Genomic DNA, 226245 nt, shown 5'->3' with positions numbered 1-226245 from the left:
GGCGAAGAAGGCCGAGGCGTACCTCGCCGCGAGCGGCATCGCCGACACCGCCTACTTCGGCGCCGAGGCGGAGTTCTACATCTTCGACTCGATCCGCCACGAGACCTCGGCGCACCAGTCGTTCTACTACATCGACTCGATCGAGGGCGCCTGGAACTCCGGCCGGGAGGAGCCGGGCGGAAACCGCGGGTACAAGACCCCGTACAAGGGTGGGTACTTCCCGGTGCCGCCGGTCGACCACTACGCCGACCTGCGCGACAGCATGGTCCGCCGCCTGGTCGACGCCGGCTTCACCGTGGAGCGTTCGCACCACGAGGTCGGCACCGCCGGCCAGTCGGAGATCAACTACAGGTTCTCCACCCTGCTGCAGTCGGCCGACCAGCTCCAGCTCTTCAAGTACCTGATCAAGAACGAGGCCTGGGTCAACGGCAAGACCGCCACGTTCATGCCGAAGCCGCTCTTCGGCGACAACGGCTCGGGCATGCACACCCACCAGAGCCTGTGGCTGAACGGCGAGCCGCTGTTCTACGACGAGACCGGCTACGCCGGCCTGTCCGACATGGCCCGCTGGTACATCGGCGGCCTGCTGCACCACGCCCCGTCGCTGCTGGCCTTCACCAACCCGACGATCAACTCGTACCGCCGCCTGGTGCCCGGCTACGAGGCCCCGGTCAACCTGGTCTACTCGCAGCGCAACCGGTCCGCCTGCACCCGCATCCCGGTGACCGGCAGCAACGCGAAGGCCAAGCGCGTCGAGTTCCGGGTGCCGGACCCGTCGAGCAACCCGTACCTCGCCTTCTCGGCGATGATGATGGCCGGCCTGGACGGCATCAAGAGCAAGATCGAGCCGCCGGAGCCGATCGACAAGGACCTGTACGACCTGCCGCCGGAGGAGTGGGGCTCGGTCAAGCAGGTTCCGGGCTCGCTGCCCGAGGTGCTCGACGCGCTGGAGGCCGACCACGACTACCTGCTCGACGGCGGCGTGTTCACGCCAGACCTGATCTCCACCTGGGTGGAGTGGAAGCGGGCCAACGAGGTCGACCCGGTGCGCCTGCGCCCGACCCCGCACGAGTTCGCGATGTACTTCGACTGCTGAGCCCTCGGGTCAGCACGCTCCCTCAGCACCGGCCGGGCCGGCTCCGCACCCGCGGGGCCGGCCCGGCCGGTTGCGTCCGTCGCCTGACGCACCGCCGCCGGACACACCGTCGCACCCGACTCGACGCGCCCCTGCCCCACCCGCGGGCGGTACGCTGCACCGCCGGTCGCCCCGCCGGCCGACGGGGGGCGGGGCGACCGCTCCCCGTTCAGCGGGCGAGCAGGGCGTCCAGCTTGCCGAAGGAGCTGTCCCAGCCCTCCCGGGCGTCGGCCTCGACCTCCCGGGTGTACGGGCCCTGCCGCAGCACCAGGCGGGTCCGGTCCCCACCCTCGTCGTGGAACTCGATCCGCACCTCCAGCCGGGCCCCGTCCGGGAACCCGGGGACGCCCTGGACCTCCTCGTAGCCGACAAGCAGCTCGTTCTCGACCACCTCGGTGAACGTCGCGTCGACCGGGGAGGTGAAGCTCGGGTCGGTGTCGTTGACCATCGTGAAGCGCTGGTAGCCGCCGGCCCGGGCGTCGACGCTGACGGTCTCCCGGGGCACCGAGAAGCCGACCGGCCCGAACCACTGGGCGAGCTGGTCGGGGTCGGTGAAGGCCCGGTAGACCAGCTCGCGCGGGGCGTCGAAGACCCGGGTGATGACCAGCGTCTCGGTGGCTGCGGTCTCGGTCATGGTGTCGTCCTCTCTCACTGCGTGCTCTCGTCGTCGGTGGGCGTCGCCTGCGCCTGCCGCATCCGCCGCAGGTGCGCGTCGAGCCGGTCGAAGTTCGCGTCCCAGAACTGCCGGTACCGCTCCATCCAGGCCGTCGCCTCTCGCAGCGGCTCCGGGTTGAGACTGCTGGAGCGCCATTGGGCGGACCTGCTCCGGGAGATCAGCCCGGCGCTTTCGAGCACCTTCAGGTGCCGGGAGATCGCCGGAAGGCTGATCGCGAACGGCTCGGCCAGCTCCGAGACCGTGGCGTCCCCCTCGGCGAGCCGGGCGAGGATCGCCCGACGGGTCGGGTCCGCCAACGCCGCGAAGATGACGCTGAGTCGATCGGTTGCCACGCTCTTAACCACCTCGTTAATTAACTTACGCGTTAAACGTAGGTCCCGGCACCGGCCCCGTCAAGCACCTCCGTCGTGTTTCGACCGCCCCCGAGGCCCGGACGCCGCACCGGGGACCGAGTGCCTGATCGCCCCAGCCGCCCGCTTCGACCCCGGCCGCCCGACCGCACCGGGCCGGGTCGCTCGGCGGGTTCGGCGGACCGTCCCGCGGCCGGCCGGCACGCGACCCGCGCCGGCCGCCGCGTGCGATGTCGTAAACGATTCAGCTCCCAAGGCGTCAGGAGGAGATGCCCGGCGCCTCCGGGTCGGCACCACCCGCGTCGGGGCGGGCAGCGCGGGCAGCGCGGGCGGCCACGAACGCCCACCCCGCCCACGCCGCCCACGCCGCCAGCACCACCACCAGCACCGTCATCGCGATCGCGCCGGGGGCCTTGGTGAACCGGGCCAGGTTGCTGCCGTCCGGCAGCGTCAGGACGGCGGCGACGGCGCACGGCAGCACGAACCAGGTGGTCCGCGCGGCCCGGATCACCGAGCCGGCCAGCAGCGTCAGGGGCCAGAGGGCGTACCAGGGGTGGAAGACCGGGGAGAGGGCGACCGTGGCGGCCAGCGCCAGGCCCGCCCCGAGCAGGGCCACCCGGGGGCGGGCCGCCGCCACGGCGCGGGCCCGCCGCCGGACGCCGTTGAGCCGGCGCAGCGACCGCCAGGCCCACCACCACAGGGCCACCAGCAGCACCACGAGCAGCAGCAGGCCGGTGGCCCGGGCCACCGGCACGGCGTCCGGCCGCCGGCCGACCAGTCCCCCTGCGTAGTCGACGACGAAGCCGACGGCGGTCGGCGGCGAGGTCCACTGCGCGGAGTCGGCGCTGCGGGCCAGCCCGCCGACCCAGCCCAGGCCCAGCCCGGAGGCCAGCGAGGTCGCCAGCGCCGCGCCCAGCGCGCCGCCGGCCAGCCAGCCGCCGTCGCGCAGCAGCGCCCGCCAGGTGTACCGGCCGAGCACGGCGGCCAGCGCCGCGAACGGCAGCACCACCACGGCGGTCGCCTTCACCGACACGGCCAGCCCGAGCAGCGCCCCGGCCAGCAGCAGCGGTCGCGGCCGGCCGGGCCGGCGGACCAGCACCAGCAGGGCCAGCAGCAGCAGGCCGAGCGCCACCGCGTCGTTGTGCGCGCCGGCCACCAGGTGCACCCCGACCAGCGGCGCGGCCAGCGCCAGCCAGGCGGCCCGCCGGGTCGGCGCGCCGGCCGCCCGGGCCAGCCCCGGCAGGCAGAGCGCGGTCAGCAGCACCCCCGCCACGGCGTACAGCCGCAGCACCGCGATCGTGCCGGCCAACCCGCCGCCCACGGTCGCCGCCAGGGCGGCGAGCAGCACGAAAACCGGCCCGTACGGCGCGGGGGTGTCCCGCCAGATCGGGGCGACCGAGTCCAGCCACGGGCAACCGGCCGCCGCCACCCCCACCTCGTACGGGTCGCGCCCGTGCGCGTACGACCAGCCCTGGCAGGCGTACGAGTAGACGTCGCGGCTGCCCAGCGGCGGCGTCGCCAGCAGCGGCAGCAGCCAGAGCCCGGCGGTGCGGTACGCCCACCGGGCCGACGGGGCACCCCGGCGCAGCGCCCACCACGCCCCGACCATCAGCGCGGTGCCGGCCAGCCAGCAGCCCAGCACCGCCGGCCCGTGCGGGCCCCGCCAGGTGTCGACCGGGCCGCCGTCGGCGATCTCGGGCAGCGCCCCGCCCAGCCAGCCGGCGACGGCGAGCAGCACTGCGCCGAGCAGCCCGGCCCAACGGGCGAGCGCGGCCCGCCGGCGGGAGGGGGCGGGCGGTTCGCCGGGGACGGTCACCGGCGCACCCCTGTTCAGTCGGCTCCTGCGGCGGCTGGGGTCGGCGCGCGGTCGGCCCTGGCCGACCGTACCAACCGGACGGCCGCCCAGATCAGCAACAGCGTCATCAGCGGCGCACCGGGCAGCTTGGTGTACCGGGCCAGCCCGGTGCCGTCGGGCAGTACCAGGAACGATCCTGCCAACGCCACCCCGGCGAACCAGACGCCGTCGCGGGCGGTGGCGGCGAGCACCGTGAGCGGCCAGATCCAGTACCAGGGGTGCACGATCGGGGAGAACGCGACGGTGGCGGCCAGCGCCAGGCCGGCGTGGAAGAGCGGGTCGCGGGTGCGGGCCCGCCACCAGAGCCAGACCAGCACCACGGCCAGCACGACCACGCCGATCGCCCGGGCCACCGGCAGGGCGTCGACGTGCGCCCCGAAGATCACCGCGAGGTAACCGACGGTCTGCCCGACGGCGGTCGACGGCGAGGTCCACGCGATCACGTCGCCCCCGCTCTCCAGGCCGCTGATCCAGCCGAAATCCAGGCCGGCGGCGAAGGTCACCCCGACCACGGTGGCGACCGCGCCGCCGACGACCCATCCGCCGTCGCGGACCAGCGTCCGGATCCGGTACGGCCCGACCGACGCGGCCAGCGCGGCGAACGGGATCACCACCAGACCGGTGATTTTGATCGACACGGCCAGCCCGAGCAGCACCCCGCCGGCCAGCAGCGGGCCGGGCCGCCCGGGCCGGGCGGCCACCACCGCCAGGCCGGCCACCAGCAGGCCGACCATCAGCGCGTCGTTGTGCGCACCGGCCACCAGGTGTACGCCGATGAGCGGGCTGGCCAGGGCCAGCCAGAGCGCCCGCCCGACGGGGACCCCGCAGCGGCGGGCCAGCACCGGCAGGCAGGCGGCGGTCAGCGCCACCCCGGCGACCGCGAGCACCCGGAACGCGACGACGGCGGCGGTCAACGACCCGGTCGCCTTGATCACCGCGCCGGCGAGTACCACGAACAGCGGCCCGTACGGGGCCGGGGTGTCCCGCCAGATGTACGAGATGGAGTCCAGCCACGGACAGGGCAGCGCGGACACACCCTGCTCGTACGGGCTGATCCCGTTCGCGTAGCTGGCGCCCTGGCAGGCGTACGCGTAGACGTCCCGGCTGGCCATCGGCGGGACGACCAGCAGCGGCAGCAGCCAGAGCCCGACGGTGACCAGGGCCCAGCGCGCGGACGGCGGCCCGTCCCGCAGCGACCACCACGCCCAGGCCATCAGGGCGGTGCCGAGCAGCCAGGCCGCGATGATCAGCGGCCCGTTCGGCCCCTGCCAGATACTGACCGGGTTGGGGCGCAGGTCACCCTTCGGGAACGCCCCGCCGAGGTACGCGGACACGGCGAGCAGCAGGGAACCGGTCAGACCCGTCCAGCGCGCGAGGTGGTGAGGCACGCCCGCCATGCTGCCAGTACGGTGGTCGCGGTACGGAGGTGGGCATGCGACGCGGTGCGGTGGTGGCGGTGTCCGCCGGGTTTTCGGCCGTCCTGGGCGTGGGGTACCTGCTCCTGCCGAGGATGGGCTCCGATCTCTCGGCCCAGGTGGCCCGCGCCGACTTCTTCGCCGCGCACGGCCCCGCCCTGGTGGACCTGCGGTGGTACGGCGGCATCCAGCCCCTCGGCTACAGCCTGGTCTCCCCGCCGGTGATGGCTGTCCTCGGCGTCCGGGTGACCGGCGTCCTCGCGCTGGTGGTCGCGACGGCGGCGTTCGCTGCGCTGCTGGTGCGTACCGGGGTGCCCCGCCCGCTGCTCGGCGGCCTGGTCGGGGCGGTCACCATCGTCGGCAACCTCGTTTCCGGCCGGGTCACCTACGGCCTCGGTGTGGCGTTCGGGCTCGCCGCGCTGCTCGCGCTCACCCTGCCCCCGGACGCCGCTGCGGGGCGACGCCGGCTGCGCGTCGGGCTGGTCGCTGCTGCGGCACTGCTGGCCTCGGCGACCAGCCCGGTCGCCGGCCTGTTCGTCGGGCTGGCCGGGGCCGCGCTGCTGCTCACCCGCCGGTTCGGCGACGGCCTGCTGCTCGGGGTCGCCGCGGCGGCCCCGCTGGCCGTGACCGGGGTGCTGTTCGGCGAGGGCGGCTGGATGAACATCAGCCGCACTGACACGCTGCGCGCCGCGCTGACCAGCCTGGTGGTGGCCGCGCTGGTGGCGTACCGGCCGGTGCGGGTGGGCGCGCTGCTGTCGGCGGCGGGGGTGCTCGTCGCCGCGCTGGTGCACACGCCCGTTGGCCTGAACGCGACCCGCCTGGTGGTGATGTTCGCGCTGCCGGTGCTGGCCGCTGCCGCCCGGCTGCCGGAGCGGGCCACCTGTCGGCTGCCGGCCGCGCTGCGTCGGGGCGGGGCGGCCGGCACCGCCCTGGCGGCGCTGCTGGCCGCCGTCTGCTGGTGGCAGCCCCCGGTGGTGCCGGCCGACCTGCGTGGCGTCGGCGGCCCGACGACCGTGCCGGCCTACTTCGCCCCGCTGCGCGCCGAGCTGGCCCGGCGTGGGCTCACCGGGCGGGTCGAGGTGCCGCCGACCCGCGACTACTGGGAGGCCGCCCTCCTCGGCGACGTCCCGCTGGCGCGGGGCTGGTTGCGGCAGGCCGACATCGCCCGCAATCCGCTCTTCTTCACGACCGTGCCGGGAGCCGCCGGCACCGGCGTTCCGCTGACCGCCGACAGCTACCGGGCCTGGCTAACCGACAACGCCGTGCAGTACGTCGCCGTGCCCGACGCCGACCTGTCCTGGGTGGGGCGCGCGGAGGCGGAACTGGTCGACGGCGGCCTGCCGTACCTGACCGAGGTCTGGTCCGAGCGGCACTGGCGGCTCTACACGGTGTCCGACCCGACCCCGCTGGTGGCCGCCCCCGGGGAGTTGGTGGGGCAGGATGCCGCGTCGCTGACCTTGCGCATGTCGGGCCCCGGAACGGTCCGGGTACGGGTACGACACAGCCGTTGGTTGCGGGTGGACGGTCAGGCGGCGCTCGCCCCGGACGGTGCATGGACCGTGGTGACGGTGCCGAGCGCCGGCAACTACCGCGTCACCGGCTGATTTCTCGTCATAACGTCCCCCTTGGGTCGCGTTCGGATCGACGGGTGGCCAACCGTCCTCGGCGCCGGTGCTCAGGCCCCGGCGTCGAGGACCCGTTCCATCGCCGCGCGGGAGCGGCGGCCGGTGCGCAGGTACTCGTCGAGGAACTCGCCCGGGTCGTCCCGGCCGAGCAGCCGGACCACCCCGGCCAGTTCCACGCCGTGCCGGGGCAACTGGTCCCCGGCCCGGCCGCGCACCAGCATCAGCGCGTTGCGGACCTGCGCGGCCAGGGTCCAGCCGGCCGCCATCTCGCCGGCGTCCGCCGGGTCGACCAGGCCGGCGTCGGCCGCCGCCGCGAGCGCGTCGAGGGTACGCGTGCCGCGCAGCGCCGGCAGCCGGCCGGCGTGCCGGAGCTGGAGGAGCTGCACCGCCCACTCGACGTCGGCGAGGCCGCCCCGGCCCAGCTTGGTGTGGGTGGCCGGGTCGGCGCCCCGGGGTAGCCGCTCGGTCTCCACCCGCGCCTTGATCCGGCGGATCTCGACGATCTGCTCCCGGGTCAGCCCGTCGGCCGGGTAGCGGACCGGGTCGACCATCGCCTCGAACTCCGTACCCAGGTCGGCATCGCCGCAGACGAACCGGGCGCGCAGCAGCGCCTGCGCCTCCCACACCTTCGACCAGCGGGCGTAGTACTGGGCGTACGCGGCGAGGCTGCGCACCAGCGGGCCCTGCCGGCCCTCCGGGCGCAGGTCGGCGTCCACCCCGAGCGGCGGGTCGGGGGCCGGGGCGGAGAGCAGCCGGCGCAGTTCCTCGGCGACGGCGTGGGCGGCGGCGCTGGCCGCGCCCTCGTCCGCCCCGGACGGGGGGTCGTAGACGAACAGCACGTCGGCGTCGGAGAGGTAGTTCGACTCGTACCCGCCGAGCCGGCCCACGCCGATCACCGCGAACCGCAGCCCGGGCAGGCCCGGCTGGGCGGCCCGGGCGGCGCGCAGCGCGGCGGCGAGGGTGGCGTCGGTGACGCCGGCCAGGGCCGTGCCGACGGCGGTCACGTCGGCGAGGCCGAGCGCGGCCCGCCCGTCCGGGTCGGGGCGGGTCGGGGTGGGGGCGAGCGACCCGGCCCGGCTGAGCACGTCGGCGCAGGCGATCCGGACCAGTTCCCGGCGGCGCAACGCGCGCACCGCCCGGGTCGCCTCGACCGGGTCGGCGTGCCGGGCCGCGGCGGCGGCGAAGCCCTCGCAGAGCACGCCGCGGGGGCGGGGGGTCAGCTCGTTCTCCTCGGCCAGCAGCCGCAGCGCCTCCGGCTCCCGGGCCAGCAGGTCGGCCGCGTACCGGGAGGAGCTGAGCACCCGGGCCAGTCGGCGGGCCACCGGGCCGGAGTCGCGCAGCAGCCGCAGGTACCAGGGGGTGCTGCCCAGCTTGTCGGAGACCTGCCGGTAGTTGAGAAGCCCCCGGTCCGGCTCGGGCGCGTCGGCGAACTCGCTGAGCAGCACCGGCAGCAGGGTGCGCTGGATGGCGGCGGTACGGCTCACCCCGCCGGTGAGGGCCTGGAGGTGGCGCAGCGCCCCGGCCGGGTCGGCGAAGCCGAGGATCTCCAGCCGGTGCCGGGCCGCCTCCGGGGTGAGCCGCAGCCCGTCAGCGGGGACCCGGGCCACCGACTCCAGCAGCGGCCGGTAGAGCAGCTTGGCGTGCAGCCGGCGTACCTCGGTGGCGTGGGTGACCCACTCGACGCGGAACTCCTCGACGGCGCTGCGGCCCGGGGTGGCCGCGTAGCCGAGCGCGGCGGCGAGCCAGCGCAGCCCGGCCGGGTCGGCCGGCACGGTGTGGGTGCGGCGCAGGCCCTGGAGCTGGAGGCGGTGCTCGACGCCGCGCAGGAAGCGGTACCCGCGCAGCAGCCCCTCGCCGTCGGCCCGGCCCACGTAGCCGCCGGCCACCAGGGCGCGCAGGGCGGGGATGGTGCCGGGTGCCCGCAGCGCCTCGTCGCCCCGGCCGTGCACCAGTTGCAGCAACTGGACGGCGAACTCGATGTCGCGCAGCCCGCCCGGGCCGCGTTTGATCTCGCGGTCCAGCTCCTTCGGCGGGATGTTGTCGATGATCCTGCGGCGCATCGAGCGGACGTCCTCGACGGCCTCCGGCCGCTCGGCGGCCCGCCAGACCAGCGGGGCGAGCCGGTCGATCCACTCCTGCGACAGCGCCAGGTCGCCGGCCGCCGGGCGGGCCTTGAGCAGCGCCTGGAACTCCCAGGTGCGCGCCCAGCGCCGGTAGTACGCCAGGTGGCTGGCCAGGGTGCGGACCAGCGGGCCCCGGTTGCCCTCGGGGCGCAGCGCGGCGTCGACCGGCCAGGCGACCAGCCCGCAGATGTGGATCAGCCGGGTGGCGACCGTGGTGGCCGCCGGCAGCTCGTCGTCCTCGGCGCAGACGAAGATCACGTCGACGTCGGAGACGTAGTTCAGCTCGCCGCCGCCGCACTTGCCCATCGCCACCACGCCCAGCCGGGGCCGTGGCGTGCCCTCGGGCAGCTCGCCCACCGCGATGTCGTGGGCCGCGCCGAGGGTGGCGTCGGCCAGCGCGGAGAGCGCCGCCATGGTCTGCTCCAGGGCGCGCCCGCCGGTCAGGTCGGCCGCCGCGATCCGCAGCAGGGCCAGCCGGTACGCCTGGCGCAGCACCGCGATCGGCTGGGTGGACGCGGTGACCCGGGCCGCCGCCGCCAGGTCCAGCCGGCCCTCGGCGGCGGGGGCGAGCCCGTCCGGGGCGGTGGCGAGCACCGGCCACTGGTCGGGGTTGGCCACCAGGTGGTCGCCGAGCGCCGACGACGCGCCGAGCACGGCGACCAGCCGCCGGCACAGCCCCGGGTCGGCGTGCAGGGCGTGCAGCAGCGCCGAGTCGGCGGGCCTGCCGGCGACGCCGGTGCCCCCCGGGGCCCGGCGCGCGGGGTCCGCCGGCCCGCCGCCTGCTCCGGTGGCACCCGCGGCCCGGCGCGCACCCGTCGACCCGCCGCCGGTGCTGCCGGCCGCGCGGCGCTCGGCCTCGACGAGGCGGTGCAGCTGGCGCAGGGCCAGGTCCGGGTCGGCGGCCCGGGACAGGGCGGCCAGCAGCTCGGCGGCCCGCTCGTCGACCGGCTCCTGTTCCTCCGGCCGCCACAGGCCGAGCCCGGCCGGGCCGAGCAGGTCGGCGGCCCGGGAGCCGTTGTCGCCGTCGGCGGCGCCGAAGCCGTAGCGGGCCAGCCGGCCCCGGGCCGGTCTGCTGATCACGGGTCAGTGCCCGAGCAGGGGCAGGTTGCGCCGGACGTCGTCGTCGCCCAGCTCACCGAGGGCGAGGGCGGCGAACCGGATCGCGAACGGGTGCCACACCTCCTCCACGTCGGCCATCACCCGGTCGCAGGCGGCCACCACCAGTTCCGGGTCGTAGCCCAGCTCGTCGAGCAGGGCGGAGTCGGTCGCCCAGTCGGCGATCATCGCGGTGTCGCACTCGATGTGGAACTGCAACCCCCAGGCCCGGTCGCCGAGGCGGAACGCCTGGTGCGGGTAGCGGGTGGAGGCGGCCAGCAGGGTCGCCCCGTGCGGCAGCTCGGTGATCTCGTCGACGTGCCACTGGAACACGTCGGGGATCAGCGGCACGTACCGGAACAGCGGGTCGGCCTCGGCGGCGTCGCGGCGGCCGACCACGGCGGGGCCGACCTCGGGCCCGGACGGGCTCCGCTCGGCCAGGCCGGCGTGCGAGGTGGCCAGGAGTTGCGCGCCGAGGCAGATGCCGAGGGTGGGCACCCGACGCCGGACCGCCTTGCGCAGCAGCCCCTCCAGCTTCGGGAACCAGGGCGCCCCGGGGGTGCCGTCGGGCAGCGGGTACGGCTGCTGCGGACCGCCGAGCACCACGAGGGCCACGTACCCGTCGAGGTCGGCGGGCAGTTCGTCCCCGGCGTACGGGCGCAGCACCCGCAGTTCCAGGCCCCCTTCCACCAGCCAGTCCCCCAGCCGTCGGGGGTCGTCGGTCGGATCGTTCTCGATCACCAGTGCGGTTGCCACGCCGTCGAGGCTATCGGGTGCCCCGCCCGCGGCCCGGAACGCCTCGGCGCGACGCCTCCCGGGACGGCACCGGCCGGACGCCGGCGGGCCGGCCCGGGGGTCCCGGCCGGCGGCTAGGCTCAGCGGCTGTGATCACCGACGACGCCGTCCTGCGCCCACCGGTCCTGCGGCCCGGGGACACGGTGATGCTGGTGTCCCCGTCGGGGCCGACCCGGCCGGAGCGGGTGGCCCGGGGCGTCGAGCTGCTCACCGGCTGGGGGCTGCGGCCGGTCCTCGCGCCCAACGTGTACGCCCGGCGGGGTTACCTGGCCGGGGCGGACGAGTTGCGCGCCGCCGACCTGAACACGGCGTTCGCCGACCCGGCGGTACGCGGGGTGGTCTGCACCCGGGGCGGCTACGGCGCGCAGCGGGTGGTGGACGCCGTCGACATGGCGGCGGTGCGCCGGGACCCGAAGGTGGTGGCCGGCTTCTCCGACATCACCGCGTTGCAGTTCGCCCTCTGGCGTGGTGCCCGGCTGGCCGGCGTGCACGGCCCGGGCGCGGCCTGGCTGGACGAGCGCACCCCGCTGCGCTCGTCCGAGTCGCTGCACGCCGCGCTGATGACCACCGAGCCGGTCACCGTCGCCGCCGGGCCCGGGGAGGAGACCTTCGCCGTCCGCGTCCCCGGCCGCGCCACCGGGACGCTGCTCGGCGGCAACCTCTGCCTGGTCGTCGCCTCGCTGGGCACCCCGGACATGCCGGACCTGACCGGGGCCGTGCTGCTGGTCGAGGATGTCGGGGAGCCGCCGTACAAGGTGGACCGGATGCTGACCCAGCTCCGCCGGGCCGGCGCGCTGGCCGGCCTGGCCGGGGTGGCCGTCGGGCAGTTCACCGACTGCGCCGACGGCTGGGACACCAGCGTCGCCGACGTGCTGACCGAGCGTCTCGGCGACCTCGGCGTCCCGGTTCTCGGCGGCCTGCCGATCGGCCACGGACATGGCCAGCTCACGGTCGGCGTGGGCGTCCCGGCCACCCTCGACGCCGACGCCGGCACCCTCACGGTCGCGCCCGCCGTCCGCTGACCCCTCCGGGGGTCAGGTGGGCGACCGCGCCGCGTTCCAGGGCGGCGTGGACCGTGCCGTCGGGCAGGACCGCGAGGCCGTGCGGCTCCGAGTCCGGGGTGGGCAGGTCGTACGCGTCGACGCGGCCGTCGGGGGTGACATGGCCGATGCGGTTGGCCGCCCACTCGGTGAACCAGCAGCCGCCGGCCGGGTCCGCGACGATCGCGTGCGGCCGGGCGGCCCGGTCTGGCAGCGGGTACTCCTCGATCCGGCCGTCCGGGGTGATCCGGCCGAGCTGGCCGGCGGCGATCTCGACGAACCAGAGGGCCCCGTCGACGCCCAGCGTGATGCCGACCGGCCCGGCGGCGTCGGTGGGCAGCGGGTGCAGGCGCACCGCGCCGTCCAGCGCGATCCGGCCGACGGCGTTCGCCTGGTTGAGGGTGAACCACAGGGCGTCGTCCGGCCCAGCCGTGATCATCGACGGGAATCCGCCGCTGACCGGCAGCGGGTACGCGGTCACCGTCCCGTCGGTACCGACCCGGCCCACGGTGTCGTTGCTCATCCCCGCGTACCAGAGGGCGCCGTCGGGGCCGGCGGCGATGCCGCACGGTGCGCTGCCGGCCGGCAACGCGACCGACGTGGCCGACCCGTCGGTGGTGACCCGGCCGATCCGGTCGTCCCCGGAGCGGGTGAACCAGAGCGCGTTGTCCGGGCCGGCCGCGATGACCAGCGGGCGGCTCGCCGGGTCGCCGGGGTGGGTCCACACCGCGCCGTCGGCGGTCACCCGGGCGATCCCGCCGGTGCGGACCAGGGTCAGCCACAGCGCGCCGTCCGGCCCGGCGGTGATCCCGTACGGCCCGCAGCCCGCGTCCGGCAGGACGGTCTCTCGGATGGTGGGGGTGGTCAACGGGTGCCCGCCTCTCTGCTCGACTCGATCCCACCCTTTATGCCGGACCATCCCGTGGCAACTGGTTTGTCCCCGATTCGAAACCGGATTTTCAGCTTCCTGACAGGTTCGCCACGGCCCTCACCCAGCTCACTCCATCACTGTCGGTGAGGTCATCGCATCCGAGCGACGAAGTGGAGAACGAATGTCCCGCACGATTTCCAAGAAGCAGTTGCTGGCCGGCCTCGCGGCGGCGGGCGTACTCACCGTGGGGATCGCGGCGCCGGCCGTCGCGTTCGCCGAGGACAGCTCGACCCCGACCCCGAGCGCGAGCAGCAGCGAGGGCACCGACCGGCAGCAGCAGCGGGCCGACCGGCAGTCCGAGTTCGCCGAGGCGCTCGCCAAGGAGCTGGGGGTCTCCACGGACAAGGTGACCGCGGCCCTGGACAAGGTGCGCGAGCAGCACAGGGCCGACCGGCCGGAGCGGGGCGAGCGGGGCGAGCGCCCCGACGCCGCCGACCGGCAGGCCAAGCTGAAGGATCGGCTGGACCAGGCCGTCAAGGACGGCAAGCTCACCCAGGAGCAGGCCGACGCGATCACCAAGGCCGTCGAGGCCGGGGTCTTCCCCGGCGGGGGTGGCCGCGGCCACGGCGGCGGCCCGGCGGGCGGCGAGTCCGCCGGCAGGTGACGCCTCTCACGTGACGCGCCCGTGCCGCGGGCCGCGTGACACCTGACGCGGGCGCGGCCCCGCCCGGGAACGGGTGGGGCCGCGCCCGCGGGCGTGGTCCCCTCCGGGCCGCCGGGCCGACGCTGGAACCGGCCGGGGCGGTGACCCGGGGCCGGTCACGGGGCCGGCGGCTCCGCCGCGCCGCGCCGGTTCACCCGGGTCGGGTGCCGGAGGTCGGCCACCTCCGGCGGGATCCGGTGGCCGTCGAGCAGGTTCCGCTCGTCGAGACGACGGACGGCCTCGGCGACGAGCCGGGCGTGCTCCGGATCGGCCGAGCCCAGCAGTTCGGTCAGGCCGTACACCACCCGAGCGCCGAGCAACCGGTCCGCGGTCGCGTCCCGCCCCAGGAAGGCCAGGCAGCAGCGGACCTGGGCGGCCCGCGCCGGGTACGACCATCTCGGCACGGCGCCGGGGTCGGCGAGCTCGGCCACCAGCGCGGGCGGAACGTGCGGGTCCACGGCCAGCCCGTCGAACAGCAGGACCGACAGGCGGTTGCTCTGCGAAACGCTGTGCGTCGCGCGCAGCAGGACCCGGACCGTGCGGTAGATCCCGGCCCGCACCGCCGGGGCGACGTCGCTCACCGGTAGCAGCAGCAGGTCGATCATGGCCCGCGCCGCCGACCGGTGACCCGAGCCGGTGACCACGACCATCCGGAACGCGTCCGGAAACGCCGCGACGAACGACTCCAGGGCGTGCCGGTTCGCGTCCGCCCGAGGCACGCACTCGAAGTTCGCCTGTTCCGCGGCCGACTGTTCGAGCTGCGGCACGAACCGGACCCGGTTGCGGTCCTCCGGCTCCGGGTCGGGGTACGTCCAGGACAGGTCCACCGGCTCCGGCACCGAGCGCGGGTCGGCCAGCCGCAGCCGGACGTCCGGGTACACCCCGGTCCCGAGTCGTTGCAGGGTGACCGCCTCGACGAGGCCGCGGTACTGCGTCTCGTCGAGCTGCGAGCGCCAGAGCAGGGCCTGACCGCGCCACGCCGACCGGACGTCGGGGTGCCCCGGGTACAGGTCCCGCCCGCGCAGCGCGTCGGCCGCGCAGAGGCCGAGCACCAGCAGGTTGGCGCTGTACGCCGCGTGCCGGGCCGGCACCGGCAGCGGCCGGGGCCGGTACGCCTCGAAGCGCCGGGGCGGGCGGGCCTCGTGCGCCGCCCGGAACAGCCGCACCAGCACGTCGGCCACGGCGGCCCGCCGCTCGGGCGCCAGGGCCCGCAGGGCGTCGGACAGGAAGCCCACGATCGGTACCCGCCCGGTCAGCGTCGCGAACGACAGCAGGGCGTGCAGCGGGTCGTCGTCGAGCTGGTTCGTGCGCAGCAGGCTCGTGGCGGCCTCCCGCGCGGCCAGCTCGGTCAGCACCGCCACGGTCGTGCGGGCCACCAGGTACTCCCCGAAGGTGGCGTGCAGGAACTCGTAGGTCGCCACCCGGTCGTCGGCCCGCAGGGCCTGGGACCGGTGCACGAAGAAGAACCGCCCGAAGACGGTCTCCGCGGGCCGCAGCGGGGCCCGGAACCCGGCCGGCCCCAGGGCCTCGGGCAGGGGCGCGGCGAGGAACGGCAGGGCCGCGAGATCGGCCTCCAGCTCGTCCTCGGTCACCCACTGGGTGCCCCGGTTGAACATGGCGAACGCCACCGCGGCGAGCCGGCCCAGCTCGTCGTCCACGGCCCGGTCGAGCTCCCGGTCCGGCAGGCCGCGCCGGTGCTTGGCCACCTCCCGCCGGGCGAACCGGGTCAGCAACCGCTCGTACAGCTCGCCCTGGCGCAGGCCCCCGGCGGCCCGCAGGTCGTTGCCGTCGGCGTCGTAGAGCGCGAGCATCAGCAGCAGCAGGGGCTGCTCGGCCAGCTCCCGGTGGGCGAGCGCCACGGACGGATCCAGCGGACGCTTCCCGGCGGCCCGCCAGGAACCCGCGTTGGTCTCGTTCCAGATCCGCACCCAGTGCCAGATCCGCGACTCGTCGAACGGCTCCAGCCGCAGGGCCACCGTGCCGGGCGGTGGCTTGGCCCGGTCGGCGACGCTGGTCCGGCTGGTGACCAGCACCGCCAGGGGCCGTCCCTGCTCGGCCTCCCGGCGCTGGAAGGCGGCCACCCGGAACAGGTAGTCCGTCTGCGTCACCCCGGTCGCCTGGAGCAGCTCGTCGAAGCCGTCGAGCACGACCACCGGCAGGGCGTCGCCGGCGGACCGGGCCAGCGCCGGCCAGTCGAGCCGCTCCCCGGTGGCCGCGCGGACGGCCTGCTCGATCTGGTCCTGGACGTCCGCCTCGGCTCGCACCTCGCGCAGCACCACCCGGACGGCGAGGAAGTCGGTGGCCGGCAGTTGGGCGGCGAGCACCCGGGTCAGCACCGACTTGCCCGAGCCGGGCTGCCCGAGCACGAGCAGCGGCGCGTGCGGGGCCCCGGGTGAGGTCAGGTGGCCGGTCAGGAAGGCGGGCAGGTCGGCGCGGACCGGCTGCTGTTCCCACCACGACTCGTCGCTGGGCCGGGCGTCGGCGTCCAGCGCGGCCACCCGGCACAGCGGCGGCACGTACGCCGCGCCGAGGGTCGGCACCCGCAGCCCGTCCGGGACGTCCCCCGACTCGATGACCGGCCGGTCGAGCTGGGCGGCGCACGCGCGGGCCAGCGCCTCCCGTCGCGCGTCGGGCGCCCGGCCGACGGCCAGGTCACGCAGCTCCCGGCGCAGCTCGCCGAGCCCCACGGCCAGGGCTGCCACCTCGCCCCGGGTCGCCTGGTGCTCGTGGATCCCGGCCCAGAAGGCGACCTCCGGGAAGTCCGCCGCCAGCGCGGTGAGCAGGTCCCGGTGCCGGTCCGCGGCCAGGGCCGGCAGCTCACGCATGGCGGCGCTGAAGGCCGCCCGGCGGTGCGCGGGCACCTCCAGCCACCTGGTCAGCCCTTCGAGGAATGCCTCAAGCCGCGCGGCGAGTCCCAGGTAGTAGTCGGCCAGCTCATGCCGCAGCCGCTGGTAGGGCAGCTCCGCCCGGGGCACCGGCGTGGGCAGCGCGAACATGTCGCGGACGACCGTCTCCGGCAGCGTGGCGCCGGAGCCGGCGAGCGTGAGCTGCTCGGCCTTGCTGACCCCCAGCTCGGCGAGGGACAGCGGGAGGTCGCACTCCTGGAGGGCCTCGAAGAAGGCGGTCACCGCGATCACCGCGTGCGCCGCCTCCAGCCGGCGGGTGCGGCCGTACCGGGACAGGCCGGAACGCTGCTCGACGACGGAGCGCACCAGGTCGTGGCCGAGCCGGACGAACTCCGCCTTGGCGTCGAAGATGCCCAGCAGCGCCGGCGTCGACACCGAGGCGGCCAGCAGCACACCCCCGGTCAGCCGGTCGAACCAGTCGACGAGGCGGCTCTTCTCGCCGCCCAGCAGGCGTACGGCATCGGCGTAGCTGAGCACGTCGGGCACGACGGCGACCCCTCCCCAGGCTGGACCGGCCTCAGGCGATGCAGGCGCAGACGATCAGCGCGGCGCCGAAGTGGGTGGCGGCGCTGACCCGGGCCGCCGGGTGCGGCTCGTCGGAGCAGATGATCTGGCCGAGCCGGCCCGGGGTCAGCAGGTCCAGCACGAAGAAGGCCAGCCCCATGACCAGCAGGCCGATCAGCCCGAAGACGACGGTGGAGGCCAGCCCCTTGGCGAAGTCGCTGTAGCTGGTGAGGATCGCGGTGAACACGATCCCGGCGATGCCGAGCTGGTTCGCGGCGAGCAGCAGCCCGGCGTTGGCGTTACGCCGAACCCAGATCAGCTCGCGCAGCTTCCCCGGGGTGAGCAGGTCGACCAGGCCGAAGCCGGCCGCCATCAGCCCCACCCCGACGATCCCGAACACGACGCTCTGCCAGGCTCCGCTGAGCAGATCCTCCAGCACCGACTGCCTCCCGACCACCTACCGCCCGGCGGGGGTGCCGGCGCGGTGATCGAGACGATAGCGGCCCGCCGCAACCCCCCGACAACCCGCGTCGGCGGCGGCCTAAAGCGACAGGTAGCGCTGCCGCTCGTAGGGGGTCACCTCGCGGCGGTACTGCTCCCACTCGGCCCGCTTGTTGCGCAGGAAGAAGTCGAAGACGTGCTCGCCGAGCACCTCGGCGACCAGCTCGGAGCCGGCCATCACGTCGATCGCCTCGGACAGGTTCTCCGGCAGCGACTCGTAGCCCATCGCGCGCCGCTCGGCGCTGCTCAGCGACCAGACGTCGTCCTCGGCGCCCGGGGGCAGCTCGTAGCCCTCCTCGATGCCCTTGAGGCCGGCGCCGAGCAGCACCGCGAAGGCCAGGTAGGGGTTCGTCGCCGAGTCCAGCGAGCGGACCTCCACCCGGGCGGAGTTCGGCTTGCCGTACGCGGGGACGCGGACCAGCGCGGATCGGTTCAGGTGCCCCCAGCAGACGAACGCCGGGCTCTCGGTGATCCGGTCAGGCAGCGCCTGCGGGAACAGCCGCTTGTACGAGTTGACCCACTGGTTGGTGACCGCCGTGTACTCCCGGGCGTGCACGAGCAGCCCGGCGATGAACGACTTCGCCACCTTCGACAGCTTCATCGGGTCGCCGCCGTCGTGGAACGCGTTGCGCTCCCCCTCGAACAGCGACAGGTGGGTGTGCATGCCGCTGCCGGGCTGGTCGGTGAACGGCTTCGGCATGAAGCTGGCCTGCACCCCGGTGGACAGGGCCACCTCCTTGACCACGTGCCGGAAGGTCATGATGTTGTCGGCGGTGGTCAGCGCGTCGGCGTAGCGCAGGTCGATCTCCTGCTGGCCGGGGGCGACCTCGTGGTGGCTGAACTCCACCGAGATGCCGATCCGCTCCAGGGCCAGCACGGCCTGCCGGCGGAAGTCCCGGGCCACCGCGTGGGTGGTGTGCTCGAAGTAGCCGCCGGTGTCGACCGGGATGGGCACCGAGCCGTCCTGCGGGCCGTTCTCCAGCAGGAAGAACTCGATCTCCGGGTGGGTGTAGAAGGTGAAGCCCTTCTCGGCGGCCTTGGACAGCATCCGGCGCAGCACGTGCCGGGGGTCGGCCCAGGACGGGCCGCCGTCGGGGAGCAGGATGTCGCAGAACATCCGGGCGCTCTCGCCGCTCACCCCGCCCTCGAAGGGGAACACCTGGAAGGTGGTCGGGTCGGGCATGGCCACCATGTCGGACTCGAAGACCCGGGCGAAGCCCTCGATCGCCGAGCCGTCGAACCCGATGCCCTCCTCGAAGGCCGCCTCCAGCTCGGCGGGCGCGACCGAGACGCTCTTGAGGGTGCCCAGCACGTCGGTGAACCACAGCCGGACGAACCGGATGTCGCGCTCTTCCAGCGTACGGAGGACGAACTCCTGCTGACGGTCCACTTCCACCCCTCGCGACACTCTGCCCACCACCGGTCGGGCCTGACCGCCCAGTCTCCACCGGGTCCTTTACGAAGACGTTACGCGACCATCCCGGCCCCGTCCTGTCGTGTCCCGCCCCCCTGGCGGGCGGGCCGGGGCCGGGTCCCCACGGCCGTGGACCGGGTCTTCGGAGCGCCCCGGCCCGGTGTCCGCCGTCTCGCGCCGCCGGTCGTGTCGGGCCTGCCCGGCTGGGGCAAGATGAGGGCATGCCCACCCTGCGTCTCGCCCTGTCCCAGGTCAACCCGAGCGTCGGCGACCTCGCCGGCAACGCCGACCTGGTCCGCCGGTGGACCCGGCGGGCCGCCGACGCCGGCGCCCAGCTCGTCCTGTTCCCGGAGATGGTGCTGCCCGGGTACCCGGTCGAGGACCTGGTCTTCCGCCGGTCCTTCGTCGCCGCGTCCCAGGCCGCGCTGCGCCGCCTCGCCGCCGACCTGGCCGCCGACGGCCTCGGCGAGCTGCCGGTGGTGGTCGGCTACCTGGACGCGGACGGCCCGCCCCAGGTCAGCGCCGACGCCCAGCCGGGCCACGGGGCCCGCAACGCCGCCGCGGTGCTGCACCGCGGCGAGGTGGTGGCCACCTACTTCAAGCACCACCTGCCCAACTACGGCGTGTTCGACGAGGACCGCTACTTCGTGCCCGGCGACACGCTGACCGTGGTGCGGGTCGGCGGGGTGGACGTGGCGCTGACCATCTGCGAGGACCTGTGGCAGGCCGGCGGCCCGTTCGCGGTGGCCCGGCGGGCCGGGGTGGGCCTGGTGGTCACGATCAACGGCTCGCCGTACGAGCTGAACAAGGACGACATCCGGCTGCCGCTGGTGCGCCGCCGGGCCGCCGAGGCGGGCGCCGCCGTGGCGTACGTCAACATGGTCGGCGCGCAGGACGAGCTGGTCTTCGAGGGCGACTCGATGATCGTGGGCGCGGACGGGACGCTGCTGACCCGCGCCCCGCAGTTCGTCGAGCACCTGCTGGTGCACGACGTCGAGCTGCCGGCGGCGCCGGCACCGGTCGGCGGCGACGGGGAGCTGGCCGACGGGATGCGGATCGTGCGCGCCGACGTCGGCGACGTGCCGCCGCCCGCCACCGGCGAGGTGGCGGTCGGCGGGATCATCGAGCCGGTGGCCGCCGAGGCCGAGGTGTGGCGGGCGCTGGTGCTGGGCCTGCGCGACTACGTCGACAAGAACCGGTTCCCGTCGGTGGTGCTGGGGCTCTCCGGCGGCATCGACTCGGCGGTGGCGGCGGCCCTCGCGGTCGACGCGCTCGGCCCGGACCGGGTGGTCGGGGTGTCGATGCCCAGCCAGCACTCCTCGGAGCACTCCCGGGAGGACGCGGAGGACCTGGCCAAGCGCACCGGGCTGGACTACCGGGTCCAGCCGATCCAGCCGATGGTGGACACCTACCTGGCGAACCTGTCGCTGTCCGGGGTGGCGGTGGAGAACCTCCAGGCCCGGGTACGCGGGGTGCTGCTGATGGCGCTGTCGAACCAGGAGGGCCATCTCGTCCTCACCACCGGCAACAAGAGCGAGCTGGCGGTCGGCTACTCCACCCTGTACGGCGACTCGGTCGGCGGGTTCAACCCGGTCAAGGACGTGTGGAAGACGCTGGTCTGGCGGCTGGCGAAGTGGCGCAACGCCGACGCCGCCCGCCGGGGCGAGACGCCGCCGATCCCGGAGAACTCGATCGGCAAGCCGCCGAGCGCCGAGCTGAGCCCCGGCCAGCTCGACAGCGACACGCTGCCCGACTACGACGTGCTCGACCCGATCCTGATCGGGTACGTCGACGGCGACCTCGGCCGGACCGGGCTCGTCGAGTCCGGCCACGACCCGGCGGTCGTCGACCGGGTGCTGCGGATGGTGGACACCGCCGAGTACAAGCGCCGGCAGTCGGCGCCCGGCACGAAGATCTCGATGAAGGCGTTCGGGCGGGACCGCCGGCTGCCGATCACCAACCGCTGGCGCGAGGACGGCTGACCCGGCGCCGGTCGCCGGGGCGGCGCGGAGCGTGGTCCGCCGGGTGCCCGGCGGCCGGACCGCGCCGCCGCCGGAGAGTGAGATCCTGCACTGCCTCCTCCCGCCGCCGCCCGCCCGGTGCGACGATCGGCGGAGCCCGGGGACCGCGCAGGCGGCCTCGAGGAAAGGAGACAGTCATGGTGGAGTCCACCCCGACCGAGGTCACGGCGCTGTACGGCGGCCCGGCCACCCGACGGGTCCGCACCCGCGACCTGCTCGCCGCCAAGGAGCGCGGTGAGCGGTGGTCGATGCTGACCTCGTACGACCAGTACACGGCGTCGATCTTCGATGCCGCCGGCATCCCGGCGCTGCTGGTCGGCGACTCGGCGGCGAACAACGTCTTCGGCTACGAGACGACGCTGCCGGTGACCGCCGAGGAGCTGCTGCCGCTGGTCCGCGCGGTGGTGCGGGCCACCCGGCAGGCGCTGGTCGTCGGCGACCTGCCGTTCGGCTCGTACGAGGAGGGGCCGGCGCAGGCACTGCGTACGGCGGTGCGGTTCATGAAGGAGGGCGGCTGCCACGCGGTGAAGCTGGAGGGCGGCCAGCGCTACGCGGCGCAGATCGGCGCGATCGTCGACGCTGGCATCCCGGTGATGGCGCACATCGGCTTCACCCCGCAGCGCGAGCACACCCTCGGCGGGTACCGGGTGCAGGGGCGGGGCGACACGGCCGACGAGGTGCTCGCCGACGCGCGGGCGGTGACCGAGGCGGGCGCGTTCGCGGTGGTGCTGGAGATGGTGCCGGGCGAGGTGGCCAAGCGGATCACCGCGGAGCTGCCGATCCCGACCGTCGGCATCGGGGCCGGCCCGGACACCGACGCGCAGGTGCTGGTCTGGCAGGACATGGCCGGCCTGCGCACCGGGCGGGCCCCGCGCTTCGTGAAGCGCTACGCCGACCTGGCCGGCGCGCTGACCGACGCCACCCGCCGGTTCGCCGACGAGGTCCGCGGCGGCGAGTTCCCGGCCGCCGAGCACACCTTCTGACCGGTACGCGGCTGCGGTGGGCGCCCGCCGGGCGCCCACCGCGTCCACAATCGGGAGATGGTCGACTACGGCGTCCCCGGCTACCGGCCCGCGTGGCTCCAGGGGCGGGCGGCCGTCGAGGCGGCCCACGGTGCCCGGCTCGCGGCGCTGGCCGGGCGCCCGCTGACCCGGGCCTGGCTGGCCTGGGACCTGGACGACGGTTCCTGGTTCGCCGACTGCCCGGTGCTGCTGGACTTCGCCGGCGAGCAGGTCGAGATCAACCACCGCAAGCTCGACGACCTCTCGGTCACCTGGAACTCGGTGTCCCCGGTCGACGGGCCCGACTGGCCCGGCCTCCGGCTGGCCTGGCGCGCGGAGCCACTGCCCGGCCTGGCCGCGCTGCGCGGGCAGAAGCTGCGCGCGGTCACGCTGCTGGAGTGGCGGGGCGGCAAGCGCGACCTGGCCAACGGCGCCGTCGCGCTCGGTTTCACCTTCCCCCGGGGCGACCTGGTCGTCCACAACGCCCTCGACGAGAACGCCCTGGCCTTCGGTCCGCCCGCTCCCCGCTACCGCCGCCATCCGCTGCCCCGGCGCCGGTAGCCCCCGGGCCGCCGCCCGCCCGGGATCTTTCGCCCGGGCCGGCGACGGATCAGACGTCGGTGACGCGGATGCCGGCGTGCGACTTGTAGCGCTTGTTGATGGCGATCAGGTTGGCGGTGAACGCCTCGATCTGGTGGGCGTTGCGCAGCCGGCCGGCGTAGACGCCACGCATGCCGGGGATGCGGGCCGCGAGCGCCCCGACGACGTCCACCAGCTCGCGGTCCTCGGTGCAGATCAGCACGTCGAGGTCGATCCGGTCGATCTCCGGGTCGGCCAGCAGCGGCGCGCTGACGTGGTTGAACGCGGCGCAGACCCGGGAGTCGGGCAGCAGCGCGGCGGCCTGCTGGACGGCGCTGCCCTCCTCGACGGCCAGCGCGTACGGGCCCTGCTTGTCGAAGCCCAGCGGGTTCACGCAGTCCACGACGATCTTGCCGGCGAGCGGTTGCGCGAGGGCGGCGACGGTGGCGGCGTGGCCGTCCCACGGCACCGCGATCACCACCACGTCGCTGCCCCGGGCCACCTCGTCGTTGTCGGCGCCGGTGACGGTCGCGCCGGACGGCACCCCGGGCAGGGCCGCGATCTCCTCGGCGGCCTGCGCGGCCCGTTCGGCGGACCGAGAGCCGATCAGCACGGTCTGCCCGGCCCGGGCGAACCGGTAGGCCAGGCCCCGGCCCTGGTCACCCGTGCCGCCGATGATCCCGACGGTCAGCCCGGACACGTCTGGCAGCCTGCTCGCGTCGTATGCCATCCGCCCATCCTCGCAAACGGCCCGATGCCCCGGCAGCACCCGCCGGTGTGAGAATCTTCGCTGCTACCGGCCCGGCCGCGCTCAGGCCAACGCGAAGAGGACCTTCCGGGTGACCGGGTCGGCGGTGACCAGCCGGACCCGGACCCGCTCCCCCAGCGGCAGCTCGCCGGTGCAGCGGGCCCGCACCGGCGGGGCGTCCAGGGCCACCGTGCCGCCGGGCTGCCGGCCCGGCTTCGGCTGGCCGTTCGGCGGGGTGTCCACGTCGAGCACCGCCGCATCGAACGTCTCGCCGACCCGGTGCTCCAGCAGTACCGCCTCGGCCAGCTCGACCGCGCCCCGGGTGGCCGCGCCGGCGGTCCGGTCGGTCGCGGCCATCACCTCCGGCAGCTTCGGCAGCGCCGCCCGGGCCCAGTCGGGCACCGCCCGGCCCTCGTGCAGGGCCAGGCAGACCTCGGTGGCGTACCGGTCGGCCAGCCGGCGCAGCGGCGCGGTGACGTGGGCGTACGCGGCGGCCACCCCGCCGTGCTCCGGCCGGTCGGGCGGCGCGCCGTCGAACGCCGTGTACGCGGCGCCGCGCATCAGCTCGGCCGCCTGGTCGACGAACGCCGCCGCCCGGGGCTCCGCGGCGTCCAGCCCGGCGAGCACCTCGCCCACGCCCGCGCCGGCCGGCCAGTCGACGCCGAGCGGGGCGGCGGCGGTGCGCAGCCGGGCCACCGCCTCCGGCTTCGGCGCCGGCATGGTGCGCAGCAGCCCGATCCCGCCGGCCAGCATGAGGTCGGCGGCGGCCATCCCGGTGAGCAGGGAGATCTGGGCGTTGTGGTCCTCCATCGGCGCCGGCCCGCGCAGCACCAGCCGCCAGCCGTCGCCGTCCGCCTCGACGTCCTGCTCGGGCAGCGGCAGGTTCACCGCGCCCCGGCGCAGCCCGCGCGCGGTGAGCAGGGCGCCGATCTCGGGCAGCAGGGCGATCGGCTCGGGGAGCCGCCCGGCGTCGGCGTCGGCCTGGACGCCCGCGTAGTCCAGCTTGGCGCGGCTGCGCACCAGGGCGCGTTCCAGCGCGACGGCGACCGTGCCGCCGTCGGGGTCGAGGTCGAGGGTCCACACCACGGCCGCCCGGTCCTCGCCGGGGAGCAGGCTGGCCGCGCCCTCGCTCAGGGTGTGCGGGTGCAGCGGCACGTTGCCGTCGGGCAGGTACACGGTCTGCCCCCGCCGCCAGGTCTCCTCCTCCAGCGCGCCGCCGGGGCGCACGTGCGCGGCGACGTCCGCGATGGCGTACCGGACCCGGTAGCCGCCGCCGGGGCGGCGGGCGAGGTGCATCGCCTGGTCGAGGTCCCGCGAGGCGGCCGGGTCGACGGTGACGAACGGGACGTCGGTGCGGTCGGCGGCGGGCCGGGGCGGCGCGGCGGCCGCCGTCTCGGCCTCGCGCTGCGCCGCGGGCGGGAACTGCTCGGGCAACCCCAGCTCGCGGCGCAGCGCGCCGAAGTCGATGCGGGGCGCCAGTACGCGTCGGATCACCACGGGGTCAATCCTGACAGCGGAACCTGTGATCCGCTCCCCCGGCACCGGCGCGGATCCGCCGCCCGGGCCGCGTACCGGTGCGGGCGGCGTACCGGTGCGGGCCGCGTACCGGTACGGGCGGCGGATCCGCGCCGGGCGGTCAGCGCCGGGCGGCAGCGCTCAGCCGGTGGCCTTGCGGGCCGTCGCCCGGGCGCCGCGCGGCGCGCTCGCGCGGGCCGCCGCCGTCCGGGGCGCCGCCGTCCGGGCGGTCGCCTTCCTCGCCGTGGTCTTCTTCGCCGGGGTCTTCTTCGCCGGGGCCTTCTTCGCCGCCGCCTTGCGGGTGGTGCTCGACGAGGTGGCGGTCGCCTTCTTCGCCGGGGCCTTCGCGGCGGCCTTGCGGGCGCCGCCGGTGGGCCGGGTCGAGGCGTTCTTCGTCGCGGCGGCGGTCTTCTTCGCCGGGGCCTTCCTGGCCACGGCGGTCGTCTTCTTCGCCGCCGCGCCCGTCCTCTTCGCCGCCGTCGCCTTCGCCGCCGTCGCCTTCGTCGCGGTGGCCTTCTTCGGCACGGCCTTCGCTGCGGCCTTCGCCGCAGTCTTGGTCGCTGCGGCCTTCGTCGCCGTGGTCTTCCTCGCCGTGGTCTTCGTCGCGGTGCCCGCGGCGGTGCTCGTCCGCTTCGTCGCGGTGCCCGCGGCGGCCGTCTTCGTCGCCGTGCTCCGGGCGGCCGGGGTCTTCTTCGCCGTGGTCCTGCCGGCCGGGGCCTTCTTCGCGGCGGTCTTCGACACCGGGGCCCTTCGCGCGACGATCTTCGTCGCGGCGGCCTTCTTCGCGACCGCCGCCTTCGCCGGCACCCGTCCCGCCCCGGCGCCGGAGGCGTTCGGGGACGCCTTGGTCACGGTCGCCCCCCGGGCCGCCGCGCCGGCCGTCCCCGAGGGGCGCGCGGCCGTGGCACGGGTCCCGCCCGTGGCCCGCGCGGCCGTGGTGGTCTTCTTCGCGGGCGTACGTTTGGCGGCCGGGCGGGTGGTGGCCTTTTGTGCTTCGGCCATCTCGGTTCCCTCCTTGGGGACATGCTCTCGCGTGCCTCCTCGCGGGGCACGGAGTTCCTCGACGCGGGCGGTCCCGCGCCGCTTATCTGTCCTCCCCGGCCCAGCGGGCGTCCTCGGCGTCCCACGCGTCGTTACGCTCCCGCACCTGGTGCAGGGCGTTCTCCGCGTCGGCGGCCGAGGCGTACGGCCCGAGCACGTGCCGCGCCGCGCAGACGTCGGCATCGGTCTCGACCCGGTGGTGTCGCGTGCACCAGTAGTAGTGCCCACCACTTCCGCTGTCGCTCATGGGATCACTGTGCACCGCGAACCGCCCGGCCGCCACCGGTTCAACCAGAACCGGTGGCGGCTTCCACAGTAGACGTGCAGGTCAGCGGCCGGGACGGAACCGCGAAATCCGCCGGACCGGGTGCGTCGGCGACCCGGCAGGCCCGCCGTGGCGTGCCGGCGGCGGCGGACTGACCACGAGGGCCGGTACGGGATCTGCTGTCCCCTACCGCCCGTCCTGGGGAACTTGATATCAGCTGGACCCGAGCCGGGACGGTCCTCCCCGCCACACCGCCCGACCACCCGAGGGGATGCCGCCGCCCCGCTCGCTCCCGCCGTCGCTGGCGGGGAACCCGGCGCTGCCGTACCCGCGGATCGGTCAGGCGCTGGCCGAGCTGCGCGTGCAGATCCCCGGGGTGCTCGGCTGCGTGCTCGGCGGGGTGGACGGCCTGATGATCACCCACAACATGCAGACCGACGTCGACCCGAGCGACCTGGCGGCACTGGCCGCGACCACGTACGGCCGGGGCCGCCAGGTCGGCCTGCGGCTGGGGCAGGGCGACTTCCAGCAGTCCACGGTCCGCAACGCGCTCGGCTACCTCAGCGTCTACGCGGTCGGCACGCAGGAGCTGCTGGCCGTGGTCGGGGGCGACACCATCAACGTGGCCCGGCTGCACCTGCACGCCCCGGCGGTGGCCGAGCGGCTCGCCGCCCTGCTCCACGGCGTGACGCCGAACCACCGGCAGTGACCCGGCGCCCGCTCGCGGCCGAGCTGACGGGCCGGGAGCAGGCGGACCGGGAGCAGGCGGGCGGGGGCCCACCACCACGCGCGGGCCGCGCCGACGCCGCGACCGGTCGCCCGGCCGCGCGCCGGCCCGGGCCGACCCGCCCCGGGCCGGCGGGCCACAATGCGGCATGGACCCGGACGTACGGCAGTACCTGACGGACCTGGTCGGGGCGGCCCGCGACGTGCTCGGCGCCGACCTGGTGGGGGCGTACGCGGCCGGCTCGGTCGCCCTCGGCGCGTACCAGGCGGGGCGCAGCGACGTCGACGTGGCGCTGGTCTGCGCGCACGCCCTGGCCGACGGGCGCAAGCGGGAGCTGGTGGCCCGGCTGCGGCACGAGGCGCTGCCCTGCCCCGCGCGGGGGTTGGAGCTGGTCGTCTACCGGCGGGCGGTGGCCCGCTCCGGCACCCCGGAGCCGGGCTTCGAGGTCGAGCTGAACACCGGCGCCCGGATGCCGTTCCGGGTGACCTGGTCCGGCGACGGGCGGCCGGCGGCGGATGGCCGGTTCTGGTACGGGCTGGACCGCAGCATCCTGCACTCCGGCGGGCTGGCCCTGGCCGGGCCCCCGGCGGCGGAGGCGTTCGCCGACCTGGCGCCGGCCGACCTGCGCCGGCTGCTGGTGGACGCGCTGACCTGGTGGCTCGCGCTGCCGACGCCGCCCGGCGACGCGCCGGCGGTCGGCGCCGAGGACGCCGTGCTCGGCGCCTGCCGCTCGCTGGTGCGCTGCCGCGACGGGGTGTGGCTGCCCAAGGTCGCGGCCGGGCGGCGGCTGGTGGAGCGGGGGCATCCCGACGCGGCGCCGATCGAGCGGGCGATCGCCGCCCGGCACGGCGGCCCGCCGCCGGGTGGCCAGGCGGCGCGGGCCTTCCAGCGGGCCGTCCTCGACGAGCTGCGCGCGATGCTATGACCCTACTGATATATAGCCAGACATGTATCTGTCGATAACCTGTCACCAAGTTCTCGGACCGCGTACGACCAGTTCGGGCGCGGTCAGATGCAGAGGAGACCGACAGATGACGCTCCCCCGCAAGGTCGCCGCTCTAGGTGTGCTGACCATCTCGGCGATGGCCACGACCCTGATCGGCAGCCCGGTGTCCGCGGCACCGGCGACCGGTGAGATCCGCTACGCCGGCGGCGCCACCGCCGTCCCCTCCAGCTACATCGTCGTCCTGAAGGACACGGCCGTCGGCGGCCGGGCCGGCACCCAGGCCGCCGCCGTCACCAGCTCCGCCGGCACGCTCGCGAAGCGCTACGGCGGCGACGTCGCCCAGGTGTACGGCGAGGCGCTCAACGGCTTCGAGGCGCGGCTGTCCGAGTCCGCCGCCAAGCGGCTCGCCGCCGACCCGGCGGTCGCCTGGGTCGAGCAGAACCACGAGGTCAGCATCCAGACCACCCAGACGAACCCGCCGTGGGGCCTGGACCGGATCGACCAGACCAGCCTGCCGCTGAACAGCGCCTACAGCTACACCAGCACCGGGTCGGGCGTCACCGCGTACATCATCGACACCGGCATCCGGACCACCCACACCACCTTCGGCGGCCGGGCCGTCGACGGCTACGACGCGGTCGACAACGCCCTGCCGGCCGCCGACTGCAACGGCCACGGCACCCACGTCGCCGGCACCGTCGGCGGCTCGACGTACGGCGTCGCCAAGAGCGTCCGGCTGGTGGCCGTGCGGGTGCTCAACTGCGCCGGCAGCGGCACCACCGCCGGTGTCATCGGCGGCGTCAACTGGGTGACCTCGAACCACCAGGCCGGCCAGCCGGCGGTGGCCAACATGAGCCTCGGCGGCGGGCTCAACTCGTCGCTGAACACCGCCGTGGCGAACTCCATCGCCGACGGCGTCAGCTACGCGGTGGCCGCCGGGAACTCCAACGCCAACGCCTGCAACTCCTCGCCGGCCGCCGTCGGCACGGCGATCACCGTCGGCGCGACGCAGAGCAACGACGCCCGGGCCAGCTTCTCCAACTACGGCACCTGCCTGGACATCTTCGCCCCGGGCGTGAGCGTCCTGTCGTCCTGGTACACCAACGACACCGCGACCAACACCATCAGCGGCACCTCGATGGCCGCCCCGCACGTGGCCGGCGCCGCCGCCCGCGTCCTGCAGAACAACCCGACCTGGACCCCGGCCCAGGTGGCCTCGTACCTGGTCTCCACGGCCACCACCGGCGCGGTCGGCAGCCCGGGCACCGGCTCCCCGAACCGCCTGCTGTACCTCTCCCCCGCCAGCTGATCACCCCCCACCCTGGTGCGGCCCCGGAGCGCCCGATCGCTCCGGGGCCGCCCCGTGCCCCGTGTCCGGCAGGCATGCTGTCGGGGTCGAGATCCGCGGCCGGCTGTGCCGGGCCGCGGCGGGGCCGGCCCGGGAGCCGTTCCACCCGCCGACCCCCTGACAACCCCGTTCACCTGCTGGAACGGGCGTAACCGATGCCCTGCGAGGCGGGTTGATCCCCACGTGGACGCGCGGTCGCGCGAGCACGCGTACCGGCCTGGGGGTGAGCGGTGCAGCGCAGACTTGTCGCCCTCGCCCCGCTGCTCGCCTGCGCGCTCCTGCTGCACGTCAGCTTCGCCTGCCGCTCGCCGCTCACCACGACCGCCCAGGGACCCGTCGCGGCGCACGCCGCCGCGACGCCCGAGCCGGAGACGGCGGCGCACCCTGGGCGGGTGACGCTCGAAGCGCGCCCGGCGGTGGCGACGCTCCACGCACGGACCGACCGGTCGCCGGCGGGCACCGTCGTGGCCGGCTTCGACGGCAAGGCGTGCGGGTCGGTCACCCGCTCCGGCCGGGGCGCCCAGTCGACCGACCGCCGCGACAGCGTGGCGCAGGTGACGTCGGCACTGCCCGACACGCACCTGCGCCGGGACAACACCGCCGACGGGCGTCCGCTCACCGTCGACGCCGGCCCCGACCCGGTCCGGCTGAGCATCCTGCGCTGCTGAGCGCCCCTGTGCCGCTGACGCGCCCGCGCCGCTGGGCGCCCCGCGTCGCTGAGCCTGCGCCGCCGAGCATCCTGCGCCGCTGACGGGCCCCGCTGCTGACGGGCCCCGCCCTGGGGGCGCCCATCGCAGCCACCCGCCCGCCGTCCGGTCGACGTGGCGCCGGTCCGGGCGGCGACCTCGCCCGGCCACACCGGAGCGGTCCCCACGCACCGTCGACCGCCGACCACCCGCGCCGTCCGTCTGTGTACCGCCGACCCCGGCGGTCGCCGGGCCGGCGGCGGGCACGGTGGTTCACCCGTTGCCCTCCCCAAGCCTCCCGGACGTGAATCATGCTGGCTCCCGCCCTGCCCTGGCGCACGCTGCGCGCCGACCTGCCCGCCTCCCTCGTCGTCTTCCTCGTCGCGCTGCCGCTCTGCGTGGGCATCGCCGTCGCCTCCGGCGTACCCGCCGAACTGGGTCTGGTCACCGGAGTGGTCGGCGGCCTGGTCGTGGGGTTCATGCCAGGCAGCAGCATGCAGGTCAGCGGCCCGGCGGCCGGGCTGACCGTGCTGGTCGCCGAGGCCGTGGACCGCTACGGACTGGCCGGCCTCGGCACCATCGTGCTGGTCGCCGGGCTGCTCCAGGTCGGCCTCGGGCTGCTGCGGCTCGGCCGCTGGTTCCGGGCCATCTCCGTGGCCGTGGTGCAGGGCATGCTCGCCGGCATCGGCCTGCTGCTCATCGCCGGCCAGCTCCACGTTCTGGCCGGTGGCACCGCGCCGCACTCCGGGCCGGGCAAGTTCACCGCCCTGCCCGGGCTGGCAGGTGACCTCGTCACCTCCACCACGGCCCAGCTCTCGGTCGCCGTCGGCGGGGCCACCCTTGTGACCATGGTGTTCTGGGACGCCCTGCCCGGCCAGCTGCGGACGGTCCCCGGCGCGCTGGTCGCCGTCGTCGGGGCGGCCGGGGTGACCGCCGCGCTCCGGCTACCGGTGGACACGATCAGGGTCGAGGGGCTGATCGAGGCGGTCCGGCCCTCGCTCGGGGACCTGGGCACGCTGGCGGACCTGGGCGTGCTCGCCACCATCGCGACGTTCACCCTGGTCGCGTCGGCGGAGAGCCTGTTCAGCGCGGCGGCGGTCGACCGGCTGCACCAGGGCCCACGCACCGACTTCGACAGGGAACTGGTGGCGCAGGGCGCGGGGAACACCGTCTGCGGCCTGCTCGGCGCGCTGCCGATGACGGCGGTCATCGTGCGCAGCTCCGCCAACGTGCGGGCCGGCGCGCGGACGAAGGCGTCCCGGGTGCTGCACGGGGTGTGGCTGCTGCTGTTCGCCGCCGCCGCGCCCGGCCTGCTCGGGCTGATCCCGCTGCCCGCGCTGGCCGCCGTGCTCGTCCACGCCGGGGTGAAGCTGCTGCCCCTGCGGGCGGTGCCGGAGCTGTGGCGGGGGCACCGGGGCGAGGTGGTGGTGCTGGCGGCGACCGCCGGGGCCATCCTCACCACCGACATGTTCGTCGGCGTGCTCGTCGGCCTCGGCCTGGCCATCGTGAAGACGGCGTGGGAGACGTCCCACGTGCGGGTCACCGTACGAGACGGCAGGGCCGGGCCGATCGACGTCGCGATCTCCGGGAACGCGACGTTCCTGCGGCTGCCCACCATCCTCACCACGCTCAACGGGCTGCCGGTCGACCGGGCCGTACGGCTGGACCTGCGCGGGCTGCGGCACGTGGACCTCGCCTGCCGGTCGGCGCTGGACTCGTGGATCGAGACGCACAACCGCAACGCGGGGGTGTCCGTGCAGATCGTCGCGCCGCGCCCGGCCGAGGACGGCCGGCCCCGGACGGTGGACGCCAGCGAGTGACCCCGTCCCGTGGCCCGGGCCGCGCTCAGGCCGGGCTGATGTGGGCCGCCACGATCCGCCAGCCGTGCTCGCCGTACGTCCACGTCCGGGTGTACCGGAGCCTCGCCGTGACCGGGGCCCCGCCGAAGGTCCCCGTCACCCGCCCCAGGAAGAACGTCACCCCGGTCGCCCCCTCGACGATCAGGTCCAGCTCCTCCTCCACCAGCTCGTCGACGACGGAGGTCCGGTCGCGGTGGGCGGCCAGGTCGTCCTGCTTGGTGAACCTGTTCCCGTCCGGGCCGAAGGCGATCAGGCGCTCGTCGAGCAGCCCGTCGAGGGCGGCCACGTCTCCCGCCCGTTGGGCGGCCTGAAGCCGGCGTTCGGCGTCGAGCAGCTCGGCCTCACGCTCGCTGTCCGGCATCGTGCCCTCCTCCTCGGGACAGAGCTCGTGGGCGGTCCGGCCGCTGCCCGACGCGCTGTCGCTCGTCCGCCGGGCGCGGCCCGTCCCGGGCTCACCGATGCCTCGGGACGACGTCACGACCCTATGCGAGTCACCCGGCCGGCACCGGACAACCGGCGGGCGGGGAGAAACGGTCGGTGGGGTCTGGTTCAATCCCGGTCGGATTCGAGTGCGGAGAGGGTGCGGAGAGCATGGGAACCTGGGGCAGCGGGAACTTCGACGACGACACGGCGGCCGACCACCTGTCGGACCTGACCAAACGACTGATCGCCGAGGTCACCGAGGCGATGTCTGGCGACCCGTCCTGGATCGAGCCGGACGACTACTGGGGCGTCGTGGTGCCGTGCAACCTGGAGCTGCTCCACCTCGTCGCGCGGCAGAACTACGCCGGCGCCATCCTGCCCGATCCGGCCACCATCGCCGCCTGGAAGACCCGGTACCTGGAGGTCTGGGACGGGGCGATCGACGACCTGGAGCCCGGCCCGGAGTACCGGGCACAGCGGCGCGAGGTCCTCGTGCGGACCTTCGACCAACTGGCCGAGCTGGCGATCAGCGAGGGCTGACGAACCGCACCGGCCCTGGGATCGGCGATGATCGCGACCTGCTGAGTACCCCCCGCCGGACACTGGCCGCGCTACCGGGGCGTCAACACACAGAACTCGTTGCCATCGGGGTCGGCCATCACCACCCGACTGACCTCGCCCTGGCCGATGTCGACTCGGGTCGCCCCGAGGGAGAGCAGACGGTCGACCTCCGCCTGCTGATCACCGTGCACAGACGGAGCGAGGTCGAAGTGCAGTCGGTCCTTGCCTGTCCTCGGCATCAGCGGTGGACCACCCCACGTGATCTTCGGACCGCCGAGCGGTGAGCGGATCGCGGTCTCCTGGTCCTGATCCCAGACCAGCGGCCAGCCCAGCGCCTCGCTCCAGAAGTACCCGACCTCCTGCGAACCGTCGCAGGCCAGCGCTCCGACGAATCCGCAGTCGGCAAGGAAGTTGTTGCCCGGCCCGACGACGCAGAACTCGTTGCCGTCGGGGTCGGCGAGCACCACGTGCCCCTCCTCCGGGCGTTGGCCGATGTCGATGTGCCGTGCGCCAAGTCCCAGCGCCCTGGCCACCGTCTGCTGCTGGTCCTCCAGGGAAGTACTCGTCAGATCGAAGTGCATCCGGTTCTGGCCGACCTTCGGCCGCCGGGTCGGAAGAAAGCGGATTCGGAACCCGGTGTCATCACTGGGCAGGAGCGCGACACCGTCGTGTGGATCATCGGCCGCCTCCCAACCCAGGACCCCGGACCAGAACCGTGCGAGACGCAGAGGTTGGCTCGCGTCGAAACTGATCGCGAACAGTTGACAAGTCATCCCTCTGCCCATCTCCGATCCACTGACTGACCGCTGTCGACAGGGCCGCCTACCAGCTCGTCGAACGGGAGCCTAAGGGTGAGCCGGCGTCCCCCGCACCCAGGTTTTCGACGGCAGCCCCGGCAGCACCCGCGGCATCAGGTATCGGCTACCTGTCGACCGGTGCTACGCGCCAGCAGCCGCCCACGGGAGTCGACCTGATCGGCGGCCCGGAGTGCGACCATCCCGTCCGGATCGGTGAGCACGACCAGGGTGCCACGTCGACGATCGCCACCTGCTGACGGATCAGCTCGCCGGTCGTCGCGCCCAGAACAGCGTGTGCCCGCTGGCGCCCTCGGGGACGAACTCCTCGGCGGTGATCGTCAGCCCGGCCCGCCGTAGCCAGGACCGGTAGGTGGGGGCGTCTGCGTGGCTCCACCACATGGCGGCGGGACCGTCGAGCCAGGCGTTCTCGGTGCCGGTCCAGGCGGTGTGGCCGACGGTGGTCAGCAGCCAGCCGCCGGGGCGTAGCCACGTCGCGATCCGTTCGACCAGACCCGGCTGGTCGGGCAGGGGCATGTGGATGAGGGCGTAGAGGCAGACCACGGCGTCGAACGACTCCGGTGCCAGGTCGAGCCGGGTGGCGTCCGCACGCAGGAAGGTGGCGGTGGGCACCAGGCGGCGGGCCCGTTCGACCTGCACGTCGCTGATGTCGACGCCGGTGACCTGGTGTCCGGCGTGGGCGAGGAAGCGGGCGACCGGCACGCCGCAGCCGCAGCCGAGGTCGAGGACCGCGGCCGAGGCCGGCAGGCGCTGGTGCAGGTCGGCGAGCCAGGGCGCGTACTGGCCGTCGTCGGCATCGTCCGGGCGGTAGTGGTAGGAGAGCGCGTCATACCCTCGTCGGACCAGGTCCCGCTCGTCGTTGCCGCCCATCCCGGTGAGTCTACGATTCCCGGGGTCGGTTGCCGGTCCCTCGCGCCAGCCGGGCCTTCAGTCGCCGCCTGACCAAGGGACGTCTCGTAACCCGGTGGCCGAAGAAATGAGACTCAGCAGTTGGTAGCCACCGGCGCCGCGTGATCCTGATCAATTTAATCGGTGTTGTCGCGACGATTGTTGTGCTGGCCTGTCAGACAGGGGCATCGGTGTGGCCGGTCGCCACGAGCTGGTCGCCATCGAGCCGGTAGGCGGCGGTACGTCGGATGACGTCGACCGGCGACGACGGGTCGTCCGGACGCATCAGGAACGTCACCATCACCTGCCGTCCACTGATGGACACCTGCTCGACCGGCGTCCGGTCACCGATCTCGGTCATGGTCAGATACGCCGGCCCGGCGTTGGCATTGCGGAAGACCGCGAGCTGCCAGAACTTGCCCGTACCGCCGCCGTCCATCAGCACCGGCACCACCGCGTCGGCGGCATCGTCCCCGGTCAGCTCGCCGACCGCGCACGGCCACTGCAATTGGACGACCACACCGTCCTCGCCGGACCAGAGCCCGTCGGTCAGTCGGATCGGGCTGTGATAGCCGTTGTACGGCTGTCCCGCGCTGCCCAGCCACGCGGTCTCCAACTGCTTGCAGGTCAGCGGCTTGGTTCTCACCGGCGCGGTGCTGTGGTTGGTGGGCGCCGCAGTTCTCCTGTCGGCGGGGGCGTCATCCGCGTCGGCGGCCCGGCTGCCCGGGCCCGAGGTGGCGCCCGCAACCCGCTCGTTCTCGGCCGGACTCTCGTCGCCGGCACCACAGGCCAACCCGGTGACCAGGGCAATCGTCAGCAGCGGCAGCAGGGTCCTGCGCATCGGAGGTCCTTTCTCGGAGCGGGCCGCAGCGTAGTACGGCTCCGCCAACGTCGGTCCACATGCGGGCCGACGTCGCTCCTCGCCACTCAGGTGGCAGGCTGCTCAGAGCCCTGGTCGCGACCCTGGATCGGTGGGCGACGGACGAGTCGACCGGTACGCCGGTGCGCTAGGTGGCACGGTCTGGCGTCGGTCCCGGTGCCTGCGTCACCGAGGCCAGGTGTGCGCGGTGCAGCCGATCGGCCAGCACCTTCAGCTCCTTGACCAGTTCGGCGGGTTCGAGTGCGGTGAAGTCGTGGCCGAGCAGGGCGAGGTGCACCGCGATGAGCGTCACCGAGTCCGCGCCGGTGGTGAGCAGGCAGTTCCTCTCGTCCACCGTCTCGACGATGCCGGTCGTGGGTGGAAAGCGCTCCGCGACCACGTCGGCCGGGGCGTGGATCAGGATGCGGGCACGGAAACGGTACGGCCCGGCTGCGACGGACTCCGAGACGAAAGCCGCAGCGTCGGGTGGGTCGCGGGGAGTGAAGCGAGCCCCGGTCGACCGGGGGTCGTCGATCCGGTCCACCCGGAACGTACGCCAGTCGTCGCGCGTTTCGTCGCGCGCCACCAGGTACCACCGGCGGCCGGTGTGCACCAACCGGTGCGGCTGCACCGTGCGGACGCTGGCGGCGCCGTCGCGGCTGCGGTACCCGAAGGTGAGGCACCGCTGGTCCTGGCACGCCTCGGCGATCACGGTGAGCGTGTCCGGGTCAACGGTGGGCGCCTGGCCGACCAGCGGCACGGTGGCCAACCGCAGGGCGGCCGTGCGCTGGCGCAGCCGGGCCGGGAGTACGCGTTCCAGCTTGGCCAGCGCGCGTAGCGAGCTCTCGGCGATGCCGGTCACGGTGTGGCTGGTCGCGGTCCGCAGGCTCAGCACCACCGCGACCGCCTCCTCGTCGTCGAGCAGCAACGGCGGCAACGCCAACCCTGCGGCGAGCTGGTAGCCGCCGGCCACGCCGGGCGTTGCCCGGACCGGGTAACCCAGGTCGCGCAGCCGGGCCACGTCACGGCGCAGTGTCCGCACGGTGACGTCGAGCCGCTCGGCCAGCTCGGGACCGGCCCACTCCCGCCGTGACTGCAGCAACGAGAGCAGCCGCAGCAGGCGGGCCGACGTGTCGAGCATGAATCAAGCTTGCCAGACAACGAGGACCGAATCTGTCCGCAATTGCCCGTAGCGTAGGGGCATGAACATCGACTGGAACGAGCAGCTTGCCGACCAGTTGGACTGGCACTGGCACAACCAGCTACGGCGCCGGCTCGACGGGTTGACCGACGACGAGTACGGATGGGAGCCCGTCGCGGGATCCTGGAGTGTACGACCGCGCGCGGAGTGCCGCACCGAGGCCGCGCACGGCTCCGGCGAGTACGTCATCGAGTACGAGTGGCCGGAGCCGAAGCCGCCACCCGTCACGACGATCGCCTGGCGGCTGGGCCACGTCATCGTCGGCGTCCTCGGCCAGCGCAGCGCCGCCCACTTCGGCGGCCCACCGTGCGACTACGACAGCTTCGGGTACGCCGGCACGGCAGACGACGCACTCCGACAGCTCGACGAGGCGTACGCCACCTGGATCAGGGGCGTACGAGAGTTGGGCGACGACGGGCTGGTTCGCCCCTGCGGGCCGGCCGAGGGGCCGTACGCCGACTCTCCGCTGGCGATGCTCGTGCTCCACATCAACCGGGAGATGATCCATCACGGAGCCGAGGTCTGTCTCCTCCGGGACCTCTACCGAGACCGGAGGTAACCGCAGCGGCATACCAGTTCCAGGTGACGCAGGACGGCGCCGACCCGCACCCGCTCGCCGACTGGTGGGCCGAAACGCTCGGGTGGATTCACAATGGATCGCTCGCCTGGAGGGAAGGTGCCGCGATCCCCGGGCTGCCTTGAGCGCCACATCGTCTACACCACCCTGGTCGCCGACTTCGCTGCCCTGACCACCTGACCTCCATGAGGGCATCGGGATGGCAACGAGTGGGGGTGCCGGTTGCGGCATTCAAGGTGATCCGCCGGCCACACCCAAGAAGGGTCCTGCCCGCCATCGCGGTCAGGGACGCGTTGGCCGCTCTGACCAGAGGCTTCCGGTCAGAGCGGCCTCGCGCAGTTCCTTACGCTGTCCGCCGGCGAGGATGGCCTCCGTAATGACCATGCCGACACAGATGGTCGCCAGCAGGCCGAGCGCTGCCACCGCCGGGAACTGGTTGGCGATCGGGATGATCCCCGCCAGCAGCGCCGCGGTGGTCAGTCGTGACCAGATGATCCTTCTGACCAAGCGCGTCATCCGCAGTTGGAAGCCGACGTGGGAGAGCAGGAACAGGGACACCCCACCGTAGAGGGCGTAGAGGCCGAGACCTGCCAGCGGCACGGACGCACGGTGCAGTTCGTTGTGTTCGATGATCGCCACCACCTTCTCCAGACCAAGGGCGAGCAGCATGATGCCCGCGATCATCGGCAGATGCAGATAGGTGTAGGCGTCACGGGCGGCGGCAAGCCGGCGCTGGACAGGTTTGACGATCAGCGTGCGTTCCGCAGCGATAGCCACGACGTCGAAGTATGTCCAGCCCAGTGCGGCTGCGATGACGACGGCGAAGGCGGAGGCCGCGACGAGCCCCCCAGTCATCGGCACACGGCTGCTGATAAGGCCAACCGCTATGAGCGACTCGCCGAACGCGACGAGCACGATGAGGCCATGCCGCTCCGCCCAGTGCCGGACCGAGACGACCTGCCACCCCCACGACCGCATCAGCAGGCTGCAGCCATAGTCGATGGCGATGGCGAGCATCCAGAGACCGGTCTGGCTGCCCTTGACCATCCCTGGGTCGTGAAACAGTCGCTGCGGCACGACGGCGGCGGCGGACAGCAGGACCGAGGCGACGAACAGTGGCACGGCGACCCGCAGGACGATGCGTGGCCCCGTGCCGGGAACGGCGTGCCAGCGCAGCGCCAGATGCACCAGCCGGACGACCACGAAGCACGCGACGAACACCAGCGGCCCGGAGATGGCCGCACCCGGGAGATCGGTGAACGCCTGCCGAGCCGCCACCGCCATCACGAAGGTGATCATTGCCACGGCCAGCAACGCGATCCGGATCAGCCCGGTCCGGGCCTGGAGGGTGTTTCCCAACCAGGTGTAGACGGACCATGTCCACCACAGCAGGGCCAGCACAAGCATCGCGTTCAGCATGCCGTGGCCGGTGAAGTCGTCGCCCATCAAGGAGGTGACCTGGATGAACGCGAAGACGAACGCCAGGTCGAAGAAGACTTCCACGGTGGACACGCCGGTGCCCTCACGCAGCCAGCGCGTACCGAGCGGTGCCCGCGCCGAACTGCGATCGGATGCTTCATCCCCACCCACCACCCGATACATCTTGGCAGCCGGCCACACCGGCGGTGGTCGAATCGGCGTAGAGGCTGTGTGCTCCAGTGGAGGTCGACAGAACATGACGCGGTAGCCACGCCCGACTGGTGCGTCGTGGTGAGTTGACCGATGAGGCGTGGGTGGTGATCGCCCCGCTGCTACCGGAGCCTGGCGGTGCGCGGGTCCGTGGACCTTTTGCGGACTGTCCCCACTACGCGGCCGGGGACGGGGCCTCCGGTGGGCGGCCAGCGGCGTGTCGAGCGTCCGAGACGGCTACGCCGAGCAGCACCACGGCAGCGGCTATGGCGGCGAGCAGTGGCGCCCCGGAGACCAGCCACAGCGCCAGCATCAGCACAGCCAGAGCGGCGATGCCGACGACCCGGCGCAGGGCGAGCCGGTCAAAGACGATCCGTTCCAGCCGAATGCGGCCGATCAGGAAGACCGCCGGCCCACCGAGGATGACCGCCAGCCATGCCAACTCGGACCGCCCGCCAGGATGCGCGAGCACGATCTCCGAGCCCGCCGCGACGGCGAGGATGCCAAGCACCATGAGCACATGGGCCACGCCAATCGTCCCGCCGGCAACTGCCCGGTTCGACGACATCGCGACAGCCTCGGCCAGCACCTGGCCAGCGCGATAGAAGTAGATCCGCCACATCAGCACGGACGAGAAGAATGTGATCACCAGGGCAACCGTTGCGGCGAGCGTGGCGGGGTGGTTGGCGTAGGTGAGGCCTATTGACACCACCGTCTCGCCGAGCGCGATCAGCAACAGTTGCTGGTAGCGCTCGGGGAGGTGGCTGCTGTTGGCCATCGCCCACCCGCTGGCCGGTGGTCGGCGCATGCCGGGTATCGGCCAGTTGAACCGCGCCGCGACCAGGTCGACGGTGATGGCGATCAACCACAGGGCGACCCGGCTGGATCCCTGTATCACCGCTCCGGCGAGCCAGACTACGCCGGAGACGCTGGACCAGATGGCCAGGCGGGTGTAGAGCGCCCGTATCGCCTCGTGCTCTCGCAACAGCGGCCGGAGCAGCAAGGGGCGTCCGATGTGCAGCAACACGTACACGACGGCGAAGGATTCGCCGCGTGCCTCGAACTCGTAAGGCAGGGACGTCGCCATGATCAGCAGGCCGAACGCGCTGACCAGGACCAGCAGCTGAATCCAGTGGTTGCGGCAGTCGAACCGGCTGGTGATGTACGTGGTGGTCGTCCACAGCCGGAGCAGCGGCAGGGCCAGGACGACCGTGTTCGGCAGCGACAGCCAGTGCAGGCGGACGTTGTTGGAGAGCAGGTCCGGCACTATCCGGCTGACGACCCCGAGCAGCGCGAAGACCAGCACCAGGTCGAAGAACAGCTCCAGGAAGCTGGACTGCCGGGCGTCCTCCTCGCTGCGCAGGATGCCCCCGGCCCGCGCCGGCTCCGACGTTCGTCCCATCCGACCATGGTCGCGTGATGACTGCCTTGTGCGCGCCGATTCCGCCGTTTCATCGACCTGGTTGATGACAGCGATGAAGCTGGCGCGAGCCAGGTACCGGAGCACACCTGTGCCGATCCGTCTGCGTTCGTGAGCACCCAGCTGCGCAACGTCGTAGAGCGCTGCTTCAACCGGCTCAAACAGTGGCGTGAGCCCGACGACCCGATACGCCAAACGCGCATCCCTCTACCGGGCCAGCCTCGTCGTGATCGCCGCCGTCAGCTGGCTTCCATGATCGACAGGACAGGGCTAGTTGCCACCGAGTAACCGGGTCGCGGCACCAGTTCCACCGCCAGGACATACCCGGCCCTCTCCCGCAGCCCCCACGCACCAGTTCCGGAGAGGCCTCACGACGGCGCGGCCCGCCCGGCCGGAAGCAAGGCCACTGAGTCCACTCCCAGTGCGTTCTCAGGCGTCAAACGCCGGCCAAGCTTGACCAAGAACGACCATCGACACCCGAACATAGAGCCAGCTCAGAGCCTTGATCGCGGCTCTGAGCTGGTAGGCGACGGACGAGTCGACCTGTACGCCGGATTCTGTGCCCGGCGCGTACCCCTCGCGGGGTTCGCGCCAGCGGCGGCCATCCATCTAGGCCTGCCGTCGCCGACAGGCTCGTGCGGCCTACCCGCAGACATCGGGCGGGCAGCCCTCAAGCGTCTGCGCTGGGTCGTCATCTTGCGGTGACGGCCCGTTTTGGCCTTGCTCCGGGTGGGGTTTACCGAGCCATCCCGGTCACCCGGGATGCTGGTGGGCTCTTACCCCACCGTTTCACCCTTACCGTCCCCGTTTGGGGCCGGCGGTCTGTTTTCTGTGGCACTGTCCCGCGGGTCGCCCCGGGTTGCCGTTAGCAACCACCCTGCCCTGTGGAGTCCGGACGTTCCTCGGCGACGGGCCGGAGCCCGTCGACGCGACCGCCCGGTCGACTCGTCCGTCGCGTCATCATCCTAACGACGCGGCGGCCTCGACTATTGCCGACCCTCACCCGCCATTGATCCACACGATGTCAGGGATGTTGGGGGTTGGCGGGGCTGGGACGCCGCCGTGTGCGTGACATGAAGTGGATCAAGGCCAGGGTACGGGGGCGGGGGCGCCTCGCGGGTACTAGCCTCGGGGATCATGGACGTCTCCCACGCCGCGCTCCTGGTCACCGCCGGCCTCGCCGCGGGCACGGTGAACGCGGTGGCCGGGGGCGGTTCGCTGATCACCTTTCCGGCCCTGATCGCGGTCGGCCTGCCGCCGGTGCCGGCGAACGTGAGCAACTCCGTGTCGGTCTTTCCCGGGTACGTGGCCAGCGTGGCGGGCAGCCGGACGGACCTGCCGCGCGGGCGGGCGCTGTGGCTGCTGCTGCCGACCACCGTCGCCGGCACGATCGTCGGGTGCCTGCTGCTGCTGGCCACCCCGGCGCGGGCGTTCGAGCTGGTGGTGCCGTTCCTGGTGCTCGGGGCCACCGCCGTGCTCGCCTTCCAGGATCCGCTGCGCCGGCTCGTCGGGCACCCGGCCGACCTGGCGCCGCGCCGCCGTACGGTCACCGTGCAGGCCATGGTCGCCGTCGGCGCGGTGTACGGCGGCTACTTCGGCGCGGCGCTCGGGGTGATGCTGGTGGCCGGCCTGGCCCTGGTGCTGGACGCGACGCTGGCCCGGGTGACGGCGGTCAAGAACCTGCTCTCCGCCACGGTCGGGCTGACCACGCTGGTGATCTTCGCGCTGTTCGGGCCGGTGAACTGGGCCGCCGTGGCGGTGGTCGCCCCGGCGGCGCTGGTCGGCGGGTACGTGGGCGCGCGGCTGGTCCGCCGGCTGCCGCCGGTGGTGTTGAAGACGCTGATCGTGGTCTTCGGCACCGGCATCGGCCTCTACCTGCTCTGGCGCGCGCTGCGCTGAGCCCGCGACCGGTGCCGACCGGGGGCGGGCCCGGGCACGGGCTCAGCGGCGGCTCAGTACGCCTCGCCGACCGGTTCCTCCGGGGTGTGCTCGGCGCCGGCGGCGGCCCGGTTCCACCGGGACCAGAGGACCCGCTCGCCGTAGCCCGCGGCCATCACGTGGGCGAAGGCGAGGTAGACCAGCACGCCGACGGCGAGGACGCCGAAGCCGACCCAGAACGGCAGGGCGAGGCTGTGCTCGGCGAGTTTGCCGGCGATGATCGGGGCGGGCGCGGCGGCGCCCCAGCGGACCAGGTTGAACGCGCCGGTGGTCACCCGGCGGTCGCCGGAGCCGAGGCCGAGCGCCAGGTCGGTGAGGTTGGCGTTGGCCAGGCCCATGAACAGGCCGGAGATCACGAGCACCACCAGCGACATGGCGGTGCCGGTCGAGGTGGCGAACAGGACCATGCAGACCAGCAGCCCGGCGATGGCCACGCCGACGGTCTGCACGGCGCCGATGCGGTGGGCGAGCCGGTGGCCGATCACCAGGATGCCGGCGGCCAGGCCGAGGCCCCAGCCGGTGAACGCCAGCCCCAGCGGGACGACGTCCAGGCCGAGGAAGAGCGGCGTGTAGCCGAGCACCACGAAGAAGACGAAGTTGTACGCGGCGGTGACCACGCACAGCGTGACGAACGCGGGCTTGCGGTAGGTCGAGAAGATCTGCCCGACGCGTACGGGCGCCTGCCGGTTGGCCGGCTCACGGAGCTTGCGGGACGCGATGGCCAGGGCAAGCACCATGAACACGCCGCAGACGAAGAACGGCAGCCGCCAGCTCACCTGGCCGAGCAGGCCGCCGATCAGCGGGCCGACGGCGAAGCCGAGGCCGAGCGCGGCCTCGAAGAGGCCGACCACCCACTCGCGGTCGTTGGCGAGGTTGACCAGCACCACCATGGCGGTGGCGAAGAACATCGCGTTGCCCAGCCCCCACACGCCGCGCAGCACGGAGAGCTGGACGATGTCGTTGCTGAACGAGGCGAGTATGGCGGCCAGGCCGACCACCGAGACACCGGTGATCAGCACCAGCTTGAAGCCGAACCTCCCGCTGGCCAGGGTCGCGGGGATCATCCCGACGGCCATCACCGCGATGTACGCCGTGAACAGCAGCTCGACCTGCCAGGCGGTGACCCCGATGGCCTCGCCGATGGCGGGCAGGATCGGGTCGACCACGGCGATGCCGGCGATGGCGAGGAAGGCCACCAGTGTGGTGGCGTAGATGGCACTGCGGTTGGGCTCGGTACGCCGATCCACTCCGCCTCCCAGATAGCTGTATTCTACAGTTAATTCCGTTGTATCATACAGGCATGAGCGACGACCACACCACGGGAAGCGGGCCGGACGAGACCGTCCTCGGGCGGATCGAGACCGAGGTGGCGATGCTGATGCGCCTCGGCGAGGCGACCCGACGGGCCACCGGCAGCGCCGAGCACCGGGTGCTGGACCGCGCGGCGTACGTGATCCTGCGGCACCTGGCCGCGGCCGGGCCGCAGAACGTCTCGGCGCTGGCCGCCCGGCTCAACCTGGACGGCTCCACCGTCACCCGGCAGGTCGCGGCGATGCAGCGGGACGGCCTGATCGACCGGGCCCCCGACCCGACCGACGGCCGGGGCACGATGATCTCCCCCACCCCGGCCGGGCTGCACCGGATGGCCGCCGTGCGGACGGCCCGCACCCGGCTCTACGGCGACATCCTCGCCGACTGGACGCCCAGGGACCGGGACACCCTCGCCGACCTGCTCGCCCGGCTCAACCGGGCGCTGGAGAACCGCACCCGCCGCTGAGCCGGCCACCCCCCTCCCTGCCCGCCGAGCAGGACGAACCCGCAGACCAGGACGAATCCGCGGAGCAGGACGAACCCGCGGAAGGACCCCCGGACCGACCAGGGGCCCTTCCGCGCCCGCCCCGCATCCGCACCCGCTCAGGCGACGGGTTCGGGGGCGGCGTCGGCGTCCCGGGTGGGCCCGGGGGTGACGCGCGGATCGCCCTCGTCGGCGAAGTAGTCGTCCGGCGTGGTGCCGTCGGTGCCCGCGGCCACCCGCGCGGCCCGCAGGGCCAGGGTGACCAGGGCGGCGACCGCCAGGTTCATCAGCACGGCCACGATGCCGACGTAGATCGTCTTCGTGGTGTCGAGGCCGAATTCGCCCAGCGGGAACGCCGAGCCGCCGAAGTGCGCCCGCTTCGTCGCCGGGTTGGGGATCTGGTAGAGCATCCACATGCCCAGGCCCATGCCGGCCGCCCAGCCGGCGACCAGCGCGCCCCGGTGGAACCAGCGGGTGTAGAGGCCCAGCGCCACCGCCGGCAGCGTCTGGAGGATGATCACGCCGCCGATGAGCTGGAGGTCGATGGAGAACTGCGGGTCGAGGAAGACGATGCAGGCCACCGCGCCGACCTTCACCACCAGCGAGGTGATCTTCGAGACGCTCGCCTCCTGCGCCGGGGTGGCGTCCCGCCTCAGGTACTCCTTGTAGATGTTGCGGGTGAACAGGTTCGCCGCCGCGATCGACATGATCGCCGCCGGCACCAGCGCCCCGATGCCGATGGCCGCGTACGCGACCCCGGCGAACCAGTCCGGGAACTGCTGGTCGAACAGCACCGGCACCACCGTGTTGCTGTCCACGGTGCCGGCGCTCGCCCCGGGCAGCGGTTTCACCCCCGCCGCGATGGCCATGAAGCCGAGCAGCGCGATCAGCCCCAGCACCAGGCTGTACGCCGGCAGCGCCGACATGTTCCGCTTGATCACGCCCCGGTTCCGGCTGGCCAGCACGCCGGTGATGCTGTGCGGGTAGAGGAACAGCGCCAGCGCCGAGCCGAACGCCAGGGTGACGTACTGGAGCTGGTTGTTGGCGTTGAGCAGGACCCCGTCGTTCGGGTTCGGCGACGCGGCGAACTTCGCCTCGGCGGCGTCGAAGATGCCGCCCCAGCCGCCCAGCTTCTGCGGCAGCCAGAGCACCGCCACCAGGATCACGATGTAGATCAGCGAGTCCTTGACGAACGCGATCAGCGCCGGCGCGCGCAGCCCCGACTGGTACGTGTAGGCGGCCAGGATCGCGAACGCAATGATGATCGGCAGGTGCCGGGCCACCGCGCCGTCGCCGGTCACCCCCATGGTCTTGAGCACCGCCTCGATGCCGACGAGCTGCAACGCGATGTACGGCATGGTGGCGACGATGCCGGTGATCGCGACGACCAGCGCCAGCACCGGCGAGTCGAACCGGCTGCGGACGAAGTCTGCCGGGGTGACGAAACCGTGCCGGTGCGAGACCGACCAGAGCCGGCACAGCACCAGGAACACCAGCGGGTAGACGACGATGGTGTACGGCACGGCGAAGAACCCGGCCGCGCCCGCGCCGAACATCAGCGCCGGCACCGCCACGAAGGTGTACGCCGTGTACAGGTCGCCGCCGACCAGGAACCAGGTGATCCAGCCGCCGAAGCTGCGCCCGCCCAGCCCCCACTCGTCGAGGTGGGCCATGTCCTTCGGGGCCCGCCACCGGGCCGCGACGAAGCCCATGGCGCTGACCAGCAGGAACAGCACCGTGAAGACGATGATCTCGGTCAGGTGGTCGCGCCACATCACTGCACCACCTTCGTTCGCGACTGCGGGGCTCGCAGGCCCGGCTCACTCCTCGCGCTCACCGGCCACCCCGCTTCTTCGTGAGCTGGTAGACCAGCGTGGTGGTGGCCACCCCGAGCAGGATGTAGCTCAGTTGCAGCCAGTAGAAGCGCGGGAACCCGAGCAGGCGCGGCGAGTCGGCGTTGAAGAACACCGGAACCAGCGGCACCACGATCGGGATGAACAGCAACCAGTTCCAGGGGCTGTGGTCCTTCGCCCTGGACGACGCCGAGCCGGGCGTCTCCGGTTCGGGTGCAGCCATCCGACACACCTCCGGGAGGTCGTAACTCGCCAGTGACGGCCGCACGCTACGACCACGTGACCCCCGCCACGTCCGATCGACGGCCCCCGATGCGCCGAACGGCTCCCCGCCTGCGCCGAACGGCCGCAAACCGCCCGGAAAACCCCGCGCAAATACCCGGAAAGAGTGGCCATTCGCCGAGGAATGGCCACTCTTTCCGGGAAAGTGCGCCGGAGTGGGAGGGGTGGGGGGTTAGGGGGTGGGGAGGTGGGCGGTGTCGTTGATCGAGCGGACCGCTATGCCGCCGTCGGGCCAGCGGTCCAGGACGGAGATGCCGGCCGCGTCGAGGTAGAGCCGGTGCAGGAACGTGTCGTCGGCCGCGAGGGCGTCGCGCAGCACCAGCTTGATCGGCGAGACGTGCGAGACCACCACCACGGTCTCCCCGGGGTACGCCGCAAGCAGCGCGTCCGTGGCCCGGGCCGCCCGGGCGGCGACCTCGGTGAACGACTCACCGTCCGGCGGGGCGACCCGGGTGGAGGCGAGCCAGGCGTCCAACTCCCCCGGCCAGCCGGAGCGCACCTCGGCGAAGGTACGCCCCTCCCAGGCGCCGAAGTCGCACTCGATCAGGTCGCCGACCGTGCGTACCGGGACGTCGCCGAGTGCCCCGGCGATCGCCTCGGCGGTCGCCGTACACCGGGACAGGGGCGAGCTGACCACGGCCGCGACGGACGGGGCGAGGGCGGCCACCCGGGCGGCCGTGGCCCGCACCTGGGCCCGGCCCCGCGCGGACAGCGGGACGTCGCCCCGGCCGGAGTAGCGGCGCTGCTCGGTGAACTCGGTCTCGCCGTGCCGGACCAGGATCAGCCGGGTGGCGGTGTCGCTGGGGCGCGGCTCCCAGGACGGGGGGACGGTGGCCGGGTCGGAGCCGGCCCCCCGGGTGGCGGCGCGGGCGGCGGCCTCGCGGGCGCGGGCCCGGGCGGGCGAGTCCGGGGCGGCCACCTCGCGCGGCGGCTCGGCGGCCGGGGCCGGTGCGGCGGCCCGGGCCGGCCGGCCGGCGGCGACGTCCATCGCCGCGTTGGCGAGGGCATCGGCGTGCCGGTTGCGCTCCCGCGGGATCCACTGGAAGCGGACCGCGGTGAACCGGCCGACCAGGGCCGCCGCCTGCGCGGCGAGCGGACGCAGCCCCGGGTGCTTGATCTGCCAGCGCCCGCACATCTGCTCGACCACCAGCTTGGAGTCCATCCGGGCGTCGACCTCGGCCGCGCCCAGCTCGGCGGCGGCCTCCAGCCCGGCGATCAGCCCCCGGTACTCGGCGACGTTGTTGGTGGCGGTGCCGATCGCCTCGGACCGCTCGGCCAGCACCTCGCCGCTGTCCGGGTCCCGGACCACCGCCCCGTAGCCGGCCGGGCCGGGGTTGCCCCGGGATCCGCCGTCGGCCTCGATGACGACCGCGCGCACCGTCATCGCGCCTACAGCCCGGACTCGTTGGTGCGGACCATGATCCGACGGCACTCCTCGCAGCGGACCACCTCGTCCGGGGCGGCCTTGCGGATGCGGGCCATGTCGGCGCCGGAGAGTTCCAGCCGGCAGCCGCCGCAGCGGGCGCCGGTGAGCAGGGCAGCGCCGAGCCCGCTGTCCTCGCGGATCTTGTCGTAGAGGGCGACCAGGTCGCCCGGCAGGTCGCCGGCGAGGGGCTGGCGGGCGGTCCGCTTGAACTCCTCCTCCTTGGCGATCTCGGCGAGGGCCTCGTCGCGGCGCTGCTCGGCCGCGGCGCGCCGCTCCCGCGCCTCGGCCGCCCGCCGCTCGATGCCGTCGAGCACCCCCTGGGCGGTCTCCCGCTGCTCCATCAGCTCCAGCTCGGCGTCCTCCAGGTCGCTCTGCCGGCGGTTCAGCGAGACCAGCTCGTGCTGGAGCGCCTCCAGCTCCCGGGCCGGTCCGGTGCCGACGGCGAGCCGCGCCTCGTCCTTGTTCTTGCGGGCCCGGACCTGGTCGACGTCCTTCTCCAGCCGGGCGATGTCCCGGTCCAGGTCGTCGACGGCCACCTGGGCGCGGACCCGTTCGTCCTCCAGCGCGGAGAGTTCCCGCGCGAGGGCCTCCAGTTCGGCCCGCTCGGGCAGGGACCGGCGGCGGTGGGCGAGCTGGGCGAGGGAGGTGTCGATCGCCTGGAGGTCGAGCAGGCGGCGCTGGACCTTGGGGTCAGCCTTCACGGTCGGGGCTCCTTGTCGTCCGCGCGGAGGCGGGGTCGGGGTCGGCGGCGGAGGCCGGGGCGGCGCCGCCGGGCGCGGGGTCGGCGGTGGGGTCGGCGGTGGGGTCGGCGGGTGCCGGGCCGGCGCCGGGCGCGGTGGCGTGCACCGTCCACGGGTCGGTGTCCAGGTCGGACACCATGGTCTCGACGCCCAGCTCGGCCCGGAGCAGGGCGGCCAGGTCGTCCAGCCAGGGTCGTTCGGTCGCCCAGTGGGCGGCGTCGAGCAGGGCCGGTCCCCCGGCGGCGAGGTGCTCGCCGGCGGGGTGGTGGCGCAGGTCGGCGGTGAGGTAGGCGTCGACGCCGGCCGCGGTGGCCGCGCCGAGGAACGCGTCCCCCGATCCGCCGCTGACCGCAAGGGTACGCACCGTCCGCGCCGGGTCGCCGGCGGCGCGGACGCCCCAGGCGGTGGCGGGCAGCACGACGGCGGCGTGCCGGGTCAGCTCGGCGAGGGTCATCGGCCGGGGCAGCTCACCGATCCGGCCGATCCCCCGGCCCGGGCCGGCCGCCGGGGTGCCCGGGGCCGGGGGGTGCAGCGGGCGCATCCCGGTCAGCCCGAAGCGGGCCGCCAGCGCGTCGGAGACGCCGGGGTCGGCCACGTCGGCGTTGGTGTGCGCGACGAGGAGCGCCACGTCGGCCTTGATCAGTTGGTGGACGATCCGCCCCTTGTACGTCGTCGGGGCGACCGAGGAGACCCCGCGCAGCAGCAGCGGGTGGTGGGCGACGATCATGTCCGCCCCGGCGGCGAGGGCCTCGGCGACGGTCTCAGGGACGACGTCGACCACGCAGGCCACCCGGCGGACCTCGGCGGTCGGCTCGCCGAGCACCAGCCCGACCCGGTCCCAGTCCTCAGCCCAGGCCGGCGGGAAGTGCCGGTGCAGCGTCGCCACCACGTCGGCCACCGTCGGCGGTGTCGGGGTTGTGCTCACGGCGGGCCACTCTACCGGCGCGCGCCGTAGGTCAGGGCCGCGGCTGTGGACAGGGGCCCCCGGTGCAACGGAATCCGTCGGCAAGGGGCCCCTGCTTCTCGATCAGGCGGCTGGGGTGACCGGGCGGCACCGGTCGCGCAGCGCCGCCAGGCCGGCGCCCCACGGGAACGCGTGCAGGTGACGCTCGCCGGCGCCGGGTGGGTGCAGGGGCACGACGTGGTCGCCGAAGACCACGTCCACCCCCCACTCGGCGAGCCGGGCCAGGCTGGTCCGGAAGGCCGGGTGCCCGGCCATCGCGGCGTTGGTGAACGGCACCGCCACGATCGGCACCCCCTTGCCCTGGGCCTCGACCAGCAGGCCGAGGGCGAGGGTGTCGGTGATCCCGGCCGCCCACTTGTTGACCGTGTTGACCGTGGCCGGGCAGACGATCATCGCGTCGGCCGGCGGCAGCACGTCCGGGTCGCCCGGGTCCTTGTACCGGCTGCGGACCGGGTGGCCGGTCTGCCGGGCCAGTGCCGGCCGGTCGACGAACTTCGCGCCGTCCGGCGTGGCGACCACGCAGACCTCCCACCCGTCCTGCTGGGCCAGCTCGACCAGGCGGCCGACGTGACCGGCGAGGGGTGACCCGCAGGCGATGACGTAGAGCACCCCACGGCGCTCGCTGCTGCGGTGCGGGCCGTTCATGCCGACCCCCGACGCGCTCATACTCCCACTCCCATGTGCTCAGCCAACTCCGCAATCGGCGGCGGCGGCGCACCCCGTGTGCGACGCAGGACGTCCGACATCACCTCGTGGGCGATCGGGCGGCAGCGGATCTCCGAGGGCGCGAGCCGGTCGCCGCGCAGCAGCATCTCCCCGGCGCCGGCCACGTCGCCGATCTGGGCCATGCCCCGGGCGATGTCGAGCAGGTGGTGGGCCCGCCGCTCGGGCAGCAGGCCGTTGAAGGACGGCTCGGGGATGCGCTGGTGGTGCACCTCCACCGCCCGCCCCCCGTCGCCCAGCTCCACGGCGGCGGCGGCCCGGTGCAGCTCGACGTTCGTCGGTCCGAAGGAGGTCCAGTAGTGGTTGTGGTCGCCGCCGAGCAGGACGGCCGCCTCCTGGGCGCCGTTGATCAGGTCGTCCACCGTCGCCGAGTCGCCGAGCCGGGAGGCGGCCATCGCGCCCTGGAGCAGCAGCATCCCGTAGACGGAGAGCCGGTCCGGGGTGGCCTCGTTGGCGCCGCCGGGGGCCAGCCGGTTGGCGATGTTGACGTTGAGCTCCAGCGCGGGCCGGGCCCGGCCCATGGCGACCATCGCGTTGCAGACCCGGGTGGTGGCGATCCCGGCCAGGAGCTGGTCGTCGGCCCGCTGGGCGACCGCCATCGACCGGTCGGCGGCCAGCCAGGCCAGGTCGCACTCGCCGAGTTTGCGCAGCACCGAGGAGGCGATCTGGTACACCTGGCCGAGCAGGTGGGCGGCGTCGCGGGCCTGGTCGCCGCCGTGGCCGGCGTCCGCCGCCTGGGCGTCGCGCAGCAGCTTCGGCAGCGCCCGGGTGAGCATCCCGTAGCGGCCGTACTGGTAGGTCAGCCAGGCGTGGTTGACCGCCTTGCGCATGTCCACCAGCGGCGGCGGGAACGGGGCCGCGTCGAAGTAGGCGCTCATCGAGTCGTACCGCTCCAGGGCGGCCCGGATCTCCTGGACCTCGACCTGGTCGATGCAGTTGAGCGCGTCGGTGCGCCGCTCCGGGTCCTTGCCGAGCAGCAACTGCACGTCGACCTGGAGGATGTCGGCGATCTCGTAGAGGACGGAGAACTTGTCCAGCCGGCGCACCCCGCGCTCGACCTTGTCCACCCAGCTCTTGGACTTGCCGAGCCGGTCGGCGAAGACCTGCTGGGACATCTTGCGCCGCCCGCGCCAGTACGCCACCCGCCGGCCTATGGGTAACTCGTCCATGTCCCATCCCTCCCCTGGCCGGGCCGGCTGGCCTCGGCGGCGACCGTGCGGACGGTACGGTGGTCCGTTCGTCCCCAGGTTTTCGCTGGTCGCACAGCCAGTACGTCGGCCGTGCGGGCAGTACTCGTAGCTTTCGTGCAAATTGCACCAGCCGTTCCGTCAAGTCAACGAACGCGGGATACGGCAGTGACGGCGCTCGACAAGCGACCTGGCACCTACCGGTCCGGGCGAGAGGAGTTCGAAGGCATGTGGGGGAACGTCGGGCCGCGGGTCGCGCAGTTGTCGCCGCTGGAACGGGTCCGGCTGCGCCGGGTCGCCGTCCGCTACGCCGTCCACGGCTGGGAGGTGACCCCGGGCGCGTGCCTGGCCCGCAGCCGCTTCGTGTGCGGCCGGGCCGGCTGTCCCACCGTCGGCTGTCATCCCGCCCTGGAGGACTGGGAGCGGGCGGCCAGCACCGACGCGGCGCGGGTGGCGACCTGGTGGCGCAGCCGCCCGCACGGCGTGCTGCTGCCCACCGGACGGGCGTTCGACGTGCTGGAGGTGCCGGCCCATCTCGGGCGGGGGGTTCTCGACGCGGTGGGGACCCATCCGGCCGGCTTCGGGGTCCGCGGCCCGGTGGTGGTGACGCCGACCGGACGGTGGATGTTCCTGGTCCGCCCCGGCGACCCGCTGCGCCCGGAGCTGGAGCACTGCTTCCACGTGGTCCGGCACGGCGCCGGCTCGTGGATCCCGGCGCCGCCGACCCGGCTGCCGGAGGGCACGGTCCGCTGGGCGGTCGCCCCGGAACAGGCGCGCTGGCAACTCCCGGACTCCTACCTGGTGCAGAACGTGCTGGTCGACGCCCTGCGGGCCACCGGCGTGACGCTCACCCCCGAGTTGCTCCCCAACCACCTGCCACTGCCGCGGCGCGGTTGGTGAACCCGTCCGCCACATCCCCGACGCCGACGGGCCGGCCTGTCGGGGAGCCGACGCGCCCCGGGCAGCGTCCCGGCGGCCCGGGACGTCGTTGACCCGGACGAGGGGGCGACAGCGCCCCGAGCGGGGGTGTGATGTCCAGCAGGGATGACGCGGCACGCCGACCCGACGGCGCGGAACCGCCACCGCACCACCGACGCGGGCACCGCTGGCCGCCGACCCGTCCGTCCGGTTCCCGCCCCGGCCGCCCCCGGCCAGGAGGCGCTCACCCGGCCGGCAGCCGCCGCCCCGCCGGCTGACCGCCCCCACCCTCCGCGATCTTGCAGTTCGGGCCCGGCCATACCGGAGCAAAAGCCGCATCTCCGGGGCCGTGGGTCCATGATCGCGGCGAGCGGTGGGGGCCATGTCCGTCAGCCGGTCAGGAGGGGGAGGCGGGTGGAGTGCAGGCAGCGGGCGTCGTCCGTGACCACCGCGTGCAGGTGGCCCGGGAGGCGGTGGGCGTGCTGGTGCGTCACGCGTACAGCTTCATCGGGGTGAACTTCTGCCGGGGGAAGATCCTGTCCACCTGCGCGGTGGTGAGCCCGAACCGGCCCTGGGCGACGGATCCGTACACGTTGAACATGTTGTTGTACTCGGGCACGTCGCCGGAGTCCAGCTCGTCCAGGCCGCTCCAGGTGCCGAGCAGCGAGCCGGCGAGCTTGCGGCCGGACAGGACGGTGACCACCCCGCCGTGGCCGTGGTCGGTGCCGCCACCGTTGGAGGCGACCCGGCGGCCGAACTCGCTGGACACCATGACCGTCACGTCGGCGGCCCGGTCGCCCAGGTCGGTGAAGAACGCGGCCATGGCGGCGGCCAGCTCGTTCAGCCGCCGGTGCAGTTGGCCGCCGGAGCGGGTGCCCTGGTTCTCGTGGGTGTCGTAGCCGCCCATGCCGACGGTGGCCACCCGGACGTTCGCCCCGCCCTTGATGAGCTGGGCGAGCTGCTGGAAGGCGTTTCCGACGCCCTCGTACGTGACGCCCTCGGCCGCCTGGTACGGCTTCGCGGCCAGCTTCTGCGCGGTGGCCAGCGCGCCGAGGCCGTCCTGCACCGCCTCCTCGACCGGGTGGTTGATCCCGGTGAACAGGCCCCTGATCGCCTTCTCGGTGGCGGCCCGGTACTTCTCTTCGCCGTTGAGCCGCAGCGAGCCGACGCTGTTCATGGACAACGCGCCGTTGGTGCCGACCAGCGACCGGGGCAGGGTGCTGCCGATGCCGACGCTGCGGAACGCGGTGCCCTTGCCGAGGTTGTCGACCAGGCTGTCCAGCCAGCCCCGGCCGCCGGTCTCGCTGGGCAGGCCGCCGAGGTTGCAGGCGTCCGCGGCCTGGAAGTGGCTGCGGGACAGCCGCTCGTCGGAGACCGCCGGGACGAAGCCGAGCTGGCCGGCCCTGAGCCACCGCTCCAGCGGCTTGAACGCGCTGGTCAGCTTGAACCCGCGGCCCAGGGCCAGGGAGTCGTCGCCGAGCAGCAGGTCGGGGCGGGCCTTGGCCAGCACCGGGTCGTCGGCCGGGGCGACCAGGCTCAGCCCGTCCAGCCCGCCGTAGAGGAAGACGTGGACCAGGGTGCCGGTCCTGGTGGCGGCGAACGAGGCGGAGGCGGTGACGAACTGGGCGGTGGCCAGCGCGGTGGCGGTGGCGGTGGCGGCGGCCCCGGCCACGAAGGTGCGCCGGGTGATCCCCCGGCCGTCCTGTTGGGCCTCCTCCAGGTCCTCCAGCCGGCGGTAGCGGTCGGCCTCGGCGGCGTTCTCGGCGGCGACGATGTCGGCCTCCGCCCGCAGCAGCGCCTCGGCCGGGTTGTCGGCCAGCCGCCGCAGGTCGGGGCATTCGGGGTGCAGGGGGAACGAGTGCACAGTCTTCTCCATCGGATGCCTCACCGGAGGTGGTGCTGGGGGGACGCGAGGATCGTCCGCGCGACGGCGGCGACGGCCCCGTTGAACGTGGCGTCGACCCTGGTGCTCGCCGAGACCCCGGCGACGTCGAGAACCAGCTCCCGCTCCCGGGCGCTGAGCTTCTGGTGCACCAGGCGCTGGGCCAGCGCGTCCACGTACGCCCCGGCGGTGGCCGGCGGCCGGGCGACCAGTTTCTCCGGCTTGGGGTACGTGAACTGGGTGCGCCCGCCGCCGACCAGCTCGCCGGCCTCGTTCCAGCCGTTGACCATGGTGCCGGCCGAGGTCCAGGCGACGTAGACGTCCGGGTAGCCGTCCGGGGTGGGCTGGCCCATCGGGTACTGGCCCAGCTCGCGCATCTTGTCGTGGATCTGCCGCAGCCCCTGGGCGAACGCGGTGCGCCTGTTGTCGCCCTGTTTGAACCCGGGCGCCGCCTGCGGGGAGACGCCGAGGGTGCGGTACGTGGCGACCAGGTACTCCATCGGCCGGCGCACCTTCTGGCCCACCGACGCCCAGAACTCCGAGGAGCTGAAGAGCGTCATCAGCATCGGCTTGATCATGCCCTGGTTGGCCGAGTACGTCTTGGCGAGGCGCTCCACCAGGGACTTCGGCGGGGTGTCCGAGACGAACCGGGTGGCCAGGCTCTGCGCCACGTACCTCGCGGTCGACGGGTGCAGGGCGATGTACGCGAGGTACGCGTCGATGGCCGCGTCGGCCTTCTTCGGGTCGTCGGAGTTGTTCGGGTGGGAGAAGCCGAGGACCTTCACCTTGCCCAGGTAGTGCCGCTCCGGGCGGAAGACGTACCTGCCGTCGTCGACGCCGCGGCCGGTCTGGAGCAGGGCCGCCTGCCGGACGTCCTTCTCGGTGTAGCCGCCGTCGACGCCCACCGAGTACAGCTCCAGGTTCTCCCGGGCCAGGTTCTCGTTGACCGCGTCGGCGCGGGAGTCGTTCTGGTTCAGGTAGAGCAGCAGCGCGGGGTGCTTGTTCGCGGCGACCAGCATCTCCGGGTAGCTGCCCAGCGCGTGCCTGCGCACCACGTCGGCGTCGAACGAGGCGCGGTACACCTCGCCGCCGTCGAAGTCGGCGGCGAGGTGCAGGAAGTCGTTCCAGAAGTCGACCATCACCTCGAAGAGTTGGCGCTCCGACCAGATCTGCCGGGCGATGGTGGCGTCGACCACCTCGCGCTCGGGCTGCGCGCCCCGCTCGTTGAGGGCGTCGCGCTGGTCCCGGAGCTGCCGCGGGCTCAGCTTGAGCGTCGGCAGGTCGGCCAGCTTCAGCTCCGCCGGGCTGGGCGCGAGCTTCTCCGGCTCCAACTGCTGGCGGATCCAGGCGTCGATGCCGAGCCGCCTGATGTCGGCCGTCAGCTTCGCGGTGGCGCCGAAGGTGGCCCGGCTGGCCAGGTGCCGGACCGGGTCCTTGGCCAGCACGGTCTTGACCGTGACCTCGGTGGCCTCGGCGGCGGCGGCCGGGCCGGCGAAGGTACGCCCACCGGAGGGGCTGTTCTTCTTCAGCGCCGCGCCGGCCCGGGAGCCCATGTAGCTCTCGTTCTGCTCGGTGTAGGTGCGCACCGTGCTCGGCTGCTGGCCGCCGGGGCGGGCGGGGGTGCCGTCGGTGGCCGTGGTGCCGGTGGCGTCACCGACCGGGGCGTCGCCGCCGAAGAGTCCACGCACCTGCGGGGTCATGGCCAGGACGGCGCCGCCGGCCACCACCGCGGCGGTGCCCCCGAGGGCGGCGAGGGCGCGCCGCCGGCTTGCCCGGCGGCCCGGGTCGTCGTCATCGTCCAGGTTGGGCAGTCCGTAGCCGGTGGTCGCGGTCGCGGCCCGGGCCGGCCGGCCGAGGCCGTCGGGGCCGACCCACTGGGGGCCGCGGTGGGCCGACCCGGGGGCGGCGGGCGCGTACTGCGGATCCGGGCCGGCCGGGGCGGGGGGAGCGTCGGGGTACGGGGGGTTCGACTGGTGGCCGGACGGGCCGTAGGGGTCGGACGTGCCATGGTCGCGGTAACCGTCCGGGGTGGGGTGCTGTCGTCCGTCCCAGCCGCGGTCGTCCCGCAGCCGGCGCGGTGGCACATTCTGGTCGGCCATGTACCAATCCCGTTCCGTCGAACGCCGGCACGGCTGCGCCCGGGGGTGGGGCGGTGCGGCGACTACTGCTGGAGGAGTTGCTACGGGACGGTAACCGGGGGGTGAAGGGCCTTCAAGACACGCCGAACCGGCCGGCGACGGCACTTAAGGCGACGCTCAACGGCACCGGCGGACGGCCCGTTTCGGCTGCTGCCGGCGGGGACGTCCGGAGCAGGGCGTACCCGTACCGGGCGTGCCGGTTCGCCCCGTCCCCGCGTGACGTGCGTCGTTCCACGGCACAGCGAAACTTAAGCCGGGAATAAGCCTGCGCTCAGCCGGCCCACGACCCGGGAACCCGCGCTCCGGTGGGCGGTGGACGCACCCCGGGCGGAAGGTCGGCGCCGGCTCCCGCCCAAGCGATCTGTCGAAAGTAGCAGCAGGAGGGGCGCGTGAGCCGCCGCCGCAGCGGGTATGCCGCCGAACCGCTGAACGCGTGAGGGGAAGGCACCGCCATGCTCAGCAAAGAGGATCAGCGCAGGTTCGAACAGATCACCCGTCAGCTCCGGGAGAGCGATCCGGAGTTCTTCGCCCGCCTGGACCACCGGGCCCGGGCCCGCCGCGGCCGGTACCTGATGCTGTTGACCGTCGTGCTGTGGGCCTCGCTGCCGGCGGCGACCGTGCTGGCCGGCGGGCTGGCCGGGGCGGTCTTCGCGGTGGTGCTGCTGGCCAACGCCGCGCTCATGTGGCGGTTCCGCCGTCGCTGGTTGTGACGCCGGTCCGGCCGCCGCTCCGGCGTGGACGGTGGCCCCGGCAGCCCGGCCGGGCGTGCACCGTGGCACCGGGCGTCGGCCCGGCGTGGACGGTGGCCCGGGCGCCGCCGTCACCGCGCCGGCCGGGACCCGGGGGTAGCCGGCCGGTCCGGCTCCGGGCGGGCGCGACCGAACTCCCGGTACGCCCGGCGCAGCCGCTCCAGCAGGCCCGGCCCGCCGAGCGCGGGCGCGGGCGCGCCGAGCTGCCGCAGCAGCAGGTCCGGGCCCGTCGACAGGGTCGGCGGACGGTCCGGCAGCGGCACCGGCGGCACCCAGAACCGGTCGACGGCGTCGTCCAGCGGCGCCGCGGGCAGCGCGGCGAGCGACCGCGCGGCGCCGACGGCCGGCGCGACGCCCGGACCGTCCCCGGTGGACGGCGATCCGGGGCCGACGCCGGCAACCGCCGGGGCGGCCGGCCCGGCCCGACCGATGCCGTCCGATGTGGACGGTGCGGCCGGCGCGGGCACCCGCCCGGCCGGGGCGTCCCGGCCACCCGCCGGGGACCCGGCGGCGCTGCCGGCCGGTGCCGCCCGGTCGGCCGCCGGGGCGGCAGCGGCACGCAGGGCGCGCAGCCGGTCCAGCAGCTCCGCCCGACGCCGGCCCCGCCAGTGCAGCAGCTCGAACGGGTCCGCGTCGAACGCCTCGGCGAGCAGGTAGAACGTCGCCGCGAGGTGCTTGCACGGGACGGCGAAGTCGGGGCAGCTACACCGCTGGGCCAGCTCGCCGACCCCGGCGGGGAACAGCGGCGCCCCGGCACCGGCGCACAGCTCCTCCAGCTCGGCCGGGAGGTCGCCGGCGAGCAGCCGGGCGCTGAAGAACGCCTGCGCCGCCAGCTCCGCCTCGATCCGCTCCCACAGCGCCGCCGGAAACGGCTCCAGCGCGATCCGCACCTGGTACGGCTCGGGCCGGGAGCCCTGCACCCGCGCGGTCACCACGCCGGGGGCGACGTCGAGGCTGAGCACCTGCCCCGCCCGCGCGTACGACCGGCCCCGGGTGAGCCGGGTGCCCAGCGCGAACGACTCCAGCACCTCCAGGAACCGGCGGGACCACCAGGACCGGCCGATCGCCCCCCGGGTGCTGCGAGCGCGCAGCCCGCCGTCCACCCGGCGCGGCCGGCCGTAGTCGGCGAACCGGCCGGTCGACGCCGGCCCGTCCGAAGCCGGCCCGGTCACTCGACCACCGCCCCGGCCTCCAGCGCGAACAGCTCGCGCAGCCGCTCGGTGGACAGCTCGGTCACCCACTGCTCGCCGGTGCCCACCACGGACGCGGCCAGGCTGCGCTTCTCGGCGATCATGGCGGCCACCTTCTCCTCCACCGTGCCGGCGCAGACGAACTTGCGTACCTGCACCCGCCGGCGCTGGCCGATCCGGAACGCCCGGTCGGTGGCCTGGTCCTCGACGGCCGGGTTCCACCACCGGTCGACGTGCACCACGTGGTTGGCGGCGGTGAGGGTGAGCCCGGTGCCGCCGGCCTTGAGGCTGAGCACGAACAGCGGCGGCCCGCCGGCGGACTGGAAGCGGGTCACCATCGCGTCCCGGTCGGCCTTGCCCACCCCGCCGTGCAGGAAGAGCACCTCCCGGCCGAACCGGGCGGAGAGGTGCCCACGCAGCATCCCGCCGAACTCGGCGTACTGGGTGAACAGCAGGGCCCGCTCCCCCGCCGCCAGCACCTCGTCGAGGATCTCCTCCAGCCGGGCCAGCTTGCCGGACCGGCCGGCCAGCGCGGAGCCGTCGCGCAGGAGCTGGGCGGGGTGGTTGCAGACCTGCTTGAGCCGGGTCATCGCCGACAGCACCAGGCCGCGCCGCTCAATGCCGTCACTGGACTCGATGCGGGCCAGCATGTCGTCCACCACCGCCCGGTAGAGCGACGCCTGCTCGGCGGTGAGGTTGCACAGCACCTCCATCTCCAGCTTCTCGGGCAGGTCGGAGATGATCGACGAGTCGGTCTTGAGCCGGCGCAGCACGAACGGGCCGGTCATCCGGCGCAGCCGCTCGGCGGCCTCGGCGTCGCCGTGCCGCTCGATCGGCTCGGCGTACGCCTTGCGGAACGCCGCCGCCGGGCCGAGCAGGCCGGGATTGGCGAACTGCATGATCGACCACAGATCGGCGAGCCGGTTCTCCACCGGCGTGCCGGTGACCGCCACCCGGTGCCGGGCGGGCAGCGACCGGACCGCCTCCGCCTGCCGGGTGGCGGCGTTCTTGATCGCCTGCGCCTCGTCCACCACCACCCGGTGCCAGTCGATCCCGGCCAGCTCGACCGCGTCCCGGGCGGCCACCGAGTAGGTGGTGAGGACCAGGTCCGCCGCGTGCACGACCGCGGCGAACCCCTCCCCACGGGCCCGCTCGGCCCCGTGGTGCACGTGTACGCGCAGCGCCGGGGCGAACCGGGCGGCCTCCCGCTGCCAGTTGCCCACCAGCGACATCGGGCAGACCAGCAGGGTCGGCCCGGCGCTCGGCGGGTCCCCGGCGATCAGGGCCAGTAGCTGCACCGTCTTGCCCAGCCCCATGTCGTCGGCGAGCACCCCGCCGAGGCCGAGCGACTGGAGGAACGCCAGCCAGGCCAGCCCGCGCCGCTGGTACGGCCGCAGCGTCCCGGTGAACGCCGGCGGCGGGTCCAACGGGGTGAGCCGCCGCTCGGCCTGCCCGGCGAGTAGCTCGCCGAGCGGCCCGTCGGCGGTCACCTCCAGCACCGGCAGCGCGTCGTCGGAGTCCGCGTCGGCGAGGCCGAGCCGGAGCAGGTCGGCCACGGTCAGCTCGCCGGCCGAGCGGAGCAGCCGCAGCCCGGCGGCGAGCCGCCCCGGGTCCAGCTCCACCCAGCGCCCCCGCAGCCGGACCAGCGGGCTCTTCAGCTCCGCCAGCGCGGCCAGTTCCTCGGCGGTGAGCGGCTCGTCGCCGAGGGCCACCTCCCACCGGTAGTCGACCAGCGCGTCCAGGCCGAACCCGCCGTCGGCGGCGGCCACGGTCCCCGGCGCGGTGCGGCTGCGGGCCTGCAACCGGGCCCCCAGCCGGGACGAGGGCCGCCGCCACCAGGACGGCAGCAGCACCCCGAAACCGGCGGCGTGCAGCACCGGCGCGCCGTCGCGCAGGAACCGGTGCGCGCCCTCGACGTCCAGCTCCAGGGCCTCCGGGGTGGCCGTGCGCAGCGCCGCGTCCAGCTCCGGCCAGAGCCGGCTGGCCCGGCCCAGCTCGGCGAGCAGGGTCTCCTGCGGGGAGTCCAGCCGGCCGGCGAGGGCGGGCCCGGGGTGCGGGGACCGCCAGACCTGCCCGGCGTCGACGATCAGGCTCGGCTCGTCGGCGGCCTGGAGCCCGAACTCGACCCGCCAGCGGCCGGCGTCGGGCGGCGTCCCGGCCGGTTCGGCCCCCACGTCCCGGGCCCCGGCCGGCGCGCCGCCGAGCGGGTTCGCCAGCGTATCGCCGAGCGGGTCGGTCGAGGCGTCGCCGAGCGGGTCGGCGGCCGGCTCCACCAAGCGGAAGCTGGCCCGGACCACGCCGCCGGCCGCGTCCCGCTGCCAGTCGTCCAGCTCGGCGCGCAGCGCCGCGAGGGCCCCCGGCTCGGCGGTGAACTCCCCGGCCGGCCCGGTCAGCGCGGCCAGCCAGGCCGGCACCGCGCCGGTAGGCCGGCCGCCCCGGGCCAGCGTGGTGCGGGTGAGGGCGGCCCGGGCGGCGGCGTCGGTCAGCGCGTCGAGGGCGTCGGCGACCAGGTCGCCGGGGGGCAGGTCGCCGGCGGCCCGGGCCACCGGCGGGAGGGCCAGCGCGAGCGACCGGGCCCACGCCGCGTCGGCGCCGGTGAGCAACGGCCGCCACACCGCCCGCGCCGCCGCAGCCCCGGGCTCGCCGTCCTCGGGCCGCGCCGGGACGACCCCGGGCAGGACGCGGCCCCGGCGGACCAGGTCCGCGGCGAACTCCGCCAGCTCGGCCAGGTGCCGCAGGGTGGCGCCGGGCACCCCGGCGCGGTCGCCGGCAGCGCGCAGCAGCGCGAGCGCGTCCGCCGGGGCGTACCGGAGGGCGGGGGCGCGCCAGCCGGCGAGGGTGACCGGCCCGCGGACCGGCTCGGCGACGGCGGTCCGGACCAGCTCCGGCGAGTCGACCGGCGAGCCCGCCCGGGTGGGCAGGCGCAGCAGCACCGACCCGGCCTCGGCGGTTGTCCCCGGCGTGCCGGGTGGCCGGTCGGTTGCCGAACCGGCGGTCTCGGGGCCCACGGTTGCCGACCCGGCCGTCCCCGGGCCGTCGGCCCCCCGGCCGGAGGGCGGCGGGGCGGTGGTCTCCGGGGCGGTGGGGTCGAGGGCCGTGGGGGCGAGGGCGGCGGCCAGGGCGGCGTGGTCGGCGGCGAACGGGTGGGGCCGCTCGCGGGGCGCCCGGCCGGGGCGGCGGGGGGCCCGCGCCGGGCGGCTGGTGTCCTCGGCCCAGACGGCGAGCCCTCGGCCGGGCAACCACGCCCCGTGGATGACCAGCACCCGTCCCCCCTCCGACCGACGACCACCGAGGATAGCCGGACCCGGCCCGGACACCGGTCCGGCCGGACCGGGACAGCGCCCGGCGTCGGGCACTGGGGCTGGCAGACCGGCGTGACCGGATGGGCCAGCGGCTCCGGCCGGAGGGTCGGCACCGGGTGGAACCAGTTCCGCACCGTGCTGGGCAGCACCGACGGGTCGCTCTACGGGATGCGGGCCGACGGCACGATCCACTACTACCGGTACGTCTGCACCAACTACACCACCGGGGCGGGCTACTGGAGCGGCAGCCGGCAGATCGGGGCCGGCTTCCAGCGGTTCCCCCGGCTGTTCGTCTTCAGCGCCTCGTCGATCACCTTCGCCGGGGCGCTGGACTCCGACCCCGCGCTGTCGCGGATCTTCCGGAACGTCTTCACGCTGGCGCTGGAGAAGGGCCCGGCCGGTCCGCCGCACCCGGGCGCCGATGCGGCGCACCGAGCCCGCGCCCGCGCAGCCCGAGCCGACGCCGCTGGAGTGAGCCCGGCCGCTACCGTCGTGCCATGTTCGATCTTCTCGTGCTCGGCGGCCTGGGGGTGGACGTGCGGGTACGCGTGCCGCAGCTCCCGCTGCCGGCCGCCGACTCGCTCACCGTCCCCCCGATCGAGCTGCGGGTCGGCAACACGGGAGCCGGCATGGCGCTGGCCGCCCGCGCGCTCGGCCTGCGGGTGGCGGTCGTCGACGTGCTCGGCGCCGACCCGGCGGGCGACGTGGTCCGGGCCGCGCTGGACCGGGCCGGGGTGCACACCGTGCTGGCCGTGGACCCGGGCGGGACCCGCCGGTCGGTGAACCTGGTGGACCCGGCCGGCCGACGGATGTCGCTCTACGACCCCCGCCCCTGGCAGGGGCCGCCGCCGTTCGCGCCGGAGCGGCTGGCCGCGCTGGCCCGGGACGCGGCGCACGTGCACCTGTCGATCATGGACTGGGCGCCGCCCGTGCTGCCCGCGCTGCGCGCCGGGCTGCCGGCCGGGGTCGGCCTCTCCACCGACCTGCACGACTGGGACGGCGACAACCCCTACCACCGCCCGTTCGCCGAGGTGGCCGACCTGGTCCTCGTCAGCGGCGTCCGGCTCGGCGCACGGGCCGGGGCGCTCGCCGCCGCACTGGCGCCTCGGACCACCGTGGTCACCCGGGGCGCGGACGGTGCGGAACTCTTCGCCGCCGGCGGGCCGCCCGCCCAGGTGCCCGCCGCCGCGCCGCCGGGGCCGGTGGTGGACACCAACGGCGCCGGGGACGCGTTCGCGGCCGGCCTGGTCGCCGCCCGACTGCGCGGCGCGGGGCTGGCCGAGGCGGCGGCGTACGCGGCCCGGGTCGCCGCGGCGGCCTGCGCCCACGACGGCATGGAGTACCCGCCGGGGCTGCTGCCGCCCGGTTGAGCGGGCCGGGCGGGGGCAGCCCCGACCGGCGCGCCACCTGGCCGGCCGGGTGGCGTCGTGGTCAGACCGCCCCGGTGGAGCCGTCGGTCAGCTCGCGCAGGATGTCGGCGTGGCCGGCGTGCCGGGCCGTCTCCTCCACCAGGTGCGTCAGGATCCAGCGCAGGGAGACCTCGCCGAGCTGCGGGTGCGGCACCACGTGGTCGAGGTCGAAGCGCGCGGCGACCGCGCGGGACCGGGCGCAGGCCCGCTCGTAGCCGGCCAGGAGGGACTGGACCGTGTCGGCGTCGTCGAGGGTGAAGCTCGCCGCCGCCTCCTCCTCGGTGGTCTGGTAGAGGTCGCCGGGCTCCGGGGCGAGCAGGCAGGGGAACCAGTTCCGCTCGACCAGCGTCAGGTGCTTCACCAGGCCGGCGAGGGTGGTGAGGGAGGGCACCAGCCGGCGCCGGGCGTCGGCGTCGCTGAGGCCGCGCAGCTTGCGCGCCACGGTGGCGCGGTGGAAGTCGAGGAAGGATTCGAGCACTGCGCGCTCGTCGCCGGTGCGGGCCAGTACCGGCCCGAGGGTGGGGTCGATCGCGATCTCCGCCATTGCCGGACCCTAGCGGGCGACGGTCCCGCCACGCTGCCCCGGCCGAGCCGCCCGGGCCGGACGAGGGTGGTTTGGCAGTGGCCGGAGGTGGGGCGGTGGCGGGACGGGTATCTCCTGCGGGGCGGCGGTCGCCCGGGCAGGATTGGGCCATGGCAGCAACGGTGGAGATCCCGCTGGCGGGCGGCAGCGCCGACGGGCAGACGGTCGTGGTCGAGTTGGACAGCAACGGCCGTCCGCCGTTGACCCACCACCACCTCGGCGAGCACGGGCTGGCCGAGGCCGACATCTACGAGCTGGAGTCGGTGGCCGAGGGCGGCCGGGGGTGGCTCTACCGGTGGCGGGGCCCGGCCGTCTGAGCGCCGGTCGCCCCGGTCGGGCGGGAGACGCCGGCCGGCCTCGCGACGCCCGCCCGGCCCGGCAGCCGCGACGAGCGCAGGCTCTCCAGCACCGCGGCGGTCACCTGCGAGGTGCCCCGGGCCTGCTCGCAGACCTCGGCCACCCGGCGGGCCGTCTCCGCGGAGCGGGCCTCCCGCTCGTCCCACAGCCGGTCCACCTCGGCCAGCAGCGGCCCCTCCACCTCCCGCTCCACGCCGCGCAGCGCCGGCACGCCGAGGCGCTGGGCCAGGTCGAAGACCTTTCCCGCGTACGGCAGGGGCAGGAACGGGGTGCCGACCATCGCGGCGAAGATCAGGAAGTGCAGCCGCATGCCGACGGCGAGGTCGAAGTGCCGCATCAGCCCGAGCACCTGCCGGGGTGAGTAGTCGCCGTGCAGGATGCGCCCCCGTTCGGCGGTGGTCATGTGCGACATCACGCCGTGCGAGTGCCGGATGTCGTCGCGTTCCATGGGCACGAAGAGCACGTACGCGTCGATCCGGTGGATCAGGAAGTCGGCGATCTGGGCGATCAGCCGGTGGTAGCCGTCGACGTCGAGCCGTTCGGCGGCCCGGCCCGGCTCGCGGACGCTGAGCCCGACCAGCCGCCGGCCGGCCGGCACCCCCTCCTCGCGCAGGAGCCCCTCGGGGAACTCCTCCGGCTCCAGCAGGAACGCCGGGTCGGCGGTCACCGTGATCGGGTTGACCAGCCCGGCCTCCTCCAGCACCATCCGGGACTCCTGGTCCCGCACGGTCACCTCGGTGGCGCCGGCCAGGGTCTCCCGGACCATCCCGGTGTCCACCCCGTCGCTGAGCGGCCCCACCCCCACCGCGTACGTGAGCAGGGGCAGGCCCCGCTCCTGGGCGACCCGGACCACCCGCAGGTAGCGGCGCGCCTCCCGGTCGTAGAGGATGCCGCCGCCGCCGAGGATCAGCAGGTCCAGCTCGGCCAGCACCTGCGCCGAGTCGACCCGGCTGACCCCCTCCCAGGGCACCGCCTCCACGTCGGGATGGGCCCGGGCGGTGTGCTCCGGGTTCCGGGAGAAGACGATGATCCGCGCCTGCGGCTCGTGCGAGCGCAGGTCGGCCAGGAGGCCGCTCAGGATCGCCTCGTCGCCGAGGTTGCGGCCACCGTACGAGCCCAGCACACCGATCGTCAGCGCGGTGCGGTCCCCCATCGCCTCGCTCCTCCCGATGTGCGTTCGGGCAGGGTTCCCGCTGCGTACGGGGGCACACCTGGGTCGGTAGGCCCGGTCCGGCCGGGCCGACCGGCTTGCTCATCTGCTGGGCGGTGAACGGCACGGCGCCTCCCCGGGCAGGGCCGCCGTCAGCCGCGCGGGGCAGGCCCGCGTCAACCGGATGCGGGGCCGCCCCGTCAACCGGATGCTCGGCCGGCCCCGCCGACGAGGCGGGACACCAGGGCGGAAACCACCTCGTCGACGTCGAAGCCGGCGTCGATCGACGTGGTGAGAAGGTCGAGCAGCAACCCGTCCACCGCATAGTGCAGCAGGGCGATCTCGAACGCGCCACCCGGCAGTCCGGCGGCGGCGTGGAACGCGACGTCGTCGGCGTACCCCCGGCGGAGCACCGCGGCGAGGCTGCGGCCCAACTCGGGGCGGCGGGCCGCCTCCAGCCGCAGCTCGATCAGCGCCCGGGTGACGTCGGGCTCCCGGGTGGTGCGAAGCACGATGTAGCGCAGGTAGTCGGTGAACAGGGCGAGTGACGGCTCCCGGCCGGCCAGCTCGGCGAGGACCGCCTCGTCGGGGGCGTACCGCTCGAAGGCCCGCTCGGCGAGGGCGCCGAGCAGCGCCTCCCGGGACGGGAAGTAGTTGGAGGCGGTGCCGGTGGGCACCCCGGCCTCGGCGTCCACGGCGCGGTGGGTGAGCCCCCGCGCACCACCGGCGGCGAGCACCCGCAGCCCCGCGTCGGCGAGTTGGGCACGTCGTTGCGGGTTGCGGGCCATGAGCAGACCCTAGCAGCAACAACAACAGGTGTAGTACATTGCAACCACGACAGTAGTAGTGGTTGATTGGAGTCTTCTTGCCCAAGCTCGTGTACTACGTGGCCAGCACCCTCGACGGCTTCATCGCCGCCCCCGACGGGTCGTACGACTTCCTGCCGCTGGAGCCGGACGTGGCGGCCCACCTCGCGGCACACTGGCCGCAGACCTTCCCCACCCTCAGCCACCCGCACTTCGGCATCGACCGACCCACCGGCCGGTTCGGCGGGCTGCTGATGGGCCGGGCCACCTACGACCCGGCGCTGCGGATCGGCGTCACCAGCCCGTACGCCCACCTGAGGCAGTACGTCTTCTCCCGGTCGCTGCCCCCGTCGGACGATCCCGGGGTGGAGATCGTCGACGCGGACCCGGTGGCCTTCGTCCGCGACCTGAAGCGGCAGCCCGGCGGCGACATCTGGCTCTGCGGCGGCGGCCAGCTCGCCGGCCAGCTCCTGCCGGAGGTGGACGAACTGGTCGTCAAGCTGCACCCGATCGTGGCCGGCAGCGGCGTACCGCTCGCCGACCGGGGCTTCGACCCGCACCGGTTCGCCCTGGCCGGGACCCGCGCCTTCGACAGCGGGCTGGTGATCCTGCACTACACCGCCGCGCCCGGCCCGGCCGCCGGGTGACCGGCTGCCCGGTCGCCGGGCCGCCGGTATGACGTCACCGGCGTGCTCGCCGGCCTGGCCGGCTTATTCCTCGACGGGGCGCGGCAGCCGCCACCGGTCGGCACCCCGGGCTGCGGGAGTTCCAGCGGCCCAGGCCGACGCGTTGCCGCCCTGGCCGGCCGAGCGCCTCGGCTGACCTCGCCGGGCGACGGAACTCCGGCGTCGCCGGTTCGTCAGGCCGGCTCGTCAGGCCGGCTCGCGGACCTGGGTGGTGAGGAACGGGATCACCGCGGCGGGCAGCGCCGGCGAGGAGACGATGTCGTAGTGGGTGAGGCCGGGCAGCACCGCCAGGCGCGACGCGGGACGGTCGGTGCCGTCCCAGCCGGCGTCGCGGTGTCCGCCGCCGAGCAGCCCGAAGAACTCCGCCGCATGGCGGACCGGGATCGAGTCGGCGTCGGCGAAGACCAGCAGGGTCGGCTTGGCCAGGGCGGCCACCTCGGTCGACCAGTCGTACTCCTGGCGGAGCAGGTCGCCCGTCTTGGCCCAGAGCGCCGGCCAGTCCTGCGGGCGGGGAGCGATCCGTTCGTACAGCTCGTGCGGCGGGGTCCCGCGCATCCGCTCGCCCGTCCGCTCGTCCTGGGTGGCCATCGCGGCCAGCACCTCCGGATACCAGCCCTGACGCCGGCACGGCGCGGAGACCACCACCAGCCGGCGCACCAGCTCCGGATGCCCGACCGCGAGGCGCAGGGCGACGCCGCCGCCCAGCGAGTAGCCCAGCACGTCGGTCTCACCGAGGCCGAGGTGGCGGATCAGCGCGGCGACGTCGTCGGCCATCGACTCGAATCGCAGCGGGCGGTCGACGTCGGCGGTGCGGCCGTGGCCCTGGAGGTCGACCCCGACCACCCGGCGGCGCGCGGCGAGGGCGGGCAGGATCGGGGCGAACATCTCCACCGCGCCGTACCCGCCGTGCAGGAGCACCAACGGGCGGCCGGTGCCGTGGATTTCGTACCACAGCCGCACACCGTTGACGTCCGCGTAGCTCACCAATGCACCCCCGACTCGTCCGGCCACTCGTCCCGATCCAACACCGGCCGACGAGATCACGGCGCGGATCCCACTGGGCCCACCCCACGAACCGGAACAGCCACACCGGCACTCGAAACCCGTCCCGGCTATCCCGGCCGAACGCACGGGTCGGCGATCGTGTAGGTCGGGCTCTGCGCCGTACGGCCGTCCACGGCGGTCGCCCGTACCGACCAGGTCAGCGCCGACGCGCGCAACTGCCCGACGGTCGTCCGGGCGGCAGACCCGTCCACCGTCATCGCCCGGGCCGACGTCCGGCTGCCGGTAGGGGTCCAGCGAACCTCGGCACCGCCGAGCGTGCCACTGCCGGTGGCCTGCACCGCGAGGCTGTACGTCTCCTGGCCGCACCGCACCCGCGCGGTGGCGGAGACCGTGAACGGCGTGGCGACCTGTGGTGCGGCGGTCGGCCGGGGCACGGCCGGCGGCCTGGCCGGTGTCGCGGCCGGTGCCGGTGCGGCGCCACCCGGCACGACGTCGGGCGCGGCGGGCGCGGCGGTTTGGGCGGCCCCGTCGCCGTCCGCCGGCACGGCGGCGGTCCCCGACGTCGGGCCGGCGGTGCCCGCCGGCGCTGGCGTGCCGGCTCCCGTGGCCGTGCCGGACGGCAGCGGCGCGGCGGGAGCCGCCGGCTCACCGGCCGGTGAGCCGAGCGCCCCGGACACCGGTTGGCCGGAGCCGTCCCGCGCGGCGGTCGGGCGGCCGGGGCCCAACGCCCAGGTGCCGAACACGACGAGAAGGATCAGCAGAGCCGCGGTCGCGGCCAGCCGCCGACGGTTCCGGTCGCGGGCCGCCCGCGAGGTCGCCCGCACGGTGTGCGCCACACCGGCCGGCACCGCCGCACCGCCCCGGGCCACCGCACCCTCCGGGGCCACCGCATCGTCCGTGGCCACCGGCGTCGGCCCGTCGACCGGTCCGTCTGCTGGCCGGGCGTCCGCCGGCCCGGGGGGTTCGTCGGCCGCTGGCACCAGGTCGGTCGACGGATCGGCCGGGACCGCACCCGCCGGATCGGCCGCCCCGCCGGACGCCCCGCCGGACGCCGCGTCGACCACCGGATCGGTCGCCGTGTCGGTCGCCCCGTCGGTCGCCGGATCAGCCGCCGTGTCGAACGCCCCGTCGGACGCCGTGTCGGTCGCCGGATCGGCCAGAATGTCGGTCGCGCAGACCTCGGCCAGTCTCGGCCACACCGTGTCGGCGACCACCAGGAAGGCCGGCGCCGTGTACGCCGACAGCAGGGCGGCCGGGCTGAGCTGTTCCCGCCGGAGCAGCCCGCACACCGCGCAGCTCTCGATGTGCCGCGAGACCCGCTTGCGCAGGGTCGGGGTGAGTCGGCCCTGCCAGCCGTCGATCAGGTCGGCGAGGGTGGGGCAGTCCCGGGCCCCGGTGCGGGCCACCAGCAGCGCCCCCAGTGCCCGTTCGAGCTGCGAGCGGGCGCGCGACAGGCGGGCGTGCGCGTGGTTGGCGGGCACCCCGAGGGCCGCGCCGATGTCGGCGGACGACAGGTCGTGGCGGATGGCCAGGTGGACCACCTCACGGTCGCCCGGGTTCAGCGCGGCGGCTGCGGCGTGCACCAGGGCGCGTACCTGCTCGGCGTTGACGCCCGTGGCCGGGTCGGTGTCGGCCACCGGCTCGTCGGCCTCCTCCAGCGGCAGAGAGCGGGACCGCTCCCGGAGCTGCCGGAGGCACTCGCTGCGCACGATCGCGTACAGCCAGGAGCGCAGCCGGTCAGGCTCGCGGAGCTGGCCGATGCGCTGGCTGGCGATGAGGAACGCGTCGTGGACGGCGTCCGCGGCGGCCTCCGGCTCGCGCAGCATGGTCCGGGCGTACGTGTACAGCCGGTCGGCGTACCGCCGGTACATGCCCTCCAGTCCGGCCCGCTCGCCGCGACGCACCGCCTCGACCAGCGCGGTGTCGTCCTGTGCCGCCGTGTCCATCCGTGTCTCCCGCTACTCATCAACGGTGCCAGTAAAGCGGCAAATTTTTTTCTTCAGGCTTTTCTGTTGGCATCCCGACCCCGCCGCGCTCCTACCGGTGTCATCGCACCGGCTACTGAGGAGACTCGCCTGCCCCGCCGCGGCGACCGACTGATCGACGTTTGCAAACCCTGACCGAATCACCTCCCGTACCGAACATCACCAGGAAAGAAGGAAGACATCATGCGAGAAGGATCGAACCGAACCCGTTGGTCGCGTCGGATGGCCGCCGTGGGCGGGGGCGCGCTGAGCGCGCTCGTGCTCGGCCAGGTGGCCCTCACCGGACCGGTGGCGGCGGTGCCCGGCCTGAGCATCAAGACGACGACCGGCCCCAGCAACAGCGCCGCGAAGTCGCAGAACGCGACCTGCCCGGCCGGCACCAAGGTCATCGGCGGCGGCGGCGCGATCACCGGTTCCGGCCTCGGGCAGGTCGGCATGGACATCATGGTCCCGCTGGTCGGCGGGGACGCGTACTCGGTGACCGGCCGGGAGGACGAGAACGGCGTCGCCGGCAACTGGGCGGTCACGGCGAACGCGGTGTGCGCCACGCCGCCCCCGGGCCTGGTGACCGTGTCCGGCAGTTCGGCGCCCAGCTTCGGCACGTCGAACTGGTTCGAGAAGTCCTGCCCGGCCGGCAAGCACGCCATCGGGGTCGGTGGCGCGGTCGTCGGGGCGTCGAACAGCGAGGTCGTCCTCGAGGATCTGCGGATCAACCAGAGCAGCGTCGTGGTGGCGGGTGCCGAGGACGGCACGGGCTTCGCCGGCACGTGGTGGCTGGACGCCACCGCGATCTGCGCCGACCCGCTGCCCGGCGAGCAGCGCGTGGTCGAAGACAGCACCTACAGCTCCGCCGACACCCAGTCGGTCACGGCCGACTGCCCGCCCGGCACGCGCGTGCACGGGGTGGGCGGCGAGATCCTCGGCGGCGATGGGCAGGTGCGCCTGACCGAGATGCGGGCCACGTCCTCGACCACGGTCACCGTCCGCGCCATGGAGGACGAGGACGGCTTCAGCAGCAACTGGAAGGTGCGCGCGTACGCCGTCTGCGCGAACTGACCCGCCGGTATCCGTGGTCCCGCGCCAGACGTCCGGCGCGGGACCACCCACCGCCCGGCCCGCCTCACGGTTCGGGGCGGTGGCGGTGCGCCGGCGCGGTCGCAGCGGGCTGCGACGCCGTTACGCCCGTCGGTAAATCGCTTGCCGTGAGTCGAGGACGCGGGACGATGGCCGGGTGAAGCGGCGGCCGGAACCGGACGAGGCACGGGTCCTGCGGGTGCGCCGATGACGTTGGCCGGTGGTCTGTCGGCGGCGATCCGCCTGCCGTTTCTTCCTGCCGCACCAGCCCCGCCGTCCGACGGGTGTCGCAGCGCCCAGCCGAATCCGGAGGTCCCCGCAATGACCAGTAAGGCCTATCAGGTCATCGTGCGCGGCAGGTTCGCGCCGCTCGACGACGAGCAGCGGGCCGCGCTGCTCGCCCGGGCCGACGAACACGACGTGTTCGCGGCCAGGTTCACCGAGGAGGGCACCGTGACCTACGAACGGTCCCTGCTCACGTTCACCTTTCGCTGCGTCGTCCCGGCCACGGCGGAGGACAGGGAGGACGTCGTGATCGGCAGGGCGGAAAGGCTCGCCGCAGCCGCCGTCCGGGGGCTCGGCGCCGACCACCGCGACCTCAGTTCGGTGTCGACCGATCTCGACAGCATCAAGGTCCGACAGCGGGGGCGCTGACGCTGACGAACTGAGACGACAGCGGGCCGCCGGTCGTCCGGCGGCCCGTTCACATGCTGGTCGGAGTGTGGGCGCGGCAGGTTTCGAACCTGCGACCCCTCGCTTGTAAGTTCTGGGCGCTCCGTCCGGGCACGTCCGCGCACGGCTCTGACGTCGGGCGCTGATCCGCAGCCCTCCGCACCCGGCTCTCCGTATCTGGCCCTGTTGCTGTCACCGTTGCTGTCGACAGCAACAGGGCCACCGACATCCCGGGACGGACTGTCAGCTTGGGAATCGTGTTGATCTACACGCTGGGTGACCACGAACGCCTCGGTCCGCACGGGGGTGCACACGCGGCGGCAGACCGCGCCTCCGTTGACCCATCTTGCCCCGTGCATCGGGCACGGACCGGGCACGCGGCAGACAATGGCCCGGCGTCCGCGAGGGTCTTAGCCAGGTCTCCGTTGTATGTAGTGTGCGGAAATGACAAGAAGCGAGCAGCTCGCGGAACAGTTGGACTGGTACTGGCGCAAGAACCTGCGGCCACGGCTGGAGGGTCTTACCGACGAGGAGTACTTCTGGGAGCCGGTGCGTGGCTGCTGGAGCATCCGCCCACGTGGCACGTCGGCCGCACCAGTGTCGGAAGGTTCGGGGGAATGGACGATGGACTACGTGTTCCCTGGCCCGGAGCCGGCGCCAGTGACCACGATTGCCTGGCGGCTGGCGCACATCATCGTCTCGTGCCTGGGCTATCGGGTCGGATGGTACTTCGGCGGCCAGGACGTCGACTCCGAGACATTCGCCTACGCGGGGACCGCTGACGAGGCGCTGAAACAGCTCGATGAGATGTATGGGAAATGGAACGCGGGGGTCCGCGACCTCTCGGACGCTGACCTGGAGAATCCGCCCACGGTGGGTCCCGAGCGGTTTCCCATGGAGAACAGAATCCTGCACGTCAACAGGGAGCTGATCCATCACGGTGCCGAGATTTCCCTGCTGCGAGACCTCTACCGCTGGCAGGACGGAGCCGTACCGCGCCGAACATGACTTCCCCGGTAACCGGCGATCGAGCTTCGGAAACCTACGTGGCCTCCGTGACGCTTCGTGGCTACGAGCTTCAGTGAAGCTGCGCTGTCGAGCAACCCGATCCCGTCGCTGCCTCCGGCTGAATCACGCACGCGAGGGTGCGGCCGGCCCGGCCGATGCCGGCGGGAGGTCGCCAGCAGGCCGAGGCCGAGCCGGCCCGGCCCCGCACGTCAAGCGGGCCTTGACGCACGGTCGGACGCTGCCGGAACAGACGGAGCCGGCTCTCGTGTCACGGACCGCGCCCTCGACGGACACCGCCACAGTGGCGCAGTTGACCCAACCTCGCCCGGCACGGACCCGGCTCGCGGGGTCGGAGTTGGCTACCAGCGGGCACCCCTCCCCCTCCCAGGTGAGCAGTTGATCTGACCTGAGTGGCTGCGGAGCCGGCTCCTGGACGACCGGCACGCCTCGCGCGGGCACCGCCCCCATGCTTGGGGCTTGCCGCGCGGACCCGGCACGCGCTCTCCTGCGCCGCGCTGCTCGGGCGCGGCGGGGCCGGCTGCCGGCGGCGAACCTCCACCACACGCTGGACTACCCGTCTGCGGCGGCCCCGGGCTTCCCGCTTCCCGCGCCAGCCGCCGGGCGTGTTGCGTGGCCGGCGTGGAGCGACAGCGGAGCGTCGGACGCGCGCCCAGGCGGCGGCGCGTGCGGCCCGTCTCGGGCCGCCTTGAAGACGTACAGAAACTTTGAACCACATCGCCGGCAGCCGGCCGCCCCGGCCGTCGGTGACTGGACACGGGATGGTGCGGGGACCGGGTCGCTCCGTACCCTGGCGGGATGGCCGACCTCGTCGATACCGCTCGGGAAGTTGCGCGACATCTGTTGGAGACACCGTTGCCTCGTCGATGGAGTCACGTCCAGGCGGTCGCCGCCAAGGCGGACCGGATCAGCACGGCTGTTCCGGCGGAGGATCGTGCGGTGCTCGTAGCGTCGGCGTGGCTGCATGACGTGGGCTACAGCCCCGATCTGGTCGACACCGGCTTTCACTCCCTCGACGGCGGCCGCTGGTTGCGCCGTGAGCGGTTTAACGAGCGCATTGCCGCCCTGGTGGCTCATCACTCCTGCGCATGGCTGGAAGCGGAGGAGCGTGGGCTCGGTGAGGTCCTGGCCGCCGAGTTCCCTCGGGAGGAAACCGCAGTGACCGACGGGCTCTGCTTCTCGGACATGACGACCGGGCCGGACGGCCAGGATTTCGAGGTGTTGGAGCGGCTGGCGGAGATCCGGTCGCGGTACGGGCCGGAACACCTGGTGACCCGGTTCATCGGTCGGGCGGAACCGGAGATGGTTGCCGCTGTGCGGCGGACACAGGAGCGGCTCGCCGGCGGTGTTCGTCAGCCGATGTGGGGCTCGGGGCGTTCCTCGTAGCCGTGGGTGATGCGGAGCAGGGTCGACGGGTGAATGTCGAGCGCGGCAAGCCCGTCGCGGGCAACCCATCGGACTTCGTGTGACTCGTCGCTCGGGGTCGGGGTGCCGCTGACCGGTACGGCGCGGAAGCAGAGCGAGAACTGTTGCCGTACCTCGCCGTCCGAGTACTCAATGACGTGACCGGGGTCGGAGTAGACGCCGACCATCCCGACCACCTCGACACTGATGCCGGTCTCCTCGCGGGTCTCCCGGACTGCCGTCTCAGCGACCGCTTCGCCGATCTCCTGGCCACCACCGGGCAGGGACCACAGGCCGTTATCGGTGCGCCGGATGAGCAGCACCCGGGCCTGCTCGTCCCGGACGAAGACGGAGACGGCGACGACGATGCTGTTGGCCTTCGGCGCGTTCGGGTCGTGGTAGTGCTCGGTTCTCGCCATGTCTCTAGGCTGCCACCTCGTCGCCGGGTCGGGGCTTCGAGGCCAACAAGACTCGATCGAGGCTGTCGGAGTAGGTGCGGAACAGGTCGCCGCCGTTGAGCTTGCGTAGGTGCATGACGGGCGCGTGTGGTGCCGGAAAACCGAGGACGTGCATGTTGACCAACATCTCGTCATCGAAGCGGTAGATCGAGTTGTAGAGAGTCGTGTCGTGGTAGAGCACGTTGACCTTTGGCGCATCGTCAAGCCGCTTGTAGTACCCCTGAACCTGGCGGATCTTCGCGGCCATCACGCCGGGCGCACCCTCCTCGACGCTCCTTCGCTCGATCGCTGCACTGGTCGGATCACCCAGCAGGATGTTCACCGTTACACCGTCAAGGCCCTTTTGACGCAGGACGTCGACAAGCATCGGGTCCTGCTCCACGAGGAATAGGCCGGCGTAGGCCAGTACGTCGATGCGCTGCTCGGCTCGTTCGATCAGTCGACGCCACAGGTCGTTCGGTACCGAGGATCGCCGGGAGTAGAGCTGGACCATTTCGCTCTGCCCGATCTTCGATGCCCGTTCCGGGGTCACCGCTTGCGGCCAGAGATATGGGACGTCTTCGCGCACCATCGCTGCGATGGCGTGCCGATGACGCGGGTACGGCGTCCGATTCTGGGTGATCCACCGTTCCACGGTCTTCGCGTCGACCCCGATCCTCTCTGCTACGGCGACAGGGGTCAGGCCGTTGCGCAGGATGGCATCGCGTAGCCGGTCGTTCGGCATCGGACACTCCTCAAGGGACGACTTTGGGACGACTAAAAGATAGCTGAGACGTCCCCTACTCGTCCAGCCCATCGGATGGGTTGTCCCCCGCTTTCCGGGAGTCTTTACCGCAGAGGCCAAGAGCAAGAAGTCCACCGGGGACAAGCTCACTACCTGGCCCGAGACACAGGAGGTTTGTTGTGAAGCTGTACGTGGACACCCAGAGCAAGCAGGTTCAGGTGACGAAGGACCCGGAGCCGAAGAACGACCAGAACGGCAACCAGCGGTCGGAGAAGAACACCGGCCGGCTCATGTGGTCCACCCAGGTCTTCGTGCTCGACGAGACCGGTGGCGAGATCATCACCATCACCACGGCGGGAGAGAAGCCGGGCGTGACGGTGGGGCAGCTCGTCGCTGTCGAGCAGTTGGAGGCTATTCCGTGGGCGACCAACGGGCGTAACGGCGTCGCGTTCCGTGCGATCTCGCTGAAGCCGAAGGCTGGTGCATCGGCGGCCAAGTGAGGTTCTTCGCTCACCGTGCTGTGTGAGCCTCTGGTGTCTTCGCACGAAGCGGCCTGACGGTCCGCTGATCTGAGATCCAAGGTCCGGGAGTGGTTCCGACTCCTACATTCCCGGCCCGTCATCACCTGTGGTGGTGGCATCCCGCATGAGTGGCGCGGGGTCGGTCCGACTCCTACATCTGCCGACCCCGTGCCCTCCAACTCATCCGACCCAACTCGTACTTGGGAGGACGTGTCATGTCCAAGTCTAGCCCTCGCCGCTCGTTCGGGCGGAAGTCAACCGGAACCGTGACGGTCATCGAGGCCAAGGTTCACCGGTCGTCGGCCCGGAACGCTCGCATGGCGTTCATCCTCACTGCGGTCATCATCGGCGTACTTGCTGCCGTGGTGGCCGCTGCCTACGTACACCCGATCATCGCGCTGTTCATCGGCGCGGCCATCAGCGTCCCGTGTGGCGCGCTGGCCTGGCTCCTGGTCCGCATCTGGCCGGTACTGCGGCTGCTGTGGTGGTGGACCCCGGAAATCGTCCTGGCCGTGCTGCTGCTCACCGGCTGGGTGCAGCTCGCTACCCACACTCCGACCCTGATCACCCTGGCCGTCGTCGCCGTCGTCCTCGGCGTTCCGGCCGCTGTTCCTGCCCTCCGCCGCCAGGTCGTCGCCTGGGTGTGGTGCCTGATCGTGCGCCACCGGCTGCGGGTGTGCTTCGCGCAGTTCATCATCGCCAACCAGTCGGGCTCCCTCCCGCTGATCCTGTGGGCCGCACCGACCCCGGTCGGCGAACGGGTCTGGGTCTACCTGCGCCCCGGCCTGTCCCTGGCGGACCTGGAAGGCCGCCTCGACAAGATCGCCGTGACCTGCCACGCCTCATCTGTCCTGGTCGAACGGGCCTCGGACGGCAACGCCGCGTACCTGCGGTTCGACATCAAGCGCCGCGAGGTGCTTACCGCCACCGTCACGTCTCCCCTGGCCGACGTCATCGACCCCGACGCCCCGGCCACCGACCGGCCGACGCCGGTCATCCCCACCGCCCTGGACCTGCCCGACGTCCAGGCGTCGCCCATCACCCTGCCCGTCCAGCCCAAGAAGCAGGCCGCCACGTCGGTCAACGGCAGCAAGCCGGCCCCCGCGCCGTCGTCGGACGCCGACGACATCTCCGACTGGCTCTGATCCCGCACCCCACCCCAACCCGGACGCGGGGAGCCCTACGGGCTCCTTCGTGTGGCTTCCCGCGCCCACCAACGCCCAAGGAGGGCACTCATGACCACGGCATCCGCCCCGACCGCCGGCATTCCGGTGGGGCCTGGCCTGTCGATGTTCGACCCGATCTTCATCGGCATCGACGAGTTCGGCCAGCACGTCCACATCACCCTGGCCTACCGCAACCTCCTCGCCGGAGGCGAACCCGGCGGAGGCAAATCCGGCCTCCTCAACACCATCGCCGCTCACGCCGCGCTCTCCGTCGACTCCCGCCTTGTGCTGCTGGACGGCAAGCTCGTCGAGCTGGGCCAGTGGGAGGACTGCGCCGATGCCTTCATCGGCCCCGACATCACCGCCGCCCTCGACGTCCTGCGACGCCTGCAAACGGTGATGAACAACCGGTACGCCTGGCTACGCGCCCACGGACGTCGCAAGGTCACCGCCCTCGACGGACTCTCCGTCATCACGGTCCTCGTCGACGAGATCGCCTTCTACTCCGCCACCATCGGCAGCAAGCAGGAACAGGAAGAGTTCGTCGCCCTGCTCCGCGACCTGGTCGCCCGGGGCCGGGCCGCCGGCATCCCCGTCATCGCCGCGACTCAGCGGCCGTCCTTCGACATCATCCCCACCAGCCTGCGGGACCTGTTCGGCTACCGCGCCGCGTTCCGCTGCACCACCCCCAACAGCTCGAACATCGTCCTCGGTCACGGCTGGGCCGAGCAGGGCTACACCGCCACCGACATCGCCCCCACCAACCAAGGCGCGGCCTACCTCATCGCCGAAGGCGGCACCCCTCGCCGGATCAAGGTGGCCTACCTCGATGACGCCCAGATCGCCGGCATCGCCGACTACGCCGCCTGGACCCGTCGCCCCACCCGCTTATCCGCACCCACCGGAACCCGACTCGACTGGGAGACCGCCGCATGAGCCTTCTACAGCGCATCCACGCACGTCGCGCCCCGCGACCGACCACCCGCTACGTCAACCGCTTCGTCGTCGGCACGCCTGCCGAACTCGCCACGCTCCTGAAGCTGGCCGCCGATCACGGGATTCTCGTCTTCGCCTCCGCGCCCGTACCGCTGCCCGAAGACCCCACCCGATTCCGCCGCCACCTGCGGCTACGCACCAACTGAACGGCCGACGGAACCGGCTCAAGCCCTGGAAAGCAGACCGGTTCCGCCGACCTCCCACCAAGCCCTTCTGAAAGGACGTGGCTGCCGTGAAGGCTACCCAAAACCCACCCACCACCGGAATGGTCACCCCTGCCGACCTGCTCCGGATGGCTGCCCTCTACCTGCGCCGGCACGGCTGGCACCAGGGCACCTACTACGCCCCCACCACTGACATCCTTACCCCGCCGGCCTGCGCCGTCGGGGCCATCGGCATGGCCTGCGCCGGCCACCGGGTCGAGCACTTCTACGGCCTCGACCCCGCCACCCAGGTCACCTTCCGCCAGATCGTCGGAATCCTGACCGTCTACCTCGACGCCACCGCGCCCGTGTTCTTCATCGACGAGGACGGCTACCTCCTCGACGAACACACCTCCCCCTACTCGTGGAACGACGACCCGACCCGCACCGCCGAGCAGGTCATCACCGCCCTTGAGGCCGCCGCCGACGAGTGGGACCGCCTCCACACGGCCGGGGGTGAGAACCGATGAGCACCGTCAAGGCGTCCTTGACGCCATCGGTCCCGGCCCAGAAGCGCCGGGAGGTCGTCGAGAACGACCAGTTTGCCGCCTTCACCCGGCGCATCATCCGCGCCCACGGCCGCCGCGTCGCCACCGGCGACGTCGAAGCACTCCGCGACCTCGTCGCCCTCTCCGCCGACCTCGACCGGGCCATCGGTGACGCCGTCATCGGCCTGCGGGCCTTCGGCTACTCCTGGGCGGAGATCGGCTCCCGCTTCGGCATCTCCCGCCAGGCCGCCCAACAGCGCTGGGCAGACCGCTCATGACCGTCTACTACGACCCGACCGGCAGCCGCTACGGCATGCCCACCTACCCCTACCGAATGGCCCCCGACGGCCTAGCTACCCGGCGGCAACTGCGCGCCGCCGGCCTCCGGCCCGCCGGACAGGAACCCGTCTGCCAGATCCTCTGGCGTCGCGGTAAGCGCGTCGCCTACCTCTACCGCCTCGACCTCGCCAAGCCGAAGCGGACCGCTACCCCCGCCCAGCGGGAGGCCATCGCCAAAGCGCTCCGCGCCCGCCGCACCTGCGCCGTCTGCGGCCTGGTGCAGCCCTACTACATCCCCCGCCGCTACGGCTGCTGCCTCGACTGCCACGGAGGCCCCCGATGACCCCACCTCTGCCCTGCCCCTGCGGGGACTCCTACTGCGCCGACAACATCCCGCTGACCATCATCGACCGCAGCGATTGCTGCCAGTACTGCGGCTGGACCGACTGCGACGTCTGCGGCTGGACCGCCGGAGGTGACCAGCAGTGAAGCCCACCACCGGCCCCCGCATCGAGGGCATCGTCCTGGTCCTCATCCTCATCGCCGTCGCCGGCTTCGCCGGGGCCGCCTCGTTCACCCACGTCAAGGACTGGACCCTCGCCAACTCCCCCACCGGCACCGGGCAATGGTTCGGCTGGGCCAACGCCGTCATCTCCGAACTCGTTCCCATCGCCTGCCTCCTCACCATCCGCCGACGCCGCCGGCTCGGCGCTTCCATCGGCTACCCGCTGTTCTTGCTCATCGCCGCTGCCGGCCTCTCCCTCGCCGCGCAGTTGGCCGTAGCCAAGCCCGGCTTCTCCGGCTGGCTCCTGTCCGCCGTACCCGCCCTGGCGTTCATGGCCCTGGTCAAACTCGTCCTCGCCCCCGCCAAGGGCGACAACCCCACCTCGACGGCCGCCAAGCCTGCCGAACCCATCCACGTCCAGGTGACCGAGCAGGTCACCACCGAGCTGGCACCGCCGGCCGCCATCACCACCGACCCGGAACCCATTCCGGCCACCCGGTCCACCGAGCCGGAACCCGTCGTCGCTGCGCCTGTCGCGCAGCAACCCGCCACCATGCCGGCACCGGAGCCGGTCGACGTCCCTACCCACCTGCTGCCCATGGCCCGCTTCGCCGCCGTCCAGCACGAGCAGAACACCGGGTCACCGATCACCCCGGTCGAGCTGGCCGACCGGCTCGACATCACCACGGCCGCCGCCGGGCAGCTCCTCACCGCCCTGACCGGTGGTGCCCGATGACCATCGTCATCGTTGACATCGAACACGTCACTCACACCTGCCCCGTCTACCCCGACGGGCACCCCTACGACATCCGGCGCACCGTCGTCGACGTCATCCCCGGCGGTCCCTGCCGGGCACCGGTCACCGTCCGCTGCGGCGACCAGACCGTCCAGATCCCCTGCCACCGGCACGAGCCGGCCAAACGCCAGTGCGGCGCCTGCCGGATCATCGTCACCGAACGCACCATCACCACCCGCACCCCCAACAACCGGATTGCGGCTTGATGGCCTCGACGCTGGAACTCACCCCCCGGACCACCACGGCCCGGGGGGTGGGCTCGAACGCCGACACCATCCCGCCCATCTACGGCTACACCGCCGCCGGAGCCGCCTTCGAACGTGCCACCCGCCCCGACTACTTCGGCTGGATCGAACACGTCCGCGCCGCCGCCGGCTGCACCCGCCCCATCCGCCTCGCCGGCCAACTCCTCACCCTCGACCCCGTCACCGGCCGGGTCGTCGACCAGCGGCACACCGACGGCATGCCCGACGCGGTCATCTACACCCCCTGCGGCAACCGCCGGGCCACCGTCTGCCCCTCCTGCGCCCACACTTACCAACGCGACGCCTATCAAGTCCTGCGCGCCGGCCTCGTCGGCGGCAAAGGCGTACCCGACACCGTCACCCAACACCCCGCCGTGTTCCCCACCTTCACGGCCCCGTCGTTCGGAGCCGTCCACGTCCGGGCGGTCCGCAAACACACCTGCGCCGACCGGAAGCGCTGCGACTGCCGCCCCGACCCCTGCCACGCCCGACGCGCCACCGACCCGGCCGCCGGCCGCTGCCCCCACGGCCGCCCCGCCGCCTGCTGGGCCAGACACGAACCCGGTGACACCGCGCTCGGCCAGCCGCTCTGCCTCGACTGCTACGACCACGACCACCAGGTCGTCTGGAACCTCTACTCCGGCGAGCTGTGGCACCGCACCAAGCAAGCCGCGGAACGGCACCTCGCCAAGCTCGCCCGCCGCCGCGGCATCCCCCGCGTCCAGATCGTCACCGCCTCCGGCAACACCCGCACCGTCCCACCGGTACGGCTGTCCCACGGCAAAGCCGCCGAGTTCCAGGCACGCGGGGCGGTCCACTTCCACGCCCTCGTACGCCTCGACGGCGTCGACCCCGACAACCCGGCCGCCGTCGTCCCACCACCGGCCGCGTTCACCGTCACCGACCTCGTCGACGCCCTCCGCCACGCCGCCACACAGGTCGCGTTCACCACCCCCGCCCACCCCGACCGGCCCGACGGCTGGCCGATCACCTGGGGCGAACAGCTCGACATCCGCCCCATCAGCCTCACCGGCCACGGTGAGGTCACCGACAGCATGGTCGCCGGCTACCTTGCCAAGTACGCCACCAAGAGCACCGAGGTAACCGGGCACCGATCCACCCGCCTCACCGCCGACACCATCGGCGAACACGCCGACCCCGACGGCGACCACACCGCCCGCCTCATCGACGCCTGCTGGCGCATCGGCCGCCCGACCGGCACCACGGTCCCCCTGTCCCAACGGCCCCGCGACCCCCGACCTCGGCCCGGCTTCGTCGACCGCTGGGAGTGCCCCGACTGCGGCACCCACACCCGATACCAGGCTTGCCCTGTCTGCGTCGCCCAGCGTCAAGCCGCCCTTGACACCGAACCGACGAAACCGGCCAACGCCAACCCGTACGCCCGACTGCGCCGCTGGGCGCACATGCTCGGCTTCGGCGGCCACTTCCTCACCAAAGCCCGCCGGTACTCCGTCACCTTCCAACTCCTGCGCGACACCCGCCGCCACCACCGCCAACGCGAAGACCAGGACCACGCGCACCCGGCCGCCGGCAGCCAGCTCGTCGACGAGCACGACGACACCACGCTGATCGTCGGCAGCCTCAGCTTCGCCGGGGTCGGCTGGCACACCACCGGAGACGCCCTCCTCGCCAACTCCGCCGCCGCCATGGCCCGGGAACGACAGGCCGCCGGCCGCGAGGAACTCGCCCATGAGCTTGGTACCCCGGCCGGCACGGCACCTGCCGCCGCATGAGCCCCTCTCAGACGCACGAGAAAGGCAGACGTTGGACACCCCCACCCCGATCACTCCCCGCGTGCTGCGCGTCGACGAAGCAGCTCGGGCGCTCGGCATCGGGCGCTCGCTGGTCTACGAACTGATCCGCTCCGGCCGGCTCCGCTCGTTCAAGGTCGGAAGCCGCCGGCTCATCCCCGCCTCGGCGATCGACGAGGCGATCACGACTCTCCTGGAGGAAGCAGCCTGATGACCCGGCAACCAAAGAAGCGCCAAGCCGCCAGCGGTCGCAACCCGAACGGCGAGGGTTCGATCTACCAGCGATCCAGTGACGGTCGCTGGGTCGGACAGGCCTACGTCCTCACCACCGAGGGCACCCGGAAACGCAAGTTCGTCTACGGGGCCACCTGGGAGGAGGCACACGCCAAGCTCGTCGAGCTGAAATCGCGCTCCCAGCGGGGCATTCCCACCCCCGACCGGGCCTGGAAGATCGCCGACTATCTGCCGTACTGGCTGTCCGCGTACGTGACGGACCTCAAGCCCACCACGGCCCGTGGGTACGAGAGCGCTGTCCGGCTGCACCTGGTCCCCGCCCTCGGAACCAAGCGGCTTGACACCTTGCAGGTTCAGCACGTGAAGACGTTCATGAACGACTTCCGCGTCAAGTGCCTCTGCTGCACAGCCGGACTCGACAAGGCCCGTCGTCCGGACCGGCAGTGCTGCTCGGCCGGCCGTTGCTGCAAGCGCTACCCGAGTTCCCGACAGATCCAGTTCGTTCACGCGGTGCTGCGCAACGCGCTGCAACACGCCATGCGGGAAGAGCTGGTCGCACGCAACGTCGCCAAACTGGTCCGTATCCCCGCACCGCGTTACCGGGTCGGCAAGGGCCTGACCGTCGACCAGGTCCGCAAGCTGCTCGCCGCGACCGAGGGCCACCGGTTGCACCCGCTCTACGTCGTGGCGGCCACACTCGGACTTCGGCGCGGAGAACTGCTCGGGCTGCGCTGGTCGGACCTGGACCTGGACGCCGGCACCGCCGCGATCGGCCAGACCGTCCAGCGAACTGCCGCCGGGCTGCACCTGCAAAACACCAAAACCGAGGAGTCGGAGAGCATCCTTCCCCTGCCCGACTGGACGTGGCTGGTGCTGCTCGACCACCAGGAGCGCCAGCGCCGGGAACGCGCCCGGCTGGCCGAGGTGTGGCAGGAACACGGCCTGGTCTTCCCCTCCGAGGTGGGCACCCCGATGGAGCCCCGCAACCTGAACCGCCACTTCGCGGCGCTGCGAGAGAGAGCCGGTTGTCCGGACGTCCGGCTACACGACCTGCGGCACACCGTCGTGTCCCTCCTGATGGAGCTGGGCGTCCCGCCGCATGTCGTCCAGGCCGTCGCCCGACACGCCGATGTGAAGCTGACCCTCAAGGTGTACTCACACGCCAACCTCGACGCCATGCGCCAGGCGCTCGGCAAGCTCGACGGGCGGCTGTCGTGACCGCCGTTGCTGTCACCGTTGCTGTCAGCGGCCGAATTATCGATCTTCGGAAGCGCCCCCGCGCTGGTGGTGTTGGGTGGGCGCGGCAGGTTTCGAACCTGCGACCCCTCGCTTGTAAGGCGAGTGCTCTCCCACTGAGCTACGCGCCCCGAACGCCCGTGCGGCGGGCCGGAGTCCGGCAAGCTTACCCTGCCGGCACCGGCCCGCCGCGACGGTGCCTGGGGTGGGATCAGGCGGCGACGGCCTCGGCGAGGGCCTTGCGCCAGCCCTGCTGGTCGCGCGCCTCGCCCGGCATGTTCATCTCGGCGAACCGGACGACGCCGGCCTTGTCGATCACGAACGTGCCCCGGTTGGCGATCCCGGCGACGTCGTTGAAGACACCGTACGACTGGGCCACCGCGCCGTGCGGCCAGAAGTCGGCCAGCAGCGGGAACTGGTAACCCTCCTTCTCGGCCCAGATCTTGTGGCTGTAGACCGAGTCCACGCTGATGGTGAGCACCTGCACGTCGTCGTTGACGTACTCGTTGAGGTTGTCCCGCACCTCGCAGAGCTCGCCCTGGCAGATGCCGGTGAAGGCGAGCGGGTAGAAGACCAGCAGCACGGTGCGCTTGCCACGGAAGTCCGACAGCCGGACCTCCTGGTTGTTCTGGTCCTTGAGCACGAAGTCCGGCGCCTCGGCGCCAACCTCGATCGGCATGCAAGCTCCTCAGGTCGAGTCAGGGTGGCACCAGCCTGCCACCACACCCGGACGCCGGGGCGTCCGGGTGTGGTGGGCGAGGGCTGGTGCCATGTCTTGCCCCGGGCGGGGCCGCTGCTGCTACTTCTTGGCCTTCGCACCCCGGCGCAGCACCAGGCGGGCGCCGCTCCAGTCCCGGCCGGCGTTGACCGTGGACGTCTGCTGAAGGCCGGCGGTGGGCGCGGACTCCGCTACCTCACTCGGCTCGACGTGGCCCTCCCGCCCGGCCTTGGGCGTCAGCAGCCACACGACGCCGTTGTCGGCCAGCGGCCCGAGGGCGTCGACGAGCAGCTCGAAGAGATCACCGTCGCCGTCGCGGTACCACACCAGGACCGCGTCGACCACCTCGTCGGTGTCCTCGTCGACCAGATCTCCACAGCGGTCGGTCAGGGCGTCCCGGAGATCCTGGTCGACGTCCTCGTCGTACCCCATCTCCATGACGACCATCCCCGGCTCGATCCCGAACCGGTCCGCCAGGCTGCGTACCCCGTCGGCGGCCTGACCAGCGGTCGCGCTCACTGTCGCGTGCCTCCTCATCTCGTCCCTGCCCGCGGCATCGCTGCGACGCCGTCAGGCAAAGTCCACACACTCCTGGCTCCCCGCGCAAGTGGCGCACCGGGTGGAACGGAATTTACCGTGCCAGCAGCGTACGGGCACCCAGGGTAATGGCCTCCTCGGAGACCAGCACCTGGAGTGCCGCTGGCCCCAATGGTACAAACGAGTCAATTGCCGCCACCCGCAACGCCGCTCCGACGTACCCGCCGTCGACCAGCGCCGCGAGCACCCCCTCGCCGACCCCGCCGGACCGGCGCGTCTCGTCCACGACCAGCACCCGGCCGGTCGCGGCGGCCTCCCGGACGATGTCCGCGACCGGCAGCGGCGCGATCCAGCGCAGGTCCACGACGCGGGTGCCGACCCCCTCGTCGGCGAGGGCGGCGGCGGCCCGCAGCGACATCCGCACGCCGTTACCGAAGGTGATGATGGTGATGTCCTCGGCCGAGCCCACGCCGTACACCCGGGCCCTACCGACCGGGGCGTGCCCGGCCGCCCACGCCTGCGGCCCCGGATAGTCGGCCAGCCACTCGCCGTCGCCCTCGGCGTACAGGTCGCGGGTGTGGTAGAGCGCGATCGGCTCGACGAAGACACAGACCCCACCGTCCACCGCCGCGCTCGCCAGGCAGGCGCGCAGCATCGGCCCGGCGTCGTCCGGGCGGGCCGGCACGGCGATCACCAGGCCCGGCACGTCGCGCAGCACGGCGAGGGAGTTGTCGTTGTGGAAGTGCCCGCCGAAGTCCTCCTGGTACGCCAGTCCGGCCACCCGGACCACCATCGGGTTGCGGAACGCGCCCGAGGAGAAGAACCGCATGGTGGCCGCCTCGCCGCGGAGTTGGTCCTCGGCGTTGTGCAGGTACGCCAGGTACTGGATCTCCGGCACCGGCAGCAGCCCGGCCAACCCGGCACCCAGCCCGAGCCCGAGGATCGAGGTCTCGTCCAGCAGGGTGTCGAAGACCCGGGCCGCGCCGAACCGGTCGCGCAGCCCCCTGGTCACCCCGTGCACCCCGCCCTTGGCGGCGACGTCCTCGCCGAACACGACCATTCCGGGGTGGTCGAGCATGCCGTCGGCGAGGGCGGCGTTGATGCTCTGGGCCAGGGTGAGCGGGCCGGCCAGCTCGGGCAGCCGGCCGTCGAACGCCACGGCCCGGGCCGCCGCGCCGGGCCCGGCGGCCCGGGTCGCCGCGTCGGCCACCGCGCGGGTCACCCGGGCCGGCCGCCGGGGCGCGATCCCGGCGACCACCTCGGCCGCGGAGGCGAGTTTCGGCTCGCCGAGCACCTCCTCGGCGATCCGGCGTACCCGCCAGCCGCGCTCGTCGTACCGGGTCAGCAGCTCCTCGTCGGTGGCCACGCCGGCATCGACCAGCAGCCGCGCGGTGGCCAGCAGCGGATCCCGCGCCAGGTCCGCGGCCAGCTCGCCGGGGCTGCGGTACGCGGCCTCCGTGTCGGCCCCGGCGTGTCCCATCAGCCGCACGGTGGACAGGTGCAGCACGGCCGGCCGCCGGTGCCGGCGCACCCAGCCGGCCGCCTCCACCGCAGCCTCGTACGCCTCGACCGGGTCGGTCCCGTCCGCGGCGAAGTAGCGGATGCCCGGCTTGGCCCGCAGCGTCGCCGCCACCCAGCCCTTCGGCGAGCGGACGCTGATGCCGAGGCCGTTGTCCTCGCAGACGAAGAGCACCGGGATCCGCAGTCCGGTGTGGTCGTACCAGCCCGCGGTGTTGAACGCGGCGGTGGCGCTGGCGTGGTTGACCGAGGCGTCGCCGAACGAGCAGACCACGATGGCGTCCGGCGGCCAGGGTGAACGGGCCGGTCGCCCGATGTCGCCGACCGGGGCCGGCCCGGCCGGCCGGCCGGCCGAATCGCGCCGGCGCAGCCGCTCCAGGGCCAGCCCCGTGCCGACCGCCCGGGGCAGGTGCGAGGCGATGGTGGAGGTGGTCGGGACCACGGCGAGGTCGGCCCGGCCGAAGACCTTGTGCCGGCCCCCGGCGATCGGCTCTCGGGCCGAGGCGACCATGCCGCGCAGCACGTCCCGGGCGGCACCGGCGTACGCGTCCTCGGCGTCGGCCCCCTCGACGGGGCCGCCGACCGTCCCGGGGTCGACCATCGGCGGAGGGTCGGCGGGCGCGCCGGTCGGGTGGGCCGGGCTGGTCGGCTGGGCGGCCGGCGCGCCGCCGTCCCCGGGGCCCGTCCCGTCGCCCGGGCCCGTCCCGTCGCCCGCCGGCCCGGCCGGGCTGTCGGGCGACGCGGCCGGGTCGCCGCCGCGGCCCGTAGCGTCGGGGCGAGGGCCGGGGACGGCGGCGGCGTCCGAGCGGACGGGTTCCGGACCGTCGTCCGCGTCGCCGCCGTCGGTGCTGCCGGCCGGGGCGGGGAAGGCGGTCTGGCCGGCGGCCAGGGCGGCCCGCAGACAGTAGAACGCGCCCGAGCGGTAGTGCAGCAGGGCGGGGTCGCCGGGACGCAGCGCGGCGGCGACCGCCGCGTTGCCCTCGTGGCCGGCCGACCCGATGGTGTGGAAACCCTCGCCGAAGCTGCTCAGCCACCGCCCGGCGAGGTCGAGTTGCCGGCTGGTGACCTGGGCGTCGAAGAGGTCCAGCAGTTGCGCCCCGGTCAGCGCCGCGCCGTCGCGGACGGGCTCGGCCGGGTCACGCCGCCGGGGCGCGGCGGCCAGCCCGGCGAGGGCCTCCCGGAACCGGTCGTCGAGATCTTGCGGGGTGGTCACGTCGGACAGCATTACCGACTCGACGCCGACTCGCCCACTCAGACACGATCCGCCCGGGGCGGCTCAGTCCTCCGCGCAGCGCTCCGGGCAGCCGCCGTCGGAGACCTTCCACACCAGCTCACGCAGGGTGGCCAGCTCGGCGTCGGTGAGCCCGGCGAGCAGTCGGGAGTCCGACATCACCCGGTGGACCCGGCCGCGCGTCCGCCGGCCGGCCCCGGTGACCACCAGCGTCTTCAGCCGGCGGTCCGTCGGGTCGGCCCGGCGCTCCACGAGCCCCGCCTGCTCCAACTTGTCGACCAGGGTGGTGACGTTCGACCGGTCGCAGCCGAGCCGCTCGGCCAGGTCGCGGGCCGGCAGCGGGCGGTCCGGGTCGAGCTGGTGCAGCGCCCGGGCGGCGGCCGGGGTGAGGCCCAGTTCGGCCACGGCGACGTCCTGGTGGTGCCGGATGGCCGACGCGACGTGCAGGAGCCGGCGCACGGTGTCCCCGGCGAGGCCGGAGCGGTCGCCCACGTCGGGCCCGCTGCCGGGAGGGACGGGCTGCGGCATGGGCGTCATCGTACGTCCCGACGCCCCCTTCGAGCGCCTCCGCCGACCCCCGGCCGGGGCGGGCCAGCGACCCGAAGCCGCACTACGCCGACCCGGCGTCCGGCACGGTCGGCAACGAGTTGGCCGGCTCCTTCGATCACCTCGGGTCAGCCCGGCAGGAACGAGAGGCGGACGCTGCGGGTGGGGTTGTCGCCGTTGGTGTCGACCAGGCAGATCGACTGCCAGGTGCCCAGCGCGAGCCGCCCGTCGACCACCGGCAGGGTCGCGTACGGCGGGACGAGGGCGGGCAGCACGTGGTCCCGCCCGTGCCCCCGCGAGCCGTGCCGGTGCCGCCAGCGGTCGTCGGTGGGCAGCAGGTCGTCCAGCGCCCCCAGCAGGTCGTCGTCGGAACCCGCACCGGTCTCGATCACCGCCAGGCCGGCGGTGGCGTGCGGCACGAAGACGTGCAGCAGGCCGTCGCCCTGGCCGGAGACGAACCGCTCCGCCTCGGCGGTGATGTCCCGGACGGTCGGCCGGGACCCGGTCTGGACGGTGATCACCTCGGTGCGCATACGGCGCATTCTGCCCCAGGCGCGGCGCGTCCGCCGGCAGCCACCGGGACCACGGTCACCAGCTTCCGCCGCCCCCGCTGTCGCCGCCGCCCGAGTAGCCGCCGGAGTCCCCGCCCGACCAGCCGCCGCCGGAGTCGCCGGGCCCCGAGTCGCCCGACCAGCCGCCGGCCGGGTGGTCGGCGCCGGCACCCGCGCCGTAGGTGCCGGAGCCGTACAGGCCGGAGCCGTACAGGCCGGCCGGGTCGCCCGTGGCGGGGTAGCGGTACCCGCCGCGCTGGCGGCCCGCCCGGTTGAGCAGCACCAGGCCCGCCGCCAGCAGGGCCAGGCCGAGCACCCCGGCCAGCGCCGCGTCGAGGTCGCCGCTGGCGAGCCCGATCAGCGCCAGCAGGAGGATGAGCCCGCCGACCAGTGCGAGTGCGCTCGCCATCGCCCGCAGCATCGTCATGCGCCCGAGGGTAGGGCGCGCGGGCAACCGGAGCGGCCACGGCACCGCAACACCCGGCCCGTGCCGGGGCCTCGGGCTGGTCGCCGGGCAAGCCCGTTCCTGCCGGCGGGCGGGGTGGCGGGGGCGGGCGGGCGGCCGGGCCAAATGTTACCGACGGGTACCTGTGTTCAGCGTCGCGTCTGGGGGAGGCAGACGTGACGACCGCCGCCGGGAGGAGGCAGGATGGCGTCTAGAGACCTATCCCACACACAACCGAGGGAACGCCTGTGGCCACGGAACGCAAGCGCCCGGTGATCACCGCCGGTCTGCCGAGCCAGCTTCCGGACATCGACCCCGAAGAGACCGGCGAATGGGTCGAGTCGCTCGACGGAGTGATCGACGAGCGCGGAACCAAGCGCGCTCGGTACGTCATGCTGCGTCTGCTGGAGCGTGCGCGCGAGCGCCAGGTCGGGGTGCCGTCGCTGACCACCACCGACTACATCAACACCATCCCGCCGGAGCGCGAACCGTGGTTCCCGGGTGACGAGCACATCGAGCGGCGGATCCGGGCCTACATCCGGTGGAACGCGGCGATGCTGGTGCACCGCGCGCAGCGCCCCGAGATCGGCGTCGGCGGGCACATCTCCACCTTCGCCAGCTCGGCGTCGCTCTACGAGGTGGGCTTCAACCACTTCTTCCGGGGCAAGGACCACCCGGGCGGCGGCGACCACATCTTCTACCAGGGCCACGCCTCGCCGGGCATGTACGCGCGGGCGTTCCTGGAGGGTCGGCTGAGCGAGGACCAGCTCGACGGGTTCCGCCAGGAGCTGTCCCACCCGGGCGGTGGGCTGCCGTCGTACCCGCACCCGCGGTTGATGCCGGACTTCTGGGAGTTCCCCACGGTCTCCATGGGGCTCGGCCCGCTGAACGCGATCTACCAGGCCCGGTTCAACCGGTACCTGCACCACCGGGGCATCAAGGACACCTCGCAGCAGCACGTCTGGGCGTTCCTCGGCGACGGCGAGATGGACGAGGTGGAGTCGCTCGGCGCGATCGGCGTGGCCGCCCGCGAGGAGCTGGACAACCTCACCTTCGTGATCAACTGCAACCTCCAGCGGCTCGACGGGCCGGTCCGGGGCAACGGCAAGATCATGCAGGAGCTGGAGGCGTTCTTCCGGGGCGCCGGCTGGAACGTCATCAAGGTGGTCTGGGGCCGCGAGTGGGACCCGCTGCTCGCCGCCGACACCGACGGCGCGCTGGTCAACCTGATGAACACCACGCCCGACGGCGACTACCAGACCTACAAGGCGGAGTCCGGGGCGTACGTGCGGGAGCACTTCTTCGGCCGCGACCAGCGGACCCGCAAGATGGTCGAGGGGTTCACCGACGACGAGATCTGGAACCTCAAGCGGGGCGGCCACGACTACCGCAAGCTCTACGCGGCCTACAAGGCGGCGACGGAGCACACCGGGCAGCCGACGGTGATCCTGGCCAAGACGATCAAGGGCTGGACGCTCGGCTCGCACTTCGAGGGCCGCAACGCCACCCACCAGATGAAGAAGCTGACGCTGGAGGACCTGAAGCTCTTCCGCGACCGGCTCTACCTGGACATCTCGGACAAGACGCTGGAGGAGAACCCCTACCTCCCGCCGTACTACCAGCCGGGCGAGTCCTCCGACGAGATCGCGTACCTGAAGGAACGGCGACAGCAGCTCGGCGGATACCTGCCGTCGCGGCGGACCGCCGGCAAGGCGCTGGCGATCCCGGGCAGCGAACGGTTCGCCGACGTCAAGCGGGGCTCCGGCAAGCAGAAGGTGGCCACCACGATGGCCTTCGTCCGCCTGCTCAAGGACGTGATGAAGGACAAGGAGTTCGGCAAGCGCTGGGTGCCGATCATCCCGGACGAGGCCCGTACCTTCGGCATGGACTCGCTGTTCCCCACGCAGAAGATCTACTCGCCGCACGGCCAGCGGTACACCTCGGTCGACCGGGAGCTGTTCCTGTCGTACAAGGAGTCGACGACCGGGCAGATCCTGCACGAGGGCATCAACGAGGCGGGCTCGGTGGCCTCGTTCACCGCCGCCGGCACCTCGTACGCCACCCACGGCGAGCCGATGATCCCGCTGTACATCTTCTACTCGATGTTCGGCTTCCAGCGCACCGGCGACGGCTTCTGGGCGGCGGCCGACCAGATGGCCCGGGGCTTCGTGCTCGGCGCGACCGCGGGGCGGACCACGCTCAACGGTGAGGGCCTCCAGCACGAGGACGGGCACTCGCTGCTGCTCGCCGCCACCAACCCGGCGGTGGTCGCCTACGACGCGGCGTTCGCGTTCGAGCTGGCGCACATCATGGAGAACGGCCTGCACCGGATGTACGGGGAGCAGCCGGAGAACATCTTCTACTACCTGACCATCTACAACGAGCCGATCCACCAGCCGGCGGAGCCGGCGGGCGTGGACGTGGAGGGCCTGCTCAAGGGCATCTACCGCTACTCGCCCGCCCCGCAGGTGGACGGCCCGAAGGCGAACATCCTGGCCTCCGGCACCGGCATGCAGTGGGCGCTCAAGGCCCAGCAGCTGCTCGCCCAGGACTGGGGGGTGGCCGCCGACGTCTGGTCGGTGACCTCCTGGACCGAGCTGCGCCGCGACGCGGTGCAGTGCGAGGAGCACAACCTGCTCAACCCGGGCGCGGAGCAGCGGGTGCCGTACATCCAGCAGAAGCTGGCCGACGCCGACGGGCCGAAGGTCGCGGTCAGCGACTGGATGCGCGCGGTACCGGACCTGATCGCCCGCTGGGTACCGGGCGACTACACCTCGCTGGGCACCGACGGGTTCGGCATGTCGGACACCCGGCACGCGCTGCGCCGGCACTTCCACGTCGACGCCGAGTCGGTGACGGTCGCGACGCTGCGGCAGCTCGCGCTGCGCGGCGTGGTGCCGGCCACCGTCCCGGCCGAGGCGGCCAAGAAGTACGCGATCGAGGACGTCAACGCGGCCCCGGTCGGCGAGACCGGCGGCGACAGCTAGGGCGGACGAGCACGGGGCCCGGCGCGGTGGTCACCGCGCCGGGCCTTCGTCTTCCCCACCCCGGGCAGGATGATGGTCCGGCATCCCTGGCGGGGACGCCGGACCATCTCCATCGCGGGTGACGCCGGGACGGGCCCGGTCAGCCGACGGCGGCCAGGTCGGTCAGCCGGGCCAGCGAGTCCTCCAGGTCGGCGCCGACCCGACGCAACCCGAGCCGGAGCAGGGCGGCCTTGACCGGGCCGGCCGGCCAGCGTACGACGATGAGCCGCACGACGGTCCCGCCCTCCTCCTCGTCTCCGGTGAGCTGGACGTAGATCTCGGTCCGGGCCTCGGCCCGGGCCCCGGCGCCCTTGGCGCGCTCCCGCCAGCCGATCAGGTTCGGCTCCTGGTAGGCGATCACCTCGGCCTCGTGCGCCGACCCGCGCCCGGCCTGGACCAGTTGCCGGCGACCGAAGCCCTCCCCCGAGAGCACCTCGGCCGCACGCACCCCCGCCAGCCAGGCCGGCAACTGCTCGGCCCGCTGCACGACTTCCCAGACCGCTTCCACCGGCGCCGCCACGTGCGCACTGCGTTCCACGAGGATCATTTCGTTCTTTCCCCCACTGAGGACATCCGCGATATTCCGCACTCTATGCATGAAAACGGACTTACCTGGACTTCTTCGGAAAAGACACGCCGAAAGGTCTTGCGCGCCGATCGCCGGCCGCCTATGGCGCGATCGACGGTCGGGGGCCTAGAGTCCGAACACGTTTCGCATTTTGCGGGCGTTTCGCGGATCGCGCTGCCGCCCGTGTCGCGCCCGCGAACGCCGTCGGATCTCGCCTCGCCTGGAGGGCGCATGACCACCGAGCCGCTGCCCGAGTTCCCGACCGGATTCCGCTGGGGCGTCGCCACGTCCGCGTACCAGATCGAGGGTGCGACGACCGCCGCCGGGCGCGGGCCGTCCATCTGGGACACCTTCGCGCACACCCCGGGGCTGGTCGCCGACGGCAGCACCGCCGACGTCGCCTGCGACCACTGGCGCCGGCCCGGACAGGACGTCGCGCTGATGGCCGGGCTCGGCGTGTCGGCGTACCGGTTCTCGATCGCCTGGCCCCGGGTGCAGCCCGGTGGCACCGGCCCGGCCAACGCCGCCGGCCTGGACTTCTACGACCGGCTCGTCGACGATCTGGCCGCCGCCGGCATCGACCCGGTCGCCACGCTGTACCACTGGGACCTGCCGCAGCCGCTGGAGGACGCGGGCGGCTGGCTGAACCGGGACACCGCCGCCCGGTTCGCGGAGTACGCCGACCTGGTGGCCGCCCGACTCGGCGACCGGGTGCGGCTGTGGATCACCCTCAACGAGCCGTTCGTGCAGATGAGCCTCGGCTACGGCACCGGCCAGCACGCCCCCGGCCGGACGCTGCTGTTCGACGCCTTCCCGGTGGCCCACCACCAGCTCCTCGGGCACGGGCTGGCCGTCGCCGCGCTGCGCGCCCGCAGCACGAGCCCGGTGGCCATCACCAACAACTACTCGCCGGTGCGGGTGGCCGGCGACACCGACGCCGACCGGGCCGCCGCCGACGCGTACGACGCGCTGCACAACCGGCTGTTCACCGATCCGCTGCTCGGCCTCGGCTACCCCGACGTCCCCGGCGCCGACACGGGGGCCGTCCGCGACGGCGACCTCGCCGTGGTCGCCGCCCCGATCGACGTGCTCGGCGTCAACTACTACAACCCGACCGGCGTACGGGCCCCCGACGGGGACTCGCCGCTGCCGTTCGAGCTGGTCGAGCTGGCCGGGTACCCGCGCACCGCGTTCGGCTGGCCGGTCGCGCCCGAGGGGCTGCGCGAGCTGCTCACCGGCCTGCGCCACCGGTACGGCGACCGGCTGCCGCCGATCCAGGTCACCGAGAGCGGCTGCGCGTACGACGACGTGCCGGACGCCGACGGCCGGGTCCACGACCCGGAGCGGATCGCCTACCTGGACGGGCACCTGCGCGCCGTGCGGGCGGCGATCGACGACGGGGTGTACGTGACCGGGTACTTCGTCTGGTCCCTGCTGGACAACTGGGAGTGGGCGGAGGGCTTCACCAAGCGGTTCGGCCTGGTGCATGTCGACTTCGCCACCGGCGCCCGCACGCCCAAGTCCTCGTACGCCTGGTTCCGCGGCGTCGTCACCCGGCCGGCGGGGCGCGCGCCCGGAGCCGGGGAGTAGGCCGTGACCACCGTCGATCCGACGTCGGCCGCGCTGCCGGCGGCGCTCGCCGAGCCGGTCGTGCCGGTCCGGCGGAGCTGGATCGCGCTGGTCTTCGCGGCGAACCTCGGGGTGTGGATGGCCTTCTTCACCCCCATCCAGGTGCTGCTGCCCCAGCAGATCGAGCGGATCGCGCCGGGCGACAAGGAGGCCATGTTCGCGTTGGTCACCGGCCTCGGCGCGCTCGCCGCGGTGCTGGCCAACCCGCTCGCCGGGGCGCTGTCGGACCGGACCTGTCTGCGGCTGGCCGGCCGGGAGCTGGGCCGCCGGCACGTCTGGACGGCGGGCGGCGCGGTGCTCGGGGCGCTCGCCCTGGTGCTGCTGGCCCGGCAGGACACCATCGCCGGGGTGGCGGTCGGCTGGGTGGCCGCCCAGGTCTGCTTCAACGCGATGCTGGCCAGCCTCACCGCCGGCATCCCGGACCGGGTGCCGGTGGCGCAGCGCGGCGGGGTCTCCGGCTGGGTGGGCATCCCACAGTCGCTCGGCCTGGTGCTCGGCGCGGTGCTGGTCACCGCCCTGGTAACCGGCAACGCCGCCGGCTACGCCGCGATCGCGCTGGCCGTGCTGCTGCTGTCGCTGCCGTTCGCGCTGCTCACCGCCGACGACCCGCTGCCCCGGGAGCACCGCCCGGCGCTGCGGCTGCGCACGCTGCTCGCCTCGATGTGGATCAACCCCCGCCGGCACCCCGACTTCGCCTGGGCCTGGATCACCCGGTTCCTGGTCCAGCTCGGCAACGCGCTGGGCACCCTGTACCTGCTGTACTTCCTCACCGACGGGGTGCGCCACCCCGACCCGGAGGGCGGCCTGCTGGTGCTGATCCTGCTCTACACCCTGGGGATGATCCTCACCGCCGTGGTCTCCGGCCGGCTGTCCGACCGCTCCGGCCGCCGGAAGGTCTTCGTGATCGCCTCGGGGCTGGTGATGGCGGTGGCCGCGACGCTGCTGGCCGTCGCGCCGGTCTGGTCGACGGCCGTGGTCGCCGCGCTGCTGCTCGGCGCGGGCTACGGCGTCTACCTGTCGGTCGACGCGGCGCTGATCACCGAGGTGCTGCCGGTGGCCACCGACCGGGCCAAGGACCTCGGGGTGATCAACATCGCCAACTCGGCGCCGCAGGTGCTCGGCCCGGCGCTGTCCGCCCCGATCGTCGTGCACCTGGGCGGCTACCCCACCCTGTACGCGGCGACCGCGGCGGTCACCCTGCTCGGCAGCGCCCTGGTGGTCAAGATCCGCTCGGTGGCCTGACCCGTCCGGGCGGGGCCGGCCCGGCCCCCTCGCGGGAAAGCGCTGGCCGGCGGCCGTAGGCTGGGGGACGTGACGGTACGTGTACGCTTCGCCCCCTCCCCGACCGGTATGTTCCACGTCGGCGGCGCCCGCTCCGCCCTACAGAACTGGATCTACGCCAGACAGCAGGGCGGGGTGTTCGTGCTCCGCATCGAGGACACCGACGCGGCCCGCAACAAGCCGGAGTGGACCGAGGGCATCCTCTCGGCGCTGGACTGGATCGGCATCGCCCGAGGCAGCTACGAGGGACCGCACTTCCAGTCGTCGTACGCGGGCGAGCACCGCGCCGCCGCCCAGCGGCTGTACGAGGGCGGCCGGGCGTACTACTGCGACTGCACCCGCGACGCCGTGCAGGCCCGCACCGGCTCCCAGTACCAGGGCTACGACGGCTTCTGCCGGGACCGGGGCCTGGAGCCGGGCGAGGGTCGGGCGCTGCGCTTCCGGACCCCCGATTCCGGCGAGACCGTGGTGGTCGACCTGATCCGGGGCGAGCCGACCTTCGAGAACAAGCTGATCGAGGACTTCGTCATCGCCCGGGGCGACGGCTCCGCGGTGTTCCTGCTGGCCAACGTCGTCGACGACATGACGATGGGGATCACCCACGTGATCCGGGCCGAGGAGCACCTGCCCAACACCCCGAAGCAGCAGCTCCTCTGGGACGCCCTCGGGGTCGCCCCGCCGGTCTGGGCGCACGTGCCCGTGGTGGTCAACGAGAAGCGGCAGAAGCTGTCCAAGCGGCGGGACAAGGTCGCCCTGGAGGCGTACCGGGACGAGGGCTACCTCCCCGACGCGATGCGCAACTACCTGATGCTGCTGGGCTGGGCGCCGTCCGGCGACCGGGAGATCGTGCCCTGGCCGGTGATCGAGAAGGAGTTCCGGCTGGAGGAGGTCAACCTCTCCCCCGCGTTCTTCGACGAGAAGAAGCTGCGCGCGTTCAACGGCGACTACATCCGGGCGCTGTCGGTGGACGAGTTCGTCGCGGCCTGCCAGCCGTGGCTGGCCGGCACCGACACGATCCCCCCGCCGCCGTGGCGGCCGGAGGAGTTCGACGCGGACGCGTTCGCCGCGGTCGCCCCCCTGGCCCAGACCCGGATCGCCGTGCTCAGCGAGATCGTGCCGAACGTCGACTTCCTCTTCCTGGCCTCGCCGCTGGTCGACGAGGCGGCCTGGGCCAAGGCGATGAAGGAGGGCGCGGCCGAGCTGCTGGACGCGGCGGTGGTCGCGTTCGAGGCGCTCCAGTCGTGGGACGCCGACGCGCTGAAGGCGACGCTGGAGGCGGTCGGCGCGGAGCGCGGCCTCAAGCTCGGCAAGGCGCAGGCGCCGGTCCGGGTCGCGGTCACCGGCCGCACCGTGGGCCTGCCGCTGTTCGAGTCGCTGGAGGTCCTCGGCCGCGAACGCACCCTCACCCGGCTGCGCGCCGCGCGTCTGCGCCTGCCCTGATCCTGGGCGGGCCGGCGAGATCCATCCGGCGTCGGTGACATCGCGGTGTTCCGTGGCTCGGAGACCGCGATGTCACTGACGCCGTGGCTCCTGCGGCGCGACCCGTTCGCCCCGGCGGCGCAGGCGATCAACGCCGCCAGCGGGACCGGGCGGTCAGGAACGCGTGGCGCGGCGGCGCACGACGAGGGCGACGCCCAGGGCGGCGAGCAGCACGACGCCGCCCAGCGCCCACAGCCACCCGGACGGGCCGTCGTCCGACGTCTCGACGGCGGCCGGCGCGGCGCTGACGGGGTCGTCCGTGGCCGGGGCGGCCGAGGGGGTGGCGGGCGGCGTGGCACCCGACGGCGACCCCTCGCCCGACGGCGTGCCGGCGGAGGACGGGGCGCCCGGCGACGGGGGCTGGGCCGCGGTGCCGGTGGTGAGGGTGAACCGCACCTCGCCCTTGATCGGGTGGCCGTCGGCCGAGGCGATCTGGTACCCGACGATGTAGAGGCCGGCGGCACCGGGCGCGAAGGGGACGCGCACCCGGCTGCCGGAGAAGGTCGGCTCGCCCCCGAGGGCGACCACGTTGTCCGGACCGGTCACTGTGATCTTCGTCGTACCCGGGTCCGGCTTCGCCAGGAAGCGGAGCTCGATCCGGGCCGGCGCGGTGGCCACCCGAGCCCCGTTCTCCGGGTTGCTGCCGGTCAGCGAATTGTGCGCCGAGGCCGGCGGCGTCGGGAGTGCCAGCGACACACCGAGCGCCACGCCGAGAACCACTACCCAGGTACGGGCCGCACGTGAGAGCCTGCCCCCCATGAACCCCTCCGGAAAGGTACTATCCGCCCGCTGATCAACGGCTGACAGGTTAGTCGGCCCGGGATCGCAGATAGTTCCAATTCCCGATCCAGTAGCTGCAACTGATCGATGTTCCGCACAGTCTTAGAGGTGGGCACCCGCCCTGGGGGCAGGGTCACCGCCGTCGACCGACCAGCGCGTGACCCGCAGTGAAGCCATCCAAATCGAAACGGGGCGAGGAGGCGGCGATGGTCCGACAGGTGAGGCGGCTGATCGCGTTGGCCGCGGGGGTGCTGCTGGCGGCGGTCCTCACGGGACCGGCCCACGCGGGCGGCCCGGTGCGGACCGCCGGTGCCGGGCCGGGGCTGGCCGGGCCGGGGCTGGCCGGGCCGGGGCGTGCCGCTCCGAAGCCGCTGCCCGCCGGGGTGGACATCACCGGCGACCGGCTGGCGGAGCCGCTGCGGCTGCGGGCCGCCACCGATCCCGCCGCGGTGGTCGCGGTCATCGACCAGGTGAGCTGGCTGGGTCGCACCGGCGCGCCCTCCGGCCCGGCCGCGAAGGACCTCGGCCCGAAGTACACCGTCGTGGTGCTCTCCGGGGACGTCGCGACCCAGACGTACGACCTCTACCCGCTGGCCAAGGGCGGCCCGCGGGTGTACCGGCCGGCGAAGCAGCCGGACGTCTCCCGCAAGGCCAAGGCCGGCTGGTTCCTCGGCCGGCTGAGCATGTCGGAGACCCTGCGGACGGCCGGGGTGCCGCTGGAGCGGCAGTTCGACACGGTCGGCGGCGGCGGCGTCGGCGGCGGCGAGCGGGTGATCCCGGACGAGTCGCTGAACCCGGCCCGCGACTTCGACGAGGCCCTCGGCGAGTTGCAGCGGCTGCTGCTGCTCAACGTCGGGGTGATCCTGGTGATCACCCTCGGGCTGGCCGGGATCGCGCTGTTGATCCGCCGCCGCACCCGCTGAACCCAGCCCCGCCGAACCCAGCCCCGCCGAACCCCGGCTCGCCGAACCCGGCTCGGGCGGTCGACGGGTCAGAGCTCCAGGACCACCTTGCCCCGCACGTGTCCCTGCTCGACCAGGCGCTGCGCCTCGGCGGCCTGGTCCAGCGGGAACGTCCGTGCCACGTGGACGGTGAGCCGGCCGGCGTCGACCAGCCCGGCCAGGACGCTCAGGTCCGCCGTGGACGGCCTGACGAACAGGTAGCTGCCGCCGAGGCGGGTGACGTGTTCCGGGTCGGCGGTGGACACCAGCCGGGCGGGGCGGGTCAGCAGCTCGGCCGAGACGTCCAGCGCCGCCCCGCCGAACAGGTCGAGGGCCACGTCCACCCCGTCGGGCGCGACCGCGCGGACCCGGTCGAGCAACCCGTCGCCGTAGCTGACCGGCTCCGCGCCGAGCGACCGGACGAAGTCGTGGTTGGCCTCGCCGGCCGTGCCGATCACCCGGCTGGAACCGAGCGCCCGGGCGAGCTGGACCGCGAGGTGCCCGACCCCGCCGGCCGCGCCGTGCACCAGCACGGTGTCCCCCGCCCCGGTGCGGGTGAGCTGGAGCGCCTGGTACGCGGCGAGCCCGGCCAGCGGCAACCCGGCCGCCTCCGCCCAGGACGCCCGGGCCGGCTTGTCCGTCACCGCCCGCTCCGGTGCCGGCACCAGCTCCGCGTACGTGCCGTGCTGGAGGTCGTCGCGGCGGACGTACCCGATCACCTCGTCACCCACGGCGAACCCGGCCACCGCCGGGCCCACCGCGGCCACCACGCCGGCCGCGTCCCAGCCGGGCACCAGCGGGAAGTGGGCGGGGATGGCCTTGTCGAGGTGCCCCTCGCGGACCTTCCAGTCGACCGGGTTGACGCCGGCCGCGCGCACCCGCACCAGCACCGTGTCCGGCCCGACCGGCGGGTCGGGCAGCTCCCGCACGGCGAGCCGGTCGGCGGGGCCGTACGCGTCGATCGCGATCGCCTTCACCCTGCTCACGCTAGCCGCTGCCCGGTCGCGGCGGGGCCGACGCGGCCGGGAGCCCGGCCCGCGCCACGGTGGGCCGTCAGGCCGCGGTCAGCACCACCGGCGCGGCGGGCGCTCCCGGCGGACCTCCCGGTGCCGGGGGCGGACCGGGCCGTGCCGGTGCGCGCCGGCCCAGCCGGGCAGGTCGCTGCGGCAGGCCGCCGCGCGGGCCAGCTCGTCGGCGGGCGGCTCGGGGGTGCGCTGGCGGGGCACCGGCGCGTCGTCCTCGGCCCGCTCCGGGGTCCGGCCGCAGGCCGGCTCGGCGGGATGGGTCGGGCCGGCGAGCCGGCGGTGGTGCTCGGCCGCCGGCTGGGGGTCGTGGTGGCCCGGCCGGCGGCTCTCCCCCTGGGCGCAGCCGTACTCGGCCTCCCCATGCGCCATCCCCGGTCTCCTCACGCTCGCCGTCGCGCGCGGCCGGTCGTGGCCCGCGTGCCCTGTCACCGTACTGGGGCAGGCCGACGCGTCGTGCGGCGCGTACCCCACCTCAGCGCCGGGGGCGACGCGGGAAGATCGTCTCCCAGACCGGGAAGGCGACCAGCCAGATCGCGATGGCGAGGGTGAGCTTCTGGATCCAGTTCCACAGCTCACGGGTGCGCTCGGCGTCGCCCACGTAGAGGATCGCGGCGCCGAGCAGCGCGCAGGCGACGGCCCAGCCCAGCAACCCCTTGCCCCACTCCCGCCACTCGTGCCGGGTACGCGCCCAGCCGTGTCGGGGCGGCCGGACCGGCGGCGGGCCACCGGCGAACCGGTGGGCGAAGCGCTGGTCGGCCCAGCGGACCATCGAGTGTCCGAAGGCCACCGAGAAGCCCAGGTAGGCGGCGGCCAGGCCGTGGGTGACGTCCGCGGTGGCACCGCGCCGCAGGTCCAGCGCCGTCGCCGCGAGCAGCACCAGGTCGACCAGGGGTACGCAGACCAGCAGCGCCGCGCCGAGGCGCGGTCTACGCAGCGGGTAGCGGGCCACCAGCCCCGCCGCGAGCACCACCCAGAACCCGATCTCGCACCCGATGATGACCGCGACCAGCATGCCGACCTCCCCGTCCGTCGGAGTCCAGCGTGCCGCCCGCCACGGGCCCCGGCCTCGGCGCGGACGGTGAGATCCGGGTCCGCCGAAGGATGGACCCGCGCCATCCCACCCGCCCGGCACCCGGCCACCCCGCCCGCCCGGCACCCGGCACCCGGCACCCGGCACCCATGATCGACACCGGGTGACCGACAACGGGGTGTCCGGGCGACGCGAACGCCCCATGTCACTGATCCGGAGTCGATCATGGGCGGCCGGACACCCCCGACGAGGCGGCCGGACACCCCGACGAGGCCGCCGGACACCCCGACGAGGCGGCCGGGCACCTGCGCCTGGCCACCGCCATGACCCCGGCGTACGGCTGAGCCGTACCTCCTTCGGCGGACCACGGCCTCGTGCCGTGGTCGGAGCCGGCGCGGCGGCGGGTGTGGTGGGATCGGGCCATGCGACCGCCACCCTGGCTCGGCTCCGGGACCCCGGGCCGGGACCTGGCGCTGGCCGGCGCCTCCCTCGCGGGCGGGCTGGCACTGCTCGGCCTCGGCGCGCACCTGGCGCTCGCCCCGCGCCCCGACGTGCCCACGGCGGCCTTCCTGCCGTCGCTGCTGGCCGTGTCGGTGGCGGTCGGCCTGCGCCGGGTGGCCACCCGCACCGGCCTGGCCCTCGGCACGGCGGCGCTGGTCGTCGACGTCGCCCTCGGCGCCAGCCTCGGCACCGCGCTGATCTACACCCAGGTGCTCTACGACTCCTGCGTGTACGGCCCGCCCCGGCTGTGGCGGTGGCTGTTGCGGATCACCGTGGCGCTCAGCCTGCTCACCGCCGTCGGCGGGACGCTGGTGTTCGGCCACTGGCGCGGGGTGGCGCTCGCCGTGCCGGTGGTGCTGGTCGGGGTCCTGCCGGTGCTGAGCGGGATCAGCGTGCGGCAGTACCGGGACCAGGCGGCGGCCGAGCGGGCCCGGGCCGAGCAGACCGCCCGGCTGGCCGAGGTGGACCGGCGGGAGGCGGTCCGTGCCGAGCGCTCCCGGATGGCCCGGGAGCTGCACGACGTGGTGGCCAACCACCTCAGCGCGGTGGCCATCCACGCCACCGCCGCACTGTCCGTGCCGGGGCTGGACCGGGCGCAGGTGACCTCGGCGCTGCGGGTGATCCGGGAGAACAGCGTGCAGGGCATGGCGGAGATGCGCCAGCTCATCGGGCTGCTGCGGGAGCCGACGCCGGGGGCGGCGGACCCGGCCGAGGAGGCGACCCGGGTCCGCCTCGACGAGCTGGACCGGCTGGTGGACCGGATGCGGGCCGCCGGGCTGGCGGTGCGGGCCGAGGTGACCGGCGGGCCACGCCCGCTGCCGGTGGGGGTGGACCTGGCGGCGTACCGGATCGTGCAGGAGTCGTTGACCAACGCGCTGAAGCACGGCGCGGGCGAGGCGGAGCTGATCGTGGCGTACCGGCCGGTGGAGGTGGTGGTGACCGTGGCGAACCCGGTCCGCACGGGCGGTGGGGGGCTGCCCGGGGCGGGCGCCGGCCTGATCGGGATGCGCGAGCGCGCGGTGCTGCTGGGCGGCGAGTTCGCCGCCGGCCCGACCGACGGGCGCTGGCGGGTACGGGCGGCGCTGCCCACCGGGAGGCCAGCGTGAGCGGCCCGGGGGCGGCCGGCCCCGACCGAGGCGGCGACGCCGTGGGCGGTCAGGACGCGGCCGTCCCCGACCGGCGGGACGACGGCGCGGGCGGCCCGGACGCGGCCGTCCCCGACCGGCGGGACGACGGCGCGGGCGGCCCGGACGCGGCCGTCCCCGACCGGCGGGACGACGGCGCGGGTGGGCCGGTGCGGGTGGTCCTCGCCGACGACCAGGCGGCGGTGCGGGCCGGGCTGGCGCTGATCCTGGCCGGCACGCCGGGGATGGAGGTGGTCGGCGAGGCCGCCGACGGGGAGGCGGCGGTGCGGCTCTGCGCCGAGCTGCGCCCCGACGTCGCCGTGCTGGACGTGCGGATGCCCCGCCTGGACGGCATCTCCGCCACCCGGGAGATCGTCGCCGGCCGGCTCGCCGACGTGCTGGTGCTGACCACCTTCGACCTCGACGAGTACGTCTTCGGCGCACTGCGGGCCGGGGCGGCCGGCTTCCTGCTCAAGGACACCGACGCGGACGCCCTGGTCGCCGCCGTCCGGACGGTGGCCCGGGGCGAGGGGGTGATCGCCCCGGCGGTGACCCGGCGGCTGATCAGCGCGTTCGCGGCCACCGCACCGGGGGCGTCGGCCGCCGCCCGGGAGGCGGTGGCCGGCCTGACCGCCCGGGAGCGGGACGTGCTGGCCTGCCTCGGGCTGGGCCTGTCCAACCAGCAGCTCGCCGACCGGCTGGCGATGGCGGAGAGCACCGCGAAGACCCACGTCAGCCGGATCCTGGCCAAGCTCGACCTGCGCAGCCGCGTCCAGGCCGCGATCCTGGCCCAGGAGCTGGCCCTGCCGGCCCCGCCCGTCGGGTCACCCGCCGGCCCCACCACGGCGGGATGAGCGCCCGGCCCCACCACCGGCGGGATGAGCGCCCGGCGCCACCGGTGGCCGTTGGCCGAGGACGCCCGCCTTCTGGAAGGCTGGGGGGGTGAGCGAGCCGGGCGGGATCGAGCTGTCGGCCACGCTGCGCCGGATCGAGCGGGCGGCGGGGGCGCTGGCCACCGCCAGCGTGGCCCGGATGGACGAGACGCTGCCCTGGTTCCGGGCGCTCCCGGCCGACCAGCGCTCCTGGGTGATGCTGGTGGCCCAGGCCGGCGCCCGGTCGCTGGTGCAGTGGCTGCGCGAGGGCGGCGGCACGGCCGACAGCACCCAGGAGGTCTCCGACGAGGTCTTCGCCACCGCGCCGCAGGCGCTGGCCCGCTCGATCAGCCTCCAGCAGACCGTGGCGCTGATCAAGGTGACCATCGAGGTGGTGGAGGAGCAGGTCGGCACCCTGGCCGCCGAGGGCGAGGAGCAGCAGCTCCGGGAGGCGGTGCTGCGGTTCTCCCGGGAGATCGCCTTCGCCTCCGCCCGGGCGTACGCGCGGGCCGCCGAGTCGCGCGGCTCCTGGGACGCCCGGTTGCAGGCCCTGCTGGTGGACGCGCTGCTGCGCGGGGACTCCCCGGACGTGCTGGCCAGCCGCGCCGCCGCGCTGGGCTGGTCGGATGCCCCGCCGGTGTCGGTGGCGGTGGGCCGCTCCCCCGGCGGCGAGGTGAACGCCGTGCTGCACACCGCGTACCGGCTGGCCCGGCGGATCGGGGTGGAGATGATCGGCGGGGTGCACGGCGACCGGCTGGTGATCGTGCTCGGCGGGGCGGCCGACCCGCTCGCCGCCGCCGGGAAGCTGCTGCCCGCGTTCGGCGACGGCCCGGTGGTGGTGGGCCCGGCGGTGCCGAGCCTGGACGAGGCGACGGACTCGGCCCGCGCCGCGCTGGCCGGGTTCCGGGCGGCCCCGGCCTGGCCGACCGCGCCGCGCCCGGTGCCGGCGGCCGACCTGCTGCCCGAGCGGGCCCTGGCCGGCGACGCCGAGGCCCGCCGCCGGCTGCGCCACGACGTGTACGCGCCGCTGGCCCGCGCCAGCGGCGAGCTGCTGGACACGCTGGACGCGTTCTTCGCCGCCGGCGGGACGCTGGAGAGCGCCGCCCGGGCGCTGTTCGTGCACCCGAACACGGTGCGCTACCGGCTGCGGCGGATCGCCGAGGTGACCGGGTTCTCGCCGCTGGTCCCCCGGGACGCGTTCGCCCTCCAGGTGGCCCTGACCGTGGGCCGGCTCGACCCGGTGGTTCCCGTTGTGACAAATCAGCCGATTGCCACCGCAGGCCGACAAAAGACCCCAGAGAGATGATCACCCTCACCGATCTTTGTAGGGTTCCTCCAAAGGTTCTAGTGTGGTTTGGTGTCGCTCGGTAGCACCGTGACTGGCGAGTATCCGGAAGAGTCATATCCGTGCTCGCCGTACTCTCACCCGGCCAGGGTTCTCAGAAACCCGGCTTCCTGACCCCCTGGCTCGGCCTGACCGGCGCCGAGGCACGGCTGCGCTGGTGGTCGGCGCTGGCCGGCGTCGACCTGGTCCACCTCGGCACGGCGGCCGACGCCGACGAGATCAAGGACACCGCCCGCACCCAGCCGCTGCTGGTCGCCGCGGCGCTGCTCGCGGCCGAGCACCTGCCGATGCACGACGTCACACTCACCGTCGGGCACAGCGTCGGCGAACTGGGCGCGGCGGCGCTCGCCGGGGTCCTGCCCGCCGAGACCGCGATCACCCTCGCCGGGGTGCGCGGCCGGGAGATGGCCGCGGCCTGCGCGCTGGAGCCGACCGGCATGGTCGCGGTGCTGGGCGGGGACACCGACGAGGTGCTCGCCGCCCTCGACCGGCACGGGCTTGAGCCGGCCAACCGCAACGGCGCCGGGCAGATCGTCGCCGCCGGCGCGCTCGCCGCGCTCGACAAGCTCGCCGCCGAGCCGCCCGCGAAGGCCCGGGTGATCCGGCTGAAGGTGGCCGGCGCGTTCCACACCTCGTACATGGCCCCGGCCGAGGCCGCGCTGGGCGCGGTGGCCGCCGGGATCACCCCGGCCGACCCGGCCCGGATCCTGCTGTCCAACCTCGACGGCGCGGCGGTCACCCACGGCCGGGAGCTGGTGCAGCGGCTGGTCCGCCAGGTCACCTCCCCGGTGCGCTGGGACCTGTGCATGCGCACCCTCGCCTGCCTCGGCGTCACCGGGGTGATCGAGCTGCCGCCCGCCGGCACCCTCGCCGGCCTGGTCAAGCGGGAACTCAAGGAGTCGGGCCTGCCCGAGATCGTCACCCTGAACACGCCGGACGACCTCCCGGCCGCGCGGGACCTGATCGCCCGGCACGGGATGGCCCCGAGCCACGAGCCGACCATGCGGTTCCGGGTCGTGGTGGCCCGCTCGGCGGGCACCTTCGAGCCGGCCGAGGGGCTGGCCGAGGGCGAGTCGCTGCGTACCGGCCAGGTGATCGGGCACGTCGCCACCCGGCAGGGCCCGGTCGAGGTGACCGCGCACGACAGCGGCCCGCTCACCGAGTGGCTCGCCCACCACAACGACCCGGTCGCGCCGGGGCAACCGCTCGCCCGGATCGGGGGTCACCAATCATGACAGGCAGCCGGATTCTCGCGCTGGGGCACTACCAGCCGTCCCGGATCGTCACCAACGACGACATCGCCCAGTTCGTCGAGACCAACGACGAGTGGATCCGGGACCGGGTGGGCATCGCCAGCCGGCGGATCGCCGGCGACGAGACGGTGGCCGACATGGCGACGGCCGCCGCCGGCAAGGCCCTGGCAAACTCCGGGCTCACCGCCGCCGACATCGACCTCGTCGTGGTGGCCACCTGCACCTCGATCGACCGCAGCCCGAACGTGGCCTGCCGGGTCGCCGCGAAGCTCGGCATCACCGCGCCGGGCGCGTTCGACCTGAACACCGCGTGCTCGGGCTTCGCCTACGCGCTGGGCACCGTCGACCATGCGATCCGGGCCGGGGCGTCGCGGAACGCGATCGTCATCGGGGCGGAGAAGCTGTCCGACTTCACCGACTGGACCGACCGCTCCACCTGCATCATCTTCGCCGACGGCGCCGGCGCCGCGGTGGTCACCGCCACGGCCGAGGGCGAGCCGGCCGGGGTGGGCCCGGTGGTCTGGGGCTCGGTCCCGGGGAAGGGCGACGCGGTACGCATCGAGGGCTGGCGGCCGTACGTCAAGCAGGAGGGCCAGGCGGTGTTCCGCTGGGCCACCACCGAACTGGCCCCGCTGGCGTTGCAGGCCTGCGAGCGGGCCGGGGTCGCCCCGTCGGAGCTGGCCGCGTTCGTGCCGCACCAGGCCAACACCCGGATCATCGACGGCATCGCCAAGCGGCTCGGCATCCCCAACGCGATCATCGCGAAGGACCTCGTCGAGTCGGGCAACACCTCGGCGGCGAGCGTCCCGCTGGCGCTGTCCAAGCTCGTCGAGCGCCGGGAGGTGCCCTCCGGCGCCCCGGTCCTGCTCTTCGGCTTCGGCGGCGGCCTGACCTACGCCGGTCAGGTCGTCCGCTGCCCCTGACGTCCGGCCCCCTTCGAGGCCGTTCGCACGCCGCCGGCACGCGCCGCGCGGCGAGTCCAACCATCGAAAGGAACGCACCAACCATGACCCGTGACGAGATCACCGCCGGCCTCGCCGAGATCCTCGAAGAGGTTGCCGGGGTGAACCCGGACGACGTGGCCGAGGGCAAGTCCTTCACCGACGACCTCGACGTCGACTCGCTCTCCATGGTGGAGGTCGTGGTCGCCGCCGAGGAGAAGTTCGGCGTCAAGATCCCCGACAACGAGGTGCAGAACCTGAAGACCGTGGGCGACGCCGTCAGCTTCATCGAGGCGCAGGCCTGATCATGGCTCGCTCCGACGTCGTCGTCACCGGGCTCGGCGCGACCACCCCGCTGGGCGGGGACGTCGCGTCGACCTGGGACGCCATGCTCGCCGGCCGCTCCGGGGTGGGTCCGCTCACCCAGGAGTGGGCCGCGCAACTCCCGGTCCGGATCGCCGCGCAGCTCGCCGTCGACCCGTCCGAGGTGCTGGACCGGGTCAAGCTGCGCCGGCTCGACCGCTCCGAGGCGATCGCGATCATCGCGGCCAGGCAGGCCTGGGCGGACGCGGGCCTGGCCGACTCCGGGTTGGACCCGGAGCGGCTGGCGGTCAGCGTCGGCTCCGGCATCGGCGGGGCCACCACCCTGCTCGCCCAGGACGACATCCTGGAGGCGTCCGGCCCTCGACGGGTGTCCCCGCACACCATCCCGATGCTGATGCCCAACGGTCCCGCCGCCTGGGTGGGGTTGGAGCTGGGCGCGAAGGCCGGGGTGCACACGGTGGCCAGCGCCTGCGCCACCGGCGCGGAGGCCATCTCGCTCGGCCTGGACATCATCCGCTCCGGCCGGGCCGACGTGGTGCTGGCCGGCGGCACCGAGGCGGTCATCCACCCGCTGCCGATCGCCGGGTTCGCCTCGATGCGGGCGATGTCCACCCGCAACGAGGAGCCCGAGCGGGCCTCCCGGCCGTGGGACACCGGGCGGGACGGCTTCGTCCTCGGCGAGGGCGCGGGCGTACTGGTCCTGGAGCGGGCCGAGCACGCCGCCGCCCGGGGCGCCCGGGTGTACGCGCGGCTGGCCGGCGCCGGGATCACCTCCGACGCGTACGACATCGTGCAGCCGCACGCGGAGGGCGAGGGCGCGATCCGGGCGATCGCGAAGGCGATCGCGGACGCCGGCATCGCGAAGAAGGACATCGTGCATGTCAACGCGCACGCCACGTCGACCCCGGTCGGCGACATGCTGGAGATCGGGGCGCTGCGCGCAGCGCTCGGTGACCACCCGGTGATCTCCGCCACCAAGTCGATGACCGGCCACCTGCTCGGTGCGGCCGGCGCGCTGGAGTCGATCGCCACCATCCTGGCCATCCGTGACGGTGTCGTCCCCCCGACGATCAACCTGGACGACCCGGACGACGGCCTCGACCTGGACGTGGCCGCGCACAAGGCGCGCCACCTGGAGATCCCCGCCGCGCTGAACAACGCGTTCGGCTTCGGCGGGCACAACGTGGCTCTCGTCTTCACCCGGCCCTGAGACTCCAGGCCCTGAAGGCGGATCTGTCCGGACGACGCGGCCGGCATCGAGGGCGGGCACGACGTGACCGCAACGATGCCGGCCCCGGCCTCCTGCCCGGCCCCGGCCAGGAGTGGAACGGCGTGGTCCGGTGCGGGGGTGCCAGGAATGGACTGGTGCCTTGGGTTCGTTCTCAGCCTGCTCTCCGCTGGCTTCCTCCCATCCGGCGAGGACCGGTTCGGCCGCTTGCTGACCGAACATCAGCACCGCATCCAGGCGCAGCGAACACAGGTCGATGCCGGGATGACCCACGCCGGCCATGTCCCAGTCGAGCAGGCCGCAGAGCCTGTCCCCGTTCCACATCATGTTTCCCTGCCAAAGGTCGGTGTGGTGTGGTTGGTTCCCAGCCGCCGTTGTCTCGCGAAGTCGCTGGCCGGGATCGGGAGGGTGCGCAGAGGTAGCTCTCGTGACGGCTCGGCGGTGATGGCGTGCAGAGCTGCGGCCGTGACGCCCATGACACGCAGCCGTTCCGGGGTGGGCTCGATCGGGATCGCGCTGCGCCGCGCACGACGGTCTCCAGCACCGCCCGTGTGCCGGCAGAACTGCCGGTGGCATCGAACCCGAGAATCCGCGGTGCCGGGATGCCCCGTTCGTCGGCCAATCGCAGCGCGGCGATCTCGGTGGCGAAGCCGCCGGAGTCGTCGGGCCGCGCAGTCTTCAGCCGAGCGGCGGGCGGAACCTGCTGCCTGAGGGCGGACGTTACCGGCCGGACGATCGCTGGTCAGGCGCGGTTGCGGGGGTGCTGCCGTGCGGCGCGTTCGTTGCCCCGGCGATAGTTGCCGGTCCACCGGGCCATCACCAGTTGCGGGTCGTCGTCGACCTCGGCGAGGAACTCCGCCGCCCGGCCGCCCCGCAGTGTCCCGGCCACCCTCCCGCGGTGCGTGATCACCACTGACCCGTCCGCCCGCTGGGCGTACGCGAAGCCCCGTGCTTCTCCCATGCCCGGCACGCTCCCACCCCGCCCCACACCCCCGCACCCCGATTTCGCCCGGCCGCCGGACAGATCTTGGTAGGAAACGGCCCCTCCAGAGGCCGAAATCGTCCAAGATCTGTCGCTGCGGGGGCGGGGGCGGCCAGCAGCTAGTGCCCCGTCATGCAGCCTTGAAGGGGTAATCCGGGTGCCGGATCCTGGATTCGGTGGCGAATCCGGTGGTCAGTTCCGTGACGTGGCCGACCTCGACGAGAACAGCGCCACGATCGCCCACCGCAGCGCTTTACCGGATCCTTCTACTCACCGGCCACCGCCCCACACACACAGCCTTGCCTTCCGGTGCCTATGGAGCTGAGTCGAATACGACATCAGCCACACCCGCCGCCAGCCACGACCCGACGGGGCGGTGGGTAACCGCGAACGGTGGTGGCCCGACCGACGGTGATGACGTGAACGACTCAGCTCCATAGGCACCGCCGCCCACGTCATCGACCGCCGCCCACAGTTCCGCCTGGGTCACCGTTCCCCGCCGGCCGGGGACCGCACCCACGACCAGGCAATGGCTCCGCCCCGCGTCACCCTCCAGCCAGGCCACGGCATCGCGTACGCCCAGGTCAGACATGCCTCAATCGACTACGTAAAGACCCTGCCTCAGAACCGACGGATTACACGATCAACGTTCAAAGACGCGGCACTAGCTAGGGCCTTTCGGCGAGGATTCCGGTGGCCTGGCCGAGCTCGATGAGGTAGCCATCGGGGTCGCGCAGGTAGCACCGGATCTCCACGCCGTGGTCCTTCGGCTCGGTGAGGAACTGTCCGCCCCGTGAGCGCCACAGCTCGTAGACGGCGCGCACGTCCGTCACCCGGACGTTGAGCGCGCTGTTGAGCAGGTTCGGGTCCGTCGGCGCCTGGGCGAGGACGGTCGGCTTGTCGTCGGTCGGGCCGCCCTCGTCGTTGATCACGAGGTAGCTGTTGTGCAGCCGCAGGATGGCGGGCTGGCGCTCGCGTACCACCGTCGCGCCGAGCACCGTCCGGTAGAACTCACGGGAGCGCTCCACGTCCCGCACGATCAACAGGTGGGTGAGCACCGTGCCGTGTTCCGGCTGGAAGTAGTCCGGGGCCTCGTTCGTCACTGCCGCCTCCCTCGGGATGGCCCGTCGGGTACCCACGTACGGCGGCGGCACACCTGCGACGCCCGGTCAGGTCCGTCGCCGGACAGGTCCGGAAGGACCCGGCACGCGGCATGGCCGAGCCACCACCGGATCAGGTGTCCTGCCCGGCGGGGGTACGCAGACGGGTGACGAAGGTCCGCCAGGCCGAGGGGGCGAAGGCCCGGCAGATGTTCGAGGCCGACGCCGACCTGCGGGCGTTGCAGCCGGGCGGTCCGCCGCTCGGGGCCGAGATGTTCCGGCGGTTCCTGCACTGGGCACGCCGGCCGGCACCGCCCCCGACCGGCTAACATCCATCGGCCGTCCGGGGTGGACCGGGCGGCGCGGACGACCACGGGGGAAGTGGAACGGTGTTTCGACGTATCGGGGCGGCCGTGCTGGCCGTGCTCACCATCGCGACGGCGGCGGGCTGCGCCGGGGGCTCGCCGCGGCCGGCCTCGGCCCGGGCCGAGGCCGGCCCCGCACCGTCGCCCTTCGTGACCGGCCCGCCGTGGTACGACGAGGTCGCCCCGGCCGAGGCGGGCGTCACCGTCGGCGCGAGGGGCACCCCCTGCGAACTGCCGATCACGTTCTCCCTGCCGGCCCGCTGGATCGCCGAGCCGGTGGACGACGCGTCCGGGATGACGTTGGGCGGTTCCCGGCTGCGCTGCGAGGTCGACGCGAAGCCGGCCGGCAGCGTGGGCTTCCTGCGGGTCTGGGCGGTCGACGAGGCCACCGGCGACGTGCGCGCCGCGCTGGAGGAGTTCCTCGCCGAGTACGGCCGGGTCAGCGAGATCGAGTACCGGCGGGTGCGGCGCGGCCCGCTGGACCTGGTGGAGGCCACCTACCTCCAGCGCACCAGGCTGAGCGGCGGCCCGAACCGGCAGCGGGCGCTCGTGGCGCCCACCTCCGGCGGCGGGGCGGTGCTGCTGACCTTCGGCGGAATGGACACCGGCGAGTTCGAGGCGATGTTCCCGGCGTACCAGCTCGCGACGGGCACCCTCCGCGCCAGCCGCTGACCGGGCCGGGCCCGCCCGGCCGCCGGGCCAGGTCGCGGGCTCCGGGTGCGGTTCCGTCCCTGGCGACGACAACCGCACCCGGAGATCACCCCGTCAGCGGGGGGCCGGAACCGCCTCCCGGGCCAGGACGACCGCGCCGAGCAGCGCGGCGTCGTCGGCGAAGCCGGAGAGCACCACGTCCGGCCGGTACGGCAGCACGGCGGCCAGCCGCTCGACCAGCAGGCCGCGGATCAGCTCGCTGCCGGCCACCCCGCCGACCAGCACCACCCGCTGCGGGTCAAGCAGCAGGCAGCAGGTGACCAGGTGGCGGGCCAGCTCGTCGACCCGGCCGGTCAGCGCGTCCCGGGTCGGGCCGGGCCGCTCGGCGGCGGCGGCCAGCCCGGCCGCCGCCCCCGGCACGCCGAGGTCGTCGGCGAGCCGGTCCAGCGCCCGGCCGGAGAAGTCCAGCTCCAGCATGGTGCCGGGCCACGGGCCGCCGGCCACGGCGTACCCGATCTCGCCGGCCGCGCCGTGGTGCCCGGCCAGCACCGACCCACGCACGGTGAGCGCCGCCGCGACCCCGGTGCCGAGGCCGACCACCAGGCCGGGGTCGGCGTCGCGGAGCGCGCCGAAACGCAGCTCGGCCAGGGCGGCGGCGTTCAGGTCGTTGTCGACCGCCACCGCCGGCACGCCGAACCGGTCGCGGACCGCGTCGGCCAGCCGGAGCCGGTCCCAGCCGGGCACGTTCGGGGCCAGGTCGATGCCGTCGGGCCGGACCACCCCGGGCGAGGCGATCCCGGCCGCCGCGAGCGGACCGCCGACCTCCCCCACCAGCTTCGCGGCCAGGTCCAGCGCCCGGTCCAGGGCCTGCGGGGCACCCCGTTCGGCGTGCGTCGGCACGCGCTCGCTGGCCAGCAGCCGGCCCTCGCCGTCAGCCACCCCGACGGCCATCTTGGTGCCGCCGAAGTCGATGCCGAGCAGCACGGGCGTGTCACCGGCCGCCGGCGCGGGCTGAGCAGCCCGACCGGCCACCCGCACGCTCACCGTGCGGTCCTTCCGTCCGCGACCGCGGGGCCCGCCTGCGCCGCGCCCGGCCACCGGCCCAGGCCGCGCCGCGCACTCCCCGCGCTCACCGGGCCGCCCCTTCGACGTGCCCCGCGAAGGCCCCCGCTCATCGGCCCGCTCGCTCGGCGGCCACGGCGTCCAGCGCCTCGTCGGCCCCGGCCAGCCGGTCCCGCACGCCGGCCAGCCGGCCGGCGACGGTGTCGAAGGTGCCGCGCAGCGCGGCCACCTGGGCCCGGACGGCGTACGCGCCGGGCCCGTCGACCTGGGCCCGGTCGAGCACCAGCTCGGGGCGGACGGCGGCGGCGATCAGGTCGCCGATCGCGTCGTCGTCGAGCCGGTCGGTGATGCCCTCGGCCGCCGCCCGGACGCCCTCGGGGGTCCAGCCGTCCGGCGCCCCGCCCCGGACCAGCCGGCCGACCACCGAGTGGGCGGCCCGGAACGGCACCCCGTGCCGGGTCAGCGCGTCCGCGGCGGCGGTGGTGGTGGCCCCGGAGGCGACGATCTCCTCCCGGGACGGCGGCTCCAGCGGCTCGATCTCGGCGAGGAAGCCGCCGAGCAGGGCGAAGAACCGGTCGGTGCGGTCGTTGCTCTCCCAGAGCCGCACCTGCACGTCGGTGGTGGCGTTGTTGGAGTCCTCCCACCAGGCCGCGCCCACGTTGTTGAGCACGCTCGCGGCGTCGGCGGCGGTGGCCCCGGCCATCGAGACCAGGTGCTCCAGCACCACCGGGTTGCGCTTCTGCGGCATGATGCTGCTGCCCTGGGTGAAGTCGCCGGGGGTGGTCACCCAGCGCCAGGTCAGCCAGTCCATCAGGGTGCGGGCCAGCCGGGCCCCGGTGGCCAGGGCCTGCGCGTTGAGGGTGCCGACCCGGACCAGGTGGTCGGCGCCGGCCACCGCCTCGTACGAGTTGGTGACCAGGCCGTCGAAGCCGAGCAGCTCGGCCACCCGGGCCGGGGCGATGTCCAGGTCGGTGCCGGCGAACGCGCACGAGCCCAGCGGCGAGGTGTTGAGCTGGTCGATCAGGTCGGCGTACGCGACGGCCTCGCCGGCCAGGGCCTCGGCGTACCCGGCTAGGGCGTGGCCGATGGTGGTCGGCTGGGCCGGACGGCGGTGGGTGTAGCCGGTGATGACCACGTCGGCGTACCGGTCGGCGGAGCCCAGGGCGGTGGCCCCGGCCGCGAGCACCCGGTCGAGCACCCCGAGGAGTTGGTCGCGCAGCAGCATCCGGAACACCCCGGCGTCGAGGTCGTTGCGGCTGCGCGCCATCTGCACGTCCAGCTCGGAGGTGGGGAGGCCGCACGCCGCCGCGAGCCGCTTCTCCATCAGGTAGTAGGTGTCCTCGAAGCTGCCGTCGAAGGCGGGCGCGGGGCCGGTGTCGGCGCGCAGCTCCGCCAGCCCGCGCAGCAGCCGGGCACCCCGCTCGGCGGGGATCAGCCCCTGCTCGGTCAGCATGACCACGTGCGCCTGGCTGGCCCGCACCATGGCCGGGAAGAGGTACCCGACGTGGTGGTCGTATGTCGGCCGCAGGTGGTGCCGCTGGTAGGTGGTCAGCGCGGGTGTGCTCATCAGGAGTCTCTGCTTCCTTCCAGGCCGGGCGCGACGCTGCTCGCCGCGCCCGGACGTCAGCCGGTCTACTCGTGCAGGCCGAGCAGGCGCTCGGCGTTCCCGGCGAAGATCGCGCCCAGGTGGTCGTCGGGTAGGCCCAGTTCCCGGCAGATCCGGAGCTGGTCGTCGAGGTAGCGGGTGACGTACCCGCGCGGGAACCACGACGAGTCGCTGCCGTACACGATCCGGTGCGGGCCGATGGTCTCGTAGCAGCGCCGGAACAGCTCCTCCAGCGTGAGCTTGTACGGCATCCACCGCACCCACTGGTTCGACCCGGACGTGTCGACGTGGACGTTCGGGCAGCCCCAGGCGGCGAAGAGGAGGTCCTGCACGTGCTGGACGCCGAAGTGCGGCACCACCACGGCCAGCTCGGGGAAGCGGCGGGCCATCCGGGCCAGCTCGTCCGGGCCGCCGTACCGGCCGTGGGACAGGCCGCCGGCGCTGCCGTAGTGCCCGATGTGGATCAGCACCGGCACGCCGAGCCGCTGGGCGGTGGCCCAGAGCGGGTCCAGGTCGGCGTGGTCGAGGGGGCCGCGCAGCAGCGGGGCGAACAGCTTCAGCCCGCGCAGGCCGCGTTCGGTGACCGCCCGGTCCAGCTCGCCGGCCGCGTCGGGGCCGTACGGGTCGTGGTGGGCGAAGCCGAGCAGCAGGTCCGGGTGCCGGTCCACGACGTCGGCGACGGTGTCGTTGCCGCCGCCGGTGACGAAGACCGCCCGGCGGACGTTCACCCGGCGCAGCTCGTCGGCCCACCGGTCCGCCTCGTCCTGCCAGCGCTCGGCCGGCGGCTCCGGGTCGGGGAAGGCCCACGCCTGCCGCCACTGCCGGGCGTACGGGGCGGAGCCGGCGGCCCGGACGGCCCGCTCGTGCTCCCCGCCGGGGTGCATCCCGGCGGCGTGCTCGCACGCCTGGATCGTCGGGTCGGTGCCGATGCGGAAGTGCAGGTGGAAGTCGACGATGTCGAGTCCCCGGTCGACGATCATGATCCTCCCTCGGATGGCAACGGGTCGGCGGTGGGCGGGGCGGGCGGCGGGGCGGCCACCCAGGCGGCCACCACCTCGCGCAGCCGCGTCCCGGCCAGCTCCCGCACCCGCCGGCCGGCGGGCTCGCCGGCCAGCGAGATGTGCCCGGACCAGCCCTGCCACGGGTCGGGCCGGGACTCCACCAGCACGTACGGGTGGGTCACCGGCAGCTTCGGCCTCGGCGGCAGGTCGTCGACCGCGTCGAGCCGGACCGCGCCCGGGTCGAAGCCGAGCACCCCGGAGGTCTCGTACGCCCCGCCGTGCCCGCGCGAGGTCAGCGGGCCGTACAGCTCGGTGGTCTCGGCGGGGGTGACGAGCTGGAACCAGTTGACCAGCAGCAGGCTGGCGGTGCGCCGCCCGGAGACCCACTCCATCGCGGCCCGGACGGTGGACATGTTGGCGTCGTGCCCGTTGACGATGAGCAGCCGGGGGAAGCCGGCCGCGACGATGCCCTCGATCACGTCGGCCAGGTAGCCGACCGCGATCTCGGGCCGGATCGCCACGGTGCCGGGCCACGGCCGGGTCTGGCCGGGGCAGGCGGCGTACGGCACGGCGGGGAAGAGCACCCCGCGCGGGCCCGCCGGGGTCGCGGCCTCGTCCGGGGTCCCGCCGCCGGACGAGGCCGCGTCGACTCCGGCCGTCGGGGCGGGGCCGCCCCCGACCGGCCAGGCCGCGCCGGAGCCCGCCGCGCCCCCGCCGGGCCGGGCGGGCCCGGTCGCGGCGGAGTGGGTCGCGGCGGAGCTGGTCGCGCTCTCGGCGGCGAAGCCCTCGGCGAGGATCAGGTCGGTGCCCAGCGGCAGGTGCGGGCCGTGCCACTCGACCGCGCCGACCGGCAGCACCGCGAAGTCCGCCGCCCCGGCGACCGCCGCCAGCTCCCCGCCGGGGACCCGGGCGACCGGGACCAGCCCGCCGTGGGCGAGCCAGGCGGCCACGTGGTCGCCGTCGGGGGTCACGCCCGTCACGCCGTCCACCGCGCCGCCTCCCGGCTCGACCGCCGGCCGCCCTCCAGCCGGCCGGAGACCACCATCACCACGAAGATCAGGACCACCTGGAGCATGCCGTACGCGGCGGCGGTGCCGACCTCGAACGAGTACATCCGGTTGTTGATCTCCACCGAGATCGGCGCGGTCTGCGAGGTGTAGATGAGCACCGAGGCGACGAACTCGCCGACCCCGTGCACGAAGGCGAGCAGCGCGCCGGCCAGCACACCCGGGAGCATCAGCCGCAGGGTGACCGTGCCGAACGCCCGCCACCAGGACGCCCCGAGGTTCCGGGCGGCCTCCTCCAGCGACGGGTCGATCTGCGCCAGGGTGGCCGAGCTGGACCGGAACACCAGCGGCAGGAACCGCACGAAGTAGGCCAGCGGCATGATCCAGAAGGTGCCGATCAGCACCTGGCCGAAGCTGAACGCGTTGCCGGTGCTGAACGCCGAGATCAGGTTGATCGCCACCACCGTGCCGGGCAGCGCCCAGGCCAGCATGACCGCCACGTCCAGCAGCCCCCGGCCGCGGAAGTTCAGCCGGCGCACCGCGTACGCGATGAGCACGCCGACCACGACACAGGCGACGGTCGCGATCAGGCTCATCTGGAGCGAGTTCAGGATCGGCTGGAACGCCCTGGGCTCGGAGAAGATCGTGACGAAGTTCTGCATGGTGTACTGGGCCGGGATCACCTCGGTGGTCCACGAGCCGTCCTCGGAGAACGCCACCAGGGCGATGGTCGCCACCGGGGCCAGCAGCACGGCCGTGGCCAGCAGCGACGCGGCCAGGGCGAGCCACTTGCCGAGCGGGTTGGTGATCTCACGCCGGTGCGCGGCCACGCCCTTGGACTGGGAGCGGTAGCTGCGCCGCCCCTCGTACCAGCGCATGCCGAGCAGGAACAGCACCGAGACGACGCCGAGCACGGAGGCGTACGTGGAGGCCATCGGCAGGTCGCCGTTGGTGCGGTTGATGTAGATCTGCATGGTCATCGTCTGGTCCACCCCGAACAGCAGCGGGGCGGTGTACGACGCCAGCGAGGTCATGAACACCAGCAGCGACGCGGAGACCAGCGCCGGGGTGAGCATCGGCAGCAGCACCGTGCGCCAGACCCGGACCCGGCCGGCCCCCAGGTTGTACGCCGCCTCCTCCACCGAGGGGTCCATCCCGCCGAGCGCGGCCGAGGCGGACAGGTAGAAGTACGGGTACATGGTGAACGTGTGCACCACCAGCACGCCGGCGATGCCGCTGAACGGCAGCACCGGGTTCTCCGCGCCGAGGAGCTGCTGGAGGCCGCGCGGCAGGATGCCGGTCTCGCTGTAGAGGAGCTGGAACGAGATCGCCCCGATCAGCGGCGGCAGGGCCGCCGGCACCAGGATGATCGCCTCGATCAGCTTGCGGCCGGGAAACGAGAAGCGCTTGAGCAGGAACGCCATCGCCACGCCGACGATCCCGCAGAGCAGCACGCTGGCCGCGGAGATGATCAGCGAGGTGACCAGGGACGACCGGGCCACCCCGTCGCCGGTGAGGAAGCTGCCGTAGTTCTCCACCCCGTCCACGCCGACGCTCTCGGCGAAGGTGGCGAACATCGGCTGCACCACGTACCCGAACAGGACCAGGGCGAGCGGGAAGACCAGCACGTACGGGAACCAGCGAGAGCCGGTGCCGCCGGCGAACCGGGCGGCGAGCCGCCGGCGCGGTCCCGGCGGCGGCGTCGGGTCCTTGGTCACCGGCGCGACGGTCGCCGGGCTGGGGGTCGCGGGGATGGTGGTCACGGGCGCACCACCCACATCCGCTCGCGGTTGAGCCGCAGCCCGACCTGGTCGCCGACGGTGATCCCGGCCGGCACGTCCACGGCGGCCACCTGCACCTGCTCGCCCGCGGTGTCCACCACCAGGTTGGTGGCCATGCCGGTGAACTCCAGCTCGGTGACCCGGCCGGGCAGCGCGCCGGGCTCGGTGGTGGCGGTGAGGCCGATGTGCTCGGGACGGACGGACACCAGGGCGGTCTCCCCCTGGCTCAGGCCGTGGTCGGCCGGCGCGGGGACGACGATCTCCCCGCCGCCGGGCAGCCCCACCGTGACGGTCTGCGTCGTGGCGGCGAGCACCGGCAGGGTGAGCACGTTGCTGCGGCCGATGAACCGGGCCACGAAGCTGGTGGCCGGGCGGTGGTAGATCTCCTGCGGGGCGCCGATCTGCTGCACCCGGCCGGACTGCATGACCGCGATCCGGTCCGACATGGCCATCGCCTCGGCCTGGTCGTGGGTGACGTAGATGCCGGTGGTGCCGGCCTCCTTCTGGATCCGGCGGATCTCCGTCCGGGTCTCCTCGCGCAGCTTGGCGTCGAGGTTGGACAGCGGCTCGTCCAGCAGCAGGGTCTTCGGCCGGATGACCAGGGCGCGGGCCAGCGCCACCCGCTGCTGCTGGCCGCCGGACAGCTCGTCGATGCGCCGGTCGCCGTACCCGCCGAGGTGCACCTGGCCGAGCGCCTCCTCGACCCGCCGCCTCGACTCGGCCCGGTTGACCTTGCGGATCTTCAGCCCGTACGCGACGTTCTGCGCGACGCTCATGTGCGGGAAGAGCGCGTAGTTCTGGAACACCATGCCGGTGTCGCGCTTGTTCGGCGGGCGCCGGGTGACGTCCTCCGCGCCGAACCGGATCCGGCCCGAGGTCGGGAAGTAGAACCCGGCCACCATGCGCAGAGTGGTGGTCTTGCCGCAGCCGCTCGGGCCGAGCAGGGTGAAGAACTCCCCGGCGGCGATGGTGATGTCGACGTCGTCCACGGCTGCGGTGTCGCCGCCGCGCGCGAAGCGCTTGCTCACCGACTCCAGCGTGACATCGATCATGATGTCCTCTCCTTACTGCGGTACCGGACCGGGGTCGGTCGTGGGACGGGTGGGCGGAGACCGAAGGACGGCCACCCGACGCCTCCGGCGGGGAAGGGCTCCCCGCCGCACACCGTCTTCGGGCGCCCCGCGAGCGGGCGGCGCCGGGGGCGGACGGTTCCCGTCCGCCCCCGGCGCCCGCCGGTCAGCCCTTGTTCTTGATCTGGCTGTTCCAGTGGTTGATCCACTCGGTCTCGTTCTTGCCGATCACGTCCCAGTTGACGTCCAGCGGCTTGAGGTTGAGCTGGGCCAGCCACTCCGGCTTCTCGGCGATGTCCACGGCCGGGATCTGGAAGTAGTCCTTGGCCAGGTCGGCGCGCAGCTTGTCGTCGAAGAGGAACTCCATGAACTTCTGCGCGCCGGTGGAGTTGCCGCCCTTGACCGCGGCGATGCCGTCGACCAGCACCGGGGCGCCGGAGGCCGGCATCACGTAGCCGAACGGCATGTTCGACTGGTTGGCTTGGAGCAGCACGTCCTGGAGGTTCCAGGCGCTGAGCACGCCCTGCTGGCGGGAGAGCTTCAGGTACAGGTCGGCCGGGTTGGCCGCGTACGAGCCGGTGTTGGCGTCGAGCTTCTTCAGCCAGTCGTAGCCGGGCTGCGGGTTGCTGCCGTCCGGGGACTGCCGCGTGATCATCGCGGCGTAGATCGACCGCATGGTGCCGGATGCGGCCACGTCCCGAATGACGATCTTGTCCTTCCACTCCGGCTTCAGCAGGTCGTCCCAGTCCTTCGGGGCCTGCTCCGGGGTGAGCGCCTTGTTGTTGTACATGATGACCTCGGGCAGCAGGATCTCCCCGAACCAGCGGCCCTGGGCGTCCTTGTACTTGGCATCCATCTTGCCGGCGAACGCCGGCTGCCAGCCGGTCAGCAGATCCTCGGACGCGCCGGCGGAGAGCCCCTGCTGGGTGCCGCCCCACCAGACGTCGGCCTGCGGGTTGGCCTTCTCCGCCCGGACCCGCTCCAGGATCTCCTGCGCGCCCAGGTTGAGGATCTCGACCTTGCCCTTGTACTCGGGGTACTTCGCGGTGAACTGGTCCACCACGAAGGTCGAGACCTTCTTGTCGCGGGCCGTGTAGATGGTGAGCTTCTCGGCGCTCGCGCTGCCGGTCTTGTCGTCGTCACCGCCGCCGCTGCCGCAGGCGGTGCCGGCGGCGAGGACGGTGGCGAGCGCACCGGCGAGGAGAAGACGACGTCTCATGGGGTACCTCCGAGGGGATAAGGGGAAACTCGTGGGTCAGGGGCTGGGTAGCAGGTTCGGCAGGCCGGCCGCGGCGGCGGAAAGCGCGTAGCTGACCGCGCCGTGTAGCACGGCCCGGTCGCCGAGCACCGCGCGGCGGACCTCGGTGGCGCTCGGCGCGGCGGCGGCGACCAGTAACTGGAGCCGGGCGACGGCCGGGTCGTCGAGCTGGGCGGCGGCCCCGCTGAGCAGCACCCGGCCGGGGTCGACGACGCAGACGCAGGAGACGATCAGCCGGGACCAGGCGGTCAACACCTCGTCCAGGTACGTGGCGGCCCGCTCGTCGGCGCGGGCCAGCTCGGCCAGGGCGGCCACCGGCGCGTCCGGCCGGCGCCCGGGGGCCAGGGCCACCATCCGCTCGGCGATAGCGTTCTCCGACCAGCGGGCCTCGAACGGGCCGATCCCGTCGTGGCCCCGGTCAGCCGGGTCCAGCGGCAGGAAACCGACCTCGCCGGCGGCCCCGCCCGCGCCCCGGCGGACCTGGCCGTCGAGCACCAGACCGGCGCCGATGCCGTCGGCGACGTGCAGCAGCAGCAGGTCGGCGACGTCGCTGCCGGCGCCGACCGCGTGCTCGCCGGCCGCCATCAGGTTGACGTCGTTGTCCACCACCACCGGCACCCCGAGGTGCCGCTGTACCGACTCCCCTATCGGCCGGCCCTCGACGAGGCCGACCGAGGGGGCCAGCCGGACCGCCCCGCCGGAGGAGACGCCGGGCGCGGCGATGGCCACCCCGCGCAGCGCCGGCAGGCCGTCGCCGGCCAGCTCGGGCACCGAGCGGCAGATGGTGTCGATGATGTCGCCGGTGAGCCGGACGGCCCGGTGGGCGACCACCGTGCCGTCGCTGTCGGCGATCTCGCAGCTGATCCGGGACGGCTCCAGCGAGACGGCGGCGACCAGCTCGGCGCGCGGGTTGAACTCCAGCATCGCCCGGGGGCGGCCGGAACGGGATGTTCCGGGCCCCCGCTCGATGAGGTATCCCTCGGCGATCAGCTCGCGCACGAGCGGGGTGAGCGTGGCGGGGCTCAGGCCGGTGAGCTCGGTCAGCTCGGCGCGGGAGAGCAGCCGAACCTGGCGGGCGGTGGAGATCACGGATAACCGCTTGATCTCCTTCGACCGCTCCCGGCTCACCGGGCTCGTTGGTGGCGTCACCACGTCAGTCACACTTCCTTCCTACGGCGAACGAACTATGGAGTCAAGTAACGAAACCGTCTCGGGTTTCGACGAACCCCTCCGCCATCAGGGGAAACGTCCCCCTTTGGCACCGCAGTCGGGTTGGGCGCATACGGCCACGCCGGCACTGACGGGGGCAGTCCGGGCGCACTTTATTTCTTTCGCAAAGAAAGAAAGACCTTGCAAAGCTTGACTGGCCGCCGCGCCGGTCCTTAGCGTCACCGGGCGAAGGCCTTCCAGTGTGTACGGATCACCGTGCCGCTGCTGTACCCGGTGACCCCTGCGCCCATCGGCGCCCACCGGCCCGTCCCACCCACTCGCCGTCCGATCACGACTCCCGCGTCGACGCACCGCGTCCGACGACGGTGGTCGCTGCCCGGACCTCGTGGTTCCGGAAGGATCTGCATGCGTATCAAGGCGTTCCTGCTACCCACGGCGCTCGCCCTGGCCCTGTCCGGGGTGCCCGCCGCCGCTCTCGCCTCCCCCGCCGGCGGCCCCGCCGCCGACACCGTCGACCTGGACGTCCTCTTCGTCAGCGCCCACCCCGACGACGAGGCGGGCAGCCTCGCCACCCTCGGCCAGTGGAAGGAGAACCACCGCGCCAAGGCCGGCGTCGTCACCATCACCCGGGGCGAGGGCGGCGGCAACGCCGTCGGCCTCGAGGAGGGCCCGCCGCTCGGCATCATCCGGGAGCGCGAGGAGCGCACCGCGATCGGCAAGGCCGGCGTGGAGAACCTCTACAACCTCGACCGGGTCGACTTCTGGTACACCGCCTCCGCTCCGCTGTCCGAGCAGATCTGGGGGCACGACGACACCCTGGCGCAGATCGTCCGGGTGATCCGGCAGACCCGGCCCGAGATCATCATGACGATGAACCCGTCGCCGACCCCGGGCAACCACGGCAACCACCAGCAGGCCGCCCGGTTCGCCGCCGAGGCGTTCCAGGCCGCCGCCGACCCGGCCGCGTTCCCGGAGCAGATCAGCAAGGAGAAGCTGAAGCCGTTCCGGGCGGCGAAGTTCCTGCGCAGCGGGGGCACCGGCACCTCGGCCGCCGGGCCGCAGTGCGCCACCAGCTTCGTTCCCACCGTCCCGACCGACCAGGTCTTCGGCGTCTGGGAGGGCACCCGGAGCAGCACCGGCAAGACCTGGGCCGAGATCGAGGTCGACGCCCGCCGGGAGTACGTCACCCAGGGCTGGGCCGGCACCGCCGCCGCCCCCACCGACCCGGCGAACATGCGCTGCGACTTCTACACCCTGATCGACAGCCGCGTCCCGTACGACCCGGCGGACACCTCCCCCGAGGCGATCCTGCGCGGCTCCGTGCTGCCGAACGCGGCCGGCGGCCTGCCCAAGGGCACCGAGCTGTACCTCACCACCGACCGGTTCGACCTCGCCCCCGGCGAGACCGTCGAGGTCACCGCGCACGTGCGAGCGCCCCGGGACCGGGCACTGGCCGCGCCGCGGATCGACCTGCGGCTGCCGCAGGGCTGGACCGCCAAGGGCGCCGGGACGCTGAACAGCGCCGTACCGGCCGGCAAGGAGCGGACCAGGAAGTTCACGGTCACCGTGCCGGCGAACAGCGACACCAACCAGCAGCAGCTCATCGGCGCGACCCTGACCACCCGCCAGGGCGTCGGCCGCACCGACCGGGCCGTCCGGGTCGTCGCCGACGTGCGCGGCACCCTGGAGCCGCTGGAGGAGGTCGGGGTGTTCCGGCAGTGGGCCGGCGAGGGCGGGTACCCGCAGCTCGACACCCTGATCAAGCCGGTGCTCACCGTCGGCTCCGGCCAGAGCCGGTCGGTCCGGATCGACCTGCGCAACCACGGCAAGGCCGCCCAGAGCGGCACCGTCACCCTCGGCCTGCCCGCCGGCTTCACCGCCGACGCCACGACGAAGAGCTACGCCGACCTGGCCCCCGACGCGACCGGGGCGGTCACCTTCACCGTCACCGCCGACGCCAGCCTGCCGACCGCCAATGAGGGCGGCACGGGCGGCGACTACGGCATCACCATCACCACCACCAGCGCCGCCGGCAGCACCGTCGAGACCGGCGCCCTGGAGATCGTGCCGACCACCGAGGTGCCGCAGGCCGGTCACGACCACGCCGTCGACGGCGTGGCCTCCCCCGGCGAGTACCCCGGCGCGGAGCTGGACCTCTCCCGGATCTGGGAGGGTCAGGCCACCACCCCGCAGGACGCCTCGGCGAAGGGCCGCATCGCCTGGACCGCCGACGCGCTGAAGGTGTACGTGCAGGTCACCGACGACGTGCTCGGCACGAAGGTGGTGCCGCAGGACTGCAAGCGGCAGCGCCGCACCGACAGCGTGGAGATCATCGTCGACCCGAAGGGGAACTCGGCGGACACCTCCACCGTGTTCAAGGCCGGCATCTTCCCGATCACCGACGACCCGGCCAACGGCAACCCGCCGTGCTGGCAGCGCGACGCCGACAACCGGCAGGGCCCGGGTGCCACGACCGCGCCGGGGATGACGGTGGTCAGCAAGGTCACCAGCCCGTACACCGGCTACACCATCGAGGCGAGCATCCCGTTCGCGGTGCTGCCCGACGCGGTGGACCCGGCCCGGATGGGCTTCAACGTGCTGGTCTACGACTCGGACACCCAGGACCTCAGCTCCCAGTCCCGGCTGGGCTGGTCCACCTTCACCGGCGTCCGGGCCGACCCGTACCGCTACGGCCTGGCCACCCTGCCCGGTTACACCCCGGCGCAGCAGCAGCCCAGCACCCCGGTGTTCCCGGACACCTCCGCGCGCAGCGTGCACAGCCCGCAGACCATCGCCCAGTCGGCGGTGGACGGGGTGGCCCCGGCCGCCGTTGCCAAGCTGCCCGAGAAGGCACTGCGGCTGACCGACCAGCGCCGGGTGGCCGGCGGGGTGCTGGTCACCCTGCGGGCCGACCGGGCCGGCACGGCGTACCTGTACGCCTGGGACGGCACCAACGCCCTCGGTGACAAGACGGTCGAGCTGACCGCCGGCCGCCCGGTGACCGTCGTGGTCCCGGTCGCCTCGGGCCGCTCCAAGGCCCTGCTGGCCGCGTTCGAGTCGAACGGCTCGGCCCTGGCCAGCCAGCTCCCCCTGAGCTGACGCACCGATCGGGGCCTGTCGGCGACGCGTTGCGTCGCCGACAGGCCCCGCCCCGTCCGCGCAGCCGCCCCGCCCCGCCCCCGCGCAAATTCACGGAAAGAGTGGCCTTCCGGCGCCCCATGACCACAAATTCCCAGAATTTGCGCGGGCGGCGTGGGGGTGGGTGGGTGGGGTGGGGGTCAGGTGTCGCAGGTGGTGGGGGGTAGGCCGGAGACCGGGACCGGGGAGCGGCCGGTCGGGCGCGCCTTGCCGGCCAGCACGTTCGCCAGGGCGGTCATCGACGCCCGGCCGGAGGAGTACGTGGCCAGCAGGGTCGGCGACTTCGCCTTCGCCAGCAGGTACGGGGTGTCCATCGCCACGGTCACCGCGGCGTCGCCGCTGAGGTCGGCCGCGCCGTCGCCGTACCCGACGAGGTGCACCCGCGTGCCGCCGCTCGGGACCACCCGCACCCCGGCGGTGGTGAGCGCCTCGGTCAGCAGGGCGCGGGTCTTCTCCCGCCCGCCGGAGGAGGTGACGGTGACCGGGCCGCGCACCCCGGTCGCGCAGGAGCCGCGCAGCACGGTCACCGCGCCGGCCGCGAGCGCTTCCGCGGCCCTACGGTGCTCGGGGCTGTTCAGCGTGGACATCGCCGGGGCGGGCGTTCCGGCCAGGGTGAACTTCATGGTCAGCACCCGGGTCACCGCCTCGACCAGCCGGGCCCGGGGCAGCGAGCCGTCGCGCAGCGCGGCGAGCAGCCCGTCGTACGCCTGGGTGACGTTCGGGGGCATCAGGATCAGGTCGTTGCCGGCCTTGAGCGCCCGCACCGCCGCCTCCCCCGGCGCCCAGCGCTTGGCCGGCGGCATGTTCATCCCGTCGGTGACCACCACGCCCTTGAACCCGAGCTGGCCGCGCAGCACGTCGGTGAGGACCTTGCGCGAGAAGGTGGCCGGGGTGCCCGGGTCGATGGCGGTGACGTCGAGGTGGGCGGACATCACCGCGAGGGCGCCGGCGTCGATCCCGGCGCTGAACGGCGGGAACGCGGTGCCGTCGAGCACCTTGCGGCTCTGGGTGATCACCGGGACGTCCTTGTGCGAGTCGGTGGCGCTCAGGCCGTGACCCGGGAAGTGCTTCACGCTGGCCGCCACCCCGGCGCTCTGCAACCCCCTGACCGCGCCCGCGACCTGCGCCGAGGCCCGCTTCGGGTCGGCGCCGAAGGACCGGGAGCCGATCACCGTGCTGCGGGTGGCGAGCACGTCGGCGACCGGGGCGAAGTCCATGTTGATCCCCATCGCGGCCAGCTCGGCGCCGGCGGCCCGCCAGGCCGCCTCGGTCAGCGCCGGGTCGCCGGCCGCACCGGCGGCCATCGGGCTGGGCAGCAGCGTGACGCCGTCGGTGATCCGGGTGACCACGCCGTACTCCTGGTCGGTGCCGACCAGGAAGGGCGCGGCACCGGCGGGTAGCTTCCCGGCGGCCTCGCGCAGGCCGGTGGTCAGCTCGCGGACCTGATTCGGATTGTCGACGTTGGTGGTGGCCTGGTTGCCGGAGGTCGGGTCGTCGGCGCTGAAGCCGACCAGGATCACCCCGCCCAGCCGGTACTTCGCGACCATCTCCGCCGGGGTGGCCACCCCGGCGAGGGCCCGGTTGCCGGCGGCGGAGCCGGCCGAGACATTCGCCGCCGAGCTGCCGTACGCGTACGGCATCAGCACCTGGCCGACCAGGTCCTCGTCGGCGAGGGCGCCGACCAGGGCGGCGGCCCGGGCGGCCGGGTCGGCGGCGGTCGGGCCACCGGACGCGGTCGGGCCGACAGCGGCGGCCGTGCTGGCCGACGGCGTGGGACGGGGCCGGTCCGGCTCCCCCGAGCACCCGGTGACGAGCACTGCGGTCAGGGCGGCGAGCGCGACGCCGGCAGTTCGCGGGGTAATCGACACGCGGACCATCCCACCAGTTCCCCCCTTATCGGGGCAACCTGACCTCGTCGAACGCGGCGTGCCGCAACCTCTACTGGGACGCGCGGCGGGCGCGGTTCAGCCGACCCGGGTGAGCAGGGTCACCGGCGCGCCGTCGCCGGCATACCGGTAGGGCTCCAGCTCGGCGTCCCAGGCGGTGCCGAGCGCCTTGTCGAGGGCGTGCGCCAGGGCCTCCGGGGCCCGGGCGGCGGCCATGATGGCGCGCAGCCGGTCCTCACCGAGCTGGATGTCGCCGGCCGCGCCGACGGTGGCCCGGAACAGTCCCCGGCCCGGTACGTACATGAAACGCTCGCCGTCGACGCCCGCGCTCGGTTCCTCGGTCACCTCGAAACGGATCATGGGCCACTGCCGGAGGGCAGCAGCCAGTTCGGCGCCCGTCCCCGGGCGACCGGTCCACCCGCACTCGGCGCGGCGGGCGCCGGGGTCGACGGGCTGAGCCGTCCACTGCAGGTTGACCGGCGCGGCGAGGACGCGCGCGATCGCCCACTCGACGTGTGAGCACACGGCGAGCGGGGTCGAGTGGACGTATACGACGCCACGCGTTGGCACGGTGACCTCCCGGAGAGCGAGGTGCGTCTTCCCCTACGACCTCGACCACCCGAGTGGTTGTTGGAACACATGATGACTGGTGTGACGGATGGTGCGCCAGAGAATCGGAGAATTCGCCGGAGCGGGCACCCGGATCCACCCGTCCGGGACGGGCCGGCGGCCGGGACGGGCCGGTGAGACGGGCAGACCGGCGGGCGGGGCAGACCGGCGGGCGGGCGCGTCGGGCCAGCGGAATGCCGGGCCGGTGTCCGTGGTTGTGCCCTCGGACAGGCACGGTGACCAGCCAGGCATCGCGGTCGTGTACAGTTCTCTCGGCGGCTTGTGCCGCGCACAACTTCGGCGGGCCGATGCTCATTCGGGCGTCACCCGTCACAGCCCCCGGACGTTACCGTCCTCCCGTACGTCTCAAGGAGTACCTCCGTGGCGAGCAACACCTCTAAGACCGCGCGCGCGTCAGTCCGGGCCGGCCAGGCAGGCCAGGGTGGCGCCCTCAGCGTGCTGGGCGAGTTCAAGTACGTCATCCCGCTCAACGGCGGCAAGCACGCCTACGTGCGCAACCTGACCAACGGCAAGACCGCGCACCTGCGCACCGACTCCGAGGCGTTCGTCGAGGAGATCCGGGTGCTGGCCGCCGCCGGCCACGCCGCCAAGATCCGGGCCGAGCTGAACACCCTCGCGGCCACCCACCCGGACCACGGCTGGGATGCCACCGAGAAGCGCCTCGCCGAGGCCGGCGTCTTCGGCGGCTGACCCCGCCCACCGCGACACCAGGAACCGCCCGTCGGGTCACCCCGGCGGGCGGTTCGTCGTCTCCACCCGCCGCCCGCCAGGGGCGTCAGGGCGTCACCTCCCCGCCCCGCCGCAGGCGTCCCGCCCGCCCACCGCTGGCCCGGCCTCCCGCCCACCGCAGGCGTAGGCCGGGATCCCTGCTTCCCCCGGTGAGGGTTGGCGTGGTGTCATGGCGGGTAGCCGGTGTCACCACCGGGTCACCCGGTGGTGAAGTTCTCGCGACGGCCCGGGGAGGCGGCGATGCCGGAGCAGACCGAGGTACGGCTTGCCGACGACGTGCGGCTGCACGTCGAGGTGTCCGGGCCGGCGGACGCCGAGGTCACCGCGATCCTGCTGCACGGCTGGACGCTGGACGGGCGGAGTTGGCACCGGCAGCTCGCCGGGATCCACGAACGGTTCGGCGGCCGGATCCGGGTGGTGACCTACGACGCCCGGGGGCACGGCCGGTCGAGCTGCATGGCGCTGCGCACCGCCACCCTGGCCCAGCTCGGCGACGACCTGGTCGCCGTGCTCGACGCCGTCGCCCCGACCGGGCCGGTGGTGCTGGTCGGGCACTCGATGGGCGGCATGACGATCATGGAGTACGCGCACCACCACCCCGGGCACTTCGCCGCCCGCACGGCCGGGCTGGTCTTCGTCTCGACCACGGCCGAGGGGCACACCCACACCGTCTACGGCCTCGGCCCGCGCGTCGCCCGGCTGATCCGGCTGGCCGAGACCACCGGGGCCGGGGTGCTGGCCCGGTGCGGCGCGTGGCGCCCACCCCGGGCGCTGCTGCGGGCCCTGCGGCCCAGCATCCGCTGGATGCTCTTCGGCGACCGCTGCGAGCCCACCGACATCCGGCTGGTCACCTCGGCGGTGGCCCGCGCCTCGCTGCGCTCGATCGGCGGCTTCCGGGCCTCGATCGGGACGCAGCACCGGCTGGACACTCTCGCCGCGCTGGCCCACCTCCCGGCGGCGGCGCTGGTCGGCGACCGGGACCGGCTCACCCCGCCGCCGTGCGCCGAGTCGATCGCCGCGGCGCTGCCGGCGACGGAGCTGACCGTCTGCCCGGGTGCCGGGCACATGCTGATGATGGAGCGGCCGGACCAGGTGAACGCGGCCGTGACCGGCGTGCTGCACCGGGTCCTGGCGGACGCCCCGCACGCCGTCTCCCCGGCCTGACCGGGGCGCGCGGCGTCGAACGCGGCCACACCGATGTCGCCCCCTCGACGCGGGGGCTGACCGGCGGTCCGGGACGTGGGCTGGATCGCGGTGGCGGCATGGCCCCGCGTCCCGGTCGGCCGGTGGCCGTACCCTCTCCGGTTAGCCCGGCGCGCGGCCCGCGCCCCGGCGCGGCCGTCCGCCGCCGTCTGCGAGGAGCTGTGCGTGACCGACCGGACCACCCTGGAGCAGGAGATCGCCGTCGAGCAGCGGCATCTCGACCGGGTGTACGCCCGCCTCGCCGAACTGCGCCGCTCGGCCGCCCAGGCCGAGAAGGACGGCTACCGGCTGGCCCGGGTGGGCAACTTCGGCGCGTTGGTCGAGCGGGACGCGATGGTCTTCCACGCCGCCCAGCGCCGGCACCTGCTCGACGCCGAGCACGAGGGGCTGGTCTTCGGCCGGCTGGACCTGCTCGACCGGCAGGTGCTGCACGTCGGCCGGCTCGGGGTGCGCGGCGAGGACGCCGAGACCATGGTGGTGGACTGGCGGGCCCCGGCCGCCGCCGCGTTCTACCAGGCCACCCCGGCGCAGCCGCTGGGCGTGGTGCGCCGGCGCACCATCGGGTCCTCGCGCGAGCGGGTGACCCGGATCGAGGACGACCTGCTGGACCCGGCGGCGGCCCCGCCGGAGATGGCGGTGGTGGGCGACGGGGCGCTGCTGGCCACCCTGTCCCGGGCCACCGGCCGGGGCATGCGGGACATCGTCGCCACCATCCAGCGGGAGCAGGACGAGGCGATCCGCTCCCCCGGCTCCGGGGTGACGATCGTCGCCGGCGGCCCGGGGACGGGCAAGACGGCGGTCGCCCTGCACCGGGCGGCGTACCTGCTCTACTCCGACCGCAGCCGGTACGCCGGCGGCGGCATCCTGGTGGTCGGCCCGTCGGCGGTGTTCGTGGAGTACATCGCCTCGGTGCTGCCGTCGCTGGGCGAGGAGACCGCGACGCTGCACTCGCTCGGCTCGCTGTTCCCGGGGATGAGCGCGACCCGCACCGACCCGCCCGACGTGGCGGCGGTGAAGGGGTCGCTGCGGATGCGGCGGGTGCTGGAGCGCGCGGCCCGGGACGCGGTCCCGGGCGGGCCGGGCGAGCTGCGCCTGCTCTACCGGGGCGCACTGCTCCGGCTGGACCGCCGGGAGCTGGACGGCATCCGGGAGCGGGCGCTGCCCCGGGGGGCCCGCCGCAACGAGGTGCGCCGGGCCGGCTTCGACGGGGTGTTCGCCGCGCTGTGGGCGCAGGCCCGGCGGCTGAACCTCGGGCGGCTGCCGGAACAGCGCGCGTTCGAGGACGAGATCGCCGAGCGGCCCGAGTTCCGCGAGTTCCTCAAGGCGTGGTGGCCCCGGCTGCACCCCCGGCACGTGCTGGGCTGGCTGGCCCGCCCGGACCGGCTGCACCGCTATGCCGGGGGGATCCTGTCCCGGTCGGAGATCGGTTTGCTGGCCGAGGCGTACCGGACGCTGGACGCCGAAGGGCTGACGATCGCCGACATCGCCCTGCTGGACGAGCTGGACGCGCTGCTGGGCAAGCCGGTGCGGCCGAGGAAGCCGAAGCGGGACCCGTTCCAGCTCGCCGGGGGCGTGCGCGAGCTGAGCACGCACGCCGACCGGCAGCGGGCGGCCCGGGAGGCGGCCCGGCAGCGCCCCGAGGACTACCGCGAGTACGCGCACGTGGTGGTCGACGAGGCGCAGGACGTCTCGCCGATGCAGTGGCGGATGATCGGCCGGCGCGGCCGGCTGGCGTCCTGGACGGTGGTGGGCGACCCGGCGCAGACCGCGTGGACCGGCCAGGAGGAGGAGCTGACCCGGGCCCGGGACCAGGCGCTGGGCCGGCGGCGCCGGCACCAGTTCGAGCTGACCACCAACTACCGCAACTCGGCGGAGATCTTCGCGGTGGCGGCGGCGGAGATCCGCCGGCTCTACCCGGACCTCGCGCTGCCCAGGGCGGTGCGGTCCACCGGCGTGCAGCCGGTCGCGCTGACCGTGCCGCCGGCCGAGCTGGAACGGGCCACCGTCGCGGCGGTCGCCGCGCTGCTCGGCGAGGTGGCGGGGACGGTCGGGGTGATCACGCCGGTGCCGCGCCGCGACGAGGTCGCCGGCTGGCTCGCCGGCCTGGCCGCGCCGCGCCTCCAGGTGGTGACCAGCCTCCAGGCCAAGGGCATGGAGTACGACGGGGTCGCGCTGGTCGCCCCGGCCGAGATCCGGGCCGACCCGGGCTCCGGCGTGCGGACGCTGTACGTGGCGCTGTCCCGGGCCACCCAGCGGCTGACCACGATCGACCCGACCGGCTGACCGGCTGACCGTCCCGTCACCGGTCGGACGTCCGACCTTTACTTGCATACATAGCGATGTGAGCATACATTGGGCCGGGTCGGGATCGGGGACGGAGGGTGTGGGCGTGGGCGCAGGTCATGACCATCACGGCGCGGTGGCGAACGCCGCGGACCGCCACTCGGGGCGGCTCTGGGCGGCCTTCGCGCTGCTCACCGCGCTGATGATCGTCGAAGCGGTGGCCGCGTTCGGCACCGGCTCGCTGGCGCTGCTCTCCGACGCCGGGCACATGTTCACCGACGTGCTCGGCATCGGCATGGCACTGGCCGCGATCACCGCCACCCGGCGGGCCACCGCCGCCCCCCAGCGCACCTTCGGGCTCTACCGGCTGGAGGTGCTCGCCGCGCTCGGCAACGCCGTCCTGCTCAGCGGCGTCGCGGTCTACGTCCTCGTCGAGGCGGTCCGCCGGTTCGGCAATCCGCCCGAGGTGACCACGGGCCCGATGCTCGTGGTGGCGACGCTGGGCCTGCTCGCCAACGTGGTCGCGTTCGCGCTGCTGCGCAGCGGGGCGAAGGAGAGCATCAACCTGCGCGGGGCGTACCTGGAGGTGCTGGGCGACCTGCTCGGGTCGGTCGGCGTGATCAGCGCCGCGGCGCTGATCACCGTCACCGACTGGTGGTGGGCGGACCCGGTGGTGGCCGTCGCGATCGGCGTGTTCATCCTGCCCCGCACCTGGCGGCTCGGGCGGGCCGCGGTGCGCATCCTGGTGCAGGCCGCGCCGGAGCACCTCCAGGTGACCGCGGTACACGACCGGCTGGCGGCGGTGCCCGGCGTGGTCGAGGTGCACGACCTGCACGTCTGGACGCTGACCTCCGGCATGGAGGTCGCCTCGGCCCACCTGACCATGGCACCGGACGCCGAGGTGGGCGCGGTGCTGACCGCGGCCCGCACCGCCCTGCACGAGGACTTCCACATCGAGCACGCCACGTTGCAGGTGGAGCCCGAGGCGTCGGCGGGCCCCTGCGGGCCGACCGGCTGGTGATACCCACACCCATCAATCAGGTGGTGTATTGTGCCTGTATGCCGGTTTTGGAAGCATTGGCCTGCGCACCGTCCGTCACGGACGCAGCGCGAGCCCCATCCGCACCGGTAGGCTCTGATCCGGTCTCCGCCGGGCGGCGCCCTCCGGCGCCTGCGGTGGCCGCCGCCTAATCGCCTCCTGGCGAGCCGGGGAACCATGTTCGTGGGGTGCATCCGCCTGAGCGGTAGGGATCTTCCGTCCCGAACCCGTCAGCTAACCCGGTCGGCGGCTGACGGAAGGACTGCGTATGCCAGTAGTGGCACCTGAACGAAGGACCGCCGCCCGGATGGCGGCGATGCTGGTGCTGACGCTCGCCGTCGGCCTCGGGCTCGGGCCGGTGGCCCCGGCCGGTGCGGCCCCGCCCACCGGCCTGCGCGCCGCCGCGCCCGGCCAGGACGAGGAGGGCGGCACGCCGGCCCTGCGCGCCCAGCTCGAAGCGGCCAGCAAGGGCTACCTGGACGCCAAGAGCGCCCTGGCCCGCTCGGTCAAGCGGCAGCAGCAGCTCGGCGGCCAGCTCAAGACCGTCGAGGCGGAGCTGATCGTGCGCGGCGCCAAGGTCGACGAGATCGCCGGGGTGGCGTACAAGTCGGGCCGGCTCAGCCCGGTGTCCGCGCTGCTCAACAGCACCAGCCCGGCTGGCTTCCTGGACCGGGTGGCCGCGCTGGACGCGGTCGCCACCAACGAGGACCGGGCGCTGCGCGACCTGCTGGAGAGCCGGGACCAGGCCACCCGGACCCGGCTGGCCCTCGACGGGGAGATCCGCGAGCAGCGCAAACAGGTCACGGTGATGGCCAAGCGCAAGGCACAGGCCGAGCAGGCCCTGACCGTGGCCAACGAGAAGGCCAGCGCCAGCGCCAGCGGCGGCGGGGCCAACCGGGGCACCTCCAGCGCGAACGCCACCCCCGCGAAGCGCAACCCCGACGGGTCCTGGCCGTCGGAGTCGTGCAGCGTGAACGACCCGACCCCGGCCAACGGCTGCATCACCCCGCGAACGCTGCACGCGCTCCAGCAGGCCAAGTCGGCCGGCTTCACCCGGTACGTCTCCTGCTACCGGCCCAGCGGCTCCGGGGAGCATCCCAAGGGGCGGGCCTGCGACTTCGCCGCCCAGAAGGGCGGCTTCGGCGGGGTGGCCTCCGGCGGGGACCGCACCTACGGCAACAACCTGGCGGCGTACTTCATTCGCAACGCGGACAACCTCGCCGTGCTGTACGTGATCTGGTTCAAGCAGATCTGGCTGCCCAGCAGCGGCTGGAAGGCGTACAGCGGGGGCAACGGGGACCCGTCCAGCGACCACACCAACCACGTGCACCTGTCGGTGTACTGACCGCGCGTCCGGTGGTCCGCCGCCCGGCGGGCCACCGGACGCCACGTCACTGGGCGCACCCGGTCGTCGCCGGCCGCGCCGCTCAGGTCGGCTGAGCCGGGCCGTCCCCGGCACGGTCCAGCACCTCGCCCAGCCTCCGGGCCAGCCCGAGGTGCGCCGATCGGGCCTGCTGGAAGGCGTACCGGAACAGCAGCGCCGGGGCGGCGAGGGTGATCTCCACGTCGATCCGGACCACCCCGCCCGGCTCGTCGCGAAGCCGGGTGCGGTTGCGCACGATGGTCGCCGGCCGCTGCCGGGCCACCGTGACGACCTCGTCGTCGGTGACGACCAGCACGTCCGCCTGGTACGTCACGGGGAAGCGCAGCGGCCCGGCGGCGAGCCGGTCGGTGATGGCGTAACTGGCCCGGGCGCCCGGCCGGGGCGGCAGCCGGCGTACCCGCGTGATCAGCGGATGCAGCTCGCCCTGCCGGGCCGGGTCGCCCAGCAGCGCCACCGCCTCGGCCCGGGGGCAGCGGGCCTGGACCGAGTACTGGAAGCTGTCTCGCCGGAGCACGCCCCGATCGTCCCCCACCCGGCTCCCGGAGGGAAGGACCACTGCCCGGCCCACGTCGAACCCGGCAGGGGTCGGCGAGGACCGGGTGGGCGGCCGTCAGGCGCCCGGCAGCACCTCGGGGGTGGCGGTGCCGGCGTAGTAGGGCTCCGGTGCACCGAACAGACCGAGCAGCCCGGTCACCCAGAGCTGGCGGTGCACGAACCGGCTCGGCTCGGTGACGACCAGCTTCACGCCGCTGACCTCAGCGGTCTGGAAGCCGGCCACCATCGCGCTGATGCCGACGGAGTCGATGAAGGTGACGAGACGCATGTTGAGCTCGACGCGGGCGGGACGCCCCTTGGCGAGCACCTCTGCGATGGCTTCGCGCACCTCGTACGCGGTGTCGACGTCGATCTCACCGCGCGGGGCGATCTCGATGACACCACCCGGCAGAACCGACTTCACGATCGACAGGCTCACGCGAGCACCTCCACTCGCCCGTTCACGGGCGCCTCATCAGTACGCGGGCCGCGACCGAGAGTATTCCTCCGACGGCCTCGGTCGCCACCCCTCGGGATGAGCAATTCATGGATAAGGGCGCAGCGAGCCCGCCCTTATCCGGACTTTTCAGATCCTGTTCTACAAACGATCGGCCTGGGGCCGATGTCGCCGACCCAGGGTAACGGTGACCCCCGGCCTTCGCGCGCACATTGTGCGCCGGGCGCGCCCCGCCACAGGAGCGGGTGAGAGACGTCACCCCGGCGACCCCCCGCCGTTGCCCGCCCCGCCTACGATCGGCGGCGTCCGTCACCCGTACCACGGAAGGACCGCTCATGATCCGGAGACTGGCCGGCCTCGCCGGCGTCGGCGCGTTGCTCGCTCTCATGCTGGCCTGCGGCTTCGGCGGCGCGGGCGACGACGACGATGACGACGATGACGACTTCGCCCGCGGCGCGGCGGTGGTGTCCGTCCGCTGACCATCGCCGCCGGGTTTGCGGCCGGACCCGGCGGGGCACTGCCCCCCGGGTGGGCGGACCGCCGGACCACGCCGGTGGGCGGGGCTGCCCGAGCCCTGCCCCAGCCGAGAGTCCGAAGTAGCCGCAAGCTTCGGCACCCCGAGGAGGTAAGCACGATGTTCGGAACCGAGCTGCTGGAACGCCGCAGCAAGCCCGAGCGGATCGCGGACCAGGCGTGGCAGCACCTGGTCTCCGCCGTCAGCTCCGCCGGGGACAGCGTCCGGGACACCGCCCGGTCGGCCCGCCGCAGCGGTTCGGGCCTCGCCGACGACGCCGGTGACCTGGTCGGCTCCGCCGCCGAGGAGGCCCGCCGCCGGGCGGTGCTGGCCTTCGACTCGCTCGCCGGCCGCCGCCCGGCCCTGCCGTGGGCGCTGCTGATCGGCGCCGCGCTGGTCGGCGCGGCGGTCGGCTGGGCCGCCGGATCGGCCGCGCGGGCCGCCGGCGGCCGGGACGCCGACGACATCGAGTTCGTCGACGTCGACCGGCCCGACTCCCCCGTCGGCCTCGACGGCTGACCCGCCCGGCCCCCGAGGCCCGGCGGCGCGGCGGGACACCGCCGCGCCGCCGGGCCGCCGGGCCGAGCCGCACGGACCCCGGAACCCGGAACCGGGCCGGCCCCCGGGTGGGTGCCGGCCCGTGACCTCTCCCCCGGGCGAGCTTGGAAGCGCTCCCAACCAAATCGCCGGGCCGCCACCAGCCCGAGACGGCCGGGCGCGGGAGCCCCTCACCCGACCGGGGTGGGTCCGGTTCACCCGCCGCGGCGGCAGGATCGGCCCTGGCGGGCGTACGCGCCGCCGCCGACCGACCGTCGACACCCCGGGAGGATGCAGCGATGGCCACCGCGACGACCACCCGTACCGACCAGGACATCCAGTCCGACGTGCTGGACGAGCTGACCTGGGAGCCGCGGGTCCAGCCGCACGAGATCGGCGTGACCGTCACCGCGGGTGTGGTCACCCTGACCGGCTGGGTGGACAGCTACGCGAAGAAGTGGGTGGCCGAACGCGCCGCCCACCGGGTCGCCCGGGTCCGGGCGGTCGCCAACGACCTCACCGTGCGGCTGCCCGGCTCGGCCGAGCGCACCGACGCCGAGCTGGCCACCGCCGTGGGGCGGGCGCTGGAATGGGACGCCTTCGTGCCGGTCGAGCAACTGGAGGTGACCGTCGCCGACGGGTGGGTCACCCTGCACGGCGAGGTGGAGTGGGAGTACCAGCGCCGGGCCGTGGAACGCGTCGTCGGCCGGCTGACCGGCGTACGCGGGCTGAGCAACGGGGTCACCGTGCGGCCGACTATCCGGCCGGACACCGACAACCTCGCCGACCGGATCGTCGACGCGCTGGCCCGCGCCGCGGCGGTCGACGGCGAGCAGGTGACCGTGCGGGTGCGCGGCGACGCCGTGCTGCTGGAGGGCACGGTGCACTCGGTGCCGGAACGCGAGGCGGTGGAGCGGACGGTCTGGTCCGCGCCCGGCGTCCACGAGGTGCACAACCACCTCACGGTCCTGCGCTGACCCGGCGGGAACCACCCCGGCCGGGTGAGCCGGCCTCACCCGGCCGTGGGCGAGCGTGGGAGTCATGACCACGCCGTTGCAGGTGACCGCCCGGCTGCGGGTGCCGGTGACCGGGACCGACCATGTCCGGGGGCCGGCGGACGCCCCGGTGACCATCGTCGAGTACGGCGACTTCCAGTGCGGGCACTGCGGCGCGACGTACCCGAACCTCGCCGAGCTGCTGCGCCAGCGGGCCGACGTGGTCCGGCTGGTCTACCGACACTTCCCGATCACCAACATCCACCCGTACGCCGAGAGCGCCGCCGAGGTCGCCGAGGCGGCCGGGCGGCGGGACCGGTTCTGGGAGATGCACGACTGGCTGTACGAGCACCAGGACCAGCTCGACCCGGTGCACCTGGCGCTCGGCGTGGAGCAGCTCGGGCTGCCCGCCGACGAGGTGGGCGGCGAGGTGGAGCGGCACGCGCACGCCGACCGGGTCCGTCGGGACTTCGTCGGGGGCATCCGCAGCGGGGTGAACGGCAGCCCGACGCTGTTCCTCAACGACGTCCGGTACGAGGGCGGGCACGCCCTGCCCGAGCTGCTCGCCGCCGTCGACCAGGCCGCCACCACCTGACCCCGGGCGGGGCCCGCCGGCGGCTCAGATCAGGTGCAGCTCCCGGGCCCGGCGGACCGCGTCCCGGCGGCGGGTGGCGTCCAGCTTGCGGTAGATGTTGCGCACATGGGTCTTGACCGTGTTGACCGACAGCGACAGCTCGCCGGCGATCTCCACGTTGGACAGGATGCTCTGTAGGTAGCGCAAAATCGTCAGCTCCCGCTCGGTGAGCGGCTCCTCCAGCGCCCGGCCCGGCTCCGGGCCCGGCTGACCGGCCGGCTCCCGCGCGACCCGGACCAGGTCGCTCACCGTCGGCCAGTGCGCCGTGCCGGAGTCCAGGTGGGCGGCGAGCAGGTCCCGCATCTCCGGCTCGGCGCGGGTGAAGGCCCGCCGGTACCCGTCCGGCCCGGCCAGCTCCAGGGCCCGTTCCAGGACCCGCCCCGCCCGCCGCGCGTCGCCCGCCCGCCGGGCCAGCACCGCGTCGAGCAGCGCCGCGTCGAGGCGCACCGGCGGCGGCCACGCCGCGGCGGCCGGGTCGTCCCAGTCCGGCAGGGCGTACCCGGCGGCGCGCGGGTCGCCGGCGCGCAGCTCGACCCGGGCCAACGCCACCGCCGGCGCCGCCCCGTCCGGGCCGGGCGGGGAGTCGGCGAGCAGACCCCGGGCGGTTCCCAGGTCACCGTGGCCGGCCCGCAGCCCCGCCTCGGCGGCCAGCAACCAGCCGGCGATCTCCCGCGCGCCGGCCGATCCCTGTCCCGCCGCGGGCAGGCGGTCCCGCGCCGCCACGAGCAGGCGCAGGCCGGCGGCCGGGTCACCCCGGTCACACAGCAGCTCCGCCCGGCACAGCGCGGCGAGCGCCGCGACCACCGGTTCCCCGGCGTCGCCGGGGTCGTCGCCGCCGGTGGCCGGGGCGGCCAGCGCCAGGTGCGCCGCCGCCTCGTCGGGCAGGTCCCGGTGCAGCGCCACCAGGGCCAGCGCCAGGTGACCGTGCGCGCAGTCGACCCGGCAGGACCAGCCCTGGCAGGCCGGTAGGGCCAACGCCTCCCGGGCGCTCCGTTCGGCCGCCCGCAGCTCGCCGAGGGCCGCGTGCAGCAGGGCCGACCGGCTCGCGCAGAGCAGCTCCGTGCGGGGCCGGTCGCCCTCCCGGGCCGCCGCCAGCGCCGGCCCGAACTCGGCCGCCGCGCCGCGCAGGTCGCCGGCGGAGAGCGCGACCAGGCCGAGGGCCGCGCCGGCCGTCGCCCGCACGTCGGCGTCGTCGGCCGCGCCGGTGCGCGGGTCGTCCGCCGACCCCTCGGGGGTACGCGTGGCGAGCAGCCGGTGCGCCGCCCGGCGTACCTCCTCGTGGTCGCCGGCCAGCCGGGCCAGGGTGACCTCCAGCGCGGTGGCCAGCCGGCGGAACCGGTCCCGGCGCGGCACGGGCAGCGACCGGGCGTGCCCGGCGGCCCGCCGGAGCTGCGCGGCGGCGGCGGCCGGGTCGCCGGCGTGGGCCCGCTCGGCGGCGGCGGCGAGCCCCAGCTCCGGGTCCCGCCGGACCGACTCCTCCGGCGGCGCGGCCGGCGACGGCCCGCCCGCGCCCTCCCGGTCGTACGGGACCAGCTCCGGCCAGCGGGTGACCAGCAGATCGGTGGCCCGGTCCCAGTGGCCGGCGGCGAGGTCGTGCCGCAGCGCCTCGGCGGGACGCCCGTGCCCGGCGTACCAGCCGGCCGCCCGCAGGTGCAGCTCGCGCCGCTCCTCGGCGGGCAGCCCGGCCAGCTCGGCCCGGAGCAGGTCGGCCAGCAGCGGGTGGCAGCGGTACCAGGGCGGCCAGTTGTCGTCGCTGCGCACGAACCCGCCGGTCGCGGCCAGCGCGGCGAGCACCGGCTCGGCGCCGGGGCGACCGGTCAGCGCGTCGACCAGGTCGGCGCGGAACGCCTCCGCCACCGCGCCGCGGCGCAGGCAGTCCCGGGCCGCCCCGTCGAGCGGGTCGAGCACCTCCTCACGCAGGTAGCCGGCGACGTCCGGCTGGTCCCCGCCGAACTGCTCCAGCCAGCGCACCGGGTCCGGCCGGTCCCGCACGGCCAGCGCGGCGAGCCGCAGCCCGGCCGCCCAGCCGCCGGTCCGCTCCCGCAGCCGGGGCACCGCCGACGCCGGAAGCCGCACGCCGTGCGCGGTGAGCAGGTCCGCCACCTCGTCGTCGGTGAAGGCCAGCTCGTCGGGCCCGACGGTGGTCAGCTCGCCGGCCAGGCGCAGGCGGTGCAGGCCCGGCGGTAGGTCGGTGCGCGCCCCGACCAGCAGGCGCAGCCGCTGCCCGGCGTGGCGGAGCAGGAACTCCAGCCCGGCCAGCGCCGCCGGGTCGGCGATCCGGTGCAGGTCGTCCAGGACGAGCAGCACCGGGCGCTCCCGGGCGGCGAGCGCGGCGGCCAGCAGTTCGAGCTGGTCCGGGCGGGGCGGCGCGGCGGGCGGGGGCGGTACGGGCGGGGGCGGCTGCGCCGGGTCGGGCCGCTGGTCCGCCGCGCCGCGCAGCGCCGCCGCCAGGTACGACCAGAGCCGCGCGCCCGTGTCGCCCGCCTCGACCGACACCCACGCCGGGGTCGGCTCGACCGTACGGGCCCAGGAGCCGAGCAGGGTGGTCTTGCCCCAGCCGGCCGGGCCGGAGACCAGGGTGACCGGTCCGGCCGTCCCCTCGTCCAGCCGGCGCAGCAGCCGGGGCCGGACCAGCACCGGCCCGGCCAGCGGGGCGGGGGCCAGCCGGGACGCCAGCAGCGGCGCCGACCCGCCCGCCGGAGGGCTCCCGGCGGCGGACCCCGGGACCGGGTACCCGGCGTCCGTCCCCGGCCCGGCGCCCGCTGCGGCCACGGTCCTGGCCTCCCAGTCGTCCTGCGGCATCCGGCCCCACCCCCACGGACGCGTCCACTTCCCCAGGTCGTGCGGCGGGCGGTTACCCGGCCCCGGCCGGTTCACCCCTTCGGGGGGAACCCGCTTCACCCGGCCGGCGGGCACCCTGGGGGCACGCGGGCGACCGGTCGCGCCCGACCGGGTGCCCGCCGGCCGACGGGGCCACCGACGACGAGGGGCGGGTGCGACGGATGGGACGCGGGACGCGGGGGGCGCGGGCGGTGGCCCGTACCGCCGGGGTGGTGGCGGCCGGCGCGGTGGCCGCGGTGACGGCGGCGCGGGCGCTGCGCGGGCCCGGGCGGGCGGGCCGGTGCCGCCCGGCGGACGTCACCGGCCGAGCGGGCCGCTGGCAGGTGGTGACCGTCGACCGGCCGCCGGAGCGGGTGCTGCCGGGCGGGCGGCGACCCGAGCCGCTGCGCCGCCTCGGCGACGGGGTGGAGGTGGCGCTGCGCCCGGCGCCCGGCGGGCGGGGCACCGAGTTGGCCGCCCGGTCGGCCGGCGGCGGGCCGCTCACCGGGCCGGCCGCCCACCTGGTCGGGGACGACCCCGGGCTGCTGATCCGGGAGACCCTGCGGCAGGTCAAGCAGCTCGCAGAGACCGGTGAGCTGCTCCGCCCGGACCGCTCCCCGCTGGACGGGCCGGTGGGGCCCGGATGAGGGCGCTCTGCTGGCTCGGCGCGGACGGCCTCGGGGTGCGCGAGGTGCCCGACCCGGAGCTGCGCAACTCCGCCGACGCGATCGTCCGGGTGCGGCGCAGCGCCACCTGCGGGGCGGACCTGCCGCTGCTCGGCGGCCGGGGGCCGAGCCTCGCCGTAGGCGACGTGCTCGGGCACGAGTTCCTCGGCGACGTGGTCGAGGTGGGCCCCGGGGTGCGCCGGCACCGGGTCGGCGACCGGGTGGTGGTCTGCGCCGCCGTGGCCTGCGGAGGCTGCTGGTACTGCCGGCAGGGCCTCTACGCCTGCTGCGACAACGGCAGCACCGGGGCGGCCGTGGCCGAGCAGGCGTGGGGCCAGCCCACCGGCGGCTGCTACGGCCAGCCCCGCTCGGCCGGTGGCTTCGCCGGCAGTCACGCCGAGTACGTCCGGGTGCCGTACGCCGACGTCGGGGCGTTCGCCGTGCCCGACCCGGTGGACGACGACCGGGCGGTCTTCGCGTCCGACGCGGTGCCGACCGGTTGGCTCGGCGCCGAGCTGGGCGAGGTGCGCCCCGGCGATGTGGTGGCGGTCTGGGGAGCCGGGGCGGTGGGCCAGATGACCGCGCGGGCCGCCCTGCTGCGCGGTGCGGCCCGGGTGGTGGTGATCGACCGGTACCCCGACCGGCTGCGGTCGGCCGAACGGCACGTCGGCGCGGAGACCCTCGACTACCAGGCCACCGACGTCGCGGCCGAGCTGCGCGAGCGCAGCGGCGGGCGGGGCCCGGACGTCTGCGTGGAGGCGGTCGGGATGGCCTGGGACGGCACCGGACCCCGGTCGCTGGCCGACCTGTTCGCCGCCGCCGGGCGGGGCGGCGCGGTCCCGGACCGGCCGATCGCGGTACGCGAGGCGGTGCACGCCTGCCGCAAGGGCGGCACGGTCGTCGTGCTCGGCACGTTCACCGGGTTCGTCGACACGTTCCCGCTCGGCGCGGTGATGCACAAGGCGCTGACCGTGCGCAGCGCCCGGCAGCACGGGCAGCGGTGGATCCCGATGCTGCTGGACCGGATGGCCCGGGGCGAGATCAGCACGGGGCACCTGGCCACCCACCGCCTTCCCCTGGAGCAGGGCGCGCACGGCTACGACCTGTTCCGCGAGCGCGCGGACGGCTGCCTGCGCGCGGTCTTCACGCCCTGAGCCCGCTGCCCGGGCCCGCTGCCCGAGCCGTTCCCCGAGCCGTTCCCTGAGGCCGGGCGGGGTTCCGGCCCGGGTGGGACACTCGCAGGATGCGTGAGGACCGGCCGTACGACGTCGTTCTGTTCGGGGCCACCGGGTTCACCGGGGGGCTCACCGCCGAGTACCTCGCCCGGCACGCGCCGGACGGGCTGCGCTGGGCGCTCGCCGGCCGCAACCCGGCGAAGCTGGCGGCCGTCCGGGACCGGTTGGCCGGCATCGACCCGGCGCTGGCCGGGCTGCCGCTGCTGACCGCCGACGTCACCGACCCGGGGTCGCTGCGCCGGGTCGCCGGGGACGCCCGGGTGGTGGCCAGCACGGTCGGGCCGTACGTGCACCACGGCGAGCCGCTGGTCGCCGCGTGCGCCGCGGCCGGCACCGACTACCTCGACATCACCGGCGAGCCGGAGTTCGTCGACACGATGTACGTGCGTCACCATGCCGAGGCGGTGCGCACCGGGGCCCGGCTGGTGCACGCCTGCGGCTTCGACTCCATCCCGCACGACCTGGGCGTCTGGTTCACCGTCAGGCAGCTTCCGGCGGACGCGCCGATCACCGTGGACGGGTTCGTCCGGGCCGGCGGGCGGTTCTCCGCCGGGACGTACCACTCGGCGCTCACCGCGTTCTCGCGTACCGCCGAGGCGGGCCGGGCGGCCCGGGAGCGCCGGGCTGTCGAGCCCCGGCCGCCGGGCCGCCGGGTCCGGGCGGTGCCCGGCCGGGTGGGCCGGTCGAAGGAGCTGGGCACCTGGGCCGTGCCGCTGCCGACCATCGACCCGCAGGTGGTCCGCCGGTCGGCGGCGGCCCGCCCGGAGTACGGCCCGGACTTCCGCTACCGGCACTTCGCCGCCGTGCGGCGGCTGCCGACGATCGTGCTCGGCGCGGCCGGGCTGGCTGGCCTGGTCGGGCTGGTGAAGCTCCCACCGACCCGGCGCTGGCTGCTCGGCCGGCTCACCTCCGGGCAGGGGCCGAGCCCGCAGCAGCGGGCGAAGTCCTGGTTCCGGGTGCGGTTCGTCGGCTCGGGCAGCGGCCGGCGGGTGCTCACCGAGGTCTCCGGCGGCGACCCCGGGTACGACGAGACCGCGAAGATGCTCGGCGAGTCCGCGCTCTGCCTGGCCCTGGACGAGGGTTTGCCGGCCGCCTCGGGCCAGGTGACCCCGGTGACCGCGATGGGCGACGCCCTGCTAGATCGGCTGCGGAACGCCGGCCTCACCTTCCGCACGATCGAGGCGTGACGAGCCCACCCGGCCCGGCCCAGGAGGGCCGAGGCGACGCCTGGCTTGACCCTCGACCTGGTCGAGGGAACAGGATCCTCGGCGTGGAGAGCGAACTGCGCAGCATCGGCGAGCTGGCCCGGGCCAGCGGGCTGACGGTCAGCGCCCTGCGGTTCTACGACCGCTCGGGGGTGCTGGTGCCGACCCTGGTCGACCCGGTCACCGGTTACCGCTGGTACACCGACGACCAGGTGGCCCCGGCCCGGCTGGTGGCCGGGCTGCGCCGGGTCGGGATGCCGCTGGCGGAGATCTCCGCCGCGGTGCGGCACCGCGCCGAGCCGGCCGTGGTGGGCCGGCTGCTCGACGCGCACCTGCGCCGGCTGGAGGACGGCCTCGCCGACGCCCGCCGTGAGCTCTCCCGCGTCCGCGCCCTGATCGACCCCGAGGAGAACCCGATGACCACCCACCTCGTCCTGTCCCGCGCCGCCCTCGCCGCCACGATCGACGCCGTCCGCTTCGCCGTCGGCGCCGACCCCGACCTGCCGGTGCTGTCGGCGGTCCTGTTCGAGGCCGGGGACGACGGCGTACGCCTCGTCGCCACCGACCGGCACCGGCTGGCGGTGTCCCGGGCACCCGGCCGGGTCGACGGCCCCCCGGTGCGGGCGCTCGCCCCGGTGGACCTCGTCGACCGGGTCCGTGCGCTGCTGGACGCCGACGCCGGCAGCGCCGCCGAGGCGGAGCTGCGGCTCGACGGGTCCACCGTCACGGTCTACGTGGCCGGCCGGGAGGTCACCGGCGCCGCGCTGCCGTACGACTTCCCGGACTACCGGCGGCTGCTGCGCGGGCACGTCACGGGCGCTCCGACGTACCGGATCCCGGTGGACGTGCCGGCGCTGCGGGCGGCGCTGGACGGCGCGGCGCCGGCCCTGGTGCGGGAGCACGAGGGGGTGGCCGTGCCGGTGACCGTGCTGGGCCTGGACGACCGGGGCGCGCTGCGGGTCCTCGACGGCGACGCGCTGGCCGGCGACGACCCGGGCGCGGTGCGGGTCGGGGTCAACGGACGGTACCTGCTCGACGCCCTGGACGCGGGCGACCGGGGACAGCTCGTGCTGGAGCTAGACGGGCCGATCGCCCCGCTGGCCGTGCGCCGCCCCGACGACGCCGACGCGTTCTCGATCCTGATGCCGATCCAGCTCTGATACCCCGGACACGTCGCGGCCCACGACGCGATCGCCATCCACGTCGGCGCGAGGCCGGGCTGAGCTGACGGGCGGGCCCCCTCCACACGCGTTCCGGCCAAGAGGGGGCCCCGCCCGACCCGCACCGCTACAGTGCTTATGTGCTGTTTGACCGTTTTCCCTCACGGTGGGCGCTCGGCTGGCTGGCCGCCGCGCTCGGCGTACCGCTGCTGCTCGCCGCGCTGCTCGCCGGCTGGGCCGTGGCCCCCGACCGGGCCCGCCCGGCGCCCCCGCCCGCCGCCGCCCCCACCGGGGACGCCGCGCCCACCGGGACCCCCGCCCCCACCGACGAGCCGGTCCCGGCGGCGGCCCCCGCGCCCGCCACCCTGCCGGTCGTCGACTACGACCCGGCGCCCGCCGGCTTCCCGGCCGACCCCCACCCGCTGGACGCCACCCCGCTCACCGAGGGGCTGCGGCCGAGCCGGAACGTCGCCGCCTACGACGCGCCCGGCGGCCGGCCGCTGGCCTTCCTCGCCCCCACCATCAACGGCGTCAAGCTGACCGTGCCGATCGTCGAGCGCCGGACCGGCTGGACGGCGGTGCTGCTGCCCTCGGCCAACCGGCGGCTCGCCTGGCTGCCGCCCGGCGACGACCGCAGCGTCGTGCCGCTGCGCGACCAGATCGTGGTGGAGCGCCGGCAACACCGGCTCACCTGGTACCGGGACGGCCGGGCGATGAAGTCGTGGCCGGTCAGCCTCGGCATGCCGGGCCAGTCCACCCCGCTCGGCCGCACCTTCGTCCTCGGCCGCACGCCCCCGCCCGAGGCGGTGTACGGCGGCGTGGACGTCTACGCCCTCGGCGCGGTCCCCGACGACCCGGACGCCGTCCCGGCCGGGCTGCGCGGCGCGCACATCGGCGTGCACAGCTGGCACAACGACGACACCCTCGGCGAGGACGTCACCAACGGCTGCATCCGGCTGACCCGCAGCGGCCAGCGCAAACTTCTCGCCGAGGTCCCGCCCGGCACCGGCGTACTGGTGGTCGACGCCCTGCCCACTCCCCCGACCGCCTGACTGAGACCGCGCTCACCGCAGCCTCGGCCGGCGGGAACACTCGCCGTCGTGGTCGGGCCGGAGCAGGCATCGCCGGCCGCCGGGCAGGAGCCGGTCGCAGAAGACCCAGTGGCGTACGTTCTGGTCGTCCTCGGCCGACACGGTGGTGCCGCCCGGTTCGCTCTGCGGCAGAACGTGCGTCCAGTGCGCCACCACCCGGGCGAGCCGCTGGGCGGAGACCAGGTCGTTGGCGACCACCGGCAGATGGATGACGAAGCGTTCGCTCACCGGTCCCACTCCCGCTCGTTGCGGGTGTGCGCCCGCTCGGACCGCAGGTGACACAGCGCGAGCTTGATCCGGCTGACCTCCCGCCGGCTCTGCGAGAGCGCATCGTAGACGGCGGCCAAATCACCGGCAACCCGGTCGAGAAACTCCCCCACCTCCTGCGGATCGAGCCCGCGCCGGCCAACCAGGGTGGGCCGGAACCGCTGCTCGCGCACCTGCCAGGGCAGCAGCGGGCGGTACGCGGCCGAGCGCTGGCCGGCTGGCCCGTGGACCGCCCGCTGGCGACGGCGGACACGCCGGAGGAAGACACGCATGACAGGACCTGCCTCTCGCCGAGATTGACCTGTGGAAGGGCGGGCCCACCGGCCCGCCGCGCACCGGCGGACCCACCCCGGCACCTACCACCGCAGCCTTCGATCAGCGGTACGACAGCAGGGCACACATAGCCACTGAGCAGCAGGAACTTCTCGGTGGCCGCAGAGGCAGTCAAGCACCGGAAAGCACCAGTTGCAACATCGCAATAGCGAATTCCGATGAGTCCCCTATCCCTCAAGGCGCACCCTGTGTAATGTGTCTATCGCTTCTGAGCCATCACCTCGTCTGAATTGGACGGGCGCGTGTTGAGGCCATCTGAGCTGGGAGGACGGCGGTGTCACAATCAGTGACCGGATCGACCATGTTGCGGCGACAGGTCGGGCGCAAGTTCGAGTCGCTTCGCAAGGCGGCAGGGCTGACGATGGAACAGGCCGCCGAGCGACTGGACCGGGCACGTGCGACGCTGCACCGGATCGAGAACGGTGCGGAGCACGTCCGTTTCCGGCAGGCCGACGTGCAGCAGATGCTCGACCTCTACGGCGCTTCCGCCAAGGACAGTGAGTTGCTTCTCGCGATGACGGCGGCCACCCGGGAGAACAAGAACTGGTGGCACGACTACATCGGCTCCGGCCTTCCGCGCTGGTTCCAGCTCTACATCGGACTGGAAGCCGGGGCGTCGAACATTCGGCAGTACGAGGCGGAGCTGGTTCCCGGTCTACTCCAGACCCGCGCCTACGCGGAGCAGGTCTTCCGGATGCCCGGTGGTGCGGTCGACGCAAAAGTTGCGGACGAGCAACAGCGCGCCGTCCAGCTCCGCGTCGAACGGCAGGCACTTCTCACCCGGTTCTCCGCTCCGCAACTCAGCGTGATAATCAACGAGGCAGTATTGCGCCGTCCGGTCGGCAGCGCCACGATCATGGTCGAGCAGCTACAGCAGATCCTGAAGGCCGCAGAGCTACCCAACGTAACCGTGCAGGTGCTGACTTTTTCTGCCGGACTGCACGCCGGGGCGATGGCCGGAGCCTTCTCGATCCTGGAGTTCCCCGAGGACAGCAGCGGCAAGGAGGTGGAACCACCGGTGACGTACCTGGAAGCCGCCACCGGAGCGATCTACCTCGACAAACCGCACGAGACGGCCGCCTACGACACCATCTGGGCCGACATGACGAGCCGCGCTCTCAACGAGTCCCGATCCAAGAGCCTGATCCAGCAAGTCGCAGAGGAGTACTCCCGTGCCTGACCTGACCGGTGCCGTCTGGCGCAAGTCGACCCGCAGCAACAACGGCGGCAACTGCGTCGAAGTCGCCGACAACATCCCCGGCATCGTCGGCCTACGCGACAGCAAGGACCCGACGGGCCCAGTGCTGACCTTCGCCTCGAACGCCTGGGGCACCTTCATCCAAGGCGTCAAGGCGAGCCGCTGACCGCCGGTCGCGCCCCCCCTGCGAAGCAGTTCGGAGGCGGCGCGCCGGTGTTCCCGGACCGATTCGCGTCCCTCGCTGACACCCGAGTGCTCATAGCCCACTTCGTTGTGTCGTACTCCGCTTGATGCGGGACTTCAGTTGATGGGTTACACGGGCCTTGAGCATGCCGGATACGGACCGTGACGCCAACTGTCCACGACGGCTGGTGTGCCAGGCGTCCGCTTCTGTCGAATTGAGTGCGGTCAGTGTGTTTGGGTTGCCCAGACCGGCTGCTGGGGCTCGTCGTTGTGCACGATGATGTCGACGTGATCGGTCGGACGGACCATAGCAAGGTAGAGCTGTTGGGAGGGGATGTAACGCTCGCGCCAGCGCCGTTCGACTTCGGCCCGAGATGACACCCGGCGCTCTCGGATCACGGCACGATCCACGGTCTTTTCGAGCGCGGTCGACACGAAGATGCGCAGGTCCCACCGGTCAATCAGTTCCGGGCGCATGAGGAAGACGCCGTCGAAGACCAGCACGGCGTCGGCGGGGACCGTCGTGACCGGTGGGGACAGCGCGGTATCCGCTGTGCGGTCGTAGACCGCGTGTTGGAAGCGTCGATCCCCGCCGGGGCCGAGCGGATCGAGCAGAACCCGGTTCAGGGCGTCGTAGTCGTGGGTGTCGAAGTAGCAGCCTTCGGCCGAGTACTCGCCGCGCGGGTAGCGCTGTGCTCGGGGGAAGAGGAAATCGTCGATCGTCGCGCGGATGACGTCGCGGCCCTGTGTGCGCAAGACGACGGCCAACTCGTCGGCGAGCGTGGTCTTACCTGCGGCGGGCGGTCCGTCGATGGCAACCCGCGTCGGGTGTGCGACTGTGACGGACCCGACTGCCTCAACCAGGCGGCCGAGCAACTCGTCGCGGGTGCCTTGGTCCATGTCCTGCCCCGTCCTACCCGCTCGGCCGACACCCGCGGGAAACCCGATGATCGTTTCCTGGACCTGCGTTCCTTCTGGAAGTCTGCGCCGAACCGCGCTCAGTTGATCCTCAGCCATGACCGAACCATTATCAGCCGTCTCGCGTCGACCGGCATACACGGATCAGAGGGGCAGCAGGGACGCGGTCCGGACGACATCCTCATCTGCCGCTGACTGCGCGTCTTGACCGGCGTCGAGAATCGCATGGCCCAGCGATCGGCGGCACGCCAGTTACGCACCGTGACAGCCGAGCCCGGTTAGAGCCGGCCCGAGATCACACCGTCCGCGAGGACACCCTGACCGTCGCTGTGACGACAAATCGGCAGGCGTGACGAGCGCCGCTGTCACCCCGGCTCTTCGTCACACCGCCGCCTCCCGCTCCGACGCACCGATGGATGACCGCTGGTGCGGCACGGTCGGGAGCGCCTCCCCGCTCAGGTTGCGCCACAGGAACTCCAGCGTCAGCGCCCAGACGAAGGCGCGTTGCGCGTTGTTCGCCGCCGCGCCGTGTCCGCCCTCGACGTTCTCGTAGTACGCCACGTCGTGGCCGTGTTCGCGCAGCCGGGCCGCCATCTTGCGGGCGTGCCCGGGATGCACCCGGTCGTCCCGGGTCGAGGTGACGAACAGGGCCGGCGGGTACGGCTGGTCGCCGCTGACGTTGTGGTAGGGCGAGTACCGGCGCAGGTAGGCCCAGTCGGCCGGCTCGTCCGGGTCGCCGTACTCGGCCATCCACGAGGCGCCGGCCAGCAGCCGGTGGTAGCGCCGCATGTCCAGCAGCGGCACGTGCGCGACGACCGCGCCGAACAGCGCCGGGTAGCGGGTCAGCATCACCCCCGCCAGCAGCCCGCCGTTGCTGCCGCCCTCGATGCCGAGCCACGCCGGCGTGGTGATCCCCCGGGCGACCAGGTCGGTCGCCACCGCCGCGAAGTCCTCGTACGCCCGGGGTCGGTCCTCCCGGAGCGCGGCCCGGTGCCACCCGGGGCCGTACTCGCCGCCGCCCCGGATGTTCGCCACCACGTAGCTGCCGCCCCGGGCCAGCCACCCCCGGCCGATGATGCCGCTGTGGTGCGGGGTCAGGGAGACCTCGAAGCCGCCGTACCCGGTGAGCAGGGTCGGTCCGCCGGCCGCGTCCGGGTCGCCCACCACGAAGTACGGCACCCGCGTCCCGTCGGCCGAGGTGGCGAAGAACTGCCGTTCCGCCAGGCCCTCGCCGGCGAAGAACGCCGGTGCCCGCTTGAGCGTCTCGACCGTGCCGCCGACCCGGCCGAGCCGCAGGGTCGCCGGTTCCCGGAACCCCTCGGACGCGAGCAGGTAGTCGTCGCCGGTGTCGGGGTCGGTCTCCACCAGCCGGCTGTGGCCGGACTCCGGTACGCCCGGCAGCGGCTCCCGCCGCCAACCCGTCGCGTCGGGGGTCAGCACCTCCAGCCGGCTCCGCACGTCCGCGAGGATGGCCAGGATGAGATGGTTGCGGGTCCACGCGTGCCCGCCCAGCGCGGTGCGGTCGTCCGGCGTGAACAGCACCGCCAGGTCCCGCCCACCGGCGAGGAACGCGTCGAACCGGGCCGCCAGCAACGCACCCGCCGGATGGGTGACGCCCTCGACCGTCCACGGCGAGCGCAGCCCGATCACCAGCCACTCCCGGTGCACGTCCCACCGGGCGTCGTCCGGCACGTCGATCCGCAGCCGCTCACCCTCCCGCGTCAGCAGGTAGCTCTCCCTGCGGTAGAAGTCCAGGTCCCGGACCAGGAAGGTACGCTCGAACCCGGGCGTGCAGTCGTACGAGGCGTGGGCGGCGACGTCGTCCGCCTGCCCCTCGAAGACGACCTCGGCCGCCGACAGCGGCGTGCCCCGCCGCCAGCGCCTGGCCACCCGGGGATGGCCGGAGATGGTCAGCGACCCGGGCCCGAAGTCGGTGGCCACGTAGATGTGGTCGGCGTCGATCCAGCAGACCGTGCTCTTGGCCTCGGCAAGCGTGAAGCCGTCCTCGACGAAGGTGCGGCCGACCAGGTCGAACTCGCGCACCACGACCGCGTCGGAGCCGCCTCGGGACAGGCTGACCAGGCAGCGCTCGTACCCGGGGCGCAGCACCGTCGCACCGTCCCAGACCCAGTTCTCGCCCTCCTCGGCAGCCAACGCGTCGAGGTCGAGCAGCACGTCCCACTCGGGCTCGGGCCGGCGGTACTGGTCGAGGGTGGTCCGCCGCCACCTCCCCCGCGGATGCGACGCGTCGGTCCGGAAGTCGTAGTAGAAGTGGTCCCCGCACCACCCCGGGTAGGGGATGCGCTCGTCCGAGTCGAGCACCTGCCGGATCTCGCCCCGCAGGGCGGCGAACCGCCCGCCCCCGGTCAGCGCGGCCAGGGTCTCCGCGTTGCGGTCCCGCACCCATTCGGCCGCGCCCGGCCCGTCCAGGTCTTCCAACCACAGGTACGGGTCGTCGCCCTCGTCCGTCATCCTCGCCACCTTCGCCACTATCCCCCACCCGTCAACTCAACTGTGACCGTCTGCCTGGCATGGCCCTGAACTGGCGGGGTATGACCGGAAACATGAGGGCTAGCTTCCGGATCGGCCGGATCGCGGGCGTGCCGGTCGGGGTCAACTGGAGCGTCCTGGTCATCTTCCTGTTGATCGCCTGGCTGCTGTCGGCCAGCCAGTTCCCCCGGTCGTACCCCGACCGGCCGACCTGGGCGTACGTGCTGGCCGGGCTGAGCGCCGCGGTGGTCTTCTTCCTCGGGCTGCTGGCCCACGAGGTCGCGCACGCGGTGGTGGCCAAGCGCAACGGCATCGAGGTCGAGGGGATCACCCTGTGGCTCTTCGGGGGCGTCTCCGAGCTGCGCGGGGAGGCCCGCGACCCCGGGGCGGAGCTGCGCATCGCCGGGATCGGGCCGCTGGTCAGCCTGATCATCGGTGTCTTCTTCGGCGGCGTGGCGGCGCTGCTCGCCCTGGCGGGGGTGCACGGGCTGCTGCTCGGCGCGCTGGCCTGGCTGGCCGGCATCAACGTCCTGCTGGCGATCTTCAATGTGCTGCCGGCCGCCCCGCTGGACGGGGGGCGGCTGCTGCGCGCGGCCGTGTGGAAGGCCACCGGCGACCGGACGAGGGCGTCCGTGGTGGCGGCGCGGGCGGGCTGGATCCTCGGTGTGCTGCTGATCGGGCTGGGCCTGTGGCAGTTCCTGCGCGGCGCCGGGGTCGGCGGGCTCTGGCTGGCACTGATCGGCTGGTTCCTGATCGGGGCCGCCGGGATCGAGGAGCGGCAGGCCCGGATGGGCAGCGCGCTGCGCGGGGTGCGGGTGGCGGACGTGATGACCCCCCAACCGCAGACCGCGTCGGCCGAGATGACCGTGGCCGACTTCGTCGACCACTACCTCTTCGCGTACCGGCACTCGGCGCTGCCGCTGACCGAGGACGGCCGGCCGGTCGGCCTGGTCACCCTCGACCGGGTACGCGGCGTGGCGGCCGACCGGCGGGCCGCGACCACGCTGGCCGAGGTGGCCTGCCGGGCCGACCAGCTCGTGCTGGCCTCCCCGGACGAGCAGCTCACCGACCTGCTCCCCCGGCTCAGCGAGTGCGCCGACGGCCGGGCGCTGGTGGTGACCGAGCAGCGGCTGGTCGGCATCGTCTCGCCCAGCGACATCAGCCGGGCGGCGCAGCGCGGCAGCCTCCGGGACCAGGTGGCCGCCGGCCGGCGCTGAACCGGCCGGCGGCCCTCTTGATCGTCTGCTGTTCGCGGACACCCGCTCCGGCGTGTCGTCTCACTCCGGCGCAGCCGATCAAGGGAAGCCGGGGCGGTGGGAGTGGTGGGAGTGGGGATCCGGCCGGTCAGCGGGGGAAGTGGCGGTCCAGCAGGGCTGTGCGGAACTTGCCTGCCGGGTCCAGGGTGCGCAGCAGGGCCAGGAAGTCGGCGTGCCGGGGGTACGCCGCGGCGACCGCCGCCGGGTCGAGCGTGAACACCTTCCCCCAGTGCGGCCGGGGCGCGAACGGGGCCAGTCGCGCCTCCACCTCGGCCAGCACCGGGGCCACCGCGTCGGCGTCGGCGGTCCAGGTGAAGTGCACGGCGACGCTGTCCCGCCGGTACTGCGGGCTCAGCCACAGCTCGTCGGCGGCGACCGTGCGCAGCTCGCAGACCTGGAGCACGGCGGCGATCCGGTCCGCCACCGGGTCGAGAGCGGCCAGCGCGTCGGCCGCCGCCGCCCGGGGCAGGTGGTACTCCGACTGGAGTTCGTCGCCGCTGCTCGGGGTGAAGCCGAGCCGGAAGTGCGGCAGCCGCTCGTGCCACGGGCCGGGCTCGCCGAGCTGGGCGGTGCAGCTCTCCGCCGGCATGCCGGGCACCGGGTGCACCGGCCCGGCCGCCGTCGTGGTGCCCAGCCAGCCGGCCTCCGGTGGCGGGGCGTCAACGAGCTGCTTGCGCCACACCTGCCCGATCCGGCCGCCGCGCCAGTCGGTGAAGAGGCTGACGCTGTACGCCGAGACGAACGCCTCGTCCAGGGCCGCGCGGGGCAGGCCGAGCCGGACGTACTGCCGCACCTCGAAGGCGGGCACCAGGTCCAGGGTGACCCGGGTGACCACGCCCAGCGCGCCGAGGGCGACCACCATCCCGGCGAACCGGTCGCCGTCGGCGTCCCGGCGCACGGTCAGCAGGTCGCCGTCGGCGGTGACCAGTTCCAGGGCGGCCACGGCGGTGGCCAGGTTGCCGATCCCGACGCCCGAGCCGTGGGTGGCGGTGGCCACCGCGCCGGCCACCGAGATGTGCGGCAGCGACGCCATCGTCGGCAGGGCGTACCCGGCGGCGTGCAGCCGGATGGCCAGATCGCCGTAGCGCACGGCGGCGGCCACCGTGACCGTGCGGCGCTCCCGGTCCACCTCGACGGTGGGCGGCAGGCCGGCCAGCGACACCAGGTCGCCGGTGGTGTCGCCGAACCGGTTGAACGAGTGCCCGGTGCCGACCGCCCGGACCCGGTCGCCGGCGGCGACGAGCCGGCGCAGTTCGGTTACCGTGGACGGTCGGTGCCGCCGGGCGGCGGCGTACCGGACGTTGCCGGCCCAGTTGTGCCCCGGCACGCCCGGTGCCCGGTCGGCGGGCCCCGCCCCGCGCGCGCCGACGCCCGGCCGCGGCCCCCGGTCCCCTGCGTCCACGTCGTGCTCCCGTCGCTCGGCGCCGTCGGCCGACGACCCGGGGCGGCACCGGCCGGCCGGGCGCCCGGGCGTCGTCGGGGAACCCTACGCCGATGAGCGGCTGTCCCGATCCCGCCCCGCGCGGCGACGGGGTCGTCAGAGCTGCGGCATGACCTCGGCGGCGACCAGCTCGACCTGGTCCAGGTCGGCCAAGTCGAGGACCTGGAGGTAGATCCGCTCGCTGCCGATCTCCGCGTACCGGCCGATCTTGTCGACGATCTCGGCCGGGGTGCCGGCGAGCCCGTTCTCCCGCAGCTCCGCCGGCTCCCGGCCGATCGCCTCGGCACGCCGCCGCACCTGCGCCTCGTCCCTCCCGCAGCACAGCACCAGCGCGTTCGACCAGCGCATCCCGGCCGGGTCCCGGCCGAGTTCGGCGCAGGCCGCCCGGACCCGGTCGAACTGGGCCACCGAGTCGGCGACGGAGACGAACGGCAGGTTGAACTCGTCGGCGTAGCGGGCCGCGAGGCGGGGCGTGCGCTTCGGCCCCTTGCCGCCGAGCAGGACCGGCGGGTGCGGCTGCTGCACCGGCTTGGGCAGGGCCGGCGAGCCGGTCACCGGGTAGTGCCGGCCGGCGAAGTCGAACGTCTCGCCGGCCGGCGTCCCCCAGAGCCCGGTGATGACGGCGAGCTGCTCCTCCAGCCGGTCGAACCGCTCGGCCACCGAGGGGAAGGGGATGCCGTACGCGGTGTGCTCGTCGGCGAACCAGCCGGCGCCGATGCCCAGCTCCACCCGGCCGCCGCTCATCTGGTCGACCTGGGCGACGGTGATCGCCAGCGGGCCGGGCAGCCGGAACGTGGCCGCCGTCATCAGGGTGCCGAGCCGGATCCGGGAGGTCTCCCGGGCCAGGCCGGCCAGGGTGGTCCAGGCGTCCGTCGGGCCCGGTTCGCCGCTCACCGCACCCATCTTCAGGTAGTGGTCGGAGCGGAAGAACGCGTCGTAGCCGGCCTCCTCGGCGCAGCGGGCCACGGCGAGCAGTTGGTCGTAGCTGGCGCCCTGCTGGGGTTCGGTGAAGATCCGCAGTTCCATGCCCCGAGCATAGGGAGCCCGTCGGGCCCCCGCCGCGAAAGGACGGCCCAGGGGACGCCGCCCCGGCCGGGTCGGCGCGTACCGGTCAGGGTTGGCCGAGACCGGCCTCGCGGGCCCGCTGGATCGCCTGGCTGCGGTCGGCGACCTGGAGCTTGCCGAGCACGTTGGACAGATGGTTGCGGACGGTCTTCGGGCTCAACGTCAGCCGGCGGGCGATGACCACGTTGCTCAGCCCCTGCGCGACCAGGTCCAGCACCTCGCGCTCCCGGTCGGTCAGCTCGGGGAACGGCGCCGGCCCGCCGGCCCGCCCGCCGGCCAGGAAGCCGATCGCCCGGCTGGCGATCACCGGGCCGAGCAGCACCTCGCCGTTGGCGACCGCGCGGACGGCCCGCTCCACCTCGCCCGGCGCGGCGCCCTTGAGCAGGTAGCCCCGCGCCCCGGCGCGCAGCGCGGCGAACACCGAGTCGTCGTCGTCCAGCATCGTCACCACCAGCACCCCGGTCCCCGGGTGCCGGGCGACGATCTCCCGGGTGGCCTCCACGCCGGACCGCCCGCCGAGGTGCAGGTCCATGATGATCACCTCGGGCCGGGTCAGGTCGGCGACCCGGACCGCCTCGTCGGCATCGGCGGCCTCGCCGACGACCTCCAGCCCCGGCGTGGACGCCAGCAGCGCCGTCATGCCGAGCCGGAACACGGGATGGTCGTCGACCACCGCCAGCCGGATCACCGCCGCGCCACCGTCCACCGCACCGTCACCCGCCATCGCCGCACCACCAGGGTTCGTCGCGCCACCGTCCACCGCACCGTCACCGGTCACCGCCGCACCACCAGGGTTCGTCCCGTCCGCGTCCCCGGCACCGTACCGGCCTGCGCCGGCCCGCCCGGCGCCTGCCGCTGGTCCGCCGACGATCCGACCGGGTCGGGGCCGGCGTCCGCCGGCTCCGGTCCGGGGTCGACCGGAGCCCACCCGCGCGGGGTGGGGACGGCCGGCGGCCGGTCCCCCTCGACCGGCGGCAGCCGGTCGGCGGGCACCCGGACGACGACCTCGGTGCCGCCGTCGGGCCCCGGGCCGATCACGCACGCCCCGCCGATGCCCTCGGCCCGCTCCCGCATGGAGAGCATGCCGACCCCGGCCGGCGTGCCGACCTCGACGCCCCGGCCCGGGTCGGTCACCCGGACCGTGAGCCCGCCCGAGTCCCGCTCGACCGCCACCCGGCAGGTCGGTGCGCCGGAGTGCCGCAGGGCGTTGCGGACCGCCTCGGAGACGATGCCGTACACCGCGGTGGCGACCGGCTCGGGCAGCGGCAGCGGCGTCGCCTCGACCTGCACGGTCAGCCCCGAGCCGTCGTACCGTTGGGCCAGCTCGTGCAGCGCGGGGACCAGGCCGCGCTCGCCGAGGACCGGCGGCAGCAGCCCGCGGGCCAGGTCGCGGACCTGCTCGACCCGCTGGTCCGTCTCGTCGCGCAGCCGGTCCAGCAGCCGTCCGGCCGCGCCCGGGTCGGTGCCGAGCAGGTTGCGGGCCGCCTGGAGGCCGAGCGCCACCCCGGCCAGGGCGGGCCCGAGCCCGTCGTGCAGGTCCCGGCGCAGCTTGCGGCGTTCCGAGTCGCGGGCCTCGGCCAGCCGGGCCCGGGAGGCGACCAACGCCCGGCTGGTCGCGGCCAGGCTGGCCGCCGAGGAGACCACCGGCACCATATCGACCAGCGCCGAACGGGTACGCCCGTCCAGCCGCTCGCCGGCCCGGGCCCACGCGGTGAGCCGCCCCACCTCCCGCTCGCCCCGGCGCAGCGGCAGCACCAGCGGCTCCCCCACCGGCCCGGCGGACGCGCAGTGGGCGGTGCACGGGTCCGGGCCGTCCACCTCGATGCCGCAGGCGCCCAACCGCAGCGACTCGGTGAGGCTCCGCGCCACCCCGGTCAGCACGTCGGTCGGGTCCTCGCTCGCGCTGATCCGGTCGCCGACGCCCCGGACCACGCCGAGCGGTTCCGCCGCCGCGCCGTGGATCAGCCGGTCCACCCGTCGCTGCACCCACCACCGTCCGGGCTGCACGGCCGCCGCGACCAGGGCGGTCACCAGCACCCCGGGGACCGCCTGGCTGGCCGGGAGCAGGGCGTCCAACGTGGTCACCCCGACGACGTACGCGGCGACCAGCAGGAAGGTCAGCAGAAACCAGACCAGCGTGCGGCGGACCGCGATCTCGATCCCCCACAGCCGCTGCCGCAGCACCACGGCCAGCACGGCGGCCGGGAAGAACGCCTGCGCGGCCAGCATGGCGGTCGGCGGCAGCGACTCCGGCACCAGGCCCGCCCAGTCGGCGGGCAGCGCCATCGGGGCGAAGCTCACCGCTAGCAGCGCCGTGCCGACCGCGAGCCAGCCCAGGCCGACCCGCTCGACGGCCGGCGAGACCCGGCGCCGCCACAGCAGCCCGGCGGCGGCGACCAGCCCGAGCAGCGGCACCAGGGCGGTGAGCACGGGCTGCACCCGGGCGACGAACTCGGCCCAGTCCGCGCTGCGGATCGCCAGCGGCGCGCCGGAGGGGGCACCACCCAGCCCGGGAAAGGTCAACTGGAACAGCTCGGTCGCGGCGACCACCACGGCGCCGGCCGTCACCGCCACCCGGGGGCCCAGCGTGAGCCGGCTCTCCCGGACCAGCCAGGGCAGCACCACGATCAGCGACAGCATTCCCGGCACCCAGCCCCAGTGCCGGGCCGAGGTCAGCAGCGTGACCTCGGGCAGCCCGGGACGCACCCGGAGCAGGTCGAGGTACTGGGCGCCCAGGGCGGCGATCCCCCCGCCGACCCCGGTGACCGCCAGCAGCCAGGCCACCGGGTGACCGCGGCGCAGCAGGATCAGCCAGCCGGTCGCGCCGTACACCGCGCAGTCGGTGTAGTCGACGAGGAAGTAGAGCTGGGACAGCCCCCAGGGGCGGTGGGCGAGGGCCCAGCAGAGCGTCGTGGCGGCGAGCAGCAGCACGCAGCTGACCAGCACCGTCCAGGCGGCGACCGGGTGGCGGGGGTCGTCACCGGCGTTCGGGGCGGTCGGCGCGCGCGGCACCGGGTCGACCAGCATGGCGTGATCCTGTCAGTCGGGACGTCGGTTGCCGAGACCCCGGCGCCACGCAGCGGGTGTCGGTCCGGCGACAGTCGCCCGGAGCCCGGCCGGGACGGGGGCGAGGAACGGCAACGGGTGGGCGGGGCCGGACACGGGCGCCTCCCGGGCGGGGACGTGGTCGTCGGTGGGGCCGGCGGGTCGTGGTACGGGCGACACCGCCGGTCCCCCCGAGCATGCCGGTCCCGGCGTCCCGGCCGCCTGGTGCGCGCCGTCCCGGCCACCCGGGAACTTCCGCCGGGCAGGAGTGCCCGGCAGGCCGGTACTGCCGTCCCTTCCCGCCGGGACGTCGGGTCGTCCAACGTCTGCACCGCGGGCGCCGCAGGCTGGCGCCGCGAGTCCGACGGCGCCGGGGCGGCGCCGCGACGCCCGGGGCGAGCAGGAGGCAACCATGGACGAGCAGGACCGGATCCGGCTGACAGGCGCGGTACGGAAGCTGGTGCCGGAGCTGAGCCGGCGGGCGGAGGACATCGAGGCGAGCCGGGAACTGCCCGCCGACCTGCTCGACGGGCTCCGCGCCGCGGGCTGCTTCCGGATGTTCGTGCCGCGCAGCCACGGCGGGTACGAGGCGGACCCGCACACCGGGCTGGCGGTGCTGGAGGCGCTGGCCCGCGCCGACGGCTCCACCGGCTGGACGGTGATGATCGGCGCGGAGACGCCACACCTGCTGGCACTGCTCCCCCGGGACCGGTTCGACAAGCTCTACGCGGCGGGCCCGGACGTCGTGGTGGCCGGCGGTTTCGCCCCGCAGGGCCGGGCCGAGCTGGCCGACGGCGGGTTCCAGGTCACCGGGCGGTGGGGGTTCGCCAGCGGTTCCCGACACGCCGACTGGATCTTCGGCAACTGCGTGCTCACCGGGGACGGCCAGCCGCTGCCCGGCCCGGGCGGCCAGCCCGTGGAGGTCCGCTCGATGCTGCTGCCCGCCGGCGCGGTGCGGGTGCAGGACACCTGGCACACGCTGGGGCTGCGCGGCACCGGCAGCCACGACGTGCTGATCGAGTCGGTGTTCTGCCCGGCGGAGCAGAGCTTCGACCTGTTCACCGGGGTCCCGTGCGTGCCGGGGCCGGGGTTCGTCGCGCCGCTGGCGCAGTTCGTCCTGCACCTGGGCGCGGTGGCCGTCGGGATCGCCCAGGGCGCCCTGGACGACACGGTGGCGCTGCTCGACGGCGGCCGGCAGCGGCTGTACGCGCGGCAGTCGCTGGCCGACTCGCCGGCCTTCCGGGTGCAGCTCGGCCGGGCCGACCTGAACGTCCGGGCGGCCCGGGCGCTGGTGCGGTCGCTGGCCGACGACCTGTACCGGGCGGCCTGCGCGGAGGACCCGGCCGCGGTCGAGGCGCTGCGCCCGCAGGTCTCCGCCAGCCTGCCCTGGGTGACCGAGGTCGCCACCGCCGCCGTGGACGTCTGCTACCGGGCGGGCGGGGGCGGCGCGGCCCGCGACTCCTCCCCGGTGCAGCGCCGCTTCCGGGACATCCACACCTTCGCCCAGCACGCGGCGGCGGCGGAGGGCTGGCTGGGCAACAACGGCGCCCACCTGCTCGGCCGCCCGGTGGAGCTGGCCTACTAGCGCGGACCAGGCGCCGGCGGAGGGGCCGGCGTCGCGGGGGCGACCCGCGCGCCGGCCGGAGGGGGCCGGCACACCAGGGGAAGGTCCGCCCGCCGGCCGGGGAGGCCGGCGTCGCGGGGGCGGTCCGTGTGCCGGGGGTCGGTACACGGGCCGCCCCCGACGTCGTCCGGCGTGCGGCGGCCCTCCGGCGTGCGGCGGCCCGGCTCAGCCCGCCCGCCGCACCACCTCCTCCGGCGTCAGCGGTGCCTTGGGATGGTGGGTCAGGCACAGCGGGGTGTCCACCTTGACGAAGGGGAAGCCCTCCCCCGCGACATAGAACTGGCCGCTGTTCAACAGCCCGATGTCGGGCAGCCGGCCGCCCTTGGCCTCGGCGAGCTGCCGCGCCGCGTCGATCTGCGCCGGGGCGTTGAGCAGACCGAAGAACTGGGTGGTGGCGTTGCCCGAGATCTGGTTGTGCAGGCCCTTGGGTGCCTGGGTGGCGAAGACCAGCCCGAGGCCGTACTTGCGGGCCTGCGAGGCCAGGGCGATGGAGCTGGCCGTGCAGGCGGTGTTCCCGGTCGACGGGGCGAGGGTCTGCGCCTCGTCCATGACGAACAGGCCGCCCAGCGGCCGGTCCCCGGCCGGGTGCCGCCTGACCCAGGCGAACAGCGCCATCTGCAACTGGTTGACGAAGCTCTGCCGCTCCTGGTCGGAGGTGAGCCCGACGAAGCTGACCACCGACACCCGGGCCCGCCGGCCGGGCGTCGGGGTGAGCAGCAGGCCGGGATCGGCCGGGGCGCCCGCGCCGCCGAACAGCGGGTCGGTGACCATCGCCGCCTTGAGCGTCTCGGCCAGGTCGAGGGCCAGCTTGTCGGCCCGGGCCAGCCGGCTCACCCCGTCGGGCAGGTCGGCGAGGAACTCGGTGAAGGCGGGCAGGCCCACCAGGTCGGTCCTCGCGTACGCCAGCAGCGCCTCCGTCAGCACGGCCTTGCCCTGCTGGGCGAGCCGGGTGGGCCGGTCCACCCCGGCCCGGGGCGCTAGGGCCTCCACCGCCGAGCGGATGGCCTGGTCGAACTCGTCCGGCGAGTCCCGCACGGGACTGAAGTCCGGCAGCGGCTGGAAGCTCAACGGCCGCCCGGCGGTGACCCGGGGCGTCCAGACGACGACCTCCGTGTGGTCGAGGTAGTCCCGGGCCCGCTCGTCGTCGCCCGGCCCCCAGCCGACCGGCGGCTGCGGCCACGCGTCCCCCAGCCGGGCCAGGTCGTTGTTCGGGTCGAGCACGATCGAGGACACGCCCTGCCGGGCGCACTCCTCCACCAGCCGCCGGATCAGCACCGTCTTGCCGGATCCGGAGCCGGCGAAGACGACGGTGTGCCGGCGCAGCGACTCCAGGTCGACCGAGAACGGCTGTCCGTCGGTGGTGTTCCCCAGCCGGATCGCCGCCGCGCCCGCTACCCGGCCGTCGCCCGCAGAACCCGCCACCGGAGCGTCGTCGTGACCCGGTCCCGCAGCGTCGACCGTCCCCGCCACCGGGCCGTCGGCGTCCCGCGACACCGGCGTCACGGGTCCGTTCCCGTCCGCGGGGCAGGCGGGGGCCGGGTCGCCGAGCACCGTACGGAGCAGGGTGGTGCCGCTCGCCGGACGGCGGGCGACCAGCCACTCCTGGAAGGTGGCGTCGGGTTCCCGGGCCAGCTCCCGCAGCGCGGCGAACACCCGCAGGTCCGCCTCCGCCACGGCGCAGCGCAACCCGCCGGCCGCGTCGAACTCCGCCAGCACCTCCGAGGTGCGCTTCCCGGTCGGCCAGGGGCCGTTGCGCAGCAGCACCAGCCGCCGCTGCGGGTACTGCCGGTCCAGGCCGGCCATCGTGCAGGCCGCCCTGACCCGGGCGATCGTCGCGATCGCGTTCGGGTGGGCGATCCCCCGGAAGCACCAGTGCGCCTCGTTCTCGGTGGCCTCGTCGAGCACCTCGATCAGGCGGCCGTGCAGCGCCGGCTTGCGGCCCGGCGGCGGGTCGTGCTTGTACGTGGCCCCGGTCGGGGCCTGCTCGGCGATCCACGCGGCGAGCCCGGCGGCGAGCAGCGGCGGCAGGTGCTCGTCCTCGGTGCGGTGCTCCAGCGCGGGCCGCACCTCGGCCGCCGCCACCAGCCGGGCGAACCGCTCGTCCAGCGGGCGCAGATCCGCCGTACCGGCCGGCCCCGGCGGCGGGGCGACCGGAGGGCCCCCGCCGTCGACGAACCGGTCGAGCAGGGTCACCTCGTCGGCGTCGCGGCACCAGGCGACGTGCCGGTCCACCCGGCGCAGCAGGGCCCGCGGAGTGAGGTTCGGGGCGTCGGCAAAGGCGTCGGGGCTGATCGGCCACGTCGGATGGGGCGGGGCGAACCGTCGCTCGGTGAACACGGCGGCGAGCCGCTTCGCCACGATGGCCTGCCCGATCTGCGGCGTCGGAATCCGGTCGGGCAGCAGGGACACCCGGAACCGGTCCGCCACCGAGGTCGGCGCGCTGCGGGTCAGCAGCTCCCAGGTGTCCGGCAGGCAGGACACCACGAGCAGGGTCCGGCGGGTAACGTCGCGCAGGGTCAGCAGGCCGTCGGCGATCGGCCCGAACGCGGTCGCGTGGGCCTCGTCCAGCTCCGCGCGCGGGTCGAACATGGACGTGCTGGTCTGGGCGAACAGCGTGTCGAGCTGGTCGACGGCGATCACCGTCGGGTCGAGCGTCAGCGCCATCAGCCGGGAGATGTCCTGGACGACCTGCTGCGGGGGGCGTACGCCGTGGGTCAGCCCCCACTCCGCCCGGCGCGCCGGGTCGCCCGGCTCGCTGATCAGGTGGGCGTAGCCGATGTCCTGGTCGTCGAACTCGTGGGACCCGTGCAGCACCAGCGCCCGGACGGTGTCCTGGCAGTCCCGGCCCACCTCGCGGTGGTGGGTGCGCAGGGCGCGGACGAAGGTGTCCAGGTGCTCGCGGGTGAGCGGCTCGGTGCCGGACACCGCGTCCCGGACCTCGGCGGGGATGCCGAGCTGCGAGGTGAGCCGGCGCAGGAACTTGCGTAACTGCGTGTCCCAGCCACCGGACTCCCGGCCCATCCCCTCGACCATGGCCAGCGCGACGCTCGACCAGAAAGTCCGGCCGCTGACCATGTTGACCAGGAAGAAGTAGCCGCCGTCCTGCTGGATGCGCTCCCGGACGGCGCCGAGCAGGTGGGTCTTTCCGGAACCGGCCCGCCCCTGCATGGCCACCCCGAGGGGCCGGCTGGTGTCGTCGGTGCGGGCGCGGGCCACCCCGCGCAGGATCTCGGCGACCACCCGCTCGTGCAGCTCGGGCACGTCATACGGGGAGGGCCGCCACACGTCGTCGGGGGTGACGGCCGGGTGGAAGGTCAACGCCTCCAGCGCGGCGCGCTCGTCGTCAGGGATCATGCCGCCCCGATCGCCAGCATGTGGTTGTCCTCGTCCCCGATGCGTACCGCCGCCGCCCGGTCCCGCACGGTCAGCGACTTGCTGTTGGCGACCGGGATGATCCGTACACCGTCCTGCCGGACCAGTGCCCGCAGCGCCGTGTCCACCGCCGCGCGGTCGGCACCACCGAGGTGATCGCGCAGGTCGGCGAGGCCGACCCAGGCGCCGGGCCGCGCGGCCAACTCCCGGTACGCGGCCCGGACCAGCGCCTCGGTGTCGCCCCCGACGGACGACCGGGCCGGCGTGGGCGCGACCTCCGTGGGCGACGTGGGCGCGACCTCCGTGGCCGGCTCGGCGCCGGTCTGCTTGAAGAAGTCACCGTGGCTGATCCGCAGCCGGTCCAGCCCTCGGTGCAGGTTGGTGAGCAGGGTGAACAGTGAGCGGCTGGCCGAGCGGCCCGCCTTGGGCGGGGCGGCGGTGTGCAGCTCGCGCATTACCCGCCAACCCTCCTCAGTGAGGTCGTGCGAGAACGGGCGGTGGTTCCGGTCGGTCTCGACCAGGCCCAGCTCCACCAGCTTCTTGTTGTCCTTGCCGGTGAGCGTGAATCCGGCCAGCTCCTGCAGCTCGGCGTTGGTCAGCTTGCGTGCCTCCACCATCAGCACGACGAGCGCGTTGATCTGGTTCGGGGTCAGGCTCGGAAGGTCCGCAGTGCTGCTTGACATGGGGCCTCATTCCTGTCAGGGGTGCGCGCCGGCCGCGCGTCGTCGGGCCAGCAGTTCCCGGATGCTCCGGACCACGGCCTGGACGTCGGTCAGCACCTGCTCGTTGGTGAACCGGAGCACGTCGAGCCCGAGGAGCTGGAGCTGCACGTCGCGCCGCCGGTCGTCGGCGAACATTATTCGTCCCCGATGCTCCGGGCCGTCCACTTCGATCGCAAGCCCCTCGACCGTCCAGAACAGATCCAACCGATACGAACGGCTCAGGGGATGCCATTCGTAGGTGTGGTTCCACCGCCGGCCCCGGGCCCACCCGTGCGGGGCGAGAGCCCGCTCCAGTGCCTGCTCGGCGACGCTGTCCGGGCGCGGTGCCCCGGCCAGCGGCGGGTACACCAGCTCCGCAGCGGCAGCGCTGTCAGAGGCCCGACGGGCGTCGCCGGTCAATTCGTCGAGGTGCGCCGGGAGCCGGAGCCGCACCGGCCGGACCCGGTCGGCTCCGTGCCGGAGCGGGCCGACCAGCCACACCGCGCACCGGCCGTGCTGGACCAGCCACTCGGCCGCCGCCACGAGGACCCGCTCGTCCTCGGGCCCGGCCCCCTCCGGCTGCTCGGCCACCAGCACGCAGGACTCCCGGTCGTACGCGTCGGCGAGCACCCGGGTCAGGCCGGCGGCCCGCACCTCGGCGGGGAACCGCGACCGGCGACCGCTCCGGCCGGCGGCACCCGGGACGACCGGGTCGCGCAGCGCCCGCTCGGCGAGGTCGGCGAGGAACGGTCCGAAGTGGTCCGAGCGGGCCGCGAGCCGGGCGGCGAGCCCCCGGACGGCGGCCACGCCGAGCGTTCCGCCGCCGTCCAGCCGGCCCGCGCCCGGCAACCAGCGGGGGAACAACGCCCGGGCCGCGTCCGCCAACTGGTCGAGGAGGGCGGCGACCAGGCCGGGCAGGGGGAGGCCCCGCTCCGGACGGTGGGTGAGCACGGCCGGCGCGGCCGGGGGTAGCGGGTCGAGGGCCAACCGGAGCAGCTCGGGGTCGACGTCCACGAGGTGGCTGACCCGGCGCGGCGGGACGGCCGCCCACCAGTCCGCACCGGCCCCGTCACGCATGGTCGGGCACCCTACCGGGGCCTCGGCACGCCCGCTGCCCCGTGCCTGCGGCGGTACGACGGGAACGGGCAGTGCGGGCAGCCGCGCGGGCCGGCGGGCGGCGGCGCAGGGGGCGGGGAGGGCGGGTCAGCTTGCGGCGGGGCGGTGTCGGCGGAACAGGCGGACGCCGGCGCTGACCGCGGTGGTGCCGGCCGCCATCCCGAACAGGACCAGGAGCGCACCGACCGCCCACAGGCCGGAGTCGTCGCTCGTCGCCGCCTGCCACGCCCAGGCCACGGTGAAGGCCACCGTCATGACCGGTGCCACCAGCCAGGGGCTGAGCGTCCAGCCGCCGACGGCGGCGATCACCACCAGGGACAGGACGCACCCGACGACCTGCCACACCTCGTACGGGCCGCTGACCGAGTCGGTCACCGGGTCGACCGTGTACTCCGTGTCCCAGCCGAGCCAGGCCCACCAGGTTCCGACCGTCGCCACCGCGAGGACCAAGCCACCGAGCAGAGCACGCGTACGCGTCGAGGTATGCACGACACGATCCTTCCCTGGCGAACCGCGCGACGGATGAGCACCCCCACCCACCACCCCATGCCCACACACGAACGCAACCCGTAGGCGGCCGATCACCGCGGCCACGCGCCGGCAGCCCCGGATGGATCAGCTCGCCTCGATCAGCCAGACTCGGCCGTACCCTCGCTCGTCACGGAAGTGGACCCGGGCCCCTCGGCACAAGGCTGGTGCGCATGTCACACACCCTCCCGATCTGGCTGGTCGGCGGCCTGCTGCTGGTGGGTGCCGGCTTCGTGACGGCCCTGCTGCCCTGGTGGCGGGCCCGAGCGCAGGCGCACCGGACCGCCTGGTCCACTGCCCGCGCGGAGATCGACAGTGCGGCCGTCAGCCGGGACGCGGCAGCGTCCCGGGTGCCCGAGGCCGAGCAGTTGCTCACCCGCGCCGAACTGATCGCCGGTGGGCGCGGGGGGACGGGTCGCCGTCGTCCTCAGCGGGGGTCGAGGAGGGGTCGGCCGGCGAGCTGAGCGACGCGACCGTGCCCTCGGTCGCCGAGATGACCGCGCTGGTGGCCGCCGACCCCGTGGTGCGGCTCCCCGGGTCGGTCGCGCGGTGGAACGAGCAGCGGGTACGGGAGGCCATCGGGAACCAGCAGGTCCGCATCCTGGTCGCGCCGCCCGGGCTCGACAAGGACGAACGCGACCGGGTCCGGGACGTGAAGAACGCGACCCTCCGGGTGATCGGCACCGAGGTGAGCGGCGGCCTCTACCAGGCCGTCGCCGACGATTTGCCCGGCTGGCGCGCCCAGTTCGCCACCGGTGACGTGACGGATCTGCTGGTGACGCTCGTCGCCGCGCTACAGGACCAGCCCACCCCGCCCGACCGCGACGAGGTGCGCTGGCGGGAGCCCACCGAGCGGGAGCTGGCCACCGTCGCCGCCGACCTGCGGGCGACCGGGCTGCACGTCGGAGCCGGGGCCACGCTGACGAGGGTTCCCGGCGAGAGCGCTCGGCACGCCTTCCCGGACGGCGCCCGGGTCGTCGCGCTTCCCCCGCAGCGGGACGGCGCGCCGCTGCCCCGGTACGGTCCGGCGCTGACCGGGCTGTTCCCGGGCACCCCGATCGTGGTGATGTACGGCTCCTGGATCGAGTACCACGGTCCGGGGCAGGCGGACTTCGCGGAGCTGGCCGGGGCGAGCTTCTACGGTCAGTTCGCCAGCCGGCTCAGCCGGTACGACTACCCCCAGGACAACGTGCTGGCGGTCTACCTGAACCGGGTCACCGACATCCGGTACTCCGGCCTGTTCGACCGGCCCTTGCCGTACCGTCCGGTCGACCCGCTCCGGGTGGCGTTGCCAGCGCTGCCGTGGGTGTTCGCGGGCTGCGTGGCGGCGTTCCTGGTCCTGTCGATCCGGTCGCTGCGCCGACCCGACGGCGGTGCGGGGCGCCGGCGGGGCGGCCGGGGTCGGGATGGCATCCCGGCCCGGTTGGCCGGTCTCACCGCGCTCGCCGTCGAGATGTCCCTGTTGACCGATGCCCGCAGCGATCCGGCGCTGACCCGGGGGCATCGTCAAGCTGCGGGCGGCGAGCGAGGCGCTGGACGAGGAGCTACCGGAACGGCACGTCCGGACGCTGCTGAGGGAGGCGGCGGGCGAGTTGGACGACGCCGCCCGCACGATGGGCATCACCAGCTATCGACCGGACCTCTACCTGCGGGGCAGGTTGTCGTGAAACCCTCCGTACGACGTCGGCTCGGTGCCCTGTTCGGCACGCCTTCGGCTTCGCCGTCCTGGCCTGCGCGGTCCTGGCCGGCTGGGCGTTGTGGACCGGCGGGGCGTTGGACGGCCCGATCGCCCGCCAGGTCCGCACCTCGTCCGTGTACGCCGCGCCCGGTGTCGACCTGGACCAGGCCGCGGCGGAGCGGATCATCGGTAACCGCAGGCTGGTGGTGATCATGCTGGAGCCGGGCGCCGACCGCCGGAGCGCCTGCCACCAGGTCGAGCACGCCGCCGACGGGACAGTGGTGCTGGTGCTGAGCCGCGACGGGGACGACTACGACACGTACGGGTGCGCGCTGCTGCCCGGGCGCGACAAGGCGAACTTCGGCCGGGCCGCCGTCGCGGAGATGATCATCAGCCGGGGCATCGACACCTTCGCCGACCGCCCGCTGGAGGCGCTGAAGGTCGTCACCGTCAACTATGACCTGCTGGTGAAGGCCGGCACCGTTCCCGACGGCGCCCGCACGATCAGCCCGTCGCTGCCCCGCTTCCTGCTCGCGGGCGCGGCGATCGTGGGCGTCGTCGCCGGAGCGACGGTGCTCTACGTCGGGGGCCGCCGGGCCGGCCGGCTCGCGGCCATCCGCCGCGGCCGCCGCGACGAGCACGCCGACGGCCGTAGCGCGCTCAGCGCCGCCGCCGCCGTCCTGGCCCAGCAGATCATCGACCTCGACCAGCGGTACGCCCAGGCCGGCGGCACCGACCGGGAGTTCCGCCGGCGGTACCTGAGGCTGACGTCCGACTACGCGGCGCTGCTCGACGGCATCACGGCCGTGGACGGCAACGACGAGGCGGCCGTACGCGAACTCACCGAGCGCGTCGACTCGTTGCACCAGCGGGCGCTGTCGGTCGCCGGCCTGTCCGGCGGGTGAGTCGTGGTTGACGTGCCCGGCATGCACGTTGACGCGGTCCGCGAGGAGCGGGACGCGTTGTGGCGGCTGGTCGACGAGGCGCGGGGCCTGGCGAAGGCCGGTGACCTGGCGGGGCTGGGGGATCTCGCCAGCAGGGTCCGGCGGCGGCTGGCGACCGGCGACCGGCGACGGCAGGGTGGCCGGCCAGTTGCTCTCCGGACGCGGCTGGTCGACCCACGACCGGTACGACGCGTACCAGGCGACCCGCCCGGTGAACGCCGGGCTCACCGCCGCGCTGGGCTGCGAACTGCCCAGCTACTTCGGCGGCGACGTGGCCGTCGGCGGAGTCGCTGACGACGGGCAGGCTCTGCGGCTTTCGTACGAACGTCCAGGACGTCATCCGCCCGGATGAGCTGCAGGTCTGGAAACCGAAGGCCAAGCCAGGCATTCTGCACGACATCACCTGCGCCCCGCGAACTGCGAGTCACCCCCGAATTGAACTGGTTCGCAGCAGAACTCCACCTGCCGGCCCTGGCCGAATTCGGGAACGACGGCGCAGTTCACGGCATCAAAACTCCGGTCAAGCAGTCGGCAGACGGTCAACAGCTCGCGTGCGACAGCCGCACCTACGAACCGGCCGCTCCGTGGCCTACCCTGACAGAATAAATACGGCTTCGCAATCCTGATCGAACGGCTGGAGTTGTTGCGTCATGCCACCATCAGCCCACGCAGGATAGACGACATAATCGCCGCCGGACTGCACCTCACCCACTTCGAATAAGAATACCTACCGCAAATTCGCTGAGATTACTTCACCAAATTTGTCTTCGCCAGTAGCCTCGCGGTCCGAGCCTTCACAGCAGCCGTCGACGCCTTCCTGGCCAGGTCTCCGGCCCTTGCTATTGCCTCGGCCACCTTGTCGACTTGGCCGACCGCGACTTCTTCCTCTGCCCAATAGAGAGCAGCTAGAGCGGCGGCCTCATTCCGCTTAAATGCCACCAATGCGTTGATCGCTTTTTGATATTTTTCACGCCCCCCATCAACTTCTCCCAGCTTGAATGAAAGCAGGCCGCGGGTCGCGGTTGAAATCGCGGCGCCGGTGTCGCTGGGCTCAGCAAATTTAATGCGGTCCAGGGCTACCCTTGCCTCATCCAATCGACCCGATCGGGCGCAAGCAAATGCATAGTTGTTAAGAAGAAGTTCGGAGCTTGGGTGCGCCCGCAGTCCGGCGGATGCCGCAACGGCGGCCTTAACATCATCGCCTGCCAACACCGACGCGGTATAGGATGCGAAGATCGCCGGGTCCAAGGCAAATGGCTGATCAGCCAGCCATAGCATGCCATTAGTTACGGCCTTTTCGTACTCCCCCGCGCGAACATAATGAAGAGCCCTAGCTTCATATCCCATTGGCAAGTCGAGGAGCTCTGCTCGCTCTCCATTAACAGACAGCGCTAGCCCTTGGGATGACGACCACTCAGCCTGAGCCCAAGAATTCTCCGTTGGCTGCTCAAGTGACACGGCCAACATCTTCCGAGCCTGCCGAAATCGGCCAGAACGTAGCTCTATGACGGATAGGGCACTCGCTAGCTCGCTAAGATGCCACGGATCAATGCTTCGATCCTCGACCATCTTACGACCGCGTCGGATATGCTTCGAAGTTCGGTCAGCAAAGCTCGATGTAGCAATCTCAGCAGACAGAATCCAAGGGTCCAAGAGGTGACTCTGGTACTTATTAAGTAGATGGAGCGCCCGGCCCGGGTCATCTCGATAGACGTAAAATCTGGCAGCTGCACGCAAAAGGAAGCGGCTGACGGGCCCTACCTGAAGCGCTATTGTCATTGCCCGGTCTGCGGCATCGCCAGAGCCGAGGGTCGCATGGGCGCGCGCCAAGTCAGCCCATCTGAGCGAGTTCCGCGGTTCCCGTTGAAGAATCCGACGCAGAAGCTTTACCCGGCTGCGAATGTTAACTTCATCTAGCTGGGGCGGCGCTTCCGACTCCTCAATGCCCCGTTCGCCAATCACTTGCTGCGCGAGCCTTCGCACTGCGTGCGGTGAGGCCTCAGTGGATAAGATTAGTACCGCTGCGGCTTGTACGGCAGAAGAGCTAATACCCAAGACTGCGGCTGCCGAAAGAAGATCTCCGGCCGTATAAACTCCTGGATCGCTGTCGAAGGCGCACTGATACTCGCTGAGGAACTGGATCGGAGGAGTACGATTACCGTTCTTCAGAGAGTTAAGCTCCCCGCTACGTCGCGCCTGGCCCCACTGCCTCCAACGAGGAAGGACGTCCCTTGGTGCGGGGTTCTGTAGAGCGGTCATTAAGCACCGTTCCGTAAGTTGATCTCGGCTCTTCTGGCCAAGAGGTCAAATTGAGCAACCACGCGAACGAGCTCATAAGGACTGCCGGAGGCCTGCCTTCTGCTCTGCGGGTGGCCGCGTCGATCGGGGTCCGGATCGCAAAGGTAACGGATCATTTTTGCTACTTCACTTCTGATTGGCACTGGAATGTCTCTTGAAATCCGAGTGATTGTCCTACCGTAGGCGTCTTGAAGGTAGGGAAGAACTTCTTGATACTGGCCACCCCAGTTGCGCCACGAGTGCATCGGGTGCAGCTCCTGATACAGCAGGGCATTCATAGATGCCCCCGTAAAAAGAAAGGTCACAAGGCTGCCAAGCTGGTGCAAATCGCAGCCCAGCCGACGTGGGCCAAAGTCCACTGGAGTAGCATGGTACATCTGCTCGGGAGGGGCGTAAGTAGGATCACCTGCAATTCGGAAACCATCGTGGGCTGCAGGCATAGACCTGTCGGTCGCCCTGCCGAGATCCGAAACTTTGGTCACGTCCGGAAAGCTCGACTCTTGACCGCCGAATACGAGAACATTCGAAGGTTTGAGGTCTTGGTGCGCTATGTGCTGCCTGTGCAACTGCTGGAGACCAGTCGCAACATGATGCAAGCAACGAAGTTTAGCAGCTATGTCCAGATTAGATACGGTATTCAGTGCTGCCCTGATGTCGCCGTCGGCTTGTTCGAAGATGATGTAATTGACTCTTGGAAGAACGAACCCCGGAACATCTACCACCCCTTGACTGATAGCCAAGACGACACGTGACATCCGGGCTTCAGCACACTTGTTGAGAATATTGCATTCGAAGTTGTATGCCTTCGTCAACTGTTCTAGCAGCCTTGCTGGATCAGGTGAAGTTAGAGCCCTCGCCAGATTTAGCGCCTTACAAAATCCTCGTAACCCACCGTCGCTTTCGACCAGGTACCCTGTACAAAAGTTGCCACCAGTTGCTTGGGGGCCGGGGTCGAGCTTCTCGAGTACGCGCCATCCCCCGTCGAGCTTGAGACCTACCAGATTCTCAGCGGCATCCGCATTCATGATCGACTCCTCCTCAGGTGGAAAGGATACCGCTTGATCGCGTGGCTGGATCTCTTAGCGAGTCGCCTCTAATGAACTCCACCCGCACAGCTACCGTCATGCAGCCGATCGGCCGCGGCAAGTATCGTTCAGCATGACAATCGGGCGAGACGGCGCGCCTTCGCTAGGGCACAGACATGGAGCGAGCTGCTGCGCCCCCGATTCTTTGAGGTGATCTCATCAATACAAAAGGGTTGATTGGCGCGACGTGGGCGAAGGTGTCAAGTCGGGCGAAGGTGAGAATAGGCGTAAGCCAGAGTCATCCTCGGGATGCCATAGCGCCTCGGCCTCCCGGTCGGGCTTCCACCCAGGCAGCCAGCGAGAAGCTCAGCGTCCCGGCGTTGGGGACCTTCGAGTCGCGCATCGATTTGAACACCCCGATCCCGCACCCCCACGCACTGACCCTTGCTGCCGGAACGGCTCGACTTACGCCAGGGGTAGCGCTCCATGCTCGCTCAACTCCTTGATGAGTTTGATGGCGGCTCCTCTAACAGAGGGAGAAAAGCGTTCAGGCACGGGGCTGGCCGCTACGGCGTCATCAAGTGGCGATGAGATCCCTGGCGTCCTGACAGAATCGGCGGACGGCGGGAGTACGCCGGTAAGGAGCCAGCGCGCCCACCAGGTTGCGTACGTGCTTGATGCACCTGGCGGAGGTGACCTGTCCGGTAAGGGTCTGGACAGCCTGGTCACCAAGGGTGAGCGCCTTGTCCAACTCGGGGTGCTCCTGCCGAACGTAGGTGGTGGCGAGCAGCGCGTTGCGCAATGCACCCTCGCGGGTGCACTCGTTGCCCTGTAGCCGCAGCGCTGTCCGCAGGTGATCGCGGGCGCGTGGCCAGTCTTCGAGCTTGACGAAGCAGTAGCCGGCCTGGGCGTGAGCCTGCGCCTCGTTGACCCAGTAGGACCAGTCGGGGTCACCGTGCTCCGGTCGGCTGTCGATAAACCTGCCGAATGCGTTGTCCAGCGCGCGGCGGGTGTCGGTCACCGACCGATTGTTGGCGTACGCCTCGGCGGCCCGCAGGTCGAGGATCGCCGCCACCTTCGGGCTCGTAGCGGGGTAACTGGCTCGCGCAGTCTCAGCGAGGGTCACGGCCTGGCGGAGCTGACCGAGGTCCTTGGCCTGGCAGGACATGAACCCGAGGATGTTCGCGCCGAGTCCGCGATCGCCAGCGGCGTTTGCCTGGTAGAGGCCGGCGATCCAGAACCGTTGCGCCTGGGTGTGGTGGCCGTCGTCGAAAGAGAGCCAGCCGGCGAGGCGCAACAGCTCACCGGCGGTGGTGTGGAGGCGTCGGCCGACGGTGTCGGTGTAGCTGCGCTCTCGCAGCACCCCGACCACCGTGCTCAGGTGTTGGCGGACCAGCCCCAGGGTTTGGCCGCTGCCGAGGTGGTCGTCCATGCGTCGCAGGCTGGCTGTCACCGCATCCAGGTGGTCGACGACCTCACCGGACAAGGGGCGACCGATGGTAGACGCGATGTCCTGCGGCGATTGGGCGATCATCCACTCGTGCGCCGGTGACGTCAGTGCGGAACCGAGCAGAGTGAGGAACATCCGTCGGTGCATCATCCCCTCAGATTCGTTCACCACCTCGGCCGCCCGCAAGGCCCCGCCTGAGGACCAGGGCAGATCCAGGCCGACGGAGGCGGGCGCAGCCTCGAATCCCTCGTCCGGCCAGCCCAGTTCATCGAGACTGATTGTCCGCTTCAACTGCTCGGACAACAGTGCTGCGGTCAGCGATGGCCACGGACTGCGGGGTAGATCGCCCTTCTTCCACTTGTACGGCGTCTTGAGGTGCAGCCGCTCTGTGCGCCCATGCCGTTCAGCGCACTCGTTGAGGCGTCGAGCGAGATGCTCCGGCTGCCAGCCAACCTCGGCCAGCAAGCGGGCGATCGCCTCTCCGCTGAATGCCACCCCTCCGACCCCCTCACTCGTAGCGGCCCCTACACGGACAGTATCGGAAGCGTTCGCAGGCAGGTGGATACGGCACTGATGCGCACCGATAGGCACCACGCGCACCTACTTCCACCACAGCCTCGGGGAGGTCAACTGAACGCATCGAAGCGGGCGGTGTTCCGGCGCGGGCCATGGTGGTCGGCGCTGGCGTGCCAGCACGTCCGGACCTTTGACCCCGTCGAAAGCGAGGGTGTTCGTGATCTCCGAAGTCGTGTCGGTCGTGTTCGGTGGGCTGGTGCCGGGCTTCCTGCTCGGGCTCCTCGCGTTCCGGGTCAAGTCCCGGTGGTGTCCGCGCTGCGGGGAGTCCACGTTGGCCATGCAGCCGCCAACGGAGCAGGAGCGATGACCTAGCCCGTCCGGCGCACCGGCAACGAGTTGCCGATCGGGCGGCGGGTGGCGGAGCTGCGGGTCAACCGGGGCATGAATCAGCAGGTCTTCGCCGACCGGATCGGCAAGTCCAAGAGCTGGGTGGACAAGGTCGAGCGCGGCGTCCGTACCCTCGATCGGCTCTCGGTAATCCAGACGGTCGCCGCGGCCCTCGGCGTCGCCCCGACCGTCCTGCTCGCCGGCAAGGTCCAGCGGGGACCGGCCGCCGACGCCGACACCGGCAGCGCCGTGGAGCGGGTGCGCGAGGCGTTGTCGCGCTACGACGTACCCCGGCTCGGCAGCGACGGCCAGCCGGCGTCGTCGCTGCGGCAGCTTGACGGCCAGGTCGGGTACGCCTGGACGGCGTACCGCAACGGCCACCACGCCCAGGTGTTGCGGATGCTGCCCGACCTGCTCGGCGACAGCCGCCGGGCGTGCCACGCCCGGACGGACGACGCGTGCGCCGCAGGCCTGCCGGTGCGGGTGTACCGGCTCGCCGCCCAGGTGCTGGTCAAGCTCGGCGAGGCCGACCCGGCCTGGCTGGCCGCCGACCGGGCGATGAGCGCCGCCGCCGATGATCCACGGCTGGCCGGGCTCGCGTCGGTCTCAGTCGCCCAGGCGCTGCGGGCGCTGCGGCGGGGCAAGCTGGCGATGGCCGCAGCAGCAGCCGCCGTGCACCGCCTCGACCTCGTGCCGTCCCGGGCCTTCCTGCCGGAGGAGCCCGCGCTGACGGGAACCCTGCTGACCGAGGCCGCTCTCGCCGCCGCCGCGTGCGGGGCCGTCGCCGCCGCTGCCGAGTTCACCGAGCGGGCGGCCCACCTCGCCGCCGCCCACGGCGAGCGGCACCACGACGACCACGACGGCATCGGGTTCGGCCCCACCACCGTCGAACTCGCCCGCGCACTGACCGCCATGCGCCTCGGCGACCACCATCGGGCCGTCACCGCCCACCGGCGGGCCACCTCCAACGACGCCTGGCACCGGCTCCCCGCCGAGCACCGCGCCGCCCACCTCATCGACATCACCCGCGCCCACCTCGACCTCGGCGACCACCACGCCGCCGGCCGCGCCCTGGTCAGCGCCGACGGCATCGCCCCCGCCGAGACCCGCCTCCGCCCCGCCGCCCACGCCGCGCTGACCGCCGTGCTCCGCGCCGGACCCACCGCCGCCGACGTGGCCCGCCTCGCCGCCACCATCGGCCTGACCCGACAGTGACTGCCGCTGCCGACAGTCTCGCCAGCTCGCGGCTCACGGATCCCGAGCACCCTGGCCGTGAGCTGTAGTAGAATCACTCCGAACGCTCTGGGCGCCTTCGGGCCACCAGAGTTCTGGCTCGATAACTGTGGATGGCGCCCCCCGGCATCGGGTGGGCGCCATTCGTTTTCTCCGTCCCGCCCCGCACGCCTGACGTGCTGAGGGCCGCCATCGCCCTACGCTGTGCCCGGCACGGTATGAAAACGAATACTGACTCGTCTCTGGAGTGGAATGCGTGTCTGAGGCGACAGCACAGCTACTGAAGCAACGGTTCTCCCCTGAACGGCTCGGCGCCTACCAGACTGCGGTCGGCGGCGACGTCCACCAGGCTGTGACGCTGTATGAGTGGAACGCCACCATCAGCGGCGCTTTCTGGATCACTCTGGGCCATGTCGAGGTGCTCATTCGCAACGCGATGCACCAGCGGTTGACGGACTGGTCCAGCCGGACCTACCAGGAGCCCCGCTGGTATCTCGACCCAGGCCGTGTCCTGGACGACCGCCGGCACCAGCAGATCGCCAAGGCGCGCGCGCAGGCCACTCGCGACGGACGGCAGGAGACTCCCGGGCGGGTCGTCGCAGAGCTCACCTTCGGGTTCTGGCCCTTCCTGCTCACCAGCTCCTACGACCGTTCTCTATGGCCGCATCTGCGCGATGCCTGGCCGAGTAGGAACCTGCGCCGGGATATCCATGGACCCCTGGCCGAGCTACACGATCTGCGTAACCGGATTGGCCACCACGAGCCGATCTACAACCGGCCGCTCAAGGATCTGCATACCAAGGCGCTGGACCTGGCCTGTTGGACGTGTCCCGACACCGGGGCCTGGATCGCCGCGAGGTGCCAGGTGCTCACCATCCTGCAAACTCGGCCCTGGACCGTGCGGGCGTCCCACGCGCCGCAGCAACGGGGTGCGCACTACCGCCCGGCTCGGCCTGGACCCCGAAGGTCGTGATCCCCGCATCGGTGCATGAGGACCATGCTGCTGTCGCGGGCCAATCGGATATCTGACTCGCGGGCCACGCTCTCCTGTTCCTCATCGGCATCCCGGTGGCCACGGCGGAGCTGAAGAACCCGCTGATCGGCTCGGGGTCGGGCGGCAGGGACAACCCGCGTACGGCACCTACGCCACCTCGTACCTGTGGGAGGAGATCTGGCAGCGGGACACTGGCTCGCCCCGGACGCGGTCACCGGACGGTGACGATGACCGACTCGGCCTCGCCGACGCCGCCGCAGATGGTGACCAGGCCCCTCCCCCCGCCCCGCCGGCGCAACTCGTTGATCATCGTCATCACCAGCCGGCCGCCCGTCGCGCCCGTGGGGTGACCGACCGCGACAGCGCCGCCGTTGACGTTCGTCCGCTCGCGCAGCCGCAGCGCCCCGGCCCGGTCCCCGCCCGCCAGGGCAAGGGTGGTGACCAGGGGCACCGCCGCGAACGCCTCGTTGACCTCGATCAGGTCGATGTCCTCGATGGCCAGGCCGGCCCGGGCCAGTGCCCGCTGGGCCGCCCGCGCGGGCATCGACGCCAGGCGCTGCGGATCGCCGGACACCTGGGCGCACGCGCTGATGGTGGCCAGGCCGGTGGTACCGCGCCGCGCCGCCTCCGCCGTACCGGCCAGCACCAGGGCCACCGCGCCGGTACTCATGTTGGGCGCGTTGCCCGCCGTCACCGTGGCGCTGCCGTAGACCGTCGGCAGCGCGGCCAGTTGCTGTGCTGTGGTGTCGGGCCGCGGTACCTCGTCGGCGGCCAGCCGGACGGGGCGGCCGGTCCGGTCGGGCACGTCCACCGGCACGATCTCGTCGTCGAAGCAGCCGCGGGCCAGGGCGTCCGCGTACCGTTGCTGGCTGCGCAGCGCCCAGTCGTCCTGTTCGGCGCGGTCCACCCCGTACTCGGTGGCCTCGGCGCCGGCCTGCACGGCCCGGGGCACCCCCGTGTGCGGGCAGGCGACGACGAGCTGGTCGGTGAGCACGATGTCACCGATCCGGTTGCCGAAGCGGGCCGCGTGCACGAAGTACGGTACCCGGCTCAGGTTCTCCACGGCGCCGGCGACGCTCAGCGCGGTGTCGTTCAGCCGCAGTCCCCGGCTGGCCAGCGTGATCGCCGCCAGCGACGAACAGCAGGCCCGGTCGACGGTGTACGCGACCTTCTCCTCGGGGATGCCGGCCCGCAGCAGCACCTGCCGGGCCACCGAGCGCTCGGAGCCGGGGAAGTTCACCCCGAACGCCAGCTCGTCGACGTCCGCGCCGGTCAGCCCGGCGCGGTGCAGCACGGCGCCCACCGGGATCGCGCCGAGGTCGGGCAGGGGCAGGTCACGAAGGGCGCCGCCGAAGCGGCCGAACGGGGTACGGGCCGTGGCGAGGACGACAACGTCGTCGGTCATGGAAACTTCCTCTCGAAGACGTCGGCGGTCCACGCCGCCCTGCGGTACGGGGCCAGCGCCTGGGTGCGCAAAAGCGCGACGCGCCGCCCGTACCAGGCCACGCCGCCCTCTTCGGTGAACGCCATCGCGCCGTACGCCTGGAAGGTGTGGTATGTCGCGGTACGGGCCGCCCGGGCGGCGGAAAGGACGGCGGCGCGGGCGGCGCGGGCGGCGTCCGCGCCGCCCTCCGCCAGCCGGGACGCCGCCCGGCTGGTCAGGGCCCGCGCGGCGGCCAGTTCGATGTCGGCCTCGGCGAGCGGGAAGGCCACGCCCTGGAAGTCGCCCAGCGGCCGGCGGAACTGGTGGCGGCTGGCCACGTACTCGGCGGCGTCCCGAACCAGCCGGGCGCCGGCCCCGACGAGTTGCGCGGCGAGCGCCAGGTCACCCAGGGCGAGCGCGCCGCACTCGTCGGGGACGCGCCGGCGGGGTGCCAGCGGCACCTCGGCCCACAGCTCACCGGTGAGCATCGGTGCCAGCACCGCCTCGCCGGCCGGCGCACACTCCCAGAGGCCGTCGTCGGTGAGCGCGAAGAACACGGTGGCGCGGTGTCCCCAGGGCAGCGGGCCGCCGGTACCCACCGTGGCGATGCCGTTCGGCGGCGGTTCGGCGGCGGCGCGGGTCGCCAGGACGGTCTCCCAGAGCGGGCCGGGGCAGCCGAGGCCGCCCAGCTCCTCCATGACGGCGGCGATCTCGCCGGCCGCCTCGGTGCCCTCGGCCGCGAGGCCGAGGAACCCGATGTCGGCAAGGTCCTGCCAGGTCCGCTCGGGAAACCCGTCGCCGGGCAGGTGGCGCCAACCCTCCTCGTGGCGCCGGCACAGCGTACGCACCGCCTCCGCGAACTCGCGCGGCTGCTGGCCGTAGTCCACCTCAAGCGTCACGGGTGACCTCCCGTAGGGCACGTTTGTCCACCTTCATCGCCGGGGTCACCGGCAGCGCGTCGAGCACGTGGAACCGGCGCGGCACCTTGTACCCGGCCAGGGCGGCGCGGCAGTGCTCGCGCAGCCCGTCGGGATCCACGCCGCCACCGGGGTGTGGCACGACGGCGGCCTCCACCCGTTCGCCCCACAGCGGGTCGTCCACGCCGAACACCGCGACCTGGTGGACCTGCGGATGCTGGGCGATCACGTTCTCCACCTCGATCGGGAAGACGTTCTCGCCCCCCGAGATGACCATGTCCTTGGCGCGGCCGGCCAGGTGGAGGAAGCCGTCATCGTCGAGCCAGCCGAGGTCGCCGGAGCGGATCGCGCCGTCGACCGCCGTGGCCCGGGTCTGTTCCGGCCGCGCCCAGTACCCGGACATCTGCCACGGCGCGCGGACCAGGACCTCACCGACGCCGCCCCGGGGCACGTCGTGGCCGGCGTCGTCGACGATGCGGATCGAAACGCCCGGCACCGGGCGACCCAGCCCCCGGTCGACGCCGTCCTCCTGTTCCCAGGAGCGGACCCGGGCCACCGCGCCGAACTCGGTGGCGCCGTACCCGGTGATCAGGTGGGCCCGCGGAAACGCGGCGCGCAGCCGACCGGGGAAGGCCGGCACGCTGGCCGTGGAGCCGAACAGCACCCGGCGGATCGAGGCACCGTGCTCCGCGCCGAAGCCGGGATGCTCCAGCAGCCGCACCAACGCGGTGGGTGCGCCGAACAGCCGGGTGGGCCGGCCGGTGGCGAGCGCGTCGAGGACAGCGGCCTCGTCGAAGCGCGGCAGCAGCCAGGCGGTGCCGCCCGCGAACAGGGTCGCGAACACGATCGTGGCGACCGCGATGTGGAAGAACGGGGAGAAGTACAGCTCCACGTCGGTGCGCCGGATCTCCATCTGCGCCTGGCAGGACGCGGCGTACTGGTACAGCGCCGAGTGGGTCCAGGTGGCGCCCTTCGGTTCGCCGGTGGTGCCGCCGGTACCGATGATCATCGCGGCCGACTCGTCGCGGAACGCGGGCGACGACGGGGCGGGCGTCACGACGGTCAGCGACATCCGGTCGGTCAACGGCCCGGCAGCGCCGGCCGAGGGCAGCGTGGCCAGGCCGCAGCCCAGCCTGGCGGCCAGCTCGGTGGCGGGTTCGGCGGCCAGCAACTGGGCCGGGCGGAGCGGGGCCAGGAAGGCGTACGCCTCGGGCGGGGCGAGCCGGATGTTCAGCGGCACCGCGACCGCCCCGGCGGCCATCACCCCGAACAACGCGGCCAGATGCGGGGCGCCGGGCGCCAGCGCGGTGACCACCCGGTCGCCGGGGGCGACGCCGAGGGCGCGCAGCGCGGCGGCGTGCTCCTCGATCGCGGTCCACAGTTCCGCGTAGGTGTACTCGCCGACCGGGTCGATCAGCGCCGGCGCGTTCGGCGCGTGCCGCGCGTGGTCGGCGAGCACGTCCAGGAACCCGGTCATCGACGTCCTCCCAGCCCGAGCGCCTCGCGGGCCAGCACGCCCAGCATGATCTCCGAGGTGCCGCCGGCGATGGTCTCCATGAAGGTCTCGTGCCACAGGAAGCTCGGCGTGCCGGTGCGGGCGGCCCCGGCATCGCCGACGTCGAACGGCAGCCGCGCGATGCGTTGCAGGGTCCTGCTGCCCAGCAGCTTCGCCCGCGCCGCCTGCGCGGCGCCGTCCTGGCCGGCCTCCAGGGCCGCGAGGGTACTCATGGCCGCCACCTCCACCTCGGCCACGTCCAGCGCGATGTCGGCGATGTCGGCGCGGGTCCGGGCATCGGCCGACCAGCCCCGCTCGCCCGACCAGCGCAGCAGATCCTCGAAGTCGCGGCGGACCCGGCCAGGCAGCACCATCAGATGCCGCTCGACGGCCAGCGCGGCCCGGATCAGCCGCCACGCCTCGCCTTCGGCGCCGATCCGGTTCTCCTGCGGCACGTAGACGCCGTCGAGGCTCACCTCGTTGAGCCGGTGCCCGTCGATGGTGTCGATCGGCCGGATCTGCACCCCGGGCGCGGTGAGGTCGAGCATCAGCAGGGTGTGACCGCTTTCCGGGGTACGGCACAGCAGCCACAGGTAGTCGGAGTTGTGCGCGTCGGAGGTCCACCGCTTCTCGCCGGTGACCCGGTACCCGTCGCCGTCGGGCACCGCCCGGGTGCGCACCCCGGCCAGGTCCGATCCGGCTTCCGGCTCCGAGTATCCCAACGCGAAGCTGATCTCGCCCAGGCCGATGCCGGGCAGGAAGCGGGCCCGCTGCTCGTCCGTGCCGTGCCCGACGATGGTCTTCGCGACGATCCCGGCGGCCAGGTCGGGGCGGACCGCGCGGGCGTAGGCCAGCTCGTCCCAGACGATGAACTCGGTGGAGGGCCGCGCGCCCTGCCCGCCCCACTCACGCGGCCAGGCCAGCCGCAGCCAGCCGCGCCGGCCGAGCTCGCGGTACAGCTCGCGGCTGGCGCCGCCGCGGCCGTGGAAGTACTGCATCGGGTCGCGCTGGTGCGCGTGTTCGGCCAGGAAGACCCGCACCTCGTCGCGCAGGCGCTCCTGGTCGGCGGTGAAGGCCCACCTCATGCCGGCACCTCGACGTTCCACTGCGGCGGGCGTCGCTGCACGAAGGCGCGCGCACCCTCGACGAAGTCGGGGTGGGCCCACTGCCGGCGGGCCAGTTCCCAGCCGTACTCCAGGGCCTCCTGGTGCGGCCGTTCGGCGGCGCCCCAGATGGCCTGCTTCGAGCGCGACACGGCACTCGGGGAGTTGGCGGCGATGGCCGTGGCCAGTTCCCGCGCGGCGTCCATCAGGCCGGCCGCCGGCACCAGTTCGTCGACCAGACCGAGCTGGTACGCGCGGTCCGCGGCGAGCCGGAAACCCCGGCCCGCCAGCGTCATCCGCAGCACGGTACCCAGCGGCAGGCGGCGGGCCAGTCCGATGTTCTCCACCGCACCGACCTGCCCGACGCTGACATGGGTGTCCATGAACTGGGCGTGCTCGGCGGCCACGACGATGTCGGCGTCCGCGACGAAGTGCAGCCCGCCTCCGGCGACCAGCCCGTTCACGGCGCAGATGACGGGCTTCCACACCTGGTTCTGCAACGGTGACCAGACGATGTCCTCGGCCACCGTGCCGTGCCCGGACGAGGTCGTACCGGTGTCGGCCACCTCGCGGACGTCGGCGCCGGTGCAGAAGTGCCGGTCCCCGGTGCCGGTGACGACGACCACCCGTACCGACGGGTCGTCGCGTACCGTCGCCCACAGCTCGCGCAGCCGGGGCCGCATCCGCCGGGACAGCGCGTTGCCCACCTCCGGCCGGTTGAGCCGGATGGTGGCGATGCCGTCGCGCTCGTCGTACTCGATGTCCTCGTTCGTCATGTCGCTAACCCACGATCCGCTCGGCGCGCAGCCGCTCGATGTCCACCCCGGCAAGTCCGAGGCCGGCGAGCAGTTCGTCGGTGTGTCGGCCGTACCCGACCGGCGGGCCCGGCGGCACCGCGGCGGTCCGGGAGAACCGCGGCGCGGGTGCCGGCTGGGGCGTCCCCGCGACCGGCACCAGCGTGCCCCGGGCGGCCAGGTGCGGGTGAGCGGCGGCCTCGGCCATCGACAGCACCGGTGTGACGCAGGCGTCGGTGCCGTCGAACACCGCGGTCCACTCGTCCCGGGTCCGGGTGGCGAAGATCCGGGCGAACGCGGCGGCCAGCGCGGGCCAGCGCTCCCGGTCGTGCTGCGGAAAGTCGGCGGCGGCCACCCCGAGCCCGGACAGTAGCTGGGCGTAGAACTGCGGCTCGATCGCGCCGACCGCCATGAAGCCACCGTCGCCAGTGCGGTACGTGCGGTAGAAGTGCGCCGCGCCGTCGAGCACGTTGCTCTCCCGCCGGTCCGACCAGGTGCCGGCGGCCAGCATCCCGTGGAACATCGCGGTCAGCGAGACCGCGCCGTCGACCATGGCCGCGTCGATGACCTGCCCGGCCCCGGAGCGCTCCCGTTCCCGCAGCGCGCAGGCGATGCCGAAGGCCAGGTACATGGCGCCGCCGCCGAAGTCGCCAACCAGGTTCAACGGCACCGGCGGTGGCAGCTCGGCCGGGCCCATCGGGTGCAGCGCTCCGGCGATCCCGATGTAGTTGATGTCGTGCCCGGCCCGCTGGGCCAACGGGCCGTCCTGACCCCAGCCGGTCATCCGCGCGTAGACCAGCCCCGGATTGCGGTCCAGGCATGGTTGCGGGCCGGCGCCCAGCCGCTCCATCACGCCGGGCCGCATCCCCTCCATCAGCACGTCGGCGCCCGCCACGAGGCGCAGCAACAGGTCCACGCCCTCGGGCCGCTTGAGGTCCAGTGCCACGGTGCGCCGGTGCCGGTGCCGCGGATCCGTCTCGGCGCTCGCTCCCGCACCCGGCGCGGGGGTGCCCACCCGGTCGACCCGGATCACCTCGGCGCCCATGTCGGCCAGCAGCATCCCGGCGAACGGCACCGGTCCCAGCGCCGCCACCTCGATGACCCGTACCCCGTGCAGCGGCCCGGACATGACATCTCCTCCGATGTGTGCGGTGTTCATCGCAGTGCCGACACGCCGAGCAGGTGCTTGCCCAGGTGCAGGATCTGGATCTGGCTGGTGCCCTCGGGGATGGTCGCCTCCCGCGCGTCGCGGAAGTACCGCTCGACCGGGGACTCCTCCATCAGCCCGGCCCCGCCGTGCACCTGCAACGCGAGCGTGGCCGCCTGACCGGCCGCCTCGCCGCAGTAGTACTTGGCCATCGAGCACTCGTACCGGCCCGGCAGCCCGGCGTCGAGCGTGCGGGCCGCCTGGTAGCCCAGCAGCCGGGCGGTCTCGGTGAGCGTGGCGACCTGTACCACCATCTCCTGCACGAGCTGGAACCCGGCGATCGGGCGGCCGAACTGCTCCCGGGTACGGGCGAAGTCCACACAGGACTCGAGGCACGCCTGGGCCAGCCCGACCGCCCCCATGGCCATGTTCAACCGGCCCAGGTTGACGCCGGACATCGCCAGGGCCAGCCCACGGCCCAGCTCGCCGAGCAGGTTGGCCGCCGGTATCCGGGTCTGGTCGAAGACCAGTTCGCAGCTCGTCGTGGCCCGCAGCGGCATGTGCGGGATGTCGTAGGCCTGGTACTCCGACTCCGTCCGGTCGACCAGGAACGCGCTGACCTCGCCGGTGTCCGGCACCCGGGCCAGCACGACCCCGAAGTCGCCGGCCAGGGCGTTGGTGATGTACAGCTTGCGCCCGTTGACGACGTAGTCGTCCCCGTCGCGCCGGGCGGTCGTGCGCAGCGCGCCGGCGTCGGAACCCGCGTCGGGTTCGGTGAGCGCGAACCAGCCGAACCGTTGCCCGGCCAGCAGCGGCCGGAGGAACCGTTCCTTCTGCTCCGGGGTGCCCGCCGTGCTCAGTACCCGGGCCAGCATGCTCTGCACGTTGAGCGTGGTGCGCAGCGAACCCCAGCAGCGGCCGGCCTCCTGCATCAGCAGCGCCAGCACCATGTGGCTGGCGCCGTCGCCGCCGTCCGCCTCCGGTACCACGCCCCGCACGTACCCGAACTCGTACAGCTCGGTCAGCCGATGCCAGGGGAAGGTACGGGCGCGTTCGTGCTCGGTCACGATCGGCGCGATCTTCGCGTCGAGGTACGAGCGCACGCTGTCGCGCAGCAGCCGCTCGTCCTCACTCAACAGGACGTCCATCGCCGCCGCCTCAGCTGAACCGGCCGCCGGTGACGTGCAGCACGTCCCCGGTGATGAACGAGGCTGCCGGCGAGGCGAGGTACAGCGCGGCGGCGGAGATGTCCTCGGGGGTGCCGAGGCGGCGGATCGAGTTGGCGCGCTGCGCCCGTTCCGCGATGGCGTCGAACTTCGGGTGCCGGCGAACGGTCTCGGTGGCGATCAGGCCGGGGGCGATCGCGTTGACCGTGATGTCGTGCTTGCCGAGTTCCTTGGCCAGAGTGCGGGTCAGGCCGACGATGCCGGCCTTGGCCGCCGCGTAGTTCGCCTGCCCCGGGTTGCCCAGGTACGCGCGGGAGCTGATGTTGATGAGCCGTCCGTAGCCGCGCTCGATCATGCCCGGCGCCACGGCTCGGCTGCACGCGAAGGTGCCGTACAGGCAGACGTCGAGCACCTGGTGCCAGTCTTCGTCGCTCATGGACACCAGCGGCCGGTCCACCGGGAAGCCGGCGTTGTTGACCAGGATGTCGATGCGGCCGTGGCGGGCGTTCACCTCGGCGGCCATCGCGTCGATGCTCTGCCGGGACGTCACGTCGAGCACGTGCGGATGGGCGTCGACGCCGTCCGCGGCGAGCTGCTCGACACCGCGGGCGGCTGGTTCGGCGGCGATGTCGGCGACGATCACGGTGGCGCCGGCCAGCCCGAGTTCCCGGCTGATGGCCAGGCCCAGCCCGCCCGCTCCGCCGGTGACCACGGCCACCTGACCGCGGAGCGTCTGTGTTGAAACCGAGGCCGTAGCCGTCATGTGCGGTACTCCCTGTCTTTCGGAGGTTGGTGGTCGGCCCAGGACTCGTCCTGACCGACGAGTTCGGTGCGGCCGGCGAGCATTTTCGTGATCCGCTCGCAGCATTCGCGCAGCAGCCGCCCGTACAAGGCGGATTGTTGTTCGTCCATCTCACTGGTGAAGGCCACGGCGGCGGCGACCAGCCGGATCCGCCCGTCCGGCCCGAAGATCGGCGCGGCGACGGTGCTGACGCCCAACGCGTAGCCCTCGTGGTCGACCGCGAAACCCTGCTCGCGCACCCGTTCCAGGTCGCGCAGGAAGATCTCCTTGCGGGCGACGCTCTTGCTGGTGAACAGTTGCAGCCCGGTGGCCAGCGCGGCACTGACCTGCGAGGGCTCGTCGTAGGCGAGGAAGACCCGGCCGAACGAGCCGCCCTGGATCGGCACCGGCGTGCCGACCTGCAGGGTGATGCGTACCCGGTGCGGGCGCTCCAGCTTGTCGACCAGGATGATCTCGGTCAGGCTGATCCGCCGGTACAGCACGATCGTGGCGTTCATCTGGTCCAGCAGTTTGGCCAGGCTGCGCTTGGCGATGCTGACGTCGTTCATCTGGTTGGCCGCGGCGGCGCCGAGTTCGACCAGCGCGGGGCCGAGCTGGTAGCCCTGCCCGGCGTCGTCGTACTGGACGAGGTTCTCGGCCAGCAGGGTGCGCAGGATGTAGTAGGTGGTGCTCTTGTTCATGCCGGTGGCTTCGACCGTCTTCGCCAGCGACATCGAGTCCTGCGCCGCGAGCAGTCGCAGCACCCGTACGGCCCGTTCGATGGCGGGGACCCGGTATTCCTCGGTCATGGCAACATCACCTCGACTCATCCGCTCATCTCGCCATTGGCCAGGCGCCGTGAGATGAGCCGCTTGAGTATCTCCGAGGAGCCATCCGCGATCTTGACCGTCCGCATGCTCTGCCACGCCTTCGCTAGCCCCACCTCGGTGGTGATGCCCATCCCGCCCAGCGTCTGCATGGCCCGGTCGATGACATCGGTGGCCATCTCCGTGGCGAACAGCTTGGCCATCGCCACCTCGGTCAGGGCGGGCCGCCCGGCATCGACCAGTCCGGCGGCGTGCAGGCCCATGAGGTGCGCCGCGTGGATCCGGGTGGCGGCGTCGGCCAGCGGGAACGAGATGCCCTGGTTGTCGAACAGCCGGGTGCCGAACGTCTCCCGCCCGGTGGCGAACTCGACCGCCAGGCCCAGCGCCCAACGGGCCAACCCGACGCCCTTCGCCGTGTTGTACAGCCGGCCGGTGGCGATGCCGTCCAGCCCGAGCGACAGCCCGTTGCCCGGCTCGCCGAACAACTGCCAGTCCTCGACGCGCACCTCGTTCATCGACAGGATGGCGTGCTCGCCGCCGGTCTGGCCGTACAGGCCGATGACGCTGTCCACCTGGAATCCCGGCGCGTCGGTCGGCACCAGGAACGCCGAGATGCCGCCCGCCCTGGCCCGCACCCGCTCGGGGTCGGTGACCGCGAAGACGAGGGCCAGGTCGGCATGCGGCCCGTTGGAGATCCACTGCTTGACGCCGGTGAGTCGCCAGCCGCCCGCCTCGGGTACCGCCCGGGTCGACATCTGCCACACGTCCGAGCCGGCGCCGGGCTCGGACATCGCGAAGCACATGGTCTGCTCGCCGGACAGCAGGGCGGCGAGGAAGGTGTCCCGCAGCCGCTGCCCGGCGCGGGCGAACACCACGCTCGGCCCGGTGGCCCAGTGCGCCACCACCTCGCTGCCCAGCCAGCCGCCGCTGCCGCAGAGCCGGTTGACGAGTTCCCACGCCGCGTACATGGTGACCGCGCCCTGCCCGCCGCCGCCCAGCTCCTCGGGAACGCACATGGTGTAGTACCCGGCGCGGGACGAGGCCGTCCGGACCGCGCGGCGGTGCTCCTCGACGGCGGCGACGTGCCGGCCGTCCGGCCCGTACCGCTGGCGCGGGTCGGACAGCAGCGCACCGGCGTCGCGGTGGCGGGCGAGGACCTCCGCGGTCAGGAAGTCGCGCAGCCCGTCCAGGATCTCCCGGGTCTGCGCCGACAGCAGTTGGCTCATGCCTCACCAATCCGTTCGTAGAGCGTCGCGGTGGCCATCCCGTAACCGACGCACATGACCTGCAACCCGTACCGGCCACCTCGGCGGCGCAGCTCGTACAGCAGGGTGGTGGCCAGTCGGGCACCCGAGCAGCCGGTGGGGTGGCCCAGCGCGATGGCGCCACCGTTGACGTTGAGCCGCCCGGGATCGGCGCCGGTCTCCCGCAGCCAGGCCAGCGGGACGCTGGCGAACGCCTCGTTGACCTCGTACAGGTCGATGTCGGCAAGGGTCAGTCCGGTGCGCTCCAGGATGCGCCGGGTCACCGGGATGACGCCGTGCAGCATCAGGTCGGTCTCCACGCCGACGACCTCGGTGGCCACGATCCGGGCCAGCGGTACCAGGCCGTGCCGTCGCGCCTCGGCGCCGTCGCAGACCAGCACGGCCGCCGCGCCGTCGGTGAGCTGGCTGGAGTTGCCGGCGTGGTGCACGCCGTCCGCGCCGAAGGCGGGCTCCAGCGCGGCCAGGGCCGCCAGCGACGTGTCGGGCCGGATGCCCTCGTCGCGCTCGATGACCCAGCCGGCGTCGGGCAACTCGTCGGCGAGCAGCGCCGTGGTGAGGTCGGCGGGCACCGGTACGCACTCGTCGGCGAACCGGCCGTCCCGCCAGGCCGCCTCGGCGTTGCGGTGGCTGGCCAGGGCGAAGGCGTCCAGCTCGGCACGGTCCAGCTGCCAGCGCGCGGCGATCCGGTCGGCCGCCACGCCCTGGTCCACCAGCGCGTACCGGCCGGTGACCGCACCCGGTGGGGCGACGCCCGCCGCGTCGGCGCCCAGCGGTACCCGGGACATCGACTCGACGCCGGCGGCGATCACCATCCGCTGCTGGCCGCTCAGCACCGCGTGCGCCGCGAAGTGCAGCGCCTGCTGGCTGGAACCGCACATCCGGTTGACCGTCACACCCGGCACCGTGACCGGCAGGCCGGCGGCCAGCGCGGCCACCCGGGCGATGTTGCGCCCCTGCTCACCGACCGCGTTGACGCATCCGGCGATCACGTCGTCCACCGTGTCCGGCGCGATGCCGGCCCGCTGCACGAGCCGGCGCAGGGTGTAGGCCAGCAGCTCGTCCGGGCGGACCCCGCTCAGCGCGCCCCGGCGGCGGCCCAGCGGGGTCCGCAGCGCCGCCACCACCACCGCCTCCCGCGGGGTGCCGGCGGCCAACCGGGTCAGCGGGATGTCCGCGCCGTCGCCGGCCAGCGCGACGGCGGCGTGCAGGTCCTTGGCGACCATGCCGGGCGGCAGCACCTCGCGGATCTGCCGGCGGTAGTAGGCGAAGTTGCCGGTCAGCCAGGACTGCGCGGTGCCGGAGTCCAGCACCTCCAGCAGCTCCGCCTCGCCGACGCCCGCGTCGCCGCCCAGCGCCAGGGCCTCCTCCAGCACCTGGAACCCGACGTGCAGCGCCAGGTTGTTGGCCAGCTTGGCGGCCAGTCCCGCGCCGACCGGCCCCACGTGGTGGATCCGGCTGCCCAGGGCGTCGAGGACCGGGCGGACGCGGGCCAGCTCGTCCGGGTCGCCGCCGACCATCAGGGTGAGGTCGCCGCGTCGGGCCCGGGCGTCGCCGCCGGCCACCGCCACGTCCAGCAGCGCCACCCCCGCCGCGCCCGCCTGGGTCGCGACGTCCCGCACGGTGTCCAGCGAGATCGTGCTGTGCACCAGGATGGTGCCGCCTGGGCGCATCCCGGCCAGCAGCCCGGTCACCACGTCGCGGACCTGGGCATCGTCGTACACGGCGACGCCCACCACGGTGGCGGCGGCGCCCACGTCGGCCAGCGAGGCCGCGACCCGGGCACCGGGCACGTCGGCCGCGGCCGACGCGTCCACGTCGTACACGACCACCGGGAACGCACCCGCCAGTGCGCCGGCCATCGGCCGGCCGATGTTGCCCAGCCCCACGAAACCGACCACCACGGTACCGTCGGCCACGGCTCAGCCCTCCACGATCGCGCCCATGGCGGCCTGGTAGGCGGCGTCCAGTTCGGCGACGTCATCGTGTTCGGCGACGACCCGACCGCGCATCAGCACCACGCCGCCGTCGGCGACCTGGCCGAGCACGCCGATGGTCGGCGCGGCCAGCAGTACGGCGGTGCCCGACCGGGCCAGTTCCCGCACGGTGCGCAGCAGGTCGTCCACGATCAGCGGGGCCAGTCCGGTGGCCATCTCGTCGAGCAGCAGCACGCTGGGGTCGGTCATCAGCGCGCGGGCCACCACCATCATCTGCTGCTCACCGCCGGAGAGCACGCCGGCCGGCCGGTTCGCGCGGGTGCGCAGGATCGGGAAGCGGTCCAGGGCCTGCTCCACCCGTTCCGGGTCCAGGCGGAGCAGTTCGGCGCTGACCATCAGGTTCTCCCGGACGCTCATCCGGGCGAAGAGCTGCCGACCCTGCGGCACCAGGGCGAGCCCGGCCCGGGCCCGGGCCCGGGTGGGCAGCGCGGAGACATCCCGGCCGCCGAGGTACACCTGCCCGCCCGCCGGCACCGAGCCGTACAGTGCCAGGACCAGGCTGCTCTTGCCCGCGCCGTTGGGGCCGACCACGAGGGTCACCCGCCCCGCCGGTACCCGCAGTTCGGTATCGGTGAGGCTCAGCGCACTGGCCCGCCCATATCGAACGGTCAGGTCGGTGGCCCGCAGGCCCGTCTCGCTCATCGATCCACCTGCCCGGTGCCGAAGTAGACTGCCTGCATCTCGGCGCTGGCGAGGCAGTCGCGGGGAGCGCCGTCGAAGACGACCGTGCCGCCGGCCATCAGCACCATCCGGTCGGCCATCGAGGCCACGATGTCGACGTTGTGGTCGACCAGCAGCACGGCGGTGCCGCCGGCGGCGACCGTGCGGATGGATGCGGACAGGCCGGCGATGCCGTCGGAGGCCAGCCCGGCGAACGGCTCGTCGAGCAGCGCGATGCGCGGGTGCTGCAACAGCGCGCGGGCCACCTCCAGCAGCCGCAGCTCGCCGAGGGTCAGGTCGGCGGCCAGCCGGTCGATCCGGCGCAGCCCGAGGCGGGCGGCGACCTGGCCGGCCTCCTCGCGCAGTGCCCGGCCGCCCGGGGCGACCACGCCCCGCGCCGCCGCGCGCAGCAGTGCGAAGCCGGAGGACAGGCCCCGGGCGAAACCGCCGACGATGATGTTGTCGCGGGCGGTGAGCGCGCCGGCGACCTGCGGGTACTGGTAGGTGCGGGCCAACCCGGCGCGACGGGCGCGGCGGGACGGTGGGCCGGCCAGCGGCACCCCGCCGGCGAGCACCTGGCCGCTGTCGGGCTGCTGCTCGCCGCCGATCAGGTCGACCATCGTGCTCTTGCCCGCGCCGTTGGGGCCGACCAGCCCGACGATCTCACCGGCGCCGACGGTGAACGAGGCGCCGGTGACCGCCTTGACCCCGCCGTACGACTTGGTCAGCTCTTGACAGGAAAGGATGTCAGCGTTCATCGCGTCCGCCTCTGTTGACAGCGCCGACGAGCCGGCCGGTCAGGTCGCGGGCCAGTCCGATCAGGCCCTCCGGGGCGAAGATGAGCACCGCCACCACGGCGACGGCGAACAGGAGCGTCCCGGAACCCTGGAAGAAGTTGAGGTTGAAGGTGAGCTCGGTGACCAGCAGCGCACCGATGACCACACCCCACGGGCTGGACCGCCCGCCCAGGAACGGGATGAACACCGCGAGGAACGCCACCGACACCGGGATCGACTCCGGCAGGATCGACAGGTTCGCCGTGGTGAACACGGCGCCGGCCAGCGATCCGATCGCGGCGCCGATGCTCAGCGAGATGAGGGTCAGCGCGGTCACCGGCACCCCGGCCGCCTCGACGGCGACCGAGGCCTGCGCCTTGGCCCGCAGCGCGACGCCGAACGGCGAGCGGCGCAGCCGGGACAGCAGCAACGCGATGAGCCACATCAGCACCAGCGCGATGACCACGATCTGGTCCCTGCCGAGCTCCGCGCCGAAGACGCTGATCGACCGGGTGAGGATCACGCCCTCGGCGCCGCCGGTGACGCCGTCCGCGTCGATGAGCCAGGCCTGGAACGCCTCGCTGAACAGCAGCGTCACGGCAGCCAGGTAGAAGCCGTTGAGCCGACGGGTGGCCAGGCCCAGGAGCACGGAGATGAGTACGGCGGCGACGATGCCCAGTGGTAGCGACACCAGCAGCGGCCAGCCGGTCCGGGTGGCGACCAGGCCCAGCGCGTAACCGCCGATCGCCGCGTACGCGTTGTACGCGATGGACAGCGAGTCGCCCATGATGAAGTGGCTGTACAGGCCGAGCCCGATCAGCCCGTACGTGACGGTGAGCACGGCGAGGTCCTGCCGGTACCCGTCGGTGCCGACCCAGGTGATGGCGAGGATCAGCAGCACGCCGGAGATGACCGGTTCGGCGAGGGGCCGTAAGCGGGTGGCGCTCATACCCGTACCCGTTTCATGAAGATGCCCTGCGGGCGGAAGGCGAAGAACAGCACGGCGGCGGCGAGCGTCGCGTAGTGCAGGGCGGCCGCGCCGAAGTAGAAGATGGCGGCCGACTGGATGGTGGCCAGGATCAGCCCGCCGGCCAGCGGCCCCCACACCGACGCGGTACCGCCGATCACCAGCGCCAGGAACGCGAAGAGGGTGTAGTCCATCGCGCTTTCGAAGATGATCCCGGACCGCGCCGCGAAGACGCTGCCGGCGAGGCCGGCCAGCACCCCGGCGAGGGTGAACGAGGCGATGCGTACCGCCCGCACCGGCAGCCCGAGGACGATGGCGGCCGGGGTGTTCTCGCCGATCGCGCGCAGTCCCCGACCCATCCGGGTGCGGTAGATGAACAGCAGCAGCAACCCGAACGCCAGGGCGGTCAGCCCGATCTCCAGCGCGGCCTGCGCGGTCACCGTGGCGCTGCCCAGCCGTACCGCGCCGTCCCCGACCAGTTGTGGCCCGGGCAGCGCGGCACGGCCGAACAGCACCCCGGAGATCTGTTCGAGGGCGAACAGCGTGGCCACCAGCGCGATCACCATCGGCAGTTCCTCGTTGGCCCCCGGCTTCCACATCGGACGCACCACGAGCACCTCGGTCAGCAGCGTCAGCGCCACCGCGCCGACCACCCCGATGGCGATTCCGGCGGCGGCGGGCAGTCCTCGTACGCTGGTGAAGTACGCCGAGGCAAGCCCGGCGAACACCGCGTACCCGCCGACCGCGAAGTTGAAGAATCCGGAACTCTCCCGCACCACGAACATCGCCGCGGCCAGTAGACCGAAGAAGCATCCCGTCTCGATGATCGAGACGATGACCTGTAGGGGGATCATTGACTCAAGGGTGCTTCTGGTTGATCTCGACGACGTTCATCGACGGGTCGTAGCAGTAGACCTGCCGGTATCCCTTGAACGCCCACGTGCCGGCGTCGTTGTAGGGCATGCCCAGCTCGGCCAGCCGTCGCATCACGCCGTCGATGTCGTCGACCTCGATGGCGATGTGCCCGTTGATGACCGGGTGCAGCCGCAGGTCGTTGTCCCACGGCAGCGACGGGGTCGGCTTGCAGATGTGGATCTGCCGCTGGTTGTGGTCCTCGAACAGGGCGACGAAGTCGTTGCCCGTCTGCAGAGCGCCCCGCCCGTCCTCGACGAACGGGAACGTCTTCTCCTGCATGCCGAACACCTTCGAGTAGAAGGCGGCCATCGCCCGGACGTCCGAGGCGGGCAGGTTGACGTGATGCAGGCTCCACGACATAGAACTCACTCCTTGGGGTGGTGGTGCGGGTGGTGGCGCGGGTCAGACCCGAAGTGGGTGGCCGCCGCCGACGATCAGGGTCTCGCCGGTGATGAAGGCGCTGTCCGCGCCGCAGAGGAACCGCATGGCGCCCACGAGGTCGGCCATCCGGCCCTGGCGCTGGATGAGCTGCTTGTTGGCGATGAAGTCGCGAAGCAACTCCTCGGGCAGGTCGGCCATGGCCGACTCGGAGTCCATCGGCCCGGGGGCCAGGCAGTTCACCCGGGTCCCGTCGGGCGCGAACTCCTTTGCCAGCGCGGCGGTCAGGCCACGCACGGCGAGCTTCGTGATGCCGTACACGTCGGTGGCGGCGAACCCGGACACCGACGAGATGTTGAGTACCGCGCCCGCGCCGCTGCGGCGCAGGTGCGGCCGGCAGGACCGGGCGCAGTTGACGATGCCCAACACGTTCACGTCGAGGATCTCCCGCCAGCCGGCGGTGGAGATCTCGGTGACCGGTCGGCTCCAGGCCATCAGGTGCTTGCCGGCGTTGTTGATCAGGATGTCGAGACCGCCGAAGTGTGCCGCCGCCTCGTCGACCGCGCGTTGCACCGACGTCTCGTCGGCGGTGTCGCAGGCGACACCGAGCGCCACGGCGGCCCCGAGATCGGCGGCGGCCTGCACCGCCGCCGTCTCGTCGATGTCGGCCAGGACCACCCGGGTACCGTCGGCGACGAGCGCCTGCGCGAACGCCCACCCGATGCCCCGGGCGCCACCGGTGATGAACGCGGTGCGCGGCTGGGCTGTCGTGTCGGTCATGAGCACTGCGGCTGGTAGTCGGCCCAGTTGTCGCCGGGCTGGTTCTGCTCGGTGAAGCGGCGCAGCACGATGCCGCACAGCCCGTCGCTGCCGACGTGCTTGCTGGACGTGAAGCTCATCGTGAAGCCCTGCCGTCCCCAGCTCGCCGGGAACGTGCTGATCTGTTCGAGCCCGCCCCGCACCTGCGCCGGACCGCTGTCCACGCCGGCCTTCTCGATCGCCTGCTTCAGCAGGTAGACGGTGTCGTAGCCCTGCGCGGCGAAGGCGGTCAACCCCAGGTACTTCTCCCCCAGCTTGGCCTTGAGCTTGTCGCCCAGCTCGCTGGAGCGGGTGTTGTCGGCGGAGATGGCGCTGGCGTAGACGAGCTGCCGGAACGCGCCGGGCTTGGCCAGCTTCCAGGTGTCCGGCTGGTTGCCGATCGACGCCAGGGAGATCCGCGGCAGGTCCGGCATGATCTGGTGCGCGGTGTTGTGGAACAGCACCTCCAGCTGGCCGCCCAGCGAGGACACGAACAGCGCGTCGGGCTTGGCGGCGGCGATGCGGCTGAGCTGCGGCGCCACGTCGGTGGTGTTCAGCGGCGCCTTCTCGTTGGCGACGATGGTGATGCCGGACTGTTCGAAGATGGGCAACAGCCCCTTGTTGAGCCCGGCCATGGTGGGCGAGTCGTCGGTGATGACGGCCAGCCGCGTGACGCCGGTCTTCTTGAACGCCGCCGCGTACACGGTGCCGATGTCGGTGATCGGATTGGCCAGGATGAACGAGAACGTGTTGTTCGGCGGTTCCGCGATGGCGGAGGCGATGTTCGTCGCCGAGACGGCCACGATCTTCTCCTGCTCGACGACCGGCTTGACCTGCTGGGCCGACGCCGACGACGAGTTCATGATGATGACGCGGGCACCGTCGCTGACGAGCTTGCGTAGCACGGCCGGGGTCTGACTGGGCTGGCTGCCGTCGTTCTGGCGGATCAGCTTGAGCGATCGCCCGCCGACGCCGCCGGCCTTGTTGATCTCGTCGATGGCCAGCGAGATCCCGGTGCTCGCCTCGGCCGACGTGGCCGCAGTACCACCCGAGGTGTCCTCGACCATGCCGATGACGATGTCTCTTCCCGACGAGTCGCCGGAGTCCTTGCCGTCGCCGCAGGCGGTGATCGATGCGGCGAACGTGAGTGAGGTGGCCACGATGCTCAGGCATCGCGCCGCGCGGGTACGGGACATGGTCGCTCCCTGCGGGTGGGGCAATGCGGCCGGAGAGCCCTGACGAACGAGATGCGACGCCGGGCCGTGGGGGTGTGGAGGGGATGAGCCGGAGGCTCCGGCTCTCGGCGTCCGAAGAGCGGACGGGGACGCCAACGGTCTGTCAGTAGAACCATGTTCCAGGTTCGTGTGCCGAACATCATGGAATGGACCATGCGGGGTGTCAACCCTCTTCCGGCCACTACCTTGGCAGAAGTAGAGAACCGAGGCTCTTGACGCCCATCCCTGGGCGTCCCTACTGTTCTCGAAATCAAGACAATGATCGTTCTATATACAGAACGGACAGCATGAAACTCGGACTCAGCCTCGGACACTCAAGCGGCCTGCGGGACCTCGGCGCCGTGGCCCGCCGCGCCGACGCTGCCGGCCTGGACTCGCTGTGGGTCTCGGAGGCGTACGGCTCCGACGCGGTCAGCGTGCTGGGCCACCTGACGGCGGTGACCAGCCGGATCGGCCTGGGCACGGCGGTGCTCCAGATGCCGGCCCGCACCCCGGCCGCCACCGCGATGACCGCGCTCACCCTCGACCAGCTCAGCGACGGCCGGCTCCTGCTGGGCCTGGGCACCTCGGGCCCGCAGGTCGTGGAGGGCTGGCACGGCGTCGCGTTCGACTCCCCGCTGGCCCGAACCCGCGAGTACGTCGACATCGTGCGCGCGGCGGTGGCCCGGCGGGAGCCGCTGACCTACCCGGGCGTCCACTACCCGGTGCCGTATCCGCGCGCCGACCGGGAACCACCGCGCCCGTTGAAGGCCACCCTGCACCCGGTACGCCCACGGATACCGGTCCTGTTGGCGGCCAACGGCCCGCGCAACGTGGCGCTCGCCGGACAGTTCGCCGAGGGCTGGCTGCCCGCCTTCTACTGCCCGGACCGGCCCGAGCTTTACCGGGACATGCTCGCCCCCGGGCTGGCCCGCCGCCCCGCGGACCTCGGCCCGCTGCGGGTCGTGGCCACGGTGCACCTGGCGCCCGGAGCCGACCTCGCGGCCTGTCGGGACGCGCTGCGCCCGGCGTTCGCCCTGTACCTGGGCGGCATGGGCGCGCGGGGCCGCAACTTCTACGCCGACCTGGCGTCCCGGCTGGGCTACGAGGCGGCCACCCAGCAGATCCAGGAGTTGTACCTGGACGGTCGCCGCGCCCAGGCTGCCGCCGCGGTACCGGACGCGCTCATCGACCAGCTTGCCCTGGTGGGGCCCCGCGAACGGATCCGGGACCGGCTGGCGGCCTGGGCGGATGCCGGGGTCGACGTCATGACCCTCAAGACCACCGACGTCGACCTGGTCGCGTGGCTGGCCGCCGCGCTCTAGAAGACCCGATCAGGAGAGAGACATGCCGCTCAACGAGGCGTTCGTCGGCAGGGTGTTCGCGCCCACCGCGCCGTACCGGGTCAGCCAGGAGAAGATCCAGGAGTTCGTCCTGGCCACCGGAGCCGCCCTCCCCCAGGACGGCCAGCCGGTGGTCCCGCCCACCTTTCCCATCGTGCTGAGCCTGCCCGCCACTCGGAACACGCTGTCCGACCCGGCGCTCGGTCTGGACTACAGCCGGGTGGTACACGGGCGCCAGCGCTTCCGGCACACGCGAGGCGTCCAGGCCGGCGACGAGCTGACGGTGACCGTCCACATCGAACAGATCCAGTCCGGCGGGGTGCACCAGATCGTCACCACGCGCAGCGAGATCGCCACCACGACCGGCGAACCGGTCTGTACGGCGTACTCGACGCTGGTGGAGCGGGGCACCCGACCCCGGGCGGCCAAGCGCGGAGCGGAACCGCGACAGCCCTGGACCGTGCCCGGCCGGGAGCTTCCGGCCCGCGATTTCACGGTCACCCGGCAGGACCTGGTGCGCTACGCGGGCGCGTCGGGCGACTTCAACCCGATCCACTTCAGCGACCACGCCGCCACCCGGGCGGGACTGCCCGGCGTCATCGGGCACGGGATGCTCACCATGGCGCTGACCGCGCGGGCAGTCACCGAGTGGATCGGGGACCCGGCCGGAGTGTTCGACCACGAGACCCGGTTCATGCTGCCGCTGCTGGTGCCCGACGACGGGGGCGCCACCCTCACCGTCACCGCGACGGTCAGCGACCCCGACGATGCCGGCCACCGCCAACTGGTGGCCGAGGCAACCGCCGGCGCCACCGTTGTCGCGGGCTCCCGCCTCACCATCCGCCCGGCCGCGCGGTGACCGTTGCGGGGCGGCGTGGGGGCGCGGTGCCGATCGGGCCCGCGCGACCAACGCGGGGGCACGTAGCGGCGCAGGTACGAAACGGCGCGGGCCGCGCGTGGTTAACTATCGAGCCATGCCGCTCAGTGCGCGCGACGTCGAACTGTTCGAGCACTCCAGGGCCCGCCTGGAGGCGATCGCCTATCGCCTGCTGGGCTCGGCGGGCGACGCCGAGGACGCGGTCCAGGACACGTTCCTGCGCTGGCAGGCCGCGGACCGGGAGCGCGTCGAGACGCCCGAGGCGTGGCTGACGAAGGTGCTCACCAACCTGTGCCGCAACCAGCTCACCTCGGCACGGGCCAGACGGGAGAGCTATGTGGGCACGTGGCTGCCCGAGCCGGTCCTCGCCGGGGACCGGATGCTCGGCCCGGTCGACACCGTCGAGCAGCGCGAATCGGTCTCGATGGCGGTGCTCACCCTGATGGAGCGGCTCTCGGCCAACGAGCGTGCGGTGTACGTGCTGCGCGAGGCCTTCGGCTACTCGCACAGCGAGATCGCCGAGATCCTCGACATCACCGAGTCGAACTGCCAGCAGGTCTACCGGCGCGCCAAGCAGCACGTCGCCACCGGCCGGGCCCGCGCGGAGGTCGACGGGCCCACCGCGCGAAGAATTGTCGAGGAGTTTTTCGCCGCAGCCACCAGCGGCGACACCCAGCGGCTGGTCGAGCTGCTGACCGACGACGTGAGGAGCACCGGCGACGGCGGCGGCAAGGCCCCGGCCCGCGCCACGCCGATCATCGGCGCGCCGGCGGTGGCGAGGTTCCTGCGCAACCTGTTCAAGCCCACCGACGTCAAACGGAACATGATGGGCGGCAGCCCCACCCTCTACGCCGAGGTCGTCAACGGCGGGCCCGCGGTGGTGGTCATGATCGGCGACCGCGTCCTCGCCGTCATGTCCCTGGAGGTCACCTCCGACGGCGTCGCGGCCATCCGCACCCAGGCCAACCCCGACAAGCTCGTACGCGCCACGCGCCAATGGTCCGCATCCGAGCACGGGGAGCCCCTCGACGCCTGGTGACCCAGGTCATAGCCAGCTCCTGTCAGGAATCGCGTCGCTGTCCGGTTCAGGAAGCGAACCCACCGAGACAGGAGTGAGGCCATGAAGCACCGCATCGTCGTCCTCGGGGCCGGATACGCCGGCGCCACCGCCGCCGGCCGCCTCGCCAAGCGACTGCACCCTGACGACACCGAGATCACCGTCGTCAACGCCGACGCCGACTTCGTCGAGCGGGTCCGCATGCACCAGCTCGCGGCCGGACAGACCCTGAAGCGCCGCACGCTGAGCGACATCTACGCGGGCACGGGCGTAATGGTACGACTGGCACGGGTCACCGCCGTCGACGCCGACCGCAAGATCGTCGCGCTCACTGCCGAGCACGGCGCCGAGGAGATCGCCTACGACACCCTCGTCTACGCCCTCGGCAGCACGGCCGCGGACCACGGCGTGCCCGGCGTCGCCGAGCACGCGTACGACATCGCCGGCAAGCAGTCCGCGCTGCGACTGCGCGATCGCCTCGACGACCTCGCCGCGGGCGGGACCGTGCTGGTCGTCGGCGGAGGGCTCACCGGCCTCGAGGCGGCTACCGAGATCGCCGAGGCCCGGCCGGACCTCGACGTCGCGATCGCCGCCCGCGGCGGCCTCGGTGACCGGCTCACCGAGAAGGCGCAGCACCACCTGCGCGCCGTCTTCGACCGGCTCGCCGTCACCGTCCACGAGCACACCGACATCGTGCGGGTCGAGGCGACCGGCGCGGTCACCGGCGACGCCCGGGTGATCCCGGCCGAGGTGACCGTCTGGACGGCCGGCTTCGCCGTCCACCCCATCGCCGCGGCCACGACCCTGGCGGTCGCAGCGAACGGGCAGATCGTCGTCGACGCCACGATGCGCTCGGTCTCGCACCCCGACGTGTACGCCGTCGGCGACGCCGGACTCGCCGAAGGGCCGGGCGGCAAGCCGCTGCGGATGTCCTGCGCCTCGGGGGCCCCGATGGCCTGGCAGGCCGCCGACGCCATCGCTGCGCGCCTGACCGGTCGGAAGATCCCCCGGGCCCCGCTGCGCTACTTCAACCAGTGCATCAGCCTCGGCCGCCGCGACGGCATCATCCAGTTCGTGACCGCCGACGACCGGGCCAAGCCGTCCCTCATCAAGGGCAGGATGGCAGCCCGCTACAAGGAGATCATCTGCCGGGGCGCGGCCTGGAGCATCGCCCACCCGACGGTGCTGCTCCCGATCCGCCGCCGCGTCGTCGCACCCCGAACGGAGATCCTCGCCGCCACCTCGTGACGAGGCGAGCGCCGTGTCGGCACTCCGGCACCGGTCCCAGGCATCGGCGCCGGCCGCACAGGGTGCGCGCGCTGTCCCACGGTTCGCGTTGGTAGTGGGTGAGCGGGGGATACCGAGGCGAGCCGACTGCGGATAGTGTCCTCGGCCACACCATCCGCTCACCTGAAGGGTTCTGCTATGGCCGTTGGTCATCGATGGTTGCCGCGTACAGCCGCCGCCGCGCTGCTCCTCCTCGCCGGGATGGCCACCCCCGCCAGTCCCGCCTCGGCAGCGGATCCGGATGCGAAATTCACGTTCGATCTGACCGGTACGACAATTCCGCTGGGGGTCGACAGAAAGAGGGTCCACCTGAGACTCACCAACCTGACCGACAAGACCCCGACCGAGGTCACTTTCTACGTCCGCCCCGTCGAGCTGGACTGGTCGAGCAAGGCCGCACTCATCTGGCCGGAGGGTGGTGGCTCCGGCGAGTGCGACGGCGACCACGCGGGTTGGTACTGCCGTATCGAATCGAGCCTGCTTCCGGAGCTACTGCCGGCACCCGGCGCGACGGTGGATCTTCCCATCGACATTCAGGTCTACGAGAAGAAGGAACCCTACGAAGGCAGGTTCCTCGTCGAGGCTGGCATGGCCTGGGGCGAGGACAGGGCGCGCAGTGCCAGCAAATGGTTCACCCTCAAGTTGGTCGACGACCCCGAAGCCGACCTGTCGGTGGTGGCACCGGACGTGAAACAGTCGGCGCGCGTCGGCACGGACGGCAGGCTCGAACCGATCGGTACGTTGAAGCCGGGCGAGACGGGCGCAGTGCGGTACCGGGTCGCCAACCAGGGACGCAAGGCCGTCAGCGGCGTCAAGGCAACGCTGCACCTGCCCAAGGGTGTGACGTTCACCCAACCGCCGAAGGAGTGCGCGGTCGGCAACGACGGACGGTCAGCGGTGTGCACCTACGACACGCTCGCGCTAGTACCGGCCGGCCAGGACACCGACCCGAACGACAGCATCTACTCCGCCGTCGAGTTGCACAGCCTGGTGACGGTGTCGGCCTCCACCAAGGCACCCGCCACGTTGAAGGGCGGGACCGTGCAGGTCGAGGGCCTCACCGAGCAAACGGATGTCCGCTCCGGCCCGGAGCGCACCGAACTTCCGGCGAACGCCGTCGCCATCCGCGCAGCCGATGTGGACGACAGCGACAACCAGGACGGGTTCGCCGTCATGGTCGCCGCGAGCGGCGGCGGCGGGGACGGCGACGGTGACGGCGGCAGCGGTGGCGGGGGTGGTCTGCCGATCACCGGGCCGCAGGCCGGGCTGATCGCCGCAACCGGTCTCGCCATGATGGCCGGTGGCGGCATCATGTTGCTCCTCGCCCGGCGCCGCCGCACGGTCCCGGTGACCCCCGGGCACGAGACACCCGCTATCTGATCTGTCGTCCACCGGCCCACGACGGCCGTTCACCTAGGGCGGGATGGTTTTCATCCCGCCCTCGCTTTCCCAGCAAGCACGCGGCGGGTACGAGCACCACCGCATCTGAGGCACCGCTACTACGCCGTCGTCTCGTATACGCGGCTCACCGTCGGTGGCTTCCGGGTGGGGCCCAGAGGGCACCGGGAATGATCTTCGAGAGGGTGTTTGTGCTGGTGGGGCGGACGGGACTCGAACCCGTGACCGAGGGATTATGAGCGGCTTTCGGCTCTATGACCGACACCTCACGAGGTCACCTGACTGTCAGACTGGCCCACTACGGATCACTCCAGTCACGCAGTGATGCACGACTTCGCACCACGAGCCGCACCACGGTTGGCCTACGGATCTAGGCGGATGAAGCCGCCGCCCTCCTGTTCGTAGATGCAGGCGACGTTGACGCTGTGCAGCAGAGCGACGAGGTCCGAGCCCGGGTAGGACGGAAGCAGGACAGCCCTTGACTTGTGCTCGACGTAACGCGCGTAATCCAGCAACTGGCCGAGAGCCAGACGCACGTGGTGGCGAGCCGCGGAGCTCTTCGCCTCGACCAGCTCAGCTCGGCCTCCGTCGAAGAGATCGGTGTAGAGAGCCCTGCCAAGGTCGGGAAGCTTGATCTCCTTGCGCGTCGTGGTGCCGCCTTCCGCTGTCACGGCCCCTACGTATCGATCCACAAGGTCAGCCTCACGCCGCTCAGCGGCTGTCGGTTCACGTTTGGGCTCTACCTGGAAAGCCTCGGCACGGTGCGCCTCCATCGGAACATCTCGCACCATCGGCTTACCTGCGCTCGCCGCATCGAGCTCGGGCACCTCGGCATCGACGGGCAAGAGCCGGAACACGATGACCTTCCGCAGGTCCCCCAGCCGATCCCTTGCTTCTTCCGCGTACCAGGGGCGCTCCGGATCAACCCGGAACTCGCCCAGGTAGCGCACGACAGAACGCTTGACCTCGCCGAAGAATCGAAGCCGCAGACCGCGGTCAAGGTGATCCCTCACTGCTGCGTTGCCGCGCACGAAGGTCTGATCGCCGACCTGACCCTCACCCGTGTAGTGGAACGCCCCATCAGGCCGCCACCCATCAAAGTCGTACCCGAAGCGAGCGCCGGCCGGGGACGAAAAGAGAAGTACGTCCGAGCTATTGGCCGGCCGCGTGATGCCACCCTGCCAGGAGCCGCCCACCCGCTGATGAAGCTGTCGCCGAACGAGCACGTCGCCTAGCTGAATGTCCCACGCCGCACTGATCTGAATGTCCCACGCCACACTGAAACGATAGAGCCAGGCAGCAAAGTCGACAGAAGCCGCAAATATCGCAATAGGCGCTTATAGGCCATGCTGCACAAGCCTTTGAAACACCTGCGATAGGCAATGTCAACTCGTTACATATTGAATTCCTTCAGATACCCTCAGTAGCCGAAGGCGCTACCGGCGAGACCCACAGGGGGCGGCTATGGCTCAATACTGGCCCGTACTCAAGGCGCGCGCAGGTGAGTTCAAAGCGCTGGGGCAACTTCGGGACCACGAGGTGAGCCGCATCCATCCCCTGTTCGAGCTCTCCCCCTCGGACGACAGTCCAACCAAGAGCGGCCTCAAGTTCGTGCGTCAGGTCCGCGAGGCGGTGCCAGCTGGCCTGGTCCTCGGAGTAGACACCACCTACGTCAGAGTCAACGATGACGGTCGACCGTTGATCACGGAGATCGCTAGCGACCTGGCACAGTGGGGCATCCCTATCGCACCGGTCATCCGCCTCCACGACCCAGACGAACAGTTATCCGCGTGCGGTGAGGCTGCTCGCCTCCACGGCGAAACAGCTATCGTGCGCCTCGGCAGCCTTACCACAGATCCCGACCCTGTCGCCGATTCATCTCGGCTATCCAGAGCTCTGTCAATCGCTCGAATCAGTCTCGAACGATGCCACTTGGTGGTGGACATGGCCGAGGTTTCATCCGAAAGGGACGTCAGCCGAGCAGAGCAGGTCGCAAGGAACGTCCTTGATTCACTGGGCAACCAAGGATGGGCGTCGATCGTGGTCGCCTCAGGCGCTATGCCGTCCAGCCTTACAAGCCTCCCGCGCAACGAAGCGACCCCTCTAACGAGATGGGATTGGAAGCTCTGGGAGAAGCTAGCCGATCGCGGCCCGGAATTTGGCGATTACGCTATCGCGCATCCAACTCCGCCAGGGACTGGGGCCCGCGGCCCTTTGCCCAGCCTCCGGTATACAGCGAGCGGCAATTGGTGGATCTACCGTTGGGCTCGTCATCAGACCGGCGGCAACGACAGCTTCTATGACCTGTGCCAAGCGCTAGTGGCGTCCGAGCATTGGCCGACCGAGGGCTCCGACTTCTCATGGGGCGACAGCGAGCTCGCGCGATGCGCCAGACACCAGCCTGGGCCGGGAAACGCCACACAGTGGCGAGCATGGGGAACCTCCCATCACCTCGCTCACGTCATGAGCGAGTTGGCCAATCCTCTCGCGTCCTGAGCACGCGCCGCACCTCCGCCCGCAACTCTTCCAACTCTAGGGTCTCAGCGAGGCGTTCCCATACGAACCATCTCGGCGCCTTGGACAGGCCGCGGTGGTTGCCGCGCTCACGCAGAAGGGCCAGCGCTTCATCCCGCCAAAGCAATTGAGCGACGGAAAAGGGATCGGGGCTTGGATTATGCCTGCCCCGGCGTACATTCCGAAGCCGGACCGCACGCTTGCCAGGGAGCGCAAGCCACACCCCCCACCAAGGAAGGACCATTTCGGCAGCTTGGTCCAGATACCGGCCCGTCGTCACCAACGAAGCTCGGTCCAGGACTCGACTATACAATTCGACCTGAGCCTCTAGCCGGGTCAAATTGTCCTGGTCGCTTTTAATCTCAAAACCAGAGATGTGACCGTTAATAACAGCCACATCCACTCGAGTTCGGCCAGCACAGAGGCCTAATTCATGCCGGATCTGAGTATCAGGCTGCGAGTCGTACTTTGTTGCGAGACGAGCCGTTAGCGCCTGACGGATATCGCTATCGCGCATCGCACTCCTTCGGCTCACCCGCTACCCCAGCGGCCCGCCAATACTTCCATACGCGGTTGCCCGCTTCTAGTGCAACGCCTCCGTGTCCCTCCGGCGGCTCGTGGTGACATCGTCAGCCGATGAAGCACCAAGAGCCGACGGAGGACAGGCTGCCTATGTCTAGGACCTGCTGCCGGCTCGACCCGGTCGCCAGGGGTCGCGCCGCTTCGGGCGCCGTGGGCAGGTGCGGGTTGGGCTGAGGCATCCCGGGCTTCTCCGCTTGATCTGTTGGGTTGACCGCGATCCAGCGCCATCGGACGGCCCGGTTCAGTGCGCCGGACAGGGTCCAGTGAATCTGCCGGATCGAGGCCGGGGCGAGCGGCTTACACTCGTGCGGACGGCACTTGTCGGTGCAGTCGTGCGGCCCTGCCTTCCGGTGCTCGATGGCCTTCCGCGCGCCTCCACAGTGGTCCCGGCACTTCCGCAGCACGGCGTAGAACGACTCCAGCGTCTCGGCGTCCAACCGGCAGCTTGCCGAGCAACGGCCGTACGTGCTTGTTCAGCTTCTTGACGTACCCCTGCCGGGTCGACGCTTCGACGTCGAGCACTTCAAGCCACCGGTCAAGTAGCTGGTCGGAGGACGCGCGTACGCGCCTTCTCCGCTTCCTTCCGGGCCGTCGGGCCGGGCGGAATCGTCTCCGTCAGGTAGCGCCGCTTCTTCGTGATGGGGTCAAGACCCGCGTAGACCTTCGCCCTGAGTGAGCCGCTGGGCAGCTCCTCGATCTCGCCTCGTTGCCGCTTCGCACGCCCGTTCGCTGTCCCCATGGGGACAGACCGTGGCTCGCTCGCACCACGAGTAGCACCACGCGAAGATCGGCGATCTAGCGTTTGCGCTGGTGGGGCGGACGGGACTCGAACCCGTGACCGAGGGATTATGAGTCCCCTGCTCTAACCCGCTGAGCTACCGCCCCGCTACCGCGCCGGATCGTAACCCGCGCGGTGGATCAACGGCCACCGCGAAACAGCCCTATCCGCCCGCCGGACGACCCACCGGTGATCCACGCTGGGCTACGCGAGGATAACAGCACGCAGCCCCCACGAAGGGCTCAGCCCCGGGCGCGCAGCTCGGCGGGAACCGCCCCGGAGTGCGCCACCCGCTGGCCAGCGCATCCTGGACAAGAAGGCGGTCCCGGTGGTCCCCGGCGTGGTGCAGCCGCCGGGCCGCGGCCAGCCCGGCCAGGCCACCGCCGGCGACGACGACGGTCTCAGCGGGCATGGCGCGCCTGCCGGTTCGCGCGGCCCAGCCGGCTGGGCCACCAGATTCCCGGCCCGATGTCGTACGACAGGGCGGGCACCAGCAGCGAGCGGACGACGATGGTGTCGAGCAGCACCCCGACGGCGACGGCGACGCCCAGCTCGACGAGGACGACCAACGGCAGCACGGCGAGCGCGGAGAACGCCGCGGCGAGCACGATGCCGGCGGAGGTGATCACGCCGCCGGTGACGGCGAGGCCGGCGAGCACGCCGGGCCGGGTGCCCCGCTTCACCGACTCCTCGCGGACCCGGCTCATCAGGAAGATGTTGTAGTCGATGCCGAGGGCGACCAGGAAGACGAACGCGAACAGCGGGAACGACTGGTCCACCCCGGGGAAGTGGAGCAGGTGCCGGAAGATCAGCGCACAGAGCCCGAGCGTGGCGAGGAACGACAGCACCACGGTCGCGATGAGCAGCACGGGGGCGAGCAGGGCGCGCAGCAGCAGGGCCAGGATGACCGCGATCACCAGCAGCACCACCGGGATGATCACGTTCCGGTCCCGGGCGGACGCGTCGGAGGTGTCCACGTTGATCGCGGTGAAGCCGCCGACCACCGACCCGGATCCGGGCACTGCGTGCACGGCCGCCCGCAGGTCACGGATCGTCCGGTCGGCGCGTTTGCTGTCCGGCGGGTCGGCGAGGGTGGCCTCCAGCTGGACCCGGCCGTCGACCACCTTCGGCGGGGCGTTCGGATCGGGCGGCCCGGCCTGGTCGCGCCGGGTGACCGGGCGGACGGCGGCGACGCCGGGCACCCCCTGGGCCACCTGGGCGACCCGCTGGGCGGTCTCCTCGCTGGTGAAGATGGTGGCGGGGCTGCCCGTGCCGGCCGGGTAGTGCCGGGCGACGGCCTCCTGGCCGGCGACCGATTCCGTGCGGTTGGTGAACAGGTCGGTCTGGCCGAGGGTGGTGACCCCGAGCTGGGTGAGGCCGATGGTCAACAGGGCCAGGACGGCGGCGGTGGCCAGCCAGACCACCCGGGCCCGGCGGGCCACGAAGCCGGCGACCCGGGCCCAGACGCCGTGCTCGGCCTGCGGGTCCGCCCGGTCGGCCGGGGGGCGACGGGGCCAGAACGCCCAGCGCCCGCCGAGCACCAGCAGGGCGGGCAGGAAGGTGAGCATGACCAGCAGGGTGGCGGCGATGCCGACGGCGGCGACCGGGCCGAGCGCCCGGTTGGAGTTGAGACTGGACAGCAGGAGGCAGAGCAGGCTGACGATGACGGTGCCGCCGGAGGCGATGATGGCCGGGGCGGCGCCCTTCCAGGCGGTGCGCATCGCGGCCCAGGGGCGGTCGTGCCGGTGCAGTTCCTCCCGGTACCGGGCGATCAGCAGCAGGGCGTAGTCGGTGCCGGCGCCGAAGACGAGCACGGTGAGGATGCCCTGGGCCTGCCCGTTCAGCTTGATCACATCGTGGTCGGCGAGCAGGTAGACGAAGACCGCGGCCAGCGAGTACGACATCCCGGCGGCGAGCAGCGGGAAGACCCACAGCACCGGGCTGCGGTAGACGATCAGCAGGATGACCAGCACCACGACGAGGGTGACCAGCAGCAGCGGCCCGTCGATGGCGGAGAAGACCTCGATCAGGTCGGCGAGCAGGCCGGCGGGGCCGGCGACGTCCACGGTGAGGCCGTCCCGGTCGGCGCCGGCGACGGCGCGCAGCTCGTCGACCACCTGCCCGATCTGCTCGCCCTCGGCTTCGTCGATCGGCACGACCACCTGGAGGGCCTGGCCGTCCTGGCTGGGGACGGGCGGCGGGATCGGCGCGACGACGCCGCGTACCTGGGCGAACCGGGCGGCGTCGGCGGCGGCCCGCTGCCGGTCGGCCTCGGTGATGCCGGAGGTGCGCTCGTAGACGACCAACGCCGGGGTGGTCTGCCGGTCGACGAAGCCGGCGGCGAGGTCCTGGGCCCGGGTCGCCTCGGCGTCGGCGGGCAGGAAGGAGGCGTTGTCGTTGGTGGCGACGTCCCCCAACTTCCCGGCGTACGGCCCGGCGACGCCGCCCACCACGAGCCACCCGATCACGACCAGCACCGCGATCAGCGTGGCCGTGCCGGCCCGCCTCCCGGCCATCCACCCACCACCCCTTGACGTCGACCCACGGAGGCCGACCCCACCATCCTGCCGGCCGTACCGCCGAGGCGGGCCGAAACCGCCCACCCTCCCGCCGATGATCAAGAGGTTTACGTCTGGTTTCGGCGCCCGCCCGACGCAAACCCCTTGATCACCGCACTGGGGTGGGGGGTGGGGGGAAGTAGAGATGCCCGTCGGTGGGCGACGGGCATGGGTGGAGATTGGCTCCCCCGTTTGGACTCGAACCAAAAACCTGCCGGTTAACAGCCGGCTGCTCTGCCAATTGAGCTACGGGGGATCGCTTGTCGCCCTGGCCCGGACCTCTCCGGTGCCCGGCGACGGCACAAGAGTACAGGATTCCAGGGGGGTTTGGTCCAGGGGGTTACCACCCCGGGCCGACTCGCCCGGAGGGCGGCGGGCGGCGGCCACAAACAGACAGTTCGCCATCCCGGCACAACCAGGCTTGAGCGCGGAGGAGGATGGGTAGTTAGCTGCCGACAGAGGATGCAGGCGCGAGACGGTCGCCGCCGCGGGGTCCGCCCCGAGGAGGCGACGGCGCGTCAGGTACGGAAGGAGCCGCCATGCGCGGAAAGATCATGTTTCTTGGCGGGCTGGCTGCGGGATTCGTCCTGGGCGCCCGTGCCGGCCGGGAGAAGTACGAGGAGCTCGTCGTCCGGGGCCGCAAGGTGCTCGACCACCCGACCGTCCAGGAGGCGGCCGGGGTCGCGCAGGCCCAGGCCAACCGGCTCTACAGCGAGGGCAAGGACAAGCTCAGCCAGTCCAAGCTGGGCGAGAAGCTGGGCACCAACGGCACCGGCACGCAGGGGCTGACCGCCGCCGACAAGCCGTTCGCCGGCACGCCGGCCACGGTCGGCGCCAAGGCGGGCAACAGCCCGTCCGGCACCGGCTCGACGGCGCCGACCCCGAGCACCGCTGCCCGCCCCAAGCCCTCGGGCACGGGGACCAACGGCAGCACGCCCTGACCGACCGTACGACGACGGGCCGGTCGCCTTCGGGTGACCGGCCCGTCTGCTGTCGCGGGATGCGGGAGCACCGGCGGCCGGGCCCACCCCGGGCCGGGGGTGACCTTCCACTCGCTACCGCCCCGGCGGGCCGCGGCCGGGCGGACGAGGAGGGAGGATCTGCGGGAGGGAGGTGGTCACGATGACGTGTGTCGGCCCGGAGAATCCGGACCAGGCGCGGCTGCTCCGATTACTCCGCGACGACGGCCCCCGGTCCCGGGTCGAGCTGGGCGATGCGGTGGGCCTGTCCCGGACCCGGCTCGTCGCCGAGGTCGGCCGCCTGGTCGCCCAGGGGCTGGTGGAGACCGCCGGCCCGGCCGCGTCCCGGGGCGGCCGCCGCTCCTCGCTGCTGCGCGTCGCCGCCCGGGTCCGCTTCGCCGGCATCGCCGTCGGCCCCGCGCAGGTCGACGTCGCGCTGACCGACGGCGAGCTCAACGTCCTGGCCCGGCGCCGGGAGCCGGTCGACGTTCGGCTCGGGCCCGAGCCCACCCTCGCCCGGGCGCTGGACCTGCTCGGCAAGCTCCGCGCCGAACTGGGGGTCGGCCCGCTGACCGGGGTGGGTGTGGCGCTGCCGGCCCCGGTCGCCTTCCGCGAGGGCGCGCCGGTCTCCCCGCCGGCCCTGCCCGGCTGGCACGGGTACGGCGTCCGCGACGCGCTCGCCGCCGAGCTGGGCTGCCCGGTGCTGGTCGACAACGACGCGAACGTGCTGGCCCTCGGCGAGCAGCAAACCGGCACCGGCCGCGCCTTCGACGACTTCCTCTACCTCAAGCTGGGCACCGCCATCGGCTGCGGCCTGGTGCTCGGCGGGACGCTGCACCGGGGCGCCACCAGCGGCGCGGGCGCCATCGGCCACCTGCGGCTGGCCGACGACGGGCCGCGCTGCGCGTGCGGCGAGAACGGCTGCCTGGAGGCGTACTGCTCGGACGACGCCCTGGTCCGGGAGGCGCTGGCGGCGGTCGGGGCCGGACGCTCGGCGGCGCTGGCCGCCCGGTCGGCCGGGACCGGCACGCTGACCGTGGCCGACGTGGGGAAGGCGGCCGTGGCGGGGGACGCCGCCGCGCAGGCCCTGATCCGCGACGCCGCCCGCCGGCTCGGCCGTGTCCTGGTCGGGCTGGTCAACTTCGTCAACCCGGGCATCGTGATCATCGGCGGGGCGGCGTCGGGCGTCGGGCCGACCATGCTCGCCGAGATCCGCTCGGTGGTGTATCGCCGGTCGCCCCCGCTGGCCACCGGCAGCCTGCCGATCGTCCTGTCCGACCTGGACGACTCCGCCGCCATGGTGGGCGCGGCCCGGCTGATCAGCGACAACGTCTTCGCCGCCCCGTGACGCCACGCCGCGTCGGCCGGGCACGGGCCCGGCCGACGCGTGGACGGCTCAGTCCCGGCTGCTGCTGAACGCCGCGTCGAACGCGGCGGTCGGGGCGTCGAAGGCCAGCCTGCGGACGAACTGGAGCGCCTCGGGTGCCCCGACGAGGCGGTCCATCCCGGCGTCCTCCCACTCGATGGAGAGGGGGCCGGCGTACCCGATGGCGTTGAGCGCGCGGAAGCAGTCCTCCCACGGCACGTCGCCGTGGCCGGTGGAGACGAAGTCCCAGCCTCGGCGCAGGTCCGCCCAGGGCAGGTGGGAGGCGAGCCGGCCGCGCCGGCCGTCGCCGGTGCGCACCTTCGCGTCCTTGCAGTCGACGTGGTAGATCCGGTCGGCGAAGTCGAGGATGAAGTTCACCGGATCCAGCTCCTGCCAGACGAAGTGCGACGGGTCCCAGTTCAGCCCGAACGCGGGCCGGTGCCCGATCGCCTCCAGGGCCCGCTTGGTCGTCCAGTAGTCGTACGCGATCTCGCTGGGGTGGACCTCGTGGGCGAACCGGACCCCCACCTCGTCGAAGACGTCGAGGATCGGGTTCCACCGGTCGGCGAAGTCCTGGTAGCCGCGCTCGATCATGGCCGGCGGCACCGGCGGGAACATCGCCAGGGTGTGCCAGATCGACGAGCCGGTGAACCCGACGACGGTGTCCACGCCCAGCTTCGCCGCCGCCCGGGCGGTGTCCTTGATCTCCTCGGCGGCCCGCTGGCGGACCCCCTCGGGCTCGCCGTCGCCCCAGATCCGGGCGGGCACGATGTCCTGGTGCCGCTCGTCGATCGGGTGGTCGCAGACGGCCTGGCCGACCAGGTGGTTGGAGATGGCGAAGACCTTCAGGTTGTGCTTCGCCAGGGTCTCCCGCTTCCGGTCGACGTACGAGTCGTCGGCGAGCGCCCTGTCGACCTCGAAGTGGTCCCCCCAGCAGGCGATCTCCAGCCCGTCGTAGCCCCACTCGGAGGCGAGCCGGCAGACCTCGTCGAACGGAAGATCGGCCCACTGGCCGGTGAAGAGCGTGATGGGTCGCGCCATTGTCCTACTCCCCTAGGTGATGGGGGATTCCGCGTGCGGGACCGGGGCGAGGGCGACCGGCCGGGCCGGTGCGTGGCGGACGTGGCGGGGCGCCGGTGGGCGCGAAGGAGCGCCTGGGCCCAGCGGGTTGCGCCTCCCGCCGGGTCACCGGCCACCGCGTACGGTCGCCGCCCCCACTCTAGGGCCGCCCCGACCGGTAAGGAAGGGGCCCCGGCACAACGTCGACCGGAGCCCCTTCCTGCCCGGCGGCATCGCGGCGGGCGGGTGGCGGCGGCTACCGCCGGCCGCCCCCGCCCACCGCGGTCACGGCAGGATCCACCTCTGGTTGGCGGCGCCCAGGCAGGTCCACAGGTGCACCGGAGTGCCGTCGGCGGAGCTGTTGCCGGAGACGTCCAGACACTTGCCCGACCCCGCATTACGCAACGTCCCGTCCGCCTGCGCCGACCAACTCTGCGCACCCGTACCGTTACACACCCAGAGCTGGATCTTCGTACCATCCGCGGTACCCGCCCCCGACACGTCCAGACACTTGCCCAACGCCCGCACCGTCCCGTTCGGCGTCACCGCCCACGTCTGGGCGGCACTGCCGTTACACGTGTAGACCTGGACCTGGGTACCGTCGGCACTCGCACCGTTACGCACGTCGAGACACTTGCCACCCAGACCCCGGACCGGGCCGGTGCCGTTCGTCGGGGTCGACGACCGGACCAGGGTGACGTCGTCGACGTCGAACAGGCCCGTCCCGGTGCCGGCGAAGGTGAGGTACAGGTTCTGGCTGCCGGCCGGCACCCCGGTCAGCGGGGCGCTGACGTCGGCGTACGTCGTCCAGCCCCCGGTGTTGGGCACCGCCACCTGCCCCAGCACGGGGCCGGTGGCCGAGCCGGTGCGGAACTGGATGGTCCCGCCGGGGCCGCCGGAGACCACCCGGGCCCGCGCCGAGGTCACCCCGGTCAGGTCCAGGCCGTGGTAGCCGGCCCAGTCGCCCGGGTCGACGTACCCCAGGGTCTGGCCGCCGTTGGCCCCGGCCTTGGGGTACGCGCTGACGCCGCTGGCGGCGCTGTACGCCTCGGCCTGGATGGTGGTGTTCCCGGCCGGCGGGCCGCCCAGTTCCCTGATCCGGATGTTGCGGAACGCGGCGTCGTCGCCGGTGCCGTGGTTCTGGATGCCGACGTGGCCGGCGAGCGAGCGGGCCGGATCGGTGTTGGTGAAGTCGTTGATCTTCACTCCGTTGAGCAGGACCTGGAGCCGCTCCCCCTCGACCAACAGCTCGTAGGTGTTCCACTCCCCCGGCGGGTTGAGCGCGGCGTCCCGGGCGGCCAGGTCGGCGGACTTGAAGGTGTAGACGGCGCCGGTGGTGCGGTCGGCGGCGTCGGTGGCGTCGATCTGCACCTCGTAGCCGTTGTTCACGGCGGAGTTCGGGTCGGTCGACGGCGGGAAGCCGATGAACACGCCGGAGTTGTCGTCCCCGGCCAGCTTCCAGTCCAGCTTGAGCGAGTAGTTGGTGAACTGCTTGGCGCTGTACCAGTACAGGCCCATCCCCCCGACGGAGGTGAGGGTGGCGTCGGCGTTGGTGAAGCTGCCCGGCCCGGCCTGGGACCAGCCGGCGGTGGAGCCGTTGTAGAGGGTGCTGTAGCCGGTCTCGGGCCGGCAGTCGGCCTTCGCCCGGCCGGCCGCGTACCGGATGCCGCCGAGCAGGTGGGAGCGGAACGCCGGCTCGGCGTACGACGACTGGGTGTGCCCGCCGCCGGTGTAGAAGGCCCGCCCGCCGTTGTACGTCTTGCACCAGGCGTGCGGGTGGTCGCCGCCCATCGATCCGCCGGAGTACGACGACTCGTCGAGGGTCGCCAGCACGTGCGCGGTGGAGCGGGCGTTGGTGCGGTAGTTGTACCACTCGTCGGTGCGCGGCCAGGACTGCGGAAGCGCGGCGGTGGCGGCGTGCGCCCGGTCCTCCACCTTGACGGTGGCCTGCTGGATGGCCGGGTGGGAGGCGAACCAGGCGCCGACCAGGTTGCCGTAGAACGGCCAGTCGTACTCGGTGTCGGCGGCGGCGTGCACGCCGACGAATCCGCCGCCGGAGCCGATGTACGACTCGAAGGCGGCCTGCTGGGTCGGGCCGAGCACGTCGCCGGTGGTGTTGAGGAAGATCACCGCCTCGTACCTCGCCAGGTTGGCGGTGCTGAACGCCGCGGCGTCCTCGGTGGCGGTGACGGTGAAGTTGTTGGCCGCGCCGAGGTCGCGGACGGCCTGGGTGCCGACCGCGATGGAGTCGTGCCGGAAGCCGGCGGTCTTGGAGAAGACCAGCACGTCGTAGGGGGCGTCGGCGGCCGACGCGGGGGTGGCCGGGGTGGTGCAGGCGATGACGGCGAGGACCGTGGTGGCCGCGCCGAGGACGGGACGGAGGAGTCTGCGCATGTCGCTCTCCTGGGGCTTCGCGCTGCGGGGGGGTGGGGTCGACCGGGCCCCCTGCGCGACGGGATCCGTCGGCAGGGGGTCCTTCCTCGCGCCTAGGGCAGGGTCCACTTCTGGTTGGCGGCGCCCAGGCAGGTCCACAGGTGCACCGGAGTGCCGTCGGCGGAGTTGTTACCGGAGACGTCCAGACACTTGCCCGACCCCGCATTACGCAACGTCCCGTCCGCCTGCGCCGACCAACTCTGCGCACCCGTACCGTTACACACCCAGAGCTGGATCTTCGTACCATCCGCGGTACCCGCCCCCGACACGTCCAGACACTTGCCCAACGCCCGCACCGTCCCGTTCGGCGTCCCAGGCCCCGGACCGGGCCGGTCCGGGTGGTGGCGGCGGTGTCCAGGGTGAACGCGTCCACGTCGTAGAGCGCCCCGGCCCCGCCGGCGAAGGTGAGGTACAGGGTGGTGGTGCCGGCGGGCGCGCCGGAGACCGCCCCGGTGACCGTGGTGAACGCGTCCCACGCCCCGGTGACCGGCACGGCGGCCGAGCCGAGGACCGTCCCGGTGGCCGAGCCGGCCCGCACCTGGAGGGTGCCGCCCGCCCCGGCCGAGGAGACCCGGGCACTGAACGAGGTCACGTTCCCGAGCTGGTACGGCTGGAACGCGATCCAGTCCCCGTTCTCGATGTTGCCGACGGTCTTGCCGCCCTCGGCGGTGCCCTTGTCGAAGGTGGCGATGCCGGACGAGGTCTTGAAGTGCTCGGCCTGCCGGTGCCGGGGCTGGAGGGTGTGCTGGGTGTGCGTGGTCAGCCCGCCCCGGTCGGTGTACTCGGCGTCGAAGATGGCGAAGATGTTCGCCGCGTCGTCGTGCTCGCCGTCGACCGGGATGGCGATCGAGCCGGAGCAGCCGTTCGCCGAGGTGATCTGGTGGCCGTGCTGGTCGTGGCCGAGCACGTAGGTCATCTTGACCTTGGCGCAGTCGATCGTGCCGTCCTCGGGGTCGGTGACGGTGATGCTGAACGGCACGGTGTCGCCGAAGGAGAAGAGCCGGCCGTTGCCGGGGCTGTTCACGGTCACGGTCGGTGCCGTGTTGCCCACGGTGATGGTGACGCTGGCGCTGCCGGTGGCCCCCTGCGGGTCGCGCACGGTGAGCGTGGCGGTGTACGTGCCGTTCGCGGTGTACGTCTTGGCCGGGTTGGCGCCGGTGGAGGTGGTGCCGTCGCCGAACGCCCACGCGTAGGTCAGCGCCCCGCCGTCGGGGTCCGTCGACCCGGCCGAGGAGAAGTTCACGGCCAGCGGGGCCGCCCCGGACGTCCGGTCCGCGCTCGCCCGGGCGGTCGGGGCCCGGTTGCCGCTGGCGATGTAGTCGAAGCGGTAGAGCGCGGAGTTGGCGTCGCCGTTGAAGTAGCCGGTGCCGTAGTCGAGCACGTAGTACGCGCCGTCCGGGCCGAAGGCCGAGTCCATCACCTGCTTGCCGGTCCACGGGAAGGCGTCGATGGTGCCGGGCGAGCCGTCGGCGTTGACGTGGATCGGCTTGATCCAGCCGCGGCCGAACTCGGTGGCGAAGAACTGTCCGTCGAAGGACTGCGGGAACTTCGTCGTCGAGATGGAGGCGGCGTCGTACCGGTAGACCGGGCCGCCCATCGGGGACTCGGAGCCGCCGCCGAACTCGGGCGGGGTGCCGGCGTCACCGGCGTACCGGATCCAGGCCGGCTTCGCGGCCGGCAGCTTGCCGAGGCCGGTGTTGCGGAACGAGTTGTTGGTCGGCCCGCCCGCGCAGTCGTACTTGGCGCCGCCGGTGCCGGTGGCGAAGTCCCACTCGTTGTACGTCTCGCTGGCGGTGTTGGTGCCGGTGCAGTACGGCCAGCCGTAGTTGCCGGGCCCGGCGACCCGGTTGAACTCGACCTGCCCGCTGGGGCCCCGGGTGGCGCTGGTGGTGCCGGCGTCCGGCCCGTAGTCGCCGACGTAGACGATCCCGGTGGCCCTGTCCACGCTGATCCGGAACGGGTTGCGGAAGCCCATCGCGTAGATCTCCGGGCGGGTCTTCGCGGTGCCGGGCGCGAACAGGTTGCCGGCGGGGATCGAGTACGACCCGTTCGCGTTGACCTTGATACGTAGGATCTTGCCGCGCAGGTCGTTGGTGTTGCCGGCGCTGCGCTGCGCGTCGTACCCGGGGTTGCGGTTGGTCCGCTCGTCGATCGGGGCGTACCCGGCGGAGTCGAACGGGTTGGTGTCGTCGCCGGTGGACAGGTACAGGTTGCCGGCGGCGTCGAAGTCGATGTCCCCGCCGACGTGGCAGCACAGGCCCCGGTCGGCCGGGACGTCCAGCACGTCGACCTTGCTGGCCTGGTTGACGGTGAAGTCGGCGTTCAAGGTGAACCGGGACAGCCGGTTGACGCCCTGCCAGGCGGAGAAGTCGGTGCCGGTGGCGGGGGCGTCCCCGGCGGGGGTGGTCAGCGGCGGCGCGTAGTAGAGGTAGATGTGCCGGTTGGTGGCGAAGTTCGGGTCGACCCCGACGCCCTGCAACCCCTCCTCGTCGTGGCTGTAGACGGCCACGGTGCCGACGACCGTGGTGGTGCCGGCGGCGTCGGTGCGGCGCAGCGTGCCGTTGCGGGCGGTGTGCAGGACCGACCGGTCCGGCAGCACGGCCAGGGACATCGGCTCGCCGGTCTCCGCGACGCCCCGGGCCAGCTCGACCTGTTGGAAGTCGCTGCCGGTGATCACGTGCGCGGCGGCCGGGGTGGGGCCGCCGAGGGCGGCCGGTCCGGCGCCGAGGCCGACGGCGCCGGCGGCCACGACCAGCAGCAGCGCCGCGGCGGCGGTGGGCCACCGTCGGGGGTGGCGGGTGGGAGCGTCCTTGATGGACATCGTTGTGCAGTCCCTTCCTGACGTCTGACTGCCAGGGCGGGGCGCGCGCCGTCGCGCCGGATGCCGTAGCGGGGGGATGCGCTCGGGCCGTCGGGTGCCTGCCCGACCGCCGCGGCCTCCGGGCGGGACGGGTGCGTGCCCGGGGGTCACCAGTCGATGGGTCACCGCGCCGCCGGTTCACCTCGACGAAACACCTTCGTGATGCCTCAGACATTAATATCCATGAATTGCTGGTGTCCATACCTTCTGACCACCCAACCTCAACTTTTGCTCGTTCTGGCAAAAGTCCCGGGTGGACTCAGTGGGCGCGGGCGACGGAATGGGCGCTCAGCGCGGTGAGCGCCTCCCGGGCCGGCGGGGTGAGCGGGGCGTCGGCCAGGGCGCGCAGGGCCGCCTCCACCCGGACCCGGATCATCCGCTCGATCTCCTCCCGGGCCCCGGTGGCGTCGATGATCGACCGCAGCTCGGCGGCGCCGTCGTCGTCCAGGTCGGGGTTGCCGAACAACTCCCGCAGCCGGACGGTCTGCGCCCGGTCCGCCGCCGCCCGGGCCAGCGCCATCATCACCGTCGGCTTGCCCTCGCGCAGGTCGTCCAGGACGGACTTGCCGGTGACCGTCGGGTCGCCGAAGACGCCCAGCACGTCGTCGCGGAGCTGGAAGGCGTCGCCGAGCGGGTCGCCGAACTCGGCCAGCGCGGCGAGCAGCTCCGGCCCGGCGCCGGCCAGCGCCGCGCCGATCTGCAACGGCCGGGTCACCGTGTACCGGGCGGCCTTCAGCCGGATCACGGTCAGCGCGCTGGCCACCGAGCCGTCGCCCACCCCGGAGACCAGGTCCAGGTACTCCCCCGCGATCACCTCGGTACGCATCAGCGCGAACACCGCGTACCCCCGGAGCACCTGGTCCCGGTGCAGCCCGCACTCGTGGAACATCTGGTCCGACCAGGCCGCGCAGAGGTCACCGCAGAGCAGGGCGGTGTTGCGCCCGTACGCCTCCGGGTCGCCCCGCCAGGCGGAGCGGGCATGCAGCTCGGCGAAGAGCCGGTGCACCGAGGGCGCGCCCCGGCGCTGGTCGCTGCGGTCCAGGATGTCGTCGTGGATCAGCGCGAACGCGTGGAACAGCTCCAGGGCCGCCGAGGCGACCACGATCGGGGTACCGTCGCCGCCGGCGTCGTCGCCGTCGGCGCCCCGCCAGCCCCAGTAGCAGAACTGCGGGCGCAGCCGCTTGCCGCCGGCCAGCACGAACCGGTGCAGGGCCGTGAAGACGCCCCGGGGCGCGCCGTCCGGCCACTGCGGGGCCTGCCGGTCGAGGAACGCGGCCAGCTCGGCATCGACCCGGGTTCGCAGGCCGCTCGCGTCGGTGGGGGCGACCGTCACCGTCATGTGTCCTCCTTGGTCACTCCGGCTGCGACAGCCCGGCCAGCTCCAGCAGCAGCGACTTGACCTCGGTGGCGGCCACCGCGTCCCGGGCCGGGCCCGGGTCGGAGCAGAGCAGCACCGGGGCGTCCGCCGGGTCGGCCGGCAGCCGCCCGTGCGAGCCGCGCACCGCCCGCGCCCCGGCGTCCAGCCCGACGACGCTCATCAGGTACCGCATGCCCAGCTTCTTGCGGGCCAGGGCGACGCCGGCCCGCCGCTTCGCCGCGCCGGGCGCGGCCGGGTCGAAGAACAGCTCCGCCGGGTCGTACCCGGGCTTGCGGTGGATCTCCACGAGGCGGGCGAAGTCCGGGGCGCGGGCGTCGTCGAGCCAGTAGTAGTAGGTGAACCAGGCGTCCGGATCGGCCACCAGCACCAGCTCGCCGGAGCGCGGGTGGGCCAGCCCGTACGCGGCCTGGCCGTCGGCGTCCAGCACCTCGGCCACCCCGGGCAGCCCGGCGCAGAGCTTCGCCACCGCCGGCACGTCGGCCGGGTCCCGGACGTAGACGTGCGCCACCTGGTGGTCGGCGACGGCGAACGCCCGGGACGTCCACGGGTCCAGGTACTCCATGCCCTCCTGGGTGTGCACCCGCAGCATCCCCTCGGCGCGCAGCAGCCGGTTGACGTCCACCGGGCGGGCCACGTCGGTGATGCCGTACTCGGACAGCGCCACGACCGTGGCGTCCCGGGCCCGGGCGGCGTCGATCAGCGGGCCGAGCACCTCGTCCAGCTCGGCCGCCGCGGCGGCGGCCCGTGGCGAGGACGGCCCGAACCGTTGCAGGTCGTAGTCCAGGTGGGGGACGTAGACCAGGGTCAGGTCCGGGGCGTGGTCGGCAAGGATCTCCTCCGCCGCCTTGCAGATCCAGGCCGACGAGGGCAGCCCGGCCCCCGGCCCCCAGTAGGTGAACAGCGGGAACGTGCCCAGCTTGGCGGTGAGGGTGTCGTGCAGCTCCGGCGGGTCCGTGTAGCAGTCGGGCTCCTTGCGGCCGTCGGCGTGGTAGACCGGGCGGGGGGTGACCGTCCAGTCCACGTCCGCGCCCATGGCGTACCACCAGCAGACGTTGGCCACGGTGTAGCCGGGCTCGGCCCGGCGGGCGGCCTGCCACAGCTTCTCCCCGCCGACCAGGGCGTTGTGCTGCCGCCAGAGGAACACCTCGCCGAGGTCTCGGAAGTACCAGCCGTTGCCGACGATCCCGTGCCCGGCCGGGGGCTCGCCGGTGAGGAAGGTGGACTGCACCGCGCAGGTGACCGCCGGCAGCACCGTGCCCAGCGTGGCGGTGAACCCGCCGTCGGCCACCGACCGCAGCCGGGGCATGTGCTCCAGCAGGCGCGGGGTCAGCCCCACCACGTCCAGCACCACCAGCCGCCTGCTCATGCCGGCACCGCGCCGGGCCGATGACTCACTCGCTGACGCTCGCTCACGCCGGTACCTCCCTTGGTTTCGGCACCGCCGTGCGGCACGGCGGCGCGGTGTCGATGGCTCACGGCCGCACCGCCGTGGCGGCCGGCGCGTCCGCCGGCGCGAGGCCCACGGCGACCAGCTCGTCGCGGGCGAAGGCCAGCTCGGCGGCGATCCCGGTGGCCAGCTCCGCGGCGTCGCGCGGGCGCCGCGCCCGCGGCAGCACCCCCCAGGTGTACGTCTCCACGTCGAGGTGGTCGCAGCCGGCGACCGGCCCGGCGAACAGCGCGGCCAGCGCGGCCCGCAGCACCGGCACGGTGGCGGCCAGCGGCGGCTCGGGCGGGGCGTGCAGCGGCACGTGGTAGTGCACCCGCCACGGGCCGGGCAGCCGGGCGGCCAGGGCCGCGTCGAGGTCGTCGGCGGCGTGCCCGGGGTCGGCCGGGTCGGCGGCGTGCGCGCAGCCCGCGCCCCGGGTCTGGTGCAGGAAGCGCGGCTCAACCCAGCGGTGCAGCGCCTCCGTCTCCCCGGCCGGGGCCTCGATCGCGGCGGAGACCTGCACCTTCACCACCGGCAGGCCGGCGGCGGCGAGCCGGGCCAGGGCGGCGGCCGGCTCCTCCCAGGCGCAGGCCAGGTGGGCCAGGTCCAGGCAGATCCCGAGCCGGTCCGGGTCCGTCCCGGCGAGCAGGGCGGCGGCCTGTCCGGTGGACTCCACCACGCAGCCCGGCTCCGGCTCGAACCCGATCCGGATCGGCCGGCCGGTGTCCCGCTCGACCGCGGCGAGGCCGGCGGCCAGCGCGTCGAGCTGCCGCCGCGCCGCGGCGGACCGGTCGGCGTCCCACGGGGTCCGCCAGGCCAGCGGCAGGGTGGACACCGATCCCCGGGCCGCGTCCTCGGGCAGCAGGTCGGCCAGCACCCGGGCCAGGTCCAGGGTGTACGCGAGCCGCCGCGGGCTGGTCCAGTCCGGGTGGTAGACGGCGTGCTTGACCACCGGGGCCTGGAAGGCCGAGTACGGGAAGCCGTTGAGCGTCACCACCTCCAGCCCGCGCGCGGTCAGCTCGGCGCGCAGCCGGCGGCGCAGGGCCTCGTCGGCGGCGAGCTCGGCGGCCACCGGGGCGGCCAGCCACAGCCCGAGCCCGAGCAGGTCGCCGCCGAGGGCGCGGCGTACCGGAACGGCGTAGGTGTCCAGTTGACCGAGGACGCCGGCAAGGTCCTCGGCGGGGTGCACGTTGGTGCAGTAGCCGAGGTGGACGGTGTCGCCGCCGCCGTGTCGCAGCCGCATCAGCTTCCGCCGCGCAGGATCGAGTTGCCGGCGAACGTGCCGCCCCCGCCCTCGGGCGGTCCGTCGGCGGGGTCCAGGCCGGTGAGGTCCAGCCGGCCCGACTGGCCGTAGAACTCGGCCGGGTTGCGCCACAGCACCCGGTCGACGTCGTCGTCGGTGAAGCCGGCGAGCAGCATCGCCTCGCCGGTGGCCCGGGTGAGCAGCGGGTCCGAGCGGCCCCAGTCGGCCGCCGAGTTCACCAGCATCCGCTCGGTGCCGTGCAGCCGCAGCAGCTCGACCATCCGGGGCGGGGACATCTTGGTGTCCGGGTAGATGGAGAAGCCCAGCCAGCAGCCGGTGTCCCGGACCAGCCCGACGGTCACCTCGTTGAGGTGGTCGAGCACCACCCGGCCGGGGTCGATGCCGGACTCGGCGACCACGGCGAGGCTGCGTTCCACGCCCCGGACCTTGTCCCGGTGCGGGGTGTGCACCATGGCCGGCAGGTCGTGGGCGACGGCCAGGGCGAGCTGGGCGGCGAACGCCTCGTCCTCCTCCGGCGTCATCGAGTCGTACCCGATCTCGCCGACCGCGACGACCTGGTCCTTCTCCAGGTACCGGGGCAGCAGGTCGAGCACGGGCCGGCAGCGCGGGTCGTTGGCCTCCTTCGGGTTCAGCGCGATGGTGGCGTGGTGCCGGACGCCGAACTGCCCGGCCCGGAACGGCTCCCAGCCGATGATCGAGTCGAAGTAGTCGGCGAAGCTGTCCGGGCTGGTGCGCGGCTGGCCCAGCCAGAACGCCGGCTCCACCACCGCCCGCACCCCGGCGGCGGCCATCCGCTCGTAGTCGTCGGTGGTGCGCGAGGTCATGTGGATGTGCGGGTCGAAGATGCGCATGTCACGCCTCCGTGGCGTCGGGTCGGGCGGTGGGGCTCGGGCCACCGGGCGTGCTGGCGGCGAGCCGGTCGAGCAGGGCGGCGGCGTCGGCGGGGACGTCGCGGCCGGCGGCCCGCCGCTCGGCGGCCAGCCCGCCGAGCATGGCGGCCAGCTCCCCGTCGGCCCGGGCGTCGAGGTCGTGCACCAGGGCCAGCGGCACGCCGGTGAAGACGCACTTGAGCACCGCCTGCCGCCAGGCGGCCGGGTCGAGGTGCCGGGCGTACGGGCCGAGCGCGGCGGCCAGCAGCCGGGTGTCGTTGGTACGGATCGCGTCGTGCAGCAGCGGCGCCCCGGCCGCGCCGACCGGCAGCAGCGGCAGGGCCCGCAGCACCGCGCGCTTCTCGGCGGCGTCGCCGTGCCGGTACAGGTCGGCCGCGTGGCTGGCGTGGTCGGCGGGGAGCGCGGCCAGCAGCAGCGCCCGGGCCGCCTCGTCGGCGGTCCAACCGGGCAGGTCGGACAGCGGCCCCCGGCCGCAGCGCCGGGCCGCGGCGGCGAACCAGCGCCCGATCGTGGCCGGCTCGGCCGCGACGCGCTCCCGCGCCGCGTCCAGCCACTCCGGGTCGGGTACCCCCCGCAGCGCGGCGCGTAGTCGTTCGGGTGTCATCCCGCTCTCCCTTCCGAGCTGGTGCGGACGTGCTCAGCCACCGCCGGGGTGGTCCGCCGGGCCCGCCGGCGCGGTGCTGGGATGGCGCCCGGCCGGCGCGGTGCTGGGATGGCGCCCAGCCGGCGCGGCGGCGCGGAGGAAGTCCAGGGACCGGGCGGCCACCTGCGGGGCGGCGTGCGAGTGCCGGGGTAGCTCCACGGCGACCAGTCCCCGGTAGCCGACCTCGGCGAGCGCCCCGAGCACCGGCGGGAAGTCGATCTCGCCCGCGCCGAACTCCAGGTGCTCGTGCACGCCCCGGCGCATGTCGTCGATCTGCACGTTGACCAGGTGCTCGCCGACCGACCGGACGCAGTCGGGCACGTCGGCCGCCTCCAGGCACCGGCAGTGCCCGATGTCGAGGGTGAGGCCGAACGACGCCGGCCCGCCGAGCGCGGCGCGCAGCCGCCGCCAGCCCGCGATGTCCTCGACCAGCATGCCGGGCTCCGGCTCGAAGCCGAGCGGCACGCCGGCCGCGTCCGCCGCCGCGCAGACCGTGGCGCAGCCCGCCACGAGGCGGTCCCAGGCGACGGCCGGCGGGACGTCGTCGGGGCGCACCCCGGCCCAGAACGAGACCGCCTCGGCGCCCAGGTCCGCGCCGACCGCGACCGCCCGGCACAGGAACTCGACCCGGCGGGCGGGTTCGTCGTGCAACAGAGTGGGGGCGTGCTTGTGCCACGGGTCGAGCAGGTACCGGGCCCCCGTCTCGACCACCACGGCGAGGCCGAGCGTTTCGAGCCGGCGGCGCACGGCGGCGGTCCGCCGGGCCAGGTCGGGGGCGAACGGGTCGAGGTGGTCGTGGTCCAGGGTGAGGGCCACCCCGTGGTAGCCCAGGTCGGCGAGGACGGCCAGCGCGTCGTCGAGCCGGTGGTTGGCGAAGCCGTTCGTCCCGTACCCGAACCGGAGCCCGGCTGTCCGCCCGGTCATGTCGGGGACACCCACCGGGCGAGCCGCCCGGCCAGCGGGGCGGCGGCGGCCACCGCGAGCCCGAGCAGGCCCGCGCCGGCCCGGGCGGTCAGCGCGCCCTGCAACGCGGGCAGGCCGGTGATGCCGGCGCCGACGGCGGCCCGGACCCGGCCGGCCGACGGGTCGGACAGCACCCGGGCCTGGGCTCCGCCGTACCGGGCGAGGTAGCCGGCGGCGAGGGCCACCGGGGCGGCGGCCGGGCGGGGGCCGACCGCGGCGGCGGCGACCAGGGCGGTCCCGGCGAGGGTCGCCTGCGGCAGCCGGCGGTCCGTCCCGCTGACCTCGCGGCGGGACAGCGCGGTGACCGTCCAGGTGTGCGCGGCCACGGTGACCGCCGCCGGGACGGCCCGGGACAGCCGGCCGCCGGTCGCGCCGAGCAGCACGTCCAGCCCCCGGCAGGCGGCCATCACGGCCGGGCCGGCGGCGGTGTTCTTCGCCGCGAGGTCGTACCCCCAGACGGCGACGGCGAGCGGGACGGCGACAGCGGCGGCACGCCGGCCGCCCGCGGCGGTCGCGAGGGCCACCCCGGCGGCGGTGAGGCCGGTGGCGAGGCCGAGCGCGGCCGGCGGGCTGATCCGGCCGCTGGGGATCGGCCGCTCCGGGCGCTCGACGGCGTCGAGCCGCCGGTCGGCCCAGTCGTTCGCGGCCATCCCGGCCCAGTACAGCAGCACCGACGCGGCGGCCAGGCCGGGCGTACGCCGGCCGAGCACCCCGGCCGCCGCCGCGCCGGCCAGCACGTCGCCCGGCACGGAGAGCCCGGCCGGGGCGCGGACCAGCTCGGCCAGATCGGCGATGCTGGTCACGCCGCACCGCCGGTCCGCCGGGCGGCGTCGGCGTGCAGCGCGGCGACGAAGCCGGTCAGCCGGGCCCACTGCTCGGCGAGCGCGTGGGTGGGCGCGTCGAGCGGGTCCTTGAAGAAGAACGCGAGGTCGGTCAGGGGCCCGTGCCGGCCGGCGGCGTGCGCGGCGGCGGTGATCCGGGCCAGGTCGAGCACGAGCGGGGCGGCCAGCGCCGAGTCGCAGCCGTGCCAGGTGAACTCCATCCGCATGCCGGTGCCGAGGAAGCCGGCGAAGGTGACCAGGTCCCAGGCGGTCTTGAAGTCGCCCAGTTCCTCGACGTACTCGATGCGGGTGTTGCCCTGCGGGACGTAGCCGAGGGTCTCGCCGAGGACCCGCTGCTTGCTGGCCACCTTGGCGGCGTTGGCGTCCGGTTCGGCCAGCGTGGCGCCGTCGCCGCCGCCGAGCAGGTTCACCCCGGACCAGGAGCGCACGGCGAGGTGCCGCATCGCGAACATCGGGGCGAGCACGGACTTGAGCAGGGTCTCCCCGGTCTTGCCGTCGTGCCCGGCGTACGGCAGGGCGTGCCGGGCGGCCAGCGCTGCCAGGGCCGGCAGCCGGGCCCCCGTCGACGGGGTGAAGTCCACGTACGGGCAGCCCGCGGTGAACGCCGCGTACGCGTACAGCGAGCTGGGCGGCAGCACCTCGTCGGGGCCGGCGAGCGCGGCGGCCAGGGCGTCCGGGTCGGCGTGCGCGGGGTGCGGGCGGGCGACCGGTTCGGTGGCGGACACGTTGACCACCACCACCCGGTCGAGCCGGCGCCGGTCGCGGAAGCTGGTGAGGTCGGCGACGACGGCGGCCACCCGGTCGGCCTGGCTCCCGCCGGTCGGCGCGGGGCGCACCTCGCCGTCGACGGCGGCCAGTTCCTCGCCGAGCGCGGCGGCCAGCCGGGCGGGTAGTACGCCGGTGTCGGCCAACGCCTCGGCCCGCTTCGCCAGCGGGGTGGTGACCACGTCGTGGCCGGCGAGGAACAGGTCGGTGAAGGACGGCAGGGCGGGGCCCCGCAGCTCGGGCAGCTCGGTGACGCAGCCGGTCGGGCCGGTCAGCCCGGCCCGCAGGGCGAGCGCCCCGACGATGCTGGTGGTCGCGACCGAACCTCGCGCGCCCACCAGCCAGACACCCGTACGCATGGTGCTCCTTCCCGATCAGGAGTACCGGCCGAGCAGTGCTCCGACCAGAGATTGACTTCGGTGCGGGGCGCGCCCCGCCCGGCCGCCCGCCCGAGGGCGCGTCCGGCGACGAAGGCGGCGACGACGCCACCGGACGGTCCCCGGGACGGACGGGACGGACGGGGCTGGCAGGCAGGGCCGGTCGGCGTCCCGTCCCTGCCTCCCCCGCATCCGTGGTACGCGGCCCTCCGGCGCGGCCGGGGAATCCCGGTCCGGCCGCACCGGACGACCGTCCTGCTCTCGTGCGGCGGCGGGACGCAGCCCGTCGTCGCACGCCCTCCGGAGCCGACCTCGTCCCCGCCGCGGGGCGCAACCGCGGCGGGTCCCTCGCCGGTCGGTCCGGAAAGCCTCTCGGGCGGTGGCGACGGCACGCGCCGCCACCGCGGTTCCTCCACCGGCGCACGGTTGCCGCCGGTGCGGTCGGCGGCGGCGACCCGGGGGCCGCCTCCGCCGACCCGGGCTCAGGCGGGCACCGCCTCCAGGGTCGGCTCCACGTCGGTCCACGTGGAGTCCAGCTCCGCCGAGCGGGTCACCGCGTCCAGCACGAGCTGGACCTGCAACCCGTCGGTGAACGAGGGCGCCGGGTCGGCGCCGGTGGCGACCGCCTCGACGAAGTCCCGCATCTGGTGGGTGAAGGAGTGCTCGTAGCCGATGATGTGGCCGGGCGGCCACCACGCCGACATGTACGGGTGGTCCTCCTCCGTCATCAGGATGCGGGTGAAGCCCTGTTCGGCCGCCGGCCGCGTGGCGTCGTAGAACTCCAGCTCGTTGAGGCGTTCCAGGTCGAAGGCCAGGGTGCCGAGCGAGCCGTTGATCTCCACTCGGAGCGCGTTCTTGCGCCCGGTGGCGAACCGGCTCGCCTCGTACGTGGCCAGCGCCCCGCCGTCGAGCCGGGCGACGAAGACCGCCGCGTCGTCCACGGTCACCGTGCCGGTGGCCGGGCCGTGGCCGTCGACCGCCCCGTTGCCGGCGGCCTGGGCCGCCAGGCCGCTCGACTCCGCCGGCAGCGGGCGCTCCTTGACGAACGTCTCGGTGACCGCGCTGACGCCGGTGATCCGCTGCCCGGTGACGAACTGGGTCAGGTCGATGATGTGCGCGCCGATGTCGCCCAGCGCGCCGGAGCCCGCCCTGTCCCGCTGCAACCGCCAGACCAGCGGAAACTGCGGGTCCACGATCCAGTCCTGGAGGTACGCCGCCCGGACGTGCCGGATGGTGCCGAGCCGGCCCTCGGCGATCAGCCGCCGCATCATGGCCACGGCGGGGACCCGGCGGTAGTTGAACCCGCACATGGACCGTACCCCCGACGCCCGCGCGGTGGCCGCGGCGGCGGCCATCGCCCGGGCCTCGGCCACCGTGTTGGCCAGCGGCTTCTCGCAGAGCACGTGCTTGCCGGCGGCCAGCGCGGCGAGCGCGATCTCGGCGTGGCTGTCGCCCGGTGTGCAGATGTCGACCACGTCGATCTCGTCGGACTCGACGAGGCGCCGCCAGTCCGTGGTGTGCGCCTCCCAGCCGAGCCGGTCGGCGGCGTCGGCCACCTTCGCGGTGTCCCGACCGCAGACCAGCGACATCCGGACCCGTGCCGGCAGGTCGTACACGCGGTTCACGGTGCGCCACGCCTGTGAGTGCGCGGCGCCCATGAACGCGTAGCCGACCATCCCGACCCGCAGGTGACTGTGGTGAGTGGACAAGGTGGGTCTCCCCCCGTGTGTCAGAACCCGAGCTTGAGGTAGCTGCTCGCGTTCTCCTTGGTGATCGTCTCGGAGGCCAGCACGATCTCCTTGGGCACCTGGAGCTCCACCAGGTCGGACATGCCCTTGCCCTGACCGATGAGCCGGGCCAGCGAGATCGCGGAGGACGCCATGGACGGGCTGTAGGTGACGGTGGCCTTCAGGACCGTGTTGTCGGCCTGGATGTCCTCCATCGCCTTCTTCGAGCCGGCGCCGCCGACCATGAAGAACTCCTTGCGGCCGGTCTGGTTGACCGCGGCGAGCACGCCGATGCCCTGGTCGTCGTCGTGGTTCCAGACCGCGTCGATCTTCGGCAGGGCCTGGAGCAGGCCGGTGGCGGCCTGCTGGCCGGAGTCCGCGGTGAACTCGGCCGGGCGGCGGTTGGCCACCTTGAACCCGGCCGCGGCGAGGGTGTCGGCGAAGCCCTTGGAGCGTTGCTGGGTCAGCTCCAGCGAGTCGATGCCGGGGATCTCACCGATGACCGGGGTGCTGACGCCCTTGGCCTTGAGCTGCGCGACGATGTAGTTCGCGGCGGCCACGCCCATGCCGTAGTTGTCGCCCATGATCTGTAGGCGGTAGGCGAGCGCGTCGGGGAAGGCCCGGTCCAGGTTGACCACCGGGATGCCGGCCTTCATCGCCTCCAGGCCGGCGGCGTTGAGCTCCTTGCCGTCGTGCGGCAGCATGACGATGACGTCCGGCTTCTGGGCGATCAGGGTGGACAGCGCCGCCCGCTGGGCCGCCGCGTCCGCGCCGGCCTCGACGGTCTTGAAGTCCACGTCGGAGTACGCAGCGGCCTGCGCCTTGGCGTTCGTGGTGATGGCGGCCAGCCAGCCGTGGTCGGCGGCCGGGGCGGAGAAGCCGATGGTCACCTTCTTGCCGGGGGTGCTGTTGCCGCCGGCGGCGGTGTCGGCCGCCTTGGTCTGCGCCGCCGTGGGCGCCGCCTCGTTGCTGGTGCACCCGACGAGCAGTGCGCCGGCGCCGAGTGCGGCCCCGCCGAACAGCAGCCGGCGGCGCGACAGGTCCCGACTGTGCTGGGTCATGACGACCTCCTGGGAGAAGGGGTGGTGGAGGGAAGAAAAGGGTGTGCAGGGCCCGGCCACCGTCAGTACGACGGCGACCGCTGTGGT

The 226245-nt window shown here is 73.5% G+C and carries 201 protein-coding genes, 3 tRNA genes, 1 other RNA gene, 7 pseudogenes and 1 riboswitch (1 of these 213 running past the window's edge); of the genes and pseudogenes, 89 read left to right on the top strand and 123 right to left on the bottom strand.

Annotated elements, in window-relative coordinates:
- A protein-coding gene (glnA, locus tag OOK41_RS11240; RefSeq protein WP_117669018.1) for a type I glutamate--ammonia ligase crosses the window boundary here: on the top strand, positions 1-1096 show its 3' portion. Its footprint begins 329 nt before the window's first position; only the last 1096 of its 1425 coding nucleotides appear in the window; the start codon falls outside the window, past its left edge; its stop codon occupies positions 1094-1096.
- A 208-nt stretch (positions 1097-1304) separates the two neighbouring features.
- Here the strand turns inward: glnA (OOK41_RS11240) and OOK41_RS11235 are convergent, their stop codons facing one another.
- The 4 genes from OOK41_RS11235 to mptB (OOK41_RS11220) form a co-directional block, all read right to left on the bottom strand.
- Entirely contained in the window at positions 1305-1769 is a 465-nt protein-coding gene (locus tag OOK41_RS11235) for an SRPBCC domain-containing protein (protein ID WP_266264426.1), read from the bottom strand.
- A 14-nt stretch (positions 1770-1783) separates the two neighbouring features.
- A complete protein-coding gene (locus OOK41_RS11230) occupies positions 1784-2143 on the bottom strand; it encodes a helix-turn-helix transcriptional regulator (RefSeq protein ID WP_266264424.1) in 360 nt (119 codons plus the stop codon).
- A gap of 277 nt (positions 2144-2420) precedes the next feature.
- Entirely contained in the window at positions 2421-3977 is a 1557-nt protein-coding gene (gene mptB, locus OOK41_RS11225; protein ID WP_266264421.1) for a polyprenol phosphomannose-dependent alpha 1,6 mannosyltransferase MptB, read from the bottom strand.
- Positions 3978-3991: 14 nt separating this feature from the next.
- Complete coding sequence (gene mptB, locus OOK41_RS11220; protein WP_266264419.1) at positions 3992-5404, bottom strand: polyprenol phosphomannose-dependent alpha 1,6 mannosyltransferase MptB; 1413 nt, start codon at positions 5402-5404, stop codon at positions 3992-3994.
- 44 nt (positions 5405-5448) lie between these two features.
- Between mptB (OOK41_RS11220) and OOK41_RS11215 the strand changes: the two genes are divergently transcribed.
- Positions 5449-7035 carry a hypothetical protein gene (locus OOK41_RS11215; RefSeq protein ID WP_266264417.1) on the top strand — a complete coding sequence of 529 codons (1587 nt, stop codon included), beginning with the start codon at positions 5449-5451 and terminating at the stop codon, positions 7033-7035.
- 71 nt (positions 7036-7106) lie between these two features.
- Here the strand turns inward: OOK41_RS11215 and OOK41_RS11210 are convergent, their stop codons facing one another.
- The gene (locus tag OOK41_RS11210) at positions 7107-10256 is read right to left on the bottom strand and encodes a bifunctional [glutamine synthetase] adenylyltransferase/[glutamine synthetase]-adenylyl-L-tyrosine phosphorylase (protein WP_266267779.1); all 3150 of its coding nucleotides are present in this window, start codon (positions 10254-10256) and stop codon (positions 7107-7109) included.
- 6 nt (positions 10257-10262) lie between these two features.
- Positions 10263-11030 carry a type 1 glutamine amidotransferase gene (locus tag OOK41_RS11205; protein ID WP_117669023.1) on the bottom strand — a complete coding sequence of 256 codons (768 nt, stop codon included), beginning with the start codon at positions 11028-11030 and terminating at the stop codon, positions 10263-10265.
- Positions 11031-11158: 128 nt separating this feature from the next.
- Between OOK41_RS11205 and OOK41_RS11200 the strand changes: the two genes are divergently transcribed.
- Positions 11159-12091: an LD-carboxypeptidase gene (locus tag OOK41_RS11200; protein ID WP_266264415.1), complete on the top strand. Its 933-nt coding sequence runs from the start codon at positions 11159-11161 to the stop codon at positions 12089-12091.
- On the opposite strand, the gene OOK41_RS11195 is transcribed toward OOK41_RS11200, so the two are convergent.
- Complete coding sequence (locus OOK41_RS11195) at positions 12066-12977, bottom strand: virginiamycin B lyase (RefSeq protein WP_266264414.1); 912 nt, start codon at positions 12975-12977, stop codon at positions 12066-12068. The two genes, OOK41_RS11200 and OOK41_RS11195, sit on opposite strands and share 26 nt — an antisense overlap.
- A 184-nt stretch (positions 12978-13161) precedes the next feature.
- On the opposite strand from OOK41_RS11195, the gene OOK41_RS11190 reads away from it, so the two are divergent.
- Positions 13162-13644 carry a hypothetical protein gene (locus tag OOK41_RS11190; RefSeq protein ID WP_266264413.1) on the top strand — a complete coding sequence of 161 codons (483 nt, stop codon included), beginning with the start codon at positions 13162-13164 and terminating at the stop codon, positions 13642-13644.
- A gap of 155 nt (positions 13645-13799) precedes the next feature.
- Here the strand turns inward: OOK41_RS11190 and OOK41_RS11185 are convergent, their stop codons facing one another.
- The 3 genes from OOK41_RS11185 to glnA (OOK41_RS11175) all read right to left on the bottom strand — a co-directional run bounded on the left by OOK41_RS11185 (position 13800) and on the right by glnA (OOK41_RS11175) (position 18984).
- On the bottom strand, positions 13800-17075 hold the full coding sequence (locus tag OOK41_RS11185) for an NACHT domain-containing NTPase (RefSeq protein ID WP_266264411.1): 3276 nt from the start codon (positions 17073-17075) through the stop codon (positions 13800-13802).
- A 31-nt stretch (positions 17076-17106) separates the two neighbouring features.
- Complete coding sequence (locus tag OOK41_RS11180) at positions 17107-17532, bottom strand: DUF350 domain-containing protein (RefSeq protein WP_266264409.1); 426 nt, start codon at positions 17530-17532, stop codon at positions 17107-17109.
- Positions 17533-17634: 102 nt separating this feature from the next.
- Positions 17635-18984: a type I glutamate--ammonia ligase gene (gene glnA / locus OOK41_RS11175; RefSeq protein ID WP_117669028.1), complete on the bottom strand. Its 1350-nt coding sequence runs from the start codon at positions 18982-18984 to the stop codon at positions 17635-17637.
- Positions 18985-19229: 245 nt separating this feature from the next.
- Between glnA (OOK41_RS11175) and OOK41_RS11170 the strand changes: the two genes are divergently transcribed.
- The 3 genes from OOK41_RS11170 (at position 19230) to OOK41_RS11160 (ending at position 22591) form a co-directional block, all read left to right on the top strand.
- Positions 19230-20990 (top strand): NAD+ synthase, encoded by a 1761-nt coding sequence (locus tag OOK41_RS11170; protein ID WP_266264406.1) that lies wholly within the window; start codon positions 19230-19232, stop codon positions 20988-20990.
- Positions 20991-21166: 176 nt separating this feature from the next.
- Positions 21167-22012: a 3-methyl-2-oxobutanoate hydroxymethyltransferase gene (panB, locus tag OOK41_RS11165; protein ID WP_117669030.1), complete on the top strand. Its 846-nt coding sequence runs from the start codon at positions 21167-21169 to the stop codon at positions 22010-22012.
- A 57-nt stretch (positions 22013-22069) separates the two neighbouring features.
- Positions 22070-22591 (top strand): hypothetical protein, encoded by a 522-nt coding sequence (locus OOK41_RS11160; RefSeq protein ID WP_266264403.1) that lies wholly within the window; start codon positions 22070-22072, stop codon positions 22589-22591.
- Positions 22592-22640: 49 nt separating this feature from the next.
- Here the strand turns inward: OOK41_RS11160 and npdG are convergent, their stop codons facing one another.
- The 4 genes from npdG to OOK41_RS11140 form a co-directional block, all read right to left on the bottom strand.
- Entirely contained in the window at positions 22641-23339 is a 699-nt protein-coding gene (gene npdG / locus OOK41_RS11155) for an NADPH-dependent F420 reductase (RefSeq protein WP_117669032.1), read from the bottom strand.
- Positions 23340-23420: 81 nt separating this feature from the next.
- Positions 23421-24854, bottom strand: a complete 1434-nt coding sequence (locus tag OOK41_RS11150; protein WP_266264401.1) for an RNB domain-containing ribonuclease — start codon at positions 24852-24854, stop codon at positions 23421-23423.
- A 159-nt stretch (positions 24855-25013) separates the two neighbouring features.
- Positions 25014-25874, bottom strand: a complete 861-nt coding sequence (locus OOK41_RS11145; protein ID WP_266264398.1) for a histone — start codon at positions 25872-25874, stop codon at positions 25014-25016.
- 82 nt (positions 25875-25956) lie between these two features.
- Entirely contained in the window at positions 25957-26160 is a 204-nt protein-coding gene (locus OOK41_RS11140) for a hypothetical protein (protein WP_117669081.1), read from the bottom strand.
- 289 nt (positions 26161-26449) lie between these two features.
- Here OOK41_RS11140 and OOK41_RS11135 point away from each other — a divergent pair, with 289 nt between their 5' ends.
- From OOK41_RS11135 to OOK41_RS11115, 5 genes are all read left to right on the top strand, one after another.
- The gene (locus OOK41_RS11135) at positions 26450-26887 is read left to right on the top strand and encodes a roadblock/LC7 domain-containing protein (protein ID WP_266264395.1); all 438 of its coding nucleotides are present in this window, start codon (positions 26450-26452) and stop codon (positions 26885-26887) included.
- A 166-nt stretch (positions 26888-27053) separates the two neighbouring features.
- Positions 27054-27830 carry a nucleotidyltransferase domain-containing protein gene (locus tag OOK41_RS11130; protein WP_117669035.1) on the top strand — a complete coding sequence of 259 codons (777 nt, stop codon included), beginning with the start codon at positions 27054-27056 and terminating at the stop codon, positions 27828-27830.
- Positions 27831-27936: 106 nt separating this feature from the next.
- On the top strand, positions 27937-29160 hold the full coding sequence (locus OOK41_RS11125; protein WP_117669036.1) for a S8 family peptidase: 1224 nt from the start codon (positions 27937-27939) through the stop codon (positions 29158-29160).
- 269 nt (positions 29161-29429) lie between these two features.
- Positions 29430-29867: a hypothetical protein gene (locus OOK41_RS11120; RefSeq protein WP_117669037.1), complete on the top strand. Its 438-nt coding sequence runs from the start codon at positions 29430-29432 to the stop codon at positions 29865-29867.
- A 329-nt stretch (positions 29868-30196) separates the two neighbouring features.
- On the top strand, positions 30197-31705 hold the full coding sequence (locus OOK41_RS11115; RefSeq protein ID WP_266264391.1) for a SulP family inorganic anion transporter: 1509 nt from the start codon (positions 30197-30199) through the stop codon (positions 31703-31705).
- A 25-nt stretch (positions 31706-31730) separates the two neighbouring features.
- Here OOK41_RS11115 and OOK41_RS11110 read toward each other — a convergent pair whose 3' ends face one another.
- Positions 31731-32222, bottom strand: a complete 492-nt coding sequence (locus OOK41_RS11110) for a nuclear transport factor 2 family protein (protein ID WP_266264389.1) — start codon at positions 32220-32222, stop codon at positions 31731-31733.
- A 113-nt stretch (positions 32223-32335) separates the two neighbouring features.
- Between OOK41_RS11110 and OOK41_RS11105 the strand changes: the two genes are divergently transcribed.
- Positions 32336-32707, top strand: a complete 372-nt coding sequence (locus OOK41_RS11105; RefSeq protein WP_117669039.1) for a DUF4259 domain-containing protein — start codon at positions 32336-32338, stop codon at positions 32705-32707.
- A gap of 71 nt (positions 32708-32778) precedes the next feature.
- On the opposite strand, the gene OOK41_RS11100 is transcribed toward OOK41_RS11105, so the two are convergent.
- The 4 genes from OOK41_RS11100 to OOK41_RS11085 all read right to left on the bottom strand — a co-directional run bounded on the left by OOK41_RS11100 (position 32779) and on the right by OOK41_RS11085 (position 36431).
- Positions 32779-33513: a VOC family protein gene (locus OOK41_RS11100; protein ID WP_266264386.1), complete on the bottom strand. Its 735-nt coding sequence runs from the start codon at positions 33511-33513 to the stop codon at positions 32779-32781.
- Between the two features lie 273 nt (positions 33514-33786).
- Positions 33787-34413 (bottom strand): class I SAM-dependent methyltransferase, encoded by a 627-nt coding sequence (locus OOK41_RS11095; RefSeq protein ID WP_266264384.1) that lies wholly within the window; start codon positions 34411-34413, stop codon positions 33787-33789.
- A 193-nt stretch (positions 34414-34606) separates the two neighbouring features.
- A complete protein-coding gene (locus tag OOK41_RS11090) occupies positions 34607-35272 on the bottom strand; it encodes a hypothetical protein (RefSeq protein WP_266264382.1) in 666 nt (221 codons plus the stop codon).
- A 166-nt stretch (positions 35273-35438) separates the two neighbouring features.
- Positions 35439-36431 carry a YafY family protein gene (locus OOK41_RS11085; RefSeq protein WP_266264379.1) on the bottom strand — a complete coding sequence of 331 codons (993 nt, stop codon included), beginning with the start codon at positions 36429-36431 and terminating at the stop codon, positions 35439-35441.
- 67 nt (positions 36432-36498) lie between these two features.
- On the opposite strand from OOK41_RS11085, the gene OOK41_RS11080 reads away from it, so the two are divergent.
- Positions 36499-37050: a DinB family protein gene (locus tag OOK41_RS11080; RefSeq protein WP_266267778.1), complete on the top strand. Its 552-nt coding sequence runs from the start codon at positions 36499-36501 to the stop codon at positions 37048-37050.
- 300 nt (positions 37051-37350) lie between these two features.
- Here OOK41_RS11080 and OOK41_RS11075 read toward each other — a convergent pair whose 3' ends face one another.
- On the bottom strand, positions 37351-38670 hold the full coding sequence (locus tag OOK41_RS11075) for a low temperature requirement protein A (protein WP_266264377.1): 1320 nt from the start codon (positions 38668-38670) through the stop codon (positions 37351-37353).
- 202 nt (positions 38671-38872) lie between these two features.
- The gene (locus OOK41_RS11070) at positions 38873-40099 is read right to left on the bottom strand and encodes a low temperature requirement protein A (protein ID WP_266267777.1); all 1227 of its coding nucleotides are present in this window, start codon (positions 40097-40099) and stop codon (positions 38873-38875) included.
- A 132-nt stretch (positions 40100-40231) separates the two neighbouring features.
- Between OOK41_RS11070 and OOK41_RS11065 the strand changes: the two are divergent.
- Positions 40232-40373, top strand: a pseudogene (locus OOK41_RS11065) (IS5/IS1182 family transposase); the annotation flags it as partial.
- A gap of 274 nt (positions 40374-40647) precedes the next feature.
- Here OOK41_RS11065 and rnpB read toward each other — a convergent pair.
- Positions 40648-41065, bottom strand: an RNA gene (gene rnpB, locus OOK41_RS11060) — RNase P RNA component class A.
- Positions 41066-41254: 189 nt separating this feature from the next.
- Between rnpB and OOK41_RS11055 the strand changes: the two genes are divergently transcribed.
- Complete coding sequence (locus tag OOK41_RS11055; protein WP_117669050.1) at positions 41255-42016, top strand: sulfite exporter TauE/SafE family protein; 762 nt, start codon at positions 41255-41257, stop codon at positions 42014-42016.
- A 53-nt stretch (positions 42017-42069) separates the two neighbouring features.
- Here OOK41_RS11055 and OOK41_RS11050 read toward each other — a convergent pair whose 3' ends face one another.
- Positions 42070-43302, bottom strand: a complete 1233-nt coding sequence (locus OOK41_RS11050; protein ID WP_117669051.1) for an MFS transporter — start codon at positions 43300-43302, stop codon at positions 42070-42072.
- Between the two features lie 53 nt (positions 43303-43355).
- Here OOK41_RS11050 and OOK41_RS11045 point away from each other — a divergent pair, with 53 nt between their 5' ends.
- Positions 43356-43832: a MarR family winged helix-turn-helix transcriptional regulator gene (locus OOK41_RS11045; protein WP_266264374.1), complete on the top strand. Its 477-nt coding sequence runs from the start codon at positions 43356-43358 to the stop codon at positions 43830-43832.
- Between the two features lie 137 nt (positions 43833-43969).
- Here OOK41_RS11045 and mctP read toward each other — a convergent pair whose 3' ends face one another.
- The 7 genes from mctP to OOK41_RS11010 form a co-directional block, all read right to left on the bottom strand.
- The gene (gene mctP / locus OOK41_RS11040; protein ID WP_266264372.1) at positions 43970-45625 is read right to left on the bottom strand and encodes a monocarboxylate uptake permease MctP; all 1656 of its coding nucleotides are present in this window, start codon (positions 45623-45625) and stop codon (positions 43970-43972) included.
- Positions 45626-45683: 58 nt separating this feature from the next.
- On the bottom strand, positions 45684-45926 hold the full coding sequence (locus OOK41_RS11035; protein WP_266264371.1) for a DUF3311 domain-containing protein: 243 nt from the start codon (positions 45924-45926) through the stop codon (positions 45684-45686).
- 231 nt (positions 45927-46157) lie between these two features.
- Complete coding sequence (locus tag OOK41_RS11030; protein WP_266264370.1) at positions 46158-47369, bottom strand: bifunctional RNase H/acid phosphatase; 1212 nt, start codon at positions 47367-47369, stop codon at positions 46158-46160.
- Positions 47370-47374: 5 nt separating this feature from the next.
- On the bottom strand, positions 47375-48112 hold the full coding sequence (locus OOK41_RS11025; RefSeq protein WP_117669056.1) for a zinc ribbon domain-containing protein: 738 nt from the start codon (positions 48110-48112) through the stop codon (positions 47375-47377).
- Positions 48102-49076, bottom strand: coding sequence for a Nif3-like dinuclear metal center hexameric protein (locus tag OOK41_RS11020; protein WP_266264369.1), 975 nt, complete (start codon positions 49074-49076; stop codon positions 48102-48104). Before OOK41_RS11020 ends, OOK41_RS11025 begins: the two co-directional genes overlap by 11 nt.
- A 102-nt stretch (positions 49077-49178) precedes the next feature.
- Entirely contained in the window at positions 49179-49760 is a 582-nt protein-coding gene (locus OOK41_RS11015) for a flavoprotein (protein ID WP_117669085.1), read from the bottom strand.
- A gap of 17 nt (positions 49761-49777) precedes the next feature.
- The gene (locus OOK41_RS11010; protein WP_117669058.1) at positions 49778-51007 is read right to left on the bottom strand and encodes a helix-turn-helix domain-containing protein; all 1230 of its coding nucleotides are present in this window, start codon (positions 51005-51007) and stop codon (positions 49778-49780) included.
- Positions 51008-51253: 246 nt separating this feature from the next.
- Between OOK41_RS11010 and OOK41_RS11005 the strand changes: the two genes are divergently transcribed.
- Positions 51254-51925 (top strand): bifunctional DNA primase/polymerase, encoded by a 672-nt coding sequence (locus OOK41_RS11005; protein WP_117669059.1) that lies wholly within the window; start codon positions 51254-51256, stop codon positions 51923-51925.
- Between the two features lie 508 nt (positions 51926-52433).
- Here OOK41_RS11005 and OOK41_RS11000 read toward each other — a convergent pair.
- Together OOK41_RS11000 and OOK41_RS10995 are read right to left on the bottom strand one after the other, a co-directional pair.
- Positions 52434-53819, bottom strand: a complete 1386-nt coding sequence (locus OOK41_RS11000; RefSeq protein ID WP_266264367.1) for a DUF1501 domain-containing protein — start codon at positions 53817-53819, stop codon at positions 52434-52436.
- Positions 53820-53827: 8 nt separating this feature from the next.
- Complete coding sequence (locus OOK41_RS10995) at positions 53828-55924, bottom strand: DUF1800 domain-containing protein (RefSeq protein ID WP_266264365.1); 2097 nt, start codon at positions 55922-55924, stop codon at positions 53828-53830.
- 491 nt (positions 55925-56415) lie between these two features.
- Between OOK41_RS10995 and OOK41_RS10990 the strand changes: the two genes are divergently transcribed.
- Positions 56416-56673: a DUF3040 domain-containing protein gene (locus tag OOK41_RS10990; RefSeq protein WP_117669061.1), complete on the top strand. Its 258-nt coding sequence runs from the start codon at positions 56416-56418 to the stop codon at positions 56671-56673.
- Positions 56674-56783: 110 nt separating this feature from the next.
- On the opposite strand, the gene OOK41_RS10985 is transcribed toward OOK41_RS10990, so the two are convergent.
- Together OOK41_RS10985 and OOK41_RS10980 are read right to left on the bottom strand one after the other, a co-directional pair.
- A complete protein-coding gene (locus OOK41_RS10985; RefSeq protein WP_266264363.1) occupies positions 56784-57884 on the bottom strand; it encodes an SWIM zinc finger family protein in 1101 nt (366 codons plus the stop codon).
- On the bottom strand, positions 57881-61165 hold the full coding sequence (locus OOK41_RS10980) for a DEAD/DEAH box helicase (protein ID WP_266264362.1): 3285 nt from the start codon (positions 61163-61165) through the stop codon (positions 57881-57883). The genes OOK41_RS10985 and OOK41_RS10980 overlap by 4 nt, the downstream gene beginning before the upstream one ends.
- Here OOK41_RS10980 and OOK41_RS32035 point away from each other — a divergent pair.
- Positions 61046-61438 (top strand): annotated as a pseudogene (locus OOK41_RS32035) (tachylectin-related carbohydrate-binding protein); the annotation flags it as partial. The gene OOK41_RS10980 and the pseudogene OOK41_RS32035 overlap by 120 nt on opposite strands.
- Here OOK41_RS32035 and OOK41_RS10975 read toward each other — a convergent pair.
- Complete coding sequence (locus OOK41_RS10975) at positions 61438-61578, bottom strand: hypothetical protein (RefSeq protein ID WP_266264361.1); 141 nt, start codon at positions 61576-61578, stop codon at positions 61438-61440. The pseudogene OOK41_RS32035 and the gene OOK41_RS10975 overlap by 1 nt on opposite strands.
- A 123-nt stretch (positions 61579-61701) precedes the next feature.
- Between OOK41_RS10975 and OOK41_RS10970 the strand changes: the two genes are divergently transcribed.
- Positions 61702-62574, top strand: coding sequence for a carbohydrate kinase family protein (locus OOK41_RS10970; protein WP_117669065.1), 873 nt, complete (start codon positions 61702-61704; stop codon positions 62572-62574).
- A gap of 61 nt (positions 62575-62635) precedes the next feature.
- Here OOK41_RS10970 and OOK41_RS10965 read toward each other — a convergent pair whose 3' ends face one another.
- Positions 62636-63157 (bottom strand): DinB family protein, encoded by a 522-nt coding sequence (locus OOK41_RS10965; protein WP_117669066.1) that lies wholly within the window; start codon positions 63155-63157, stop codon positions 62636-62638.
- Between the two features lie 149 nt (positions 63158-63306).
- Here OOK41_RS10965 and OOK41_RS10960 point away from each other — a divergent pair, with 149 nt between their 5' ends.
- Positions 63307-63513 (top strand): hypothetical protein, encoded by a 207-nt coding sequence (locus OOK41_RS10960; protein WP_117669067.1) that lies wholly within the window; start codon positions 63307-63309, stop codon positions 63511-63513.
- Between the two features lie 71 nt (positions 63514-63584).
- Here the strand turns inward: OOK41_RS10960 and OOK41_RS10955 are convergent.
- Both OOK41_RS10955 and OOK41_RS10950 read right to left on the bottom strand, forming a co-directional pair.
- Positions 63585-64706: pseudogene (locus OOK41_RS10955) on the bottom strand (polysaccharide pyruvyl transferase family protein); the annotation flags it as partial.
- Positions 64707-64903: 197 nt separating this feature from the next.
- Positions 64904-65491, bottom strand: a complete 588-nt coding sequence (locus OOK41_RS10950; RefSeq protein ID WP_266264358.1) for a TetR/AcrR family transcriptional regulator — start codon at positions 65489-65491, stop codon at positions 64904-64906.
- Positions 65492-65568: 77 nt separating this feature from the next.
- On the opposite strand from OOK41_RS10950, the gene OOK41_RS10945 reads away from it, so the two are divergent.
- The gene (locus OOK41_RS10945; RefSeq protein WP_266264357.1) at positions 65569-66156 is read left to right on the top strand and encodes a dihydrofolate reductase family protein; all 588 of its coding nucleotides are present in this window, start codon (positions 65569-65571) and stop codon (positions 66154-66156) included.
- Positions 66157-66381: 225 nt separating this feature from the next.
- Here the strand turns inward: OOK41_RS10945 and OOK41_RS10940 are convergent, their stop codons facing one another.
- Together OOK41_RS10940 and OOK41_RS10935 are read right to left on the bottom strand one after the other, a co-directional pair.
- Positions 66382-67179 carry an alpha/beta fold hydrolase gene (locus tag OOK41_RS10940; RefSeq protein WP_266264355.1) on the bottom strand — a complete coding sequence of 266 codons (798 nt, stop codon included), beginning with the start codon at positions 67177-67179 and terminating at the stop codon, positions 66382-66384.
- 128 nt (positions 67180-67307) lie between these two features.
- Positions 67308-69146 (bottom strand): RNA polymerase sigma factor, encoded by a 1839-nt coding sequence (locus OOK41_RS10935; protein WP_266264354.1) that lies wholly within the window; start codon positions 69144-69146, stop codon positions 67308-67310.
- Positions 69147-69368: 222 nt separating this feature from the next.
- Between OOK41_RS10935 and OOK41_RS10930 the strand changes: the two genes are divergently transcribed.
- From OOK41_RS10930 to OOK41_RS10915, 4 genes are all read left to right on the top strand, one after another.
- Positions 69369-70241, top strand: coding sequence for a hypothetical protein (locus tag OOK41_RS10930; RefSeq protein ID WP_266264353.1), 873 nt, complete (start codon positions 69369-69371; stop codon positions 70239-70241).
- A 225-nt stretch (positions 70242-70466) separates the two neighbouring features.
- Positions 70467-70913, top strand: a complete 447-nt coding sequence (locus tag OOK41_RS10925) for a DUF6204 family protein (RefSeq protein ID WP_266264351.1) — start codon at positions 70467-70469, stop codon at positions 70911-70913.
- Positions 70914-71375: 462 nt separating this feature from the next.
- Entirely contained in the window at positions 71376-71939 is a 564-nt protein-coding gene (locus tag OOK41_RS10920; protein ID WP_266264349.1) for a DinB family protein, read from the top strand.
- An 816-nt stretch (positions 71940-72755) separates the two neighbouring features.
- The gene (locus OOK41_RS10915; RefSeq protein WP_266264347.1) at positions 72756-73343 is read left to right on the top strand and encodes an HD domain-containing protein; all 588 of its coding nucleotides are present in this window, start codon (positions 72756-72758) and stop codon (positions 73341-73343) included.
- Here OOK41_RS10915 and OOK41_RS10910 read toward each other — a convergent pair.
- Together OOK41_RS10910 and OOK41_RS10905 are read right to left on the bottom strand one after the other, a co-directional pair.
- The gene (locus tag OOK41_RS10910; RefSeq protein WP_266264345.1) at positions 73310-73780 is read right to left on the bottom strand and encodes an NUDIX domain-containing protein; all 471 of its coding nucleotides are present in this window, start codon (positions 73778-73780) and stop codon (positions 73310-73312) included. The genes OOK41_RS10915 and OOK41_RS10910 overlap by 34 nt on opposite strands.
- A 4-nt stretch (positions 73781-73784) precedes the next feature.
- Positions 73785-74543, bottom strand: coding sequence for an XRE family transcriptional regulator (locus tag OOK41_RS10905; protein ID WP_266264343.1), 759 nt, complete (start codon positions 74541-74543; stop codon positions 73785-73787).
- 179 nt (positions 74544-74722) lie between these two features.
- Between OOK41_RS10905 and OOK41_RS10900 the strand changes: the two genes are divergently transcribed.
- The 13 genes from OOK41_RS10900 (at position 74723) to OOK41_RS10840 (ending at position 82966) form a co-directional block, all read left to right on the top strand.
- Positions 74723-75043, top strand: coding sequence for a hypothetical protein (locus tag OOK41_RS10900; protein ID WP_067305563.1), 321 nt, complete (start codon positions 74723-74725; stop codon positions 75041-75043).
- Between the two features lie 236 nt (positions 75044-75279).
- Entirely contained in the window at positions 75280-76209 is a 930-nt protein-coding gene (locus OOK41_RS10895; RefSeq protein ID WP_266264337.1) for a hypothetical protein, read from the top strand.
- A gap of 90 nt (positions 76210-76299) precedes the next feature.
- Entirely contained in the window at positions 76300-77166 is an 867-nt protein-coding gene (locus OOK41_RS10890) for an FtsK/SpoIIIE domain-containing protein (protein ID WP_266264336.1), read from the top strand.
- Positions 77163-77372 (top strand): hypothetical protein, encoded by a 210-nt coding sequence (locus OOK41_RS10885; RefSeq protein WP_266264334.1) that lies wholly within the window; start codon positions 77163-77165, stop codon positions 77370-77372. Before OOK41_RS10890 ends, OOK41_RS10885 begins: the two co-directional genes overlap by 4 nt.
- An 86-nt stretch (positions 77373-77458) precedes the next feature.
- Positions 77459-77899 (top strand): hypothetical protein, encoded by a 441-nt coding sequence (locus tag OOK41_RS10880; protein ID WP_266264332.1) that lies wholly within the window; start codon positions 77459-77461, stop codon positions 77897-77899.
- Positions 77896-78195 carry a hypothetical protein gene (locus tag OOK41_RS10875; protein ID WP_266264331.1) on the top strand — a complete coding sequence of 100 codons (300 nt, stop codon included), beginning with the start codon at positions 77896-77898 and terminating at the stop codon, positions 78193-78195. The genes OOK41_RS10880 and OOK41_RS10875 overlap by 4 nt, the downstream gene beginning before the upstream one ends.
- On the top strand, positions 78192-78539 hold the full coding sequence (locus tag OOK41_RS10870) for an RRQRL motif-containing zinc-binding protein (RefSeq protein ID WP_266264330.1): 348 nt from the start codon (positions 78192-78194) through the stop codon (positions 78537-78539). Before OOK41_RS10875 ends, OOK41_RS10870 begins: the two co-directional genes overlap by 4 nt.
- On the top strand, positions 78536-78685 hold the full coding sequence (locus tag OOK41_RS10865; RefSeq protein WP_266264328.1) for a hypothetical protein: 150 nt from the start codon (positions 78536-78538) through the stop codon (positions 78683-78685). Before OOK41_RS10870 ends, OOK41_RS10865 begins: the two co-directional genes overlap by 4 nt.
- Entirely contained in the window at positions 78682-79437 is a 756-nt protein-coding gene (locus OOK41_RS10860) for a hypothetical protein (protein WP_266264326.1), read from the top strand. The genes OOK41_RS10865 and OOK41_RS10860 overlap by 4 nt, the downstream gene beginning before the upstream one ends.
- Positions 79434-79703: a hypothetical protein gene (locus OOK41_RS10855; RefSeq protein ID WP_266264324.1), complete on the top strand. Its 270-nt coding sequence runs from the start codon at positions 79434-79436 to the stop codon at positions 79701-79703. Before OOK41_RS10860 ends, OOK41_RS10855 begins: the two co-directional genes overlap by 4 nt.
- Positions 79703-81496 carry a replication initiator gene (locus OOK41_RS10850; RefSeq protein ID WP_266264322.1) on the top strand — a complete coding sequence of 598 codons (1794 nt, stop codon included), beginning with the start codon at positions 79703-79705 and terminating at the stop codon, positions 81494-81496. Before OOK41_RS10855 ends, OOK41_RS10850 begins: the two co-directional genes overlap by 1 nt.
- Positions 81497-81527: 31 nt before the next feature.
- Entirely contained in the window at positions 81528-81725 is a 198-nt protein-coding gene (locus OOK41_RS10845) for an excisionase family DNA-binding protein (protein ID WP_266264320.1), read from the top strand.
- Positions 81725-82966 (top strand): site-specific integrase, encoded by a 1242-nt coding sequence (locus OOK41_RS10840; RefSeq protein WP_266264318.1) that lies wholly within the window; start codon positions 81725-81727, stop codon positions 82964-82966. Before OOK41_RS10845 ends, OOK41_RS10840 begins: the two co-directional genes overlap by 1 nt.
- Positions 82967-83043: 77 nt before the next feature.
- On the opposite strand, the gene OOK41_RS10835 is transcribed toward OOK41_RS10840, so the two are convergent.
- From OOK41_RS10835 to OOK41_RS10805, 7 genes are all read right to left on the bottom strand, one after another.
- Positions 83044-83115 (bottom strand) — tRNA-Val (locus OOK41_RS10835).
- Between the two features lie 80 nt (positions 83116-83195).
- The gene (locus tag OOK41_RS10830; protein ID WP_266264316.1) at positions 83196-83663 is read right to left on the bottom strand and encodes a peroxiredoxin; all 468 of its coding nucleotides are present in this window, start codon (positions 83661-83663) and stop codon (positions 83196-83198) included.
- Positions 83664-83783: 120 nt separating this feature from the next.
- Complete coding sequence (locus OOK41_RS10825; RefSeq protein ID WP_117673355.1) at positions 83784-84221, bottom strand: DUF3052 domain-containing protein; 438 nt, start codon at positions 84219-84221, stop codon at positions 83784-83786.
- A 112-nt stretch (positions 84222-84333) separates the two neighbouring features.
- A complete protein-coding gene (locus OOK41_RS10820; RefSeq protein ID WP_266264313.1) occupies positions 84334-86982 on the bottom strand; it encodes a thiamine pyrophosphate-dependent enzyme in 2649 nt (882 codons plus the stop codon).
- 51 nt (positions 86983-87033) lie between these two features.
- Positions 87034-87516 (bottom strand): MarR family winged helix-turn-helix transcriptional regulator, encoded by a 483-nt coding sequence (locus OOK41_RS10815; RefSeq protein WP_117673359.1) that lies wholly within the window; start codon positions 87514-87516, stop codon positions 87034-87036.
- Positions 87517-87662: 146 nt separating this feature from the next.
- Positions 87663-88067 (bottom strand): secondary thiamine-phosphate synthase enzyme YjbQ, encoded by a 405-nt coding sequence (locus OOK41_RS10810; RefSeq protein ID WP_207892954.1) that lies wholly within the window; start codon positions 88065-88067, stop codon positions 87663-87665.
- 55 nt (positions 88068-88122) lie between these two features.
- The gene (locus OOK41_RS10805) at positions 88123-88512 is read right to left on the bottom strand and encodes a hypothetical protein (protein ID WP_266264310.1); all 390 of its coding nucleotides are present in this window, start codon (positions 88510-88512) and stop codon (positions 88123-88125) included.
- A 266-nt stretch (positions 88513-88778) separates the two neighbouring features.
- Here OOK41_RS10805 and aceE point away from each other — a divergent pair, with 266 nt between their 5' ends.
- The gene (gene aceE / locus OOK41_RS10800; RefSeq protein WP_117673363.1) at positions 88779-91517 is read left to right on the top strand and encodes a pyruvate dehydrogenase (acetyl-transferring), homodimeric type; all 2739 of its coding nucleotides are present in this window, start codon (positions 88779-88781) and stop codon (positions 91515-91517) included.
- A gap of 139 nt (positions 91518-91656) precedes the next feature.
- On the opposite strand, the gene OOK41_RS10795 is transcribed toward aceE, so the two are convergent.
- On the bottom strand, positions 91657-92103 hold the full coding sequence (locus tag OOK41_RS10795) for an SRPBCC domain-containing protein (protein ID WP_117673365.1): 447 nt from the start codon (positions 92101-92103) through the stop codon (positions 91657-91659).
- 252 nt (positions 92104-92355) lie between these two features.
- On the opposite strand from OOK41_RS10795, the gene OOK41_RS10790 reads away from it, so the two are divergent.
- From OOK41_RS10790 to gltX, 3 genes are all read left to right on the top strand, one after another.
- Positions 92356-93714, top strand: a complete 1359-nt coding sequence (locus tag OOK41_RS10790) for a GH1 family beta-glucosidase (protein ID WP_266264308.1) — start codon at positions 92356-92358, stop codon at positions 93712-93714.
- Between the two features lie 3 nt (positions 93715-93717).
- A complete protein-coding gene (locus tag OOK41_RS10785) occupies positions 93718-94995 on the top strand; it encodes an MFS transporter (RefSeq protein WP_117673369.1) in 1278 nt (425 codons plus the stop codon).
- Positions 94996-95064: 69 nt separating this feature from the next.
- Positions 95065-96474 (top strand): glutamate--tRNA ligase, encoded by a 1410-nt coding sequence (gene gltX, locus OOK41_RS10780; RefSeq protein ID WP_266264306.1) that lies wholly within the window; start codon positions 95065-95067, stop codon positions 96472-96474.
- A 153-nt stretch (positions 96475-96627) separates the two neighbouring features.
- Here the strand turns inward: gltX and OOK41_RS10775 are convergent, their stop codons facing one another.
- Positions 96628-97221 carry a copper resistance CopC family protein gene (locus tag OOK41_RS10775; protein ID WP_266264304.1) on the bottom strand — a complete coding sequence of 198 codons (594 nt, stop codon included), beginning with the start codon at positions 97219-97221 and terminating at the stop codon, positions 96628-96630.
- Positions 97222-97499: 278 nt separating this feature from the next.
- Here OOK41_RS10775 and OOK41_RS10770 point away from each other — a divergent pair, with 278 nt between their 5' ends.
- Entirely contained in the window at positions 97500-98216 is a 717-nt protein-coding gene (locus OOK41_RS10770; protein ID WP_266264302.1) for a hypothetical protein, read from the top strand.
- Positions 98217-98284: 68 nt separating this feature from the next.
- Here the strand turns inward: OOK41_RS10770 and OOK41_RS10765 are convergent, their stop codons facing one another.
- The 3 genes from OOK41_RS10765 to OOK41_RS10755 form a co-directional block, all read right to left on the bottom strand.
- Positions 98285-99211 (bottom strand): NADP-dependent oxidoreductase, encoded by a 927-nt coding sequence (locus tag OOK41_RS10765; protein WP_266264300.1) that lies wholly within the window; start codon positions 99209-99211, stop codon positions 98285-98287.
- A gap of 87 nt (positions 99212-99298) precedes the next feature.
- Positions 99299-99628: a hypothetical protein gene (locus tag OOK41_RS10760; protein WP_117673384.1), complete on the bottom strand. Its 330-nt coding sequence runs from the start codon at positions 99626-99628 to the stop codon at positions 99299-99301.
- Between the two features lie 103 nt (positions 99629-99731).
- Positions 99732-100271 (bottom strand): hypothetical protein, encoded by a 540-nt coding sequence (locus OOK41_RS10755; protein WP_117673386.1) that lies wholly within the window; start codon positions 100269-100271, stop codon positions 99732-99734.
- Positions 100272-100711: 440 nt separating this feature from the next.
- On the opposite strand from OOK41_RS10755, the gene OOK41_RS10750 reads away from it, so the two are divergent.
- The 7 genes from OOK41_RS10750 to fabF all read left to right on the top strand — a co-directional run bounded on the left by OOK41_RS10750 (position 100712) and on the right by fabF (position 107859).
- Positions 100712-101896: a sensor histidine kinase gene (locus tag OOK41_RS10750; protein WP_117673402.1), complete on the top strand. Its 1185-nt coding sequence runs from the start codon at positions 100712-100714 to the stop codon at positions 101894-101896.
- Between the two features lie 188 nt (positions 101897-102084).
- Positions 102085-102768, top strand: coding sequence for a response regulator transcription factor (locus OOK41_RS10745; RefSeq protein WP_266267776.1), 684 nt, complete (start codon positions 102085-102087; stop codon positions 102766-102768).
- 88 nt (positions 102769-102856) lie between these two features.
- The gene (locus tag OOK41_RS10740; protein ID WP_117673388.1) at positions 102857-104092 is read left to right on the top strand and encodes a CdaR family transcriptional regulator; all 1236 of its coding nucleotides are present in this window, start codon (positions 102857-102859) and stop codon (positions 104090-104092) included.
- 101 nt (positions 104093-104193) lie between these two features.
- Entirely contained in the window at positions 104194-105366 is a 1173-nt protein-coding gene (locus tag OOK41_RS10735; protein ID WP_266264294.1) for an acyltransferase domain-containing protein, read from the top strand.
- Complete coding sequence (locus OOK41_RS10730; RefSeq protein WP_266264292.1) at positions 105363-106307, top strand: beta-ketoacyl-ACP synthase III; 945 nt, start codon at positions 105363-105365, stop codon at positions 106305-106307. The genes OOK41_RS10735 and OOK41_RS10730 overlap by 4 nt, the downstream gene beginning before the upstream one ends.
- An 83-nt stretch (positions 106308-106390) precedes the next feature.
- The gene (locus OOK41_RS10725) at positions 106391-106630 is read left to right on the top strand and encodes an acyl carrier protein (RefSeq protein ID WP_117673394.1); all 240 of its coding nucleotides are present in this window, start codon (positions 106391-106393) and stop codon (positions 106628-106630) included.
- Positions 106631-106632: 2 nt separating this feature from the next.
- The gene (gene fabF / locus OOK41_RS10720) at positions 106633-107859 is read left to right on the top strand and encodes a beta-ketoacyl-ACP synthase II (RefSeq protein ID WP_117673396.1); all 1227 of its coding nucleotides are present in this window, start codon (positions 106633-106635) and stop codon (positions 107857-107859) included.
- A 198-nt stretch (positions 107860-108057) separates the two neighbouring features.
- Here fabF and OOK41_RS32030 read toward each other — a convergent pair.
- From OOK41_RS32030 to OOK41_RS10710, 3 genes and pseudogenes are all read right to left on the bottom strand, one after another.
- Positions 108058-108453 (bottom strand): annotated as a pseudogene (locus OOK41_RS32030) (phosphotransferase); the annotation flags it as partial.
- Positions 108454-108619: 166 nt separating this feature from the next.
- Positions 108620-108838 carry a hypothetical protein gene (locus OOK41_RS10715; RefSeq protein ID WP_266264289.1) on the bottom strand — a complete coding sequence of 73 codons (219 nt, stop codon included), beginning with the start codon at positions 108836-108838 and terminating at the stop codon, positions 108620-108622.
- A 689-nt stretch (positions 108839-109527) separates the two neighbouring features.
- A complete protein-coding gene (locus tag OOK41_RS10710) occupies positions 109528-109962 on the bottom strand; it encodes a VOC family protein (protein ID WP_266264287.1) in 435 nt (144 codons plus the stop codon).
- A gap of 110 nt (positions 109963-110072) precedes the next feature.
- Here OOK41_RS10710 and OOK41_RS10705 point away from each other — a divergent pair, with 110 nt between their 5' ends.
- Positions 110073-110288: a hypothetical protein gene (locus tag OOK41_RS10705; protein WP_128763656.1), complete on the top strand. Its 216-nt coding sequence runs from the start codon at positions 110073-110075 to the stop codon at positions 110286-110288.
- A gap of 60 nt (positions 110289-110348) precedes the next feature.
- Complete coding sequence (locus tag OOK41_RS10700) at positions 110349-110996, top strand: lipoprotein (protein ID WP_266264285.1); 648 nt, start codon at positions 110349-110351, stop codon at positions 110994-110996.
- Positions 110997-111089: 93 nt separating this feature from the next.
- On the opposite strand, the gene OOK41_RS10695 is transcribed toward OOK41_RS10700, so the two are convergent.
- The 8 genes from OOK41_RS10695 to OOK41_RS10660 all read right to left on the bottom strand — a co-directional run bounded on the left by OOK41_RS10695 (position 111090) and on the right by OOK41_RS10660 (position 120921).
- Positions 111090-112019 (bottom strand): ROK family protein, encoded by a 930-nt coding sequence (locus OOK41_RS10695; RefSeq protein ID WP_266264283.1) that lies wholly within the window; start codon positions 112017-112019, stop codon positions 111090-111092.
- A gap of 127 nt (positions 112020-112146) precedes the next feature.
- The gene (locus tag OOK41_RS10690; protein WP_266264281.1) at positions 112147-113604 is read right to left on the bottom strand and encodes an argininosuccinate lyase; all 1458 of its coding nucleotides are present in this window, start codon (positions 113602-113604) and stop codon (positions 112147-112149) included.
- A 65-nt stretch (positions 113605-113669) separates the two neighbouring features.
- Positions 113670-114623 carry an amidohydrolase family protein gene (locus tag OOK41_RS10685; protein ID WP_117671334.1) on the bottom strand — a complete coding sequence of 318 codons (954 nt, stop codon included), beginning with the start codon at positions 114621-114623 and terminating at the stop codon, positions 113670-113672.
- A complete protein-coding gene (locus tag OOK41_RS10680) occupies positions 114620-115624 on the bottom strand; it encodes a creatininase family protein (RefSeq protein WP_266264279.1) in 1005 nt (334 codons plus the stop codon). The genes OOK41_RS10685 and OOK41_RS10680 overlap by 4 nt, the downstream gene beginning before the upstream one ends.
- Entirely contained in the window at positions 115621-117414 is a 1794-nt protein-coding gene (locus OOK41_RS10675) for an iron ABC transporter permease (protein ID WP_266264277.1), read from the bottom strand. The genes OOK41_RS10680 and OOK41_RS10675 overlap by 4 nt, the downstream gene beginning before the upstream one ends.
- The gene (locus OOK41_RS10670; protein ID WP_266264275.1) at positions 117411-118484 is read right to left on the bottom strand and encodes an ABC transporter ATP-binding protein; all 1074 of its coding nucleotides are present in this window, start codon (positions 118482-118484) and stop codon (positions 117411-117413) included. Before OOK41_RS10670 ends, OOK41_RS10675 begins: the two co-directional genes overlap by 4 nt.
- Positions 118485-118668: 184 nt before the next feature.
- Positions 118669-119721 carry an extracellular solute-binding protein gene (locus OOK41_RS10665; protein WP_266264273.1) on the bottom strand — a complete coding sequence of 351 codons (1053 nt, stop codon included), beginning with the start codon at positions 119719-119721 and terminating at the stop codon, positions 118669-118671.
- Between the two features lie 36 nt (positions 119722-119757).
- On the bottom strand, positions 119758-120921 hold the full coding sequence (locus tag OOK41_RS10660; protein WP_266264272.1) for an ROK family protein: 1164 nt from the start codon (positions 120919-120921) through the stop codon (positions 119758-119760).
- A 414-nt stretch (positions 120922-121335) separates the two neighbouring features.
- Here OOK41_RS10660 and OOK41_RS10655 point away from each other — a divergent pair, with 414 nt between their 5' ends.
- Positions 121336-124029, top strand: a complete 2694-nt coding sequence (locus tag OOK41_RS10655) for a sugar-binding protein (protein WP_266264270.1) — start codon at positions 121336-121338, stop codon at positions 124027-124029.
- A 179-nt stretch (positions 124030-124208) separates the two neighbouring features.
- Here OOK41_RS10655 and OOK41_RS10650 read toward each other — a convergent pair whose 3' ends face one another.
- Together OOK41_RS10650 and OOK41_RS10645 are read right to left on the bottom strand one after the other, a co-directional pair.
- The gene (locus tag OOK41_RS10650; RefSeq protein WP_266264268.1) at positions 124209-125945 is read right to left on the bottom strand and encodes a glycoside hydrolase family 3 protein; all 1737 of its coding nucleotides are present in this window, start codon (positions 125943-125945) and stop codon (positions 124209-124211) included.
- Between the two features lie 87 nt (positions 125946-126032).
- Entirely contained in the window at positions 126033-126524 is a 492-nt protein-coding gene (locus tag OOK41_RS10645) for a DUF3145 domain-containing protein (protein ID WP_117671348.1), read from the bottom strand.
- Positions 126525-126944: 420 nt separating this feature from the next.
- On the opposite strand from OOK41_RS10645, the gene OOK41_RS10640 reads away from it, so the two are divergent.
- The 5 genes from OOK41_RS10640 to OOK41_RS10620 all read left to right on the top strand — a co-directional run bounded on the left by OOK41_RS10640 (position 126945) and on the right by OOK41_RS10620 (position 133183).
- Complete coding sequence (locus OOK41_RS10640; RefSeq protein WP_117671350.1) at positions 126945-127274, top strand: hypothetical protein; 330 nt, start codon at positions 126945-126947, stop codon at positions 127272-127274.
- Between the two features lie 279 nt (positions 127275-127553).
- Positions 127554-128477 (top strand): alpha/beta fold hydrolase, encoded by a 924-nt coding sequence (locus tag OOK41_RS10635; protein WP_266264266.1) that lies wholly within the window; start codon positions 127554-127556, stop codon positions 128475-128477.
- A gap of 204 nt (positions 128478-128681) precedes the next feature.
- Positions 128682-130799 carry an AAA family ATPase gene (locus tag OOK41_RS10630; protein WP_266264264.1) on the top strand — a complete coding sequence of 706 codons (2118 nt, stop codon included), beginning with the start codon at positions 128682-128684 and terminating at the stop codon, positions 130797-130799.
- 106 nt (positions 130800-130905) lie between these two features.
- Positions 130906-131820, top strand: coding sequence for a cation diffusion facilitator family transporter (locus OOK41_RS10625; RefSeq protein WP_266264262.1), 915 nt, complete (start codon positions 130906-130908; stop codon positions 131818-131820).
- 153 nt (positions 131821-131973) lie between these two features.
- A riboswitch (cyclic di-AMP (ydaO/yuaA leader) is annotated at positions 131974-132103 on the top strand.
- Positions 132104-132106: 3 nt separating this feature from the next.
- On the top strand, positions 132107-133183 hold the full coding sequence (locus tag OOK41_RS10620) for a hypothetical protein (protein ID WP_266264261.1): 1077 nt from the start codon (positions 132107-132109) through the stop codon (positions 133181-133183).
- Between the two features lie 82 nt (positions 133184-133265).
- Here OOK41_RS10620 and OOK41_RS10615 read toward each other — a convergent pair whose 3' ends face one another.
- Both OOK41_RS10615 and OOK41_RS10610 read right to left on the bottom strand, forming a co-directional pair.
- On the bottom strand, positions 133266-133736 hold the full coding sequence (locus OOK41_RS10615) for an SRPBCC family protein (RefSeq protein ID WP_117671358.1): 471 nt from the start codon (positions 133734-133736) through the stop codon (positions 133266-133268).
- 96 nt (positions 133737-133832) lie between these two features.
- On the bottom strand, positions 133833-134195 hold the full coding sequence (locus OOK41_RS10610; protein WP_117671360.1) for an STAS domain-containing protein: 363 nt from the start codon (positions 134193-134195) through the stop codon (positions 133833-133835).
- Between the two features lie 353 nt (positions 134196-134548).
- Here OOK41_RS10610 and OOK41_RS10605 point away from each other — a divergent pair, with 353 nt between their 5' ends.
- From OOK41_RS10605 to OOK41_RS10590, 4 genes are all read left to right on the top strand, one after another.
- On the top strand, positions 134549-134692 hold the full coding sequence (locus OOK41_RS10605; RefSeq protein ID WP_158229444.1) for a hypothetical protein: 144 nt from the start codon (positions 134549-134551) through the stop codon (positions 134690-134692).
- A gap of 155 nt (positions 134693-134847) precedes the next feature.
- Positions 134848-135246, top strand: coding sequence for a hypothetical protein (locus tag OOK41_RS10600; RefSeq protein ID WP_117671362.1), 399 nt, complete (start codon positions 134848-134850; stop codon positions 135244-135246).
- Between the two features lie 317 nt (positions 135247-135563).
- Positions 135564-136241: a BON domain-containing protein gene (locus tag OOK41_RS10595; RefSeq protein WP_266264257.1), complete on the top strand. Its 678-nt coding sequence runs from the start codon at positions 135564-135566 to the stop codon at positions 136239-136241.
- A 64-nt stretch (positions 136242-136305) separates the two neighbouring features.
- A complete protein-coding gene (locus OOK41_RS10590) occupies positions 136306-136854 on the top strand; it encodes a DsbA family protein (protein WP_117671366.1) in 549 nt (182 codons plus the stop codon).
- 24 nt (positions 136855-136878) lie between these two features.
- Here OOK41_RS10590 and OOK41_RS10585 read toward each other — a convergent pair whose 3' ends face one another.
- A complete protein-coding gene (locus OOK41_RS10585) occupies positions 136879-139794 on the bottom strand; it encodes a LuxR C-terminal-related transcriptional regulator (protein WP_266264254.1) in 2916 nt (971 codons plus the stop codon).
- Between the two features lie 101 nt (positions 139795-139895).
- Here OOK41_RS10585 and OOK41_RS10580 point away from each other — a divergent pair, with 101 nt between their 5' ends.
- The 5 genes from OOK41_RS10580 (at position 139896) to OOK41_RS10560 (ending at position 145030) form a co-directional block, all read left to right on the top strand.
- Positions 139896-140360, top strand: a complete 465-nt coding sequence (locus tag OOK41_RS10580) for a hypothetical protein (protein ID WP_266264252.1) — start codon at positions 139896-139898, stop codon at positions 140358-140360.
- Positions 140357-141532: an alcohol dehydrogenase catalytic domain-containing protein gene (locus OOK41_RS10575; protein WP_117671372.1), complete on the top strand. Its 1176-nt coding sequence runs from the start codon at positions 140357-140359 to the stop codon at positions 141530-141532. The genes OOK41_RS10580 and OOK41_RS10575 overlap by 4 nt, the downstream gene beginning before the upstream one ends.
- A gap of 89 nt (positions 141533-141621) precedes the next feature.
- Entirely contained in the window at positions 141622-142800 is a 1179-nt protein-coding gene (locus OOK41_RS10570) for a trans-acting enoyl reductase family protein (RefSeq protein WP_266264249.1), read from the top strand.
- Between the two features lie 95 nt (positions 142801-142895).
- Positions 142896-143978: a MerR family transcriptional regulator gene (locus tag OOK41_RS10565; protein ID WP_266267775.1), complete on the top strand. Its 1083-nt coding sequence runs from the start codon at positions 142896-142898 to the stop codon at positions 143976-143978.
- A gap of 140 nt (positions 143979-144118) precedes the next feature.
- Entirely contained in the window at positions 144119-145030 is a 912-nt protein-coding gene (locus OOK41_RS10560) for a L,D-transpeptidase (protein WP_266264247.1), read from the top strand.
- Positions 145031-145042: 12 nt separating this feature from the next.
- Here the strand turns inward: OOK41_RS10560 and OOK41_RS10555 are convergent, their stop codons facing one another.
- Positions 145043-145297: a hypothetical protein gene (locus OOK41_RS10555; RefSeq protein ID WP_117671479.1), complete on the bottom strand. Its 255-nt coding sequence runs from the start codon at positions 145295-145297 to the stop codon at positions 145043-145045.
- Positions 145294-145608, bottom strand: coding sequence for a DivIVA domain-containing protein (locus OOK41_RS10550; protein WP_266264246.1), 315 nt, complete (start codon positions 145606-145608; stop codon positions 145294-145296). Before OOK41_RS10550 ends, OOK41_RS10555 begins: the two co-directional genes overlap by 4 nt.
- A gap of 362 nt (positions 145609-145970) precedes the next feature.
- Here OOK41_RS10550 and OOK41_RS10545 point away from each other — a divergent pair, with 362 nt between their 5' ends.
- The gene (locus tag OOK41_RS10545; RefSeq protein WP_207892866.1) at positions 145971-146849 is read left to right on the top strand and encodes a helix-turn-helix transcriptional regulator; all 879 of its coding nucleotides are present in this window, start codon (positions 145971-145973) and stop codon (positions 146847-146849) included.
- Positions 146842-147033: a DUF397 domain-containing protein gene (locus tag OOK41_RS10540; protein WP_266264245.1), complete on the top strand. Its 192-nt coding sequence runs from the start codon at positions 146842-146844 to the stop codon at positions 147031-147033. The genes OOK41_RS10545 and OOK41_RS10540 overlap by 8 nt, the downstream gene beginning before the upstream one ends.
- Positions 147034-147275: 242 nt before the next feature.
- On the opposite strand, the gene OOK41_RS10535 is transcribed toward OOK41_RS10540, so the two are convergent.
- Together OOK41_RS10535 and OOK41_RS10530 are read right to left on the bottom strand one after the other, a co-directional pair.
- Positions 147276-147950: a uridylate kinase gene (locus tag OOK41_RS10535; protein ID WP_117671481.1), complete on the bottom strand. Its 675-nt coding sequence runs from the start codon at positions 147948-147950 to the stop codon at positions 147276-147278.
- Positions 147951-148349: 399 nt separating this feature from the next.
- Positions 148350-150440, bottom strand: a complete 2091-nt coding sequence (locus tag OOK41_RS10530; protein WP_266264244.1) for a prolyl oligopeptidase family protein — start codon at positions 150438-150440, stop codon at positions 148350-148352.
- 92 nt (positions 150441-150532) lie between these two features.
- On the opposite strand from OOK41_RS10530, the gene OOK41_RS10525 reads away from it, so the two are divergent.
- Positions 150533-151675 carry a site-2 protease family protein gene (locus OOK41_RS10525; protein WP_117671386.1) on the top strand — a complete coding sequence of 381 codons (1143 nt, stop codon included), beginning with the start codon at positions 150533-150535 and terminating at the stop codon, positions 151673-151675.
- A 127-nt stretch (positions 151676-151802) separates the two neighbouring features.
- Here OOK41_RS10525 and OOK41_RS10520 read toward each other — a convergent pair whose 3' ends face one another.
- The 4 genes from OOK41_RS10520 to OOK41_RS10505 all read right to left on the bottom strand — a co-directional run bounded on the left by OOK41_RS10520 (position 151803) and on the right by OOK41_RS10505 (position 157247).
- Positions 151803-153041 carry an FAD-binding protein gene (locus OOK41_RS10520; RefSeq protein ID WP_266267774.1) on the bottom strand — a complete coding sequence of 413 codons (1239 nt, stop codon included), beginning with the start codon at positions 153039-153041 and terminating at the stop codon, positions 151803-151805.
- 210 nt (positions 153042-153251) lie between these two features.
- Positions 153252-154181, bottom strand: a complete 930-nt coding sequence (locus tag OOK41_RS10515) for an LLM class F420-dependent oxidoreductase (RefSeq protein WP_266264243.1) — start codon at positions 154179-154181, stop codon at positions 153252-153254.
- Positions 154182-154266: 85 nt separating this feature from the next.
- The gene (locus OOK41_RS10510) at positions 154267-154998 is read right to left on the bottom strand and encodes a response regulator transcription factor (RefSeq protein WP_266264241.1); all 732 of its coding nucleotides are present in this window, start codon (positions 154996-154998) and stop codon (positions 154267-154269) included.
- Positions 154995-157247 (bottom strand): sensor histidine kinase, encoded by a 2253-nt coding sequence (locus OOK41_RS10505; RefSeq protein WP_266264239.1) that lies wholly within the window; start codon positions 157245-157247, stop codon positions 154995-154997. The genes OOK41_RS10510 and OOK41_RS10505 overlap by 4 nt, the downstream gene beginning before the upstream one ends.
- A 430-nt stretch (positions 157248-157677) precedes the next feature.
- On the opposite strand from OOK41_RS10505, the gene OOK41_RS10500 reads away from it, so the two are divergent.
- On the top strand, positions 157678-158850 hold the full coding sequence (locus OOK41_RS10500) for an acyl-CoA dehydrogenase family protein (protein ID WP_266264237.1): 1173 nt from the start codon (positions 157678-157680) through the stop codon (positions 158848-158850).
- A gap of 204 nt (positions 158851-159054) precedes the next feature.
- Here OOK41_RS10500 and OOK41_RS10495 read toward each other — a convergent pair whose 3' ends face one another.
- The 4 genes from OOK41_RS10495 to OOK41_RS10480 form a co-directional block, all read right to left on the bottom strand.
- The gene (locus OOK41_RS10495) at positions 159055-162243 is read right to left on the bottom strand and encodes an ATP-binding protein (protein WP_266264235.1); all 3189 of its coding nucleotides are present in this window, start codon (positions 162241-162243) and stop codon (positions 159055-159057) included.
- Positions 162240-162944, bottom strand: coding sequence for a hypothetical protein (locus OOK41_RS10490; RefSeq protein WP_266264233.1), 705 nt, complete (start codon positions 162942-162944; stop codon positions 162240-162242). The genes OOK41_RS10495 and OOK41_RS10490 overlap by 4 nt, the downstream gene beginning before the upstream one ends.
- Before the next feature lie 15 nt (positions 162945-162959).
- Positions 162960-164039, bottom strand: coding sequence for a DUF559 domain-containing protein (locus OOK41_RS10485; RefSeq protein ID WP_117671400.1), 1080 nt, complete (start codon positions 164037-164039; stop codon positions 162960-162962).
- A 126-nt stretch (positions 164040-164165) separates the two neighbouring features.
- Positions 164166-164567, bottom strand: a complete 402-nt coding sequence (locus OOK41_RS10480) for a hypothetical protein (protein ID WP_117671404.1) — start codon at positions 164565-164567, stop codon at positions 164166-164168.
- 212 nt (positions 164568-164779) lie between these two features.
- Between OOK41_RS10480 and OOK41_RS10475 the strand changes: the two genes are divergently transcribed.
- The 4 genes from OOK41_RS10475 (at position 164780) to OOK41_RS10460 (ending at position 167580) form a co-directional block, all read left to right on the top strand.
- Entirely contained in the window at positions 164780-165070 is a 291-nt protein-coding gene (locus tag OOK41_RS10475) for a DUF6403 family protein (RefSeq protein WP_266264229.1), read from the top strand.
- Positions 165071-165081: 11 nt separating this feature from the next.
- Positions 165082-166494: a hypothetical protein gene (locus tag OOK41_RS10470; RefSeq protein ID WP_266264227.1), complete on the top strand. Its 1413-nt coding sequence runs from the start codon at positions 165082-165084 to the stop codon at positions 166492-166494.
- Entirely contained in the window at positions 166419-167189 is a 771-nt protein-coding gene (locus OOK41_RS10465) for a hypothetical protein (protein WP_266264225.1), read from the top strand. Before OOK41_RS10470 ends, OOK41_RS10465 begins: the two co-directional genes overlap by 76 nt.
- A gap of 100 nt (positions 167190-167289) precedes the next feature.
- Positions 167290-167580: a hypothetical protein gene (locus OOK41_RS10460; RefSeq protein WP_266264224.1), complete on the top strand. Its 291-nt coding sequence runs from the start codon at positions 167290-167292 to the stop codon at positions 167578-167580.
- 237 nt (positions 167581-167817) lie between these two features.
- Here OOK41_RS10460 and OOK41_RS10455 read toward each other — a convergent pair whose 3' ends face one another.
- The 4 genes from OOK41_RS10455 to OOK41_RS10440 form a co-directional block, all read right to left on the bottom strand.
- Positions 167818-167940, bottom strand: coding sequence for a hypothetical protein (locus OOK41_RS10455; RefSeq protein WP_266264222.1), 123 nt, complete (start codon positions 167938-167940; stop codon positions 167818-167820).
- Between the two features lie 35 nt (positions 167941-167975).
- Positions 167976-168686 (bottom strand): hypothetical protein, encoded by a 711-nt coding sequence (locus tag OOK41_RS10450; RefSeq protein ID WP_266264220.1) that lies wholly within the window; start codon positions 168684-168686, stop codon positions 167976-167978.
- A gap of 800 nt (positions 168687-169486) precedes the next feature.
- A complete protein-coding gene (locus tag OOK41_RS10445; RefSeq protein ID WP_266264218.1) occupies positions 169487-170551 on the bottom strand; it encodes a protein kinase in 1065 nt (354 codons plus the stop codon).
- Positions 170552-171128: 577 nt separating this feature from the next.
- On the bottom strand, positions 171129-172496 hold the full coding sequence (locus OOK41_RS10440; protein WP_266264217.1) for a hypothetical protein: 1368 nt from the start codon (positions 172494-172496) through the stop codon (positions 171129-171131).
- 238 nt (positions 172497-172734) lie between these two features.
- Here OOK41_RS10440 and OOK41_RS10435 point away from each other — a divergent pair, with 238 nt between their 5' ends.
- The 3 genes from OOK41_RS10435 to OOK41_RS10425 all read left to right on the top strand — a co-directional run bounded on the left by OOK41_RS10435 (position 172735) and on the right by OOK41_RS10425 (position 175110).
- Positions 172735-172884 (top strand): hypothetical protein, encoded by a 150-nt coding sequence (locus OOK41_RS10435; RefSeq protein WP_266264216.1) that lies wholly within the window; start codon positions 172735-172737, stop codon positions 172882-172884.
- A gap of 29 nt (positions 172885-172913) precedes the next feature.
- Positions 172914-174119: a helix-turn-helix domain-containing protein gene (locus OOK41_RS10430; protein ID WP_266264214.1), complete on the top strand. Its 1206-nt coding sequence runs from the start codon at positions 172914-172916 to the stop codon at positions 174117-174119.
- A gap of 274 nt (positions 174120-174393) precedes the next feature.
- Complete coding sequence (locus OOK41_RS10425) at positions 174394-175110, top strand: Abi family protein (protein WP_266264212.1); 717 nt, start codon at positions 174394-174396, stop codon at positions 175108-175110.
- A 232-nt stretch (positions 175111-175342) separates the two neighbouring features.
- On the opposite strand, the gene OOK41_RS10420 is transcribed toward OOK41_RS10425, so the two are convergent.
- The 19 genes and pseudogenes from OOK41_RS10420 to OOK41_RS10330 all read right to left on the bottom strand — a co-directional run bounded on the left by OOK41_RS10420 (position 175343) and on the right by OOK41_RS10330 (position 193733).
- Entirely contained in the window at positions 175343-176536 is a 1194-nt protein-coding gene (locus OOK41_RS10420; RefSeq protein WP_117671410.1) for a thiolase family protein, read from the bottom strand.
- On the bottom strand, positions 176533-177453 hold the full coding sequence (locus OOK41_RS10415) for an acyl-CoA dehydrogenase family protein (RefSeq protein WP_266264209.1): 921 nt from the start codon (positions 177451-177453) through the stop codon (positions 176533-176535). The genes OOK41_RS10420 and OOK41_RS10415 overlap by 4 nt, the downstream gene beginning before the upstream one ends.
- Complete coding sequence (locus tag OOK41_RS10410; protein ID WP_266264207.1) at positions 177443-178948, bottom strand: class I adenylate-forming enzyme family protein; 1506 nt, start codon at positions 178946-178948, stop codon at positions 177443-177445. Before OOK41_RS10410 ends, OOK41_RS10415 begins: the two co-directional genes overlap by 11 nt.
- Positions 178945-180051, bottom strand: a complete 1107-nt coding sequence (locus tag OOK41_RS10405) for an acyl-CoA dehydrogenase family protein (RefSeq protein ID WP_266264206.1) — start codon at positions 180049-180051, stop codon at positions 178945-178947. Before OOK41_RS10405 ends, OOK41_RS10410 begins: the two co-directional genes overlap by 4 nt.
- Complete coding sequence (locus tag OOK41_RS10400) at positions 180048-180845, bottom strand: enoyl-CoA hydratase/isomerase family protein (protein ID WP_266264205.1); 798 nt, start codon at positions 180843-180845, stop codon at positions 180048-180050. The genes OOK41_RS10405 and OOK41_RS10400 overlap by 4 nt, the downstream gene beginning before the upstream one ends.
- Positions 180846-180849: 4 nt before the next feature.
- Positions 180850-182007 carry a CaiB/BaiF CoA-transferase family protein gene (locus OOK41_RS10395; RefSeq protein ID WP_323136257.1) on the bottom strand — a complete coding sequence of 386 codons (1158 nt, stop codon included), beginning with the start codon at positions 182005-182007 and terminating at the stop codon, positions 180850-180852.
- A gap of 11 nt (positions 182008-182018) precedes the next feature.
- On the bottom strand, positions 182019-183158 hold the full coding sequence (locus OOK41_RS10390; protein WP_117671422.1) for an acyl-CoA dehydrogenase family protein: 1140 nt from the start codon (positions 183156-183158) through the stop codon (positions 182019-182021).
- 10 nt (positions 183159-183168) lie between these two features.
- Complete coding sequence (locus OOK41_RS10385; RefSeq protein WP_266264202.1) at positions 183169-183894, bottom strand: SDR family NAD(P)-dependent oxidoreductase; 726 nt, start codon at positions 183892-183894, stop codon at positions 183169-183171.
- Between the two features lie 41 nt (positions 183895-183935).
- On the bottom strand, positions 183936-184766 hold the full coding sequence (locus tag OOK41_RS10380) for an IclR family transcriptional regulator (RefSeq protein WP_165878220.1): 831 nt from the start codon (positions 184764-184766) through the stop codon (positions 183936-183938).
- 17 nt (positions 184767-184783) lie between these two features.
- Positions 184784-186010 carry an acyl-CoA dehydrogenase family protein gene (locus OOK41_RS10375; protein ID WP_266264200.1) on the bottom strand — a complete coding sequence of 409 codons (1227 nt, stop codon included), beginning with the start codon at positions 186008-186010 and terminating at the stop codon, positions 184784-184786.
- Positions 186007-187203 carry a thiolase family protein gene (locus OOK41_RS10370; protein ID WP_266267773.1) on the bottom strand — a complete coding sequence of 399 codons (1197 nt, stop codon included), beginning with the start codon at positions 187201-187203 and terminating at the stop codon, positions 186007-186009. The genes OOK41_RS10375 and OOK41_RS10370 overlap by 4 nt, the downstream gene beginning before the upstream one ends.
- A pseudogene (locus tag OOK41_RS10365) lies at positions 187201-187935 on the bottom strand (NAD(P)-dependent oxidoreductase); the annotation flags it as partial. The pseudogene OOK41_RS10365 and the gene OOK41_RS10370, both read right to left, overlap by 3 nt.
- A gap of 33 nt (positions 187936-187968) precedes the next feature.
- Positions 187969-188685 (bottom strand): ABC transporter ATP-binding protein, encoded by a 717-nt coding sequence (locus OOK41_RS10360; RefSeq protein ID WP_117671432.1) that lies wholly within the window; start codon positions 188683-188685, stop codon positions 187969-187971.
- Entirely contained in the window at positions 188682-189461 is a 780-nt protein-coding gene (locus OOK41_RS10355) for an ABC transporter ATP-binding protein (RefSeq protein ID WP_117671434.1), read from the bottom strand. The genes OOK41_RS10360 and OOK41_RS10355 overlap by 4 nt, the downstream gene beginning before the upstream one ends.
- On the bottom strand, positions 189451-190428 hold the full coding sequence (locus tag OOK41_RS10350; RefSeq protein ID WP_266264197.1) for a branched-chain amino acid ABC transporter permease: 978 nt from the start codon (positions 190426-190428) through the stop codon (positions 189451-189453). Before OOK41_RS10350 ends, OOK41_RS10355 begins: the two co-directional genes overlap by 11 nt.
- Positions 190425-191300, bottom strand: coding sequence for a branched-chain amino acid ABC transporter permease (locus OOK41_RS10345; RefSeq protein WP_266264195.1), 876 nt, complete (start codon positions 191298-191300; stop codon positions 190425-190427). The genes OOK41_RS10350 and OOK41_RS10345 overlap by 4 nt, the downstream gene beginning before the upstream one ends.
- Positions 191301-191304: 4 nt before the next feature.
- Entirely contained in the window at positions 191305-191721 is a 417-nt protein-coding gene (locus tag OOK41_RS10340; RefSeq protein ID WP_117671440.1) for a VOC family protein, read from the bottom strand.
- A gap of 42 nt (positions 191722-191763) precedes the next feature.
- Entirely contained in the window at positions 191764-192519 is a 756-nt protein-coding gene (locus tag OOK41_RS10335; protein WP_266264192.1) for an SDR family NAD(P)-dependent oxidoreductase, read from the bottom strand.
- Positions 192516-193733: an ABC transporter substrate-binding protein gene (locus OOK41_RS10330; protein ID WP_117671443.1), complete on the bottom strand. Its 1218-nt coding sequence runs from the start codon at positions 193731-193733 to the stop codon at positions 192516-192518. Before OOK41_RS10330 ends, OOK41_RS10335 begins: the two co-directional genes overlap by 4 nt.
- Before the next feature lie 326 nt (positions 193734-194059).
- Here OOK41_RS10330 and OOK41_RS10325 point away from each other — a divergent pair, with 326 nt between their 5' ends.
- From OOK41_RS10325 to OOK41_RS10300, 6 genes and pseudogenes are all read left to right on the top strand, one after another.
- Positions 194060-195076 (top strand): LLM class F420-dependent oxidoreductase, encoded by a 1017-nt coding sequence (locus OOK41_RS10325; protein WP_117671445.1) that lies wholly within the window; start codon positions 194060-194062, stop codon positions 195074-195076.
- A 22-nt stretch (positions 195077-195098) separates the two neighbouring features.
- A pseudogene (locus OOK41_RS10320) lies at positions 195099-195503 on the top strand (MaoC family dehydratase N-terminal domain-containing protein); the annotation flags it as partial.
- Between the two features lie 51 nt (positions 195504-195554).
- Entirely contained in the window at positions 195555-195953 is a 399-nt protein-coding gene (locus tag OOK41_RS10315; RefSeq protein ID WP_266267772.1) for a MaoC/PaaZ C-terminal domain-containing protein, read from the top strand.
- A gap of 115 nt (positions 195954-196068) precedes the next feature.
- Positions 196069-197010: an RNA polymerase sigma-70 factor gene (locus OOK41_RS10310; protein ID WP_117671447.1), complete on the top strand. Its 942-nt coding sequence runs from the start codon at positions 196069-196071 to the stop codon at positions 197008-197010.
- Between the two features lie 81 nt (positions 197011-197091).
- A complete protein-coding gene (locus tag OOK41_RS10305; protein WP_266264186.1) occupies positions 197092-198276 on the top strand; it encodes an NAD(P)/FAD-dependent oxidoreductase in 1185 nt (394 codons plus the stop codon).
- Positions 198277-198453: 177 nt separating this feature from the next.
- Positions 198454-199695 (top strand): hypothetical protein, encoded by a 1242-nt coding sequence (locus OOK41_RS10300; protein ID WP_266264184.1) that lies wholly within the window; start codon positions 198454-198456, stop codon positions 199693-199695.
- A 380-nt stretch (positions 199696-200075) separates the two neighbouring features.
- On the opposite strand, the gene OOK41_RS10295 is transcribed toward OOK41_RS10300, so the two are convergent.
- Complete coding sequence (locus OOK41_RS10295) at positions 200076-200990, bottom strand: hypothetical protein (RefSeq protein ID WP_266264182.1); 915 nt, start codon at positions 200988-200990, stop codon at positions 200076-200078.
- Positions 200991-201177: 187 nt separating this feature from the next.
- On the opposite strand from OOK41_RS10295, the gene OOK41_RS32025 reads away from it, so the two are divergent.
- Positions 201178-202209, top strand: coding sequence for a beta family protein (locus OOK41_RS32025; protein ID WP_353962202.1), 1032 nt, complete (start codon positions 201178-201180; stop codon positions 202207-202209).
- Here OOK41_RS32025 and OOK41_RS32020 read toward each other — a convergent pair.
- From OOK41_RS32020 to OOK41_RS10280, 4 genes are all read right to left on the bottom strand, one after another.
- Positions 202175-202744: a sce7726 family protein gene (locus OOK41_RS32020; RefSeq protein ID WP_353962201.1), complete on the bottom strand. Its 570-nt coding sequence runs from the start codon at positions 202742-202744 to the stop codon at positions 202175-202177. The two genes, OOK41_RS32025 and OOK41_RS32020, sit on opposite strands and share 35 nt — an antisense overlap.
- An 873-nt stretch (positions 202745-203617) precedes the next feature.
- Positions 203618-203694 (bottom strand) — tRNA-Ile (locus OOK41_RS10290).
- Between the two features lie 294 nt (positions 203695-203988).
- A complete protein-coding gene (locus tag OOK41_RS10285) occupies positions 203989-206103 on the bottom strand; it encodes an MMPL family transporter (RefSeq protein ID WP_266264180.1) in 2115 nt (704 codons plus the stop codon).
- 222 nt (positions 206104-206325) lie between these two features.
- Positions 206326-206401, bottom strand: a tRNA-Asn gene (locus OOK41_RS10280).
- 283 nt (positions 206402-206684) lie between these two features.
- Here OOK41_RS10280 and OOK41_RS10275 point away from each other — a divergent pair.
- Together OOK41_RS10275 and OOK41_RS10270 are read left to right on the top strand one after the other, a co-directional pair.
- Positions 206685-207086, top strand: coding sequence for a hypothetical protein (locus OOK41_RS10275; protein ID WP_266264179.1), 402 nt, complete (start codon positions 206685-206687; stop codon positions 207084-207086).
- Between the two features lie 181 nt (positions 207087-207267).
- Entirely contained in the window at positions 207268-208452 is a 1185-nt protein-coding gene (locus tag OOK41_RS10270) for an ROK family transcriptional regulator (RefSeq protein WP_266264177.1), read from the top strand.
- 48 nt (positions 208453-208500) lie between these two features.
- Here OOK41_RS10270 and OOK41_RS10265 read toward each other — a convergent pair whose 3' ends face one another.
- From OOK41_RS10265 to OOK41_RS10205, 13 genes and pseudogenes are all read right to left on the bottom strand, one after another.
- Complete coding sequence (locus OOK41_RS10265; RefSeq protein WP_117671467.1) at positions 208501-209511, bottom strand: sugar phosphate isomerase/epimerase; 1011 nt, start codon at positions 209509-209511, stop codon at positions 208501-208503.
- Positions 209512-209814: 303 nt separating this feature from the next.
- Entirely contained in the window at positions 209815-211923 is a 2109-nt protein-coding gene (locus OOK41_RS10260; protein WP_266264174.1) for a lectin, read from the bottom strand.
- A gap of 92 nt (positions 211924-212015) precedes the next feature.
- Positions 212016-214783 (bottom strand): annotated as a pseudogene (locus tag OOK41_RS10255) (PQQ-dependent sugar dehydrogenase).
- Between the two features lie 298 nt (positions 214784-215081).
- Positions 215082-216161, bottom strand: coding sequence for a polyprenyl synthetase family protein (locus tag OOK41_RS10250; RefSeq protein WP_117671495.1), 1080 nt, complete (start codon positions 216159-216161; stop codon positions 215082-215084).
- 13 nt (positions 216162-216174) lie between these two features.
- Positions 216175-217566, bottom strand: coding sequence for an alkaline phosphatase family protein (locus OOK41_RS10245; protein ID WP_117671496.1), 1392 nt, complete (start codon positions 217564-217566; stop codon positions 216175-216177).
- Between the two features lie 106 nt (positions 217567-217672).
- Positions 217673-218869: a metabolite traffic protein EboE gene (eboE, locus tag OOK41_RS10240; protein WP_117671498.1), complete on the bottom strand. Its 1197-nt coding sequence runs from the start codon at positions 218867-218869 to the stop codon at positions 217673-217675.
- The gene (locus OOK41_RS10235; protein WP_117671500.1) at positions 218869-219741 is read right to left on the bottom strand and encodes a TatD family hydrolase; all 873 of its coding nucleotides are present in this window, start codon (positions 219739-219741) and stop codon (positions 218869-218871) included. The genes eboE and OOK41_RS10235 overlap by 1 nt, the downstream gene beginning before the upstream one ends.
- 1 nt (position 219742) lies before the next feature.
- Entirely contained in the window at positions 219743-220384 is a 642-nt protein-coding gene (locus OOK41_RS10230) for an EboA domain-containing protein (protein ID WP_117671502.1), read from the bottom strand.
- Positions 220385-220417: 33 nt separating this feature from the next.
- Entirely contained in the window at positions 220418-221347 is a 930-nt protein-coding gene (locus OOK41_RS10225; protein ID WP_266264171.1) for a sugar phosphate isomerase/epimerase, read from the bottom strand.
- On the bottom strand, positions 221344-222189 hold the full coding sequence (locus OOK41_RS10220) for an SCO3242 family prenyltransferase (protein ID WP_117671506.1): 846 nt from the start codon (positions 222187-222189) through the stop codon (positions 221344-221346). Before OOK41_RS10220 ends, OOK41_RS10225 begins: the two co-directional genes overlap by 4 nt.
- On the bottom strand, positions 222186-223352 hold the full coding sequence (locus OOK41_RS10215; RefSeq protein ID WP_117671508.1) for an inositol-3-phosphate synthase: 1167 nt from the start codon (positions 223350-223352) through the stop codon (positions 222186-222188). Before OOK41_RS10215 ends, OOK41_RS10220 begins: the two co-directional genes overlap by 4 nt.
- Positions 223353-223852: 500 nt before the next feature.
- Entirely contained in the window at positions 223853-225079 is a 1227-nt protein-coding gene (locus tag OOK41_RS10210; protein ID WP_117671510.1) for a Gfo/Idh/MocA family protein, read from the bottom strand.
- A gap of 20 nt (positions 225080-225099) precedes the next feature.
- Positions 225100-226158 (bottom strand): substrate-binding domain-containing protein, encoded by a 1059-nt coding sequence (locus tag OOK41_RS10205; RefSeq protein WP_117671512.1) that lies wholly within the window; start codon positions 226156-226158, stop codon positions 225100-225102.
- Positions 226159-226245: the final 87 nt, after the last annotated feature.

The organism is Micromonospora sp. NBC_01655, assembly GCF_026339755.1.
Classification (GTDB): Bacteria; Actinomycetota; Actinomycetes; order Mycobacteriales; family Micromonosporaceae; genus Micromonospora.
This window is presented reverse-complemented; position numbering and strand designations above follow the sequence as displayed.

Bases quoted from the DNA above. Each gene is read 5' to 3' on its own strand.
- OOK41_RS11235 (WP_266264426.1), bottom strand. From the start codon at position 1,769: ATGACCGAGACCGCAGCCACCGAGACGCTGGTCATCACCCGGGTCTTC.
- OOK41_RS11215 (WP_266264417.1), top strand. From the start codon at position 5,449: ATGCGACGCGGTGCGGTGGTGGCGGTGTCCGCCGGGTTTTCGGCCGTC.
- OOK41_RS11190 (WP_266264413.1), top strand. From the start codon at position 13,162: ATGTCCCGCACGATTTCCAAGAAGCAGTTGCTGGCCGGCCTCGCGGCG.
- OOK41_RS11170 (WP_266264406.1), top strand. From the start codon at position 19,230: ATGCCCACCCTGCGTCTCGCCCTGTCCCAGGTCAACCCGAGCGTCGGC.
- panB (WP_117669030.1), top strand. From the start codon at position 21,167: ATGGTGGAGTCCACCCCGACCGAGGTCACGGCGCTGTACGGCGGCCCG.
- OOK41_RS11160 (WP_266264403.1), top strand. From the start codon at position 22,070: ATGGTCGACTACGGCGTCCCCGGCTACCGGCCCGCGTGGCTCCAGGGG.
- npdG (WP_117669032.1), bottom strand. From the start codon at position 23,339: ATGGCATACGACGCGAGCAGGCTGCCAGACGTGTCCGGGCTGACCGTC.
- OOK41_RS11145 (WP_266264398.1), bottom strand. From the start codon at position 25,874: ATGGCCGAAGCACAAAAGGCCACCACCCGCCCGGCCGCCAAACGTACG.
- OOK41_RS11140 (WP_117669081.1), bottom strand. From the start codon at position 26,160: ATGAGCGACAGCGGAAGTGGTGGGCACTACTACTGGTGCACGCGACAC.
- OOK41_RS11135 (WP_266264395.1), top strand. From the start codon at position 26,450: ATGCCGCCGCCCCGCTCGCTCCCGCCGTCGCTGGCGGGGAACCCGGCG.
- OOK41_RS11130 (WP_117669035.1), top strand. From the start codon at position 27,054: ATGGACCCGGACGTACGGCAGTACCTGACGGACCTGGTCGGGGCGGCC.
- OOK41_RS11125 (WP_117669036.1), top strand. From the start codon at position 27,937: ATGACGCTCCCCCGCAAGGTCGCCGCTCTAGGTGTGCTGACCATCTCG.
- OOK41_RS11115 (WP_266264391.1), top strand. From the start codon at position 30,197: ATGCTGGCTCCCGCCCTGCCCTGGCGCACGCTGCGCGCCGACCTGCCC.
- OOK41_RS11105 (WP_117669039.1), top strand. From the start codon at position 32,336: ATGGGAACCTGGGGCAGCGGGAACTTCGACGACGACACGGCGGCCGAC.
- OOK41_RS11100 (WP_266264386.1), bottom strand. From the start codon at position 33,513: ATGGGCAGAGGGATGACTTGTCAACTGTTCGCGATCAGTTTCGACGCG.
- OOK41_RS11095 (WP_266264384.1), bottom strand. From the start codon at position 34,413: ATGGGCGGCAACGACGAGCGGGACCTGGTCCGACGAGGGTATGACGCG.
- OOK41_RS11090 (WP_266264382.1), bottom strand. From the start codon at position 35,272: ATGCGCAGGACCCTGCTGCCGCTGCTGACGATTGCCCTGGTCACCGGG.
- OOK41_RS11085 (WP_266264379.1), bottom strand. From the start codon at position 36,431: ATGCTCGACACGTCGGCCCGCCTGCTGCGGCTGCTCTCGTTGCTGCAG.
- OOK41_RS11075 (WP_266264377.1), bottom strand. From the start codon at position 38,670: ATGTATCGGGTGGTGGGTGGGGATGAAGCATCCGATCGCAGTTCGGCG.
- OOK41_RS11070 (WP_266267777.1), bottom strand. From the start codon at position 40,099: ATGGGACGAACGTCGGAGCCGGCGCGGGCCGGGGGCATCCTGCGCAGC.
- OOK41_RS11055 (WP_117669050.1), top strand. From the start codon at position 41,255: ATGGACGTCTCCCACGCCGCGCTCCTGGTCACCGCCGGCCTCGCCGCG.
- OOK41_RS11045 (WP_266264374.1), top strand. From the start codon at position 43,356: ATGAGCGACGACCACACCACGGGAAGCGGGCCGGACGAGACCGTCCTC.
- mctP (WP_266264372.1), bottom strand. From the start codon at position 45,625: ATGTGGCGCGACCACCTGACCGAGATCATCGTCTTCACGGTGCTGTTC.
- OOK41_RS11035 (WP_266264371.1), bottom strand. From the start codon at position 45,926: ATGGCTGCACCCGAACCGGAGACGCCCGGCTCGGCGTCGTCCAGGGCG.
- OOK41_RS11030 (WP_266264370.1), bottom strand. From the start codon at position 47,369: ATGACGGTGCGCGCGGTCGTCATCGAGGCCGACGGCGGATCCCGGGGC.
- OOK41_RS11015 (WP_117669085.1), bottom strand. From the start codon at position 49,760: ATGAACGGCCCGCACCGCAGCAGCGAGCGCCGTGGGGTGCTCTACGTC.
- OOK41_RS11010 (WP_117669058.1), bottom strand. From the start codon at position 51,007: ATGGACGAGTTACCCATAGGCCGGCGGGTGGCGTACTGGCGCGGGCGG.
- OOK41_RS11005 (WP_117669059.1), top strand. From the start codon at position 51,254: ATGTGGGGGAACGTCGGGCCGCGGGTCGCGCAGTTGTCGCCGCTGGAA.
- OOK41_RS11000 (WP_266264367.1), bottom strand. From the start codon at position 53,819: ATGGAGAAGACTGTGCACTCGTTCCCCCTGCACCCCGAATGCCCCGAC.
- OOK41_RS10995 (WP_266264365.1), bottom strand. From the start codon at position 55,924: ATGGCCGACCAGAATGTGCCACCGCGCCGGCTGCGGGACGACCGCGGC.
- OOK41_RS10990 (WP_117669061.1), top strand. From the start codon at position 56,416: ATGCTCAGCAAAGAGGATCAGCGCAGGTTCGAACAGATCACCCGTCAG.
- OOK41_RS10970 (WP_117669065.1), top strand. From the start codon at position 61,702: ATGTTCGATCTTCTCGTGCTCGGCGGCCTGGGGGTGGACGTGCGGGTA.
- OOK41_RS10965 (WP_117669066.1), bottom strand. From the start codon at position 63,157: ATGGCGGAGATCGCGATCGACCCCACCCTCGGGCCGGTACTGGCCCGC.
- OOK41_RS10960 (WP_117669067.1), top strand. From the start codon at position 63,307: ATGGCAGCAACGGTGGAGATCCCGCTGGCGGGCGGCAGCGCCGACGGG.
- OOK41_RS10950 (WP_266264358.1), bottom strand. From the start codon at position 65,491: ATGGCCCGCAACCCGCAACGACGTGCCCAACTCGCCGACGCGGGGCTG.
- OOK41_RS10935 (WP_266264354.1), bottom strand. From the start codon at position 69,146: ATGGACACGGCGGCACAGGACGACACCGCGCTGGTCGAGGCGGTGCGT.
- OOK41_RS10930 (WP_266264353.1), top strand. From the start codon at position 69,369: ATGCGAGAAGGATCGAACCGAACCCGTTGGTCGCGTCGGATGGCCGCC.
- OOK41_RS10925 (WP_266264351.1), top strand. From the start codon at position 70,467: ATGACGTTGGCCGGTGGTCTGTCGGCGGCGATCCGCCTGCCGTTTCTT.
- OOK41_RS10920 (WP_266264349.1), top strand. From the start codon at position 71,376: ATGACAAGAAGCGAGCAGCTCGCGGAACAGTTGGACTGGTACTGGCGC.
- OOK41_RS10915 (WP_266264347.1), top strand. From the start codon at position 72,756: ATGGCCGACCTCGTCGATACCGCTCGGGAAGTTGCGCGACATCTGTTG.
- OOK41_RS10910 (WP_266264345.1), bottom strand. From the start codon at position 73,780: ATGGCGAGAACCGAGCACTACCACGACCCGAACGCGCCGAAGGCCAAC.
- OOK41_RS10905 (WP_266264343.1), bottom strand. From the start codon at position 74,543: ATGCCGAACGACCGGCTACGCGATGCCATCCTGCGCAACGGCCTGACC.
- OOK41_RS10895 (WP_266264337.1), top strand. From the start codon at position 75,280: ATGTCCAAGTCTAGCCCTCGCCGCTCGTTCGGGCGGAAGTCAACCGGA.
- OOK41_RS10890 (WP_266264336.1), top strand. From the start codon at position 76,300: ATGACCACGGCATCCGCCCCGACCGCCGGCATTCCGGTGGGGCCTGGC.
- OOK41_RS10885 (WP_266264334.1), top strand. From the start codon at position 77,163: ATGAGCCTTCTACAGCGCATCCACGCACGTCGCGCCCCGCGACCGACC.
- OOK41_RS10875 (WP_266264331.1), top strand. From the start codon at position 77,896: ATGAGCACCGTCAAGGCGTCCTTGACGCCATCGGTCCCGGCCCAGAAG.
- OOK41_RS10870 (WP_266264330.1), top strand. From the start codon at position 78,192: ATGACCGTCTACTACGACCCGACCGGCAGCCGCTACGGCATGCCCACC.
- OOK41_RS10865 (WP_266264328.1), top strand. From the start codon at position 78,536: ATGACCCCACCTCTGCCCTGCCCCTGCGGGGACTCCTACTGCGCCGAC.
- OOK41_RS10855 (WP_266264324.1), top strand. From the start codon at position 79,434: ATGACCATCGTCATCGTTGACATCGAACACGTCACTCACACCTGCCCC.
- OOK41_RS10850 (WP_266264322.1), top strand. From the start codon at position 79,703: ATGGCCTCGACGCTGGAACTCACCCCCCGGACCACCACGGCCCGGGGG.
- OOK41_RS10840 (WP_266264318.1), top strand. From the start codon at position 81,725: ATGACCCGGCAACCAAAGAAGCGCCAAGCCGCCAGCGGTCGCAACCCG.
- OOK41_RS10830 (WP_266264316.1), bottom strand. From the start codon at position 83,663: ATGCCGATCGAGGTTGGCGCCGAGGCGCCGGACTTCGTGCTCAAGGAC.
- OOK41_RS10820 (WP_266264313.1), bottom strand. From the start codon at position 86,982: ATGCTGTCCGACGTGACCACCCCGCAAGATCTCGACGACCGGTTCCGG.
- OOK41_RS10815 (WP_117673359.1), bottom strand. From the start codon at position 87,516: ATGCCGCAGCCCGTCCCTCCCGGCAGCGGGCCCGACGTGGGCGACCGC.
- OOK41_RS10810 (WP_207892954.1), bottom strand. From the start codon at position 88,067: ATGCGCACCGAGGTGATCACCGTCCAGACCGGGTCCCGGCCGACCGTC.
- OOK41_RS10805 (WP_266264310.1), bottom strand. From the start codon at position 88,512: ATGACGATGCTGCGGGCGATGGCGAGCGCACTCGCACTGGTCGGCGGG.
- OOK41_RS10795 (WP_117673365.1), bottom strand. From the start codon at position 92,103: ATGATCCTCGTGGAACGCAGTGCGCACGTGGCGGCGCCGGTGGAAGCG.
- OOK41_RS10790 (WP_266264308.1), top strand. From the start codon at position 92,356: ATGACCACCGAGCCGCTGCCCGAGTTCCCGACCGGATTCCGCTGGGGC.
- OOK41_RS10770 (WP_266264302.1), top strand. From the start codon at position 97,500: ATGGTCCGACAGGTGAGGCGGCTGATCGCGTTGGCCGCGGGGGTGCTG.
- OOK41_RS10760 (WP_117673384.1), bottom strand. From the start codon at position 99,628: ATGGCGCATGGGGAGGCCGAGTACGGCTGCGCCCAGGGGGAGAGCCGC.
- OOK41_RS10755 (WP_117673386.1), bottom strand. From the start codon at position 100,271: ATGCTGGTCGCGGTCATCATCGGGTGCGAGATCGGGTTCTGGGTGGTG.
- OOK41_RS10750 (WP_117673402.1), top strand. From the start codon at position 100,712: ATGCGACCGCCACCCTGGCTCGGCTCCGGGACCCCGGGCCGGGACCTG.
- OOK41_RS10730 (WP_266264292.1), top strand. From the start codon at position 105,363: ATGACAGGCAGCCGGATTCTCGCGCTGGGGCACTACCAGCCGTCCCGG.
- OOK41_RS10725 (WP_117673394.1), top strand. From the start codon at position 106,391: ATGACCCGTGACGAGATCACCGCCGGCCTCGCCGAGATCCTCGAAGAG.
- fabF (WP_117673396.1), top strand. From the start codon at position 106,633: ATGGCTCGCTCCGACGTCGTCGTCACCGGGCTCGGCGCGACCACCCCG.
- OOK41_RS10715 (WP_266264289.1), bottom strand. From the start codon at position 108,838: ATGGGAGAAGCACGGGGCTTCGCGTACGCCCAGCGGGCGGACGGGTCA.
- OOK41_RS10705 (WP_128763656.1), top strand. From the start codon at position 110,073: ATGGCCGAGCCACCACCGGATCAGGTGTCCTGCCCGGCGGGGGTACGC.
- OOK41_RS10690 (WP_266264281.1), bottom strand. From the start codon at position 113,604: ATGAGCACACCCGCGCTGACCACCTACCAGCGGCACCACCTGCGGCCG.
- OOK41_RS10685 (WP_117671334.1), bottom strand. From the start codon at position 114,623: ATGATCGTCGACCGGGGACTCGACATCGTCGACTTCCACCTGCACTTC.
- OOK41_RS10670 (WP_266264275.1), bottom strand. From the start codon at position 118,484: ATGATCGATGTCACGCTGGAGTCGGTGAGCAAGCGCTTCGCGCGCGGC.
- OOK41_RS10665 (WP_266264273.1), bottom strand. From the start codon at position 119,721: ATGAGACGTCGTCTTCTCCTCGCCGGTGCGCTCGCCACCGTCCTCGCC.
- OOK41_RS10655 (WP_266264270.1), top strand. From the start codon at position 121,336: ATGCGTATCAAGGCGTTCCTGCTACCCACGGCGCTCGCCCTGGCCCTG.
- OOK41_RS10650 (WP_266264268.1), bottom strand. From the start codon at position 125,945: ATGGTCCGCGTGTCGATTACCCCGCGAACTGCCGGCGTCGCGCTCGCC.
- OOK41_RS10635 (WP_266264266.1), top strand. From the start codon at position 127,554: ATGCCGGAGCAGACCGAGGTACGGCTTGCCGACGACGTGCGGCTGCAC.
- OOK41_RS10620 (WP_266264261.1), top strand. From the start codon at position 132,107: ATGCCAGTAGTGGCACCTGAACGAAGGACCGCCGCCCGGATGGCGGCG.
- OOK41_RS10605 (WP_158229444.1), top strand. From the start codon at position 134,549: ATGATCCGGAGACTGGCCGGCCTCGCCGGCGTCGGCGCGTTGCTCGCT.
- OOK41_RS10600 (WP_117671362.1), top strand. From the start codon at position 134,848: ATGTTCGGAACCGAGCTGCTGGAACGCCGCAGCAAGCCCGAGCGGATC.
- OOK41_RS10595 (WP_266264257.1), top strand. From the start codon at position 135,564: ATGGCCACCGCGACGACCACCCGTACCGACCAGGACATCCAGTCCGAC.
- OOK41_RS10590 (WP_117671366.1), top strand. From the start codon at position 136,306: ATGACCACGCCGTTGCAGGTGACCGCCCGGCTGCGGGTGCCGGTGACC.
- OOK41_RS10580 (WP_266264252.1), top strand. From the start codon at position 139,896: ATGGGACGCGGGACGCGGGGGGCGCGGGCGGTGGCCCGTACCGCCGGG.
- OOK41_RS10575 (WP_117671372.1), top strand. From the start codon at position 140,357: ATGAGGGCGCTCTGCTGGCTCGGCGCGGACGGCCTCGGGGTGCGCGAG.
- OOK41_RS10570 (WP_266264249.1), top strand. From the start codon at position 141,622: ATGCGTGAGGACCGGCCGTACGACGTCGTTCTGTTCGGGGCCACCGGG.
- OOK41_RS10550 (WP_266264246.1), bottom strand. From the start codon at position 145,608: ATGCGTGTCTTCCTCCGGCGTGTCCGCCGTCGCCAGCGGGCGGTCCAC.
- OOK41_RS10545 (WP_207892866.1), top strand. From the start codon at position 145,971: ATGTTGCGGCGACAGGTCGGGCGCAAGTTCGAGTCGCTTCGCAAGGCG.
- OOK41_RS10535 (WP_117671481.1), bottom strand. From the start codon at position 147,950: ATGGACCAAGGCACCCGCGACGAGTTGCTCGGCCGCCTGGTTGAGGCA.
- OOK41_RS10530 (WP_266264244.1), bottom strand. From the start codon at position 150,440: ATGACGGACGAGGGCGACGACCCGTACCTGTGGTTGGAAGACCTGGAC.
- OOK41_RS10525 (WP_117671386.1), top strand. From the start codon at position 150,533: ATGAGGGCTAGCTTCCGGATCGGCCGGATCGCGGGCGTGCCGGTCGGG.
- OOK41_RS10515 (WP_266264243.1), bottom strand. From the start codon at position 154,181: ATGGAACTGCGGATCTTCACCGAACCCCAGCAGGGCGCCAGCTACGAC.
- OOK41_RS10505 (WP_266264239.1), bottom strand. From the start codon at position 157,247: ATGCTGGTCGACCCGGTGCCGCGCGCGCCGACCGCCCCGAACGCCGGT.
- OOK41_RS10500 (WP_266264237.1), top strand. From the start codon at position 157,678: ATGGACGAGCAGGACCGGATCCGGCTGACAGGCGCGGTACGGAAGCTG.
- OOK41_RS10495 (WP_266264235.1), bottom strand. From the start codon at position 162,243: ATGATCCCTGACGACGAGCGCGCCGCGCTGGAGGCGTTGACCTTCCAC.
- OOK41_RS10490 (WP_266264233.1), bottom strand. From the start codon at position 162,944: ATGTCAAGCAGCACTGCGGACCTTCCGAGCCTGACCCCGAACCAGATC.
- OOK41_RS10485 (WP_117671400.1), bottom strand. From the start codon at position 164,039: ATGCGTGACGGGGCCGGTGCGGACTGGTGGGCGGCCGTCCCGCCGCGC.
- OOK41_RS10475 (WP_266264229.1), top strand. From the start codon at position 164,780: ATGTCACACACCCTCCCGATCTGGCTGGTCGGCGGCCTGCTGCTGGTG.
- OOK41_RS10445 (WP_266264218.1), bottom strand. From the start codon at position 170,551: ATGAATGCGGATGCCGCTGAGAATCTGGTAGGTCTCAAGCTCGACGGG.
- OOK41_RS10420 (WP_117671410.1), bottom strand. From the start codon at position 176,536: ATGACCGACGACGTTGTCGTCCTCGCCACGGCCCGTACCCCGTTCGGC.
- OOK41_RS10410 (WP_266264207.1), bottom strand. From the start codon at position 178,948: ATGACCGGGTTCCTGGACGTGCTCGCCGACCACGCGCGGCACGCGCCG.
- OOK41_RS10405 (WP_266264206.1), bottom strand. From the start codon at position 180,051: ATGAGGTGGGCCTTCACCGCCGACCAGGAGCGCCTGCGCGACGAGGTG.
- OOK41_RS10400 (WP_266264205.1), bottom strand. From the start codon at position 180,845: ATGACGAACGAGGACATCGAGTACGACGAGCGCGACGGCATCGCCACC.
- OOK41_RS10390 (WP_117671422.1), bottom strand. From the start codon at position 183,158: ATGGACGTCCTGTTGAGTGAGGACGAGCGGCTGCTGCGCGACAGCGTG.
- OOK41_RS10380 (WP_165878220.1), bottom strand. From the start codon at position 184,766: ATGACCGAGGAATACCGGGTCCCCGCCATCGAACGGGCCGTACGGGTG.
- OOK41_RS10375 (WP_266264200.1), bottom strand. From the start codon at position 186,010: ATGAGCCAACTGCTGTCGGCGCAGACCCGGGAGATCCTGGACGGGCTG.
- OOK41_RS10360 (WP_117671432.1), bottom strand. From the start codon at position 188,685: ATGAGCGAGACGGGCCTGCGGGCCACCGACCTGACCGTTCGATATGGG.
- OOK41_RS10355 (WP_117671434.1), bottom strand. From the start codon at position 189,461: ATGAACGCTGACATCCTTTCCTGTCAAGAGCTGACCAAGTCGTACGGC.
- OOK41_RS10350 (WP_266264197.1), bottom strand. From the start codon at position 190,428: ATGAGCGCCACCCGCTTACGGCCCCTCGCCGAACCGGTCATCTCCGGC.
- OOK41_RS10345 (WP_266264195.1), bottom strand. From the start codon at position 191,300: ATGATCCCCCTACAGGTCATCGTCTCGATCATCGAGACGGGATGCTTC.
- OOK41_RS10340 (WP_117671440.1), bottom strand. From the start codon at position 191,721: ATGTCGTGGAGCCTGCATCACGTCAACCTGCCCGCCTCGGACGTCCGG.
- OOK41_RS10335 (WP_266264192.1), bottom strand. From the start codon at position 192,519: ATGACCGACACGACAGCCCAGCCGCGCACCGCGTTCATCACCGGTGGC.
- OOK41_RS10330 (WP_117671443.1), bottom strand. From the start codon at position 193,733: ATGTCCCGTACCCGCGCGGCGCGATGCCTGAGCATCGTGGCCACCTCA.
- OOK41_RS10325 (WP_117671445.1), top strand. From the start codon at position 194,060: ATGAAACTCGGACTCAGCCTCGGACACTCAAGCGGCCTGCGGGACCTC.
- OOK41_RS10310 (WP_117671447.1), top strand. From the start codon at position 196,069: ATGCCGCTCAGTGCGCGCGACGTCGAACTGTTCGAGCACTCCAGGGCC.
- OOK41_RS10305 (WP_266264186.1), top strand. From the start codon at position 197,092: ATGAAGCACCGCATCGTCGTCCTCGGGGCCGGATACGCCGGCGCCACC.
- OOK41_RS10300 (WP_266264184.1), top strand. From the start codon at position 198,454: ATGGCCGTTGGTCATCGATGGTTGCCGCGTACAGCCGCCGCCGCGCTG.
- OOK41_RS32025 (WP_353962202.1), top strand. From the start codon at position 201,178: ATGGCTCAATACTGGCCCGTACTCAAGGCGCGCGCAGGTGAGTTCAAA.
- OOK41_RS32020 (WP_353962201.1), bottom strand. From the start codon at position 202,744: ATGCGCGATAGCGATATCCGTCAGGCGCTAACGGCTCGTCTCGCAACA.
- OOK41_RS10285 (WP_266264180.1), bottom strand. From the start codon at position 206,103: ATGGCCGGGAGGCGGGCCGGCACGGCCACGCTGATCGCGGTGCTGGTC.
- OOK41_RS10275 (WP_266264179.1), top strand. From the start codon at position 206,685: ATGCGCGGAAAGATCATGTTTCTTGGCGGGCTGGCTGCGGGATTCGTC.
- OOK41_RS10270 (WP_266264177.1), top strand. From the start codon at position 207,268: ATGACGTGTGTCGGCCCGGAGAATCCGGACCAGGCGCGGCTGCTCCGA.
- OOK41_RS10265 (WP_117671467.1), bottom strand. From the start codon at position 209,511: ATGGCGCGACCCATCACGCTCTTCACCGGCCAGTGGGCCGATCTTCCG.
- OOK41_RS10260 (WP_266264174.1), bottom strand. From the start codon at position 211,923: ATGCGCAGACTCCTCCGTCCCGTCCTCGGCGCGGCCACCACGGTCCTC.
- OOK41_RS10250 (WP_117671495.1), bottom strand. From the start codon at position 216,161: ATGACGGTGACGGTCGCCCCCACCGACGCGAGCGGCCTGCGAACCCGG.
- OOK41_RS10245 (WP_117671496.1), bottom strand. From the start codon at position 217,566: ATGAGCAGGCGGCTGGTGGTGCTGGACGTGGTGGGGCTGACCCCGCGC.
- eboE (WP_117671498.1), bottom strand. From the start codon at position 218,869: ATGCGGCTGCGACACGGCGGCGGCGACACCGTCCACCTCGGCTACTGC.
- OOK41_RS10235 (WP_117671500.1), bottom strand. From the start codon at position 219,741: ATGCGCATCTTCGACCCGCACATCCACATGACCTCGCGCACCACCGAC.
- OOK41_RS10230 (WP_117671502.1), bottom strand. From the start codon at position 220,384: ATGACACCCGAACGACTACGCGCCGCGCTGCGGGGGGTACCCGACCCG.
- OOK41_RS10225 (WP_266264171.1), bottom strand. From the start codon at position 221,347: ATGACCGGGCGGACAGCCGGGCTCCGGTTCGGGTACGGGACGAACGGC.
- OOK41_RS10215 (WP_117671508.1), bottom strand. From the start codon at position 223,352: ATGCGTACGGGTGTCTGGCTGGTGGGCGCGCGAGGTTCGGTCGCGACC.
- OOK41_RS10205 (WP_117671512.1), bottom strand. From the start codon at position 226,158: ATGACCCAGCACAGTCGGGACCTGTCGCGCCGCCGGCTGCTGTTCGGC.